Annotated in this window: 206 protein-coding genes, 3 tRNA genes, 5 pseudogenes and 1 riboswitch (1 of these 215 cut by a window edge); of the genes and pseudogenes, 107 read left to right on the top strand and 107 right to left on the bottom strand. The window is 67.2% G+C overall.

Annotated elements, in window-relative coordinates; all coding sequences use genetic code 11:
- The 7 genes from AC3A6P_RS12970 to AC3A6P_RS13000 all read right to left on the bottom strand — a co-directional run.
- Window positions 1-422, bottom strand: a 422-nt coding sequence (locus AC3A6P_RS12970) for an acetyl-coenzyme A synthetase N-terminal domain-containing protein (RefSeq protein ID WP_487691969.1), incomplete at its 3' end; no start/stop codon positions are given.
- Between the two features lie 63 nt (window positions 423-485).
- A complete protein-coding gene (locus AC3A6P_RS12975) occupies window positions 486-1,913 on the bottom strand; it encodes an NAD(P)(+) transhydrogenase (Re/Si-specific) subunit beta (RefSeq protein WP_487691970.1) in 1,428 nt (475 codons plus the stop codon).
- Complete coding sequence (locus AC3A6P_RS12980; protein ID WP_487691971.1) at window positions 1,910-2,227, bottom strand: NAD(P) transhydrogenase subunit alpha part 2; 318 nt, start codon at window positions 2,225-2,227, stop codon at window positions 1,910-1,912. Before AC3A6P_RS12980 ends, AC3A6P_RS12975 begins: the two co-directional genes overlap by 4 nt.
- Window positions 2,228-2,230: 3 nt before the next feature.
- Window positions 2,231-3,319 (bottom strand): NAD(P) transhydrogenase subunit alpha, encoded by a 1,089-nt coding sequence (locus AC3A6P_RS12985; RefSeq protein ID WP_487691972.1) that lies wholly within the window; start codon window positions 3,317-3,319, stop codon window positions 2,231-2,233.
- A 3-nt stretch (window positions 3,320-3,322) separates the two neighbouring features.
- Entirely contained in the window at window positions 3,323-3,676 is a 354-nt protein-coding gene (locus AC3A6P_RS12990) for an acyl-CoA dehydrogenase family protein (protein WP_487692329.1), read from the bottom strand.
- Between the two features lie 122 nt (window positions 3,677-3,798).
- Window positions 3,799-5,316, bottom strand: coding sequence for an AMP-binding protein (locus tag AC3A6P_RS12995; protein WP_487691973.1), 1,518 nt, complete (start codon window positions 5,314-5,316; stop codon window positions 3,799-3,801).
- 25 nt (window positions 5,317-5,341) lie between these two features.
- A complete protein-coding gene (locus AC3A6P_RS13000; RefSeq protein ID WP_487691974.1) occupies window positions 5,342-6,328 on the bottom strand; it encodes an acrylyl-CoA reductase family protein in 987 nt (328 codons plus the stop codon).
- Between the two features lie 269 nt (window positions 6,329-6,597).
- Between AC3A6P_RS13000 and AC3A6P_RS13005 the strand changes: the two genes are divergently transcribed.
- The 6 genes from AC3A6P_RS13005 to AC3A6P_RS13030 all read left to right on the top strand — a co-directional run bounded on the left by AC3A6P_RS13005 (window position 6,598) and on the right by AC3A6P_RS13030 (window position 14,324).
- Window positions 6,598-7,494: an SDR family NAD(P)-dependent oxidoreductase gene (locus tag AC3A6P_RS13005; protein ID WP_487691975.1), complete on the top strand. Its 897-nt coding sequence runs from the start codon at window positions 6,598-6,600 to the stop codon at window positions 7,492-7,494.
- A gap of 21 nt (window positions 7,495-7,515) precedes the next feature.
- A complete protein-coding gene (locus AC3A6P_RS13010; RefSeq protein WP_487691976.1) occupies window positions 7,516-8,268 on the top strand; it encodes an alpha/beta fold hydrolase in 753 nt (250 codons plus the stop codon).
- A 21-nt stretch (window positions 8,269-8,289) separates the two neighbouring features.
- Complete coding sequence (locus tag AC3A6P_RS13015; protein WP_487691977.1) at window positions 8,290-9,294, top strand: NADP-dependent oxidoreductase; 1,005 nt, start codon at window positions 8,290-8,292, stop codon at window positions 9,292-9,294.
- A gap of 10 nt (window positions 9,295-9,304) precedes the next feature.
- Window positions 9,305-10,102, top strand: coding sequence for a crotonase/enoyl-CoA hydratase family protein (locus AC3A6P_RS13020; protein WP_487691978.1), 798 nt, complete (start codon window positions 9,305-9,307; stop codon window positions 10,100-10,102).
- A 124-nt stretch (window positions 10,103-10,226) separates the two neighbouring features.
- Window positions 10,227-12,875 (top strand): flavin-containing monooxygenase, encoded by a 2,649-nt coding sequence (locus AC3A6P_RS13025; RefSeq protein WP_487691979.1) that lies wholly within the window; start codon window positions 10,227-10,229, stop codon window positions 12,873-12,875.
- A 15-nt stretch (window positions 12,876-12,890) separates the two neighbouring features.
- The gene (locus tag AC3A6P_RS13030) at window positions 12,891-14,324 is read left to right on the top strand and encodes an aldehyde dehydrogenase family protein (RefSeq protein ID WP_487691980.1); all 1,434 of its coding nucleotides are present in this window, start codon (window positions 12,891-12,893) and stop codon (window positions 14,322-14,324) included.
- 84 nt (window positions 14,325-14,408) lie between these two features.
- Here the strand turns inward: AC3A6P_RS13030 and AC3A6P_RS13035 are convergent, their stop codons facing one another.
- Window positions 14,409-15,200, bottom strand: coding sequence for a class II aldolase/adducin family protein (locus tag AC3A6P_RS13035; protein ID WP_487692331.1), 792 nt, complete (start codon window positions 15,198-15,200; stop codon window positions 14,409-14,411).
- A gap of 178 nt (window positions 15,201-15,378) precedes the next feature.
- Entirely contained in the window at window positions 15,379-16,188 is an 810-nt protein-coding gene (locus AC3A6P_RS13040; protein WP_487691981.1) for a helix-turn-helix transcriptional regulator, read from the bottom strand.
- A 264-nt stretch (window positions 16,189-16,452) separates the two neighbouring features.
- On the opposite strand from AC3A6P_RS13040, the gene AC3A6P_RS13045 reads away from it, so the two are divergent.
- Window positions 16,453-17,082 (top strand): TetR/AcrR family transcriptional regulator, encoded by a 630-nt coding sequence (locus AC3A6P_RS13045; protein WP_487692332.1) that lies wholly within the window; start codon window positions 16,453-16,455, stop codon window positions 17,080-17,082.
- 81 nt (window positions 17,083-17,163) lie between these two features.
- Here the strand turns inward: AC3A6P_RS13045 and AC3A6P_RS13050 are convergent, their stop codons facing one another.
- From AC3A6P_RS13050 to AC3A6P_RS13075, 6 genes are all read right to left on the bottom strand, one after another.
- On the bottom strand, window positions 17,164-17,973 hold the full coding sequence (locus AC3A6P_RS13050) for an enoyl-CoA hydratase-related protein (protein ID WP_487691982.1): 810 nt from the start codon (window positions 17,971-17,973) through the stop codon (window positions 17,164-17,166).
- A 69-nt stretch (window positions 17,974-18,042) separates the two neighbouring features.
- Entirely contained in the window at window positions 18,043-19,239 is a 1,197-nt protein-coding gene (locus tag AC3A6P_RS13055) for an acetyl-CoA C-acyltransferase (protein ID WP_487691983.1), read from the bottom strand.
- 22 nt (window positions 19,240-19,261) lie between these two features.
- On the bottom strand, window positions 19,262-20,044 hold the full coding sequence (fabG, locus tag AC3A6P_RS13060; protein WP_487691984.1) for a 3-oxoacyl-ACP reductase FabG: 783 nt from the start codon (window positions 20,042-20,044) through the stop codon (window positions 19,262-19,264).
- A 21-nt stretch (window positions 20,045-20,065) separates the two neighbouring features.
- Complete coding sequence (locus AC3A6P_RS13065; protein WP_487692334.1) at window positions 20,066-21,052, bottom strand: phosphotransferase family protein; 987 nt, start codon at window positions 21,050-21,052, stop codon at window positions 20,066-20,068.
- A 61-nt stretch (window positions 21,053-21,113) separates the two neighbouring features.
- Complete coding sequence (locus AC3A6P_RS13070; RefSeq protein WP_487691986.1) at window positions 21,114-21,923, bottom strand: SDR family oxidoreductase; 810 nt, start codon at window positions 21,921-21,923, stop codon at window positions 21,114-21,116.
- Window positions 21,923-23,173: an acyl-CoA dehydrogenase family protein gene (locus AC3A6P_RS13075; RefSeq protein ID WP_487691987.1), complete on the bottom strand. Its 1,251-nt coding sequence runs from the start codon at window positions 23,171-23,173 to the stop codon at window positions 21,923-21,925. The genes AC3A6P_RS13070 and AC3A6P_RS13075 overlap by 1 nt, the downstream gene beginning before the upstream one ends.
- 104 nt (window positions 23,174-23,277) lie before the next feature.
- On the opposite strand from AC3A6P_RS13075, the gene AC3A6P_RS13080 reads away from it, so the two are divergent.
- Window positions 23,278-23,748: a MaoC family dehydratase gene (locus AC3A6P_RS13080; protein ID WP_487692335.1), complete on the top strand. Its 471-nt coding sequence runs from the start codon at window positions 23,278-23,280 to the stop codon at window positions 23,746-23,748.
- Between the two features lie 50 nt (window positions 23,749-23,798).
- Here the strand turns inward: AC3A6P_RS13080 and AC3A6P_RS13085 are convergent, their stop codons facing one another.
- A complete protein-coding gene (locus tag AC3A6P_RS13085) occupies window positions 23,799-24,887 on the bottom strand; it encodes a sugar ABC transporter substrate-binding protein (protein ID WP_487691988.1) in 1,089 nt (362 codons plus the stop codon).
- 435 nt (window positions 24,888-25,322) lie between these two features.
- Here AC3A6P_RS13085 and AC3A6P_RS13090 point away from each other — a divergent pair, with 435 nt between their 5' ends.
- Both AC3A6P_RS13090 and AC3A6P_RS13095 read left to right on the top strand, forming a co-directional pair.
- Window positions 25,323-26,243 carry an ABC transporter permease gene (locus AC3A6P_RS13090; protein WP_487691989.1) on the top strand — a complete coding sequence of 307 codons (921 nt, stop codon included), beginning with the start codon at window positions 25,323-25,325 and terminating at the stop codon, window positions 26,241-26,243.
- Window positions 26,240-27,751 carry a sugar ABC transporter ATP-binding protein gene (locus AC3A6P_RS13095; protein WP_487691990.1) on the top strand — a complete coding sequence of 504 codons (1,512 nt, stop codon included), beginning with the start codon at window positions 26,240-26,242 and terminating at the stop codon, window positions 27,749-27,751. The genes AC3A6P_RS13090 and AC3A6P_RS13095 overlap by 4 nt, the downstream gene beginning before the upstream one ends.
- A gap of 800 nt (window positions 27,752-28,551) precedes the next feature.
- Here AC3A6P_RS13095 and AC3A6P_RS13100 read toward each other — a convergent pair.
- The 11 genes from AC3A6P_RS13100 to AC3A6P_RS13150 all read right to left on the bottom strand — a co-directional run bounded on the left by AC3A6P_RS13100 (window position 28,552) and on the right by AC3A6P_RS13150 (window position 40,361).
- The gene (locus tag AC3A6P_RS13100) at window positions 28,552-31,629 is read right to left on the bottom strand and encodes a replicative DNA helicase (protein WP_487691991.1); all 3,078 of its coding nucleotides are present in this window, start codon (window positions 31,627-31,629) and stop codon (window positions 28,552-28,554) included.
- A 494-nt stretch (window positions 31,630-32,123) separates the two neighbouring features.
- Complete coding sequence (gene rplI / locus AC3A6P_RS13105; RefSeq protein WP_487691993.1) at window positions 32,124-32,582, bottom strand: 50S ribosomal protein L9; 459 nt, start codon at window positions 32,580-32,582, stop codon at window positions 32,124-32,126.
- A 19-nt stretch (window positions 32,583-32,601) separates the two neighbouring features.
- Complete coding sequence (gene rpsR, locus AC3A6P_RS13110) at window positions 32,602-32,859, bottom strand: 30S ribosomal protein S18 (RefSeq protein ID WP_487691994.1); 258 nt, start codon at window positions 32,857-32,859, stop codon at window positions 32,602-32,604.
- A 47-nt stretch (window positions 32,860-32,906) separates the two neighbouring features.
- Window positions 32,907-33,422 (bottom strand): single-stranded DNA-binding protein, encoded by a 516-nt coding sequence (locus AC3A6P_RS13115; RefSeq protein ID WP_487691996.1) that lies wholly within the window; start codon window positions 33,420-33,422, stop codon window positions 32,907-32,909.
- Between the two features lie 100 nt (window positions 33,423-33,522).
- Window positions 33,523-33,813, bottom strand: a complete 291-nt coding sequence (gene rpsF / locus AC3A6P_RS13120) for a 30S ribosomal protein S6 (protein WP_327532011.1) — start codon at window positions 33,811-33,813, stop codon at window positions 33,523-33,525.
- 121 nt (window positions 33,814-33,934) lie between these two features.
- Window positions 33,935-34,696 carry an SDR family oxidoreductase gene (locus AC3A6P_RS13125; protein WP_487691997.1) on the bottom strand — a complete coding sequence of 254 codons (762 nt, stop codon included), beginning with the start codon at window positions 34,694-34,696 and terminating at the stop codon, window positions 33,935-33,937.
- A complete protein-coding gene (locus AC3A6P_RS13130) occupies window positions 34,693-35,868 on the bottom strand; it encodes a fumarylacetoacetate hydrolase family protein (protein ID WP_487691998.1) in 1,176 nt (391 codons plus the stop codon). Before AC3A6P_RS13130 ends, AC3A6P_RS13125 begins: the two co-directional genes overlap by 4 nt.
- Before the next feature lie 11 nt (window positions 35,869-35,879).
- Complete coding sequence (locus tag AC3A6P_RS13135) at window positions 35,880-36,665, bottom strand: enoyl-CoA hydratase/isomerase family protein (protein ID WP_487692000.1); 786 nt, start codon at window positions 36,663-36,665, stop codon at window positions 35,880-35,882.
- The gene (locus tag AC3A6P_RS13140) at window positions 36,662-37,765 is read right to left on the bottom strand and encodes an extracellular solute-binding protein (RefSeq protein ID WP_487692002.1); all 1,104 of its coding nucleotides are present in this window, start codon (window positions 37,763-37,765) and stop codon (window positions 36,662-36,664) included. The genes AC3A6P_RS13135 and AC3A6P_RS13140 overlap by 4 nt, the downstream gene beginning before the upstream one ends.
- Window positions 37,762-39,147: an aldehyde dehydrogenase (NADP(+)) gene (locus AC3A6P_RS13145; protein ID WP_487692003.1), complete on the bottom strand. Its 1,386-nt coding sequence runs from the start codon at window positions 39,145-39,147 to the stop codon at window positions 37,762-37,764. Before AC3A6P_RS13145 ends, AC3A6P_RS13140 begins: the two co-directional genes overlap by 4 nt.
- A complete protein-coding gene (locus AC3A6P_RS13150) occupies window positions 39,144-40,361 on the bottom strand; it encodes a CaiB/BaiF CoA transferase family protein (protein WP_487692004.1) in 1,218 nt (405 codons plus the stop codon). Before AC3A6P_RS13150 ends, AC3A6P_RS13145 begins: the two co-directional genes overlap by 4 nt.
- A 337-nt stretch (window positions 40,362-40,698) precedes the next feature.
- Between AC3A6P_RS13150 and AC3A6P_RS13155 the strand changes: the two genes are divergently transcribed.
- Together AC3A6P_RS13155 and AC3A6P_RS13160 are read left to right on the top strand one after the other, a co-directional pair.
- Complete coding sequence (locus tag AC3A6P_RS13155) at window positions 40,699-42,051, top strand: MFS transporter (RefSeq protein ID WP_487692005.1); 1,353 nt, start codon at window positions 40,699-40,701, stop codon at window positions 42,049-42,051.
- 83 nt (window positions 42,052-42,134) lie between these two features.
- Window positions 42,135-43,181, top strand: coding sequence for a LacI family DNA-binding transcriptional regulator (locus AC3A6P_RS13160; protein ID WP_487692006.1), 1,047 nt, complete (start codon window positions 42,135-42,137; stop codon window positions 43,179-43,181).
- Here the strand turns inward: AC3A6P_RS13160 and AC3A6P_RS13165 are convergent.
- The 7 genes and pseudogenes from AC3A6P_RS13165 to AC3A6P_RS13195 form a co-directional block, all read right to left on the bottom strand.
- Window positions 43,151-43,972: an ABC transporter ATP-binding protein gene (locus AC3A6P_RS13165; RefSeq protein ID WP_487692007.1), complete on the bottom strand. Its 822-nt coding sequence runs from the start codon at window positions 43,970-43,972 to the stop codon at window positions 43,151-43,153. The two genes, AC3A6P_RS13160 and AC3A6P_RS13165, sit on opposite strands and share 31 nt — an antisense overlap.
- The gene (locus AC3A6P_RS13170; RefSeq protein WP_487692336.1) at window positions 43,969-44,961 is read right to left on the bottom strand and encodes a FecCD family ABC transporter permease; all 993 of its coding nucleotides are present in this window, start codon (window positions 44,959-44,961) and stop codon (window positions 43,969-43,971) included. The genes AC3A6P_RS13165 and AC3A6P_RS13170 overlap by 4 nt, the downstream gene beginning before the upstream one ends.
- A gap of 20 nt (window positions 44,962-44,981) precedes the next feature.
- The gene (locus AC3A6P_RS13175) at window positions 44,982-45,608 is read right to left on the bottom strand and encodes a (2Fe-2S)-binding protein (RefSeq protein WP_487692008.1); all 627 of its coding nucleotides are present in this window, start codon (window positions 45,606-45,608) and stop codon (window positions 44,982-44,984) included.
- Entirely contained in the window at window positions 45,605-46,576 is a 972-nt protein-coding gene (locus tag AC3A6P_RS13180; protein WP_487692009.1) for an ABC transporter substrate-binding protein, read from the bottom strand. The genes AC3A6P_RS13175 and AC3A6P_RS13180 overlap by 4 nt, the downstream gene beginning before the upstream one ends.
- Window positions 46,577-46,610: 34 nt before the next feature.
- Window positions 46,611-46,746: riboswitch (cobalamin riboswitch) on the bottom strand.
- Window positions 46,735-48,318 (bottom strand): annotated as a pseudogene (locus AC3A6P_RS13185) (glycosyltransferase family 87 protein); the annotation flags it as partial. It overlaps the preceding riboswitch by 12 nt.
- Complete coding sequence (locus tag AC3A6P_RS13190) at window positions 48,315-50,786, bottom strand: transglycosylase domain-containing protein (RefSeq protein ID WP_487692010.1); 2,472 nt, start codon at window positions 50,784-50,786, stop codon at window positions 48,315-48,317. The gene AC3A6P_RS13190 and the pseudogene AC3A6P_RS13185, both read right to left, overlap by 4 nt.
- Window positions 50,779-51,201, bottom strand: coding sequence for a DUF5318 domain-containing protein (locus tag AC3A6P_RS13195; protein WP_487692011.1), 423 nt, complete (start codon window positions 51,199-51,201; stop codon window positions 50,779-50,781). Before AC3A6P_RS13195 ends, AC3A6P_RS13190 begins: the two co-directional genes overlap by 8 nt.
- Window positions 51,202-51,352: 151 nt before the next feature.
- Here AC3A6P_RS13195 and AC3A6P_RS13200 point away from each other — a divergent pair, with 151 nt between their 5' ends.
- The 11 genes from AC3A6P_RS13200 to AC3A6P_RS13250 all read left to right on the top strand — a co-directional run bounded on the left by AC3A6P_RS13200 (window position 51,353) and on the right by AC3A6P_RS13250 (window position 64,066).
- Window positions 51,353-52,216: a DUF1707 SHOCT-like domain-containing protein gene (locus AC3A6P_RS13200; protein ID WP_487692012.1), complete on the top strand. Its 864-nt coding sequence runs from the start codon at window positions 51,353-51,355 to the stop codon at window positions 52,214-52,216.
- Window positions 52,217-52,324: 108 nt separating this feature from the next.
- Window positions 52,325-52,870: a PadR family transcriptional regulator gene (locus AC3A6P_RS13205; protein WP_487692013.1), complete on the top strand. Its 546-nt coding sequence runs from the start codon at window positions 52,325-52,327 to the stop codon at window positions 52,868-52,870.
- 69 nt (window positions 52,871-52,939) lie between these two features.
- Entirely contained in the window at window positions 52,940-54,013 is a 1,074-nt protein-coding gene (locus AC3A6P_RS13210; RefSeq protein WP_487692014.1) for an inositol-3-phosphate synthase, read from the top strand.
- Between the two features lie 88 nt (window positions 54,014-54,101).
- Window positions 54,102-54,989: an alpha/beta fold hydrolase gene (locus AC3A6P_RS13215; protein ID WP_487692015.1), complete on the top strand. Its 888-nt coding sequence runs from the start codon at window positions 54,102-54,104 to the stop codon at window positions 54,987-54,989.
- 63 nt (window positions 54,990-55,052) lie between these two features.
- Window positions 55,053-56,984, top strand: a complete 1,932-nt coding sequence (locus AC3A6P_RS13220; protein WP_487692016.1) for a DNA/RNA non-specific endonuclease — start codon at window positions 55,053-55,055, stop codon at window positions 56,982-56,984.
- Window positions 56,985-57,110: 126 nt separating this feature from the next.
- A complete protein-coding gene (locus tag AC3A6P_RS13225) occupies window positions 57,111-59,192 on the top strand; it encodes a PhoX family protein (RefSeq protein ID WP_487692018.1) in 2,082 nt (693 codons plus the stop codon).
- A gap of 68 nt (window positions 59,193-59,260) precedes the next feature.
- Window positions 59,261-60,055, top strand: a complete 795-nt coding sequence (locus AC3A6P_RS13230) for an LLM class F420-dependent oxidoreductase (RefSeq protein ID WP_487692019.1) — start codon at window positions 59,261-59,263, stop codon at window positions 60,053-60,055.
- 208 nt (window positions 60,056-60,263) lie between these two features.
- Entirely contained in the window at window positions 60,264-60,935 is a 672-nt protein-coding gene (locus AC3A6P_RS13235) for a GntR family transcriptional regulator (protein ID WP_487692020.1), read from the top strand.
- A 48-nt stretch (window positions 60,936-60,983) separates the two neighbouring features.
- Window positions 60,984-62,768 carry an ABC transporter substrate-binding protein/permease gene (locus tag AC3A6P_RS13240; protein WP_487692021.1) on the top strand — a complete coding sequence of 595 codons (1,785 nt, stop codon included), beginning with the start codon at window positions 60,984-60,986 and terminating at the stop codon, window positions 62,766-62,768.
- Complete coding sequence (locus tag AC3A6P_RS13245; RefSeq protein WP_487692023.1) at window positions 62,768-63,505, top strand: amino acid ABC transporter ATP-binding protein; 738 nt, start codon at window positions 62,768-62,770, stop codon at window positions 63,503-63,505. Before AC3A6P_RS13240 ends, AC3A6P_RS13245 begins: the two co-directional genes overlap by 1 nt.
- Before the next feature lie 72 nt (window positions 63,506-63,577).
- Window positions 63,578-64,066 carry a MarR family winged helix-turn-helix transcriptional regulator gene (locus AC3A6P_RS13250; RefSeq protein ID WP_487692024.1) on the top strand — a complete coding sequence of 163 codons (489 nt, stop codon included), beginning with the start codon at window positions 63,578-63,580 and terminating at the stop codon, window positions 64,064-64,066.
- Here AC3A6P_RS13250 and ggh read toward each other — a convergent pair.
- Entirely contained in the window at window positions 64,063-65,403 is a 1,341-nt protein-coding gene (gene ggh, locus AC3A6P_RS13255) for a glucosylglycerate hydrolase (protein ID WP_487692025.1), read from the bottom strand. The two genes, AC3A6P_RS13250 and ggh, sit on opposite strands and share 4 nt — an antisense overlap.
- 50 nt (window positions 65,404-65,453) lie before the next feature.
- Here ggh and AC3A6P_RS13260 point away from each other — a divergent pair, with 50 nt between their 5' ends.
- Complete coding sequence (locus AC3A6P_RS13260) at window positions 65,454-66,119, top strand: SDR family oxidoreductase (protein ID WP_487692026.1); 666 nt, start codon at window positions 65,454-65,456, stop codon at window positions 66,117-66,119.
- A 54-nt stretch (window positions 66,120-66,173) separates the two neighbouring features.
- Here the strand turns inward: AC3A6P_RS13260 and ampC are convergent, their stop codons facing one another.
- Together ampC and AC3A6P_RS13270 are read right to left on the bottom strand one after the other, a co-directional pair.
- Window positions 66,174-67,322 (bottom strand): class C beta-lactamase, encoded by a 1,149-nt coding sequence (gene ampC / locus AC3A6P_RS13265; protein ID WP_487692027.1) that lies wholly within the window; start codon window positions 67,320-67,322, stop codon window positions 66,174-66,176.
- Window positions 67,323-67,426: 104 nt separating this feature from the next.
- Complete coding sequence (locus tag AC3A6P_RS13270) at window positions 67,427-68,035, bottom strand: DUF3159 domain-containing protein (RefSeq protein ID WP_487692337.1); 609 nt, start codon at window positions 68,033-68,035, stop codon at window positions 67,427-67,429.
- Between the two features lie 172 nt (window positions 68,036-68,207).
- On the opposite strand from AC3A6P_RS13270, the gene AC3A6P_RS13275 reads away from it, so the two are divergent.
- Window positions 68,208-68,957 (top strand): MerR family transcriptional regulator, encoded by a 750-nt coding sequence (locus tag AC3A6P_RS13275; RefSeq protein WP_487692028.1) that lies wholly within the window; start codon window positions 68,208-68,210, stop codon window positions 68,955-68,957.
- Here AC3A6P_RS13275 and AC3A6P_RS13280 read toward each other — a convergent pair.
- Window positions 68,946-71,243: a S9 family peptidase gene (locus AC3A6P_RS13280; protein ID WP_487692029.1), complete on the bottom strand. Its 2,298-nt coding sequence runs from the start codon at window positions 71,241-71,243 to the stop codon at window positions 68,946-68,948. The genes AC3A6P_RS13275 and AC3A6P_RS13280 overlap by 12 nt on opposite strands.
- 91 nt (window positions 71,244-71,334) lie before the next feature.
- Here AC3A6P_RS13280 and AC3A6P_RS13285 point away from each other — a divergent pair, with 91 nt between their 5' ends.
- Window positions 71,335-72,579, top strand: a complete 1,245-nt coding sequence (locus AC3A6P_RS13285; protein ID WP_487692030.1) for an MFS transporter — start codon at window positions 71,335-71,337, stop codon at window positions 72,577-72,579.
- A 64-nt stretch (window positions 72,580-72,643) separates the two neighbouring features.
- Here the strand turns inward: AC3A6P_RS13285 and AC3A6P_RS13290 are convergent, their stop codons facing one another.
- The 12 genes from AC3A6P_RS13290 to AC3A6P_RS13345 form a co-directional block, all read right to left on the bottom strand.
- A complete protein-coding gene (locus AC3A6P_RS13290) occupies window positions 72,644-74,812 on the bottom strand; it encodes a thiamine pyrophosphate-dependent enzyme (RefSeq protein ID WP_487692031.1) in 2,169 nt (722 codons plus the stop codon).
- 34 nt (window positions 74,813-74,846) lie between these two features.
- Complete coding sequence (locus AC3A6P_RS13295; protein ID WP_487692032.1) at window positions 74,847-76,028, bottom strand: acyl-CoA dehydrogenase family protein; 1,182 nt, start codon at window positions 76,026-76,028, stop codon at window positions 74,847-74,849.
- 18 nt (window positions 76,029-76,046) lie between these two features.
- A complete protein-coding gene (locus AC3A6P_RS13300) occupies window positions 76,047-77,267 on the bottom strand; it encodes an amidohydrolase family protein (RefSeq protein WP_487692033.1) in 1,221 nt (406 codons plus the stop codon).
- A gap of 40 nt (window positions 77,268-77,307) precedes the next feature.
- A complete protein-coding gene (locus AC3A6P_RS13305) occupies window positions 77,308-78,330 on the bottom strand; it encodes an FUSC family protein (RefSeq protein ID WP_487692034.1) in 1,023 nt (340 codons plus the stop codon).
- Window positions 78,327-78,818 (bottom strand): (2Fe-2S)-binding protein, encoded by a 492-nt coding sequence (locus AC3A6P_RS13310; RefSeq protein WP_487692035.1) that lies wholly within the window; start codon window positions 78,816-78,818, stop codon window positions 78,327-78,329. Before AC3A6P_RS13310 ends, AC3A6P_RS13305 begins: the two co-directional genes overlap by 4 nt.
- A complete protein-coding gene (locus tag AC3A6P_RS13315) occupies window positions 78,805-79,677 on the bottom strand; it encodes an FAD binding domain-containing protein (protein WP_487692036.1) in 873 nt (290 codons plus the stop codon). Before AC3A6P_RS13315 ends, AC3A6P_RS13310 begins: the two co-directional genes overlap by 14 nt.
- Window positions 79,674-81,977, bottom strand: a complete 2,304-nt coding sequence (locus tag AC3A6P_RS13320) for a xanthine dehydrogenase family protein molybdopterin-binding subunit (protein ID WP_487692037.1) — start codon at window positions 81,975-81,977, stop codon at window positions 79,674-79,676. Before AC3A6P_RS13320 ends, AC3A6P_RS13315 begins: the two co-directional genes overlap by 4 nt.
- Entirely contained in the window at window positions 81,974-82,759 is a 786-nt protein-coding gene (locus AC3A6P_RS13325; protein WP_487692038.1) for an ABC transporter permease, read from the bottom strand. The genes AC3A6P_RS13320 and AC3A6P_RS13325 overlap by 4 nt, the downstream gene beginning before the upstream one ends.
- Window positions 82,756-83,607 (bottom strand): ABC transporter permease, encoded by an 852-nt coding sequence (locus tag AC3A6P_RS13330; protein ID WP_487692039.1) that lies wholly within the window; start codon window positions 83,605-83,607, stop codon window positions 82,756-82,758. Before AC3A6P_RS13330 ends, AC3A6P_RS13325 begins: the two co-directional genes overlap by 4 nt.
- Window positions 83,604-84,404 (bottom strand): ABC transporter ATP-binding protein, encoded by an 801-nt coding sequence (locus AC3A6P_RS13335; RefSeq protein WP_487692040.1) that lies wholly within the window; start codon window positions 84,402-84,404, stop codon window positions 83,604-83,606. Before AC3A6P_RS13335 ends, AC3A6P_RS13330 begins: the two co-directional genes overlap by 4 nt.
- Window positions 84,405-84,439: 35 nt before the next feature.
- Entirely contained in the window at window positions 84,440-85,450 is a 1,011-nt protein-coding gene (locus AC3A6P_RS13340; protein WP_487692041.1) for an ABC transporter substrate-binding protein, read from the bottom strand.
- A 367-nt stretch (window positions 85,451-85,817) separates the two neighbouring features.
- The gene (locus AC3A6P_RS13345) at window positions 85,818-86,813 is read right to left on the bottom strand and encodes an LLM class flavin-dependent oxidoreductase (protein ID WP_487692042.1); all 996 of its coding nucleotides are present in this window, start codon (window positions 86,811-86,813) and stop codon (window positions 85,818-85,820) included.
- A 208-nt stretch (window positions 86,814-87,021) separates the two neighbouring features.
- Here AC3A6P_RS13345 and AC3A6P_RS13350 point away from each other — a divergent pair, with 208 nt between their 5' ends.
- Window positions 87,022-87,609, top strand: a complete 588-nt coding sequence (locus AC3A6P_RS13350) for an SRPBCC family protein (RefSeq protein ID WP_487692043.1) — start codon at window positions 87,022-87,024, stop codon at window positions 87,607-87,609.
- On the opposite strand, the gene AC3A6P_RS13355 is transcribed toward AC3A6P_RS13350, so the two are convergent.
- The 3 genes from AC3A6P_RS13355 to leuS all read right to left on the bottom strand — a co-directional run bounded on the left by AC3A6P_RS13355 (window position 87,606) and on the right by leuS (window position 91,732).
- Complete coding sequence (locus AC3A6P_RS13355; protein ID WP_487692338.1) at window positions 87,606-88,067, bottom strand: RidA family protein; 462 nt, start codon at window positions 88,065-88,067, stop codon at window positions 87,606-87,608. The genes AC3A6P_RS13350 and AC3A6P_RS13355 overlap by 4 nt on opposite strands.
- Window positions 88,068-88,084: 17 nt before the next feature.
- Window positions 88,085-88,819: a GntR family transcriptional regulator gene (locus AC3A6P_RS13360; RefSeq protein WP_487692044.1), complete on the bottom strand. Its 735-nt coding sequence runs from the start codon at window positions 88,817-88,819 to the stop codon at window positions 88,085-88,087.
- 63 nt (window positions 88,820-88,882) lie between these two features.
- Window positions 88,883-91,732 carry a leucine--tRNA ligase gene (gene leuS / locus AC3A6P_RS13365; RefSeq protein ID WP_487692045.1) on the bottom strand — a complete coding sequence of 950 codons (2,850 nt, stop codon included), beginning with the start codon at window positions 91,730-91,732 and terminating at the stop codon, window positions 88,883-88,885.
- A gap of 221 nt (window positions 91,733-91,953) precedes the next feature.
- On the opposite strand from leuS, the gene AC3A6P_RS13370 reads away from it, so the two are divergent.
- Both AC3A6P_RS13370 and AC3A6P_RS13375 read left to right on the top strand, forming a co-directional pair.
- Window positions 91,954-92,853 carry an LpqN/LpqT family lipoprotein gene (locus AC3A6P_RS13370; protein WP_487692047.1) on the top strand — a complete coding sequence of 300 codons (900 nt, stop codon included), beginning with the start codon at window positions 91,954-91,956 and terminating at the stop codon, window positions 92,851-92,853.
- A 38-nt stretch (window positions 92,854-92,891) separates the two neighbouring features.
- Window positions 92,892-93,257, top strand: a complete 366-nt coding sequence (locus AC3A6P_RS13375; RefSeq protein WP_487692049.1) for a hypothetical protein — start codon at window positions 92,892-92,894, stop codon at window positions 93,255-93,257.
- On the opposite strand, the gene AC3A6P_RS13380 is transcribed toward AC3A6P_RS13375, so the two are convergent.
- Window positions 93,254-93,859, bottom strand: a complete 606-nt coding sequence (locus tag AC3A6P_RS13380) for a YqgE/AlgH family protein (protein WP_487692050.1) — start codon at window positions 93,857-93,859, stop codon at window positions 93,254-93,256. The two genes, AC3A6P_RS13375 and AC3A6P_RS13380, sit on opposite strands and share 4 nt — an antisense overlap.
- Before the next feature lie 119 nt (window positions 93,860-93,978).
- Between AC3A6P_RS13380 and AC3A6P_RS13385 the strand changes: the two genes are divergently transcribed.
- Both AC3A6P_RS13385 and AC3A6P_RS13390 read left to right on the top strand, forming a co-directional pair.
- The gene (locus AC3A6P_RS13385; protein WP_487692051.1) at window positions 93,979-95,265 is read left to right on the top strand and encodes an MFS transporter; all 1,287 of its coding nucleotides are present in this window, start codon (window positions 93,979-93,981) and stop codon (window positions 95,263-95,265) included.
- A 9-nt stretch (window positions 95,266-95,274) separates the two neighbouring features.
- A complete protein-coding gene (locus AC3A6P_RS13390) occupies window positions 95,275-96,048 on the top strand; it encodes a TIGR03084 family metal-binding protein (RefSeq protein ID WP_487692052.1) in 774 nt (257 codons plus the stop codon).
- Window positions 96,049-96,111: 63 nt separating this feature from the next.
- Here the strand turns inward: AC3A6P_RS13390 and AC3A6P_RS13395 are convergent, their stop codons facing one another.
- Window positions 96,112-96,618 carry a pullulanase gene (locus tag AC3A6P_RS13395; RefSeq protein ID WP_487692053.1) on the bottom strand — a complete coding sequence of 169 codons (507 nt, stop codon included), beginning with the start codon at window positions 96,616-96,618 and terminating at the stop codon, window positions 96,112-96,114.
- A 5-nt stretch (window positions 96,619-96,623) separates the two neighbouring features.
- A complete protein-coding gene (locus AC3A6P_RS13400) occupies window positions 96,624-98,144 on the bottom strand; it encodes a CCA tRNA nucleotidyltransferase (RefSeq protein ID WP_487692054.1) in 1,521 nt (506 codons plus the stop codon).
- Between the two features lie 92 nt (window positions 98,145-98,236).
- Between AC3A6P_RS13400 and AC3A6P_RS13405 the strand changes: the two genes are divergently transcribed.
- The 8 genes from AC3A6P_RS13405 to AC3A6P_RS13440 all read left to right on the top strand — a co-directional run bounded on the left by AC3A6P_RS13405 (window position 98,237) and on the right by AC3A6P_RS13440 (window position 109,045).
- A complete protein-coding gene (locus AC3A6P_RS13405; RefSeq protein ID WP_487692055.1) occupies window positions 98,237-99,013 on the top strand; it encodes an NUDIX hydrolase in 777 nt (258 codons plus the stop codon).
- A complete protein-coding gene (locus AC3A6P_RS13410) occupies window positions 99,010-101,370 on the top strand; it encodes a hypothetical protein (RefSeq protein WP_487692056.1) in 2,361 nt (786 codons plus the stop codon). The genes AC3A6P_RS13405 and AC3A6P_RS13410 overlap by 4 nt, the downstream gene beginning before the upstream one ends.
- Window positions 101,367-105,095 (top strand): murein biosynthesis integral membrane protein MurJ, encoded by a 3,729-nt coding sequence (gene murJ / locus AC3A6P_RS13415; protein ID WP_487692057.1) that lies wholly within the window; start codon window positions 101,367-101,369, stop codon window positions 105,093-105,095. Before AC3A6P_RS13410 ends, murJ begins: the two co-directional genes overlap by 4 nt.
- Window positions 105,096-105,159: 64 nt before the next feature.
- Entirely contained in the window at window positions 105,160-105,726 is a 567-nt protein-coding gene (sigM, locus tag AC3A6P_RS13420; protein ID WP_487692058.1) for an RNA polymerase sigma factor SigM, read from the top strand.
- Between the two features lie 32 nt (window positions 105,727-105,758).
- Complete coding sequence (locus AC3A6P_RS13425) at window positions 105,759-106,241, top strand: hypothetical protein (protein WP_487692059.1); 483 nt, start codon at window positions 105,759-105,761, stop codon at window positions 106,239-106,241.
- Window positions 106,242-106,323: 82 nt separating this feature from the next.
- Window positions 106,324-107,325: a thioredoxin-disulfide reductase gene (gene trxB / locus AC3A6P_RS13430; RefSeq protein WP_487692060.1), complete on the top strand. Its 1,002-nt coding sequence runs from the start codon at window positions 106,324-106,326 to the stop codon at window positions 107,323-107,325.
- Complete coding sequence (gene trxA, locus AC3A6P_RS13435) at window positions 107,322-107,660, top strand: thioredoxin (RefSeq protein WP_487692061.1); 339 nt, start codon at window positions 107,322-107,324, stop codon at window positions 107,658-107,660. Before trxB ends, trxA begins: the two co-directional genes overlap by 4 nt.
- Window positions 107,661-107,818: 158 nt before the next feature.
- Window positions 107,819-109,045: an N-acetylmuramoyl-L-alanine amidase gene (locus AC3A6P_RS13440; RefSeq protein ID WP_487692062.1), complete on the top strand. Its 1,227-nt coding sequence runs from the start codon at window positions 107,819-107,821 to the stop codon at window positions 109,043-109,045.
- On the opposite strand, the gene AC3A6P_RS13445 is transcribed toward AC3A6P_RS13440, so the two are convergent.
- From AC3A6P_RS13445 to rpmH, 9 genes and pseudogenes are all read right to left on the bottom strand, one after another.
- A complete protein-coding gene (locus AC3A6P_RS13445) occupies window positions 109,032-109,793 on the bottom strand; it encodes an acetyltransferase (RefSeq protein WP_487692063.1) in 762 nt (253 codons plus the stop codon). The two genes, AC3A6P_RS13440 and AC3A6P_RS13445, sit on opposite strands and share 14 nt — an antisense overlap.
- A gap of 319 nt (window positions 109,794-110,112) precedes the next feature.
- Entirely contained in the window at window positions 110,113-111,096 is a 984-nt protein-coding gene (locus AC3A6P_RS13450) for a ParB/RepB/Spo0J family partition protein (RefSeq protein ID WP_487692064.1), read from the bottom strand.
- Complete coding sequence (locus AC3A6P_RS13455; protein ID WP_487692065.1) at window positions 111,093-112,040, bottom strand: ParA family protein; 948 nt, start codon at window positions 112,038-112,040, stop codon at window positions 111,093-111,095. The genes AC3A6P_RS13450 and AC3A6P_RS13455 overlap by 4 nt, the downstream gene beginning before the upstream one ends.
- On the bottom strand, window positions 112,037-112,735 hold the full coding sequence (gene rsmG, locus AC3A6P_RS13460; RefSeq protein WP_487692066.1) for a 16S rRNA (guanine(527)-N(7))-methyltransferase RsmG: 699 nt from the start codon (window positions 112,733-112,735) through the stop codon (window positions 112,037-112,039). The genes AC3A6P_RS13455 and rsmG overlap by 4 nt, the downstream gene beginning before the upstream one ends.
- Window positions 112,736-112,786: 51 nt before the next feature.
- A complete protein-coding gene (locus tag AC3A6P_RS13465; RefSeq protein WP_487692067.1) occupies window positions 112,787-113,344 on the bottom strand; it encodes a Jag family protein in 558 nt (185 codons plus the stop codon).
- A 189-nt stretch (window positions 113,345-113,533) separates the two neighbouring features.
- A pseudogene (yidC, locus tag AC3A6P_RS13470) lies at window positions 113,534-114,577 on the bottom strand (membrane protein insertase YidC); the annotation flags it as partial.
- Window positions 114,570-114,875: a membrane protein insertion efficiency factor YidD gene (gene yidD, locus AC3A6P_RS13475; RefSeq protein ID WP_487692068.1), complete on the bottom strand. Its 306-nt coding sequence runs from the start codon at window positions 114,873-114,875 to the stop codon at window positions 114,570-114,572. The gene yidD and the pseudogene yidC, both read right to left, overlap by 8 nt.
- Window positions 114,872-115,228, bottom strand: coding sequence for a ribonuclease P protein component (gene rnpA, locus AC3A6P_RS13480; RefSeq protein ID WP_487692069.1), 357 nt, complete (start codon window positions 115,226-115,228; stop codon window positions 114,872-114,874). Before rnpA ends, yidD begins: the two co-directional genes overlap by 4 nt.
- A gap of 22 nt (window positions 115,229-115,250) precedes the next feature.
- A complete protein-coding gene (gene rpmH / locus AC3A6P_RS13485; RefSeq protein ID WP_005142265.1) occupies window positions 115,251-115,394 on the bottom strand; it encodes a 50S ribosomal protein L34 in 144 nt (47 codons plus the stop codon).
- 611 nt (window positions 115,395-116,005) lie between these two features.
- Here rpmH and dnaA point away from each other — a divergent pair.
- The 11 genes from dnaA (at window position 116,006) to AC3A6P_RS13540 (ending at window position 130,572) form a co-directional block, all read left to right on the top strand.
- Complete coding sequence (gene dnaA / locus AC3A6P_RS13490) at window positions 116,006-117,520, top strand: chromosomal replication initiator protein DnaA (RefSeq protein WP_487692070.1); 1,515 nt, start codon at window positions 116,006-116,008, stop codon at window positions 117,518-117,520.
- 565 nt (window positions 117,521-118,085) lie between these two features.
- A complete protein-coding gene (gene dnaN / locus AC3A6P_RS13495) occupies window positions 118,086-119,291 on the top strand; it encodes a DNA polymerase III subunit beta (RefSeq protein WP_487692071.1) in 1,206 nt (401 codons plus the stop codon).
- A 38-nt stretch (window positions 119,292-119,329) separates the two neighbouring features.
- The gene (gene gnd / locus AC3A6P_RS13500; protein WP_487692072.1) at window positions 119,330-120,223 is read left to right on the top strand and encodes a phosphogluconate dehydrogenase (NAD(+)-dependent, decarboxylating); all 894 of its coding nucleotides are present in this window, start codon (window positions 119,330-119,332) and stop codon (window positions 120,221-120,223) included.
- A 6-nt stretch (window positions 120,224-120,229) separates the two neighbouring features.
- The gene (gene recF, locus AC3A6P_RS13505) at window positions 120,230-121,384 is read left to right on the top strand and encodes a DNA replication/repair protein RecF (RefSeq protein ID WP_487692073.1); all 1,155 of its coding nucleotides are present in this window, start codon (window positions 120,230-120,232) and stop codon (window positions 121,382-121,384) included.
- Entirely contained in the window at window positions 121,381-121,941 is a 561-nt protein-coding gene (locus tag AC3A6P_RS13510) for a DUF721 family protein (RefSeq protein WP_487692074.1), read from the top strand. The genes recF and AC3A6P_RS13510 overlap by 4 nt, the downstream gene beginning before the upstream one ends.
- A 175-nt stretch (window positions 121,942-122,116) precedes the next feature.
- Complete coding sequence (gene gyrB / locus AC3A6P_RS13515) at window positions 122,117-124,177, top strand: DNA topoisomerase (ATP-hydrolyzing) subunit B (protein ID WP_487692339.1); 2,061 nt, start codon at window positions 122,117-122,119, stop codon at window positions 124,175-124,177.
- 39 nt (window positions 124,178-124,216) lie between these two features.
- Window positions 124,217-127,996: an intein-containing DNA gyrase subunit A gene (gyrA, locus tag AC3A6P_RS13520; protein WP_487692075.1), complete on the top strand. Its 3,780-nt coding sequence runs from the start codon at window positions 124,217-124,219 to the stop codon at window positions 127,994-127,996.
- Window positions 127,997-128,045: 49 nt separating this feature from the next.
- The gene (locus tag AC3A6P_RS13525; protein ID WP_487692076.1) at window positions 128,046-128,888 is read left to right on the top strand and encodes a DUF3566 domain-containing protein; all 843 of its coding nucleotides are present in this window, start codon (window positions 128,046-128,048) and stop codon (window positions 128,886-128,888) included.
- Between the two features lie 59 nt (window positions 128,889-128,947).
- Window positions 128,948-129,024 (top strand) — tRNA-Ile (locus tag AC3A6P_RS13530).
- Between the two features lie 143 nt (window positions 129,025-129,167).
- A tRNA-Ala gene (locus AC3A6P_RS13535) sits at window positions 129,168-129,240 on the top strand.
- A gap of 231 nt (window positions 129,241-129,471) precedes the next feature.
- On the top strand, window positions 129,472-130,572 hold the full coding sequence (locus AC3A6P_RS13540) for a CaiB/BaiF CoA transferase family protein (RefSeq protein ID WP_487692077.1): 1,101 nt from the start codon (window positions 129,472-129,474) through the stop codon (window positions 130,570-130,572).
- A gap of 4 nt (window positions 130,573-130,576) precedes the next feature.
- Here AC3A6P_RS13540 and cwsA read toward each other — a convergent pair whose 3' ends face one another.
- Window positions 130,577-131,011, bottom strand: coding sequence for a cell wall synthesis protein CwsA (gene cwsA / locus AC3A6P_RS13545; protein ID WP_487692078.1), 435 nt, complete (start codon window positions 131,009-131,011; stop codon window positions 130,577-130,579).
- Window positions 131,012-131,121: 110 nt separating this feature from the next.
- On the opposite strand from cwsA, the gene AC3A6P_RS13550 reads away from it, so the two are divergent.
- On the top strand, window positions 131,122-131,667 hold the full coding sequence (locus AC3A6P_RS13550; protein WP_487692079.1) for a peptidylprolyl isomerase: 546 nt from the start codon (window positions 131,122-131,124) through the stop codon (window positions 131,665-131,667).
- Between the two features lie 64 nt (window positions 131,668-131,731).
- On the opposite strand, the gene AC3A6P_RS13555 is transcribed toward AC3A6P_RS13550, so the two are convergent.
- Both AC3A6P_RS13555 and crgA read right to left on the bottom strand, forming a co-directional pair.
- Complete coding sequence (locus AC3A6P_RS13555) at window positions 131,732-132,154, bottom strand: PH domain-containing protein (RefSeq protein WP_487692080.1); 423 nt, start codon at window positions 132,152-132,154, stop codon at window positions 131,732-131,734.
- 146 nt (window positions 132,155-132,300) lie between these two features.
- Complete coding sequence (gene crgA, locus AC3A6P_RS13560; RefSeq protein ID WP_487692081.1) at window positions 132,301-132,564, bottom strand: cell division protein CrgA; 264 nt, start codon at window positions 132,562-132,564, stop codon at window positions 132,301-132,303.
- 105 nt (window positions 132,565-132,669) lie between these two features.
- Here crgA and AC3A6P_RS13565 point away from each other — a divergent pair, with 105 nt between their 5' ends.
- Both AC3A6P_RS13565 and AC3A6P_RS13570 read left to right on the top strand, forming a co-directional pair.
- Window positions 132,670-133,425 (top strand): DUF881 domain-containing protein, encoded by a 756-nt coding sequence (locus AC3A6P_RS13565; protein WP_487692082.1) that lies wholly within the window; start codon window positions 132,670-132,672, stop codon window positions 133,423-133,425.
- Window positions 133,426-133,514: 89 nt separating this feature from the next.
- The gene (locus AC3A6P_RS13570; protein ID WP_487692083.1) at window positions 133,515-134,183 is read left to right on the top strand and encodes an aminodeoxychorismate/anthranilate synthase component II; all 669 of its coding nucleotides are present in this window, start codon (window positions 133,515-133,517) and stop codon (window positions 134,181-134,183) included.
- Here the strand turns inward: AC3A6P_RS13570 and pknB are convergent.
- The 7 genes from pknB to AC3A6P_RS13605 all read right to left on the bottom strand — a co-directional run bounded on the left by pknB (window position 134,167) and on the right by AC3A6P_RS13605 (window position 143,993).
- On the bottom strand, window positions 134,167-136,053 hold the full coding sequence (pknB, locus tag AC3A6P_RS13575) for a Stk1 family PASTA domain-containing Ser/Thr kinase (RefSeq protein WP_487692084.1): 1,887 nt from the start codon (window positions 136,051-136,053) through the stop codon (window positions 134,167-134,169). The two genes, AC3A6P_RS13570 and pknB, sit on opposite strands and share 17 nt — an antisense overlap.
- The gene (locus AC3A6P_RS13580; RefSeq protein WP_487692085.1) at window positions 136,050-137,381 is read right to left on the bottom strand and encodes a protein kinase domain-containing protein; all 1,332 of its coding nucleotides are present in this window, start codon (window positions 137,379-137,381) and stop codon (window positions 136,050-136,052) included. Before AC3A6P_RS13580 ends, pknB begins: the two co-directional genes overlap by 4 nt.
- A 103-nt stretch (window positions 137,382-137,484) precedes the next feature.
- Entirely contained in the window at window positions 137,485-138,963 is a 1,479-nt protein-coding gene (gene pbpA, locus AC3A6P_RS13585) for a D,D-transpeptidase PbpA (RefSeq protein WP_487692086.1), read from the bottom strand.
- The gene (locus AC3A6P_RS13590; RefSeq protein ID WP_487692087.1) at window positions 138,960-140,366 is read right to left on the bottom strand and encodes an FtsW/RodA/SpoVE family cell cycle protein; all 1,407 of its coding nucleotides are present in this window, start codon (window positions 140,364-140,366) and stop codon (window positions 138,960-138,962) included. The genes pbpA and AC3A6P_RS13590 overlap by 4 nt, the downstream gene beginning before the upstream one ends.
- Window positions 140,363-141,946 carry a PP2C family protein-serine/threonine phosphatase gene (locus AC3A6P_RS13595; protein WP_487692088.1) on the bottom strand — a complete coding sequence of 528 codons (1,584 nt, stop codon included), beginning with the start codon at window positions 141,944-141,946 and terminating at the stop codon, window positions 140,363-140,365. The genes AC3A6P_RS13590 and AC3A6P_RS13595 overlap by 4 nt, the downstream gene beginning before the upstream one ends.
- Window positions 141,943-142,410: an FHA domain-containing protein FhaB/FipA gene (locus AC3A6P_RS13600; protein WP_487692089.1), complete on the bottom strand. Its 468-nt coding sequence runs from the start codon at window positions 142,408-142,410 to the stop codon at window positions 141,943-141,945. Before AC3A6P_RS13600 ends, AC3A6P_RS13595 begins: the two co-directional genes overlap by 4 nt.
- Window positions 142,411-142,532: 122 nt before the next feature.
- Window positions 142,533-143,993 carry an FHA domain-containing protein gene (locus AC3A6P_RS13605; RefSeq protein ID WP_487692090.1) on the bottom strand — a complete coding sequence of 487 codons (1,461 nt, stop codon included), beginning with the start codon at window positions 143,991-143,993 and terminating at the stop codon, window positions 142,533-142,535.
- A gap of 257 nt (window positions 143,994-144,250) precedes the next feature.
- Here AC3A6P_RS13605 and AC3A6P_RS13610 point away from each other — a divergent pair.
- Window positions 144,251-144,333, top strand: a tRNA-Leu gene (locus AC3A6P_RS13610).
- A gap of 217 nt (window positions 144,334-144,550) precedes the next feature.
- Here AC3A6P_RS13610 and AC3A6P_RS13615 read toward each other — a convergent pair.
- Window positions 144,551-145,276, bottom strand: a complete 726-nt coding sequence (locus tag AC3A6P_RS13615; protein ID WP_487692091.1) for a Type 1 glutamine amidotransferase-like domain-containing protein — start codon at window positions 145,274-145,276, stop codon at window positions 144,551-144,553.
- Window positions 145,277-145,772: 496 nt separating this feature from the next.
- Here AC3A6P_RS13615 and AC3A6P_RS13620 point away from each other — a divergent pair, with 496 nt between their 5' ends.
- Complete coding sequence (locus AC3A6P_RS13620) at window positions 145,773-146,858, top strand: GGDEF domain-containing protein (protein WP_487692093.1); 1,086 nt, start codon at window positions 145,773-145,775, stop codon at window positions 146,856-146,858.
- A gap of 6 nt (window positions 146,859-146,864) precedes the next feature.
- On the opposite strand, the gene AC3A6P_RS13625 is transcribed toward AC3A6P_RS13620, so the two are convergent.
- Window positions 146,865-147,980, bottom strand: a complete 1,116-nt coding sequence (locus AC3A6P_RS13625) for a GGDEF domain-containing protein (protein WP_487692095.1) — start codon at window positions 147,978-147,980, stop codon at window positions 146,865-146,867.
- Between the two features lie 131 nt (window positions 147,981-148,111).
- On the opposite strand from AC3A6P_RS13625, the gene AC3A6P_RS13630 reads away from it, so the two are divergent.
- Complete coding sequence (locus tag AC3A6P_RS13630; protein ID WP_487692096.1) at window positions 148,112-148,372, top strand: hypothetical protein; 261 nt, start codon at window positions 148,112-148,114, stop codon at window positions 148,370-148,372.
- Window positions 148,373-148,382: 10 nt separating this feature from the next.
- On the opposite strand, the gene AC3A6P_RS13635 is transcribed toward AC3A6P_RS13630, so the two are convergent.
- The 5 genes from AC3A6P_RS13635 to AC3A6P_RS13655 all read right to left on the bottom strand — a co-directional run bounded on the left by AC3A6P_RS13635 (window position 148,383) and on the right by AC3A6P_RS13655 (window position 153,774).
- Window positions 148,383-149,468, bottom strand: a complete 1,086-nt coding sequence (locus AC3A6P_RS13635) for a glycerate kinase (protein ID WP_487692097.1) — start codon at window positions 149,466-149,468, stop codon at window positions 148,383-148,385.
- Entirely contained in the window at window positions 149,456-150,364 is a 909-nt protein-coding gene (locus tag AC3A6P_RS13640; protein WP_487692099.1) for a sugar phosphate isomerase/epimerase family protein, read from the bottom strand. Before AC3A6P_RS13640 ends, AC3A6P_RS13635 begins: the two co-directional genes overlap by 13 nt.
- Window positions 150,361-151,530 (bottom strand): dihydrodipicolinate synthase family protein, encoded by a 1,170-nt coding sequence (locus tag AC3A6P_RS13645; protein WP_487692100.1) that lies wholly within the window; start codon window positions 151,528-151,530, stop codon window positions 150,361-150,363. The genes AC3A6P_RS13640 and AC3A6P_RS13645 overlap by 4 nt, the downstream gene beginning before the upstream one ends.
- Window positions 151,527-152,675: a Gfo/Idh/MocA family protein gene (locus AC3A6P_RS13650; protein WP_487692102.1), complete on the bottom strand. Its 1,149-nt coding sequence runs from the start codon at window positions 152,673-152,675 to the stop codon at window positions 151,527-151,529. Before AC3A6P_RS13650 ends, AC3A6P_RS13645 begins: the two co-directional genes overlap by 4 nt.
- A gap of 61 nt (window positions 152,676-152,736) precedes the next feature.
- Entirely contained in the window at window positions 152,737-153,774 is a 1,038-nt protein-coding gene (locus tag AC3A6P_RS13655; RefSeq protein ID WP_487692104.1) for a LacI family DNA-binding transcriptional regulator, read from the bottom strand.
- Window positions 153,775-153,997: 223 nt separating this feature from the next.
- Between AC3A6P_RS13655 and AC3A6P_RS13660 the strand changes: the two genes are divergently transcribed.
- From AC3A6P_RS13660 to AC3A6P_RS13675, 4 genes are all read left to right on the top strand, one after another.
- A complete protein-coding gene (locus AC3A6P_RS13660; protein ID WP_487692105.1) occupies window positions 153,998-154,870 on the top strand; it encodes an ABC transporter permease in 873 nt (290 codons plus the stop codon).
- A gap of 34 nt (window positions 154,871-154,904) precedes the next feature.
- The gene (locus AC3A6P_RS13665; protein WP_487692106.1) at window positions 154,905-155,957 is read left to right on the top strand and encodes an ABC transporter substrate-binding protein; all 1,053 of its coding nucleotides are present in this window, start codon (window positions 154,905-154,907) and stop codon (window positions 155,955-155,957) included.
- A gap of 12 nt (window positions 155,958-155,969) precedes the next feature.
- Window positions 155,970-156,782, top strand: a complete 813-nt coding sequence (locus AC3A6P_RS13670; RefSeq protein WP_487692107.1) for an ABC transporter ATP-binding protein — start codon at window positions 155,970-155,972, stop codon at window positions 156,780-156,782.
- A 67-nt stretch (window positions 156,783-156,849) separates the two neighbouring features.
- Entirely contained in the window at window positions 156,850-157,818 is a 969-nt protein-coding gene (locus tag AC3A6P_RS13675) for an NADPH:quinone oxidoreductase family protein (protein ID WP_487692109.1), read from the top strand.
- Between the two features lie 8 nt (window positions 157,819-157,826).
- Here the strand turns inward: AC3A6P_RS13675 and AC3A6P_RS13680 are convergent, their stop codons facing one another.
- Window positions 157,827-159,257: a serine/threonine-protein kinase gene (locus AC3A6P_RS13680; protein WP_487692110.1), complete on the bottom strand. Its 1,431-nt coding sequence runs from the start codon at window positions 159,255-159,257 to the stop codon at window positions 157,827-157,829.
- Between the two features lie 106 nt (window positions 159,258-159,363).
- Here AC3A6P_RS13680 and AC3A6P_RS13685 point away from each other — a divergent pair, with 106 nt between their 5' ends.
- The 3 genes from AC3A6P_RS13685 to AC3A6P_RS13695 all read left to right on the top strand — a co-directional run bounded on the left by AC3A6P_RS13685 (window position 159,364) and on the right by AC3A6P_RS13695 (window position 162,087).
- Window positions 159,364-159,804: a PPOX class F420-dependent oxidoreductase gene (locus AC3A6P_RS13685; protein ID WP_487692111.1), complete on the top strand. Its 441-nt coding sequence runs from the start codon at window positions 159,364-159,366 to the stop codon at window positions 159,802-159,804.
- Between the two features lie 188 nt (window positions 159,805-159,992).
- Entirely contained in the window at window positions 159,993-161,105 is a 1,113-nt protein-coding gene (locus tag AC3A6P_RS13690) for a DNA methyltransferase (RefSeq protein ID WP_487692112.1), read from the top strand.
- 13 nt (window positions 161,106-161,118) lie between these two features.
- Window positions 161,119-162,087, top strand: coding sequence for a hypothetical protein (locus tag AC3A6P_RS13695; RefSeq protein ID WP_487692113.1), 969 nt, complete (start codon window positions 161,119-161,121; stop codon window positions 162,085-162,087).
- Here AC3A6P_RS13695 and AC3A6P_RS13700 read toward each other — a convergent pair.
- Genes AC3A6P_RS13700 through AC3A6P_RS13710 form a run of 3 tightly spaced genes read right to left on the bottom strand, consistent with a single transcriptional unit; the run spans window position 162,081 to window position 163,733 of the window.
- A complete protein-coding gene (locus AC3A6P_RS13700) occupies window positions 162,081-162,440 on the bottom strand; it encodes a DUF4226 domain-containing protein (RefSeq protein WP_487692114.1) in 360 nt (119 codons plus the stop codon). The two genes, AC3A6P_RS13695 and AC3A6P_RS13700, sit on opposite strands and share 7 nt — an antisense overlap.
- Window positions 162,441-162,493: 53 nt before the next feature.
- Complete coding sequence (locus AC3A6P_RS13705) at window positions 162,494-163,306, bottom strand: C40 family peptidase (protein WP_487692116.1); 813 nt, start codon at window positions 163,304-163,306, stop codon at window positions 162,494-162,496.
- Between the two features lie 10 nt (window positions 163,307-163,316).
- Window positions 163,317-163,733, bottom strand: coding sequence for a WhiB family transcriptional regulator (locus AC3A6P_RS13710; protein WP_487692118.1), 417 nt, complete (start codon window positions 163,731-163,733; stop codon window positions 163,317-163,319).
- Window positions 163,734-163,872: 139 nt separating this feature from the next.
- Between AC3A6P_RS13710 and AC3A6P_RS13715 the strand changes: the two genes are divergently transcribed.
- Window positions 163,873-164,604, top strand: coding sequence for a helix-turn-helix domain-containing protein (locus AC3A6P_RS13715; protein ID WP_487692120.1), 732 nt, complete (start codon window positions 163,873-163,875; stop codon window positions 164,602-164,604).
- A gap of 48 nt (window positions 164,605-164,652) precedes the next feature.
- Here AC3A6P_RS13715 and AC3A6P_RS13720 read toward each other — a convergent pair whose 3' ends face one another.
- Window positions 164,653-165,720 (bottom strand): phosphotransferase family protein, encoded by a 1,068-nt coding sequence (locus tag AC3A6P_RS13720; RefSeq protein ID WP_487692121.1) that lies wholly within the window; start codon window positions 165,718-165,720, stop codon window positions 164,653-164,655.
- Between the two features lie 77 nt (window positions 165,721-165,797).
- Here AC3A6P_RS13720 and AC3A6P_RS13725 point away from each other — a divergent pair, with 77 nt between their 5' ends.
- The 3 genes from AC3A6P_RS13725 to AC3A6P_RS13735 are packed head-to-tail and all read left to right on the top strand — an operon-like array spanning window position 165,798 to window position 167,934.
- Window positions 165,798-166,223: an EVE domain-containing protein gene (locus AC3A6P_RS13725; protein ID WP_487692122.1), complete on the top strand. Its 426-nt coding sequence runs from the start codon at window positions 165,798-165,800 to the stop codon at window positions 166,221-166,223.
- Between the two features lie 34 nt (window positions 166,224-166,257).
- Window positions 166,258-167,085 (top strand): thioesterase family protein, encoded by an 828-nt coding sequence (locus AC3A6P_RS13730; RefSeq protein WP_487692123.1) that lies wholly within the window; start codon window positions 166,258-166,260, stop codon window positions 167,083-167,085.
- Between the two features lie 12 nt (window positions 167,086-167,097).
- Complete coding sequence (locus tag AC3A6P_RS13735) at window positions 167,098-167,934, top strand: sulfurtransferase (RefSeq protein WP_487692124.1); 837 nt, start codon at window positions 167,098-167,100, stop codon at window positions 167,932-167,934.
- 654 nt (window positions 167,935-168,588) lie between these two features.
- On the opposite strand, the gene AC3A6P_RS13740 is transcribed toward AC3A6P_RS13735, so the two are convergent.
- Window positions 168,589-169,809, bottom strand: coding sequence for a PucR family transcriptional regulator (locus tag AC3A6P_RS13740; protein ID WP_487692125.1), 1,221 nt, complete (start codon window positions 169,807-169,809; stop codon window positions 168,589-168,591).
- Window positions 169,810-170,449: 640 nt separating this feature from the next.
- Between AC3A6P_RS13740 and AC3A6P_RS13745 the strand changes: the two genes are divergently transcribed.
- The 5 genes from AC3A6P_RS13745 (at window position 170,450) to AC3A6P_RS13765 (ending at window position 175,156) form a co-directional block, all read left to right on the top strand.
- Window positions 170,450-170,995 (top strand): cupin domain-containing protein, encoded by a 546-nt coding sequence (locus tag AC3A6P_RS13745; RefSeq protein WP_487692126.1) that lies wholly within the window; start codon window positions 170,450-170,452, stop codon window positions 170,993-170,995.
- Window positions 170,996-171,077: 82 nt separating this feature from the next.
- Window positions 171,078-172,376: an MFS transporter gene (locus tag AC3A6P_RS13750; RefSeq protein ID WP_487692127.1), complete on the top strand. Its 1,299-nt coding sequence runs from the start codon at window positions 171,078-171,080 to the stop codon at window positions 172,374-172,376.
- Window positions 172,373-173,614, top strand: a complete 1,242-nt coding sequence (locus tag AC3A6P_RS13755) for a metal-dependent hydrolase family protein (RefSeq protein ID WP_487692128.1) — start codon at window positions 172,373-172,375, stop codon at window positions 173,612-173,614. The genes AC3A6P_RS13750 and AC3A6P_RS13755 overlap by 4 nt, the downstream gene beginning before the upstream one ends.
- Before the next feature lie 10 nt (window positions 173,615-173,624).
- The gene (locus tag AC3A6P_RS13760) at window positions 173,625-173,789 is read left to right on the top strand and encodes a hypothetical protein (protein ID WP_487692129.1); all 165 of its coding nucleotides are present in this window, start codon (window positions 173,625-173,627) and stop codon (window positions 173,787-173,789) included.
- Complete coding sequence (locus tag AC3A6P_RS13765; protein ID WP_487692131.1) at window positions 173,783-175,156, top strand: FAD-binding oxidoreductase; 1,374 nt, start codon at window positions 173,783-173,785, stop codon at window positions 175,154-175,156. Before AC3A6P_RS13760 ends, AC3A6P_RS13765 begins: the two co-directional genes overlap by 7 nt.
- A 194-nt stretch (window positions 175,157-175,350) precedes the next feature.
- On the opposite strand, the gene AC3A6P_RS13770 is transcribed toward AC3A6P_RS13765, so the two are convergent.
- Window positions 175,351-176,142: an FAD-dependent oxidoreductase gene (locus AC3A6P_RS13770; RefSeq protein WP_487692132.1), complete on the bottom strand. Its 792-nt coding sequence runs from the start codon at window positions 176,140-176,142 to the stop codon at window positions 175,351-175,353.
- Between AC3A6P_RS13770 and AC3A6P_RS13775 the strand changes: the two genes are divergently transcribed.
- From AC3A6P_RS13775 to AC3A6P_RS13805, 7 genes and pseudogenes are all read left to right on the top strand, one after another.
- Window positions 176,141-177,232, top strand: coding sequence for a Glu/Leu/Phe/Val dehydrogenase dimerization domain-containing protein (locus AC3A6P_RS13775; RefSeq protein WP_487692133.1), 1,092 nt, complete (start codon window positions 176,141-176,143; stop codon window positions 177,230-177,232). The two genes, AC3A6P_RS13770 and AC3A6P_RS13775, sit on opposite strands and share 2 nt — an antisense overlap.
- A 385-nt stretch (window positions 177,233-177,617) precedes the next feature.
- A pseudogene (locus AC3A6P_RS13780) lies at window positions 177,618-177,933 on the top strand (IS1380 family transposase); the annotation flags it as partial.
- Between the two features lie 6 nt (window positions 177,934-177,939).
- Window positions 177,940-178,052 (top strand): annotated as a pseudogene (locus AC3A6P_RS13785) (ATP-binding protein); the annotation flags it as partial.
- Between the two features lie 32 nt (window positions 178,053-178,084).
- Window positions 178,085-178,276 (top strand): annotated as a pseudogene (locus AC3A6P_RS13790) (IS30 family transposase); the annotation flags it as partial.
- A 78-nt stretch (window positions 178,277-178,354) separates the two neighbouring features.
- Entirely contained in the window at window positions 178,355-178,567 is a 213-nt protein-coding gene (locus AC3A6P_RS13795; protein WP_487692340.1) for an integrase core domain-containing protein, read from the top strand.
- Window positions 178,568-178,736: 169 nt separating this feature from the next.
- Entirely contained in the window at window positions 178,737-180,044 is a 1,308-nt protein-coding gene (locus AC3A6P_RS13800) for an NAD(P)/FAD-dependent oxidoreductase (protein WP_487692134.1), read from the top strand.
- Between the two features lie 496 nt (window positions 180,045-180,540).
- The gene (locus AC3A6P_RS13805; RefSeq protein WP_487692135.1) at window positions 180,541-180,750 is read left to right on the top strand and encodes a protein kinase domain-containing protein; all 210 of its coding nucleotides are present in this window, start codon (window positions 180,541-180,543) and stop codon (window positions 180,748-180,750) included.
- Between the two features lie 112 nt (window positions 180,751-180,862).
- On the opposite strand, the gene AC3A6P_RS13810 is transcribed toward AC3A6P_RS13805, so the two are convergent.
- Together AC3A6P_RS13810 and AC3A6P_RS13815 are read right to left on the bottom strand one after the other, a co-directional pair.
- A complete protein-coding gene (locus AC3A6P_RS13810; protein ID WP_487692136.1) occupies window positions 180,863-181,114 on the bottom strand; it encodes a hypothetical protein in 252 nt (83 codons plus the stop codon).
- A gap of 309 nt (window positions 181,115-181,423) precedes the next feature.
- Window positions 181,424-181,699, bottom strand: a complete 276-nt coding sequence (locus tag AC3A6P_RS13815; RefSeq protein WP_487692137.1) for a hypothetical protein — start codon at window positions 181,697-181,699, stop codon at window positions 181,424-181,426.
- Window positions 181,700-181,865: 166 nt separating this feature from the next.
- On the opposite strand from AC3A6P_RS13815, the gene AC3A6P_RS13820 reads away from it, so the two are divergent.
- The 3 genes from AC3A6P_RS13820 to AC3A6P_RS13830 are packed head-to-tail and all read left to right on the top strand — an operon-like array spanning window position 181,866 to window position 183,943.
- A complete protein-coding gene (locus AC3A6P_RS13820; RefSeq protein ID WP_487692138.1) occupies window positions 181,866-183,326 on the top strand; it encodes a DUF4226 domain-containing protein in 1,461 nt (486 codons plus the stop codon).
- Window positions 183,327-183,335: 9 nt separating this feature from the next.
- Window positions 183,336-183,653 (top strand): type VII secretion target, encoded by a 318-nt coding sequence (locus AC3A6P_RS13825; protein WP_487692139.1) that lies wholly within the window; start codon window positions 183,336-183,338, stop codon window positions 183,651-183,653.
- A complete protein-coding gene (locus tag AC3A6P_RS13830; RefSeq protein ID WP_487692140.1) occupies window positions 183,650-183,943 on the top strand; it encodes a DUF2694 family protein in 294 nt (97 codons plus the stop codon). The genes AC3A6P_RS13825 and AC3A6P_RS13830 overlap by 4 nt, the downstream gene beginning before the upstream one ends.
- Window positions 183,944-183,945: 2 nt before the next feature.
- Here AC3A6P_RS13830 and AC3A6P_RS13835 read toward each other — a convergent pair whose 3' ends face one another.
- The gene (locus tag AC3A6P_RS13835; RefSeq protein WP_487692141.1) at window positions 183,946-184,089 is read right to left on the bottom strand and encodes a hypothetical protein; all 144 of its coding nucleotides are present in this window, start codon (window positions 184,087-184,089) and stop codon (window positions 183,946-183,948) included.
- A gap of 113 nt (window positions 184,090-184,202) precedes the next feature.
- On the opposite strand from AC3A6P_RS13835, the gene AC3A6P_RS13840 reads away from it, so the two are divergent.
- The 14 genes from AC3A6P_RS13840 to eccA all read left to right on the top strand — a co-directional run bounded on the left by AC3A6P_RS13840 (window position 184,203) and on the right by eccA (window position 202,485).
- The gene (locus AC3A6P_RS13840; RefSeq protein ID WP_487692142.1) at window positions 184,203-185,315 is read left to right on the top strand and encodes a DUF5631 domain-containing protein; all 1,113 of its coding nucleotides are present in this window, start codon (window positions 184,203-184,205) and stop codon (window positions 185,313-185,315) included.
- Window positions 185,316-185,454: 139 nt separating this feature from the next.
- Window positions 185,455-185,745 (top strand): DUF2710 family protein, encoded by a 291-nt coding sequence (locus AC3A6P_RS13845; protein WP_487692341.1) that lies wholly within the window; start codon window positions 185,455-185,457, stop codon window positions 185,743-185,745.
- Between the two features lie 196 nt (window positions 185,746-185,941).
- The gene (gene eccB / locus AC3A6P_RS13850; RefSeq protein ID WP_487692143.1) at window positions 185,942-187,435 is read left to right on the top strand and encodes a type VII secretion protein EccB; all 1,494 of its coding nucleotides are present in this window, start codon (window positions 185,942-185,944) and stop codon (window positions 187,433-187,435) included.
- 2 nt (window positions 187,436-187,437) lie between these two features.
- Window positions 187,438-191,520, top strand: coding sequence for a type VII secretion protein EccCa (eccCa, locus tag AC3A6P_RS13855; protein WP_487692144.1), 4,083 nt, complete (start codon window positions 187,438-187,440; stop codon window positions 191,518-191,520).
- A 118-nt stretch (window positions 191,521-191,638) separates the two neighbouring features.
- Window positions 191,639-191,935 (top strand): PE domain-containing protein, encoded by a 297-nt coding sequence (locus AC3A6P_RS13860; RefSeq protein WP_487692145.1) that lies wholly within the window; start codon window positions 191,639-191,641, stop codon window positions 191,933-191,935.
- A 13-nt stretch (window positions 191,936-191,948) separates the two neighbouring features.
- Window positions 191,949-193,157, top strand: coding sequence for a PPE domain-containing protein (locus AC3A6P_RS13865; RefSeq protein WP_487692146.1), 1,209 nt, complete (start codon window positions 191,949-191,951; stop codon window positions 193,155-193,157).
- Window positions 193,158-193,305: 148 nt separating this feature from the next.
- Window positions 193,306-193,623: a WXG100 family type VII secretion target gene (locus AC3A6P_RS13870; protein WP_487692147.1), complete on the top strand. Its 318-nt coding sequence runs from the start codon at window positions 193,306-193,308 to the stop codon at window positions 193,621-193,623.
- A gap of 38 nt (window positions 193,624-193,661) precedes the next feature.
- On the top strand, window positions 193,662-193,949 hold the full coding sequence (locus AC3A6P_RS13875; RefSeq protein WP_487692148.1) for a WXG100 family type VII secretion target: 288 nt from the start codon (window positions 193,662-193,664) through the stop codon (window positions 193,947-193,949).
- Window positions 193,950-194,039: 90 nt separating this feature from the next.
- Window positions 194,040-194,888, top strand: a complete 849-nt coding sequence (locus AC3A6P_RS13880) for an ESX secretion-associated protein EspG (protein WP_487692149.1) — start codon at window positions 194,040-194,042, stop codon at window positions 194,886-194,888.
- Between the two features lie 35 nt (window positions 194,889-194,923).
- On the top strand, window positions 194,924-195,952 hold the full coding sequence (locus AC3A6P_RS13885; RefSeq protein WP_487692150.1) for a MinD/ParA family ATP-binding protein: 1,029 nt from the start codon (window positions 194,924-194,926) through the stop codon (window positions 195,950-195,952).
- Window positions 195,952-197,442 (top strand): type VII secretion integral membrane protein EccD, encoded by a 1,491-nt coding sequence (gene eccD / locus AC3A6P_RS13890; RefSeq protein WP_487692151.1) that lies wholly within the window; start codon window positions 195,952-195,954, stop codon window positions 197,440-197,442. The genes AC3A6P_RS13885 and eccD overlap by 1 nt, the downstream gene beginning before the upstream one ends.
- The gene (gene mycP / locus AC3A6P_RS13895; protein ID WP_487692152.1) at window positions 197,439-199,106 is read left to right on the top strand and encodes a type VII secretion-associated serine protease mycosin; all 1,668 of its coding nucleotides are present in this window, start codon (window positions 197,439-197,441) and stop codon (window positions 199,104-199,106) included. The genes eccD and mycP overlap by 4 nt, the downstream gene beginning before the upstream one ends.
- Window positions 199,103-200,638, top strand: coding sequence for a type VII secretion protein EccE (gene eccE, locus AC3A6P_RS13900; RefSeq protein ID WP_487692153.1), 1,536 nt, complete (start codon window positions 199,103-199,105; stop codon window positions 200,636-200,638). Before mycP ends, eccE begins: the two co-directional genes overlap by 4 nt.
- On the top strand, window positions 200,638-202,485 hold the full coding sequence (eccA, locus tag AC3A6P_RS13905) for a type VII secretion AAA-ATPase EccA (RefSeq protein ID WP_487692154.1): 1,848 nt from the start codon (window positions 200,638-200,640) through the stop codon (window positions 202,483-202,485). Before eccE ends, eccA begins: the two co-directional genes overlap by 1 nt.
- 3 nt (window positions 202,486-202,488) lie before the next feature.
- On the opposite strand, the gene AC3A6P_RS13910 is transcribed toward eccA, so the two are convergent.
- The gene (locus tag AC3A6P_RS13910; RefSeq protein WP_487692156.1) at window positions 202,489-203,541 is read right to left on the bottom strand and encodes a MinD/ParA family ATP-binding protein; all 1,053 of its coding nucleotides are present in this window, start codon (window positions 203,539-203,541) and stop codon (window positions 202,489-202,491) included.
- A gap of 315 nt (window positions 203,542-203,856) precedes the next feature.
- Between AC3A6P_RS13910 and AC3A6P_RS13915 the strand changes: the two genes are divergently transcribed.
- The 4 genes from AC3A6P_RS13915 to AC3A6P_RS13930 all read left to right on the top strand — a co-directional run bounded on the left by AC3A6P_RS13915 (window position 203,857) and on the right by AC3A6P_RS13930 (window position 211,272).
- Window positions 203,857-204,237: a WhiB family transcriptional regulator gene (locus AC3A6P_RS13915; RefSeq protein ID WP_487692157.1), complete on the top strand. Its 381-nt coding sequence runs from the start codon at window positions 203,857-203,859 to the stop codon at window positions 204,235-204,237.
- Between the two features lie 722 nt (window positions 204,238-204,959).
- Window positions 204,960-209,522, top strand: coding sequence for a glutamate synthase large subunit (gene gltB / locus AC3A6P_RS13920; protein WP_487692342.1), 4,563 nt, complete (start codon window positions 204,960-204,962; stop codon window positions 209,520-209,522).
- Window positions 209,515-210,984 (top strand): glutamate synthase subunit beta, encoded by a 1,470-nt coding sequence (locus tag AC3A6P_RS13925; protein ID WP_487692158.1) that lies wholly within the window; start codon window positions 209,515-209,517, stop codon window positions 210,982-210,984. The genes gltB and AC3A6P_RS13925 overlap by 8 nt, the downstream gene beginning before the upstream one ends.
- A 147-nt stretch (window positions 210,985-211,131) precedes the next feature.
- Window positions 211,132-211,272, top strand: a complete 141-nt coding sequence (locus AC3A6P_RS13930; protein ID WP_487692357.1) for a hypothetical protein — start codon at window positions 211,132-211,134, stop codon at window positions 211,270-211,272.
- 62 nt (window positions 211,273-211,334) lie between these two features.
- Here the strand turns inward: AC3A6P_RS13930 and AC3A6P_RS13935 are convergent, their stop codons facing one another.
- Complete coding sequence (locus AC3A6P_RS13935; RefSeq protein ID WP_487692159.1) at window positions 211,335-212,168, bottom strand: LLM class F420-dependent oxidoreductase; 834 nt, start codon at window positions 212,166-212,168, stop codon at window positions 211,335-211,337.
- A gap of 70 nt (window positions 212,169-212,238) precedes the next feature.
- Here AC3A6P_RS13935 and AC3A6P_RS13940 point away from each other — a divergent pair, with 70 nt between their 5' ends.
- Both AC3A6P_RS13940 and AC3A6P_RS13945 read left to right on the top strand, forming a co-directional pair.
- Window positions 212,239-212,808 carry a TIGR03086 family metal-binding protein gene (locus AC3A6P_RS13940; RefSeq protein WP_487692160.1) on the top strand — a complete coding sequence of 190 codons (570 nt, stop codon included), beginning with the start codon at window positions 212,239-212,241 and terminating at the stop codon, window positions 212,806-212,808.
- Between the two features lie 20 nt (window positions 212,809-212,828).
- Window positions 212,829-213,836, top strand: coding sequence for a PHP domain-containing protein (locus AC3A6P_RS13945; RefSeq protein WP_487692161.1), 1,008 nt, complete (start codon window positions 212,829-212,831; stop codon window positions 213,834-213,836).
- Here AC3A6P_RS13945 and AC3A6P_RS13950 read toward each other — a convergent pair.
- The 3 genes from AC3A6P_RS13950 to AC3A6P_RS13960 all read right to left on the bottom strand — a co-directional run bounded on the left by AC3A6P_RS13950 (window position 213,833) and on the right by AC3A6P_RS13960 (window position 217,514).
- Window positions 213,833-215,098 carry an HNH endonuclease signature motif containing protein gene (locus tag AC3A6P_RS13950; RefSeq protein ID WP_487692162.1) on the bottom strand — a complete coding sequence of 422 codons (1,266 nt, stop codon included), beginning with the start codon at window positions 215,096-215,098 and terminating at the stop codon, window positions 213,833-213,835. The genes AC3A6P_RS13945 and AC3A6P_RS13950 overlap by 4 nt on opposite strands.
- A gap of 84 nt (window positions 215,099-215,182) precedes the next feature.
- Entirely contained in the window at window positions 215,183-216,748 is a 1,566-nt protein-coding gene (locus AC3A6P_RS13955; protein WP_487692163.1) for an FAD-dependent oxidoreductase, read from the bottom strand.
- The gene (locus tag AC3A6P_RS13960; RefSeq protein WP_487692164.1) at window positions 216,741-217,514 is read right to left on the bottom strand and encodes a carotenoid biosynthesis protein; all 774 of its coding nucleotides are present in this window, start codon (window positions 217,512-217,514) and stop codon (window positions 216,741-216,743) included. Before AC3A6P_RS13960 ends, AC3A6P_RS13955 begins: the two co-directional genes overlap by 8 nt.
- A 98-nt stretch (window positions 217,515-217,612) precedes the next feature.
- Between AC3A6P_RS13960 and AC3A6P_RS13965 the strand changes: the two genes are divergently transcribed.
- Window positions 217,613-218,731 (top strand): glycosyltransferase family 2 protein, encoded by a 1,119-nt coding sequence (locus tag AC3A6P_RS13965; protein ID WP_487692165.1) that lies wholly within the window; start codon window positions 217,613-217,615, stop codon window positions 218,729-218,731.
- Window positions 218,728-220,272: a phytoene desaturase family protein gene (locus tag AC3A6P_RS13970; protein WP_487692166.1), complete on the top strand. Its 1,545-nt coding sequence runs from the start codon at window positions 218,728-218,730 to the stop codon at window positions 220,270-220,272. Before AC3A6P_RS13965 ends, AC3A6P_RS13970 begins: the two co-directional genes overlap by 4 nt.
- Here the strand turns inward: AC3A6P_RS13970 and AC3A6P_RS13975 are convergent.
- Window positions 220,181-220,849 carry a CDP-alcohol phosphatidyltransferase family protein gene (locus AC3A6P_RS13975; protein WP_487692167.1) on the bottom strand — a complete coding sequence of 223 codons (669 nt, stop codon included), beginning with the start codon at window positions 220,847-220,849 and terminating at the stop codon, window positions 220,181-220,183. The genes AC3A6P_RS13970 and AC3A6P_RS13975 overlap by 92 nt on opposite strands.
- Before the next feature lie 24 nt (window positions 220,850-220,873).
- Between AC3A6P_RS13975 and AC3A6P_RS13980 the strand changes: the two genes are divergently transcribed.
- Window positions 220,874-221,686 (top strand): YhjD/YihY/BrkB family envelope integrity protein, encoded by an 813-nt coding sequence (locus AC3A6P_RS13980; protein WP_487692169.1) that lies wholly within the window; start codon window positions 220,874-220,876, stop codon window positions 221,684-221,686.
- Here the strand turns inward: AC3A6P_RS13980 and dinB are convergent.
- Together dinB and AC3A6P_RS13990 are read right to left on the bottom strand one after the other, a co-directional pair.
- A complete protein-coding gene (gene dinB, locus AC3A6P_RS13985) occupies window positions 221,670-222,848 on the bottom strand; it encodes a DNA polymerase IV (RefSeq protein ID WP_487692343.1) in 1,179 nt (392 codons plus the stop codon). The two genes, AC3A6P_RS13980 and dinB, sit on opposite strands and share 17 nt — an antisense overlap.
- A 51-nt stretch (window positions 222,849-222,899) precedes the next feature.
- Complete coding sequence (locus AC3A6P_RS13990) at window positions 222,900-223,541, bottom strand: TetR/AcrR family transcriptional regulator (protein WP_487692170.1); 642 nt, start codon at window positions 223,539-223,541, stop codon at window positions 222,900-222,902.
- A 78-nt stretch (window positions 223,542-223,619) separates the two neighbouring features.
- On the opposite strand from AC3A6P_RS13990, the gene AC3A6P_RS13995 reads away from it, so the two are divergent.
- Complete coding sequence (locus tag AC3A6P_RS13995; RefSeq protein ID WP_487692172.1) at window positions 223,620-225,101, top strand: flavin-containing monooxygenase; 1,482 nt, start codon at window positions 223,620-223,622, stop codon at window positions 225,099-225,101.
- Here AC3A6P_RS13995 and rraA read toward each other — a convergent pair.
- The 7 genes from rraA to AC3A6P_RS14030 form a co-directional block, all read right to left on the bottom strand.
- Window positions 225,094-225,573 (bottom strand): ribonuclease E activity regulator RraA, encoded by a 480-nt coding sequence (gene rraA, locus AC3A6P_RS14000; RefSeq protein WP_487692173.1) that lies wholly within the window; start codon window positions 225,571-225,573, stop codon window positions 225,094-225,096. The genes AC3A6P_RS13995 and rraA overlap by 8 nt on opposite strands.
- Window positions 225,574-225,582: 9 nt before the next feature.
- Window positions 225,583-226,335: a MerR family transcriptional regulator gene (locus AC3A6P_RS14005; protein ID WP_487692175.1), complete on the bottom strand. Its 753-nt coding sequence runs from the start codon at window positions 226,333-226,335 to the stop codon at window positions 225,583-225,585.
- Window positions 226,336-226,379: 44 nt separating this feature from the next.
- On the bottom strand, window positions 226,380-226,823 hold the full coding sequence (locus AC3A6P_RS14010; RefSeq protein WP_487692176.1) for an Rv3852 family protein: 444 nt from the start codon (window positions 226,821-226,823) through the stop codon (window positions 226,380-226,382).
- A gap of 64 nt (window positions 226,824-226,887) precedes the next feature.
- The gene (locus AC3A6P_RS14015) at window positions 226,888-227,811 is read right to left on the bottom strand and encodes a CopD family protein (protein ID WP_487692177.1); all 924 of its coding nucleotides are present in this window, start codon (window positions 227,809-227,811) and stop codon (window positions 226,888-226,890) included.
- Window positions 227,808-228,353, bottom strand: a complete 546-nt coding sequence (locus AC3A6P_RS14020) for a copper resistance CopC family protein (RefSeq protein ID WP_487692178.1) — start codon at window positions 228,351-228,353, stop codon at window positions 227,808-227,810. The genes AC3A6P_RS14015 and AC3A6P_RS14020 overlap by 4 nt, the downstream gene beginning before the upstream one ends.
- Before the next feature lie 36 nt (window positions 228,354-228,389).
- Entirely contained in the window at window positions 228,390-228,833 is a 444-nt protein-coding gene (locus AC3A6P_RS14025; RefSeq protein ID WP_487692179.1) for a hypothetical protein, read from the bottom strand.
- Window positions 228,834-228,883: 50 nt separating this feature from the next.
- On the bottom strand, window positions 228,884-229,540 hold the full coding sequence (locus AC3A6P_RS14030) for a DUF6474 family protein (protein ID WP_487692180.1): 657 nt from the start codon (window positions 229,538-229,540) through the stop codon (window positions 228,884-228,886).
- Between the two features lie 686 nt (window positions 229,541-230,226).
- Between AC3A6P_RS14030 and AC3A6P_RS14035 the strand changes: the two genes are divergently transcribed.
- Window positions 230,227-230,686 carry the 5' portion of a hypothetical protein gene (locus AC3A6P_RS14035; protein WP_487692181.1) on the top strand. Its footprint extends 215 nt past the window's final position, so 460 of the gene's 675 nt are visible here — the first part of the coding sequence; its start codon is at window positions 230,227-230,229; the stop codon falls past the right edge of the window.

Genomic DNA, 230,686 nt, shown 5'->3' on the forward strand with positions numbered 1-230,686 from the left:
ATGTAGATGGCCACCCGGTCGCCGGCCTGCAGGCCGAGTTCGGTCAGGGTGTTGGCGGCTTGGGACACCTCGTCTTTGAGCTGGGCGTAGGTGATGGACCGCTTGTGGTCGACGGGCTCGCCGACCCAGTGGATGGCCACCCGGTCGCCGTTGCCGGCTTCGACGTGGCGGTCCACACAGTTGTAGGCGACGTTGAGCGTGCCGTCGGCGAACCACTTCGCGAAGGGCTTGTTCGACCAGTCGAGAACCTCGGTGAATGGCTTGTCCCAGGACAGCCGGTTGGCCTGAGCCGCCCAGAACGCCAGCCGATCGGCCTCGGCCTCGTCATACAACGCGGCGGTGGCGTTCGCCTGCTCGGCGAACGCCACGGCCGGCGGATATGTGAAGACAAGTTCGATTCTTCTGTGATTTGAACCGGACATTTGAGAACTCCCTTCTCCATGGGCTAGTCATGACCCCTGGCGAGGGGGGAGAGCCGAAACCAATTAGAGTGCTTTGAGTTCTTCGATTACGGCGCCAACGGATTTTTTGGCATCGCCGAACAGCATGGAGGTTCGGTCGGCGTAGAACAGCGGGTTCTCGATGCCTGCGTAGCCCGAGCTCATGGAACGTTTGAGGACGATCACCGAGCGGGACTCATCGACGTTGAGGATCGGCATCCCGTGGATCGGTGACGACGGGTCGTTGCGGGCGGCGGGGTTGGTGACGTCGTTGGCGCCGATGACGATGGTGACGTCGGTGCGGTTGAATTCGCCGTTGATGTCATCCATCTCCTTCATTGAGTCGTACTCGACATCAGCTTCGGCCAGCAGGACGTTCATGTGCCCGGGCATGCGGCCAGCCACTGGATGGATGGCGTACTTGACCTCCACTCCCTTGCCCTCCAACAGGCTGGCCATCTCTTTGACGGTGTGCTGTGCTTGGGCGACCGCCAGTCCGTATCCGGGCACCACGATCACCTGGTTGGCGTAGGCCATCTGAATCGCCGCGTCGGCTGCGGAGGTGGCCTTGACGGCACCCTGCTCGCCAGCAGGCCCTGCCGCGGCGGTGTCACCGCCGCCTAAGGAACCAAAGACAATGGCCGGGATGGAGCGGTTCATCGCCACCGCCATGAGGTTGGTCAGGATCGAACCGGAGGCGCCGACGATCATGCCCGCCACGATCATCGCCGTGTTGTCAAGCGCCAAACCAGCTGCGGCCGCGGATAATCCGGTGAACGCGTTCAGCAGCGAGATGACCACGGGCATGTCGGCCCCGCCGATAGGGAACACCACGAACAAGCCCATGATGCCCGCGGCAACCAGCACCGCGACGATTGTCCAGGCAGCACTGCCAGTGCCGGCGTTGATACCGATGTACACCGAGACCGCCACTGCCACGATCAACAGCACGATGTTGGCCGCTTGGAACACCTTCGCTGAGGACACGAGCTTGCGCTCGAGATTCTTCGGGATGGATTCTTGTAGTTTGAGGAACGCCACCACCGACCCCCAGAACGACACCGATCCGATGACCGCGGCAATCAGCGACCCCACCACCAGCGCGACTGACGGCACAGCGTCGATGTGGCCAAAGCCGTCGGTCTCGATGAACTCCGCCCACGCGATCAGGGCAACGGTTCCCCCGCCAACGCCGTTGAACAATGCCACCAATTGCGGCATGGCCGTCATCTTGGTCTTCTTCGCCGGCGGTACTCCCAGGATGACACCGATGGCCAGACCGGCGGCGATCAAGATCCAGTTGATCGCCGCGGTGTCGCGCACCGAAATCAGCGTGGCTATCACAGCAATGCCCATGCCGGTGGCGGCGATCCAGTTACCGCGCACCGCGGTTTTGGGTCCAGTCAACCCGGACAGGCCCAGGATGAAGAGCGCGAACGCAGCGATGTAGAGGACGGTGACGAGATAGTTCACTGGGCCACCTCATTGCTGACCGGCCTCTTGCCCTTGAACATCCCCAGCATCCGGTCGGTCACCAAGAATCCGCCGACGACGTTCAGGGTGCCGAAGACCAGCGCGATGAAAGCGATGATCCGTACAGCCCAACCGGCATCAGCGGGCAAATCGCCAAACACAATCAGCGCTCCAAGGACCACGATGCCGTGAATGGCGTTGGTGCCCGACATCAACGGGGTGTGCAAGGTGTTGGGAACTTTGGAGATCACCGCAAACCCGACGAACCCGGACAGCACCAGGATCGCGAGATTGGAAAGGAGTTGGTCGTACATGGGTCACGCCTCTCTGGTGACGCAGGAGGCCGCGATGACCTCATCGGAAAAGTCCGGCGCCACAGCACCGTCGATGATCATGAGCTCGAGGAGCGCGGTCAGGTTCTTCGAATACAGCTCACTGGAGTGCTCGGGCATGGTCGCGGGTAGGTTCAGCGGCGATGCGATGGTCACCGCGTGCTTGACGACGGTGCGACCGGGCTCGGTGAGCTCGCAGTTGCCGCCCATCTCCCCTGCCAGATCCACGACTACGCTGCCGGGCTTCATGCCCTCGACCGCGGCGGCGGTCACCAATCGCGGCGCGGGACGGCCGGGTACCAAGGCCGTGGTGATCACCACATCGAAGCCGGTGATCGCGGTTTCCAGTGTCTTCTGTTGGAGGGCATGTTCCTCCTCGGTCAATTCACGGGCGTAGCCGCCCTCGCCCGCGGCGTCGATGCCGAGATCCAGCCACTGGGCGCCGACGGAACGGACTTGATCAGCGACCTCTGTACGCACGTCATACCCGGTGGTGCGGGCACCGAGGCGCTTCGCCGTCGCGAGCGCCTGCAGGCCCGCCACACCGACACCGAGAACGAGCACCGTCGCCGGTTTCACCGTCCCGGCGGCGGTTGTCAGCATCGGGAAGAACCGCGTCGACTCCGAGGCCGCCAGCAGCACCGCTTTGTAACCGGCGACATTGGCCTGCGAGGACAACGCGTCCATCACTTGAGCACGTGAGATACGAGGTATCGCCTCCACCGCGAACGCCTGCACCCCAGCCGCTTTCAGTGCACCGATCTGGTTTTCGGTGTTGCGGGGGGCGAGAAATCCGATCAAGGTCTGGCCAGTGCGCAGCCGGGCCACCTCGGCATCCGAGGGTGGAGCCACCTTGACCACGACATCGGCGGCCCAGCCGTCGCCGATGGTGGCGCCGGCGGCGGTGTAGAGCTCATCGGGCAACAGCGCACGCTCCCCTGCCCCGGATTCCACCACCACCGTGATTCCCTTGGCAGTCAGCGGTGCCACCGCCTTGGGCACCAGCGCCACCCGGCGCTCCTCGGCACAGGACTCGGCGACCACTCCGACGGAAAAGGCTTGCGCAGCGGGCATTTACTATCCCTTCAGCAATGAGCGGGCCATGACGACCCGTTGGATCTGATTGGTTCCCTGGTAGATCTGGGTAGTCTTGGCGTCGCACATAAAGTGCTCGACCGGAAGGTCCGCGGTGTGGCTGTACCCACCAAACAACTGAACGGCATTGGCGGTCAACTCCATCGTCACCTCGGAGGCAAAACGCGTCGACGCCGACGACAGCAATCCTGTTCCCGGGTCTCCGTATTCGGTCTCGGTAGTAGCGGCATGGACCATCAGCCGGGCAGCTTCGATCTTCATCGCCACGTCCGCGAGAGTGAACCGCACACTCTGAAAATCTGTGCTTCGCACCACGCCCTCAGCACGGTGCGTAATTCTTGGTGCTCGTCGGAGAACACAAAGGGCCGCTGCTCGATAGTCGAACTCAACGAATCACTTTCTGCTTTGCAGAACGCTCTACACGTGAAGCGCCAGAGCGCTCGCTGGACTGCGGAGGGTCAACGAGAAGTACTGGTTGCGCGAACTCCGCAGGTGCGCACCCAGTCTCTGTCGATCGCCCGTTTGAGGATCTTGCCCGAGGGCCCCTTGGGTAAATCGTCGACACTGACGTAGATTCGTGGAACTTTGTACACAGCAAGCCGTTCGGACAACCATTCGCGCAGTTGAGCACCATCCAGTGTCATGTCGTCATGAAACGCGATGACAGCGGCGACCTCCTCACCAAGACGCACGTCGGGGATGCCGATGACCGCGGCCTCGCGCACCCCGGGATGCTGATAGAGGACCTCTTCGATCTCCCGTGGATACACGTTGTAGCCACCGCGAATCACCAGATCCTTCTTCCGATCCACGATCCACAGGTAGCCGTCCTCGTCGAGACGCCCGACGTCGCCGGTGTACAACCATCCATTCCGCACAGCCTGCGTCGTCTCGTCGGGCCGGTTACGGTAGCCGCGCATGATGACCCCGCCCCGCACCACCACTTCACCGAGTTCCCCCGCTGGCATCGAATCGCCGGTGCAGTCCACGACGTCGATCTCCAGCCCGGGTAACGCCCGACCGACACTGCCCTGCTTGGTCATGCCGTCGGGGCTGTTCATTGTGGCCACTCCGGTGGCCTCGCTCAGGCCGTAACCCTCTAGCAGCGCGCAGCCAAATCGCTGCGAGAAGGCCCGAGCGATCTCCCGCGGCAACCCGGCACCGCCGGACAGCGCGATGCGCAGCCGGGAGAAGTGTGTGTCCCGCTCAGCTCCGACCGCCTGCAACATGTCATTCCACATGGTCGGCACACCAGCCAACACGGTGAGCGCCTCGTCCAGGACGAGCCGAACGACCCCACGAGCAGTGAATGGGTTGATCAGGAAGAGGGCTGCGCCCCGGTGCAGGGCACTGCCCATCACGACGACCTGCCCATAAATATGAAACAACGGCAGTGCGGTGCCTACCCGGTCCACCTGAGTGAGCTGCAGCCATTGTCCGACCGTCGACGCGCACAAGCCGACGTTGCCGTGGGTGAGTTCGGCGCCCTTGGGAGCGCCGGTGGTTCCTGAGGTGTAGAGCAGTACCGCTACATCGTCGTCGTCGCGCGCGACCGGACGGAACGGTCCGTCACCAGTTGGTGAGTCCGGGTCGGGTCCGAGTATCCAGGTTTCTACCTCACGTGCTTCACCCGCTGCGACGACGGCATCGGCGGTCTCGTACCAGCCGATCGCCAACCTGCAGCCACCGTCGGCGAGGAAGTAGTCGAGCTCGCGCTCCGTCGACATCGTGTTCACGGTGACTACGGTGGCCCCGGCGGCGAGCGCCCCGTAATAGGCGGCGACGAATTGCTGAGACGTGGGCAGCATCAACAACACCCGGTCTCCGGGTGCGATACCGCTGGCGACGACCCGCCTAGCTATCACGGAGACGCTGCCGACGAGTTCGGCGTATGTCCACTGCTGTCCGCCCACCTTCAAGGCCAGCGCGTCTGGACACCGGTGCGCCCAGTCCCAGAGCTGTTCAACAACATTCATGGCGCGAAACGAGACCTGGTGCCGTTTACGCCGCGACGTCGACGACGATCCGACCACGAACCGTCCCAGCAAGGACGGCCCGAGCGCATTCCGGTGCGGCGGCCAACGGCACGGTCTCAGTGATCTCTGCGAGAGCAGCCAGATCCAGGTGTTTGTCCAGCAGCTCCCAGGCCGCGATCCGCGCCGGTGCCGGCGCGTACACAGAATCGATGCCCGCCAACGTGACGTTGCGGGTGATGAACGGCACCACGGAACCGGGAAGATCCACCCCCTGGGCCATTCCCATCGCGGCCACCACTCCGCCGTACCGGGTCTGATTCAGCACGTTCACCAGGGTGTGGCTTCCAACAGTGTCGATCGCTGCGGCCCACCGCGGTTTACCGAGGCCCCCGTCACCGGCCTCACTGATTCGGTCGATCACGGTGCCGGCCCCCAGGCGCAGCAGGGACTTCTCTTCTTCTTCTCGGCGACCGGTCGAGGCTACGACGTCATAGCCGAACGCAGACAGCAGCATGATCGCGATGGAACCCGCGCCGCCAGCAGCTCCGGTGACCAGCACCGGGCCCGACTCGGGCGTGATCTCGAGGCGGCGCAGCGCCAGCACGGCCAGGGCAGCGGTGTAGCCGGCAGTGCCAATGGCCGCAGCCGAGAAGGCATCGATACCGGCAGGCAGTGGAGTGACCCACTCCCGGGAGAGACCGGCGCGCTGCGCCAGCCCGCCGTCGTGGTCAGTGCCCAAACCCCAGCCGTTGGCGGTGATCCACTGCCCGGCCTGGAGCCCGGGGTCGGTGGATTCGATCACCGTTCCGACCAGATCGATGCCCGGCACCCGCGGGAATCCGCGCACGAGATCGAACCGGCCTGTCATCGCAAGCCCGTCCTTGTAGTTCAGATCGGAATAGCGCACGTCGACGACCACGTCCTTGCCGGCCAGGCCGTCGACGGGCCTTTCCACCAGCCGCACCTGATAGCCGTCGTCATTGGTGACTTCGAGCGCTTTGTAGCTGTGCACGGTGTTCCTTCCGTTGTTCGACGTACGGGCGCACAAAAAAGCGGTGCGCCGACACCTGTCGCGCTCACGGTACGAACCCCTCCGCCAGGTCCAACAGTGCACTAATGTGCCCTCACTCCTGCGACCGCACTCGGAGCCGTTGATTGACAATTGGTTTGAGCTCAGCTGACCACGGACGCCCACTGGTGGTGTCCACCTTGGTGCACTGGAGGCCCCGACATCGCCGACGTAGCGTCGTGATCCCCGAAGCATGAGCCAAGGAAGGTTCGATGAACTTCACTGGAAAACTCGCCGTCGTCACCGGCGGCGGCGCAGGAATGGGCGCCGAACTAGCACGCCAGCTGACCGCCCAGGGCTGCCACGTCGCGATCTGCGACGTATCCCAGAGCAATCTCGACAAGACCGTGGCTCTGTGCCAGCAGCAGGCCCCTGACAACACCCGGATCTCGGCGTTTACCGCCAACGTCGCGAAGGAGGCCGACCTCCTCGCATTCCGGGACCACGTCCGCGACGTCCATGCCACCGAGCACCTCGATCTGCTGTTCAACAACGCCGGTATCGGCGGCGGCGGCTATAGCTTCATCGCTGACACCCGTGAGCGGTGGGAGGAGGTGTTCAATGTCAACTGGGGCGGGGTGTACCTCGGCGTCCGGACATTCCTGCCGATGCTGTTGGCCAGCGCGCAGGCGCGAATCGTCAATATGAGCAGCGTTAACGGGTTCTGGGCCGGCCTCAGCGCCACCGAGTCGTTGGTCGCCTATAGCACGGCCAAGTTCGCGGTCCGGGGCTTCACCGAGGCGCTGATCACCGACCTTCGCCTGCGGGCACCTCACATCGAAGTTTCTGTTGTGATGCCCGGGTATATCGGCACGTCGCTGGTGCGCAACTCGATGTCGTACCTTGATGGCGCCGGCGATGCCGACGTGGCGGCTGTTGATGCAAGTTTTCAACAAAACGCACCGATGTCCGCCGAGGCAGCCGCCACCACCATTCTTGAGGGTGTCCGCGCCGGCAAGTGGCGGATCCTCGTCGGGGAGGACGCCACAGTCCTGGATCAGGCTGTCCGCGACAACCCTGAGGCCGTCTACGAGCCAGAGTTTTTCGAACGGATGACGGCTGCCGGTGTTTTCGCGACAATGCCCAAACCGCCCGCCGCGGTGAACTGATCCGACTACACGAGGGCGACGATGACCAAAGTTTTCGTGCACGGCAATCCCGAAACCACCGAGGTATGGGATGCACTCATCGTCGAGCTGGCCGATCGGGGGGTCGACGACGTGGTGCGGTTGTCTCCGCCGGGGTTCGGCGCCGCCATCCCCGACGGGTTCGGTTGCACGGTACTGGAGTATCGCGACTGGCTCATCGGCGAGCTCGAAACGCTGCGCAAGGCCTCCCATGACCCCATCGACGTCGTAGGACACGATTGGGGCGCAGGACATCTCTACGCGGTGGCCGCCGAACGGGGGGACCTGCTGCGCAGCTGGGTGGCCGACTGCTCGGGCATCATCCATCCCAATTATGTGTGGCACGAGACGGCCCGCATCTGGCAGGCGCCCGACGATGGCGAGAAACACATCGAGAAGTACGTCAAGCTCACGGGAGCTGATTTCGCAGCCAACTCTGGTGTGCCAGAGTCGTATGCACACACCATGGCCGCAAACATCGACGATCAGATGGGACGAGCGATCCTGGCGGTGTACCGGTCTGCCCAACAGCCAGTGATGCGCGAGCTGGGCGACCGCTTGGCACGCGCACCGCGGCGCCCGGCTTTGATTGTGCACGCCACTCGGGATGAGTACACCCATCCCGAGTTCACCGACGCCGTCGCCCACCGCGTCGGGGCCGACGTACTCACTCTCGAGGGTTCCGGTCACTGGTGGATGGTCGAACGCGCCGCCGACGCCGCGACCGGCTTGACCGCCTTCTGGTCAGAACTTTGAACCCTGTGAGGATGAAGCCACGTGCCGCTGAGCACTGAAGTCCATCTGATACGGCGACCGTGCGGAGCGCCCGAACCCAGTGACTTCGCACTGCGCCTCACCGAGGTGCCGGACACGCCTGCGTCGGAGCAACTGGTGATCCGCAATGATTGGCTGTCGGTAGACCCCTATATGCGCGGACGCATGGACAACACCGACTCCTACGTCGCGCCATTCGCCCTCGACGCACCACTCGACGGCGCGGCGGTCGGCACCGTCATCGCCTCGGGGACACCGACAATTCCGGTGGGCGCCCAGGTCGTGCATGATCTGGGCTGGCGGGAATACGCGGTGGTGGACGCGGCGTCGGTGCGGCCCATTGACGCCACGTCCGTGCCGGCGCACGCCTACCTGGGCGCACTCGGGCTACCGGGCATGACTGCCTACGTCGGGCTGACCAGGATCGCTCCCGTACGCCCTGGTGATGTCGTCTTCATCTCCGGAGCCGCCGGCGCAGTTGGCCTGGCGGCGATCACCGTCGCCCAAATCAGGGGCGCGGCCGTCGTGATCGGATCAGCAGGCGGGCCGCAGAAGGTGAAACGGCTACTGACTGACTTCGGAGTCCACGCCGCGATCGACTACCGGCTAGGGCGGCTGGATGACCAACTGGCCGGTGCTGCACCCACCGGCATCGACGTCTATTTCGACAACGTTGGCGGCGAGCACCTGCGGGCGGCAGTGAGTAACATGCGCGACAACGGTCGAATCGCACTGTGCGGCGCCGTATCTCAATACAATCTGAGCCAACCACCGCCCGGGCCGGACAATCTCATCCTCGCCGTCAAGCGCCGCCTGACACTGCGGGGGTTCATCGTCACCGATCACTGGGACCTACACGAGACCTTCCTCACCGAAGCGAAGCAGTGGATTGCCGACGGGAAGCTGTCGACCGAACACACCACGGTGGACGGCATCGAGAATGCCGTCGCCGCATTCCTTGGCCTGCTCTCCGGAGCCAATACCGGCAAGATGCTCGTCCGGCTGTGACCAAGCACCCATGTCCGAGATTCAAAGGAGCAGCATGACCGATCCCGTAGTCGTCCAGCCTGCCGAGCACGATCACCGCATCCTTGTGATCACTCTCAACCGGCCCGATGCCCGCAATGCCATCAATGGGGCCGTTGCCCGTGGGCTGGCGGACGCCGCCGACGAACTCGACCGCAACAATGGGCTGCGCGTCGGTGTCCTCACGGGCGCGGGCCGCGGCTTCTGCGCGGGAATGGATCTGAAGGGGTTTCTCGAAGGCGATTTCCCCTCGATCGAAGGCCGCGGTTTTGGCGGGCTGACCCAGACCCCGCCCGTCAAACCCCTGATCGCGGCGATCGAGGGTTTTGCCGTGGCCGGGGGGCTGGAGATCGCCCTTGCCTGCGACCTCATCGTCGCTTCTCGGGATGCGAAGCTCGGTCTGCCGGAGGTCAAACGGTCACTGATCGCGGCGGGCGGCGGTCTCCTCAGACTCGCCCAGCGCATCCCGTACCACATCGCCGCCGAGGTGGCGCTGACCGGCGATCCGGTCACCGCCGAACGTCTCTACGAGGTTGGCCTGCTCAACCGGATCGTTGATCCCGGCGATGCCTTGACCACCGCTCTGCGACTCGGCTCGGTGATTGCCGACAATGCCCCCCTGGCGTTGGCCGGAACCAAGCACATTCTCAGCAATGCCGGCGACTGGGGCTTGGCTGCAGGCTGGGAGCGTCAAGAGCCCACCGCAGCGGCTGTCGCTGCGTCAGAAGACGCCCAGGAAGGTTCCCTTGCCTTTGCGCAACGGCGTGCACCACAGTGGTTGGGCCGCTGACACTCTCAGCCTGTTGGCACCTTGGTGCACTTTGCCGGAGCCGGGGTGATTCCTAGTTTGGTAGCTGAACGGAGACCGGACATCACCCGGTCTACCGCGATGTCGCTGATAAAGGAGTCACTTGGTGGCCAAGACAACAAACGGAGCGCACTCGGCGCATACCGGCTCGAGCGTCGACGTTCTGGTAGTCGGTGCAGGATTCGCAGGGTTGTACATGCTGGCGAGATTGCGCGGGCTCGGTTTCTCCACCCACGTGGTCGAAGCCGGGCCCGAAGTCGGCGGAACCTGGTTCTGGAACCGCTATCCCGGACTACGGTGCGATATTCCGACCACCGACTACACCTACACCTGGGATCCCGAGCTGGAGTCGGAATGGCAGTGGTCGGAAAAGTTCGCCACACAGCCCGAAATCCTGCGCTACCTGCAGCACGTCGCCGACAAGCACGATCTGCGCAAAGACATCCAGTTCTCCACCCGTGTCGAGGCGGCCACCTGGGATGCCAAAGCGAAGCGGTGGCGAGTCGAGACCGACAACGGCCACCCTATTTCGGCGCGACACCTGGTGATGGCCACGGGAGCTCTTTCAATACCCAAACCGGTCGACATCCCGGGCCTCGACGGCTTCTCCGGCGACGTCTACTCCACCGCCAGCTGGCCACAGGACGGGGTGGACTTCACCGGAAAGCGCGTGGCCGTGGTGGGCACCGGATCCTCCGGAATCCAGGTGATTCCGATTGTTGCTGAACAAGCTTCAGAACTGGTGGTGTTCCAGCGAACCCCCGCGTTCACGTTGCCGGCACGCAACGGGGCCACTCCGGAGTATCGCCGAAAGATGCTGGCCGCCGACCGCGACGCATACCGGACGGCGGCGAAGTGGTCCTCCGGCGGGGTGCCGATCGACGTCCCCTTGACCAAGGCCATAGACCTCACCGCCGATGAACACCAGCTCCGCTGTGAATGGGCATGGCAGATGGGTGAATTGGCTGCGGTCAACTCGGTATTCGCCGATCACATCACCGACCAGTACGCCAACGATGTGTGGGTGAACTTCCTGCGTACCAAAATCCGCGAGGCTGTGCACGATCCCCAGACCGCCGACACCTTGACTCCGAAGGATTTTCCGTTCATGGCCAAGCGGCCATGCTTCGACACCGACTACTACGACACGTTCAACAAATCACATGTCCAGTTGGTCGACATCCGCAAACAGCCGATCACCAGAATTACCGCCGACGGTATCGAGACCACCGACAGCACCATCGAAGTGGACGCCATCGTCATGGCTACCGGCTACGACGCCATCACGGGTGCGCTGACATCAATGAACATCGCCGGTGTCGACGGCAGGAAGCTCGCACAGAAATGGGAGCATGGCCCCGTCACGTATCTCGGCCTGATGACCTCGGGCTTCCCGAATCTGTACATGATCACCGGCCCAGGCAGTCCTTCGGTGCTGTCGAACATGCTCGTCTCGATCGAGCAACACGTCGAGTGGATCAGCCAGTGCCTGGACGATCTGCGGACTTCCGGTTTCGACACCATCGAACCGACGCCGACGGCCGAGCAAGGGTGGGTCCGTCATGTCAATGACTGCGCTGACATCACGTTGTTCCCCGCGGCAAACTCCTGGTATCTCGGTTCCAACGTGCCCGGCAAACCCAGGGTCTTCATGCCCTACGTCGGAGGTGTCGGGGTCTACCGCGCCAGTTGTGACGACGTCGTGGCCAAGGACTACCTCGGGTTCACCCGAACAGGGCCAGCAGGCACGCGGTGCAACGACGGTGTGATCAATGCACTTCAACCCGATGTTGCGGAGCTGGCCCGTCGGACTCTCTCCCCTGACTTCGCCTCGCCGGATGGTCATTCCGCCCCGCACGCCAGGTGGCGAGCCCTCACCACCTCCACGGCCTCACCCGCCGGCGTACAGCAAGTGGTGGTCAGCGACGGAACGCTGCCGGGTGCGGCCACGGACCTGCCGTATCGGCTCTACCGGCCCGGCTCAGCCGGACCACAGGCTCTCACCGTGTACTTCCATGGCGGTGGATGGGTCTTCGGCCACCACACCGCCGATGACGCGTTCTGCCGGAGTCTGTGCGCCGAGTCCGGGACGGCGATCATCTCGGTCGGATACCGCCGGGCACCGTACGCTCAGTTCCCAGCGGCGGTCGACGACGCCGCCGCGGCGCTCACCTGGATCGCCGATCACGCCGCTGACCTGGGCGCTGACCCTGCCGCACTGGCCATCGCCGGTTGGTGTTCCGGCGCCAATCTCGCTGCGGTGACGGCACAGTGGGCCCGCGACCACGGCGGTCCCCGGCTCATCGGCCAACTCCTGATCACGCCGCTGACTGACGCTGCGCTGGAGGGCGGTTCACGCTCGACACACGCCGAGGCGCCCGGATTGACCAGCAGCCTGTTGGGGTGGCTGCTCGACCAGTACGTGGGCGGGGCTGACCGCCACGACCCGCGGGTGTCACCGCTTCGCGCGTCGAACCTGTCCGGCCTGGCTCCCGCCTTCACAGTCACTGCCGAATTCGACCCACTGTCTGATGACGGGCTGGCCTATGCGGACGCTCTGCAGGCGGCGGGCACTCCCGCGCAGGTGCTCATAGCACGTGGCCATATCCACACTTCCCTGCTCAACACCGACCTGCTCTCCGGCGCCAGGCACCGTCGCCAGATTGCCGCTGCGCTTCGTTCCTTCTTCGCCGAGCAGGCGGGTGCACCAGCGGTTTCCGACGTTGCAGACGTCATGTCGGCAGCAACCCACTGATACACAGGAGTCGAAATGGACAACGCTCACAAGTTTTACATCAACGGGAAGTGGATCGATGCTCACGGTGCCCGGACCCTGGCGGTATTGAATCCAGCGACCGAGTCGGAAATCGCTTCGGTGGCCATGGCAGAAACCGAAGACGTGGATGCAGCGGTGGCGGCGGCCACTGCGGCGTTCGCTGCTTACTCGCGGACGACGATTCCGGAGCGACTCGCTCTGCTGGATCGCATCCTCGAGGTGTACCGGGCCCGCAGCACCCAGATTGGTGAGACCATCAGTGCGGAGATCGGCGCCCCGCGGGCGCTGGCCGTTGATGTCCAAGCCGCAGTGGGTGCCATCCACCTCGAGACAACCCGGACGGTGCTGGCGGACTTTGAGTTTGAGCGCGCATTGGGTACCACCCTCGTCCTGCATGAGCCGATCGGGGTGTGTGCTCTGATCACCCCGTGGAACTGGCCAATTCACCAGATCGTGCCCAAGGTCGCCGCCGCGTTGGCGACCGGCTGCACCATGGTGCTCAAACCGTCCGAGATAGCTCCGCTGAGCGCCATCTTGTTCGCCGAGGTTCTCGACGAAGCTGGTGTGCCGGCCGGGGTATTCAACCTCATCAACGGCGACGGCCCAACAGCGGGCGCAGCCCTGGCAGCCCACCCCGACGTGGCGATGGTGTCCTTCACCGGATCCACCAGGGCGGGTGTTGATGTAGCGCAAAAGGCTGCCCCGACCGTCAAACGCGTCACGCAGGAACTCGGCGGAAAATCCGCCAACATCGTGCTCGACGGTGATGATTTCGCCGCCATCGTCGACCGTGACTTCCGGGCAATGTGCACCAACACTGGTCAGTCCTGCAATGCGCCATCGCGCATGCTCGTACCGGCCGCGCGGATGACCGAGGCAGCTGACATCGCGGCCGCGGCCGCGGAATCGATCGTCGTAGGAGACCCGGCCGCCGAGTCGACGACGATGGGCCCGCTGTCCTCACAGGCGCAGTTCGACAAGGTTCAGGGCTACATCGAGCGCGGCATCGCCGACGGCGCAGTCCTGGTGGCAGGCGGCCCGGGGCGGCCCGACGGACTGGACACCGGGTACTACGTACGTCCCACGGTGTTCAGCCACGTCACCAACGACATGGTGATCGCACGGGACGAGATCTTCGGCCCGGTGCTGGTTCTGATCGGATACGAAGACGAGGACGACGCCATCCGGATCGCCAACGATTCCGACTACGGGCTGTCCGGCTGGGTGTCTGGCGACAATGACCGCGCACTGGCCCTGGCGCGGCGAATCCGCAGTGGTGAAGTGCACGTCAACGGCGCCGACACCGACTTCGCGGCACCCTACGGTGGCTACCGGCAATCCGGCAACGGACGCGAGTTCGGGGCCACCGGATTCGCCGAGTACCTCGAGACCAAATCCATCCTGGGTTACTTCGCCTCTCCCGCGTAACAACCGACTCCGGAGACGACAGAGGGTGTCGGCCACATCGGCCGACACCCTCTGTTCTGTACACGAACTACGTTGTGATTCTGACTAGTCGAAGAGGTCCGGGTTCGCGCGGCAAATCTCGTCCCACAGTGGCTGGAAGTTGAACCATCCCGCCCACGGTGTGCCGTTCTGTTCGGCGGTGTAAGACGCCCATTCGTGTCTGATCTCTTTCGGTTGCCCCGCCGCCATCGCCGCCAATTGGGCCTGGCAGGACCGTTCGAGCGAGATGAACCAGAACACCGCCTCATCGATGGTCTGTCCGACGGTGAACAAGCCATGGTTCTGGTGGATGCCCGCCTTGTTGCCCCCCAGCCCGGCCGCGACCTGACGGCCCGCTTCGATTTCGAACACCACAGCCCCACCTTGTTCAGTGATCACCGTGTGGTCTCCGTAGAAGGTGCAGGCATCCTGGGTGAGCGGAGCCAGGGGGATGCCCAGCGAGCTGAATGCCTTGCCGTACGGCGAATGTGAATGCGCGGCGGCGATCACATCCGGGCGGGCCTGGTGTATCGCCGAATGCAGTACGAACGCTGCGCGGTTCACCGGGCGGTTGCCGTAGACAACGTCACCAGAATGGTCGACGAGGACGAGGTCGCTGACCCGCATATGCCGGAAGCTGACACCAAAAGGATTGACCCAGAAGTGATCAGGGAACTCGGGATCACGTACGGTGATGTGGCCGGCAACGCCCTCGCCGAACCCCAGCCAGCCAAAGATCCGTAACGCACCGGCGAGTTTCTGCTTGCGGTGCTGCCGCTCTTCCTCGACCGTCTCGAAAACCGGCGGTTGCGGCAGCGCACCTACGTCTTTGGGTGTCAGCACCACATCGCCGATCATCCGGTCACCCAGGGTCGACCGGGCAGTTGCAGAGTCCAGACTCATCGAGGTGTGCTCCCTTCGTCGTCGCGTTTGGCAGCCGAGACCGGCTGCGATACAGGCGCATCTGACGTTATGTCGCCTCCTGCTCTGCAGACCAGTGCACCAAGGGGGACACCCCGCTCGGGGAGAAGAGCCGCTACCCGCAGTCAGCCGTCGACCTGGTGACAACCTCGTCGGTGTCGCGGTATCTGGCCATGAATTCCGACCGGGAACGGCAGTCGGTCGATGCAAGGATTCGGCTCACGTACTTCTTCACGGTGTCCAGGCTCAAGAACAGCGTCGCGGCGATCTCCTTGTTGGACCGGCCAGCGCAGATCAACGCTGCCACCTCCTGAAGGCGGTCACTGAGATTGGCATCGGCGATCGCAGCGACATCGCTACTCATTCGCCTGCTGATGGCCGACAGGTGGCGCGCCAGCAACGTGAGCGCTGCGGCGTCACTGCCCTCGAACAGACCGGGCGCCGGATCAGTGAGCCCCACCAGAGCATGGCCGCCGATGGGAAACTCGATGTGCATGGCGGCGGCAGAGCGATATCCCCATTTCCCCATATGGCCGTCGATGTACTCTCGGCCCCAGTCCGGCAGTACTGTCAGCCGCCGAAACTCGGTGAAACCGTTACGGCGCAGTGCTCCACAGGATTCGGCCGTGGAGAGGACGTCGAAACGGTGCCACCGCTCCTGGTAGGCGGGCCAACTCACCTTGCATGAACCACGCAGCGACGGCGACTGGTCGCGGAAAGCTTCCTCGATGGACGGTCCGGTGAAGCATGTGACGTGGCGGTATCCGAAGACCGAGCCCAGCGACTCGAGCAGAATTTCCTTGAACTCAACCAGGGTGCGCGCCGCGTCGCACATTTCCAGGACCGCGAACACCCGCTGGTACTGCTCGATCGGGAGCGCAACGACAGGAGCCGACGTCAGACCCGGCTGTACTGCTGCGGTCATCCAAACCTCTCTGGCCAACAGTCACCCGGAGCACGCCGCCGGGCAACCCGCATCAAGATGGACCTCTAGTGTGACCACTGACACATCCAAAGTCAAACATGAACTCAGCTTCGAAACTGAGCAATTTCGGGCTGATATGCGTGATACGGTCGAGCCTCGAAACTCCTTTGGGACGCCGCCGTTGCACTGCGGCGACGTAGACACAGGCGGGGCGAATCGTTGGCCAAATCGCAGGAAGCACCTGTCTTCGGCTATCCATCGTCGATAGTGCCGTGGACGCCGAAGGAGCTGCCAGTCACACGGCGCGGAGTCAAGACGCGGGACGCGCTGGTGGCCGCCGCTCGCGTGGTGTTCGAACGCGACGGATTCATCAACTCACGACTGACCGACATCACCACCGAAGCGCAGTGCTCGACAGGGACCTTTTATCACTACTTCGAGTCCAAAGAGGAGGCGCTGGTTGCCGTACTGGACTCCGTCCAGGACGACATGATGCACCCGGGTTTGCCGCACGTCCCGGATGATCAGGCCAGCATCCGGTCGGTGATCTCGGCGAGCAACCGGGCCTACCTCGAGGCGTACCGGCGAAACGCACGGCTGATGCTGCTGCTCGAACAGGTGGCCACCCTGGACCCGCTCTTCGCAGAATTGCGACTCGCTCGTAGCCGGACTTTCGCCGAGCGCAACGCCCAGAAGATCGTGACGCTGCAGAAGGCCGGTCTGGCCGACGGTTCCCTAGACCCGGCGATGACGTCGTGGGCGCTTTCTAGCATGATCAGCCGGCTGGCCTATTTCGCGCTGGTACTTGGGGAGAGTTTCGATTTCGACGAACTGGTCGAGACGGTTACCACGTTGTGGTTGAACGCACTACGCATCTCTGACGAAGCGAGCTGACCGGCCTGGTTGCCGGGGGGCGGGACGCCGCCGAAGCTGCCACGCGCGTGTGCTTCGGCGGCGCTTCTGTAGGCCTGCCGCTCACACCACCGACAGGCCGGGAAACTCCGGCGGCCGGCGCTCGAGGTAGCTGTTCACACCCTCAACGAATTCCGGACTCTCAAAAGACTCCAGCATCAGCCGGTTCGCTTCCAGTACGGCCTCATCGAACGTGCTGTCATGTGCTTGCAAAACTTGCTGTTTGATCGCACTCATCGCGCCCGGTGCACAAAAGCTGGCCAGTTCCTCCGCATAGGCGACGGCTGTCTCGAGGAGCACATCAGCCTCGACCACACGATCCACCAAGCCCATCTGCAAAGCCTCGTCCCCCAGGATCACCCGAGACGACATCAGAACGTCGAGCGATCTGCTGTGTCCGATGAGTCTCGGAAGCAACCAGGCCACCCCGTACTCGGCGATCAGGCCACGGCGGGAAAACGCGGCGGTGAACTTCGCCTTCGGAGTGGCGAAGCGGATATCGCAGTACAGCGCCTCGACCAGACCCAGACCGGCTGCTGCGCCGTTGACCGCGGCAATCAGAGGCTTCCGGAACAGCAGGGGTCGTTGCCGCGGTCTACGCCGGGTGACCTTGTCCTCTCCCCCGCTCTCTTCGACCTCCTGCAGATCGTCCATGTCGGCACCAGCGCAGAAGCCGCGGCCGGCGCCGGTGACGACCACGGCCCTGATGTCTGGATCAGCCTCGGCGTCGTCAAGCAGTGCGAAATAACGATCTTCGAGGGCATCCGTCCAGGCGTTGAGGCGGTCGGGCCGGTTGAGGGTGAGGACAAGTACACCGCCCCGGCGTGCGGACAGCACCAGATCGGTCTCAGGTGGAGCTGCGGTTTCGGTCATCGGGATTCTCCTTCAGGTTGTACCACCGGTTGGCGGCTTGTCGGTTTTTGACGGACGTGGGGCGGAGGGTCATAGGACGGAAAACAGTCCGGCTGCACCCATTCCGCCGCCGATGCACATCGTCACGACGATGTTGCGTGCGCCGCGCCGCCGCCCTTCGAGCAGCGCGTGGCCGACGAGACGCGCGCCGGTCATGCCGTAGGGGTGGCCGACTGCGATGGCACCACCATTGACGTTGAGCCGGTCGGGATCGATGCCGAGAACGTCGCGGCAATGGACCGCCTGGGAGGCGAATGCCTCGTTGAGTTCCCAGAGATCGATATCGTCGATCTTCAGGTGGTGCGCTTCCAGCAATTTGGGCACCGCACTGACCGGACCGATCCCCATTTCGTCAGGTGCGCAGCCGGTTACCGCTATCCCGCGGTAGATTCCGAGCGGCTCAAGTCCCCGCCTGTCTGCTTCGTCGGCCTCCATCAGCACCGAGGCCGACGCGCCATCGGACAATTGCGAAGAGTTCCCCGCCGTGACGCTGGCGTGCTGGGATATGGCGCCGTCGGGCAGGACAGCGGACAATGCCGCCAACCCATCGGCGGTCGTACCTGGCCGGTTCCCCTCGTCCTGGGTGAGAGTGACCGATTCGGCGCGTATTTCACCGCCGTCAGCCTTGACCTGCTTGATCGTGGTGAGCGGCACGATCTCTTCGTCGAACCGGCCGCTCTGCTGCGCTGCCGCCGTCCGGGCCTGTGATGCCAGCGCGAACTCGTCCTGTCGTTCGCGGCTTACGCCATACCGCTGCGCCACGACTTCGGCGGTGTGCAGCATCGGCATGTACAGGTCGGGAATCTGTTTCGCCAGCCAGGGATCCTCACACCGGTAACCGTTGAGGTGGTCGTTCTGCACCAGCGAAATCGATTCCACGCCGCCACCGACAGTGATCTGCATACTGTCGCAGATGATCTGCTTAGCCGCCGTCGCGATCGCCATCAATCCGGACGAGCACTGCCGGTCAATGGTCATGCCCGACACCGAGGTCCCCAGGCCCGCGCGCAATGCTGCCTGCCGGGCGACGTTGGCACCGGAGGAGCCCTGTTGCAGCGCGGCACCGAGAATGACGTCATCGATCTCGGGCCCCTCCAGGCCAGCCCTCTCGACGGCGTGGCGGATGGCGTGACCCGCCAACTCCTGGGCCGAGGTGTCGTTAAATGCCCCGCGGTACGCCTTGCCTATCGGTGTACGTGCCGTCGAGACGATGACCGCTTGCCTCATCGTGTTCTCCAAATCTGTTGTGCTAGTTTGTAGGTCCGCCTGCGACGTAGAGCACCTGGCCAGAAACAAAGCCCGCGTCCCGGCGCACCAGGAACGCTGCGGTGGCCGCGACGTCCTCGGGCGAGCCCGATCTGCCCACCGGAATCTGTGACACCATCAGGTCCCGGAATTCGGCGAAGTCGATTCCCATTCGGACCGCCGTCGCGCGCGTCATGTCGGTCTCGATGAACCCGGGGGCAATGGCGTTGACGGTGACCCCGAACTTTCCGAGTTCGATGGCAAGGGTCTTTGTGAGTCCCTGCAGGCCGGCCTTGGCCGCTGCGTAGTTGGCCTGCCCTCGGTTGCCCAGCGCCGAGGTGCTCGACATGTTGACGATGCGGCCAAAACCTGCTGCCACCATGTGTTTCTGCGTGGCCCGCGACATCAGAAACGCACCTCGAAGATGAACTCCCATCACCTGGTCCCAGTCATCGAGGGTCATCTTGAACAACAGATTGTCGCGCAGGATGCCGGCATTGTTGACCAAAACCGTCGGAGCACCGAGCTGCTCGGTAACAGCGGCCACCGCGGCGTCGACCTCCGCCTCATCGGTGACGTCAGCCGAGACCGCTACGGCTGCGCCGCCGGCCTCGGTGATCGCACTGACAACATCCGCGCACTCAGTGGCCTTCAGGTCGACCACGCCGACGGCGTGGCCGTCGCCGGCCAGTCTGCGTGCCACTGCCGCTCCGATGCCTCGGGCGGCACCAGTGACGATGGCTACTGGTTGATCGTTGGTCACTTTCGTCCCTTCGTTGTGGAGCATGTGTTCTCGGCTGGGTGGATGTCAGATTCCGGCGTCGGTCGCCACTTGGTGGGCGTGATCGACGATGGCGGCGATACGTTCGGGTGTCGGCGTGCCGTCAGCGGCCCGGTTGCGCGGGTCATCCATGGCCCGGCGCATGACGCCCTCGCCGATGATGGCGAGCTTCCATAGTCCCAGCACGTGCCAGTAGCCCACCGAAGCTGTCGAACGTCCACTGACATTGGCATATTCGCCGGTTAGCTCGGCGCGACTGGGAAATCCGGGAAGTGCGGACGGGGCCCAGGTGTAGATGCCGGGCTCCCCGGGCTCTGGCCAGTAGGCGAACAGAGTGCCCAGATCCGCCAGTGGCTCTCCGAGCGTGCTGAGTTCCCAGTCGAGCACCGCCTCCACCTCACCCCGGGTGCTGTCGGAGATCACGTTGCCTGGGTGGAGATCCCCGTGCACCAGCGTCACCTCGGTCTGCTGCGGAACGGCCTTCGACAGGCGTGAGGTCAAGGCATCCAACGCCGGCAAAACCCTGGTCTGGGAGCGCTTCCACTGCTCACTCCAGCGCTTCAGTTGCCTGGTTGCGTAAGGACGGTGGCTGGCCAGGTCGCCCAGCCCAGTGTGTTCCAGGTCGACGGCATGGACCGCAGACATTGTCCGGACCAAGGACAGTGCTGAGTTGCGCCGGCGTTCGGCCGACATCGCCTCCACCACCTCCGGTGTGTCGAGGACCACGCCGTCAACCCAGGACATCAGCACGGCGGGAGCCGACCTCGCCACGGTGTCCGGTTCGAAAACGGCGTGAATGCGGGGCACCGGCACCGCGCTGTCGGACAACGCAGTCAAGATGCGCGCTTCCCGTACCACGTCATGTGCGGATTCGAGGAGTTCCCCGAGCGGTGGGCGGCGCAGCACCCAGGTACGTCCCGCACGATCCCGCACCCGGTAGGTCAGATTGGACTGCCCCAGACCGACCCGGTCGAGCGTCAGTTCGCCGTCGGCGACCTCGAGGTTGTCGTGCATCCACTGGTGAAGGGCGTCGGTATCGACTCCGGACTCATCACTGACCCGTTGCGACGACGGGCTAGACACCAGCCGCCTCCTCAGTCTGGAAACGCTGGCCCATGGCATCACCGAGTAGTGCACCACCGTCAACGACCAACGTCGTGCCAGTGATCCACGAGGCCGCATCCGAGGCGAGAAACACTATGGCCGTGCCGATGTCATGGGGTTCACCGATACGACCCGTCGCCAAGGAGGCCATGAGTTCGGCTTCGTGGTCGCGCCACAGGGCCTCGGCCAGCCTGGTCCGAACCACTCCGGGAGCGACCGCGTTGACCCGTATCCTCGGTCCGAGTTCGAACGCCTGCTGCTTGGTGAGGTGAATCATCGCCGCTTTGGTGGCGTTGTAGACCCCGAGGTTCGGCTCGATGATCAGTCCACCGATCGAGGCGACGTTAACCACCGAGCCGCCGTGAGTGCCCATCCACGCCTCCACGGCCAGCGCCGTCCATTGCAGCGGAGCCCACACATTGACGTCGAATGTCTTGGCGAAACGAGCGTGGTCCTGCTCGACGAGGGGACCATAGGCGGGATTCGTGCCGGCGTTGTTGACCAGGATGTCGATCCGGCCGAATTCCTGGAGCGTCCGGTCGATGCAGACCTGTGCCGCCTCGGCGTCCACCGCGTGTGCGCCGACACCGACCGCACGGCCGGAGCCCGGGCTGGCCCGCCGGTTAAGATCATCCGCAGCCGACTCGGCCGAATCCTGATTGCGCGAGGTGACCACGACGTCAGCGCCTGCACGTGTCAATGCTTCGGCGGTCGCCAGACCGATCCCGCGAGACGCACCCGTCACGATCGCTGCCTTGCCGGCCAGGCTGGTGGCTGTCATCAGCGACCGCCCACCAGAGCCGGTTGCCCCGTCTGTTGCGCGGAGTGCTTCCTCAGCTCGTGACGGGCGATGGTCCGCTTGTGCACCTCATCGGGGCCGTCGGCCAGGCGAAGGGTGCGCAGATGGGCCCAGAAGTTGGCCAGAACGAAGTCGTCGGTGACTCCCGCCGCGCCGTGCACCTGGATCGCGCGGTCCAGCACCTGCAGGGCCATAGTGGGAGCGTCGACCTTGATAGCGGCGATTTCGGTACGGGCCGTTTTGTTGCCCACGGTGTCCATCATCCACGCGGCCTTCAACGTCAGCAGCCGGCTCTTCTCGATGTTGATGCGTGCCTCGGCAATCCAATCCTGGATGTTGGCGCGCTCGGCGATGGGTGCACCAAATGTGCTGCGCGACAACGCCCGCTGGCACAGGAGATCCAGCGCGCGTTCGGCCATACCGATGCTGCGCATGCAGTGGTGAATTCTGCCTGGCCCCAGGCGGGCCTGGCTGATGGCAAAGCCTTCTCCGGGCCCCGAAAGGACGTCCTTGGCCGGAACTCGGACGTTCTCGAAGAGGATTTCGGCGTGGCCTTCTCGGTCACGGTAGCCGAACACGGGTAGCCCACGCACCAGCGTCACGCCGGGGGCATCGATCGGGACCACCATCATCGACTGTTGCCGGTGCGGCTCGGCGTCCGGGTCGGTCTTACCCATCACGATCAGGACTCGACAGTTCTTGTGCAAGGCGTTGGAGGCGAACCATTTACGGCCGTTGAGTACGTAGTTCCCATTGCCGTCATCGACCATCCGCAGTTCGATGTTGGTCGCGTCGGAGCTCGCCACAGCGGGTTCGGTCATCGCGAAAGCGGACCGAATAGTGCCCGCCAGCAGCGGCTCGAGGTACTGCCGGTGATGTTCGGGAGTACCGAACAGCGTCAGCACTTCCATGTTGCCGGTGTCGGGCGCCGAGCAGTTGGTGGCCTCCGGAGCCAAATGAAGGCTTCTGCCCATGATCTCGGCAAGCGGCGCGTACTCGAAGTTGGTCAGTCCGGGGCCCCACTGGGGGTGCGGATGGAAGAGGTTCCACAGACCCCGTTCGCGGGCCTGCACTTTGAGTTCTTCGAGAATCGGCGGATGGAAGTGCGGATCACCCGAGGCCCTCATCTGCTCCTCGTAAACCGGTTCCGCCGGATAGATGTGCGAGTCCATGAACTCGAGGAGATCGTCTTGATGCCTCTTGCCACGGTCAGATGTTTCGAAGAAGGACATGAATCCTCCCCTTCCGGGTCTTCTCGATTAACAATCCATGAGTATTATCGAACTTGACGTCAAGTTCAAGTACGGTCCCAATCCGTTGTGCGAAAGGTCTTTTCATGTGCTCATATCCATTGTCACCGGCAACCCGTGATGAGCTTGCGGCGCTCATCGGAAAAGAACTCGGCCCCACCGAATGGCACGATGTGACGCAGGAACGCATCGATGCCTTCGCGGTGGCCACCGGCGACCACCAGTGGATCCATGTGAATCCTGCACGCGCGCAGTCGAGCCCGCTCGGAACGACGATCGCGCATGGCCTGTACACGCTGTCCCTGGGGCCGGGCTTCTGCTACCAGCTCATCTCCTTCGACGGTTTCGCACATGCGCTCAACTACGGGTACGACAAAATCCGTTTTCCCGCAGTGCTTCCCGTCGGCTCCCGGGTCCGCATGACCTTGTTGATCCTGGGCATCAACGACGTTCGCGGTGGAATCCAACTGCGGATCAGGCAGACTTTTCACCGACAGGGACACGAGCGACCCGTTTCGGTGGCCGACTCTGTGACGTTGGTTGTTGAAAACGGTTGAGTGCAGCGCCTGTCGCTGAGTGCTGCAGAGTTCGGGTTCCGGTCTGTCGATCAACCCGCATAGTAGATCGACAGACCGGAACCGCCCGGAATCCCACGGGGCGGGATGTTCTCCGCTGTGACAAGTGGAGCATCGACGAACAACTCCTTGGTCGCCGGAGGTTCCCCTCCGCCCCGGATCTTGGCCAGCTGCGTCAAGACCACCTGCGCGACGGTTGGCATGTCGTTGACCACGGTCGCTCCCTGCGGCCCGCCCTGGCGAATCGACTCGAGATTCGCCTCGTCACCGTCGATCGACACGACAAAGATGTCATCGCGGCCAGCCGCGGCCAGCGCAGAGTCGGCAGCGAACCCGCCCTGATCCCAGCCGACGAAGATGGCGCCCAGTTCCCCGTCACGGGGGTACTTGGTCAGCAAGTCCCCGGTCCTGTTCTGGATATCAGGGACCGAAGAGTCGGCGTTCACCTCGTGCCGAAAAAGAATCGGGATGCCGTAATAGTCGGCCTGAGTCTTGACGCACAATTCACGTTGCCGCAGGTTGCTCAGTGGCGTGTAGCCAAAGATCGCGATGCCCTTGTTGCCACCGAGCGCTTGTAACCGCTGCCGGATGTAGGTTGCGCATCGGTTACCGGAGATCCATTCATTGCTCTGAACGTCAAAAGCCATCCCAGGCGCCCATCCGCAGTAGAACCCGGCTACGGGAACACCCTTGGCCTGCGCTGCAGACAGACCCTCACCCAGATTCTCAACCTCGGTATTGGCGACGATGATGGCGTCCAAGCCCTGATCCGCCCAGACCCGCATGGTGTCGTTGGCGCGCAGCAGATCAAATTCCGCGCTGACCGCCTCCAACGCGAACCCGTGTTTGGCCGACAGGTCGTCCATGACGGCCACGGCACGAGCGACGGTCGGCCCCTGCAGGTTGATTCCGACGACACCGACCCTGGCCCCTTTCAGCGGCGCATAGTCGGCATCGGTGAAGGTGGTCTCGCCGGCATTTCCCAGACTCTGGACGGGGTCCCCGCCGCCCTCGGCGCGGCCACCACTGGTCGAGCAGGCAGTGGCGATGACTCCGGCCCCCGCCACAAGTCCACCCAGCACGGTCCGTCGGGAAAAGCCCTGTGCATGAGTTGATTTCATGGCGCTCCTCGAGTTCGGTTACACGGGTACTACACGCGACCGACGAATCCGCCTCATCGCGGATACGGACCCTTCAGTTCGCCAAACTGTAAAGACCAGGGTGCTTGGCCGGCGAGTGCACCAAGGTGTACTGATCACGAGAATGCGCACCGGCAACGATTGCACTTTGGTGGACTGGCATTGCGCGAAATTCACCCCCTAGCTTTCATCCAAGGTGACCCGCGGCCGGTGCCACCTCGGCGAGCAACTCGAGCTGCACCGGGCGCGACGGCGCTGCTCGGGGTCACGGCATAGCCCCGTTGATCGACAAAGGAGTCAAAAGTGGAGCCATCGACGAAAGTCGCATCGAAGAGCGCCGTCATCGCCTCGAAACCTCCAACGAAGGCGCGTTCAGCCAAGCCCAGCGGGCACCTCTCAGGACATTGGCTGCCGCTGTTGGCCAGATACGGAACGCTGGTCGGCTTCGCGTTGATGTTGGTGTACTTCTCGCTCACCACCGACGCATTCCTCACCGCAAGCAACTTCGGCAACGTCTTGAAGGCCAGTGCGGCGGCTGGCGTGATCGCGATCGGGCTTACCGCGGTGCTCATCCTCGGCGATTTCGACCTGTCGATCGGCTACACCGCGACCGCCGCCGGCATGCTCGCAGCAGGTACGGCGCAAACGTTGGGTATGGCCGGCGGCACCCTGGCAGCCCTGCTGGTCGGATTGTGCGTGGGCATCGCGAACGGAATGGTGGTCACACGGCTGGGAGTGTCGGCCTTCATCGCGACGCTCGGGGCAGGCCAGATCATTGCCGGCTGGCTACTGGCATATCGCGGCGGCGTTCAAGTCGCGGTCGACCTGCCCCACGACTTCACCACGCTGGGTCGCGGATCGGTGGGGCCGGTACCCAATCTCGTGGTCATCTGGTTGCTCGTCGCCGTCGCGGCATGGCTGTTCTTCGAACGCACCGTGACTGGGCGCCGCATGTACGCAGTAGGCGGCAATCCGGTGGCCGCGCAGCTGTCCGGAATCAACAACGTCCGCGCCCGGCTAGTCGCGTTCGCATTGAGTGGGATGCTGGCCGGGCTGGCCGGCCTCATGGTCACCTCCAGCCTTGGGGTCGGAAACCCGACATCGGCCCTGAGCTACCTACTTCCGGCCTTCGCGGCCTGCTTCATCGGGGCCGCCACGCTGCGGGACGGACAGTTCCACATCGGCGGGACCATCGTGGGCGTACTGATGCTGAGCTTTTTGGCCAACGGACTCGTCGTCGCCGGGGTGGAACGGGCCTGGACCACCGCCGCTCAGGGCATCGTCCTCATCGCGGCCGTGACCATCAGCACCTTCGCCCGACGGGTCGCGGCACGATGACCACAACAACAGACTCGCCGTGGTTGCGAGTCCAGGGCGTCGGCAAGAGTTTCCCCGGTGTGCGGGTGCTGCACGACATCAGCCTGGAGATCAAAGCCGGCGAGGTACATGCCCTGATCGGGCAGAACGGCGCCGGAAAGTCCACGCTGATCAAGATCTTGGCCGGGGTGTACCGCCCTGACGACGGCTCGGTCGAGATCGAGGGAACAGAGGTCCGTTTCGATGACGCCGCGCAGTCCAGCGCCGCGGGTATAGCGGTGCTGCACCAGGAGCCTCAGTTCGTCGGCGACCTTCCAGTTTTCGAGAACATCTTTCTGGGCATCTCGCCCCCCAAGGCCGGCCCATTCCTCCGACGCGGCGCGATGCGCCAGAAATGCCGGGACCTTCTCGCGCGACTCGGCGTCGAACTCGACGTCGATCAGCGGATATCCGATCTGTCTGCCGCGCAGGCGCAGATGGTGTCGCTGGCGCGATGCCTGTTGCTCGGCGCCCGGCTCATCATCATGGACGAACCGACAGCGTCGCTGGGAGCCCACGAAGTCGACCAGGTGTACCGAACAGTGGAGCAGTTGCGCGCCGACGGTCTGAGCGTCATCTACGTATCACACCGGCTCGACGAGATCTCCTCACTGTGCGACCGTGCGACGGTTTTGCGTGACGGAGAACTCGTCGCCAGACTCAGCCGCGACGAATTGTCCGACCGCAAGCGGTTGGTCAGCCTGATCACCGGGCGCGAACCGTCTCAACTGGTGAGGGCCATCCACCACGAGCGCGGGGAACGAGCCCTGCGCGCTTCTGGCCTGACGTGGAAGAAGCGCGTCGTCGACGTCGACCTCGAGCTGTTCCGGGGCGAGGTAACCGGCGTAGCAGGATTCGTGGGATCGGGTCGAAGCGAACTGGCGCACATGCTCTTTGGCGCACTGCGTCCCGATTCCGGGCGTATCGAGATCAATGACCATACCGTCGCTGCACGGTCCCCTCGGAAAGCGATCTCGAACGGCGTGGCGTTGCTCCCCGAAGACCGCCGACATCAAGGTTCTTTCGCCGAATGGACCGTCCGCGAGAACTTCACGGTGGCAGCGCTGAGTAGCTTCGCGCGATTCGGCTTCATTCAGCGCGGCCGCGAACGCAGCCAGTACGCCGACTACCGGCAGCAACTGGCGATCAAGGCCGAGAGTTGCGAGACCAGGTTCAGCCATCTATCCGGCGGAAATCAGCAGAAGGTCGTCATCGCCAAATGGCTGGCCACCGATGCCGACATCCTGATCTTCGATGAGCCCACCCAGGGTGTCGACGTCGGCGCACAAGAAGAGATCCATCGCCTGGTCCGCGACATCGCACACCAGGGCAAGGCAGTCATGTTCATCTCCAGCGACCTCGCCGAGACACTACGCGTCAGTGACCGACTGCTCGTGATGCGGGAAGGTCACCTCGTCGCCGACAGGCAATCGGAGAGCGTCCGTCTCGAAGAGGTCGTTGCGATGTGTCTTGGTGGTGTACCAGCTTGAACGGAGTCTGACCACGCACTCAATCTCATTATGTTGCAGGCAAATCGCTGTGAGGCGGGCACCTGCCTAGACCGTCGGTCACGACAGCCATGTGTTGGTAGTCGTGGTCCCGTCCTTGGGCCACCCCACCTCTGAGACAGCCACCCTGTTTCTCGTGTGCCACAAACTTTGGGCGGGACAACAGTGAGAAGCTCTTTTGCGCGGGGACGGTTCGCCAACAGAACTGTTGCTCGTTTGCGGTGCGCGGACCTGACTCGGTAAGGCAGTCACACTCGCCTGCGACGAGATGGCCGCCACCGCCCAATCGGCGACACCCGGCGGCAAGAGCGCAGGTCGCAATTTCACGCCAAACTGGTGCGGCTACCGCGGCGGCCGAAGGAACGGCCGAAGAATCTCACGCAAATGTCCAATTGGACATCGTCTGGACATTTCACTTGGGAATTGGCCATCAAACTTGATGGCTGGTGGTGGCGCTGGCTGGCCGCCAACCGCGCGCCTCACGAGTTCGCGAGTCCACGCGAATGTGAAAACCACCTTCGGATCCGTTAGGCGGCGAAAGGTTTCACATCCACGACCACGGGCCGGTGTCCCTGTCGTCGCAGACTTCCTCCAAGGAGCCTTCGAGCGCACAGAGATGTTCGGGAGTGGCGGTGCCCCCGCGTCCGGCATAGCAGCACCGTCGCATCTCCGAACTGCCGGTCATCGGATTCCGCGCGGCGTGTCTCAGTATTTCTGCACAAGTGCAGCCGTCGTGCAGTCAGTCGTGAGAAAGTGCAGTCAAACTTGAGAACCTACAGTAGTTATCCCCCGTGCGCCATATTGGTGAACCTCGAGAAATGCAGCTGGTGCGCAACGGTGATGGTCTTCGTCGGACCGTTGCGGTGCTTGCCCAGGATCACGTCGGCCTCACCGCCACGGGGGTCGTCACGATCGAACGCATCGGGACGGTGCAAAAGAATGACCATATCCGCATCTTGTTCCAGCGAGTTGTGAGCTGAAATACCTTGTGCCACGAAGTTACTGGTACCCGGCACCGTGCCGTCGAACACGTCTTGCGTTCCGAGAGAAGAGATTTCGACGATCTCGTCCCAGTACACATCGTTGGTCGCAAGGTCATGGATGGTGCCACGATCGTCGAGAATGGCCGCAGCCCGGTGCAGGCGCGCCCGGCTCGGCGAATGCTTCCACATGGTAGAGCCGCAGAACTTGGTGCCCATGGACTCGGCGAACGCGCGGTGCGAGATGTTCTTGTCAGCCAACGCTGTACGCACCTGCGTCCATACCTCTTTGGGCACGGTGTCGGAGTTCGGATTCCCCTCCAGCGTATCGATCTCCGCGAGCACCTTGCTGGCGGCAACGCCCCGCGCACCGTGCACACCGACGTGCGTGACGAAACGCTTCTGGTTCTCCGCACCGTAGATGTACAGGTGCCAGCACGGACGATACCCCGCCTTGTTGGCCGGCTTGATACGGGCGAAGATGCCGCAACGCAGCAGCAGTTGCGCGACGTCATCGATCAGCCGCCGACTGGTGGAGGCATAGTAGATCCGGCCCTGCTTCGCCTTGGCATCCCAGCGCACCGATCCGTCCGTCGCCCACAGATGCCGCAGGAACAACGCCACCTGATCATTGGGCAGCGCGAAAACCTCAGCGGGAACGAACTTCTCGTAACTACGCTTGCCGAACAGGCCAAGTCTGTCGAGCCAGGCGGCAATGGGATTCCGCTTACCGTGCGTCAGCCGGTAAGGCGCGGGCATCCGCAGGCTCGTCACCCGAGCGGCCGGGTACTCGTCGCGCACCGCGGTGATACCGAAGTGCTTGGCGGCGTTGGTGACTGCGACGAGATTGGCCTCGTCAATGCTGGCGTAACGGATGGGTTGGCGCTTCACACACGACCCGTCACCGATCATGTGCGCCAGCATGATGATCTCGTGCTCGGCCATTCGCTGCGTGTGCACCGGCTCGGGAACGCGGCGCGGTGCGGCCAGCCGGTCACCGAGCTCGAGCTCACCCAGAGGGACCCAGCCGTCGAGCGTCATGAACGGGTGGTTGGCCGTGGCCTCGACCTCACGACCCGACGCCAGGCGCAGTCTGAAGACTTCCTTGTGGCCGCTGGGGAATACGTTGGTCATCGGCCGGGCCACCATGCGCTTGCGGTCATCCAGGGACCACACCAGCGGCCGCTCTCCGGTGGCCATCAGCTCACCGAAGGTGACCTCTGCGCCGGTGTCGGCGCGCAGGATGCGGGTGTTGGCCGTCATGCAGCCCGACTCGCGCAGGTCAGAGACCTGAGGGCGCTTGTCGGTGCGCTGCTCGGGTCCACGGTTCAGCTGGCTGATCGCGATGACCGGAACCTCGAGCTCCTTGGCCATCAGTTTGAGGTTTCGCGAAAACTCCGACACTTCCTGCTGACGGGAATCGACCTTCTTACCCGAGCTCATCAGCTGCAGGTAGTCGACGACGATGAGCCGCAGATCCGCCTTCTGATGCAAACGCCTTGCCTTGGCACGGATTTCCATCATGGTGAGGTTCGGCGAGTCGTCGATGTAGAGCGGCGCCTCGGAGATCTCCGACATCCGCCGCGCCAGCCGCGTCCAGTCGTCATCGGTCATCCGGCCCGAGCGCATATCGCCGAGCTTGATCTTCGCCTCCGCCGACAACAGGCGCATGACGATCTCGGACTTGCTCATTTCCAGCGAGAAGATGACGCTGGCCATCCGGTGCTTGATGGAGCAGGACCGCATGAAGTCCAGGCCCAGAGTGGAGTTGTGGGTGGGGATCCTGCCGGCGCCGGCGAGGTACACGTGCTCGTCGTTGTCCACCTGCACGCAGCGCACGGCCACGCTGGGAATGCGGCGCACCGCGCCGACGGTGACCGACGGCGCCAGCACGGCCGCTCCCGCACCTTGCGCCTGAGGCGCGGTGACAATGCTGTCGGTGTGCAGCATCGAGGTGGTCTGCACGCCGTAGGCGGTGGGCCACTGGTGCTGCTCGTCGGCCACGATCACCGTGCCGTCGGAGAACTCGACCTCGTAGCAGGGCCGGCCCAGCATGATCTCCGTGGCCGCGACCACACGCGTCGGCAGCCCGTCGGGACCCACCAACTCGTCACCGACGGCGACCTCACCCATGGTGGTCCAGCCTGTCGGCGTCGGCAGCGGCGTGTTGAGCGCCAGCGCCTTACCCACACCGGGCCGGGCCGCCACGATGATCATCTGCCCGGCGTGCAGGCCGTTGGTGACCTCGTCGAGTTCGGTGAAGCCGGTGGGCACACCACGCGCCAGGCCGCCGTTGGAGGCGATGGCGTCGATCTCGTCCATGGTCGGCTGCAGCAGGTCTTCCAGCGGCATGAAGTCGTCGGACGAACGCCGCTCGACCACGTCGTAGATCTCGGCCTGGGCCCGGTCGACCACCTCGGCCACATCGGCACCCTCGGCCCCGGCGTAGCCGTACTGCACCACGCGGGTACCGGCCTCCACCAGACGGCGCAGCAGCGCCTTCTCGGCGACGATATCGGCGTAGTAGCCGGCATTGGCGGCGGTGGGCACGGTGGAGATCAGGGTGTGCACGTAGGGCGCCCCGCCGACGCGCTTGAGAAGACCGCGCCGGTCGAGTTCGGCCGCGACGGTGACGGCGTCGGCGGGCTCACCGCGGCCGTACAGGTCGAGGATCGCGTCGTAGACGTTCTGGTGCGCGGGGCGGTAGAAGTCACCGGGACGCAGGCGCTCGACCACGTCGGCGATGGCGTCCTTGCTCAGCAGCATCCCGCCCAGCACCGACTGCTCGGCAGCCATGTCCTGCGGGGGCTGGCGACCGAAATCCTCGTTCGGCGGCGGTGCATCCATATCGGGGTGCCCGAGATCGTCCACTACGGCCATGCCGCGCTCCCGCCTCCTCCCAGACGTTCTCGAACTTGCGTTCGACTCCATGGCGCCGACGGTAAATCACACCTCTGACATTCCCCCGGCTGACGCGGCGCCGTGACGCGCCCGCATGACGGTAGACGGTTGCTGGGGCGGGGTCCAATGAAGGTTGTTGATGAACCTGTGGAGCGAATGTGGATAGCCGTGGACAGTGATGTTGAGTGGTTGGGGAGAACTTGTGGACGAACATGGATTTTTCCGGTGTTACCGCTGATTAACGCACCATAGACACTTGCGGGTTCTGTGGATGGAAATCCGCCCGGCGTGTCGAGCCTGGTTGCCGTTTCGGGCGTGTTGTGTTGCCTGGTCTTGTGCGGAAAATGAACAGCAAGTTAGGTTCGCTGGATTCTTGCTCCTGCGGAGAGTTCGCCAGAGAGAACAGCAACGCCCCGGTGGGAGCCGTGATGGCTCCGACCGGGGCGTATTGACGCGAGAGTTAATTCAAGCGGTCAGCTGGCGGCAACGACGTCCAACGAGGCGTTGGCGGTCACGTCGTGGTGCAGGCGCACCTCGACGATGTGCGAGCCGATGGACTTGATGTGCGCCTTGGGCAGGTGCACGGTCCGCTTCTCCAGGTTCGGCCCGCCGGCCTTCTTGATGGCGGACACGACGTCGGCCGGGGTGACCGAGCCGAACAGCTTGCCGGAGTCACCAGCGGTCTTGACGGTCAGCTGCACGGGGCCCAGCGCCTCGATGGCGGTCTTGAGCTCCTTGGCGTGATCGAGATCGCGCACGGCCTTGGTGTCGCGGGCCCGGCGGATGTCGTCAGCCTGACGCTGCGCGCCACGGGTGGCCACGATGGCCAGCCCACGGGGCAGCAGGAAGTTACGGCCGTAGCCGTCCTTGACCTCAACGGTGTCGCCGGCGGATCCCAGGTGGTCCACCTCGGCGGTGAGAATGAGTTTCATTGATTCGCTCCCTGTTGCCTTAGCGCGTCGACGACCCGAAGGGCAGCAACGCAACCTCGCGAGCGTTCTTCACAGCCACCGCGATATCGCGCTGGTGCTGAACGCAGTTGCCGGTCACGCGCCGGGCACGGATCTTGCCCCGCTCGCTGATGTAGGTACGCAGCAGCGCGGTGTCCTTGTAGTCGATGTTCGCGCCCTTCTTGGAGCAGAACACGCACTTGCGGGTCTTGACCGGCTTCTCAGGCGCCGGCCGCCTCTTGTTGCTGGACTTAGCCATGTTGATTCTCTTTCAGAAATGCTTCGAAGTTGTTGGGCCGGAACGGCTCAGAAGGGAGGCTCGTCATCGCTGCCGCCGAACGAACCCGATGCCGGGGCACTGCCCCAGGGGTCGTCGGCCGGGCCGGCGGACGCCGCGGCCGGACGGGAGTTCCCGCCACCACCGCCGCCGAAGCCACCACCGCCACCGCCGCCACTGCGGCTGGCCTTGTTAACCTTGGCCGTGGCGTAGCGCAGCGAGGGACCGATCTCGTCGACCTCGAGCTCGACCACCGTGCGCTTCTCACCCTCGCGGGTTTCGAAGGAACGCTGCTTGAGCCGACCGGAGACGATCACCCGCGACCCGCGGGTGAGGCTCTCCGCGACGTTCTCGGCCGCCTCCCGCCAGATGTTGCACCGGAGGAACAGCGCTTCGCCGTCCTTCCATTCATTGGTCTGACGGTCGAACTGGCGCGGGGTCGATGCCACCGTGAAATTGGCCACTGCAGCCCCGGACGGCGTGAAACGCAGCTCCGGGTCGGCGGTCAGGTTTCCGATAACGGTGATGATGGTGTCACCAGCCACTGGTGTCCTCCAGGTCCCTTGGATCCAAGCCGGATCGATGTTCGCAAAACGCGGTCGCAGGTCAACCTACGGCAGCGCTATGACGAGCACAGTCCTTATTTCAGTGCTTGTCGGTCCGCATCACCTTGGTGCGCAGCACCGACTCGTTCAGGCTCAGCTGACGGTCGAGCTCGGATACCGTGGCGGGCTCGGCCTTCACATCGACGACGGCGTAGATGCCCTCGGCATGCTTGGCGATCTCGTAGGCCAGGCGGCGCCGGCCCCAGATGTCCACCTTGTCGACCGATCCACCGTCTTTCCGGACGACGTTGAGGAACGTCTCCAGGGACGGGGCTACGGTGCGCTCGTCGAGAGTGGGGTCGAGAATGACCATGATTTCGTATGGACGCATGAGAAACCCATCACCTCCTATGGTCGTTGCGGCCACGGCGTGTCCGTGGCAGGAGGGTCGCCTGCGTCGGCAACCGGGCCAGGTTACCGGAAAGCCCCTGGTGAACAGAAATCGTGCCAGCTCACATGGTGGCGGTGGTGCCGCCGTCGACGTAGAGGATCTGCCCGTTGACGTAGTCCGAGGCCGATGAGGCCAGGAACACCGCCGGGCCGACCAGGTCCTGCGGGGCGGCCCACCGGCCCGCGGGGGTGCGGGCGCTCACCCACCGGTCGAAGTCGGGATCCTCGGAGAGCGCGTGCGTCATCTCAGTGCGCACATGCCCCGGCGCCAACGCGTTCACACAGATCCCGAAGCCGGCCCACTCCGCGGTCATCGCCTGCGTCAGCGCCCGGACCCCGCCCTTGGCCGCGGTGTACGGGCCCACGTCCCGGCGGGTGAAGTGCGAGGCCAGGGAGGCGATGTTGATGATCTTGCCGCCGGTTCCCCTGGCGATCATGCGGCGCGCCACCGCACGCCCCACCACGAACACCGATGTCAGATCGCCGTTGATCACGGCGTCCCAGTCGGCCGACGAGACGTCCAGCAGCGCCCCCCGGCGTTGGATGCCGGCGTTGTTGACCAGGATGTCCACCTGCCAGCCCGCGGCGGTGAGCTGGTCCACACCCTCCTCGACCGCGGCCTCGTCGGTGACGTCGAAACAACACGCGCGCGCCCGGTGGGCACCGATCCGCTGCACCGCGTCCTCGGCGCGCGCCGGGTCACGGCCGTTGACGACCACCCGCGCGCCGGCCTCGGCGAGGCCGGTGGCGATGGCCAGCCCGATGCCCGAGCCACCACCGGTCACCAGGGCGGTTTCTCCGGTGAGGTCGAACAGGCCGGTCACACCACCCCGCGCTCGCTGAGATTGCGGAACAAGGCCGAGGTTCCGAACTCCCACGGCTCGCACTCATCGCAGGGCCGCACCCGGTTCACCAGGTGGCCGAGCTTGTCGGCGCCCACCACCACCAGGTCGTCGCGGTGATGGGTGAAACCCTGGCCCGGCGCATCACGATCCTCGACCGGGGCGAACATGGTGCCGAGGAAAAGCACTGCGCCATCGGGGTATTGATGATAAGCGCCCATCAACTGGCTCACGAGGTCCAAGGGGTCGCGGCTGATCTCGGTCATGGATGACTCACCGTTCAGAACGAACCCGTCGGTGCCCTCGACGCGCAGCGTGACGCGGGTGGAGCGCACGTCCTCCATGGTGAAGTGTCGGTCGAACAACCTGATGAACGGGCCGATGGCAGCGGAGGCGTTGTTGTCCTTGGCCTTGGTCAACAGCAGCGCCGAGCGCCCCTCGAAATCGCGCAGGTTGACGTCATTTCCCAGGCAGGCGCCCACCACCGTGGATGTCGACGAAATGAGCAGCACCACTTCGGGTTCCGGGTTGTTCCACGTGGAACCGGGGTGTACGCCGATGTCGACGCCGGCGCCGACCGACGCCATGGGCGCGGTCTTGGTGAAGATCTCCGCATCCGGACCCAATCCGACCTCGAGGTACTGACTCCAGGCGTTCTCGGCGACGAGCGCGTCCTTGAGCCGGTCGGTCTCGGCGGACCCGGGCGTGAGCGCGGACAGATCGCTGCCGACCCGCCCGACGAGCTGTTCGCGGAACTGTGCTGCGGCCGAGGCGTCCCCGCGGCAGCGCTCCTCGATGACCCGCTCCACCATGGAGACCGCGAACGTCACACCCGCGGCCTTGACGGCCTGCAGATCGATGGGGCTCAGCAGTCGCGGCACCCCTTTCTGGCGCCGCTCCACCGGGGTGTGGGCGATCACCTCCGCCAGCGAACCCAAGTCGGTTCCACCGCTGTGGCGCACGAACGCCGCCGGGTCGTCCAGCTCGGCGAGCGCACTCATGGTGGGTACCAGTGGGGTGAGATCCAGGACGCGGCCACCCCGCACCGTCACCACACAGGGGCCGTCCTCGGTGAACACCCGCCCCACCAGAACGGCCTGTTCATGGTCGACGGGCAGCAGTTGCTCGGCCGTGGGCGGCCACTGGACGGTCATCGCGGAACCTTTCATCGTCGGTGGAATACCGGAGAGCGCTTCTCGGCGAAGGCTTTTCGCCCTTCGGCGGCGTCCTCGGTGGCAAAGCAGATGGTCTGCAGATCCCGCTCGTAGATCAGGGCCTGGTCCTCGGACATCCCGGCGGCCGCGCGCAGGTTCAGCTTGGCGGTCTCGGCAGCCACCGGCGCGCGCGAGGCGATGGTGGTGGCCAGCTCACGCGCCCGCGGCACCAGGGCCTCGGGTTCGACGACCTCGCTGACCAGGTGCCAGTCCAGCGCGCGGCTGGCGTCGATGGGGTCGCCGGTCATCAACATCAGCGCCGCGTTGGACGGGCCCGCGGCACGGCTCAGGAACGCCGACATGCCGCCGCCACCGATCCAGCCGAGCTTGATCTCCGGAGCCCCGAATTGTGCGGTGGCCGAGGCCAATCGGATGTCACAGCTGAGCGCGGTCTCCAATCCCCCGCCCAATGCGTACCCGTTGACGGCGGCGATGGTGGGCTTCTGCGCGCGGCGCAACGCGTCGCAGTAGTCGACCCGGTTGCGGAAATCCCACGGGGTGGCATAGCCGTCGAGCGCGCGGATGTCCGATCCGGCACTGAAGGCGCGCTGTCCCGCACCGGTCAACACGATGGCCCGCACCGAATCACTGCTGTTGCACCACGAGATGGCCTCGACCAGGACGCCCGCCATCTCCGGTGTCATGGCGTTGAGTTTCTGCGGCCGGTTGATGGTGAGGATCACCACGAATCCGTCGTGTTCGACCAGGATCTCCTCTGAGGACGGGCAATCGGTCACGCCGGCTCCTTTGCTCGGGCCTCCAGCGAGGCGTCGTACAGATCGTTGATGGTGACGGCCAGGCGGGTGCCGTCACGGTGACCGAACACGCAGTCGCGCACCGCGTCCGCGCTGCGCTGCTGGAAGGCGATGGCACCGTCGTGGCGGGGGCGGATCCAGGCGTCGTCCAACGTGGCGCGGGTACCGGAGTAGAAGCCGTGGGCCGCGGCGTCGACACCCGGATCATCCCAGGCGGCAACAGAACCGGGCTGGCCCGCGTTGGCGACCAGGAATCCGCGCTGCACCTCAGGCCGCAGCAGCCACTTCAGGTGCTCGAGCAGAGCGGCGTCGGGCCGGCAGCGCGCGGTGAAGGCGATACCGGTGCCGCCCAGGACAGAGCCGCGCCGGCCGCTGCGACCGCGCGGCGCGTCCCCGAACCGCAGGGCGCCGGCGTAGTTCACATAACCGTAGACATGCGGGCAGTACCGGGGGCCGTCGGAGCCGGTCATCTGCTCCAGCACGGTGATCGGGTTGTGCGTTGCGCTGCCCGGATGCGCGGGAACGAAGTGCCGCAACGTTTCCAGGGCGGCGCCCACCTGGTCCTCATCGAGGAACTGCGCACCGGTGCCGGGCCGGGCGCCGTCGCCGACGGCAATGGCGCACAACGTCAGGAACAGGTGCGGACCGGTGGTGGGCACGACTGCGCGGACGTCGCGGGACAGTTCCACTGCCTCATCCCAGGTGTCCGGCAGAGGGATGCCGGTGTCGGCGCGTACCGACACCTGGGTGGCGGCGTCCAACGGCAAAGCCCACAGGGTGTCGTCCATGATGTAGGACTGCGCCGACGGGCCGGCGCTGGTGGCGCGCCAGGCCGCCACCTCGGCTGCGGTGAACAACTGATCGACCGGCTGCAGTGCGCCCTGGGCCAACGCTTCACCCAGGTGTGGATGGTCGAGCACGATCAGGTCGTAGCGCTGGGCGGTCGCCCCGATGGGGGCCGCCTCGAAGCCCTCCAGAGGTTGCACGTCCCAACGGATTCGGACGTCGCCGGCGTCGGCCGCGGCCCGCAGCGCCTGGTAACCGCGGGGATGGTCCCAGGTCAGGCCCAGAAAACCGGTCACGAGCGCAACTCGACAGGCAGACCGTCCGCGGGCATGTTCTGGAAAGCGACCGGACGCGCGAACCGGGCCGCCGCGGCCGTACCCACCGAGGTGCTCCATGGCGCCGTGGTGGCCGGCCACGGCCCGCCGTGCTGCTGGGCGTCGCTGACGGTGACCCCGGTGGGCCAGTCGTTCCAGATGATGCGCCCAGCACGCAGGCTCAGGACCTCGAGGGCGTCCAGCGCCTGCCCGTCCACTTCAGCACCGCCCTGGAGCGTGGCGGTGAGGGTGCCGTCGAACAGTTCCAGGACGCCCAGCGCCTGGGCCGGGCTCCCGTACTGCACCAGAATCGATGCGGGCCCGAACATCTCGGTGGTGACCAGAGCCGGGTCGGCCAGCACCCGTTCTGCCGTGGTGGTCAGCAGCTGCGCGGCGGGCGCGTCTGCCGCCTTCGGGCCCACCAACGCCACCGCTACGTCGTCGCGACCGGCCAGCGCGGCCGAACTGGACTCGAAACCCGCGGCGATGCGCTTGTTGAGCATCGGGCCCACCGCGGGAAGCTGCACGCGGGCCAGGAACTCGTTGGTGTCGGGCACCAGAACCACACCCGGCTGGGTGCAGAACTGACCGCTGCCCAAGGTGAAGGAGGTGACAAAACCGGAGACGATCTCGTCGGCGCGTTCCCGCCATCCGGCCTCGGTGACCAACACGGGGTTGGTGCTGCCGAGCTCACCGTAGAACGGGATCGGATCCGGTCGGGAGACCGCGAGGTCGAACAGAGCGCGGCCGCCGGCCTCGGAGCCGGTGAATCCGACGGCGCGGATGCGGCTGTCCTGCACAGCAAGAACCCCGGCCTGCTGTCCTTCGATGAGTCCGAAGAGACCCGCGGGCGCACCCGCGGCCGCCAGCTGTTCGGTGACGATGCGGGCGGTCAGGCGGGACAGATCGGGGTGCCCCTCATGGGCCTTGACCACCACCGGGCACCCGGCCGCCAGCGCGCTGACGGTGTCGCCACCGGCCACCGAGAATGCGAAGGGAAAGTTACTGGCCGCGAACACCAGAACCGGACCGATGGGCACGTGGGTGCGCCGGATATCCGGTCGCGGACCCATCGGCCAGTCGGGGTCCGCGACGTCCACCCTGGTCTGCAGCAACGTCCCCGCTGCCAGCTCGTCGGCAAACAGCCGCGCCTGGAACGTGGTGCGCCGCAGTTCGTTCCGGAGACGTCCTTCGGGGAGTCGCGTCTCGTGACCGGCGAGGGTCACCAGGTCGTCGGCATGGGCGTCCAGTCCGTCCGCGATCGCGGTCAGCCACGCCGCCCTGCGTTTGGCGGACGCGCGGAAAGCACCTGTACGCGCGCGCTCGGCGGCGGCCAGGACCACCTCCACCTCATCGGCGCTCACCGGGTCACCGAATCCAGGCAGTGCACGGCGTTCGCCGATTCCAGTTCGCGAATCTGCGTCGGGCTGAGCCCGAGTTCGTCGAGGATCTCCGCGGTGTGCTGGCCGTTGAGCGGAGCGGGGCGATACACCTCCTGCGCCTGCGCGGCGAGCCGGAACGCGAACCCCGGTGTGGTGACCGTTCCTTCGGTGGGATGGTCGTAGGTGACGAAGGACTTGTTGTGCTGCACCTGGGGATCGTCGAGCAGTTGCTGGTAGTCGTAGACCGGCCCCACCCACACCCCTTCGGCGCCCAGGGCGCCGATCCAATGCTCGGCGGTGTTGGTCAGCAGGTTCTCGGTGACCAGCGCCGAGATCTCGTCGCGGTGGGTGAATCCGTCCCGTTCGGCCTCGAACGCCAGGAACCGGTCGTCGCCGAACACCTTGGCGAGGGTGTTCATCTCGGCGAAGGCCAGTGCCACGAAATCGTCCGCGGTGGGGAAGATCCCGTAGGGCGCACGGATGTAGGAGTGCGCGTGGATCTGTGTACTCGGCTCTTGCCGGATGTGCCCGACGGTCGAGATGCTCAGCTCCTGCATCTGGGCCGCGATCACCGCGTCGAGCATGTTGACTTCGACCAGCTGGCCCTCGCCGGTGCGCTCGCGGTGAAACAGCGCGGCCATGGCACCTTCGAACGCCGAGTATCCCGTGAACGCGTCGGCCATGAAGAAGGGCGCGGGCCGGGGCGGTTCACCGTGCCGGCGGCCGCTCGCCAGCCCGCCGCTCATGGCCTGCAGCAACACGTCCTGGCCCGGCCGGGCGGTATAGGGCCCGGACTCGCCGTACCCGGACATCGAGATGTACACCAGGTCCGACTTGAGTTCGCGCAGGGTGGGGTAGTCGACACCGAGACGGGCCGCCACGCCGGGGCGGTAATTCTGCAGAAAAACGTCGGCGCTCTTGACGAGCTCGTAGAGCACCTCCCGACCGGCATCGCTCTTGAGGTTCAACGACAATGAGCGCTTGTTGCGGTTCAGCGACAGGAAGGAGGCGTTGATCTGACTGCCCCGCGCGCCGCCCGCTGCCACATGCCGCTGCCACTCCCCCGTCAAGGGTTCGACCTTGATGACGTCGGCGCCGAGGTCGGCGAGCTTCTGCGCCGCCAGAGGCCCTGCCATGGCAATGGACAGGTCCAGGACGCGAATGCCCTCCAGCACTTTCATGGTGATGCTCTCCATCGACTCGGCTCGTGTGGCTGCCGCCACATTCGGATGTGGCTGATGTTAGCGCTGCCATCAGGGTTGTCGCAACGGTGATGGCGCAAGGTGCCGCCTCGCGACGGTGGCCGCAGGGCTTGATACGTCGTTCCTTCTGCCCCGAACCTGCTGATCACGCACGAAAGCAAGGACATGCCACTCACTTTCAAGTCGAGCCGCACGCACGCCGCCGGCTGGCATGTTGCCTGAGATCCGATACCCCCACTGTTGACTCCTGTGAGTCAGACCACTACTGTCCCGAGTCATCGCTCACACAAGTTAGCGCTAACCATCCCGTCGTACGGAGAAAGTCAGAACGATGAATCGACGCGTGATCGACAAGAAGCGGTGGGTCCCCGTCTCCGCGAGTGCCGCCGGGACGGTGATCGAGTGGTACGACTTCTTCCTGTACTCCTCGGCCGCTGTACTGATCTTCAATAAACAGTTCTTCGGCGACGTGAGCCCGACGGTGGGCACCATGATCGCCTTCGCCACGTACGCGATCGGCTTCGTGGTCCGGCCGCTGGGTGGCCTGGTGCTGGGCAACCTCGGAGACCGGATCGGCCGCAAACCGGTGCTGCTGCTGACGGTCACCATCATGGGCGTCAGCACCATCCTGATCGGCCTGCTGCCGAACTTCGACGCGATCGGGTACTGGGCACCCGCGCTGCTGATCCTGCTGCGCATGATCCAGGGCTTCGGCGCCGGTGCCGAATACGGCGGCGCGGTGGTGGTGGCCGGTGAGAGCGGCCGCAGCAGCCGCGGCTTCTTCACCTCCATCCCGGCCGCCGGCGTGGACGTGGCCATGATGCTCGCCACCGGCATGTTCGCGCTGTTCGCCCTGCTCCCCGAGGACGCCTTCCAGTCCTGGGGATGGCGAATCCCGTTCCTGTTCAGCGCAGTTGGTCTGATCATCGCTCTGTTCATCCGGGTGCGGATGGAGGAAACCGAGGATTACAAGCGCATCGAGAAGAAGGTGCGCAACCGCGACGAATCCCCGATGCGCCGACTGCTCACCCAGCACCCGAAGATGGTCCTCATCGCCGCGGGGGTGAACTTCGGCGGCTCGCTGACCTACATCTTCCAGACCTTCGCCCTGTCGTACGCCATCAACACCCTGGGGTATCCGACGGTCGCCTCCCTGGTGGGCATCATGCTCAGCGGCCTGATCGGCTCCATCGCCACCGTGTTCTGGGGCCGCCTCTCCGACCGGGTGGGGCGACGGCCGGTGGTGATCGGCGGCGCACTGTTCCTGATCGCGTTCGTCGTACCGTTCTTCCTGATCATCAACCTCGGCAACATCGCGCTGCTCTACCTCGCGGTGATCGTCGCGCACATCGCCGACCGTGCGATCTTCGGCGTCCAAGCCTCCTTCTACGCCGAGTACTTCCCCGCCGAGGTGCGCTTCTCCGGCATCGCCGCTGCCCGCGAGTCCACCTCGGCGCTGGTCGGTGGGCCCCTGCCGCTGATCGCCACCGCGCTGGTGGCCGCCAGCGGTGGCAGCCCGTGGCTGGTCGCGGGACTGGTGGCGATCCTGGCCGGGGTGTCCGCGTTCTCGATGTGGAAGGCCCCGGAGACCAATCACGACATCAGCGGCTACGAAGCAGATCCGGCGCCGCCGTCGGGTGCGGGCGGCGAGACCGCCACGGACAGCACCGTGAGCGCTCGCTGATCTCACTGCAACCGGCCACGGCCCCCACCGATACGATCGCATCGGCAGCACCGGATGCCGACCGATCGATCGAAGGGGGCCGTGTGGCTGGGTCCACCCAGCGGCGCACTCGTGGCGCCTCCTCGACCCGATCCGTCACGATGCAGGAGGTCGGTGAAGCCGCGGGCGTGTCCGCCCAAACGGTGTCCCGGGTGCTCAGCCGCCCGGACCGGGTATCCGAGGAGACCCGGCAGCGGGTGCACCGGGCCATCGAAGAGACCGGCTACGTCCCCAATCTGGCCGCCAGCCACCTGGCCTCGAATCGCAGCCGCACCATCGCGGCCATCGTCCCGGTGATCTCGGCGTCGATCTTCTCCGACACCCTGCGCGCGGCGGCGGCGCGTCTGGGTCCGGCGGGTTACCAGATGACCGTGGGCTACACCGATTACGAGGAGGAGCGCGAGGAGGACCTGATTCGCGGCGCCATCTCCCGGCGCCCGGACGGTTTCCTGATCGTCGGCACGCTGCACACCGACCTCACCACCCGACTGCTCCGGGACTACGGCGCCCCGGTGGTCGAGACGTGGGACTGGAACACCGAACCGCTGGACACCCTGGTCGGCTTCTCCAACCGCGACGCGATGATCGACGTGGTGCGCTACCTCGTCGACAACGGCCATCGCAGACTGACATTCGCCGGCATCCTGCGACCCGGTGACGCCCGGGCCAGCCGGCGGCTCGAAGGATTCACCGCCGGGATGCGCGCCCTGCTCCCCGATGAACCCCTGCGTGTGGTGGACCTGCCCGGCCGGGAGGTGTCCATGGACACCGGGGTGGAGTTGCTCGACACCGTGCTGCAACGCCATCCCGAAACCTCCGCGGTGGTGTTCGCCTCCGACGTCTTCGCGGCGGCCGCGGTGCTGGCTGCCCAGCGACGGGGCCTGGTGGTGCCGGACCAGCTGGCGATCACCGGTTTCGGTGACTTCGAGATAGCCCGCCACCTCATCCCCGCGCTCACCACCGTCAGTGTGGACGTCAACGAAATCGGTTCGCGCGCAGCGGATCTTCTCCTGGCCCGGATCAACGGTGAAGCCGTCGACGCCACCGCCGTCGACGTCGGCTATCGCATTGTCGCGCGCGAGACCGCCTGACCGGTCGCGGCCACCGACCCTCCCGGATCGAAACTCACCTGGGACCGACCGGTGACGGGATGCGGGCCGACGGTGCCGACGACACCGTAGACCTGCGCCAACAGCTCCGGGGTCAGAACCTCCGCCGGTGGGCCCGCACACACCGAACGCCCGCGATCGAGCACGTGGATGACATCGCAATAGTGCGCGGCCAGGTTCAGATCATGCAGTGCGACGACGGCCGTCACCCCCAGCCGGCGTGGCAACGCCAGGGCGTCGAACTGATGCCGGATATCGAGGTGGTTGGTGGGCTCGTCGAGCACCAGCAGACGCGGCTGCTGCGCCAGGGCCCGCGCGATGAGCACCCGCTGGCGCTCGCCGCCGGACATCAGCGCGAACGGCTGCCACGTCAGATGCGCGGCACCCACCAGGTCGAGCGCCTGCGTGACGATCGCGGCGTCCGTTGCGTCGTCACGCTGGAACATCCGCTTGAACGGGGCGCGGCCCATCGCCACCACATCGTGGGCGCGCAGATCGAAATCACCTGCCGCATCTTGTAATACGGTGGCCACCCGGCGGGCGAGCTCCCTGGTGGACAGCTGACCGATCTTCACCCCGTCGACGTACACCTGCCCGGCGGCGGGTTTCAGGATGCCCACCAGCGCGCGCAACAGGGTGGATTTTCCGCACCCGTTGGGGCCCACCACTCCGATGACCTGGCCCGGTTCAGCCGACAGCGACACCGATTCGACCACCATGCGGCCGGAGAGGCGCACCGACACCGCGTCGGCCCGCAATCGCGCGGCGCTCACGCGGCCACCGTCCGGCGGGCATCCCGGCGGATGAGCCAGAGGAAGAACGGCCCACCGCACAACGCGGTGAGCACACCCACCGGGATCTCCTGCGGTGACGCCAACGTCCGGGCCGCCATATCGGCGATCACCAGGAAGGAGGCGCCCGCCAGCGCGGTGGCCGGCAGCGCCCGCCGGTGGTCGCTGCCCACGAGCAGTCGCACCGCGTGGGGCAGGATCAGCCCGACGAACCCGATGGGCCCGCTGACGGCCACCAGCACACCGGTGACCAGTGAGGTCACCACGAACAACTGCACGCGAAACCGGTTGGCGTCCACCCCCATTGTCATCGCTGCCTCATCACCGGCCAGCAGGACGTTGAGGGTGCGGGACTGCGCCAGCAGCACCGCCAGCCCGATCAGCACCACCGACAGCGGCAGCCACAGGGAATCCCAGTTCGCCCCACCCAGACCGCCCAGCAGCCAGGTCAACACCTGGCGGGCCTGGTCGCCGCTGCTCGACATGATCAGCATCAAGCTGGTCACCGCCGACAGCACGTAGGCGACCGCGACACCGGCGAGGACCAGGCGGGTGGTGGTGATCTGGCCACCGGCGCGGGACAGCAGGTACACCAACCCCAGTGCCGCAAGAGCACCCAGGAAGGCGGCGACGGACGTCGAGGCGAACCCGAACACCGTCACCCCGGTCAGGATGACCGCCACCGCGCCCACCGAAGCACCGGAGGAGACCCCGAGCAGGAACGGATCGGCCAGCGGGTTGCGTACCAGCGCCTGCAAGGTCATCCCGACCACACCCAGGCCGGCACCCACCACCGCGCCCAGCAGCACCCGCGGCCCCCGCACCTGCAGCACGATGGTCGCGTGATGCGTGGGAACAGGTTGTTGCAGAATCGCTTTGGCGACATCGGCCGGCGGGACGTTGATGGAGCCGATCGCCAGACCCAGCACCATGCTGGCGACCAGAAGGGCGGCCAGGCCCAGCATGACCATGGGGTAGGAAGCCCGCGGGTTCACAGCGGACAGTCCCCACACTTGCGTCCGGCGGCCGTGCGGTAGAACAGGCAACAGCTCCGCCGCTTGGGGGTGGTGATCGGTCCGATGACCCGGCCGAGCAGGGGCGGCTGTGCCAACAACGCCGACGCGACGGCATAGCAGGACCGGCCCCGGCTGGCTGACCGCGCCGAGAGCACCAATGCCGTGGCGGCGTTGCCCCACAGCAGACCATCGGTCATCTTGGTGGCGGTCCGCACGGTCTCGTGGAAGACTTCGAGTTGGCTGATGACGTTGTGCCCCAACAACTCTGCCACCTGCTCCGTGGTCGCACCCAGACAATCGGTGCCGCGCAGGTCCGCGAAACCCAGGACCAGCCTGCCGTCTGCGCCGGCGCCGTACCGCAGCCCGGTCAGGTCCGGCACGATGCGGCCGAAAGCCCACGCCCCCAGCGACACCGCCCACACTCGTTCGGCGAACTCGTACTGCAGAGAGGACGCCGCCACCCGTGACTCGGCGGTACCGAGCCGGGCGGCCACCGCCGTCAGCGTCCTGTCGAGGTCGAACTCCGGAACGGCCCCGTCCAGTCCGACTTCGAAGTACCCGCCGAACCGGGCGGCGCGGGTGAGCGCAGCCGCCAACGTCATTGGAAGCGGTCCGGATGCAACTGCGCTGCCAGCTTGCCCACCGCGTACGGCGCCCGAACCCCCATCACCGTGTCCTGCAGGGTCAGGTCGGCGAACCTGTTGTTCTTGATCGCCGGTACGTCGGCCAGCTCCGGCCGCGACCGCAGGAACTCCTTCTTGTTCTCCACCCCCGGCGCGCCGAAGTAGTCATAGATGACGATGACATCGGGGTTGCGTTCGATGACCTGTTCCCACGAGACGTCGCCGAACACCTCGTCGAGATCGGCGAAAATGTTGGTTCCCCCGGCCAATTCGATGAGCTGGGTTCCGATTCCCTTGCCGCCGGCGGTGAATGCCGAGTCCTCGCCACTGTCGTAGACGAACACCTTCAGCGGTGGCACGCCCTCGAGGCCGGCGCGCGCGTCGTCGACGCTGCGTTTCATCTCGGTCGTCAGGCTCTCCGCGCGTTCCGGCACACCGAAGATCGTGGCGACCCGCTCGATCTCGGCGTAGACGTCATCCATCCGGACCGGGCCCGTCGCGCAGGCCTCCGGGCTGAGATACGTGGTGATCCCGGCATCGGCGAACGCCGCGCGGGCGCGGCCCTCCGACTCGGCGAACGCGCTGCGGTAGCCGCCGTAGACGAAATCCGGGCCCGCCGCCAGCAATTGTTCGAAGGAAGCGTCCTTGTCCGAGATCAACGGGATGTCGTCGTAGGCCTGCTGGTACTGCGGCAGCGGCGGATTGTCCGGGTAGACATTGCCCACCACAGAGTCCTGTAATCCGAGCGCCAGCATGATCTCGGTGGACTGCTGGAAATAGCCGACCGCCCGGGCCGGCGGCGCGTCGACGGTGACGGCCTCATCGCAGTTGTCGATGGTGAGCGGGAAGCCCTCTGCCGCTTCGACTTTGGTGTCCGAAGCTGCCGAACTGCAGCCGGCGAGAAGCGCTACAACGGTGAGGGTGGCACAGAGTGTGCGAACGGTCATGCGTGACTCCATCCGGGATGTCCTCGTCCCAGGGCAGGCTCATCCGGTGGAGGCAGTATCGGACTTCCGGGTTCGCTACCCGGTCACCGTGGCGGGACCGCGCCGGATTCACACCGGCTTCCTGCTTGTCCATCGGAGCCGATCGGTTGACCGGCGCTACCGACTTTAGCTGAGAGGAAGGCCGGCAACCACGAGGGTGGGTTGTCCGGAGCCCGGTCGAAGACCCCGCCCGACGGGTCGTCGATACGGCCACGCCAGCGCACCAGGTCGTCGGCGGGGCGGTAGATCTGCCGGATCACCAGGACACAGAGCCCGATGACGGCGATGTCACGCAGCAGGACGGTGGTGGTCAGCGCCTGCTCGGGCAACCCCTTGTTCTGCTCGCCGAACAGGAACAGCATGCGCGGCACCCACACCAGGGCGTCGATGGTCATCCAGGCCAGCAGGATCCTGCGGTGCGGGAGCGCGAGCACCGCCAACGGAACCAGCCACAGCGAGAACTGCGGGCTCCACACCTTGTTGGTCAGCAGGAACGCCGCCACCACCAGGAACGCCAACTGCGCCAGCCGGGGCCGGGTAGGTGCGGTGAGCGCGATGTAGGCGATTGCGGCACAACACAACACGAACAACAGCGCAACCACACTGTTGAGAATCGCCGGCGGCTCCCAGAAGCCGAGCTCGGTGTCGAAACCCCGCCAGCCGGTGAAGCTGCCGAACACGTTGTACAGCGAGTCCATGTCCTCACCGCGGCGGCTGTTGAGCCGGAAGAACTCCGCCCACCCCTGCGGGAACAGCACCATGATCGGCAGGTTGACCACCAGCCAGGCGGCCAGCGCCGCCGCCACCGTCTTACCGGCCTCGACGAGACGGCCCGACCGCACCGCCAGCAGCACGATCGGCAGGAGCAACAGTGCCGGATACAGCTTGGCCGCCACCCCGAGGCCGATCAGCACACCGGCCAGCACCGGTCTTCGGCGCGCCCACGCCAGCAGCCCACCCATGGCGAAAGCCGTTGCCAGCGCGTCGAAATTGGTGAAGATCTGGAAGATCAGCAGAGGCGAGCCGGCCACCAGGGCGGCGTCCCAGATGCGGCGTCCGGCCAGCATCGCGGTGGCCCACACCGTCGCCAACCAGGCCAGCGCCAGGCCGAACGCGGCGATGTTGAAGAACATCACCACCTCGGCGACACCGGAGAGCACCGGCCAGGTGACCGCCCGCGTCAGCGCCGAATAGGTCTTGGCCAGCGCCATCGACACGTACTGGTAGACGCCGGTGAGCACCGGATACTCCATGTAACGGATGGCCTGGGTGCCGTCGTACTGGGTGCGGGGCTGACCGTTCTCGTCGGTCTCCAGCCAGCTCGATTTGTACGGGAACTTGCCCTGGCTCAACAACTCCGCGGTGTAGAGCGGCACGGTGTCGGAATAACAGAGCGAGTAGTAGGCCCGCTGGTTCTCCCAGTTGGCCACGCGTTGATCGGCGGTGCCGGTGCCCACGGTCTGCAGACACGGCGATTTGGTGGTCCACCCGAGCGCGAGGAACACCAGGGCGATGACGAAGATGACCCGCAGCGGGGTGAACAACCGCTGCCTGCCGATGAGTGCATGCCGTCCGACCGGTCCCCCGACCACGTCGGACATGGCCGACACCATCACATCGTTGCGGCTGGGCAGGTCCCGATCGTCGGCACTGCGGGTATCGGTGGCCAACCGCTGCGGTGACACTCCCCCCGGTTCCGTCACGGGGGCGGCGGGGGCACGATCGGTGCGTTGGGGTCGACCGGCGGGGGCACCGGAGCGCCCGGCGCGGCCGGTACGGGCGGAGCGCCACCCGGAACCGGAGCCGGCACCGTCGTCGGCGGACCCAGCGGGATGGTGATACCCGGCGCGATCTCGATACTGGGCTGGATCACCGTGCCCGGCTGCGGTGTCGGCGGCGCGGTCTGCGTCGGCCGCGGTGGCGGAGCGGCAGGCACCCCGGCGTACCCGCCGATCTCGGTCGGCTTCGGGAATTCCTCGTCGTCGGTGCCCTCGAGGGCGCCGTCCATCGTCGCCTTCCAGATGTCCGACGGCAGGCCCGAGCCGTACACCGGCGAGCCCCACTGGTTCTCCAGCGGCTTGGTGCCGTCGACGGTGCCCACCCAGACGGCGGTCGACAAGGACGGGGTGAACCCGACCATCCAGGCGTCGCGGTTGGCGCCGGTGTCGCCGAGCTGATTGGTGCCCGTCTTCGCGGCCGACGGGCGGCCGCCGGCCAGGTTATGGCCGTTGGAATAGCCGGCGATGGGTTGCATGGCGGCGGTGACGTTGTCGGCGACGGCCTTGTCGATGCGCTGCTCACCCTCGGTGTCCTGGGTGCTGGCGTCGAACAGGACCTGGCCCTGCGCGTTGACCACCTTCTGCACGAAGTGCGGCCGGTGGTAGACGCCGGAGTCAGCCAGCGTCGCGTACGCCGAGGCCATGTCGATGACCCGGGACTGGTACTGCCCCAGCACCACGCCGTTGTTCGGCGGCCCGCCCTGGCCGTCCTCGCTCAAGGTGTGCTCGACACCGGGGAAGCTCTCGGCGATACCGGCCCGGTGCGCGGCGTCGGCGACGTCGGACGGGCCGTTCTCCAGCTCGAGCATCAGGCGGTAGTAGCTGGTGTTGAGCGACCGCTTCAACGCCTCGGCGATGTTGCAGGTGCCGCAGCTGTTGCCTTCGACATTGCCGATCTCGATGCCGTTGACCGTCAGTGGTGACGAGTCCACCTGATAGCCCAGCCCCTTGCCCTGCTCCAGGGCCGCGACGAGTGCGAACACCTTGAACGACGAGCCGGTGGGCAGCCCGGCCTGCGCGAAGTCGAAACCGTTCGCATCCGAGCCGCCGTAGTAGGCCTTGACCGCGCCGGTCTTCGGATCGACCGACACCACGGCCGACCGCATGTCCGGGTCCTGACCCTCGAGGGTCTCGGTCACCGCCTCCTCCGCGGCCGCCTGCGCCTTGGGGTCGATGGTGGTGGTGATCTGCAGGCCCTCGGTGTTGAGTTGCTGCTCGTCGATGTCGAACAGGTCCAGCAGCTCGCGGATGACCTGCCGCTCGATCAAACCGTTGGGGCCCGTGGTCTGGTTGGCCGAACCGGCCTGCTCCGGCGGGATGGTCGGGGGGAACACCTGTGCGGCGCGGTCCTCGGCGGACAGTGCGCCGATTTCGACCATGCCGTCGAGCACCCAGTTCCAGCGGGTGGTGGCGCCTTCCAGGTCGACGGCAGGGTCCAGTCCCGACGGCCGCTGGATCAGCGCCGCCAGCAGCGCACCCTCGGCCACGGTGAGCTGCTCGACGGGTTTGTTGAAGTAAGCCTGGGCGGCCGCCGAGACACCGTAGGCGCCGCGGCCGAAGTAGATGATGTTCAGGTACGACTGCATCACCTGGTCTTTGGACCATTCGCTGGACATCTTCGTCGAGATGACCAGCTCCTTGGCCTTGCGGATCACCCCGCCCACACCGGAGCGGGCGTCGCCGACCAGCGCGTTCTTCACGTACTGCTGCGTGATCGTCGACCCGCCCTGCAGATCGCCGCCGAACAGGTTGTTCTTCGTGGCGCGCAGGAAGCCGGTGAAGGAGAAGCCGGGATTGGAGTAGAAGTCACGGTCCTCGGCGGCCATCACCGCATCCCGCACCGACACCGGGATCTGGTCGATGTTGACGTCGACCCGGTTGCCTTCCGGCGGAACGATCCGCGCGATCTCCGAGCCGTCGCTGGCCAGGATGGTCGAGACCTGGTTGGTGCGGATGTCGCCGGGCTTGGGCACCTCGACGATGAAATACGCCATCCCGAACGTGATGAGCGGTAGCAGGATCAGGACCGCGGCGGCGGCGGCCAGGCCGCGCCGAACCCACTTCCAGTTGATCTGCGAGGGCTTCTTCGGCCCGCCGCCACCGCCGCCGGGCGGATGCGGCCCGCCGGGCGGCAGCTTCGGCGGCGGCGTCCCGTCGAGGGCGGCCTTGACCACGTCGATCGGGTCGCGCAGGCGGGGATCGGGTACTTCGCGCACCGGCGGGATGACCGAGGTGGGCCGCTGGTCGGGCCGCACGGCACTTCTGCGGTGTGGCTCCGGCTGCGCCGGGAGGCGGCTGGTTTCGGGCTCGGGTCGTCTGGCGTGCGCACCGTTGGCCGCTGACCCGCGCTGATCATCAGAAGCCGACCGGTCGTGCCGCCCCGGGTTACTCACTGGCCGTCCGCGCGCCCTTGCGCGCAGTTCGAGTGCGGGGCGCCTTCGGAGACTTCGGCGCGCCCAGCACGTAGGACTTGACCAGATGATTCCAACTGCAGGTTCGGCATACCTCCACCACATGTACCGAGAACTCTTCGTGCTTGGTCGCCAGTAGTACCAGCTCCTCGGCGGTACGAGCCGATCCCGACACCGGGCCCAGATGGTCACCGAACACCCAGGACACCAGCGTCAGCTGTTCCTTCCGGCAGATCGGGCACATGACGGAACTGGGTTTTCCGTGGAACTTCGCGGCGCGCAACAGGTAGGGGTTGGCGTCGCAGACCTCGGAGACGCCCGTGCGGCCGGAGTACACCTCGGCCAGCAGGGAACGCCGCCGAAGCGCGTAGTCCACCACCTGTCGCTGCAATCGCACGATCACAAGAGTACGTCGGCCTTCTGAGCACAGAGCCGCGACGGGCCTGCCCTGTGCACGAAACCGTGCATCCGCCCAGCGCTGCCGCATGCCATGACGCTCATCACCGCAGTTGTAAGCATCCGGGGGGACGAACTCTTACGATCATCGCGTGGCGACGCGTCAAACAGCAGGTACACGGGCCAAGGACAGCAACAGGAACGACACCTGCGCGGTTCTGGACAGTGCGCTGGCCGACGGCCAGTTGTCAATGGAGGAACACCGCCAGCGGGTGGCGGCGGCCACTGCCGCCGCGACCCTCGGTGATCTACAGGCGCTGGTGGCCGATCTGCAGATCGAGAACGCACCCGTCAAACTGCCCGACCTGAAGAAGCCGTCTCCCCTGCAGACTCCAGGCGCCGGCTGGGGTCTGCGGGCCGCGGTGGCGGCGGTGCTGGTGGTACTGGGCATCGGGATCGGCTGGGGGTTGTACGGCAACACCAGCTCGCCGTTGAGTTTCGAGACCGATCCGGGCGCCAAATCCGACGGCATTCCCGCCAAGGTGCTGACCCCGCCGCGGCAGTTGTTCTCCCTGGGCGGGCTGACCGGGCTGTTCGAGCAGATGCGCTCGAAGTTCGGCGACACCACCGGCTACGACATCACGATCTTCGAGGACTACGCGTCGCTGACCCGTCAGGACCCCACGGAACCGCGGCGCGCGCTGAGCTACTCCTACCGAGGCGGCTGGGATGACCCGTCGGAGACCACGGTGGGTTCCGACGAGCGCGTCGTGGACCTCGGTGCCTTCGACATCCCCGCGATGGTGGGCATCATCCGCGGCGCCCCGGAGACGCTGGGTATCGATCCCGCGGAGGTCGAGAGCACACACGTCAGCATCGAGGCCACCGACGACATCACCGCGCCGCCGGGCACGATCGAGGTGAGCATCTACGTGACGCCGGAATTCGGTAACAGCGGCTACCTCGAGCTGGGCGGCGACGGTGTGATCAAGCGGGTGTCCTACCCCAGCGAGTAGGCCGATCTTCACTCGGATGTTGCTCTGATGTAGCGGCGTATATATCGGCGCGATACTATTGCGCGAGGTGTCGAACCGCCGTAACGGACGAGCAAGGAGGTGTTGGCGATGCTGGAACTCGCCATCTTGGGCCTTCTTCTCGAATCGCCCATGCACGGCTATGAACTCCGCAAGCGGCTGACTGGACTCCTGGGCGCATTCCGCGCCTTCTCCTACGGTTCGCTGTACCCGGCACTGCGCCGGATGCAGACCGACGGGCTCATCGTCGAAGACGCTGCCCCGGAGGGAACCTTGAAGGTCCGGCGGGCCCGTCGCGTCTACCAGCTCACCGATGCCGGACGGCAGCGCTTCAGCGAGTTGGTGGCCGACACCGGTCCGCAGAACTACACCGACGACGGGTTCGGTGTGCATCTGGCGTTCTTCAACCGCACCCCGGCCGAAGCCCGGATGCGAATCCTGGAGGGTCGTCGTCGCCAGGTCGAGGAACGCCGGGAAGGTCTCCGTGAAGCCGTTGCGCGGGCCAGTAGTTCGTTCGATCGGTACACCCGCCAGCTGCACCAACTCGGGCTGGAGTCCAGCGAGCGTGAGGTGAAGTGGCTCAACGAGCTGATCGCCGCCGAACGCGTCGCCAACGGGCGCACCGATCAACCCTGAAAACCCACGGCAAGAGTGGTTCGTGAAGACGGACGCAATACGCAAGTTGAAAGATGAAGGGAAACGTCCATGACTGACCAGGACATCCGGGTCGCCATCGTCGGCGTCGGAAACTGCGCGTCCTCGCTGGTGCAGGGTGTGCAGTACTACAAGGACGCCGACGAGAACGCCAGCGTCCCCGGCCTGATGCACGTGAAGTTCGGCCGCTACCACGTCCGGGACGTCAAGTTCGTCGCCGCCTTCGACGTGGACGCCAAGAAGGTCGGCTTCGACCTGTCCGAGGCCATCTTCGCCTCGGAGAACAACACCATCAAGATCGCCGACGTGCCGCCGACCAACGTGACGGTGCAGCGCGGACCGACGCTCGACGGCATCGGCAAGTACTACGCCGAAACCATCGAGATCTCCGACACCGAGGCCGTCGACGTGGTCAAGGCGCTCAAAGACGCCAAGGTCGACGTGCTGGTCTCCTACCTGCCCGTCGGCTCCGAAGAGGCCGACAAGTTCTACGCCCAGTGCGCCATCGACGCCGGCGTGGCCTTCGTCAACGCGCTGCCCGTCTTCATCGCCTCCGACCCGGTGTGGGCCGAAAAGTTCCGCGCCGCCGGTGTGCCGATCGTCGGCGACGACATCAAGAGCCAGGTGGGCGCCACCATCACCCACCGCGTGATGGCCAAGCTGTTCGAAGACCGCGGCGTGCAGCTGGACCGCACCATGCAGCTCAACGTCGGCGGCAACATGGACTTCCTCAACATGCTGGAGCGTTCGCGGCTGGAGTCGAAGAAGATCTCCAAGACCCAGGCCGTCACGTCCAACCTGCAGCGTGAGTTCAACACCAAGGACGTGCACATCGGCCCGTCCGATCACGTCGGCTGGCTCGACGACCGCAAGTGGGCCTACGTCCGCCTGGAAGGCCGCGCCTTCGGTGACGTGCCGCTGAACCTGGAGTACAAGCTCGAGGTGTGGGACTCGCCGAACTCGGCCGGCGTCATCATCGACGCGGTGCGCGCGGCGAAGATCGCCAAGGACCGCGGTATCGGTGGCCCCGTCGAGGCGGCCTCGGCGTATCTGATGAAGAGCCCGCCGAAGCAGCTGGCTGACGATATCGCCCGCACCCAGCTCGAAACCTTCATCGAGGGCTGAGTCTTCTGCGCCGAGACTGCGCACGCTGCGGGAATTCCCCGGGAATCCCGCACTGTGTGCAGTCTCGGCGTGTTTGTACAGTCAGAGCGTGGTCTCTGATGACGAGTTGCCGGGTCTCGACGAGTTCGCCCTGCTGCCGGAGAACGCCGAGCAGGCCGGGGTGTCACACGTGCCTCCGGTGCAGCGCATCGACGCCGGCGAGATCAGCGCACTGAAGTTCGGCGCCGAACCGCCGACGGTGGTGTTCCTGCACGGCGGCGGGCAGAACGCCCACACCTGGGACACCGTGATCGTCGGCCTCGGCGAGCCCGCCTTGGCGGTGGACCTGCCCGGTCACGGCCGTTCCGCCTGGCGCGAGGACGGTGACTACGGACCGAAACTGGCCGCCGAGAAGATCATTCCGGTGCTGCGCGAGCACGCCCCCGCACCCGCGCTGGTGGTCGGCATGTCCCTGGGCGGGCTCACGGCACTGCGGATCGCCGCCACCGCGCCCGAGCTGGTGCCGCGCCTGCTGCTGGTCGACGTCACCCCGTCGGCGCCGGAACGGCACACCCAGATGACCGAGGCGCAGAAGGGCACCGTCGCACTGGTGCAGGGCGACCGGACCTTCCCCAGCTTCGCCGCCATGCTCGAGGTCACCGTGGCCGCCGCCCCGCACCGGGACCGGAACTCCTTGCGGCGCGGCGTGTTCCACAATTCGAAGCGCCTCGACGACGGCACCTGGACCTGGCGGTACGACTCGTTCCGCAAGGGTGAGGGGTTCGAGGGACTCTGGGATGACGTCGCCTCGATCTCCATGCCGACGACGCTGGTGCGCGGGGCCAACTCGTTCTTCGTCAACGACGACGACGCCGCTCAGTTCGCCGTGGAGGCACCGGGGTTCCAGCGCACCATCGTGGTCGCCGATTCCGGCCACTCCGTGCAGAGCGATCAGCCGCGGCGCCTGATCGAGATCCTGCGCGAGGTACTCGCGTAGCGCACTACGCGTGATCCCCCGCCGCATCAGCGCGACGCTCGATGCGACCAAGGGGGAACCGCCATGACCACGATCGACATCCCGCGTCCCGACGCCGGGCAGTCCGAGTACGCGCGCGAACTGCGCCGCCAGCAGGACGCCGCCCGCGCCCGGATGCACGCCAGGAGCACCACCCGGATCACCAACACCACCGCCCTGGCCGGGCCCGACGGATTGGTGAAGGTCAACGAACTCGACCGCGTGGCAAAGCGGATGGATCGGGTCAATGCCTACCGGGACAACACCACACCGTCCGGTGCCGCACCCGAACTGGCCTCCGCCAGCGCCGGCGCCGCCGAAGCCCAGCTCGAGAAGATCATCAACACCCCCGATTTCCTCGAGGTGCGCTACCTCGACGAAGGGGTGGCCGCCGCCCGCTCGGTCGGTCGGGTACACGTGGTCGACGCCGCCGGACCGGCCGGCTTCGGCACCGGGTTCCTGGTGTCACCGCGGCTGCTGCTGACCAATCACCACGTGCTGGGCAGTGCCGACATCGCCCGGCACAGCGCCATCGAGTTCGGCTTCCAGGACGGCCCGGGCGGGACAGCGGTCAAACCCACCCGGCTCGGGTTCGCACCCGATGTCTTCTTCGTCGCCGACCGTGACCTGGACTTCGCCCTGGTGGCCGTGGACGCAACCCCAGAAGTGTTGGCGCCGTTCGGGTTCAACCGGCTGACCGCCGCCCAGGGCACGGTTCTCATCGGCGAGTACGTGACGATCATCCAGCATCCCGGCGGCCGCAAGAAGCAGATCGTGCTGCGGGAGAACAAGGTGATCGACATCCCCGAGATCGCGGTCACCTACTCCGCCGACACCGAACCGGGCTCGTCGGGCTCACCGGTGTTCAACGACCAGTGGGAAGTGATCGCCCTGCATCACGCCAGCGTCCCGACCCCCGGCAACGAACAGTTCGCGTTCCTCAACGAGGGCATCCGGATCAGCCGCATCCTGCGCTTCCTCGACGGCCTTGCGCTTCCGGAGGGTCAACGCGCACTGCTGACCGAAGACCTTCCGAAAACGCCGATCGCCGGTCCGGTGGCCGCCGGGGTCGAGGTGTCGGCACCCCCGGCCACCGAGCCGGTGCGAATCACGGTGCAGTTCAACGGGAGTGTGGTCCGTGCCGTCGGCGTGGTGGAACCGGATCACGAAGCGATCGACATCGACCCGGACTACTCCAGTCGCGACGGTTACGACGCCGGCTTCCTGGGCGTGCCGTTGCCGCTGCCGGAGTCGACGGCGCCGCTGTCGCCCGAACTGCGGTACCACCACTTCAGCGTGCGCGTGCACACCGCCCGACGACTGGCGATGTTCACCGCCGTGAACATCGCCGGCCCGATCACCCCGATCGGCCGTGAACGCGATCGCTGGACCCTGGACCCGCGGCTACCCGAGGATCAGCAGACCGGGGAAGACGTCTACCGCAACAACGATCTGGACCGCGGGCACCTGGTGCGTCGTCTCGACCCGGCGTGGGGCCCGAATGCCAAAGCCGCCAACGACGACACCTTCCACTTCACCAACTGCGCGCCGCAACACCACGACTTCAACGCCGGCCAGACGAAATGGCTGGGCCTGGAGGACTACATCCTGACCAACGCCGACAACCACCGCCTGGCGGTCAGCGTGCTCACCGGGCCGGTGCTCGCCGACGACGACCCGCACTACCGCGGGGTGCAACTGCCCCGCCAATACTGGAAGGTGGTGTCGATGGTGAAGACCGACGGGACGCTCTCCGCGACGGGATACCTGCTCAGTCAGGCGGCGCTGCTGGACGGTGTGGTGAGCCATGAAGCGTTCTCGTTCGGCGCCTACCGCACCTTCCAGGTGCCGGTCGCCACGATCGCGACGCTGACCGGGTTGGTGCTCACCGACTACATCTCTGCCGATCCGCTGGCGCGGCTGGAGGCCCTGCCGCTGCCGCGGGAGATCCTGCGCGACGAGGACATCGTGCTGTGATCTTTTCGCCGACCTCGTTGCCCGCTGTTCACCGTTTGATTGCCCGCTGATTGCCCAGCGCACGTAACTTCACCCGAGTTCCGGCCGCCAGCCCCGGCCGATGTTTCCTCGGGAGGATCCGCAGCCATGGCAATCGTGCCGTTGAACCTGTTCGTCGCTCATGATGGGAAGTCGTCGCGGCAGCGCATCACGTGCCGCTACAAGTGCGGTGATCAGTGCGCCCACCCCGCGCCGAACAAGACCGAGAACGAGTACTTCGGCGATGTGGTGCGCCAGGCGATGTCACGGCGCTCGGTGCTGCAGGCCGGCGGTGTCGCGGTGCTGGCCGTCGGTGGAGGGTCGTTGCTGGCCGCCTGCTCGACGGACGAATCCCCCACCGCGGCAACCACATCCAGTAGCGCAGCGCCGGCCGAACTGGAGCCGCTGCCGGGCATGAACTTCGCCGCCGTGGCCCCCAACAGCGAGGACGCGGTGGTGATCCCGGAGGGCTACCGCCAGGGTGTGGTGATCAGCTGGGGTGACCCGGTGCTGCCCGACGCCCCCGCCTTCGACGTCAACAACCAGACCGCCGCCGCCCAGCGGGGACAGTTCGGGTTCAACAACGACTTCGCCGGGCTGCTGCCCATCGAGGGGCAGCCGAACCGCTTCCTGCTGGTGGTCAACCACGAGTACACCACCGAGCAGTTCATGCACCCCGGTTACGACGCCGACGCACCCACCCGCGAGCAGTTCGACATCGGGGTCGCGGCCCACGGTTTGACCGTCGTCGAGGTGGAGCGCACCCCCGACGGCCTCAAGCCGGTGATGGGACGCTACAACCGCCGCATCACCGCCGACAGCCCCTTCACGCTGACCGGCCCGGCCGCAGGCACCGATTTCGTCAAGACCGCCGCCGACCCGACCGGACGCACCGTGCTGGGTACCGTCAACAACTGCTCCGGAGGTGTAACCCCCTGGGGCACGGTGCTTTCCGGTGAAGAGAATTTCAACAGCTACTTCGGTGCGCCCGAGGGCGCACCCGCCCCCGGTCCCGTCGAGGCCGACCGGCTGGACCGCTACGGCGTCAAACTCGAACCCACCGAACGCAAGTGGGAGAACTTCGACCCGCGCTGGGACGTCACCAAGGCGGCCAACGAGGTCAACCGGTTCGGCTACGTCGTCGAACTCAACCCGTGGGACCCGGAATCCAACCCGGTCAAACATTCGGCGCTGGGCCGGTTCAAACACGAAGCCGCCAACATCTACGTCACCGACGACGGCACCGTCGTCGCCTACTCGGGTGACGACGAGCGCTTCGACTACATGTACAAGTTCATCTCGTCGAAGAAGATCCAGCCCGGCAATACGCCCGAGGCACGCGCGGCCAACATGACCATCCTGGACGAGGGCACGCTCTATGTCGCGAAGCTGACCAGCGACATCCCCGCTGCCGAGATCGACGGCTCGGGCAACCTGCCGTCGTCCGGCTCCTTCGCCGGCTCGGGCACCTGGATCCCGCTGCTGCGCTCCGGCGCAGGCGGGCAGGCGGAGTCTCTGGTCGACGGGATCAGCCCGCAGGAAGTCGCCGTGTTCACCCGCTTCGCCGCCGACAAGGTGGGCGCCACCAAGATGGACCGCCCCGAGGACTTCGAGGCCAATCCCGTCTCGGGCAAGGTGTACGTCGCCTTGACCAACAACGACGACCGCGGCGCCGACGGCGAGCCCGGCCCCGATGCGGCCAACCCGCGCAACGACAACAAGAACGGCCAGGTCCTCGAGATCACCGACAACCACGCCGGCACCGATTTCACCTGGGATCTGTTGCTGGTCTGCGGCGATCCGGCCGCGGCCGACACCTACTTCGGCGGGTTCGACAAGACCAAGGTCAGCCCGATCTCCTGCCCGGACAACCTGGCCTTCGACAGTCACGGCAACCTGTGGATCTCCACCGACGGCAACGCGCTGGACTCCAACGACGGCCTGTTCGCCGTGGCGCTGGAGGGCCCGAACCGCGGTGAGACCAAGCAGTTCCTGACGGTGCCGATCGGCGCCGAGACCTGCGGGCCGATCGTGATGGACGACCTGGTGACCGTCTGCGTGCAGCACCCGGGCGAGAACGACGACAACAGCATCGACGATCCGCTGTCGCGCTGGCCCGAAGGCGGCAACGGCACCGCCAAGCCGTCGGTGGTGGCGGTCTGGCGCGACGGCGGCAACATCGGCGTCTAACTGCGATTTCGGCGCGCTCATAACCGCTGAGCGGTTATGAGCGCGCCGAAATCACTACGTTGGGGGACATGAGCCAACCCATTCGCATCGGTGTCCAGCTACAGCCGCAACACTCCCCCAACTACGGCCACATCCGCGACGCGGTCCGACGTTGCGAAGACCTCGGCGTCGACATCGCCTTCAACTGGGACCACTTCTACCCGCTCTACGGTGATCCCGACGGCGCCCACTACGAATGCTGGACGATGCTCGCCGCATGGGCCGAGCAGACCTCACGCATCGAATTCGGCGCACTGGTGAGCTGCAACTCCTACCGCAATCCCGACCTGCTGGCCGATATGGCGCGCACCGTCGACCACATCAGCGACGGCCGGCTGATCCTGGGCATCGGCTCGGGTTGGAAACAGAAGGACTACGACGAGTACGGCTACGACTTCGGCACCGCGGGCAGCCGGCTCAACGACCTGGCCGCCGCCCTGCCGCGGATCCGCTCCCGGCTCGGCAAGCTCAACCCGGCGCCGACGCGCGACATCCCGATCCTGATCGGCGGGCAGGGCGAGAAGAAGACACTGCGCCTGGTCGCCGAGTACGCCGACATCTGGCACGGGTTCACCGATCGCCACACCTACCCCGGTAAGGCCGAGGTGCTGGACCGGCATTGCGCCGACGTCGACCGCGCGCCGCAGGCCATCGAACGATCGTCTGGAGTCCCTGAGCGAAGTGTCGACGAGATGCTCGCCGAAGCCGACGCGCTGGTGGATCTGGGAGTGACACTATTGACGATCGGCGTCAATGGACCCGACTACGACTTGGCCGCGGCCGAGGCGCTGGTGGCGTGGCGCGACCGGCGTGTCGAAGGGTGAGTTCACACGGGTTAACAGTTGACAGCCACGGTCATTTTACCGTGAGTTTCCTGTGAACTTCCGTCCCATCTACCCGTTCACGTGCTGAGACGAATACAAGACAGTTAGTCTTGGCCCGGCAATTCCGGATAAAGCATGGGCGTGTCTGTCGAAATCACGGCAGAATTCACATGTGCTCATCTGAGCACCGGGGTTCGGGGAGATGCAGATGCCGAAGAAGTACGGGGTCAAGGAAAAAGATCTGGTGGTGGCCCACGTGGTCAACCTGATCTTGACGGGCAAATTACGTTCAGGCGATCGGATCGATCGCAACGAGATCGCTCATGCACTGGGCCTGAGCCGGGTGCCGATCCAGGAAGCAGTGGTGCAACTCGAGCACGACGGCATCCTCAGCACCCGGTACCACCGGGGCGCGTTCGTCGAGCGGTTCGATGAAGCGGTGGTACTCGAGTACCACGAGATCTACGGGATGCTCAACGGGATCGCCTCGGCACGCGCCGCTGCCGACCCCGAAGCCCGCGTGGTCCCCAAACTCGATGCGATGATGCCGGTGCTGCGAAGCACTTTTGCGGGACAGACCTTCAACGACGCGGGCTGGGAGTACCGGCGCACCATCTACGACGAGTACGCCGGGCCGCGGCTGCTGGCCAACATCCGCGCCTCCCAGTCCTTCATCCCCCGGGAGTTCTGGGGTGCCTACCTCAACTCCTCCTCGGAGATGCTGCCGCTGTACGAGCGCGAAACCGAGGCCATCCGCAACCACGACATCGAAGGGGCACGGACCGCCAACATCGACCGGGCCAACCTCATGGCGAAGGTGATGCTGGACGAACTGCGCCGCCGCGGAGTGTTGGGCAGCGCGGCGATTCTCGCGGTCTGATCCAGCCGAAGCCGCCGTCTGCGCCAGGGGCGGCGTAGGTTGCTCACGGTGAGGTCTTACGCCGGCCGCCTCCTGGCCATCGTTGCCACCGTCCTGATCGTGTCCGGGCTGGCGCTGGCACCGCCGGCGTCGGCCGCCGATCAATGCGCGCCCCCGGGTATCGCCAGCGCCAGCGCGCTGCCGACCAATCTCGCCGCGGCGGCCGCCGGTCCCGCCGAGGACAAATACACGACGGAGACGTCGGCGCCGTTGGACTCGATCGACGTCGCCGCGCTGGGCCTCGGCACGCCCGGCACGCTGACGGTCGGCACCCTGTCGGACGCGCCGCCGAGTATCTGCATCAACTCCGCGGGCCAGTTCACCGGATTCGACAACGAGTTGCTGCGTGCCATCGCCGACAAGCTGGGCCTGCAGATCAGCTTCGTCGGCACCGACTTCTCCGGGCTGCTCGCGCAGGTGGCCTCACGCCGATTCGACGTCGGTTCGTCCTCGATCACCACCACCGACGCCCGCCGGCAGACCGTCGGGTTCACCAACGGCTACGACTTCGGGTACTTCTCACTGGTGGTGCCCACCGGGTCGCCGATCACCGGGTTCTCCGACCTGGCCGCCGGGCAGCGCATCGGCGTGGTGCAGGGCACCGTGCAGGAGGCCTACGTCGTGGACAGCCTTGGCCTGGACCCGGTGAAGTTCCCCGACTACAACACCGTCTACAGCAGCCTCAAGACCCGGCAGATCGACGCCTGGGTGGCACCGTCGCAGCAGGCGGTGGGCACCGTGCAGGCAGGTGACCCGGCCACCATCATCGAAAACACCTTCAGCCTGGACAACTTCGTCGCCTACGCGGTGGCCAAGGAGAACCGGCCGCTGATCGATGCGTTGAACTCCGGTCTGGACGCCGTGATCGCCGACGGCACCTGGTCGCGGCTCTACACCGACTGGGTGCCCAGGGCCCTGCCGCCGGGGTGGAAACCCGGCTCCAAAGCCGCACCGCTACCTCAACTTCCCGACTTCGCCGCCGTGGCGGCGGAGAATCAGCAAGGCGCCGACCAACCGGCAGCATCGGCGCCGAAGTCGACACTGGCCCAGTTGGGCGACGCGTTCTTCACCTGGGAGCTCTACAAACAGGCGATCCCCGATCTGTTCAAGACGGGCCTGCCCAACACATTGATCCTGACCATCAGCGCCAGCATCATCGGTCTGGCTCTCGGCCTGGCGCTCGCCGTCGCCGGTATCTCCCGGTCGCGATGGTTGCGTTGGCCGGCACGGGTTTACACCGACATCTTCCGGGGCCTGCCCGAAGTGGTGATCATCTTGATCATCGGGCTGGGTTTCGGCCCGGTGGTCGGTGGGCTCACCGGTAACAACCCGTATCCGCTCGGTATCGCGGCGCTGGGCCTGATGGCCGCCGCCTACGTCGGTGAGATCCTGCGTTCCGGTATTCAGAGCGTCGAAGCCGGCCAGCTGGAGGCCTCTCGCGCGCTCGGGTTCAGCTATTCGTCGTCGATGCGGCTGGTGGTGGTGCCGCAAGGTATCCGGCGGGTGTTGCCGGCGTTGGTCAATCAGTTCATCTCACTGTTGAAAGCGTCGTCGCTGGTCTACTTCCTGGGACTGATCGCCAGCCAGCGTGAACTGTTCCAGGTGGGCCGGGACCTCAACGCCCAGACCGGCAACCTGTCACCCTTGGTGGCCGCCGGCCTGTTCTATCTGGCGTTGACCATCCCGTTGACCCACCTGGTGAACTACATCGACGCCCGGCTGCGCCGCGGGCGCACCACCGGCGAGACCGAGGACCCGCTGAACCCCGTGACGACCACCCAGGAGATGGTGTGATGGCAGAACCCGCGCCGGTCTCTCTGGCCGCCAACAACATTCACCTCGCCTTCGGACCCAACAAGGTGCTGCGCGGTGTCGACATCGACGTGCCCGCGGGAACCACCACCGCCGTGATCGGGCCATCGGGCTCCGGTAAGTCGACGTTGCTGCGCACGCTGAACCGGCTCTACGAACCCGACCGCGGTGACATCCTGCTCGACGGCAGGTCGGTGCTCGCCGATGATCCCGACGCGTTGCGCCAGCGGATCGGCATGGTGTTCCAGCAGTTCAACCTGTTCCCGCACCGCAGCGTGCTGGACAACGTGATGCTGGCACCGCGCAAGCTCAAGAAGCTGCCCGCCGAGGCCGCCCGGGAGCTGGCGCTGCAACAGTTGGACCGGGTGGGGTTGCGGCACAAGGCCGACGTCCGGCCGGGCACGCTGTCAGGTGGCCAGCAGCAGCGGGTCGCGATCGCCCGCGCTCTGGCGATGGCACCGCAGGTGATGTTCTTCGACGAGGCCACCTCGGCGCTGGATCCCGAACTGGTCAAAGGCATCCTGGCGTTGATCGCCGACCTCGGGGCGGACGGTATGACGATGGTGGTGGTCACCCATGAGATGGGCTTCGCCCGCTCGGCTGCCGACGCCGTGGTGTTCATGGACCACGGCAAGGTGGTGGAAGCGGGGCCACCCGAGAAGCTGTTCGACGCCGCCGAGACCGACCGACTGCAGCGATTCCTGTCCCAGGTGCTGTGACGCGTCAAATTTTTGCCGAATTTCGAGTTCCCGCGCAGAATGACAGCCGCTGACAGGTTAGACTAGCGAACTATGACAGAGAGCGAAGTCAGCGTCGCTGAGGTGGCCGACCTTGCCGAGGGTCTGCACCGCGCGTTGTCCAAGCTGTTCACCGTGCTCCGGCGCGGCGACAAGACCGCGGCCACCCCGGCCGACGACCTGACTCTGGCCCAACTGTCGATTCTCGTGACGCTCCTGGACCAGGGGCCGATGCGCATGACCGAACTCGCCGCTCACGAGAAGGTCCGCACCCCCACCACCACCGTGGCCATCCGTCGCCTGGAGAAATTGGGGCTGGTGAAACGCACCCGCGACCCCTCGGATCTGCGCGCGGTGCTGGTGGAGATCACCCCGAAGGGTCACGCCGAACACCGCGAGGCGCTCACCAATCGGTATGCCGCGCTGGCCGCGATGCTGCGGGGCCTCAGCCCCGACGAACTGGGCGTGCTGCACCGGGCTCTGGAACCGCTGGAGAAGCTGGCCACCAACAAGACCGTCACCGAGACCAACCGGCTTCGCTAACCGAGCCAGTCCAGCACCGCGGCCGCCGTCCACGACTGCTGCATACTGCCCAGCGGTTCGCCGGTGAACGGTTCGTAGTACTCGGCGAACGTGCCGTCGCTGGCTTGACGTAAACCCTCGCGGCGCAAGCTGTTCGAGCGTTCAGCCCAACCCCTCCTGGCGAAGCACCACGCGAACAACCACGTCAGCACCGGCCACACCGGGCCCCGCCAGTACTCCCTGGGCCGGAAGTCGCGCGACACCGGTGACGTCGACGGGATGAGGGCGTACTTCAGGTCCGGATGGCCCCGGAACCGGGGACCCTCGAGCAACCGCAACAGCGACCGCTCCTTGTCGTGCGGCAGCCCGCCGCACAGCAACGGCGCGAACTGCGCCGCGGTCTCGGTGGCGATCCACCGCTGCGCGCGCACATCGTAATCCCTTGCCGCACCGGTTCTCTGGTCTGCCGTCTCGATGACGCCGGCGCGGAACCGCTCGGCCCACGCGTACAGATCACGGACGTCGGCGTGGGGACGTTTGTAGTCCTCGCCGATCTCGGCGAGCACGGTGCACGCGACCGAGAAGATGGCGGAGACGAACACGTCCTCCACGGCGAAGCTCATCACCTTCGGTAACAGCGCGTCGTCGTAGCGCGCGGCCTTCATCTCCTCGAGCAGCCACAGATAGCGGTCGTACTCGGTGTCGGACGGCCGCTGGGTGGCGTCGGTGTTGATCTTGTTGTCTTCACGTTGGTACTCCGGCACCGCGCCGGGAATGACGTTGGCGTAGGCCGCATCCCACCGCGGCGAGTTGTCCATCCCCGATTCCCAACCGTGGTACAGGGTGATGCGGCCGTGCTCGTCCTGATCGCGTGCCTCGGCCAGCCACCGGTGCCAGCGCACCAGGTCCGACCACCGGCGGTCCAGGAATGCCTCGGCCACCGCGCGGGTCGAGCGGCCGCGGGTCCTGGCGTGATCGAGGATGCGTTGCACCGCGATCGCGTGCACGGGTGGCTGGGTGATCCCGGAGGTGTGCCGGCTGCGTGGGGCGGTGGTGGCCAACGCCGAGCACGCCCACCGGGCCGGGCCGGGAAAGTATCCGTCGACCCCATTGGCGAAGACGATGTGCGGGATCATGCCGTTGGTCCACTGCGCCGACAGCAGTGTGTCCAGTTCCACCACCGCCCGCTCCACCGACAACGGCGCCAGACCGACGGCGACGAACGCCGCGTCCCAGCTCCACATGTGCGGATACAGCAGAGGGGCCGCCGTCGTCATCACCCCGAGGTCATTGCCGCGCAGCAGATAGGCGGCGCGGGCCGCGAGCTGCGTCGGCGCGAAGCTGGGGTCGGGTGCCACGGGTCCATTCTGCGACCCCCGCGCCGAGGGCGCTCGTTAAGGTGGGCCTCATGCCTTCTGCGCTCATCACCGGCGCCTCCCGCGGCCTGGGCGCCGCGATCGCCGACGCCCTCGCGCCCACGCACACCCTGCTGCTGGCCGGGCGCCCCTCCGCCGAGCTGGACGCCGTGGCCGCCCGGCACGGCGCCACCACCTGGCCGCTGGACCTCACCGACGAGGAGTCCCTCGAAGCCAGCAGTGAGGTGCTGACCGAGCTGGACGTGCTGGTGCACAACGCGGGCGTGATGTACCCGGGGCGGGTCGGCGAAACCACCGTCGACGAGTGGCGGGCCACCTTCGAGGTGAATGTGGTTGGCGCCGTTGGCCTGACGCTGGCGCTGCTACCCGCGCTGCGGGCCGCCGGCGGCCAGGTGATCTTCATCAACTCCGGATCCGGGCGCAATGTCTCTGCGGGTATGGCGTCCTACTCGGCGAGCAAGTTCGCGTTGCGGGCGTTCGCCGATTCGTTGCGTGCCGACGAACCCGGACTGCGGGTGACCTCGATCCACCCCGGCCGGGTGGACACCGACATGCAGCGCGACCTGGTCGGCTACCAGGGCGGCGAGTACGACCCTTCGAGATTCCTGCGACCGGAGACCGTGGCGCAGGTGGTGGCGCAGGTGGTGGCCACCCCGCCCGACGGGCACATGCACGAAGTGGTGCTCAGGCCTCGGTAGCCGCCCGGTCATACCCTCCCCAGCAACCGAGTTCCACCGCCGCGGGACGGCGAGCTACGGCGTTTCCGCCGAAAGTCGTTCTAGAAACGTATGGGCCGCGGTGACACGAGCGGCGATTGGGAAGTTCTTGTTGGCGAGCATCACGATGCCGATCCGCTCGTCGGGAACGAAAGCGGCGTAGGCACCGAACCCGTTGGTCGAGCCGGTCTTGTTGAACAGCCTCGATCCGGACCGGGCCTCCCCGGCGACGGGAGTGACCGGATTCGGCTGCATGGCAATGGTGGCGGAGTTTCCAGACAACAAGTGCTCCCTGGAGACGGGGTAGGGATACTGTTCCCAGCCGAGCCCCTGGACCATGCCGGCGACCTCGAAGTACCCGACGTGCGTCTGCTCTACCGCGGCCCGCATGGGGCCTTCGAGGTGGCCAGGCGCGATGTTGTTCTCCACGAAGCGGATCATGTCCGCTGCGGTGGACTTGACGCCGTAAGCCTCGGCGTCAACTGGGCCGGGGCTTACCCGGGTCGGTGCGTCGTGGGTGTCGTAACCCCAGGCATAGCCGCCCATTTCAGCCAGCGGGACATCGATGTAGCTACGTGACATTCCGAGCTTCGGGAAGACCTGCACCTGGAGCAGGTCGGTGAAACCGACGTTCATCGCCAACGCGGTGAGGTGTCCGAGCAGACCGATGCTGGGGTTGGAATACCGCCGTTGTTCGCCAGGGGCGGCATCGGGGACCCACTGTTGGAAATAGCTCTGGGCCTGCGCATCGTTCGTGACGTCGGGCGGGAACTGCAGCGGTAGACCGCCGGCCGTATAGGTACCGAGATCGAGCAGGGTCGCCCCGTCGACGGCGGTGCCCGCCAACTGCTGCAGGTGGGCACCGGGGTGATCGTACAGTGAAATTCGGCCGATCGCGTCTGCGTAGGTCGCCGCGGTCGCAGTGAAAGTCTTGCTGAGCGAACCGATCTCGAAAATCGTGTCTCGCGTGACGGGGGTGTCGCTCTCCTTCGAGGCAACACCGTAGTCGAAAAAGTGCTGCCGGCCGTCGACCGTTACCGATATGGCCATACCCGGTATGTCGTGCTGGGCCAGCAACGGCCGAAACGCCTCGTCAACGGCGGCACCGACAGTGTCGGTGCGTCCTGCTGCGGGGCTCCCGCTGAAAAGCACCCACGGCAGGACGGCCACCACAAGCAATCGCATGCCGACTTTGGTGAGGTTCCGCAATCGATGCCCCTTCCCGAACACGAACGTGGGCGAACTCGAGCTGCCTGGCCACCACGAGCATTCCACGGCTCCGCTGTCGGTCACGTCGCGGGCGCCTGGAGACGTTCGTCTGCCTCGGCTTGGAGTCGGCCACGTGTGCGGCGGACCGCCCAGTAAGTCACCAGGAGCGCGAGAGCCAGTAGCGGATACCCCATCGCGATCCGTGCGACTGCCAGCCAGCCGGTCGAACCGGCGTCGTAGAGCCAGTCCTGTACTACGAACCTCGCGGCGAAGACCGCCGTGAACGCCAGCGTCGCCACGTCGAACGCATGCAGAACGCCCTTGTCGCTATGCCACGACTGTCGCGGACCCACACTCGTCAGCAGGTTCCAGACCACCCCCACCAGCGGACGCCGCACCAGTATCGAGACGGTGAAGACCACGGCCAAGACGAGACTCACCCAGATGCCCGGCAAGAAGTAGCCTTCCGCCGACCCGCTGTAAAAGGCGATCAACGCTGCGACGACAACGCCGAGCAGTCCGGAGACCGCCGGCTGGATCGACTCCCTACGGACTCTTCTCATCACGATCAGGACGACACTGACACCGACGGCCACCACAACGGCCACGTCCAATCCCGCGATCGCATTCGCGACCACGTAGGCGATGGTAGGCACGGCGCCGACCACGAGACCCGACACTCCGCCCATGCGATGCAGGAGTGTCAGCTGCTGTTCCTTATCGTGTACCTCGGTCGCCGCGGTCCGCGTGGGCGGCCGGAAGCAGTCTCCTGCGGGGGTTGGATCGTGTGTTGCCATGACGTCGAGGACACACCAGGACGCTGCGGCACAGTCAAGCCAGTTCGTGAATCACAATTGAGATGTGGCATGGAGTACGCGTGAAATCGCCGAACTGGCAGGCACCAGCCTGCGGGCAGTACGGCACTATCACCAGGTCGGCCTGCTCGCGGAGCCCGAACGTCGCAACAACGGCTACAAGGAGTACGGCGTCGCCCACCTCGTTCGACTGGTCCGGATCAAACGACTCAGCGATCTGGGCTTCTCACTCCGTCAGATCGCCGACATAGACGGCACCGACGACCATCCGGCAGAGGACTTACGGGCGCTCGATGCCGAACTCGCGGCCACCATCGAACGCCTGCAGCGTGCGCGCGTCGAACTGGGGCTGATTCTCGAGAAGTCAGCCCCCACGGACCTGCCGGCCGATTTCATCGAACCGGACGCGGTGGCCAAGTTGTCCGACGCCGACCGCTCACTCGTCATCGTCCTGACGCGCGTGCTCGGTCCACGAGGCCTTCAGGCCTACGCCGACCTCCTGGAGAACGCCCCGACCGGGCCGTTGGTAATCGCATTCGACGACCTGCCGGCCGACGCCGATGAGGCGACTCGTCAGGACATCGCCGAACGCCTCATTCCCTACATCCGGGGACTGCATGCGGCGCACCCCGGTCTGCTCGAATCTCGAGCGGATGCCCCCAGAGGTGCGCGCTTCGTCGAAGAGACCATCGCGGAAGCCATGTCGGAGCTGTACAACGCGGCGCAACTCGACGTGCTGCGCCGCGCCCGGAAGATGATGCGGGCCGGCGAGGCGGCGCACAACTCAGCCCCCTAGTGCGGGCATCGGCAACGGTGCGAGGCGATGCGACGGTGGTTCGGTGCCGTGCAGGTGCCGGACGAAGTAATCCCAGGTGCGGCGATAGAGGTAATGCATGCGGCCGATCAGGGCGTGTTCGACTCCTGGGATCAGCACCATGTCGAAGTCCTTGTCCGCGGTGATGAGTGCGTCCGCGAGGCGCATCGTGTGATAAGGGTGTGCGTTGTCGTCGAGTTCCCCGTGGATGAGCAGGAGCTTGCCCTGCAGGTTCGCGGCCAGAGGCACGTTGGAGATCGCCTGCTTCCCCTCATCGCTGACGTCACCGTGGTAGTGCTCGGCCCACATGGTCAGGTTCACCGCGTTGTCGTGGTTGCCGGACACCGCAACGGCAACCCGGTAGAAGTCGGGGTACATCAGCAGGGCGCGGGCTGCGGCGAAACCGCCAGCTGATTGGCCGGTGATCCCGACCCGCCGGGTGTCCAGCCACGGATACCGATGGCCGAGTTCGCGGATCGCGGCCACGTGGTCGTCCAGGGCCCCGGCGTTGCCCAGGTCCCCGTAGGAGTGGTCGTGAAAGGCCTTGCTACGTCCAGCGGTACCCCGTCCATCGATCGCCACCGCCGCAAATCCGAGCGCCGCATAGGCCTCCGGTTCGCCGTAGTGAATCTCGTTGAACGAGGGTCCTGCCCGGAAGTTCTGCGGGCCGGGGTAGATGTGTTCGATCACCGGATAGCGCCGCTGCGGGTCGAAATTATGTGGTCGCCACAGCAGGCCGTAGATCGGCGTCTTCCCGTCGGCCGCAGTCGCGCGGAACCGTTCAGGCGCGCTCCAGCCGAGCACCTCGAGCTCGGCCGTGCCCGGGGCTTCGAGTTCCACCAATACCTGCCCCTCGCCGTCCAATACGACCGAGCGAGGCGGTTGACTCGACGTGGACGCGCGGTCGACGAGGTACCCACCCTCTGGTGGGCTCACCGCGTCGTGGTCGAGATGGTCGTCCGTGAGTCGGATGAACCCTGACCCGTCGAGGTTGATTCGGCAGATCTGCCGGACGTAGGGGTCGTGCTCCAGGAGACCACCGGCGACGAACCACACCTGGCGACGGCCTTCGTCGACCCATAGCACGTTGCGAACCAGCCACTGCCCCATAGTGACCTGGGTGACCTGCTGCCCGTCAGCCGAGTAGAGGTAGAGGTGACCCCACCCGTCGCGCTGCGACCACCACAGCACCTCTCCGGAATCCAGCACCCGCGCCATCGGCGGCTCACCCAGCTGCGGAGTCGGATCCACGCGAGTTTCACCGGTCTCGCGGATCAACGTGGTGGTCTCTCCGCTGGTCGGGTCGAGGCGTCGCAATTCCAGCGTTCGGGCATCACGCGATTGCTGCAGGTAGTGCACCGCGTCTCCGGACTTTCCCGTCCACCACGGGTACACGATGGCGCTCGGGTGAGTAACCGTCACCGGATCGCCCTGCTGGCGGACGATCGTGCGCTCGGTGACGTCGAGGACCGTCCACGACATCGTCGCCTGCGCCTCCTCCCCTGGCATCGGGTAGCGCGAGCGGTGCTCGACCGGACGCCCGCCGTCGTGCGGTGCGGATTCGACGAGGACGAGTTCGGGTAGGTCGCGCTGGTCGAGGCGATGAACCAGGATTCGGGTCGAATCCGGCGACCACGAGACGACGAGCGGCTGCGGCAACCCCAGAATCCGCATCAGCGATCGAGCGCCGGTGGCCTCGGGCAGCCCGCCGTAATCGAACTGTGGCTCGGCGTCATCGGTGAGCGGGAACTCCTCCTCACCCGTGCGAGCGCGGTTCATTTCCCCGGGTCGCTTCGCTCCTGCCCGTCGAACCCAGATGTTGCCGCCGCGGCGGAACGCCACCCACGACTCGTCCGGGGACAGCACCTCATCGACACCCACCGGATCGTCACCTTCGACCCGCACGCAGGTTCCTGCGCTGTCCGACCACTCCCATCGAGACCCGAATGCGCTGAAACGCATCACATCGTCGAACTCGACCGCCGTGATCGGCAGGTCCTCCGCCGTCACTGCGTGGCCAGAGGCCACGGACAGCGCCGCGGACAACCGGTCGTGGTCGAACGCATCGCGACGGCTGCCCTCGGCTGGGTCCACCACGAGGAAGCGGCCCCCCGCCCGGTACCAAAACCTCCTGCCGTCGGAGAGCCAGGCGGGTTTCACCGCGCTGCCGGGCATCCGTCGCAACCGGTACGGGGCAAGCATCTGCTCGGCCCGCGCATAGTCGGAATCTGTCAATTGCACTCTGGTCTGGGTCGTGTCGTTCCGCATCACGGCCCGATACAACACCCGGACGCAGGGGCATGGTCAATTCCCCCTCAGCGTTTGACTCCGCCGTAGCGTCACGGTTTCTGCTGCCTGCATGCCGTTCGTCGCCGTGGCCTACCTCGGCTCACATTTCCTGAGCGTGCTCGGAAACGGAATCGCCGCCGTTGCTCTTCCTCTGATCGTGCTCCAGACCACCGGCAGTCCGCTCAGCGTCGGAGCCGTATCGGCCGCGACCGCCGTTCCAGCGCTGCTCGTCGGGTTGTGCGCCGGAATCGTGCTCGACCGGGTCAACCGTCGCGCGTGCTCCATACTCGCCGATGCCGTCTCGGCCGGCGGCATCGCCGCCATCCCGCTGGTCGACGTGTTCTGGGGGCTCAACATGGCGTGGTTCATCGCTCTCGCAATCGCCGGATCGTTCGGCGACGTGCCGGGAATGACCGCCCGGCAGGTATTGGTGCCGGCGGTGGCCCGACACACCGGCGTGTCACTGGAGCGGCTGGTAGGTCTACGCCAGTCGATGACCTCGATGGCACTCGTGATCGGACCCGCGACTGCCGGCACGCTGCTGGCGTTGTTCGACGGCAGCACCGTCCTGTTCGCTACTGCAGCAACCTCGGCTGCCGCTGCCGCGCTGACCATCGTCATGCCGCGTCGCCTCGGTGCAATCGACAACGCGCCCGAACAGCGAGAGCCGCTGCGGAGACAGTTGACGGCAGGCGTCGCGGCCCTGCGCCAGAGCCGATTCCTCACCGGCACGGTAGCTCTCACCGTCGGCCTGGTGGTCGTCATCGGCGGGCTGCAGGGCCTGGTGTTACCGCTGCACTTCAGCCTGCTCGCCCGACCAGACCTCCTTGGATTCGTCCTGACCTCGCTGGCGATCGGAATGCTTTGCGGCACCGGGATTTTCGCCGCCATCGGGGCGCGGCTCCCGCGTCGACTCTGGATGACCTCCGCCTTGCTCGGGACGACGGTGGGATTCCTGCTGATCGCCACGCTGATCTCACCGGCAGTGGTGTTCGCAGGTGCGGCCCTCTTCGGTGTGGCCAACGCCATCCTGGGAGCCGTGGTGGGCGTATTGCAGGCCGAACGCATACCGGATCCGGTCCGCGGCCGGGTGCTCAGCGTGCAGAATGCCTGCCTCCAGGTCGCCGGGCCCGCCGGCATCGGCCTCGCCGGAGTCGTCGCCTGTTTCGGTTCACCCATCGCGGCGGGACTCGCCGTCGTCGCCATCTGGCTCGTCGTCGCGACCATCCTGGTCGCGTCCCGGGTGTTCACGGACCTCGAGCCGGGCGCCAACGTAGAGTCACGTGCCCTCACCTCGCGCAGGTCCGCAGACTGACACCGCCAGGACGTGCTGCTACCTGCGCCGACGAACCACCCTGCGCGCGCATCTCGACATCGGATTAGTAGGCCATCAACGCGCGCGCCGCAGTCTCGATCTCCCCCTCGGACAGCAACACTTCGAGTGCGGCGTCACCGAGCGGAATGAAGCTGTCCGCACTCGCCACACGGGCCATCGATCCGGTGAAGCCGTCGCCCACCAACGCCGCCAGTACGCCTTCGCCCACGCCGCCGGAGGCCCGTGTCTCGTCGACCACCAACACCCGGCCGGTCGCATCGGCTTCCCGACGCATGTCCGCCACCGGCAGTGGCACCAGCCAGCGCAGGTCCACGACGCGCGCACGGATGCCGGACTGCTCGAGCCGGCGCGCTACCCGCAGACTCATCCGCAGCCCGTTGCCGAAGGTGAGGATGGTCAGGTCTGCGCCATCGCCATAGGTGCGGGCCCGGCCCACCGCAGCGGTGACCCCGTCGCAGGGAGCCAGCCACTCGCCATCACCGTCGTCGTACAGATCCTTGGTGTGATACAACGCGATCGGCTCGAGGTACAGGCACACGGCACCGGACTGTTCGGCTGCGGTCACACATGCGTGCATCATGGCCGCGGCGTCATCCGGACGCGCCGGCGACGCCACCAGGACCCCGGGGATGTCACGGATCGCAGCGATGGAGTTGTCGTTGTGGAAGTGGCCGCCGAAGCCCTTCTGGTAGGCGTAACCGGCGATGCGCACCACCATCGGGTTGCGGTACTGCCGGTTCGAGAAGAACTGTAGGCTCGCTCCTTCGCCGCGGATCTGGTCGGCGGCGTTGTGCAAATAGGCCAGGTACTGGATCTCCGGGATGGGTAACAGTCCGGAAACCCCCGCGCCGAGCGCCAATCCGAGGATGGCCTGCTCGTCGAGCAGGGTGTCGAACACCCGCGCGGGCCCGGCCTTGGCCCGCAGTCCCCGCGTGACGCCGTACACCCCGCCCTTGTTCGCCACGTCCTCGCCGAAGATCAACGCCTGCGGATGTGTGGCCAGCACGTCCTGCAGGGCGCGGTTGATCGCCAGCGCGACAGTCAGGGGGGTGTCGTCGGCGGGTGCCGCGACAGGCTGGGAGGCGGTGCTGCGGACCGCCTCGTCGACCATGGCCTCCAGCGGTTCCATCACCGCCTTGGCCGAATCCAGGGTGGCGAGTTCGCTGACCTGCGTGGCGATCTCGATGACCTCGGTGCGCGTGGCCTCGTACCGCTGCAGTGCCTGCTCGGGAGTGAACACACCGGCATCCACGAGCAGTCGAGCGGTGGTCAGCACCGGGTCCGCGGCGTAGTCGGCGGTGATCTCCTCGGGCCTGCGGTAGGCCTGTTCGTAATCGGTGCCGGCGTGGCCCATCAACCGGACGGTGCGCAGGTGCAGGAACGCGGGCTTGCGATTGGCCCGCACCCACGCCGCCGCCTGGGTCGCCGCGTCGAACGCCGACGGGAGATCACAACCGTCACCGTGGAAGTACTGCAGCCCGGGGCGGTGGGCGTAGGTGTTGGCGATCCAGCCACGCGGTGTCTTGACGCTGATACCGATCCCGTTGTCCTCGCAGACGAACAGCAACGGCATCGGCAGACCTTGATAGGCCGCCTGCAGTGCGGTGTTGATGGCTCCCACGGCCGTCGAGTGATTGGCCGAGGCATCACCGAAGCTGCACACCGCCACGGCATCGGCCGGCCACGGGCTGTCCACGCCCAGCTTGCGGGCGCGGGCGATGGAGAACGCCACGCCCACCGCCCGCGGCAGGTGGGAGCTGATGGTGGAGGTCTGCGGGATGATGTTCAGGTCGTGACGGCCGAAGACCTTGTGACGGCCACCGGAGATCGGCTCCTCGGTGGCCGCGACCAGACCGAGCAGCACGTCGCGGACCGGGTCGCTGCCGTCGACCTGTTGTGCGCGCGCCACGTAGAAACCACCCGAACGGTAGTGCAGCAGAGCCGGATCCGTGGGCCGCAGCGCCGCCGCCACCGCGGCATTGCCCTCGTGACCCGACGACCCGATGGTGTAGAAGCCCCTGTCCCGGCCACGTAACCAGCGCGCCGCCAGGTCGAGGTGCCGGCTGGCCAGCTGGGCGTCGTACAGCGCCGTCGCCTGGTGCACCGTGAGCGCCGACCCGGGCCGGACCGGATCCGAGCCGGCCGGCCGCGGTGCGGTGCTGTGCCACCCGGGGACCGTGGTGGTGAAGTACTCGTCGACGGGCAGTGCCATCGGTCCTCCTCGGCTTGTCTGTCCGGGCGTGGGCTCAGCGGAACGCGGGACTGCCGGTGAGCGCCTGCCCGATGACCAAGGTATGCATCTCGGAGGTGCCTTCGTAGGTCAATACCGATTCCAGGTTGTTGGCGTGCCGCATCACCGGATATTCCGAGGTGATACCGCTGGCACCCAGGATGGTGCGCGCCTCCCGCGCGATGGCCAGCGCCTCCCGGACGTTGTTGAGCTTGCCGAGGCTGACCTGCTGGCTGGCCAGCCCCCCGCCGTCCTTCATCCGGCCCAGGTGCAGGGCCAGCAACAGGCCCTTGCCGTACTCCAGGGTCATGTTCGCGAGTTTGGCCTGGGTGAGCTGGAATTCGGCGATCGACTTGCCGAACTGTTTGCGTGAGCGCGAGTAGTCCAGTGCCGTCTCCAGGCAGTCCCTGGCGGCGCCGAGTGCGCCGAACACGATGCCGAAGCGGGCCTCGTTGAGGCAGCTCAGCGGGGCGCCGAGGCTGGTGGCCCCGGGCAGGCGGGCGGACTCCGGGAGACGGACGTTGTCGAGCACCAGTTCGCTGGTGACCGAGGCACGCAACGACATCTTCTTCTTGATGGTGTGCGCGCTGAAACCGGGGGTGTCGGTGGGTACCGCGAAACCGCGGACCCCGTCGTCGGTGCGGGCCCACACCACGGCCACGTCGGCCACCGACCCGTTGGTGATCCACATCTTGGTGCCGCTGAGGATCCAGTCGTCGCCGGACCGTGTTGCGCGGGTGCGCATTCCGGCGGGGTCGGAACCGTGGTCGGGTTCGGTGAGCCCGAAACAGCCGATCGCACGCCCGGCGGCCATGTCCGGCAGCCAGCGCTGCTTCTGTTCCTCACTGCCGTACCGGTGGATGGCGAACATGGCCAGCGAGCCCTGCACACTGACCAGTGAACGCAGCCCGGAATCACCGGCTTCCAGTTCCAGGCAGGCCAGGCCGTACGCGGTGGCCGACGTGCCGGCGCAGCCGTACCCCTGCAGGTGCATGCCGAGCAGCCCCAGCTCGCCGAGTTCGACGGCGAGGTCGCGCACCGGCAGTTCGCCGTCTTCGTACCAGGTGGCGATATCAGGGGCGATGCGCTGTTTGACCATGGTGCGCACCGCCTCGCGGATCTGACGCTCCTCCTCGTCGAGGAGGCCGTCGATCCCGAAGAGGGTGTCGGGGGCGGCGGGTTCGGGAAGGCGGGACATAACGGGATCTCCTAGGTGTCAGCAGCAGCCGGTGGCCGGTGCTTGCGGCTGGGTGGCGGATGAGGGCAGGTGGCGCCAGGTGACGCCCTGGCTGGGTGGCGGGGTCTGCTGGCTGCGGGTCTTGACCAGCGGTTCGCCGTCGACCAGCACGGTGGCGATGCCCGGCAGGTCACCGGTGGCAAAACACTCCAGCCCGTCGCGGGCGCCGGAGCCCGTGATCGGGCCCAGCACAAGCAGATCGGCGGGCATGCCCACGGCGACGCGCCCGGTGTTCAGTCCGTGGGCGGCGGCGGTCTGACCGGTGGCCGCGGCCACGGCCGCCACCGGGTCCACTCCGCAGACCGAGGCCAGCAGGCAGATGGTGCGCAGCATCCCGCGCGGGATCACCCCGGTGCCACCGGGGGTGTCGGTGCCCAGGGTCAGCCGGTCGAGGCGCCCGCGTCGCTGCAGTTCCTCGGCCACCAGCTTCGTCACGCGGTAGTTCATCGAGGCGCAGATCTCGAAGTGCGCGGTGTCCAGTCCGTCGATGATCGCGATGATGTCGTCGTCCGGGGCGGGGATGGGGCCGCCGGAGATGTGGCCCACGATGTCGGGACGCACGGCAAGCACCACCTCCCGGCCGGCGGGCCGGCTCGAGCCCGAGCGGGACACCCCGCCGGAGTGCATCTTGACCGTCATCCCGCGTTCGTGGGCCCAGGTGACGTAGCGCTGAGCTTCGCCGTCGCCCAACAGGTTCCAGTTGTAGAAGATGAACTTCAGCTGGTCGATGCCTTCACGTGCCGCCCGGTCGAAATGCTCTTCGGTCATGCCCGGCACCAGCAGCACGGTGCCGGCGTTGACCTTGACACCGGAGGGACGCATCCGCCCGGTGGTGTGCTTGGAGGTGATGGCGATGCTGAGCACCAGCTCGGGGGTCAGCTCGTCGAAAGCCAGTCCGGGGATGTGCAATTCGCCCGCCGACACCATCGAGGTGGTGCCACCCTGCAGATAGTTGCCGATCCAGCCGATGGAGTCCTGCGCCGGCGTCCACTCCCCGAACGTGGGATGGACGTGCCCGTCGACGAGTCCGGGCATGACCGTCAGCCCGCCCGCGGAGAGCACCTGGTCCGGAGCCGGATGGTCTGCGCCGATACCGGCGATCACCCCGTCCTGGATCACGAGTGTGGTGTCGCGGACGGGTGCGACAGCGGCATCGCCATGCACCAACAGTCCGATGTCTTCGATCAGCAGAGTCGTCAAGCCGGCCTCCCAAAATTGGATCCGATATACAGTAACGCACTCACCCGGTGGCGGTGGGGTGAACCCGGTTCCACACCGCAGGGACCGCGAACACCACCAGCACCACCACCGCGGCGCCCAGCAGATTCATCCCCAACCGCACGCCGCCCTCGTACCACGGGAACACGTGCGGGAACTCGCTGATGACCAACAGCACCGGGGGCCCGGTGACCGCCCACCAGGTGTAGTTGACCGGCCGCAGCGCCATGGCCGTGGTGAACAGCACGACCGTGGCGGCCAGCACCACGGCCACCGGCAGATGCGTCCCCAACAGCACCGCGGCGATGACAGCACCCACGGTGTTACCCGAAAGACGCTGCGCCAGGCGAACTCCCGTCTGCTCCGCGCCCGGCTGAATGGTGAGCACGACACATGTGACCAACCAGTGCGCGCCGACAGCCCCGGTGGGCAGCACGGCCGCCAGCGCGAAGGCGCCGGTGATGGCGACGGCCACCGCGGCGCCGACCCGCGCGGCGTGCGCATGGCGCCGCCCATCGGCGGCGGCCGGACTGTCGATGCCGGCCGGCAGCCGGCGACGCAACACCACCCACACACTCCAGGCCAGCGGCACCGCGACGGCGCCCACCAGATAGGCCGGCACCTCGGCCCAGCCGGCGGGCGCGCCGTGGAACCCCCCGGTGTCGACGGCGATCAGCACCACGGCCAGCGCCGCGGTGGGACCGACCAACCGCAGGAACGCCCCGATGACCGCGGCGGCCACCGTGGCGACGGCCAGCGCCGTCTGGTGGCCGCCCGTGAGTACCACCGCCACGGCCCCGCCCGATACACAGAGTGCCCGCGCACACACCGTCGCGGCCATGGCGCGCAACGACTCCGGCAGTGTGGGCACCGCGGTCAGCACGAATCCCAGTCCGATGGCCGACCCGAACTCAGCGTGTCCGGCCCACGCGGGCAGCGCCAGCCCGGCCCCCAGCGCCGCCCCGAGGGCGGCGGCCATCCCCCAGCGGCTCCGGCCCACCGGGCGCAACAGCTCGGCGGGCCGGTAGGGCGCCCAGCGGCTCACTCGTCCGGTGGTGTCGCCGCGTCCAACACCGCAGCTACGATGCCCTGGTAGCCGGTGCACCGGCAGATGTTGCCGGACAACGCCTCTCGCACCGATTCCTCGGTGAGCGGCTTCTCGGCGTCGGTGTCGCGCAGTAGTTCCAGCGACGTGACCAGGAACCCCGGCGTGCAGAACCCGCACTGCAGGCCCCCGTTGTCGCGCATGCACGCGCGCAGCCGCGGTGTCTCCTCGAAGTGGTCGAGCCCCTCCACGGTGCGCACCGACATCCCGTCGACCTGTACGGCCAGCGTCAGACAGGCGCGGGCGCTGCGCTCCTCGATGAACACCGAGCACGCGCCGCACACCCCGTGCTCACAGCCCAGATGTGTTCCGGTCAAACCCAACTCGTCGCGCAGGAAATCGGCGAGCGTCATCCGCGGCGGTACCGAGCGACGGAACAAACGGCCGTTGACAGTCACCGAGATGGTGGGTCCCTCAGTGTCGGACATCGGTGAGCTCCTCCTGTCGCGCCCGGCCCTCGGCAGCGGTCAGCGCTTCCGCCAGGGCGGCGGCGCACAACCTCTGGGCGTAGTCGCGGTCGTCGGCGGCGGGGTCGGTCTGGGCCGCCCAGGTGTGCGCGAGCTCCTCCCACAGTGCGGTACTGGGACGCGCGGCAGGTGTCTCGGTGAACAGCAACGGCCGGTCGGCGGCAGACAGCACGGCCGCACGGACGTGCTGCACCCGGCCGTCGGCGTCCAAGGTCACCACCACGCCGGCACCGGCGAGGCCGTAATCACCGTGCTGATGGGCATATTCGACAAATCCCCAGCCCTGCTCGGGCCGGATGGCGGGAACGGAGATCCAGGTCAGCATCTCGTGCGGCTCGAGGGCGTTCTCGTAGAACGACACGAACATGTCCTCGGCCGGCACCTGCCGCCGGCCGGTGACCGCCGACTCGACGTGGAACGTGGCATCCAGCACCAGTGTGGCCAGGGGCATCTCGGCGGCGGGATCGGCATGGGCGATCGAACCGCCGATGGTGCCACGGTTGCGGATCCCGATGTGGCCGATGTATCCCGCGGCGTCGGCCAGCAGCGGCGCCCGGGCGGCGATCAGCGGATCAGTCTCGACGGTGCGGTGAGTCACCAGCGTGCCGACCACCAGCGTGTCCTCGTCATCGAAGACTCGGGCCAGCTCGGTCAACCGGCCGATGTCGATCACCAGCGTGGGCCGCGCCAGGCGCAGGTTCATCAAGGTCAGCAACGACTGGCCACCGGCGAGCAGTTTCGCCTCCGGGTGATCCCGCAGCAGCTCGAGCGTCTCGGACACGGAAGCTGGCCGTATGTAGTCGAATTCGGCGGGTTTCACGACGCCACTCCCGCCAGCGCACGGCACAGGTCACCGGTGGAGATGGGTGTGGTGGCGGTGTGCACCGTGTTGCCCAGCGCGTCGTCGACCGCGCCCGCCAGCGCCGCGTACACCGCGATGGTGCCGCTCTCGCCGGCACCGCGCACCCCGATCGGGTTGGCCGGGGTGTCGGCGTGCAGGTGGTTGACCCTCACGGCCGGCACGTCAGTGGTCAGCGGCAGATGGTAGGCGGCGAACGTCGTCGACAGCGGCTCTCCTTTGCCGCTGTAGCCCCAGTGCTCGAAGAGCGCGCCGCCGATGCCCTGGGCCACCCCACCGATGACCTGTCCCTCGACGATCTTCGGGTTGATCTCACGGCCACCCTCATGAGAGACGGCGTAGCGCAACACTTTCACGATGCCGGTGCGGCGGTGTACGCCGACGATCACCGCGTGCACGCCCATGGTCCACGTGACGGTCTTGGTGCGGTAGACGGTGGTGACGTCCAACGCGCCGCTGCCCTCGTCCGCGCCGGAAGCCGCCAGCTCCATCCAGGACAGTGCACGGCCGCCACCGTGGAACGCGCCGTCCCGGTACTCGGTCGACGACGTGCCCAGCAGCGTCGCGGCACGCTCCCTGGCCAGCTCGGTCAGCGCTTGGGCGGCCTGGTGGACTGCCGAACCGGCAAGAACCGCGGACCGGCTGGCGAACGTGCCGATCCCGTCGGGCAGGCGCTCGGTGTCCGACGGCAGGTACAGCACCCGGTCCATCGGGACACCGAGCGCGTCGGCGGCCACCTGGGCGAACACTGTCTCGTGCCCCTGACCCGCCGCCGCGGCACCGGCGGTGACCTCGAAGCCACCGTCGGGCAGGACGCGGATCCGCGCGGTCTCGTGGGGGCCGCGGCCGGTCGCCTCCAGGTAGGAGGCCACGCCGTAGCCGATGCGGTGGTCCGGATACTGCGACTCGCAGGCGTGCACCTCACTGCGCGGCAAGGCTTCGACCACCGAGTCCAGGCAGGCGCGGTAGTCGGCGCCGTCATAGGCGATGGGCACCCCGTCCCGGTATGGGATGGGCCGCGGATACGGCATGTCGTTGGCGATCAACAGGTTTCGGCGGCGAATCTGTTCGCCGGTCAGCCCCAGCGCCACGGCAGCCGCATCCAGTGCGCGTTCCAGGGCGAAGGTGGCCTCCGGCCGGCCGGCCCCGCGGTACTGCGCCACCAGCGTCTTGTTGGTCACCGCGGCGCGGCCCCGGATCCGGGCGGCCGGGATCCGGTACGGGCCCAGCAGGTGGATCGCCGTGTTCGCCACGATACCCGCCACCCACAGGCTGCCCGCGCCGACGTCGACCACAAAATCGTCCTCCCAGCACAGGATCCGGCCGTCGGCGTCCACCGCGAGCCGGGTGTGGTGCAGCTGATCGCGCGCCTGGGCGCTGGCCACCAGATGTTCCTGGCGGTCCTCCACCCAGATCAGCCGGCCTTCGGTGCGGCGGGCGAGGATGGCCACGACGATCTCTTCGCCGTAGACGTTGGCCTTGGTGCCGAAACCGCCACCGACATCGGGCACCACGACCTTGATCTCCTGGCGTGACCAACCGGTGACCCCGCAGACGGCGTTGCGCACCATGTGCGGCACCTGCGTGGAGGTCATCAGCTCCACCTGACCGCGCCGGGGGTCGTACTCGGCGCGCGCGCCGCGGCACTCCAGCGGTACCGCCCCGTGCCGGTTCATCCGGTACGTGCCGGTGACCACGGTGTGGGCGTCGGCGGCGGCTTCGCCGAACGAGAACTCCAGCCGGGCAACTTCGTTGGAGTCCAGGTGGTCGAACAGCACCGGTGCGTCCGGCGCCAGCGCGTCCGTCGCCTCCGTGACCGCAGGCAGTTCGTCGTAGCCGACCACAACGTTCTCCACCGCGTCCTCGGCGCGGTAGCGGTCGTCGGCGATGACCACCGCCAGCGGCTGACCGACATAGTGCACCCGGTCGTGCGCCAGGATCGGAAGGCACTGCGGTGCCAGCACGCAGGACGTGGCGGCGGTGAAGTCCGGATCCGGTGTGGTCAGGGACGGGATGGGCACACCGGCCAGATCCAGATCGCCGGCGAGGTAGATGCCGAGCACCCCCGGCATCTGCTCGGCCGCGGCGCGATCGATGCCCGTGATACGCGCGTGGGCCCGCGTGCTGCGGACGAACGCGACGTGCGCGGCACCGGCGGCGTGGTCGGCCAGGAACCGGCCCTGGCCGTGCAGCAGACGGGTGTCCTCACGGCGCGGAACCGAGTTGCCGACATAACTCCCGGCTGACTGCTGTGCACTCAATGGAGCCGCTTCTCCCACTGCCAGAGCGCGATCGAGATGGCGAACGACACCGTGATGAGCAGCATGATGGTGGCCACCATGGACGGATAGTCACCGTGGCTGTACGACTGCAGCACCACGCGGCCCAAACCCCTTCGGGTGGCGAAGAACTCCGAGAGCACCACACCCACCACGGCCAGGCTGACGGCCAGTCGGATACCGGTCAGCAGCGGCCGCCTGATGGCGGGCAGAATGATGTGCACCAGGGTCTGCCAGGAGTTGGCCCGGACCGACCGGGCGAGCTTCCAGTAGACCCGGGGAATCTCCTGCACACCGGTGGAGACGTTGATCAACACCGGGAACAAGGCGAACAGCACACCCATGACGACCTTGGAGCCCGACAGGCTGAAGATCGGCAGCAGCACCGGGTAGAGCACGATCTTCGGGATGCCGTTGAGGATGATGATCAGCGGCTCCAGCGCGGTGCGCAACCAACTGAACAGGCCCAGCGCCAGGCCCAGCGATCCGCCGATGGCGGTGCCGATGACAAACGCCAGGAACACCGACTGCGCGGTGACGCGCATGTCGAACAGATAGCTGGGATCCGAGAGGTTCTCGAACAGCACGGTGACGGTGGCGGCCGGGGACGGGATGACGAACGTCATCCCGGAGACGACCTCCCAGATGAGGACCACCAGCAGTGCCAGCAGTGCCGAGCCGACGAACTGGCTCTGCAGGATCGAGCGCAGCCGCTTCGGCCGGGCCGGCGCGCCGGCGCTTGCGCGCGGCAGTGTTGCGGTCACAGGTTCCTCCCGCGGAGTAGGACTCGTTCGATCAACGTCAGCAGGACGGTGAGCAGACCCGAGAGCACCACCACGACAACGATGTAGGCGAACATCAGCTCGTTGTCGAAGATCTCGTACAGATAGCGGATGCGGTAGCCGAGACCGGCCTGAGCCGTGGTGAACTCCATGGCGATACTGCCGATCAGGGCGTACACCACCGCCAGGCGTAACCCGGCGACGATGAACGGTCCCGCGGCGGGAATGGCGATGGCGAACAGTGTCTGGCGCGGCGAGGCTTTCAGCGACCGTGCCAGCTTCATGTACACCGGCGGCATCGATTTCAGGCCCACCGCGGTGTTCAGTGCCATCGGGATGGCGGCCATGATGGAGGCCAGGATGATCACCGAGGTGGCGTTGATACCCACCAGCACGATCATCACCGGGTAGAACAGCACCAACGGTACGGCGTAGAACGACACCAGGTACGGCTCGAACACCCGGCCCACCGTCGGCAGCTTCCAGAACAGGAGTCCGGCCAGGAAACCCAACAGGCTTCCGGCGACGATGGACACCGCGACCTCCAGGCCCGTGCGTCCCGCGTCGGTCCAGAACTGACCTTCGGTGAGCAACGGTCCCAGCTCGGCGAAGATGGTCGACGGCGCCGGCAGCACACTGGCGTTCCACATGCCCGTGGCGACACCGAGTTCGGCGATGGCCACGAACACCACCAGGATCACGATGGTGGAGAACGCGCTGACCAGGCCGCGACTGCGCCATCGTGGACGCCGGCCGGGTTCCGGCGGACCGGTCGGCGTGGGCGCGGTTTCGGCGGGCAGGTCATCCTGCGCCACAAAGGACGTGGTCACGATGTGACGCTTTCCTGCTGCTTGAATCCGCGCATCGATTCCGCCTGCAACGAGGTCCAGATCCGGTTGTGCAGTTCGTTGAACCTCGGCGTCGAGACCACCCCGGCATCGCGGCTGTCGGGCAGGTCGATGTCGACCACATCGATGATGGTGCCGGGGCGGTAGGACATCACCCACACCTGCTGTGACAGCAGGATCGCCTCGGAGATGTCATGGGTGACGAACACGATGGTCTGCTTGGTGCGCGCCCAGATCTGACGCACCTCGGCGCCGAGGAACAACCGGGTCTGCTGATCCAGCGCGGCGAACGGCTCGTCCATGAGCACCACCTCCGGCTGCACCGCCAGCGTGCGGGCCAGGGCCACCCGCTGGCGCATACCGCCGGAGAGCATCGACGGGTAGGCCTTCTCGAACCCGCCGAGGCCCACCAGTTCCACCGCGTCCTTGACGCGCTTGTGACGCTGGGCCTTCGGGACGCCGATCATCTCCATCGCGAAACCGACGTTCTCTTCGACCGTGCGCCACGGCAGGGTCGAATCCTCCTGGAAGACCACGCCGATCTTCGGGTCGGGGCCGGTGACCGGGACCCCGGCCACGCTGGCCTTTCCGGAGGTGGCCTTCTGCAGCCCGGAGATGACCGCCAGCAGCGTCGACTTCCCACAGCCGCTCGGCCCCACGATCGACACGAAACTGGCATGCGGCACTTGCTGATTCACGCTGGCGACCGCGGTGACCTTGCCACCGGGGGTGTCGAAGACGACCGATACGTCGTCCAGTTCGATGCCTTGGGGTTCCATGTCGTGAGTCTCTCTTCGATGGCGGGTCCGCGACGTCAGAACGTCGCGCGGGCGTCTTCGGGCAGGTACTGCTGATCCAGCATGGTGGACCAGTCGACCGGCTGCTCGATCTGGCCGGCCTTGACCATCAGATCGGACAGGTTGTTCAGACCGTCGGCGTCGACCTTGAGCGAGTAGGCCTTCTCCATGTCCGGGGTGGCCTCGTACGCGGCCTTCATGACCTCGGGGCTGACGCCCACCAGCGGGCCGATCTCGGCAGCGGCCTCGTCGGGGTTGCTGATCACCCATTCGTTGAGCCGCTGCGCCACCGTGAAGAACGCCTTGATGTTGTCGGGGTTGGCGTTGGCGTACTCGGCGTTGACGGCCACCAGGTCGGCGGGCAGGTCACCGAGCTCGTCGCGGGAGTTCACCAGGACCTGGGCGCCTTCACTTTGCACCTTGTCGGCGATGAACGGCTGCATCGCCCAGCCGGCGGTGATCTGGTCGGCCTTGGCGGCGGTCCAGTTGTCGCCCATACCGCCGACGGCCTGCGCCTTGACGCCCAGCTTCTCTTCGAGGCCCTTGACGATCAGCTCGGTGGACGAACCGGCGGAGCTGAAGCCCAGGGTGGCACCCTCGATGCTGCGGCCGGGAGGGCTGATCCAGGAGAAGTCGTTGACCTGGAACCACGGTGCGATCACTTTGAGGTTCGAGTTCGGCTGCTGGGCCGCCAGAAGCACCGAGCTGTTACCCGCGATCGCCATGTCGGCGTCGCCGCTGGTGACCACGCGCAGGGTGTTGCCGCCGCCGCCGCCGGAGTAGAGGTCGACCGTGAGGCCTTCCTCCTCGAACCAGCCCTTGTTGATGCCGGCCTGCAGGATCGCCATGAACGGCAGGCTGTCGACGCCGGTGGCGGAGATACTCAGTTCTTTGGTGGCAGAACCACCTTCGGCGGATTCGCCGCCGCCGGACTGCGGTGCCTGGGATTCGTCGGCACAGGCGGACAGGCCCAGACAGAGCGCGATCACCGCGAACATGGTGGTGAGGATTTTCAGAAACGAGGACATCGGGGGCCTCCCGGATCGGTACTGAATATTGGATACAACATACGGTTGGGTGTGATCTGCGTCAATGTCAGGCGACAGTAGCGCGTAGGTCACGTGCGCCGACCGCTTTGTCGGCGCATTGTCATCACATTCGAGAGTTCAAGCCCCACAGCAATTCCCAACATCGCCACCGCTGCGGTGTATCCGCCGCTGCCGCGATGCTCTCGGATTGGGACCGGCGACACCGGGTGTTCGTGGTGCGCCTTGTCGGGGGTGGTCAGTTCGCCGTCGGCGGGCGTCAGCGCCCGCTTCAGTGGGGGCGGTGCGCCGGGCACCGCGCTGCCCGGCGCCGGATGACTCCGTGCACTGGGTCCCGCCGGCGAGGAGGTCACGATGCGCGGTCGACGATCTCGGCGAAGGTCCGGATGGTCGGTGCCCGGCTCTCGCCCGGGCGCACGAACGGCACGATGGACACCTGATCGACACCGAGTGCCTCGATCTCCTTGAGCCGTTGCGCGCACTCGTCCGGAGTTCCCGCGAGCGCGAACAGGTCGACCAGGTCGTCGGGCACCAGATCGGCATGGGCCGCTTCGGGATTCATGTGCTCGTAGTAGTTGTACTGCTCCCGGATCCGCTCGATCGCGCGCTCCAGGGCCGGCTCCACCTTGGCCGGCAGCGGCCGGATCACCACTCGGGACACGTGCGCGCGCACCAGGTCTCGCGCCTTGGTCCGGTCTTCATCGATGGCGGTGGGCGTCCACAACACGATGTGGATGTCGTCGAGGGTCTTGCCGGCCTCCTTGGCACCCGCCTCGATGGTGCGCAGCGCGCCCTCGATGAAGTTGGGGGCGGTACCCACCAGGACGATCACCCCGTCGGCGATGCGGCCCGACATCTTCAGAATCTTCGGTGCGGACGCCGCGATGTAGATCGGGATGTCCAACGGCGCGCTCAGATAGTTGAGGTGGTACTCCGCGCCGCTGGTGGCCTCGCGCACCTTCTCACCCCGGAACAGCGTGCGCAGTTGGGAGATGGACTCCTCGAGTTCGGCGAGCTTGAGCGGTTTGAGACCCATGGTGCGCAGCGACGAATCCCCCGTGCCGATGCCCAGGGCGACCCGTCCGCCGGTGAACTCCGACAGGGTGGCCCACGTCGAGGCCAACAGGGACGGGTGGCGCGTCACGGCGTTGGTGACACCGGTGCCCAATATGATCTTCTCGGTGCCCACGGCGGCGGCACCCATGACGGTCGACGACTCCCGCCAGATGTTCTGCGAATCGCCGAACCACGCGTGTTCGTAGCCCAGCGACTCGCTGAGCTGGACATATTCACGCATTGTGCCGGCGGGCTCCGTCGGGAAGAGCCCGACTCCCTTGCTCAACATCGGCAGTGCCTCTCTTGATCAATCGGGTGTGAGCTCTTCGGCCGCTCGTACCTCGCGGCCTCGACTCGCACTCTGTTGATCAATCGGGTGTGAGCTCTTCGGCCGCTCGTACCTCGCGGCCTCGACTCACACCTGGTTGGATAGTGTATCCAATCGTAAGGTTGGGTCGGCAGGCTCACAACCGGAACGCGAAGAAAAGGTGAATTTCGTGCGATTGGTCAACACCTTCACAGTCGACGCTCCGCTGTCCGTCGCCTGGGACACCCTCACCGACATCCCCCGCGTCGCCAGCTGCATTCCGGGAGCCACCCTGGAAGGACAGGACGGCCAGGAGTACCGCGCCCAGGTGGCGGTCAAGGTCGGCCCGGTGGGCCTGACCCTGTCCGGTACCGCCACCGTGGTGGAGCGCGACGACATCGGCCATCAGATGGTGGTGCGGGGCCGCGCCAGCGATCGCAAGGGCAACGGCACCGCCGAGGCCACGGTCACGATGGTGGCCGAGGGCAACGGCAGCACCTCCGACGTCACCGTGTCCACCGACCTCGAGCTGGGCGGGCGCATCGCGCAGTTCGGCAGTGGCGTCATCTCGCAGGTCAGCAATCGCATCCTGGGCCAGTTCGCCAAACGCCTCAACACCATGGTCGCTGCGCCGCAACAGGATTCGCAGACCCCGGCGGCCGCTGCCGCGCGCCGGGCCGACACCGTGCCCCCGGCGCTGCAGCCGCTGCTGGCCACCTTCGTCGCCGGGGTAGCACTGGGGTTGGCCTTCGGCCGGCTGGCCCAACGCGTCCGCTAGCTCAGCGTCACAACGAGTTCCAACTCCACACAAGCTCCGCCGGGCAACGAGGCCACGCCGATGGCGGTGCGCGCATGTGCTCCGACCTGCTCCCCGAAGACCTCGAGAAGCAGTTTCGACGCCCCGTCCACCACCGCGGGGTGGGCGTCGAATTCCGTTGTGGCCCGGACATATCCACGTAGATGAACCAGAGCGGTGACGGCGTCGAGTCCCACCGCGGCGTCGATGGCGGCCAACAGGTTCAGCGCGGCCGTGCGCGCCTGATCCTGGGCCTGTTCGAGGGTGACGTCGGCGCCGACCACACCCCGCAGCGCGGGCGCGGACCCCACCCGGCCCGTGGTGCCGGACACCCAGAGCTGGTCACCACAGCGCCGGCTGGGAAAGTACGCACCTTTGGGCGCCGCGGGCGGGGGCAGCTCGAGGCCCCGTTGCGCCAGACGGTGGTGCGGGGCGCCCACTGCGGCATCGCGCGCCACTACGAAGCCTGCTCCGAATCCTGGCTCAACGCCACGGTGAGGTGCTGCACGGAATGCGCGCGGTGGGCGTTGTTGATCTCGACCGCGCGCTCGACATCGCGGGCGTCCAGGGCGTCCACCATGAGGTGGTGCTCGACGTTCACCCGGCTCAGATCCATCAGGTGCGCATACAGCGGCCGGTACGCGTCCGCGGTGTTCCACAGCTGATTGACGATTCGCTTGGTGCGCGCCATCTGGCTGGTCTCGAAGGTCAGGTAGTGGAATCGGCGGTTCGCGATACCGACGGCCACCAGGTCCTCGTTCTCGGCGGCCCGATCCATCGCGGCCATGCAGCTGCGCATCTCGTCGATCACGGCATCCGTCATGGCCGGCATGGCATCACGAATCAGTTCTTCTTCCAGGATGTCCCGCAACCGGAACACCTCGGTGAGCTCCGCGAGGCTCAGCTTGGTGACGCGGTACCCACTGTGCGGAACGTAGGTGATGTACTCCTCGGCCTCGAGTGTCTTCAGCGCTTCCCGGATGGGGATACGCGAGACACCGAACTGCTCGGCCACCGACTCCTGGACGATCCAGCTCCCCGGGGGCAATTTGCCGGTGGTGATGTCCTGTCGCAGCGCTTCGGCCACCGCCTGCTGAGCCGTCTTCGGCCGGACGAAGTCCGCCCGCGGCCCGGCGTTGCGCTCCGACCTGGTGTGGGCGCGCGGCGGGGTGGTGGAGGATCGCGGTGACATGGGCCCCCCTTTCGACATTGGATACTCTATTCGATCCGTCGTCGGAAGCGGTACCCAGCCGAATCACACCACCAGGTTCACCATCCGGCCCGGAACCACGATCACCTTCTTGGGTTCCGCACCCGCCAGGAACGCCAGCACCTTCTCGTCGGCGCGCGCCAGCGCCTCCACCGCGTTCTTGTCCGCGTCGGCGGGCACCGAGATCCGGCCGCGCACCTTGCCGTTGACCTGGACCGGGTACTCGACGGTGTCCTCGACGAGGTAGGCGGGATCGGCCACCGGGAACGGACCGTGCGCCAGCGACGTGTCGTGGCCCAGCCGCCGCCACAATTCCTCGGCCAGATGTGGTGCCAGCGGCGCCACCATCAGCACCAGCGGCTCCAAGGCCGCGCGCGCGGTGACCGCCTCCTTGGTGAGGTGGTTGGTGTACTCGATCAGCTTGGCGGCCGCGGTGTTGTTGCGCAGGTGCACATAATCGTCGGACACCCCTTCGATGGTCCGGTGCAGGATCCGCAGCGTGGCATCGTCGAGATCGGCGTCGCTGACCCGGATTTCGCCGGTGGCCTCGTCGACCACCAGTCGCCACACCCGCTGCAGGAAGCGATGCGCGCCGACCACGTCCTTGGTGGCCCAGGGCCGCGACGCTTCCAGCGGACCCATGGACATCTCGTAGACGCGCAGGGTGTCGGCGCCGTAGTTGTCGCAGATCTCGTCCGGCGAGACCGAGTTCTTCAGACTCTTGCCGATCTTGCCGAACTCCTGGTTGACCTGCTGATCCTGATAGAAGAACTTGCCGTCGCGCTCGATCACCTCGGCCGCCGGCACATACGAGCCGCGCGAGTCGGTGTAGGCGAACGCCTGGATGTAGCCCTGGTTCACCAGCCTGCGGTACGGCTCGCTGGAGGACACGTGGCCCAGGTCGAAGAGCACCTTGTGCCAGAACCGCGAGTACAGCAGGTGCAGTACGGCATGCTCGACGCCGCCGACGTAGAGGTCCACACCACCCGGGTCACCCGGTCCGTGCTCGGCGGGCCGCGGGCCCATCCAGTACGCCTCATTCTCCTTGGCGCACAACTCATCCGGGTTTTGCGGGTCCGTGTAGCGCAGCTCGTACCAGGAGCTGCCCGCCCACTGCGGCATGACGTTGGTGTCACGGGTGTAGGGCTGCAGCCCGTCACCCAGATCGAGTTCGACGTTCACCCAGTCGGTGGCCTTGGCCAGCGGCGGGGACGGCTCACTGTCGGCGTCGTCGGGGTCGAACAGCACCGGCGAGTAGTCCGGCACGTCCGGAAGCTCCACCGGCAGTGACGACTCCTGGATCCCGTGCGCGCGCCCGTCGGCGTCGTAGACGATGGGGAACGGTTCGCCCCAGTACCGCTGACGGGCGAAAAGCCAGTCGCGCAGCTTGAATTCGACGCGGCCCTGACCGCGCCCGTCGGCCTCGAGGTGCTCGGTCACCTTCGCCTTGGCGGTGGCGACGTCCAGGCCGTCGAGGTAGCCGGAGTTCACCAGCGTCCCGTCACCGGAGTAGGCCGCCTGCGAGATGTCCCCGCCGGACACCACTTCCACGATGGGCAGGCCGAACTCGGTGGCGAAGTCCCAGTCCCGCTGATCGCCGCCGGGCACCGCCATGATGGCGCCCGTGCCGTAGCCGGCCAGCACATAGTCGGCGATGAAGATCGGAACCTGCGCTCCATTGACCGGATTGACCGCGTACGCACCCAGGAACACACCGGTCTTGGTCTTGTTCTCCTGGCGCTCCAGGTCGGACTTCGCGGCGATCGCGGCGCGGTAGGCCGCCACGGCCTCGGCGGGAGTGGCGCCACCGTAGGTCCAGCGCTGGTCCACCCCGTCGGGCCACGTCTCGGAGACCAGGGTGTCGACCAGGTCGTGTTCGGGTGCCAGCACCAGATACGTTGCGCCGAACAAGGTGTCCGGGCGGGTGGTGAACACGCCGATGTCCCCGGCGGGTGAATCGAACTGCACCGACGCACCGACGGAGCGGCCGATCCAATTGCGTTGCATGGTCTTGACCTTCTCGGGCCAGTCCAGGTTCTCGAGGTCGTCGAGCAGCCGATCTGAGTAGGCGGTGATGCGCATCATCCACTGCCGCAACCGCTTCCGGAACACCGGGAAGTTGCCACGGTCACTGCGGCCGTCGGAGGTCACCTCTTCGTTGGCCAGCACCGTGCCCAGGCCGGGGCACCAGTTGACCATCGAGTCCGCCCGGTACACCAAGCGGTAACCGTCGATCACGTCGGCGCGCTCGCCCCGCGAAAGCTCCTGCCAGGATCTTCCGTCATCAAGTGTCCTTGTGCCGGAGTCGAATTCGGCAATCAGCTCGTCGATGCGGCGGGCGCGGCCCAGCTCGGTGTCGAACCAGGCGTTGTAGATCTGCAGGAAGATCCACTGGGTCCACTTGTAGAAGTCGACATCGGTGGTGGAGAAGCTGCGCCGGGCGTCGTGCCCCAGACCCAACCGGCCCAGCTGGCGCTTGAAGTTGACGATGTTGGCTTCGGTGCGGGTGCGCGGATGGGTACCGGTCTGCACGGCGTACTGCTCGGCGGGCAGGCCGAAGGAGTCGAACCCGAGCGCGTGCAGCACGTTGCGGCCCTGCATCCGGTAGTACCGCGCGTACACATCGGTGGCGATGTAGCCGAGCGGATGCCCGACATGCAGGCCGTCACCGGACGGGTACGGGAACATGTCCTGGACGAACATCTTGTCCGCGGGCACCGAACTGCCGTCCGCGGGCGCCAGGGAGCCCACCGGGTTGGGAACGTAGAAGGTGCCTTCCCGCTCCCAGGTCTCCTGCCAGTTCTGCTCGATCCGGCCCGCGAGGTCCGCCGAGTAGCGGAACGCAGGGGTGTCGTCGGTAGGACCGGAGGTCTCGGAAACAGGGGGGTGCGCCACGCTGACAGGGTAATAAGGCCAAGTCCGGGGGCCAAAAGCGCGTGGCGGGCCGGTGCCGCCGGTCACGGCAACGTATCGGTTCCATTGCGGACACATCAGCGCTTGATTCCAGCTCGATTCCAGCTCTGGCAAACCCGTCACGGTGATGGATACAGTCGGCGCCTGACCTGGGATGGCGGGGGCCATACCCACACAGACGGACCCGAAAGGATCGAGTGGCCATGTTCGACAGAGTCACCGCCCGCGCCGCCGGCAAGCGGGTGCTCGCGGGGGGTGTCGCCGCAGGTATCGCCGTGAGCCTCGCCGGAGGCACCGCAACCGCCGAGCCGACACTGCCGCTGCCACCGCTTCCGACACCGGCGACGATGATCGAGCAAGCCGGCGTCTCACCCGTCCCGGCCGGCGTGCCCACCCAGCCGGCCACCGCCAACGTCGCCCCACAGGCGCAGTACGCCCCGCAGATCCAGCAGGTCGCCCAGCCCACGCTCGGTGCTCCGCGTAACGTTCCGTCGGCACCGGCCCTGGTGCCCGCCACCTCCGGCACCATCAAGGAGTTCCTCGCCGGCAAAGGCGTCGTCCTGGAGCCGCAGAACCCGCGAACCTTCACTGCGCTGCACATCACCTTGCCCATGCCGCCGGGGTGGTCGCAGGTACCGGACCCGAACGTGCCCGACGCCTTCGCGGTGATCGCCGACCGGGTGGGCGGCGACGGCCTCTACACCTCCAATGCGCAGGTGGTGATCTACCGGCTGGCCGGCGGTGCGTTCGACGGCAACGAGGCGATCACCCACGGCTTCATCGACAGCCAGCAACTGCCGAACTGGCAGTCCACCGACGCGTCTCTGGCGCCGTTCGGCGGATTCCCGTCCTCGCTGATCGAAGGCACCTACCGGCAGAACGACATGACGCTCAACACCTCACGCCGTCATGTGCTGGCCAGCTCCGGCGCGGACAAGTACCTGGTGACCCTGTCGGTGACCACCGCCGTCAGCCAGGTGGTGGCCGCCGCCGACGCCACCGACGCGATCGTCAACGGATTCCGGATCACCGGTCCTGCGCCGGCAGCACCGCCGGCACCGCCGGCCCCGGTACCCGCGCCCGCGCCCGCGCCCGCGCCCTGAATTTTCCGGGCAGCGGCGTCACCTCGTAAGGTGAGCGCATGCTCATTGCCGGTGTGGTGTGCCTGTGCGCCGCGATTGCTGCCGCAGGCTCGGGAGTGTGGACGTTGACGCGACCGCGGACCGCCGACTTCACCCAGCAGGTCCTACGCACCGTGGCGCCGGTCCAGCTGGCCGCCGGGGTGATGCTCGCCGCCGGCGGTGCGGTGGCGCTCCTGGCGCCCGCGTCGACCGGGCTCGTGGTGCTGATCGTGTGTGTGCTCGGCGCGCTGGGCACCGTCATCGCCGGCTCGTGGCAGGGCGCGCGGTTCGCCACCCGCCCGCAGCCCAAAGCCGACTGCGGCAGCAGCTGCGCGTCCTGCACGCTGTCGTGCGCCAGCGGATCGCCGCTGGCCAACAAGGGCTAGTTGCGGCTGACGTCGATGGGGTGCGTGGCCAGCAGTGACATCGGCATCGGCTGGCGCCGCAGCACCCGCGCCCAGAGATCCACCCGCTGCTCCACCAGAACGTCAGAAGGCAACGCGGACAACACGATCCAGTCGTTGCGCTCGATCTCGCCTTCCAGCTGACCGATGGTCCAACCCGAATAGCCGGCGAAGATCCGCACACCCTCGACCACCGGAGCCACCGTCTCGGGCTCGGCGTCCAGGTCCACCATCACCATCCGGCCCGCCACATGGCGCAGCCCCGGGACACCCTGGGGATCCATCCCGACCCGCAACGTGCCCAGGCACAGCGCGGCGTCACGCTTGACCGGCCCGCCGATGAACATGGTCTTCGGTTTGGCGGCCAGCTTCGCCCACTGCGGCAAGACGTTGTAGACCGCGGTCTCACTGGGCCGGTTCAGCACCACGCCCAGAGTGCCGCCGTCGTTGTGCTCGACGACGTAGATGACGCTGCGCCGGAACGTGGGCTCCAACAGATCCGTGTTGGCCAGCAACAACGTACCGGCGCGCACCCGGTGAGCCGCGGGTGCGACAAAATCCTCGGGGTCTTCCGACTGGGCCACCCGTCCATCATGGCACCAGCGTGCCGCCGTCGTGGCGAACCGAGGTCGGCATGACGCATATTTGTAGGCTGGTCCCATCAGGCAACCGTGCGCCGCAACGTGCAGGGGAAGAAGGTTCAGTGGTTGACGCGCGTGCCGCCGTGGCCGTGTGGCGTTCGGTGCGAGGCCTCCCGCAGTTCTGGCGGCTGCTGGAGTTGCGGCTGGCCAGCCAGTTCGGTGACGGGCTGTTCCAGGCGGGCCTGGCCGGCGCCCTGCTGTTCAATCCCGACCGGGCGGCCACTCCCTGGGCGGTGGCCGGTGCCTTCGCGGTGTTGTTCCTGCCGTACTCACTGCTCGGGCCGTTCGCCGGTGCCCTGCTAGACCGCTGGGACCGGCGCTCGGTGCTGGTAGGTGCCAACCTGGGCCGGCTGTTGCTCATCGTGTTGGTCGGGGTGCTGCTCGCCGTCGGCGCCGGAGACATCCCCATCCTGTGCGGCGCGTTGTTGGTCAACGGGTTCACCCGGTTCGTGGCGTCCGGGCTGTCGGCGGCCCTACCGCACGTGGTGCCCCGGGGCCAGGTGGTGACGATGAACTCCGTGGCCACCGCCGCGGGGGCCGCAGCGACCTTCTTCGGCGCCATCTTCATGCTGGTCCCCCGGTGGTTGATCGGTGCCGACGACATCGGCGCCTCGGTGATCCAGTTCCTGGTGGCCCTACCGGTGGGGTTGGCGCTGCTGCTGGCCCTGCGGTTCCCGCCGTACATCCTCGGGCCCGACGACACCCTGCGCGCCATCCACGGGTCGGTGCTCTACGCGGTGTCGACGGGCTGGTTGCACGGTTTCCGCACGGTCGCGGGGGTGCCGTCGGTGGCGGCCACACTGACCGCGCTGGCCGCACACCGCATGGTCTTCGGCATCAACACGCTGCTGGTGCTCGTCATCGTGCGTCACACCGACATCCCCAGCGTGGAGGTGGCCGGGCTGGGCAGTGCGGCCACCTTCGTGGCGGCCACCGGGTCCGGCTCTTTCCTGGCGAACCTGATCACCCCGATGGCGGTGAAGCGCTGGGGACGGTTCACGACCACCAACGGCGCCCTGCTGTGCGCGGCGGTGATCCAGCTGGCCGGCATCGCGCTGTACCTGCCCATGATGTTCGCCTGCGGTTTCCTGCTCGGCGCGGCCGGCCAGATCGTCAAACTGTGCGCTGACTCCGCGATGCAGATCGACGTCGACGACGCCCTGCGCGGACACGTGTTCGCGGTCCAGGATTCACTGTTCTGGGTGTCGTTCATCGTGGCGACCACACTGGCGGCCGCGGTGATCCCGGCCGACGGGTACTCCCCCGGTCTGGTGGTGGCGGGCTCGGCGGTCTACCTGCTGGGCCTGGCCGCCCACATGGTCATCGGCCGGCGATCCACGGCCGGTTAAGGTGACGGCATGGCCGACGCGAGTCCCCTGATCGCCGAGCTGGAAGCCGAATCCGACGAGCTGGACGCGCTGGTGGCCGACCTTCCCGACGAGCGCTGGCACACCCCTACCCCGGCGCCGGGCTGGACCATCGCCCATCAGATCGCTCATCTGCTGTGGACCGACCGGGTGGCGCTGCTGTCGGTCAGCGACGAGCCGGCGTTCGCCGACGTGCTCGCAGCCGCTGCCACCAATCCGGCGGGCTTCGTCGATGCCGGGGCCGAGGAGCTGGCGGCGACGGCTCCGGCGGAGTTGGTGAGCGCGTGGCGGTCCACCCGTGCAGCGCTGCACGCGTCGTTGCGTACCGTGCCCGCCGGACGCAAGCTGCCCTGGTTCGGGCCGCCGATGAGTGCCGCGTCGATGGCGACCGCGCGGTTGATGGAGACCTGGGCGCATGGCCTGGATGTGGCGGACGCGCTGGGGGTGGTGCGGGCGCCGACGGCGCGGCTGCGGTCCATCGCCCACCTCGGTATACGAACTCGTGACTTCGCCTTTACCGTTCATGGCTTGACTCCGCCGACGGAAACGTTTCACGTGGAACTTCGCGGGCCGGCCGGTGAGACCTGGGTGTGGGGTCCCGAGGATGCGGCTCAGCGGGTCACCGGGACGGCCGAGGACTTCTGTTTTCTGGTGACCCAGCGACGGCCCCGTGCGGCCTTGGATGTGACGGCCGTGGGCGCGGATGCGCAGACCTGGCTGACGATTGCGCAGGCCTTCGCGGGGCCTCCCGGCCCGGGCCGATGAGCGCACGCATTTGTACGCCTGAGGCGGCGCGTCGCTGTACAGACACGCGCGCTCGGCCGTAGGTCACAGGGGGGCGGCGGCGGCGTCCGCGGCGCCGTCACCGTCGGCGTCGACGAGCTTGACGTCCCAGCGACCGTCGCCGTCATGGTCGACATAGCCGGTGCGGTGGTCGTCGCCGAGCACCCGGTCGGCCAGGCCGTCGCCGTCGCTGTCCAGCAGCAGATCATCGACGGCCCCGTCACCGTCGAAATCCACCATTGGACCTCCGGAGCTCTCCAGGCCGTCGAGGCTCAGCCAGCGCAACGGCCCGCTGCGGCCGGCCGGGTCGGCGGGCACCGCCCAGGTTCCGGTGCCGTCGTCGGTGAACCACGACGGCTGCCCGTCGAGGTCCAGCACAGCGTGATCGGCGACCCCGTCGCCGTCGAGATCGGCAAGAGCGTCGTCTTCGAGGCCGTCGCGGTCGAAATCCAGCGCCACCGCGTCGAACACACCGTCGCCGTCGGTGTCCACGTCCGGCAGGGCCGACCACACGGTGGCGGTGCCGTCATCGGCACCCAGGCAGTAATCCATACCCGTTAGTCGGGCTGCGACCTCTGCGGGTTCCCGTCGGCCTCCCACCACCGCAGGAGTTCGGCGACGGCGTCGTCGTGTTCGAGCGGGCCGCGTTCCATGCGCAGCTCCTTGAGATACCGCCAGGCCTGCCCCACCTGCGGACCCGCCGGGATGCCGAGCAGCTCCATGATCGCGTTACCGTCGAGGTCCGGCCGCACCCGGGCCAGGTCTTCCTTGGCCGCCAACTCGGCGATGCGCTGCTCGAGATCGTCGTAATTGGCCTGCAGCCGCGCCGCCCGGCGCTTGTTGCGGGTGGTGCAGTCGGCGCGCACCAGCTTGTGCAGGCGGCCCAGCAGCGGCCCGGCGTCGGTGACATACCGGCGCACCGCCGCATCGGTCCACTTGCCCGTCCCTTTGGAATCCGCGTAGCCGTGGAACCGCAGATGCAGATACACCAGCTGGGAGACGTCGTCGACCATCTGCTTGGAGTACTTCAGCGCCCGCATGCGCTTGCGGGCCATCTTGGCGCCCACCACCTCGTGATGGTGGAAGCTCACCCCGCCGTCGGACTCATGCCTGCGGGTCGCGGGTTTGCCGATGTCATGCAGCAGGGCCGCCCATCGCAACACCAGGTCCGGGCCGCCACCGTCAGAACCGGCGGGCCCTTCCAGATCCATGGCCTGCCGCAACACGGTGAGCGAGTGCTGGTAGACGTCCTTGTGCTGGTGGTGCTCGTCGATGGCCATCCGCATGGCGCCGACCTCGGGCAGCACCTGCTCCCCCAGACCGGTGTCGACCAACAGCTCGATGCCCGCCACCGGGTCGGCGCCGAGCATCAGCTTGTCGAGTTCCGCGGCGATGCGTTCCGGGGTGATCCGGGCCATCTGCGTGGCCATCTCCACGATGGCGGTGCGCACCCGCGGCGCCACCTCGAACCGCAGCTGCGAGACGAACCGGGCGGCCCGCAGCATCCGCAGCGGATCGTCCCCGAACGACGTCTCCGGCGCCGACGGGGTGTCCAGCGTCCGGGCCCGCAGCGCGTCCAGCCCACCCAGCGGGTCCAGGAACTCCCCCGGGCCCGCACCGGTGATCCGGACCGCCATGGCGTTGACGGTGAAGTCGCGGCGCACCAGATCGTCTTCGAGACGGTCCCCGAACCGGACCTCGGGGTTGCGCGACACCTGGTCATAACTGTCGGCCCGGAACGTGGTGATCTCCACGCGGACGCCGGCGCGCGCCGCGCCGATGGTGCCGAACTCGATTCCGGTGGTCCAGATGGCCCGATCGGATCCGGCCCACGGCCGCAGGATCTTCTGGATCTCATCGGGGCGGGCGTCGGTGGTGAAGTCGAGGTCGTAGGCGACGCCGTCCCCGGGCTGCGGGAGCCGCCCCAACAGCGCGTCCCGCACCGGCCCACCCACCAGGAAGAGTTGACGTCCGGCTCCGTCGAACAGCTCGCCGAGGGACTCCAACACCTGGGCATGCCCGTTCAGCGTGACCGCTGCACGGGCCAGCAGTTCGGCATCGGTTGCGACGTCAGGCACGTTCAATGAGCCTAGAGGGCTCGGCCGGTCCGTCCGCCACCGACCGGCGAGTGAGGCAAGAGGCTGACCTGGCGCCAGCTACTATCGCTTGGGTGTCGGACGGCGAACAGGCCAAACCACGACGGCGCCGCGGTCGCCGCCGGGGTCGTCGTGCCGCCGGTCCACCCCAAGCCGCGGCCGAGAACAGCGCGGCCCCCACGCCCTCACCTCCCGCGACGCCATCTCCTGAGCCCGAGGCCGCGCCGGCCAAACCGCGCCGGCCGCGGCAGGCCCACAAGAACGCGGCCCGCCTGCGCACGGTGCACGAGACGTCGGCGGGCGGCCTGGTGATCGACGGCCTGGACGGACCCCTGGAAGAACAGGTGGCCGCACTCATCGGCCGGATCGACCGCCGCGGCCGCATGCTGTGGTCGCTGCCGAAGGGCCACATCGAGCAGGGCGAGACCGCGGAGCAGACCGCGATCCGCGAGGTCGCGGAGGAGACCGGGATCCAGGGCAGTGTGCTGGCCGCGCTCGGGAGCATCGACTACTGGTTCGTCACCGAGGGGCGGCGCGTGCACAAGACCGTGCACCACTATCTGATGCGGTTCTCCGGCGGTGAGCTCTCCGACGAGGACGTCGAGGTCACCGAAGTGGCCTGGGTGCCGGTCAATGAACTGCCCAACCGGCTGGCCTACGCGGACGAGCGCAAGCTGGCCGAGGTCGCCGGCGAGCTCATCCACAAGCTGCAGACCGACGGGCCCAACGCGCTGCCGCCGCTGCCGCGCAGCACTCCACGCCGGCGGCCACAGACGCATTCGCGTACCCGCCGCCGCCGGCCCGACGAATCCGCACCCGGCCGGGCGGGCGGTTGCGGGCCGAGCCCGTGACGCGCCGGCGTCGATGGCTGGAGAAGTTCTCTCTCACGGCGCCCCGGTTCGTCACCATCGCGATCCTGCTCGCCCTCCTCGCACTGCCCGCGGCGCTGCCGCAGGCCGCTGCCGGGGAACCGGGCTCGGCACCCTTCCTGGTGATCAACGTCGACCGGGTGACCCCGGAGACCGTCACCACCACCGGCGCGCCGGTGGTCACGGTGTCGGGAACCGTGGACAACGTCGGCGACCGGCCGGTCCGGGATATCGTCGCGCGCCTGGAACGGGCCCCGATGGTGGAGGACTCCAGCCAGTTGCGCACCGATCTCGGCGGGGAGAACGACCAGTACAGCGCGGTCGCCGAGTTCATCGACGTCTCCGAAGAACTGCAGCAGGGTCAGCGGGCTCCGTTCACACTGTCCTATCCCCTGCGCTCGGCCACCGAACCCGCGCTGAACATCGACACCCCCGGCGTGTATCCGCTGCTGGTCAATGTCAACGGCACCCCCGACTACGGCGAGCCCGCCCGCCTGGACGACGCGCGGTTCCTGCTGCCGGTGCTCGGGGTGCCGCGGGCGGCCGACAACCCCGACAGCGGTCCCGAGGGCGTCGGCGCTGATGTCGACGACGTCGTAGCCCCCGACACCTCCCGCCCCGTACCGGTGACGATGCTGTGGCCGATCGCGGACCGGCCTCAGCTGGCACCCGGGGTGCCCGGCGGCACCACACCGGTGCGGCTGACCGACGACTCGCTGGCCACGTCGCTGGCCCCAGGCGGACGCCTCGACACCCTGCTGGCCGCCGCGGAGTTCGCCACCGGGCCCACCGTCGATCCCGGCGGCGAGGTCACCCGGGCGCTGTGCCTGGCCGTCGACCCCGACCTGCTGGTCACCGTCAACGCGATGACGGGCGGCTACGTGGTGGGCAACTCCGCGGACCCACTGGCGCCACCGGGTCAACCCGGCGCCGGTCAGGCCGCCGCCACCGCGTGGCTGGACCGGCTACGGGAGCTGGCCCAGCGGATGTGTGTCACCGCCACCCCGTACGCGCAGGCCAATCTCGACGCGGTGGACCGGGTGGGCGACCCCAACCTGAGCATGTTCGCCACCACCACCGTCTTCGATCTGGTGGACCAGATCCTGGGTGTCACCTCCACCCGCGGCGTGACCCTGGTGGGTGACGGCCCACTGACCAGCCGCACGGTGCAGCTGCTCACCGCGCAGGGCCCCACCGTGGCCATCGCCGCCGCCGATGGCTTCGCCCAGGACGAGACCACCGGCGAAGCGGCCACCGCCGACCTGGCGCCGCGGCGGCTGTCCGGCCAGGTGGTCGCGATGCCGTTCGACCCGACCGTGGGCGCCGCGCTCGCCGGGCTGGGCGAGTCGCCGGCGGCGCCGTCGTACCTGGACTCGTCACTGTCGGTGCCGCTCGACCAGGACAGCGTGTCCCGACGCCAGGACGCGTTGTCGGCGATGCTGTGGCGGGGCCTGCATCCGGCGACCGAGCCGCGCGCCCAGATCCTCATGCCGCCGCTGACCTGGAACCTCAGCGCCAATGACGCGCAGGCGATTCTCACCACGCTGGCCACCAGCATCCGGTCCGGGCTGGCGGTCCCCCAGCCGCTGCCCGCGGTGGTGGCCCAAGCCGCCGCGGTGCACGGTCCGCTGCAGCCGGTGTCGGCGGCCGCGGACGGCAACGCCCAAGGTCGCATCGACGACGGCGTGGTGGGCCAGTTGTCCGGCCAGCTGCGCCGGCTGTGGGGTCTCACGGCCGCGCTGACCACCAACCCGCAGACCGGGCTCACCGGCGTGGCCTACACCGCCCCGCTGCGGGAGGACATGCTGCGGGCCCTGAGTCAGTCCGAACCCGCCCCGTCCCGCAACGACCTGGCGCGCCAACGCCTCGGCGTGGTGGGGGGCACCATCGAGGATCTCTTCGGCGCGGTCACCATCGTCAACCCCGGCGGTGCTTACACACTGGCCACCGAACGCAGCCCCCTGCCGCTGGCCCTGCGCAATGACCTGGCGGTACCGATCCGGGTGCGGCTCGACCTGGCCGTGCCTCCGGGCATGACCGTGGAGGACATCGGCGAGCAGGAGCTGCCCCCGGGATTCCTGCCGCTGCGGGTGCCCATCGAGGTGCACTTCACCCAGCGGGTGGCCGTCGACGCCTCACTGCGCACCCCGGACGGACTGCCGCTGGGCGAACCCGTGCGGCTTTCGGTGAACTCGAACGCTTACGGCAAGGTGCTGTTCTTCATCACGCTGTCCGCCGGTGCGGTGCTGGCGTTGCTGACCGGCCGCCGGCTCTGGCACCGGTTCCGCGGCCAGCCCGATCGTGCCGATCTCGATCGACCAGAACCGGGTCGCCCATGAGTCCCACGTCCGGCCGGCAGCCACCCAGGCGCATCCCTGCGCGTCCACCCAGGCCCACTCCCCCACCCCCGCGCAAACCCACTCCTGCGCGCGATTCCCGCCCGCCCCGGACCACCCGGCAGCAATCCGTGTGGGTGAAGCCCGGGCAGCGCACCAAAGCGGTGCGCGCCGAACTGTCCGATTCGGCGGTGGTGTCGCGGTCCTGGGGAATGGCGTTCGCGACGTTGATCAGCCGGCTCACCGGCTTCATCCGGATCGTGCTGCTGGCCACCATCCTCGGTGCCGCGTTGTCGAGCACGTTCACCGTCGCCAACCAGCTGCCGAATCTCATTGCGGCGCTGGTGCTGGAGGCCACGTTCACCGCGATCTTCGTGCCGGTGCTCACCCGCGCCGAGCGCGATGACCCCGACGGCGGCACCGGCTTCATCCGTCGGCTGGTGACACTGGCAACCACCTTGCTGCTGGTCACCACCGTGTTGGCGGTGCTCGGTGCGCCCCAACTGGTCCGATTGATGCTCGGGGACGACCCGCAGGTCAACGAGCCGCTGACCACCGCGTTCGCCTATCTGCTGCTCCCGCAGGTGGTCTTCTACGGGTTGTCGTCGGTGTTCATGGCAATCCTGAACACCCGCAACGTCTTCGGCGCGCCGGCCTGGGCGCCGGTGGTCAACAACATCGTCGCCATCGCGACACTCGGGCTGTATGTGCTGGTACCGGGCGAGCTGTCCATCGACCCGGTGGAGATGGGCAACGCCAAACTGCTGGTCCTCGGGATCGGCACCACCCTGGGCGTTTTCGCGCAGACCGCGGTGCTGTTCGTCGCGATCCGCAAGGAGAAGATCAGCCTTCGCCCGCTGTGGGGCATCGACGACCGGCTCAAGAAGTTCGGCACCATGGCCTCGGCGATGGTGCTCTACGTGCTGATCAGCCAGATCGGCCTGGTGATCGGCAACCAGATCGCCAGTACCGCAGCCGCTTCGGGTCCGGCCATCTACAACTACACCTGGCTGGTGCTGATGCTGCCGTTCGGCATGATCGGCGTCACCGTGTTGACGGTGGTGATGCCGCGGCTGTCGCGTAACGCCGCCTCCGGAGACACCTCCGCGGTACTGGCCGACCTGTCGCTGGCCACCCGGCTGACGATGATCACCCTCATCCCGATCGTGGCCGTGATGACCGTCGGCGGCACCGCGATCGGCAGCGCGCTGTTCGCCTACGGCAATTTCGGTTCGGTCGACGCCAATTACCTCGGCCTGGCGATCGCATTGTCGGCATTCACCCTGATCCCGTATGCCTTGGTGCTGCTGCAGCTGCGGGTGTTCTACGCGCGGGAACAACCGTGGACACCGATCGCCGTCATCATCGTGATCACCACGGTCAAGGTCGCGGCCTCCTTCGCTGCGCCGCACCTGACCGACAACCCGGACATGGTGGCCGGTTACCTCGGCCTGGCCAACGGCCTGGGATTCACGGCCGGGGCCGTGATGGGTCATGTGCTGCTGCGCCGTGCACTGAGGCCACGTGGCGGCAGATTGCTGGAACTGCCGGTGGTGCGGACGATCCTGGTGACGACGGCGGCCTCGCTGCTGTCCGGCCTGCTCGCCCACGCGGTCGACCAGTTGCTGGGCCTGGAAGCACTCACCACCAACTTCGGTGGCGCCGGTTCGCTGCTACGGCTGTTCGTGCTCGCGGTGTTGATGTTGGCGATCGTGGTGGCCGTGTTGCTGTGGGCGAAGGTGCCCGACGCGGTCGCCGCAGCCGCGGCGGTCAAACGTCGGCTCGGCCGCGCTCCTGCGGCGCCGGTACCTGCGGCGGCGCTGCCTGACTCGTCATCGGCCACTGCGCGGGTCCCGTACCCTGAGCACAGGACTTCGCCCGGATCGGGAGGACGGCCGGGCCGTCCCCCGGCCGGGCCTCGGTTCGGCGAGGACACGCCTTCGGCAGCGGCTGCCGCAGGGATGGGGAAAGGACCGACGGTGAGCGACGAGACCTCGGGCAACCCCGATGCCGGGGCCCCGACGACCAAGCTGCCCAGACAGTCAGCCGACGAGTTCCAGCCCGACTTCCACCCCGGGCTGGACCCCGATCTCGATCCCGGTGCGGGCGATCCGCCCGTGGGTACCGTCGCCCCTCCCGTACCGCCCAAACGTCCGAACGCCGACTTCGCCGGCGACCCGACACGCGAACCCATCGCCTTCGACGCTCCGCGCGAGCCGGCGCTGGACAACGCCGCTCCCGAAGACGATGTTCAGCTGATTCCCGGGGCGAGCATCGCCGGTGGCCGCTACCGGCTGCTCGTCTTCCACGGCGGCCCGCCCAATCTGCAGTTCTGGCAGGCACTCGACACCGCGCTGGACCGGCAGGTGGCGCTGACCTTCGTCGACCCCGAAGGCACGCTGCCCGACGAAGAACTCGAAGCCATCCTGACCCGCACCCTCAAACTCAGCCGAATCGAAATGCCCGGCGTCGCCAGGGTTCTCGACGTCGCCCGAACCGGTGCCGGCGGCATGGTGGTGTCGGAATGGATCCGCGGCGGGTCCCTGCAGGAGGTGGCCGACACCGCACCGTCGGCCATCGGTGGAGCCCGCGCCATCCAATCGCTGGCCGCGGCTGCCGAAGCGGCACACCATGCCGGGGTCGCGCTGTCGATCGATCACCCGAGCCGGGTCCGGGTGAGCATCGAAGGCGATGTCGCCCTGGCTTTCCCGGCCACCATGGAGGATGCGAGCCCCGAAGACGACATCCGCGGAATCGGGGCGGCGCTGTATGCGCTGCTGGTCAATCGTTGGCCACTGCCGGAGAGCGGCACCCCCAGCGGGTTGGCTCCAGCGGACCTCGATCCAGCGGGGAATCCGGTGGAGCCGCGCTCTGTGGACAACGACATCCCGTTCCAGATCTCGGCCGCCGCGGCCCGTTCGGTACAGCCGAGTGGTGGAATACGCACCGCACCAACACTTTTGAACCTGCTGCAACAGGCCACCGCAGAGGCCGATCGGACCGACCTGCTGGAACCGGTCCAACCCGTGCCCCCCGCGCGGGGCCTGGCGGCCCGCCTGACCGCCAGCGACGACCCTGACACGCAGAACCGGCGACGCCGCGGCGTGCTGATCGGACTGGCCGCCGGCGCCGTCGTCATCATCGTCGCCCTGGTGCTGCTGGCCACCGTGCTCAGCCGCATCTTCGGTGACGTGGGAGGCACCAGCATCGGCGAGCAACTGGGCCTCAATCCCCCGTCGGAGGAGAGTTCCGGCGAGCAGACGTCGACGACCCCGGGAACCGTGGTGCAGCCGGTCAGCGCCACGGTGTTCTCACCGGAGGGCGGCGCCGACAATCCCGACCTGGCGGAGCTGGCCATCGACGGTGACCGCGCCACCGTGTGGCCCACCGACACCTACTCCGACGCCGATCCCTTCCCGGGCTTCAAGAACGGCGTGGGATTGCTGTTGCAGCTGCCGTCGGCCACCCGGGTGGCGTCGGTCTCGCTGGGGGTCACCAGCACCGGCACCCAGGTCCAGATCCGTTCGGCGTCGTCGGCGAACCCGTCGAGCCTCGATGCCACCACGGTCCTGACCCAGCCGCAGACACTGCAGACCGGTGACAACACCATCCAGGTCAACGCGGCCGAGCCCACCTCGAATCTTCTGGTGTGGATCTCCAAGATGGGCACCACCGACGGGCAGAGCCGTACCGACATCAACGAGATCACGGTGCGCGCGGCGTCCTGACCTGTGCACAGACGGTGGCCGCGGTGAAGTGCCGTGCCATGGGCCGGCCCATACTGTGCCGTCCGTGGCCCCGATCTCGCCAGAAACTCAGCGCACCGATGTCGAGCTGATCGCCGCGCACGCCGCCGGGGATCCCCGTGCTTTCGAGGAACTGTTCCACCGGTACCAGCGACAGCTGGCCCGGCTGGCGCTGCGGCGCACCCGCAGCCCCGAAGATGCCGCCGACGCCGTGCAGGAGGCGATGCTGGCCGTGCACAACGGCGCCGCCCGGTTCCGCCGACACGCCGCCGTCAGCACCTGGCTGCACCGGATCGTCCTGAACAAGTGCATCGATCAGCTCCGCCGCGCCGAGGACGTGCTCACCGCCTTGACCGATGCCGACCGGGTGAGCGCCTCGGACGTCGATGCCGCTGTCGTCACCGCGGTCTTGGTGCACCGGGCCCTGGCCACGCTGCCGCCGGAGCAGCGCGCCGCCGTGGTGGCCGTCGACATGCACGGCTATTCCTGCAGCGACGCCGCCAGACTGCTGGGCGTGCCCGAGGGCACCGTCAAGAGCAGATGCTCGCGCGGACGGGCCCGGCTGGCGGTGCTGTTGGCAGAGCTGCGCCCGGCTCACCGAGACGCCGCGTGAACCGCTGCTGGTGATGTTGGACACTTACCCGGGTGGGGACCTCAGCGGATCAGCCCGCCCACGCCGCCCGGCCGGCACGCGATGGCGTGCGCCCGGCTGGGGTGGTCATCGGGATCGCCGCGATCGCGGTGGCTATCGGCGTGTCGGTTCCCACTTTGCTGAGCGACGCGGCCCCGGCCGCCGGCACCCTGACCACCGCACGCTCGCTCACGGTCGGTGTTCCTCGTCCGGTGATTCCGCTGTCGGGCGCCGAACTCGGCGCACTCCTGCACCAGCCGCCTGACCTGGGGTCCCTGCGGGATCCCTCGCGGCTGGCGTCATGTCTGAGCGGTTTGGGGTATCCCATCACCACGGCGGTGCAGGGAGCCCGCCCCGTCGAGATCAACGGCCGCCCGGCCGTCGTGCTGCTGTTGGAGTCCGAGCAACCAGGTGTGGTGAACGCTCTCGCCGTGGCGCCACAGTGCAGCGTGGCGCACACCGGGCTGTTCGCCGACACAACCGTCACCCGGCCGTGACACAGGCGGGAACACCCCCGCCTACGCTGTTGTTAACGAGATGCGGCGATCTGATCGCCGAACGACTGTGAGAAAGGCCCGCATGACTGACACATCGTCGAAGAACGGCCAGGCGCCGATTCATGACGTCATCATCATCGGCTCCGGTCCTGCCGGATACACCGCGGCTATCTACGCGGCTCGGGCAAACCTGTCGCCGGTGGTCTTCGAAGGCACCTCGTTCGGTGGTGCCTTGATGACCACCACCGAGGTGGAGAACTTCCCGGGCTTCCGCAACGGCATCATGGGTCCCGAACTCATGGACGAGATGCGTGAGCAGGCGCTGCGCTTCGGCGCCGACCTGCAGATGGAAGACATCGAGTCCGTCGACTTGGACGGGCCCGTCAAGACCGTCACCACAGGCGGCGGCGAGGTGTACCGCGCGCGTGCCGTGATTCTCGCCATGGGTGCCGCCGCGCGGTACCTGGGCGTTCCGGGCGAGCAGGAGTTGCTGGGGCGCGGTGTCAGCGCCTGTGCCACCTGCGACGGCTTCTTCTTCAAGGACCAGGACATCGCCGTGATCGGCGGTGGCGACTCCGCCATGGAAGAAGCGACCTTCCTGACGAAGTTCGCCCGCAGTGTCACGATCGTGCACCGACGGGACGAGTTCCGCGCGTCGCGGATCATGCTGGACCGCGCCGAGGCCAACGAGAAGATCAAGATCCTGACCAACACCCAGGTGGTCGCGGTCGAAGGCGAAGGCACCGTGACCGGGTTGCGCGTCCGCGACGCCATCACGGGCGAGGAGTCCACCCTGGCCGTGACCGGCGTGTTCGTCGCCATCGGCCACGATCCCCGCTCGGAACTGGTCCGCGGTCTCGTCGACCTGGACCCCGAGGGATACGTGCTGACCCAGGGCCGCACCACGGCCACGTCGCTGGAGGGCGTGTTCGCCGCCGGCGACCTGGTGGACCACACCTACCGACAGGCCATCACCGCGGCAGGCATGGGCTGTTCGGCCGCCATCGACGCCGAGCGCTGGCTCACCGACACTCCCGCCCCCTCCGAGACCCCCGAAACCCAGATGATTGGAGCACCCCAGTGAGCGCAGCAGACAGCAAGACGTTGACCGTCTCCGACGACTCGTTCGCCGAAGATGTCCTCAACAGCACCACCCCCGTGCTGGTCGACTTCTGGGCCACCTGGTGCGGCCCGTGCAAGATGGTGGCCCCGGTGCTCGAGGAGATCGCCGGTGAGAAGGCCGGTCAGCTCACTGTCGCCAAGCTCGACGTCGACGCCAATCCGGAGACGGCGAGGGACTTCCAGGTGGTGTCCATTCCCACCATGATCCTGTTCCAGAACGGCCAGGCCGTGAAACGCATCGTCGGCGCCAAAGGCAAGGCCGCGTTGCTGCGCGAGCTCGGCGAAGCGGTGTCCTGACAGCCTTCGGTCTCACCCGCTGACCCCAGGTAGGCGGCACGCGCGCCCGCCTGGCGTTTTCCGGAATCGGGCGCGGGTCTGAGAGAATACTGGCTAGTCTGCCTCGCCTGGTCGGCTGCTCATCGGCGGTCGAACCACCGTGACCGAAGGGCCCACACATGTCGACTCCGCGCCGCGCAGAAGCCGGTGACGCTCTGCGTCTTGGCGATCGTGGTGTCGCAGTGGCCGAAATCCGGGCGGCGCTCTCCGCGCTCGGGTTGGTCGAGAATCCCGACGACGACCTGACCACCGGCCGGCATGTCGCCCCCGATGTCTTCGACGCCGATCTCGACCACGCCGTGCGAGCCTTCCAACAGCGCCGTGGACTCCTGGTCGACGGGATCGTGGGCGAGGCCACCTACCGCGCGCTCAAGGAGGCGTCCTACCGGTTGGGGGCGCGCACTCTGCACCACCAGTTCGGCGCACCGATGTACGGCGACGATGTCGCCACCCTCCAGGCCCGCCTGCAGGATCTCGGTTTCTACACCGGCATGGTCGATGGCCACTTCGGCCTGCAGACCCACAATGCGCTCAGTTCCTACCAGCGCGAGTACGGCCTGGCCTCCGACGGTATCTGCGGCCCGGAAACGTTGCGCTCGTTGTACTTTCTGGGTTCCCGGGTCACCGGCGGCTCACCGCACGCCATTCGCGAAGAAGAGCTGGTGCGCCGGTCCGGCCCGAAGCTGTCCGGCAAGCGCATCATCATCGACCCGGGCCGAGGCGGCGCCGATCACGGGCTGATCACCCAGGGCCCGGACGGACCGATCAGCGAAGCGGATGTGCTGTGGGACTTGGCAAGTCGGCTCGAAGGCCGGATGACGGCCATCGGCATGGAGACGTTCCTGTCCCGCCCGGCCAACCACAGCCCTTCGGATGCCGAACGTGCGGCCACCGCGAACGCCGTCGGCGCTGATCTGATGATCAGCCTGCGCTGCGCCACCCAGGCCAGCCCCGCCGCCAATGGCGTGGCCACCTTCCACTTCGGCAACTCGCACGGTTCGGTGTCGACCATCGGCCGCAACCTGGCCAGCTTCATCGAACGAGAAGTGGTGGCGCGCACCGGGTTACGGGATTGCCGGACGCATGGCCGCACCTGGGACCTGCTTCGGCTGACCAGGATGCCCACCGTGCAGGTGGACATCGGCTACATCACCAACCCCCGCGACCGGGCGATGCTGGTGTCTCCCCAGACCCGTGACGCCATCGCCGAAGGTATTCTCGCGGCGGTCAAGCGGCTGTATCTGCTCGGCAAAAACGACCGTCCCACAGGAACTTTCACGTTCGCCGAGCTGCTGGCACACGAAGCCGCGATGGGTCAGGCGGCCGGGCGCTTCAGCGGTTCGTGATCTGCGCCGTTTTCTGACTGACGCAGGCGCCGGCGGAGGCGCCCACCGGGGCCTGTAACTGCGAGCTCTCGAGCAGTCGCTCCAGCGCCGCTTCGACTTCGGCCTTCCAACCGAGTCCCTTGTCGAGTTCCAGACGCAGGCGCGGAAAATACCGGTGGTGGGACACCACCACAAAGCCGACCTCCTGCAGGAAGTCGGCCTCGATCATGCACTGATCGAATGCGCAGTCCCCCAGCGCGAGCACCGCGGCGTCCAGAGTGTGATCCGCGGTCGCCGGATCCAGCAGTTCGGCCGCGTCCGCGGTGCGGCCGAACGCCTCGAGGGCCCGCACGCCGCGGCGGACCATCTCGGTGACCACGTGCGCCACCAGACTGTGCGCCAACCCGTCGCTTGCCGAACCCGGCTCAACTGCCATCGATGTCAGTAGCACCGCGTCGGCGCTCACCGGTGCGGTGGGAAAGCGCAGTGCTCGTGGCACCGCATGCGGCGGGGCATAGAGCACATATCCCAGACATGGCAGTTCGCTGTCGGCGTCCTCGTCGGCCGGAACGGTGGTGGCGACCTGCCCGCAGGAGCCCCACTCGAGCATGACCATCGACAGCCACGCTTCTTTTTCGAATTCGGGATCGGTCAGGTGGTCTTCTCCTCCGACCGTCTCCGGGGCCACCTCCCAGAACACGCACCGCCGCGCGTGCTTGGGCAGCTGCTCGAACGCTTCCAGGCGTAGCGGCGATATTCGAGCAGACACTTAGTTTCCCCGGCCTTTCTGCGGTGCGGACATGCGCCCTACGACGTCGGCATCGCGACCGCCGTCACTGCCCCCTTGCGTGGGGCCGTGCGAGCCGACCGACGAGTCGGACCATGTACCGAGCCCTTCCAGGATAGGAGAGAAGACCACTCCTCGGCCAGGAGCCGACCCGATCCCGCGACTCTGCTGGACATGTTGGCCAAACCGCAAGCAGTGCAACAGCTTTCCGTTGTACCAGCCCAACTCTCGGGCCCGGCGCAGAGCTGTCGTCACAGTGACGTTTCTACCTGGGGTGACCGGTCGCGGGTTTTCGGCGTTGTCACGACTTCGTTTGGTCCATCAAGTCGACGATCCGCTGCAGATCGTCAACGGATCCGAACTCCACCACGATCTTGCCTTTGCGCTTCCCCAAGCTGACGGTCACACGAGTGTCGAAGGTACCGGACAGCCGTTCCGCGACATCTTGTAGCCCCGGCATCTGGATCGGCTTGCGGCGCGGAGCCGCCGGGGACGGTCCGTCCCCCCGGTTCGCCAACGTGACGGCTTCTTCGGTGGCCCGGACCGACAATCCCTCGGCGACGATGCGTGCGGCCAGCTCCTCCTGCGCCTCGGCACCCGCTTCCAGAGCGAGCAGCGCGCGGGCGTGGCCGGCGGACAGGACACCCGCGGCCACCCGGCGCTGTACGGCGATCGGCAACCGGAGCAGCCTGATCATGTTGGTGATCAAGGGGCGCGATCGTCCGATGCGCGAGGCCAGTTCATCGTGCGTGACCCCGAACTCATCGAGCAGCTGCTGGTACGCCGCCGCTTCTTCCAACGGGTTCAACTGCGCCCGGTGGATGTTCTCCAGCAGCGCGTCGCGCAGCATGTCGTTGTCGGTGGTCTCGCGCACGATGGACGGGATGGTGGCCAGGCCCGCTTCCTGTGCGGCTCGCCAACGCCGCTCCCCCATCACCAACTGGTACCGCGCGGGTGCACCGGGACCGTCGACAGGAAGGGCGCGCACCACGATGGGCTGCATCAGCCCGAATTCTTTGATGGAGTGCACCAGTTCGGACAGCGCTTCTTCATCGAAGACCTGGCGCGGCTGCCGAGGGTTCGGCTCGATGGCCGCCGGATCGATCTCCCGGTACACAGCGCCGGCTTCGTTGGCGGGAGCCGGCGGTCCCCCGATCAACACATCAGCCGCGGCGCTGCCCAGCTTCGGGCTCAGTGCATCACGCTCGCCGTCGGCCGGGCCCGTGGGGATGAGGGCACCCAGGCCGCGGCCGAGACCGCCCTTGCGTCGTGACGGCTGGCTCATGCTTGTCCCTTCGGTGAGGCGGCGCCGCGTTCAGCGAGCTCGCGGCTGGCGTCCAGATAACTCATTGCCCCGCGCGAACCCGGGTCGTAATCGATGATCGTCATGCTGTAGCCGGGGGCTTCCGACACCTTCACACTGCGCGGGATCACGGTGCGCAGCACCTTCTCGCCGAAGTACCGCCGTACCTCATCGGCCACCTGATCGGCCAGCTTCGTGCGCCCGTCATACATCGTCAGCAGCACGGTGGTGACGTTGAGGCTTGGGTTCAGGTGCGCCTTCACCATCTCGATGTTGTTCATCAACTGCGAGACACCCTCCAGCGCGTAGTACTCGCACTGGATGGGGATCAGCACCTCGGGAGCGGCCACCAACGCGTTGAGGGTCAGCAGTCCCAAAGACGGTGGGCAGTCGATGAACACGTAGTCGAAGTCCGACTCTGCCAACTCGGCGAGCGCGTTCCGCAGTCGGTTCTCGCGCGCCACCATCGACACCAGTTCGATCTCCGCGCCGGCAAGATCGATGGTGGCCGGTACGCAGTACAGCCGGTGATTGTTCGGGCTCTGCTGCAGGGCCTCGTGTAACGGAATCTCGCCGATCAATACCTCGTACGACGAGGGTGTGCCGGACTGCCGACGTTCGATCCCCAAGGCGGTGCTCGCATTGCCCTGCGGGTCGAGGTCGATCACCAGAACCTTCAGTCCCTGCACCGCCAGCGCGGCGGCCATGTTGACCGCCGTCGTGGTCTTGCCGACGCCGCCCTTCTGATTGGCGATGGTGAACACCCGGCGCTGCAGGGGGCGCGGTAGGTGCTTCTGCTTGTGCAGGACATGCATCGCCCGTTCGGCCGCAGCGCCGATAGGGGTATCCGAGTCGCCCGGACTTGTCCCCCACGTTTCACGTGAAACATCAGTGTGGGACGAGCTCCCCGAGTGTGACACTGTCATCGACCCCTCCTGCCCGACGGCTTCCGCTGCCGGTCCTTGGACTCTGCTGCCCGCCGCGCGACGACCACGGTCGCCGGCGGATCTAGATACTCCCCGCCACATCTCATCACCTCTGCATCGACAATGCCCAACGAAGCCATCATCTGACCGTGCTCGGAAATCTCGGCTTCCGCACGATCCCCTTTCAGCGCGAGCATCATGCCGCCCGCCTTGAGCAAGGGCGCCGTCCATCGGGTCAGCTTGTCCAGGGATGCCACGGCCCGGGAGGTGACGAAGTCGAAGTCTGCTGCGGCGCGGACCGCCGGTTCCTCTGCCCGGTGCCGTGACACCTGGACCGTCGTCAACCCGAGCTCGTCGATCACGGCCTCCAGGAACACCGTCCGCCGGAGCATCGGTTCGATGAGCGTCAGGTCCAGATCGGGCCGCGCTATCGCCAACGGTATCCCGGGCAGCCCGGCACCACTGCCGACATCGGCTCCTCGCGCATCCCGCGCGATCAGCTCGCCGACCGCCGCGCAGTTGAGTAGGTGACGGTCCCACAGCCGATCGGTCTCGCGGGGGCCGATGAGGCCGCGTTCCACTCCGTCGGTAGCGAGCATCTCCGCATAGCGTTGGGCCAGCGGCAGCCGTTCGCCGAACACCTCGGCGGCCACCGCTGGCCCCGTCGCCGTACCGTCGTGTTTCACGTGAAACATCCTCCCGGTTCGACGCGCTTGAATCTGAGAACTACATGGATGTAACTACGGTCAGTCGACGAGGATGACCACGCGACGCGACGGCTCCACGCCCTCGCTCTCGCTGTGCACACCCGAGACGGCGGCCACTGCGTCGTGCACGATCTTGCGTTCGAACGGCGTCATCGGAGCCAGCTGCTCGCGTTCGCCGCTTTCCAGTACCCGGCGGGCCACCTTGTCGCCCAGTGCGGCAAGCTCCTCACGACGCTTGCGACGCCAGCTGGCGATGTCGAGCATGAGCCGACTGCGCTCCCCCGTCTTCTGATGCACAGCGAGCCGGGTCAACTCCTGCAGCGCGTCGAGCACTTCGCCCTTGCGCCCCACCAGCTTCACCAGATCGTCGCCGCCGTCGATGCTCACCACAGCCCGGCTACCTTCCACATCCAGGTCGATATCGCCATCGAAGTCCAGGATGTCCAGCAGCTCCTCCAGGTAGTCACCCGCGATCTCGCCTTCGGCGACAAGGCGCTCCTCGAGATCACCCGGTTTGCTCTCACCGTCAGCGGTCGCTTCCACCGCCGCATCCGTCTCGGTGTCGGTCGGCTGCTCGGTGATGTCCGCTTCAGTCATGTGTCTTCCATCCCTCTCAGTCACACTGTGGCTTCCACACGATGCCGGTGATCCTGCACAGCACCACAGTGTCGGTCTTTGAAGCTGTCCGGGAGGCCGTGCTCTGGCCTCAGCGGCAACTGATGATCAACGTTTCCGCTTCTTGGGTTTGGCTCCCGGCCGCGGCGTTCGGTTCTGGCCGGCGCCACTACCCGTAGCGGTGTTGGTCTTGGGAGCGCTGCCGTTGTCGCTCACCGGCTTGTCCGACGATTCTGCCGCGCCCTCGGCGGTGGTCGAGTCGGATACCTCACCCGAAGCGGTGGCCGCTCCAGCGGCGCCCGGCGACTTCTTCTTCGGCTTCGCACCCGGTGCCGGGGCGTTGGCCGCGCGACGCTCGATCGCCTCCTGCTTCTTGGCCTCTTCTTCCTTCTCGATGCGGCCGAAGACGATGTGCTGCTGCCCGAAGGTCCAGATGTTGTTGGCGAACCAGTACAAGATGATGGCCAGGGGCAGGAACGGACCACCGACGGTGACGCCGAGCGGGAACACGTACAGCGCGAGCTTGTTCATGATCGCGGTCTGCGGGTTCGCCGCAGCCTCCGGACTCTGCCGCGCAATGGAGGCACGGCTGTTGAAGTAGGTGGCCACACCGGCGGCGATCATGACCGGGACACCCACCAGGATCACGGCCACCCGGTTGAACTCGGTGAACGCGTCCAGACCCGTCGTCTGGATCATGGTGGCGCCCAGCGGCGCACCGAACAGGTTGGCGTCCAGGAAGTTGCGGACGTCGGCCGCACTGAAGAAGTAGTTCGCGGTCTGGGCGTTCTCGGCAACGGAGAGTTGCAGCTGCCCGAAACCCCCCTGCGTGCGGTTGAACGAGCGCAGCACGTGGAACAGACCGATGAACACCGGGATCTGGGCCAGCATGGGCAGGCAGCCGAGAATCGGGTTGAACCCGTGTTCGCGCTGCAGCTTCTGCATCTCCAGCGCCATGCGCTGACGGTCCTTGCCGTACTTCTTCTGCAGCGCCTTGATCTGTGGCTGCAACTCCTGCATCTGCCGCGTGGTGCGGATCTGCCGGACGAACGGCTTGTAGAGAATGGCACGCAAGGTGAAGACCAGGAACATCACCGCCAGCGCCCAGGCGAAGAAGTTGGACGGCCCCAGCAGGAACGCGAACGCTTTGTACCAGAGCCACATGATCCCGGACACCGGGTAGTAGATGATGTCCAGGCTGAACCAATTAAACATACGACTCGTTTCTGCCGCCGGTCACGGCATCTGGGTCTGGAGCACTGTGATGGCGTTCGGGTATCGGGTCCCATCCTCCCCGATGCCACGGACCGCATTTCGCGAGGCGGACCGCGCTCAACCAACTCCCCCGGACGAGACCGAATTCGGTCAACGCGTCGACGGCGTATTGGCTACAGGTGGGCGTGAACCGGCACGTCGGTAACCGCAGCGGAGACACGGTGTGCCGGTACAGCTGAATGAGGAAGATCAACGAGCGGAGCGGGAGCTGTGTCGCGCGTCGTGTGCGAGTGCTCACCGGCGGGCGCCCATCACCTTGTGGGACCGCTCCAGGCCGTTGCGGAGTTGCTGCTCGAGTTGAGCCGAAAGAGCATGCGCGCTACTGGGCAACGCGCGGATGACGATCCGTTCACCGGGATCCAGGGTGTCGATTACATGCCGGGCCACGTGACGCAGTCGCCGTGAGACGCGATGTCGCGTCACCGCCGAACCGACCGATTTGGAGACGACGAGACCGATCCGGGGGCCGTCGGCGCTGCCCTCGTCACGACGGACGTGGACGACGATGTCAGGCTGAACTGCCCGGACTCCCCGCTTGACGGTGGTGCCGAAGTCGGTGGACCGGGTCATCCGATACCGCGCGGGGAGCAACGTCCCGACTGCCCGTATCGGATCAGGCAGTCAGCGAACGACGCCCCTTGCGGCGCCGTCCGGTGACAATCGCGCGACCGGCGCGCGTGCGCATCCGAAGCCGGAATCCATGCACCCGTGCGCGGCGCCGGTTGTTCGGCTGGAAGGTCCGCTTGCCCTTGGCCACGGCTGTCTCTCCTTGTTGCGTCTGGCCACCGACACTCCACCTGCGTTTGCAGGCAAGCACGATGGCCGTTGGTAAGCTCATGCGTCTTGCTCGTAACCGGCGCGGTTCACACGGATCGACAAACCAATCCGGGTTCGCTGCCGTGCCGCCGACGTTCGGGCGACTGTTCGAGGGTACTGACGTGTTTGCGCTGGGTCAAACCTGCTCGTACAGGGACCTCTGCCGGCCCTGAGGGAGCCGCTGAGTACCGAAAACACCACCTTCACAACGGTCCCCGCCGGTCCCGCGCCGGCACGCTGCCGGAAGCTTTACGGAATGTTGTAGAACGGTTGGCACCCTGAGATAAAACTGTTAGCTTCTGCCAATGCCGTTTCCGACCGGGACGGCCCCAGACAACGAAGCGAGGATCCCGGGTCGTCTACCTCGCGGACGTCTCCGCCCTGGTCAACAGCCGGGCCCGTCTGTGAATCGAACCCGCGTCCTGTCGCCGCTAGACTGCCAGGCGAGGACAACCGTCCTGTCCACATCTGTGGATAACTTTGTGGACAGTTTTGTCGGCCAGGTGAGTTTCGCGTGAAAGTTGGGAAGTTTGAGCCAGGGGGGATCTGTCGTTGACCGATGATCCCGGTATCGCCTTCGCCACGATGTGGAGTGAGGTCGTTTCCGAACTCAACGGTGACCACTCCTTCGGGTCGGGCAGCAACGGCGAAAGTCTCATCCGGCCGCTCACTCCCCAGCAACGTGCCTGGCTGAAGTTGGTGCGGCCGCTGACCATCGTCGAAGGCTTCGCCCTGCTGTCGGTGCCGAGCAGTTTCGTGCAGAACGAGATCGAACGGCACCTGCGTATCCAGATCACCGACGCCCTCAGCCGGCGGCTCGGCCAGCGGGTCGAACTCGGCGTACGCATCGCGCCGCCCGAGGACACCGCCGACGACACCTCGGCACCCCCTTCTGCCCCGCCCCCCGCCAGTGCACCTGAACCCTCCGACGCCGACGAGGTCGACGAGGACAGTGAGGCGTTGGCCAGTGCGCACGAGAGTTGGCCGTCGTATTTCAACGGCCACCGCAACGCCCAGTCCACGCCCGCGTCCGAAGGTGCCAGCCTCAACCGTCGCTACACCTTCGACACGTTCGTCATCGGCGCCTCCAACCGGTTTGCGCACGCCGCCGCCCTCGCCATCGCAGAAGCTCCGGCCCGCGCGTACAACCCCCTGTTCATCTGGGGTGAGTCCGGTCTGGGCAAGACGCATCTGCTGCACGCCGCGGGCAACTATGCGCAACGACTCTTCCCCGGCATGCGCGTGAAGTACGTCTCCACCGAGGAATTCACCAACGACTTCATCAACTCGCTGCGGGACGACCGCAAGGTGGCGTTCAAGCGCAGTTACCGGGACATCGACGTCCTGCTGGTCGACGACATCCAGTTCATCGAGGGCAAGGAAGGTATCCAGGAAGAGTTCTTCCACACCTTCAACACCCTGCACAACGCGAACAAGCAGATCGTCATCTCCTCGGACCGGCCGCCCAAACAGCTGGCCACCCTCGAAGACCGGCTCCGTACCCGGTTCGAATGGGGCCTGATCACCGATGTGCAGCCGCCCGAACTCGAGACCCGCATCGCCATCCTGCGCAAGAAGGCGCAGATGGAACGCCTGGACGTGCCGCCCGACGTGCTCGAGCTCATCGCCAGCAGTATCGAGCGCAACATCCGCGAGCTCGAAGGCGCGCTGATCCGGGTGACGGCCTTCGCGTCGTTGAACCAGACTCAGATCGACAAGGCACTGGCGGAGATCGTGCTCCGTGACCTGATCGCCGACGCCGGCACCATGCAGATCAGTGCGGCCACCATCATGGCGGCCACCGCGGAGTACTTCGACACCACCGTCGAGGAGCTGCGCGGCCCGGGTAAGACCCGCGCCCTGGCTCAGTCGCGCCAGATCGCCATGTATCTGTGCCGCGAGCTCACCGACCTCTCCCTGCCGCGTATCGGTCAGGCTTTCGGCCGCGACCACACCACCGTGATGTATGCGCAGAAGAAGATCCTCAACGAGATGGCTTACCGCCGAGAGGTCTTCGATCACGTCAAGGAATTGACCGCGCGGATCCGTCAGCGCTCCAAGCGCTGAAACACACCCTTTCTGTTCGTCGGTACCGCGTGTCGTGCGCGTGTCGCCGCGGACGATCCTGCCGAAAAATTTCGTCACAGTGACCACACGCGTCTCGTCGTGTCCTGTGGACGGGGCTGTGCACAACCTGGTTACGCGCCCCCACAAACCTGGGAACGATCCGCACAACCCGACCGTGTCCACAGCCGCGGTCGCACCTGCGGACAATCATCCACTGATTCTCCACAGCCCCGTCACCGCTCTGGACTGCGGCGAAGCGGTGTCATCCCCAACATGCACAGCCCCTATTACTGTTACTCATCTATATCTCTAGATTTCTCTTCAACAGAAGGGGCTTGGGGAGATCTGCTCAACACCCAGTCCGTCCCAGCTCCGGAGCGAAATTGTCAGCGCGATCGATTAGCTTTCAAGTTCCAGGAGAAAGCTCTACGGTGGTTCTTCGACTGCGGCTACGGTCGTTGTGGCGGGGCTGGGTTCAATGACGTCATGGCGGTGTCTTGGTTCGTCCGGGAAGCCGTCGACGCTGAGCAACGCTGGACGTGATTTTTGTGATTGAAGGGACGCTATGGCCGTGGCCACGACGACAGTGGGACTGACCGATTTGAAGTTCCGCCTGGTCCGGGATGATTTCGCCGACGCCGTGGCATGGGTGGCACGTAACCTCCCGTCCCGGCCGACGGTGCCCGTGCTCGCCGGTGTGCTGCTGACCGGGTCCGATGAGGGCCTGACCATCTCCGGTTTCGACTACGAAGTCTCGGCCGAGGTGCAGGTGGCAGCCGAAATCGCTTCTCCAGGAAGCGTTTTGGTGTCAGGCCGGCTGCTCTCGGACATCACCCGCGCGCTGCCCAACAAGCCGGTGGACGTCAGTGTCGAAGGCACTCGTGTGTCACTGACCTGCGGTAGCGCACGTTTCTCCCTGCCCACCATGGCCGTCGAGGACTACCCGACCCTGCCGACCCTGCCGGATGACACCGGCGTGGTGGCCGCTGACCTGTTCGCCGAAGCCATCGGCCAGGTCGCGGTGGCCGCCGGCCGCGACGACACGCTGCCGATGCTCACCGGCATCCGCGTGGAGATCTCCGGTGACAATGTGGTGCTGGCCGCCACCGACCGTTTCCGGCTCGCCGTCCGCGAGGTGACCTGGTCATCGGATGGCGCGGGCACCGAGGCCGCTGTCCTGGTACCGGCGAAGACCCTCGCCGAAGCAGCCAAGACCGGAACCGCCGGCACGGATGTGCACCTGTCGCTGGGCTCCGGGCCCAGCGTGGGCAAAGAGGGGCTGCTCGGTATCCGCAGCAGCGGCAAGCGCAGCACCACACGACTTCTCGACGCCGAGTTCCCCAAGTTCCGGCAGCTGCTGCCGAATGAGCACACCGCGGTGGCCACCATCGGCGTGGCCGAGCTCACCGAGGCCATCAAGCGCGTGGCGCTGGTCGCCGACCGTGGGGCGCAGGTGCGGATGGAATTCGATGCCGGTGTGCTGCGGTTGTCGGCCGGCGCCGACGATGTCGGCCGGGCCGAGGAAGACCTTCCGGTGGAATTCGCCGGCGAACCGTTGACCATCGCGTTCAACCCCACCTATCTGACCGACGGACTGAGCTCCCTGCACTCGGAGCGGGTGTCGTTCGGTTTCACCACACCGAGCAAGCCCGCCGTGCTGCGGCCGGCTTCCGGAGATGACACCGACGCGACGCCCACAGGTAACGGTCCGTTCCCCGCGCAGCAGACGGATTATGTGTATCTCCTGATGCCGGTCCGCTTGCCGGGCTGATCCGCTAGCCACCAGGGATTCAAGGGAAAGGGTTTCGCATGCAGTTGGGTCTCGTGGGCCTGGGCAAAATGGGCTTCAACATGCGCGAACGGCTGCGTGAGGGCGGGCACGAGGTGGTGGGGTACGACCCCCGCCCGGAAGTCAGCGACGTGCCGTCGCTGGCAGCCTTGGCCGAAGCCCTCGAGGCACCGCGCGTGGTGTGGGTGATGGTGCCGTCGGGCCCGATCACCCACGACACCATCGTCTCCCTGGCTGAGGTGCTGGGTGAAGGCGATCTGGTGATCGACGGCGGCAACTCGCGCTACACCGAGGACGCCCCACACGCAGAATTGTTGGCGCAGAAGGGAACCGGGTTCGTCGACGCCGGGGTGTCCGGTGGTATCTGGGGTCTGACCGAAGGCTACGGGCTGATGGTCGGAGGTACCGACGCCGACATCGAACGGTTGATGCCGATCTTCGATGCGTTGCGTCCTCCGGGGCCGCGCGAGGACGGCTTCGTCCACGCCGGTCCGGTGGGAGCCGGGCATTTCACCAAGATGGTGCACAACGGTATCGAGTATGCGTTGATGACCGCCTATGCCGAGGGTTACGAGGTGCTGGCGGCCGAGGACCTGGTCAAGGATCCCCAGGCGGTGTACCAGGCGTGGACCAATGGCACCGTGGTGCGGTCCTGGCTGCAGCAGTTGCTGGCGAAGGCACTGAAAGAGGATCCGGGCCTGGCCCAGATCAGCGGCTACACCGAGGATTCCGGGGAAGGCCGGTGGACGGTGGAGGAGGCGATCCGGCTGCGGGTCCCGGTGCCCAGTATCGCCGCGGCGCTGTTCGCTCGCTTCCTGTCCCGTCAGGAAGACTCCCCGACCATGAAAGCCGTTGCGGCACTGCGTAATCAATTCGGCGGCCACGCGGTCAAGCGGGTCGGGCTGTCCGGATAACCTGCGTTGTTCGTCCGACACCTCGGTTTGCGTGATTTCCGGTCCTGGGAGACAGTCGACCTGGACCTGGAACCGGGGCGCACCGTCTTCATCGGGCCGAACGGCCACGGAAAGACGAATCTCGTTGAAGCGCTGTGGTATTCGTCGACGCTGAATTCGCACCGGGTGGCCACGGACGCACCGTTGATCAGGGCCGGCGCCCCGCGTGCACTGGTGTCGACGATCGTCGTCAACGAAGGCCGGGAACTGGCAGTCGATCTGGAGATCGCCGCCGGACGCGCCAACAAGGCGCGGTTGAACAGGTCGCCGGTGCGCAGCCCTCGCGAGGTGCTCGGCGTTCTGCATGCGGTGTTGTTCGCCCCTGAGGACCTGGCACTGGTGCGCGGCGACCCCAGTGAGCGTCGTCGTTATCTCGATGATCTGGCTACCGTGCGCCGCCCCCGAATCGCCGGTGTGCGTGCGGATTACGACCGTGTGCTCAAACAGCGCACCGCTTTGCTCAAGACCGCCTCCGGTGCCAGGTTCCGCGGCGACCGGTCGGCGTTGGACACCCTCGACGTGTGGGATGGGCACTTGGCGGTGCACGGAGCGCAGCTCATCGCGGCGCGGTTGCAACTCGTCGCGGCCTTGGCCCCGGAGGTGGAGAAGGCCTACCAGGTGCTGGCGCCGTCGTCGCGGCCGGCGTCGATCAACTACCGCAGTTCGATCGAGCAGGTCCGGGAACCCGGAGCCGCACAGGACCCCGAGTTCCTGGAAGCGGCCTTGTTGGATGCGTTGGCGAGGCGCCGTGACGCCGAACTGGAGCGCGGCGTGTGCCTGGTGGGTCCGCACCGCGATGATCTGGAGTTGTATCTGGGCGAGCAGCCGGCGAAAGGCTTTGCCAGTCACGGGGAGTCGTGGTCGATGGCGCTGGCCTTGCGGTTGGCGTCCTACGAACTGCTGCGTGGTGAAGGCACCGATCCGGTGTTGCTGCTCGACGACGTTTTCGCCGAGTTGGACACCGCGCGGCGGCGCGCCCTGGCCGGGGTGGCGGCATCGGCCGAACAGGTGCTGGTGACGGCCGCGGTGGAAGAAGATGTACCGGCCGAGTGGGATGTTCGGCGGGTTCACATCGATCTGCAGGACTCCGACAATGGACGAATCTCGGTGGTGACGTCGTGACAGAGGAACGTGACGGGTCGGCTCCGGACACCCCTCCCCCACACCTGGCGGGAATGGACCTGGTGCGACGGGCCCTCGAGGAGGCGCGTGGTGCGGCGCGCAGCCAGGGTAAGGACACCGGGCGAGGCGGGCGCTCCCCGGTCACCCGGCGCACGGTGGCCGGACGGGGTCGGCGCACCTGGTCGGGGCCCGGTCCCGATCATCGGGACCCGCAGACCCTCGGCGCGGCCACCCGTGACATCTCGAAAAACCTCGGTTGGAGCAAGCGGGTGGCCGAGGGCGCGGTGTTCGGTCAATGGGGCACCGTGGTAGGTGAGCAGATCGCCGAGCATGCCACGCCCACTTCGTTGCGTGACGGTGTGCTCAGTGTGACGGCGGAATCGACCGCGTGGGCGACGCAGCTGCGGATGGTCCAATCACAACTGCTGGCCAAGATCGCGGCCGCCGTCGGCGACGGTGTGGTGACATCGATGAAGATCACCGGACCGACCGCGCCGTCCTGGCGTAAGGGCCCGTTGCACATCGCGGGTCGCGGACCCCGCGACACCTACGGCTGATCGGCTGTCGATCTTACCCGTTCAGAGCCGCAGTGAGCCGGTTTTGTGCCCGGGAAGCCGTCGTGAGGCACCTGTGGCCGAGAAGTTCTCTGCACGGCGCAACTAGCCAGGTGGAAACGCGCCCTGAGCATCGGTGCTGTCGGTCGCAAGCGGTAGAATCGTGAGGTAAGACCTGCTGCGGTGCTCGACCGCGCATGCACAACCCCAAGGAGACGCGTCCAACGTGGCTGCCCAAGACCAGTATGGTGCCGATTCGATCAAGGTTCTCGAAGGACTCGAAGCAGTACGTAAACGTCCCGGTATGTATATCGGTTCCACCGGGGAACGAGGCCTCCACCATCTCATCTGGGAAGTCGTCGACAACGCGGTTGACGAAGCCATGGCCGGCTTCGCCACCAAGGTCGACGTGCGCATCCTCGAAGACGGTGGTGTCGAGGTCACCGATGACGGCCGCGGTATCCCCGTCGCCATGCACGCGACGGGCATTCCCACCATCGACGTGGTGATGACCGTCCTGCACGCCGGCGGCAAGTTCGAAGAGGGCGCCTACCAGGTGTCCGGGGGTCTGCACGGCGTGGGCGTCTCCGTGGTGAACGCACTGTCGACGCGCCTCGAGGCCGATGTCCGCAAGGACGGTTTCGAGTGGTTCCAGACCTATGACAAGTCGGTACCCGGCACCCTCAAGCAGGGTGACAAGACCAAGGAGACCGGTACCACCATCCGGTTCTGGGCCGATCCCGACATCTTCGAGACCACCACCTACGACTTCGAGACGGTGGCCCGGCGGCTGCAGGAAATGGCATTCCTGAACAAGGGCCTGACCATCAACCTCAGCGACGAGCGTGTCACCGCCGTCGAGGTGGTCGACGACGTGGTCAGCGACACCGCCGAAGCGCCGAAGTCGGCGGAAGAGAAGGCCGCGGAATCGGCCGCGCCGCACAAGATCAAGCACCGCACCTTCCATTACCCCGGCGGCCTGGTCGACTTCGTCAAGCACATCAACCGCACCAAGAACGCCATCCAGGCAAGCGTCATCGATTTCGACGGCAAGGGCCCCGGTCACGAGGTCGAGATCGCCATGCAATGGAACGCGGGCTACTCGGAGTCGGTGCACACCTTCGCCAACACCATCAACACCCATGAGGGTGGTACGCACGAAGAGGGTTTCCGTGCCGCGCTCACCACGGTGGTGAACAAGTACGCCAAAGACAAGAAGCTGCTCAAGGACAAGGATCCGAACCTCACCGGTGACGACATCCGCGAAGGTCTGGCGGCGGTCATCTCGGTGAAGGTGTCCCAGCCCCAGTTCGAGGGGCAGACCAAGACCAAGCTCGGTAACACCGAGGTTAAGTCGTTTGTGCAGAAGATCTGCAACGAAGAGCTGCAGCACTGGTTCGATGCCAATCCTGCCGAGGCAAAAACCGTTGTGAACAAAGCAGTTTCGTCCGCGCAGGCCCGTATCGCGGCGCGCAAGGCCCGCGAGCTGGTGCGCCGCAAGAGCGCCACCGACATCGGCGGCCTGCCCGGCAAGCTGGCCGACTGCCGGTCCACCGATCCGAGCAAGTCCGAACTGTATGTGGTGGAGGGTGACTCGGCCGGCGGCTCGGCCAAAAGCGGCCGCGACTCGATGTTCCAGGCGATCCTGCCGCTGCGCGGCAAGATCATCAACGTCGAGAAGGCCCGTATCGACCGGGTGCTGAAGAACACCGAAGTCCAGGCCATCATCACCGCGCTGGGCACCGGTATCCACGACGAGTTCGACATCGCCAAGCTGCGCTATCACAAGATCGTGCTGATGGCCGACGCCGACGTCGACGGGCAGCACATCTCGACGTTGCTGCTGACCCTGCTGTTCCGGTTCATGCGACCGCTGATCGAGAACGGGCACGTGTTCCTGGCGCAGCCGCCGCTGTACAAGTTGAAGTGGCAGCGCAGCGAGCCGGAGTTCGCCTACTCCGACCGCGAGCGCGACGGCCTGCTCGAGGCCGGCCGGGCCGCGGGTAAGCGGATCAACGTCGACGACGGCATCCAGCGCTACAAGGGTCTGGGTGAGATGGACGCCAAGGAACTGTGGGAAACCACCATGGATCCGTCGGTGCGGGTGCTGCGCCAGATCACCCTCGACGACGCCGCGGCCGCTGACGAGCTGTTCTCGATCCTGATGGGTGAGGACGTGGAGGCCCGCCGCAGCTTCATCACCCGAAATGCCAAAGACGTTCGCTTCCTCGACGTCTGACGACGTTGCGTCTCAATGACAACCGGTAGAAGGAACTAGATGACTGACACCACGTTGCCGCCTGGCGACGAAGCCGGCGACCGGATCGAACCGGTCGACATCCAGCAGGAGATGCAGCGCAGCTACATCGACTACGCCATGAGCGTGATCGTCGGCCGCGCGCTGCCGGAGGTGCGCGACGGTCTCAAACCCGTGCACCGCCGTGTGCTGTACGCCATGTACGACTCCGGTTTCCGGCCGGACCGTGGGCACGCGAAATCCGCCCGCTCCGTTGCGGAAACGATGGGCAACTACCACCCGCACGGCGACTCGTCGATCTACGACACCCTGGTCCGCATGGCCCAGCCGTGGTCGCTGCGCTACCCGCTGGTCGACGGCCAGGGCAACTTCGGTTCGCCGGGTAACGATCCGCCAGCGGCGATGCGGTACTGTCTCTCGGGCGATGCTCTCGTGCGGCTGCCCCTGGGGCAGGCTGTGCGCATAGACGGTGTGGTTCCGGGTGCCAAACCCAACTCCGACAACGCCATTGATCTGAAGGTCAATGACCGGCATGGTAATCCCGTGACAGCTGACCGGCTGTTCCATTCCGGTGAGCATCAGACTTACACGGTGACCACGTCCGAGGGCTACACGGTCACGGGTACCGAGAACCATCCGCTGCTGTGTTTGGTGGATGTCGGCGGTGTTCCGACCTTGCTGTGGAAACTGGTCGAGGAGATTCGACCAGGTGACACAGTGGCGCTGCAGCGCACCGAGCCAATGGAATTCGGCCCAGCAGACTGGGAGGCAACCCTCGAGGCGCTACTGGCGGGGGCCTTCATCAGCGAGGGTTATGTATCGGAAACCCGCGCCGGGTTCGCGAACCTCGATGTCGACTACTTCACCATGGTCGTTGCGGCCTATGATGCGGTGGTCGGTGGGAATCGGTGCGTTTGCCTCAAGGCGAACGGGTCTTATTCCCCTATTCATACTCTGAGTGTTGGCAATACCTCAGCACTTCAGAAGAGCCGCCTGTGGAGCCTCGTCGGCCAGAAGTCCTCGGACAAGTTCGTCCCCGACTGGATCTGGCAGTCGCCGGCGGCCGTGAAACGCGTCTTCCTGCAGGCGTTGTTCGAAGGCGATGGCTCCTGCTCGAGCCTGCCGCGTAACACGATCCAGGTTTCCTACTCGACGCGCAGCGAGCAGCTGTCGAAGGACGTTCAACAGATGCTGTTGGAGTTCGGTGTCGTGTCTCGCCGATACCGCCATGCGGTTGGTGAGTACAAGGTCGTCCTGACCAATCGCGCTCAGGCAGAACTGTTCTCCCGCCAGATCGGTTTCGGCGGCATCAAGCAGGACAAGTTGCTCCGTATCCTCGCCGAGCTTCCGGCTGATGCGGCGGGGCTGGATCGCGACTTCGTTCCTGGCTTGGCGCGCTTCATCCGTGAGCACAGCGGCGGACGTTGGGCCGACAAGGAATGGCTTCGCAAACACAACATCGACAGGGTTTCCCGCTGGCAGCGTGACGGGGCTGAAATTCTCAGCCATATCGCCGATCCCGATGTTCGTGCCATCGCCACCGACCTCACCGACGGCCGGTTCTACTACGCCACGGTGGCGTCTGTCGAGGATGCGGGCGTCCAACCGGTGTACAGCCTGCGGGTAGACACCGAGGACCACGCCTTCGTCACCAACGGGTTCGTCAGTCACAACACCGAGGCCCGACTCACTCCCCTGGCCATGGAGATGCTGCGTGAAATCGACGAGGAGACAGTCGATTTCATTCCGAACTACGACGGCCGGGTCCAGGAGCCGACGGTTCTGCCGAGCCGGTTCCCCAACCTGCTGGCCAATGGTTCCGGCGGTATCGCCGTCGGTATGGCCACCAACATCCCGCCGCACAACCTCCGGGAGTTGGCCGAGGCCGTCTACTGGTGCCTGGAGAACCACGAGGCCGACGAAGAGGCCACGCTGTCCGCGGTGATGGAGCGGGTCAAGGGGCCCGACTTCCCCACCCACGGTCTGATCGTCGGGTCACAAGGAATCCAGGACACCTACACCACGGGTCGCGGTTCCATCCGGATGCGCGGCGTCGTCGAGATCGAGGAAGACAGCAAGGGCCGCACTTCCCTTGTCATCACTGAACTTCCGTATCAGGTCAACCACGACAACTTCATCACCTCGATCGCCGAGCAGGTGCGCGACGCCAAGCTCAGTGGCATCTCGAACATCGAGGACCAGTCCAGTGACCGGGTGGGCCTGCGGATCGTCATCGAGCTCAAGCGTGACGCCGTGGCCAAGGTGGTGCTGAACAATCTTTACAAGCACACCCAGCTGCAGACCAGCTTCGGTGCCAACATGCTCTCGATCGTCGACGGCGTGCCGCGCACGTTGCGGCTGGATCAGCTGATCCGCCTGTACGTCAACCATCAGTTGGACGTCATCGTGCGGCGCACCCGGTACCGGTTGCGCAAGGCCAACGAGCGGGCCCACATCCTGCGTGGTCTGGTCAAGGCACTCGATGCCCTCGATGAAGTGATCGCGTTGATCCGGGCTTCGGCCAGCGCCGATGTGGCACGCACCGGCTTGATGGAGCTGCTGGATGTCGACGAGATCCAGGCCCAGGCGATCCTGGACATGCAGCTGCGCCGCCTGGCGGCCCTGGAACGCCAGCGCATCGTCGACGACCTGGCCAAGATCGAAGCCGAGATCGCCGATCTCGAGGACATCCTGGCCAAGCCGGAGCGCCAGCGCGCCATCGTCCGCGACGAGCTCAAGGAGATCGCCGAGAAGTACGGCGACGACCGTCGCACCCGGATCATCGCCGCCGACGGCGACGTCACCGACGAGGATCTGATCCAGCGCGAGGACGTCGTCGTCACGATCACCGAAACCGGCTACGCCAAGCGCACCAAGACCGACCTGTACCGCAGCCAGAAGCGCGGCGGCAAGGGCGTCCAGGGCGCGGGGCTCAAGCAGGACGACATCGTGGCGCACTTCTTCGTGTGCTCGACGCATGACTGGATCTTGTTCTTCACCACGCAGGGACGGGTGTATCGCGCCAAGGCCTACGACCTGCCGGAGATGTCGCGGACCGCACGCGGCCAGCATGTCGCGAACCTGCTGGCCTTCCAGCCGGAGGAGCGCATCGCCCAGGTCATCCAGATCAAGAGCTACGAGGACGCGCCGTATCTGGTGCTGGCCACCCGCAACGGGTTGGTGAAGAAATCCAAGTTGGTGGACTTCGACTCGAACCGTTCTGGCGGCATCGTCGCGGTGAACCTGCGTGACGGTGACGAGCTGGTGGGTGCGGTGCTGTGTTCGGCCGAAGACGATCTGCTGCTGGTCTCGGCCAACGGTCAGTCGATCCGCTTCTCAGCTACCGATGAGGCACTGCGGCCGATGGGCCGGGCCACCTCCGGTGTGCAGGGTATGCGCTTCAACGAAGACGACCGGTTGCTGTCGCTCAATGTGGTGGTCGAGGGCACGTATCTGCTGGTCGCGACGGCCGGTGGCTATGCCAAGCGGACCTCCATCGACGAGTACACGGTGCAGGGTCGCGGTGGCAAAGGCATCCTCACGATCCAGTACGACCGGCGTCGTGGCAGTCTTGTCGGAGCATTGATCGTCGATGACGAGACAGAGCTGTACGCCATCACCTCGGGCGGCGGGATCATCAGGACCGCGGCCCGCCAGGTTCGCAAGGCCGGACGTCAGACCAAGGGTGTTCGGTTGATGAACCTCGGCGATGGCGACACACTGTTGGCGATCGCGCGCAATGCCGAAGATTCGGACGCTGAGGATCTCGAGGCCGTTGACGGCAACGAGCCCGAGGCCTGACGGTCGCGCTGACAAGTGAGCCGCTGACGCGGCGACCACAAGGAGCACAGTGAGTTCACCGAAGGAACCGGGCCACAACGGACCCGGGGATGGCGCCGCCAACGGGCACACCGGCGAGCGGGCCGGAGCAGGCGCCAGGCCTGCTCCCCCGCCCGCCCGGGTGGGAGAGCAGGGACCTCCGACCCAGCGGCTGAGCGACGGCGGCGACGTCCCGCCGTGGCAGCGCGGATCGGGTCGCCCCCAGCAGTCCGGTCCGGTGCGGCCGGTCGAGTCCCAGCGCACCGAACAGCAGCGCCCAGCGGCCCAGGAGAACCGTCAGGCGCGCTACCTGGCCGGCTCCGCCGCCCCGGGTACGGCGGTGCAGACGCCCACCGACTCGGATCTGCCCCGCCCCAAGGAGTACGCCAGCGAGTTGCCGGATCTGTCCGGTCCGAACCCACGCAGCGGGCCGCGTAAGCCGGCTGACCCCGCAGCGCAGCGGTCCGGCGGCGGTAACCGTGTCCAGGTGGCTCCGGGCCGGAGCAAGGGCGGGCCGGTGCGGGCCAGTATGCAGATCCGTCGCGTCGACCCGTGGAGCGCGCTGAAGGTGTCGCTACTGCTGTCGATCGCGCTGTTCTTCGTGTGGATGATCGCGGTGGCGATCCTGTACCTGGTCCTCGGCGGCATGGGTGTGTGGACGAAGTTGAACAGCAATGTCGGCGATCTGCTGACCAGCACCGGCGGCAGCGGCGGCGAGCTGGTCTCCAGCGGCACGATCTTCGGCGGCGCGCTGCTGATCGGCCTGGTCAACATCGTGGTGCTGACCGCTCTGGCCACGGTCGGGGCGTTCATCTACAACCTCACCACCGACATCGTCGGCGGCGTGGAAGTCACCTTGGCCGACCGGGACTGAGCCGTTTTGGTTGCGGGGGCACCCGTGCGGTAATCTCGTCGCTCGGTTGTCCCACGTACGGGCCTATAGCTCAGGCGGTTAGAGCGCTTCGCTGATAACGAAGAGGTCGGAGGTTCGAGTCCTCCTAGGCCCACCAAAGCCCGCGGACGGCCAACAGGAAGGGTGCACCGTGAAACGGTTGCTCGTGCTGTTGGCGGTCATCGCAGCGGGTGTGGCGGTGATACGGTCCCGGCGGGGTGTCGAAGTCTGGCACACGGCCGACGATCCCACCGGCGACAAGGGGCCTTAGCTCAGTTGGTAGAGCGCTGCCTTTGCAAGGCAGATGTCAGGAGTTCGAATCTCCTAGGCTCCACACTTCTCGATCATCACGACCATGCCGAGTTCCACGGCATGGTCGTTTGTGTTTTCACGGGCTGGCGAGCGCGGACTGCGGGCCTCCGGGCAGGGGTTACAGTGTGCCGGCCAGGGATTCTCACGCGTTGTCGGCGACGAGTTCGAGCCATGCGCTCTGCGACGTGATCGAGGCCATCGACGAGCTGAAAGTCGGTATCGTGCACATTCGTTCCGAAGAACCCCCCGGGCGATGAGCGGCGCGCTGGACGGCGTGGTCGTCGCCGACTTCTCCAGGGTCCTGGCAGGGCCCTACGCCACCATGATGCTCGCCGACATGGGCGCTGAGGTGATCAAGATCGAGCGGCCCGGACTCGGCGATGACACCCGGTCGTGGGGACCCCCGTACGACTCCCAGGGCACCGCGACGTACTTCACGTCCGTGAACCGCAACAAGTCCTCTGTCGTGATCGATCTGCACACCGCCGAGGGCATTACCGCAGCACGGGAGATCGTCGCGAGGGCGGATGTGCTGGTGGAGAACTTCAGGGCCGGCACCATGGAGCGTTTCGGGCTCGGATACGAACATCTGCGCGAGGAGTTCCCGGCGCTGGTGTACTGCTCGATCACCGGTTTCGGCGCGGGCGCCGGGGCGGCACTGCCCGGTTACGACCTGCTGGTGCAGGCGATGGGCGGGTTGATGAGCATCACCGGACCCGATGCTGGCACGCCTACCAAAGTGGGCGTGGCCGTCGTCGACATCATCACAGGCCTGCACGCGGCCACCGGGATCCTCGCCGCGCTGCGGCACCGGGACCACACCGGGGCAGGACAACTCGTGCACACAGCGCTGCTGCCGTCACTACTGTCGGCCCTGACCAACCAGGCCTGCGCCTATCTGGGCGCCGATGCGCATCCCACCGCGATGGGCAATCGTCACCCCAGCATTGCGCCGTACGAGACGTTCGACACTGCCGATCGGCCCATCGCACTGGCCGTTGGCAATGACAAGCAGTTCGCCGCGCTGGCCGGCGTGCTCGGCCACCCGGAGTGGGCGCGGGATCCCCGCTTCGTCACCAACGCCGCACGGGTGGGGCACCGTACGGAACTGATCGAGTTGCTCACCGCCGCCCTGCGCACCGCCACCGCCCCGGAGTGGACCGCACGGCTCACCGAGGTGGGAGTGCCTGCAGGACCGGTGAATTCAATTGCCGAGGCATTCGACGCCGCGGCCGCGCTCGGGCTGCAACCGGAAGCCGTGATCCCGGGTTCGCCGGTGCGCACGGTGCGAAATCCGATCGAGTTCTCACTGACCCCGGTGACGTACCGGTCGGCTCCGCCGGCGCTCGGCTGACCGGCTAGGGCCGGGGTTCGACCTGCACGCTGGGCGGGAGCGGCGAAGGTTCGGGCTGGCGCGTGCGGCGGATCACCGAGAAGGCCACCGCGCCCACTCCCAGTACCGCGACACCGGCGCCGGCGAGCACCAGCAGGCGGGGACGCCGACGGGGCTTGCGGGCGTCCTGGATCGCGGCGGGCAAGGTGGCGACCACTGCCTGGGCGGCGCTGAGCTCGCGGGCCACTGTGCCCTGGATGACGTCCTGCGCGGCGGCCAGCTCCTTGCGCAGCCGGCTCTTGCGGTACTGCTGCCGGACACTGGCGGCGGTGGCAGACACCGATTGTGCGCTCAGGCCTACGGCGCCGCGGGCGATGTCGACGGGACCCACGGCGGTGTGGGCGAGGCCGCGGCCCAGACGCTGGCGCGGGGTCAAGCGGGAGTCGGTCTTGGAAGTCATGGAATGCCTCTCTGCGACGGTCAGCACGGACTTTAGAGCCTGCCATCAACGGCAAGCACACGGGTCCGATGCGGGCAGGCAGTGGGTCCCACCGGAGCGTTCATCCGGCAGTGGCAGACTGTGAAACCGTGACTAGCTCCATTCAGACCGCCACTGCAACGCTGCACACCAATCGTGGCGACATCAAGATCGCGCTGTTCGGTAACCACGCCCCCAAGACCGTCGCGAACTTCGTCGGGCTGGCTCAGGGCACCAAGGAGTACTCGACGGAGAACGCGTCGGGCAGTGCCTCCGGCCCGTTCTACGACGGTGCGGTGTTCCACCGCGTCATCGAGGGCTTCATGATCCAGGGTGGTGACCCCACCGGCACCGGCCGCGGCGGACCGGGCTACAAGTTCGCCGACGAGTTCCATCCGGAACTGCAGTTCGACAAGCCGTATCTGCTGGCCATGGCCAACGCAGGCCCGGGCACCAACGGCTCGCAGTTCTTCATCACCGTGGGCCAGACTCCGCACCTGAACCGCCGGCACACCATCTTCGGTGAGGTTGTCGACCCCGAGTCGCAGAAGGTGGTCGACGCCATCGCCACCACCGCGACCGATCGCAACGACCGTCCCACCGAGCCGGTGGTCATCGAGTCGATCACCATTTCTTGATGTCGTCCTGACGGACGTCGGCGGCGCGCTGACCACTGCGGTGGTCGGTGCGCCGCTGTGCTTTTCAGCGGGTGTAGCCGGCGGCTGTCAACGCGTCGAGCACCTCGAGCGGGTTGGTCCCCAGATCCCAGCGGGTGAAGACGTGTAGCCGCTCGTCGGTGGACTCGATCTCCAGGAGTTGGACTTTCCGGCCGATTCGCCGGAACTCGGTGATCCTGATCAGCGCGATGTCGGAGCGCTGCAGATGCCTGGTCGAGAACCAGTTGCGGATCTCCAGCCCGGAGGCGGTGATTGCTAGTTTCGGGCGTGCGCGCCACGAGAAGCTTGCAAACACAATCAGACCCACTGCGGCAACCCCGGTGAGGAACCGGCCGGGCGCGTCTGTGATCAGAGTCACACACGCGATAGCCATCACCAGACCGGCAAGGCCCAGAGCTGCGACTCCGGCCGTACGAGGGCCCCAACTAGTTTGCTGGACGGCATTCATAGGGTGCCTCACCACTGCAGACGAAGTTATCCACAAGCGCTATCCACAATGGGGATGAATAACACGCGTGTGATTGGCGGCCGGATCGTTGCCGATCTGGCCGGCCAGTTCCGACGGGTTCGAGTTCAGAGAGTCTGCGTGGGAGGTCAGCGCCACCGCATCGTCAGCAAAAGACCGGTGATCATGAAGGCAAAAGCAATTGCGTAGTTCCACGGACCCAGATCGGCCATCCACTGCAACTCCGAGGACGCGAGCTGGAACACCAGCAGCCAGGCCAGTCCGATGAGCATCAGGCTGATGAAAAACACCACGAACCACACCGGTGACGGCCCGGCTTTCACCTTGACCGGCGTGCGGCTGACCGGGTTGACGGTGAAGTCGTTCTTCTTGCGAACCTTGGACTTGGGCATGGTTACCTTCGTGGGGCGGTCAAACGGGTGCGACGATGGATAGGACCTGACCGAGCCTAGCCCAGCCGAGCCCGTACCCGAGAATTCCCGAGCGGGGAGGACCACATGAAAAACGACACGTCCACCACCCGGGCCGCTGCCTGGCGCTGGGGTGTACCGGTGGTCTGCCTGCTGGCCGGGCTGTTGTTGGCCGCCACCCACGGCGTGTCAGGAGGCGACGAGATCCGCCGCAGTGATTCGCCGCGCCTGGTCGACCTGGTGCGGCAGTCCCAGCGATCGGTGGACCGGCTCAGCGCCCAGCGCGACGACCTGGCCTCGGCGATCGACAACACCCACGGCGGTTCCTCCGATCGCGCACTGGCCGCCATGCAGGCCCGCGCGGCGGAACTCTCCGACGAAGCCGGGGTGGACGCCGTGCAGGGCCCGGGGCTGATCATCACCTTGACCGACGCTCAGCGCGACGCCAACGGCCGGTTTCCCCGCGACGCCTCCCCCGACGACCTGGTGGTGCACCAGCAGGACATCCAGGCCGTGCTGAACGCGCTGTGGACGGCCGGCGCCGAAGCCATCCAGATGCAGGATCAACGGATCATCGGCACCTCGGCGCCCCGCTGTGTGGGCAACACGTTGCTGTTGAACGGTCGTACCTACAGCCCGCCGTACACGATCATGGCGGTCGGCAACGTCTCGGCCATGCAATCCGCGCTGGCCGACGCACCGCTGGTGACGCTGTACAAGCAGTACGTGGTGCGATTCGGGCTCGGCTACACCGAGCAGGTGCAGGACGAGATCAACATCGTCGGGCACAACGAACCGCTGCGGATGCGCTACGCCCAGCCCACCGGCCCGATCAGCTACTGACGGGGGCCTGATCGTCCTGGGGATCCCGGCGAGCCCGAGCGGGCCCACTCCCCCACCGCGAACCGCAAAACGCCAGGTAGCCTGTCACGGTGCGTGTCCTCGTCGTCGACAATTACGACAGCTTCGTGTTCAACCTCGTGCAGTACCTCGGTCAGCTCGGGGTGTCCGCGGAGGTCTGGCGCAACGATGACGAGCAGCTGGGGTCCGACTCGTTGATCGAGAAGGCCGCCGCGGAGTTCGACGGGGTGCTGCTCAGCCCGGGCCCCGGCACCCCCGAGCGGGCCGGCGCGTCGATCCCCCTGGTCCGCGCCTGCGCCGACGCCCAGACACCCCTGCTCGGAGTGTGCCTCGGCCACCAGGCCATCGGGGTGGCCTTCGGCGGCACCGTCGACCGGGCACCCGAACTGCTGCACGGCAAGACCAGCACCGTGTTCCACACCAATGTCGGGGTGTTCGCAGGGCTGCCGGATCCGTTCACCGCCACCCGGTACCACTCGCTGACCATCCTGCCCGAGACCATGCCGGCCGAACTCGAGGTCACGGCCCGCACCCGCGGCGGTGTGGTGATGGGTGTGCGGCACACCGCGCTGCCGATCCATGGGGTGCAGTTCCACCCGGAGTCCATCCTCACCGAGGGTGGGCACCGCATGCTGGCGAACTGGCTGGCCGCCTGCGGCGAAGCCCCCGAGGAGACGCTGGTGCGCCGGCTGGAGACCGAAGTGGCCGACGCGGTGGCCGCGGCTACTGCGCGAAGCTGAGCGAGATCGACGCGTCGAACCGCAGCGCCTCACCGGCGGCCGGGTCCTGGGTCACCACCCCGTTGGTGGGAACCCCGCTGTTCTGTGCATTCGGGAGTTTGACCAGGTTGCCCGTCCACCCCAGCGACTGCAACAGCGGCCGAGCATCGTCCCAGAACTGCCCGCGCAGGTTTGGCATGACGAACTGGTTGCCGCGCGACACCTGGATCTGGATCACGTCGGTCACCGGGACGTTGGTGCCGGCGGGTGGATTGGTGCGCAGCACCGTCCCCGGCGGCTGGGTGCTGTCGACATCCACCTGCAGGGTGTTCGAGAACCCGGACTGGGTCAGCAGCGCCCGGCAGTCATCGCCGCTCAGACCGGAACAATCCGGCACCGGCTTGCTACCCGGACCGGACCCGATGACGATGATGATCTGGTTGGTGATCGCCGAGGTCTGATTGGCCGGCGGGTTGGTCTGCAGCACCTTGTCTTTGAGCTCAGGTGTGGACACCGACGTGGTGCGAGTGAAGCGGCTGAAGCCGGCATCCCGCAGCTTGGTCACGCAGTCCTCGTAGGTGGTGCCCTCCTGGCAGTCGGGCACCGACCGCTGCTCCGGGCCGGTGGAGATGTTGACGGTGATCTCGTCGCCCGCCGCCACCGAGCTGCTGGCGGCCGGGTCGGTGCTGATGACCAGGTTCGGTGCCACTTCGTTGTCGGGCTGGCGGTTTGTGCGGGTGCGGAAACCGGCGTTCTGCAACACCACGATGGCGTCGTCCTGAGCTTGCCCCGTCACGTCCGGGACCTGGACCTCACGGGTCTCCCCACCCCAGAAGTTGATGGCCAGCGTGACGAGCACCGTCAGCACGGCCAGCACCGCGACGGCGACCACCCACCGGGCCACCGAACCCTTGGAGCGGTCCTCGGGTGGCTCGGCGTACCGGTGCTCGGCCTGCCTCGGCAGCTGATCGGTCGCGTCGTGCTCCCGGGCCACCGGCGCGCTCAGGAACGACGTCCGCTCGGCGTCGGTGAACACCCGGGGCGCCTCGGGGCGCTCGCCGGAATGCACGCGGACCAGGTCGGCGCGCATCTCCGCGGCCGACTGGTAACGATTGTCGGGGTTCTTGGCCAGCGCCTTGAGCACCACGGCGTCGAGTTCCGGCGAAAGTTCGGCGTTGCGGGCCGACGGCGGCACCGGGTCCTCGCGGACGTGCTGGTAGGCCACCGCGACGGGCGAGTCGCCGACAAACGGCGGATCGCCGGTGAGGATCTCGTACAGCACACAGCCCAGCGCATAGACATCGGAACGGGCATCGACGGAATCGCCCTTGGCCTGCTCGGGTGACAGGTACTGCGCCGTCCCGATCACCGCGGCGGTCTGGGTGACGCTGTGCGAATCGGCCAGCGCGCGGGCAATGCCGAAGTCCATCACCTTCACCGCGCCGGACTTGCTGATCATGATGTTCGCGGGTTTGACGTCGCGGTGGATGATGCCGTGCTGGTGGCTGAAGTTCAGGGCCTGGCAGGCGTCGGCGATCACTTCGATGGCGCGTTTCGGCGGCATCGGCCCGTCGTTGTGCACGATGTCGCGCAGCGTCACGCCGTCGACGTACTCCATCACGATGTACGGCAGCGGACCGGTCGCGGTTTCGGCCTCGCCGGTGTCGTAGACGGCCACGATCGCCGGGTGGTTCAGCGCGGCCGCGTTCTGCGCTTCCCGGCGGAATCGCAGGTAGAAGCTGGGATCGCGGGCCAGGTCGGCGCGCAGCACCTTCACCGCGACGTCACGGTGTAGGCGGGTGTCGCGGGCCAGGTGCACCTCGGACATGCCGCCGAAACCGAGGATCTCACCGAGCTCGTAGCGCCCGGACAGCAGCTCAGGGGTAGTCATCGCTTTATCTCGTCAGGTGGCTCGCCGTGGGCGGTCAGCCCACGCTCAGGCCAGGTGGTGGCCAGGAAGCTGGACTGTCCTGGCTTTTCTCCAGGATTACCGGTCACCGCGCCCGGAGTCCAATTCGACGGCGTGGCGGGCGCGGGTTCGGTACTACCGGTCTCCCCCGGTGGCGGCGGGGTCACGGTGTCGGTGACCGTCGGCGGAGTCTGTTGCTGATCGAGGCCGTCATTGCGGGCATTCACCACGATCAGCACGGCGATCACGATGGCCAGCGCGCCCAGCACTCCGGCCGCCCACAACAGCGCGCGCTGTCCGCTGGAGAACGTGCGCCGGGCGGGCGGCGGACGGTGACTGCCGGAGGCGGGTCGTTGCCTGGCGCCGGTGGCGCGCACCCCGGTCGGCGGGCCCGCGGGCAGCCGCGGTGAGGATCCCGGGATGGCGGCAGGTGCGGCGCGGCCGATCTGCGGAGCCTGGTTGGGTCGCGGTGGCCGCCGGCCGGCGCGGACCGCGGCGACTGCGTCGGCGAACGGTCCGCCGCTGCGGTAACGCATCCCGGGGTTCTTCACCAAGGTGATCTCGATGAGCTCGCGCACATTCGGTGGCAGGTCCGCCGGCAACGGCGCGGGGGTCTCCTTGATGTGCTTCATCGCCACGGTCAGGGCGCCGTCACCGGTGAACGGGCGCTTGCCCGAAACAGCTTCGTAGCCAACGACTCCCAGCGAGTACACGTCGGAGGCCGCGGTGGCGTCGTGGCCCAGGGCCTGCTCCGGGGCGATGTACTGCGCCGTGCCCATCACCATGCCGGTCTGGGTGACCGGAGCCGCGTCGACGGCTTTGGCGATACCGAAGTCGGTGAGCTTCACCTGCCCGGTGGGCGTGATGAGGATGTTGCCCGGTTTGACGTCGCGGTGCACCAGGCCGGCGGTGTGCGCGACTTGGAGGGCGCGGCCGGTCTGCTCGAGCATGTCCAACGCGTGGCGCAGCGACAGCCGGCCGGTGCGTTTGATGACGGAGTTCAGCGGTTCCCCGTTGACGAGTTCCATCACCAGATACGCGGTGCGGCCCTCGCCGTCCATCTCGGTTTCGCCGTAGTCGTGGACGCTGGCGATCCCGGGGTGGTTCAGCATCGCGACCGTGCGTGCCTCGGCCCGGAAGCGTTCGACGAATTCGGGGTCCGAGGAGTATTCGGCCTTGAGGACCTTGACGGCCACCCGGCGGCCCAGCCTGCTGTCGACGGCCTCCCACACCTGGCCCATGCCGCCGGTGGCGATGAGGCGCTGCAGGCGGTAGCGGCCGGAAAGCGTCACTCCTACGCGGGGGCTCATTGCTCGGCTCCCCTTCGCTCCGGTCCTTGCTCCGAAGCAGTGGTCCTCTTCCTCAGCGGACGCCTCGCTGCGATCCTCACTCCGGGTCGCCTTCGGGGGCTCATCAGGATCCTCCCTGCAATGCCGCGGCGATCACGGCGCGACCGATGGGCGCAGCGACGGCTCCGCCTGTCGCGTCGAGCCGGTCGCCACCGTTCTCCACCAGCACCGCGACCGCGACCTTGGGGTCCTGCGCGGGGGCGAAGGCGATGTACCACGCGTGCGGCGGGGTGTTGCGTGGGTCGGTACCGTGCTCAGCGGTACCGGTCTTGGATGCGATCTGCACGCCGGAAATCGCCCCTTTCTGCTGTGTGTTCTGCTCGGCGGCGACCATCAAATCTGTCAGTTTAGCCGCGACCTGCGGCGACACCGCACGCCGCTGCTGAGTGGGGGCGGTGGTGCTGATGTTGGCCAGATCGGGACCCTTGAGGCTGTCCACCAGATACGGCTGCATGGTCACACCGTCATTGGCGATGCTCGCGGCCACGACGGCGTTCTGCAGCGGCGTCATCGCGACGTCCTTCTGACCGATGCTCGACATCCCCAGAGCGGCCCGGTCGGTGATGGGGCCGACGGTGGACTCGGCGACCTGCAGCGGGATGGCCGGCGGCGGCTCGTCGAGGCCGAACGACAAGGCGGTGTTGCGCAGCGCTTCCGACCCGAGGCGCAGGCCCAGTTGGACGAACGCGGTGTTGCACGACCGCGCGAAGGCTTCCTGCAGCGACGCGGTGGCCGCGGACCCACACGGGGTGCCGCCGTAGTTCTCCAGTGTGGCGGTGCTGTCGGGCAGCGGGATGGACGGCTGCGAGGTGAACTGGTCACCGACGTCGATACCCGACTGCAGCGCCGCGGCGGTGGTGATCACCTTGAAGGTGGAGCCCGGGGGGTAGCGCTCGGAGATGGCGCGGTTGGTCAGCGGTGAACCGGGGTCGTCGCGCAGCTGTTCCCATGCCTGGTTCTGCTTCGCCGTGTCGTGGGAGGCCAGCAGGTTGGGATCGAACGACGGTGAGGACACCAACGCCAGGATCTTGCCCGTGGACGGTTCGATGGCGGCGACGGCACCGGTGCAGGGCCGTCCGCCGCAGCCCTGCTGCATGGCGTCCCAGCCGGCCTGTTGGACCCGCGGCACGATGGTGGTGTCGACGTTGCCGCCGCGCGGATCGCGTCCGGTGAAGAAGTCGGCCAGCCGCCGGCCGAACAGCCGTTGGTCGGAGCCGTTGAGTACGGTGTCCTCGGCGCGTTCGAGTCCGGTGCTGGAGTAACTCAGCGAGTAGAACCCCGTGATGGGCGCGTAGACAAAAGGATTGGGATACGTCCGGAGGAAGCGGTACCGGCCGTCGGTGGACACCGAGTACGCCATCAGCTGCCCGCCTGCGGAGATCTGGCCGCGCTGCCGGGAGTACTCGTCGAGCAGCACCCGCTGGTTGCGGGGGTCGGCGCGCAGCCCGTCGGCGGTGAACACCTGGGTCAAGGTGGCGTTGGCCAGTAGCAGGACGATCAGCGCCATGACCGTCACCGAGATGCGTCGCAGTGAGGTGTTCATGCCTTGGAGATCACCTCGGTGCTGGCCGCCGCGATGGGCTGCTGGCTGGTCGGACTCATGATCGGGCGGCGGGCCGCGTGCGAGATACGGACCAGGATGCCCAGCAGCAGGTAGTTGGCCACCAGCGACGAGCCGCCGTAGGACATCCACGGTGTGGTGAGTCCGGTCAGCGGGATCAGGTTGGTGACTCCCCCGACCACGATGAACAGCTGGATCCCCAGGGTGCAGGCCAGCCCGGCGGCCAGCAGTTTGCCGAAACTGTCCCGCACGGCGATCGCGGTCCGCAGGCCGCGGATGATGACGATGGTGTAGAGCATCAGCACCCCGGCCAGCCCCACCAGGCCCAGCTCCTCCCCCACCGCGGCGATGATGAAGTCGGTGGAGGCCGCGGGCACGGTACCGGGTTGGCCGTTGCCCAGCCCGGTGCCGAAGATGCCTCCGGTGGCGAAGCTGAACAGCGACTGCACCATCTGGTAGCCGGCGCCGTCGGGGTCGGCGAACGGGTCCAGCCAGTTCTGCACCCGCACCCGCACGTGGTCGAAAAGGTAGTACGCCGCAACACTTCCCGCGGCAAACAGCGACAGCCCGATGATCACCCAGGACAGCCGGTCGGTGGCGATGTAGACCATCACCAGAAACGACGCGTACAGCAGCAGTGAGGTGCCCAGGTCCTTTTCGAAGATCATCACGCCGATCGAGACGATCCACGCGGCCAGCAACGGAGCCAGGTCGCGTGGCCGCGGCAGGTCCATGCCGAGGACGTGCTTGCCCGCGCTGGTGAACAGGTCACGCTTGGCCACCAGCACCGCGGCGAAGAACACCAGCAACAGGATCTTGGAGAACTCGGCGGGCTGAATCGAGAAGCCCGGGAAGCGAATCCAGATCTTGGCGCCGTTCTGCTCCGAGAACCGGGAGGGCAGCACGGCGGGGATGATCAGCAGGATCACGCCCACCAGACCGCAGACGTATCCGTAGCGCGACAACTGCCGGTGGTCCTTGAGGAAGATCACCACCAGCGAGAAACCCAGAACGCCGACCAGCGTCCACAGCACCTGCTGATTGGCACTGGGGCCCGTGGACACCTCGCCGGCGCCGATGGCCAGGTCGAGGCGGTGGATCATCACCAGGCCCAGCCCGTTGAGCAGTGCCACCACCGGCAGCAGCAACGGGTCGGCGTAGGGAGCGAACCGGCGGATGGCCAGGTGCGCGCCCGCGAACAGCGCCAGGTAGGCCATGGTGTAGCTGATCAGGTCCAGCGACAGGCCCTGCTCTTGATTGGCCTCCACGATCAGCAGCGCCACCGCGGTGATCACGGTGGCGAAGCACAGCAGCAGCAGTTCCGCGTTGCGCCGGTTGGGAAGTGGGGGAGTGACGGCAACCGGCGACTGAGGCGCGGTGGTCACGTCGCCGCCCGGCAATCGGTGCCCGGCTTCGGCGGTGCCGGGGGCAGCTGGGTGGCCGTGGGTGTGGGGGAAGCGCTCGGTGTCGGCGGAGCCGGGGGAGCGGGGCTACCGCTGGGCGCCGGGCCGTCCTGCTGCGGGGCGGGCGGCCTCGAGGTCGGGGTGGGGCTGGGCGACGGCGACGGCCGGGCAGACGTCGCCTGGGGAGCCGGGGAAGGGCCGATACCCGGTGTGGCGGAAGGGTTTCCGGGTGCCGGTGCGGCCGGGGACGGCGAAGGGGAGGCGGTGGGGGATGGTGCCGGGGTGGCCCGGGGCACCACACAGGGTGGCAGCAATGAGGTCCGGGCGAGTTCGCGCAGCTGCTCGATGGCCTCATCGAGCGATCCGCCGGGTAACCCCGCCGCGACCTGCGTGCGCTCGGAGGGCCGTAGATCCTGCAGCTGCATCAGCCGGCAGTTCAGGTTGTCGCCTGCCTGCCCGTAGCCGATCTGCGACAGTTCGTTCCGGTCGTTCAGGCAGCCCAGCAGATGGGGCTCCTGCAGGGGGATGCCCAGAAACGAGCTCTGGATACCCCGCATCACCGACACGGTGCCGTCGTATTCGGCGACGTAGTAGTTGCTGCGGATGATCTGCCGGGTGACCGCCAGACCGGCCAGTACCAAGAGCACGATCACCGTGACGGCGAGAATCAGCTTGCGTCGGGAACGTGGTCTTTTGGCAGGCGGCTCCGGCTGGGGCACAACACGTTTGGCGGCGGTGCGCTTCGGGTTGAAGGCCGATGCCCGTCCGGCTGCGGTGTTCGGGGCGGGGGCGTCGTCGTCCTGACCCGACACCGCGCCGGCCAGGATCGGCTGGGTCTGGCCGTAGTCGTAGTCCACCACGTCGGCCACCACCACGGTGACGTTGTCGGGTCCGCCGCCGCGCAGCGCCAGTTCGATGAGGCGGTCGGCGCTCTCGGTGACATCCTCGATCTGCAGGGCCTCTTGGATGGTCTCGAAACTCACCGGGTCGGACAGGCCGTCGGAGCACAGCAGGTAACGATCGCCGGTGCGGGCCTCCCGCATGATCAGCGTCGGCTCCACCTCGTGTCCGGTGAGCGCCCGCATGATGAGCGAGCGCTGCGGGTGGCTGTGGGCTTCCTCGGCGGTGATCCGGCCCTCGTCGACCAGCGTCTGGACGAAGGTGTCGTCTTTGGTGATCTGCGTCAGTTCACCGTCGCGCAGCAGATAGCCACGGGAATCGCCGATGTGGACCAGACCAAGTCTGTTGCCGGCGAACAGGATTGCCGTGAGCGTGGTGCCCATGCCTTCCAGTTCGGGCTCCATCTCGACGTGCGCGGCGATCGCGGAGTTGCCGTCGCGCACCGCAGCGTCGAGTTTGCTCAGCAGGTCGCCGCCGGGTTCGTCGTCATCGAGGTGAGCCAGCGCGGCGATCACCAACTGCGAGGCCACCTCGCCGGCGGCATGCCCGCCCATACCGTCGGCCAGCGCCAGCAAGCGCGCGCCGGCGTAGACCGAGTCCTCGTTGTTGGCGCGGACGAGGCCGCGGTCGCTGCGGGCGGCGTAGCGCAGAACCAACGTCACGGGCGCAACTCGATCGCCGTCTTGCCGATTCGCACCGGCGTTCCCATCGGAACTCGTACCGCCGTCGTCACCTTCGCCCTGTCAAGGTATGTACCGTTGGTCGATCCTAAGTCCTCGACGTACCATTCCGAGCCCCGCTGGGACAGACGCGCATGGCGCGTCGATGCGTAGTCGTCGGTCAGGACCAGGGTGGAATCGTCAGCGCGCCCGATCAGCACCGGTTGCGTCCCCAACGTGATCCGGGTTCCCGCCAGCGCGCCCTCGGTGACCACCAGGTATCGCGCGGTGGTGCGGCGCTGCCGTGACGGCAGCAGCGCACCCCGGAAAGCCAGTCCCCGGCGCACCATCACCGCACCGGTGGGCGCGTAGATGTCGTTGCGCAGGATACGCAGCACCGACCAGATGAACAGCCACAGCAACAGCAGGAAACCGGCGCGCGTCAGCTGCAGCACTAGTCCCTGCATCTGACGTCCTTCCGTCTCACCCGTGCCCGCCCGGCACCGTCACGATACTTGTGCAGCCACCCACACGAGGGGGAAGCGCACCGCAGTGCCCCGGGGTGTCGGCTCCGTGAGTCGGCCGGAACTCAGTGAACTCGGACGACGATCTCCGAGTGGCCGAGCCGGATGACGTCGCCGTCGGCGAGCTGCCACTCCTGCACCGGTGCGTTGTTCACCGTCGTGCCGTTGGTGGAGTTGAGGTCCGACAGCAAAGCCACCTGGCCGTCCCAACGGATCTCGAGGTGCCGGCGGGAGACACCGGTGTCCGGCAGGCGGAACTGGGCATCCTGTCCACGACCGACGACGTTGGCACCTTCGCGCAGCTGGTAGGTGCGGCCGCTGCCGTCGTCGAGCTGAAGCGTGACGGTGGCACCACCGGCGTACCCGGACGGTGCGCTCTGTCCGTAACCACCCTGGGCGTACCCGCCCTGCTGGCCGTAGTCCTGCCCGTAGTCCTGCTGGCCGTACTCCGGCTGACCGTAGTTCTGGCCGTAGTCGTAGTCGCCGCGGGGCTGCTCGCCGTAGCCGCCCTGGTCGGGGTAGCCGCGGCCTTCCTGACGTCCGTGGTCGGGCTGACCCTGGCCGTAATCGGGGCCGGGCCGCCCATAGCCCTGGCCCTGGTAGCCCTGGTCGTAGCCGCCCTGGTCCGGGTAGCCGCGGCCGTATTCGTCGTAGCCGCGGTTGGGGGGCTGCTGGCGTCCGTAATCGCCGCTGGGTGCGCCGTAGGGATTACCACCCTGCGGGCCGGGACCGTATCCACCGGGACCGCCGGGGCCGCGTCCGTAGCCGGGGTCGTAGCCACCCGAGGGCGGGCCGTAGCCGGCCGGCGGACGCTGGTCGTACGACGGGGGATAGCCGCCCTGGTCCGGGTAGCCGCCCTGGTCGGGATAGCCCTGCCGCGGCGGCGGGTAGTTCGGCTCGCGGGGCGGGTAGCCGCCCTGCTCCTGCGGGCGCTGCTCGGCGCCACGGGCCTCGTCCTGCGGACGGCCGTAACGATCGTCCTGGTACTCGTCGCCGGGCTGCCCCTGGCCCTGACCCTGACTGCCGCGGTAACTGGGATTGTCGCTCATCGGTGGTACTCCTGGTTCTGCGGTAGACGCCTGGTCTGATTGTGACGGGGCTGGCTGTGGGGTGCGCGGTGGGGGTGCGGCGCCGGCAGGCATGTCGTGGCTTGCGTCGGGGTTGACGACCCCGCGCGCCCGTACCTGACCGGTGCGCAGGTTCGACGACTGTGCGAAGCGCACAACCACGTCACCATACGTTTGCCACCCTTGTTCGCCGATGTAGCCGCCCAGATGCTTGGCGAAGGCATCCGCCGTCAGGTCTCGGTCGGCAGACACCTTCTGGTAGTCGTGCTCACTGAGGGTAATGACGTATTCGTTCGGGGCCAAAAGTCGTCCGCCCTGCAGCGAACGCACTCCGTCGGCCGCTTCGCGGCGCAACATCCCTTCGACTTCCTGCGGCACGATCGACCCGCCGAACACTCGGGCGAAGGCATCGCCGACCGTGGACTCGAGCTTGCGGTCGAAACGCTGCACCAGTCCCATGTCACCGCCTACCTGTTCTCGTAGTACCCGCAGTTGTGCGCAGGGCTGACCCACGTACGTGTGTCGCGACCCTGTGCTTTTCCACCTGCATGGTATCGGGCCCTGCCAGCACAATGGCACCATCCGAACGCTGAGAATCAGAATCGGGCAGGTCAGCGCCGTGCTCTGCGGGTGTGCAGAGATCGGTCACACCGGTGCCGCTGAGCTCGCGTTTGGGATCTGACGGCATGGGCGTGTTAGTCTTCCCCGGTCATTTTGGGCGAGTGGCGGAATGGCAGACGCGCTGGCTTCAGGTGCCAGTGTCCTTCGGGACGTGGGGGTTCAAGTCCCCCTTCGCCCACCGCGAGCGGTTCTTTGAACCGCAGGCACAGAGGTCACGAATTCGAAAGAGTTCGTGACCTCTGTGTTTTGCGCTGGGCTGGCGGGACCCACAACACGTGATCGACCGTGAGTGTCCCGATCAAGGTTGGCCCGGGGGCGCGCAGCTGGCAGCGTGGCGGTCGTCGGCAGTCCGGGCAGCGGCGGGTGTGACGGCAGCGGTGTTCGCACCCGACGGGTCAGAGCAGCCGCACGTCCAACGTGGTCTCGACCGCGGCGCCGTCGACCGCTTCAACGAAATATGCTGCCGCGCCACGCTTTTCGGTCACCGCCTCGACGAACTCGGTGCCTCGGTACAGGACCCCGGCGCCGTCGTCGGTGGCATACGCTGCGGGCAGCGTTGCATCCGCGACGAGCCGGTGCAACAACGGCCTGCGCTGGTCCTCGGAGTCGTAGTGCACGCCGTTGGCGTAGGGAACGAACCCGAGCCCGTCGGTCACCGGCCGGAGCTCGGGGCCGAACGAATCGGTGGTGCCCCCGGCGTGCCAGCAGATCGAGCCGGCCGAGACGCCGGTCAGGACCACACCGGATCGCCAGGCGGTGTGCAGTGCCGCGTCGAGACCGTGTAGCCGCCACATCGCGAGCAGGCCGGCGACACTGCCGCCGTACACCCACACCACGTCCTGCTCGAGCAGATGCGCGGTGACGTCGTCGACGTTGGGCATGGGGAACAACGACACGTGTGAGACCGAGAACCCTCGAACCTGAGCGGCTTCGGTGAGGTAGTGCAGCACCGCCTTGTCATCGCCCATGGCCGTCGCCAACAGGCACACCTTCGGCGCCCGGCCGGTCACCCCGGACAGTTCCACGGCGAAATCGGTCAGTGCGGTGAAGGCCAGCCTGGTTCGCCGGCCCGCACCGATACCACCGCTGGTGGCCAGAATGGTGGGTGCGTCGGCAGGCATACGACGAGCCTAGCGGGACAAGTGGTTTCGGGGCTCACGCGCCGATGTGGTGGCTGCGCGGCTCGCTTGTCGGACCCCGAGCGGATGCTGGTCGCAACTACGAAAGAAAGGCGCGGCCATGTGCTGGCAATGCGACAACCCGGCGCGCCACCATCGACGACTATCTGGACCACCTGCGTGACACGATCCGCGTCCACGGCTGGGCGGTTCAGTATGTCGAAGACGACAAGAGATCGTTCGCGGATACCGTCGGACTGCATCACGCGGACGTCCTGAACTGGCGCCGGTGGTCAGCCGGCGCCCGCGGTGTCATCGAGGAGCACTGGAGATCCGCGTCCGTCGACGCCGTTCGGCCGCTGGACGCCTGTCATCTACGCTGTGAGCAGTTTGCCCACGAAATAGAACGTGTTTCAGGCGGGCGACCTATCCTGCGTTCATCTCGGTGGGCGGGGAACTACCGATTACGGACCGACGCGGGGGCAAAGGTTCTCACCAGATGGTTGCCGAAGTATCGCTGATCACCTCGATCAAACGGTGGTGGCGTCAACCGGATTCCTACCACTGGATCAGTAGCTACCTGCGCGCCCGCGGCATGCTGAACATCAGCCGGACGCTCATCGCCGCCATCACGTTCTCGCTGGGCGTCGTGGCCGCGGTGCTGATGCTCAGCCCCGGTGCGGTACACGGCCCGATCCTGCGCACACTGGCGTGGACCGCAACGGCAGGCACCCTGGCCTGCGGTGCGTTGTGGTTGATCCGCTGGCCCACCAAGCGGCAATCGATCGCGTTCATCCTGTCGATCAACCTGTGCATCGCGGTGGTGTGCCAGACGCAGGTCAACGCCATGGTCGGGTTGATCGGCTGTGTGGCCTTCGCGATCACCGGGGGCTACATCGCCTGCTTTCACGGCGCCAGCTTCATGGTCTACAACTTCGCCGTCGCCATCTATCTCAGCGTCGTGCAGGCCACGGTGTACGGATTCGGCGGCGATACCGCAGAGGTGTTGGCGGCGCTGCTGTTCGTGCTGCTGATGAACACCGGCGTCCCGTTCGGGGTGCAAGCGGTGGTCCACGTACTGGGCATCGACCTGCTGCAGGCGCGCCACGACCCACTGACCGGTCTGCTGAATCGGCGGGCCTTCTTCGAGCGCGTCGACGAGGTGTTGCACACCGGCCGCGCCGCGCCGTGGTACCTGGTGATCATGATGGTGGATCTCGATCGGTTCAAGCTCCTCAACGACACCAGCGGACACGCGGTGGGGGATCAAGCGCTGATCGCGGTGGGCCGGGTGTTGACCTCGCTCGGTCGAGGCGGTGTGGTCACCGGTCGCGTGGGCGGCGAGGAATTCCTGGTGGCCGACTTCGCCACCGACACCACCCCGCGGGCACTGGCGCAGCGGATCTGCGACGCGGTTGCCGCGCTGCCGTTCCCGATCACCGCAAGCGTCGGCTCGGCGACGGGCCGTGTCGACCATCTGAGCCCGGAGGCCAAGCAGGACATCGTGGGGCAGCTGTGCACCCGCGCCGACGCGGCCATGTACATCGCGAAGCGTTCCGGCGGCAACCAGGTGCGGCACACCTGAGCCGGGTCAGTTGTCGCGGCGGTCGTCGAGGGCACGCAGCGGCGGGCACTCCACGTACCGCACCTGGTCACCGCCGGCCAGCCGGGCGTCGAACATGGCCACCGTCGCGATGGTGACCATCTCGTCGAGGACCTCGTGATACGGGGTGTTCGCCAAGCCCTTCAGGGGAGTGCTCACCACGCCGATGCTGGCCGTCAGCCGGGGAGGGGTGGTGGCGATGGCACTGCGCACCCGGTCGACGAGCGGACTGACATCGGTGGTCTGGAAGGTGTCGGAGATCAGGAATTCCTCTTCGCCGATGTGTGCTACCACGGCGTCGCGGCGCGTCACATCGCGCAAGGTCTGCCCGACGGCCACCCGGGCCCGGTCGGTAGCCACTCGGCCCTCGGTCTCGCCGAGCAGACGGAAATGGTCCAGGGTGGTGACGGCGATGATCAGGTAGCGGTCATCGCCGCGGTTGCGGGCTCCGATCAGTTCGCTGGTCTGGAGATAGAACGCGTCCTTGTTCAGCAGCCCGGTGACCGTGTCGATGTCGTCGCTGAGCACGTCCACCTCGAGCATGTGCACCAGTGTCTGGCAGGCGACGGGCACCACGATGTTGATGCCGAGGATGAACACCCCGGTGCACGCGCCGAAGACGATGTCGCGGGCCGCGGCGAGCTGGGTCGCCGTCACCGCGATGGTCACCACCGCGATGACGACATTGGTCAGCACCAGCCGCGCCGTGTGGAACAACCCGACGTAGGCGCCGAGGATGGCGAACGCCGCACCGGCCGTCGCGTTGGCCACCACGTCACCACCGGTCAGGCAGGTCAGTGCGATGAGCAGGCTGGAACACACCACGAAGGCGCCCGACGCCCGCCGGCTCGGCCAAGCGGGCCGCAGCCAGAACAACGCCATGACCAGGCAACTGATGGTGATGAACACCGACGCTGACCGGCCCAGCGGGTCTTGCGGTCCGGACGGGCTGGCCAGCATGAACAGCGGGACCAGGCCCATACCGAGGGTGGTGGCCGCGACGGCCCGGCACACGGCCGCCTGGGCTCCCTGGGCGGCCAGGTACGCGGTCATCCAGTAGTAGTGGTCGGGGTGGTGCCACCACCTCTGAAGACCTTCGGGCATCCGATGCCTCTCGACGCCGCCCAATGACAGTTCGGTGACCCCCCGCTCACCAGGCGTCCAGCGAAGGGCGATTGAGTGAGGCTACCTGGGTGGGCTGTGATTGCTGTAGTCAGTGGGCTAACGTCGCCACCATGGCAGAGACCTTCGACGAGATCCCGATCGATCAGGTGGCCGAAGGCGACCTCGTCGACAGGGACGGTAAGAGCGCGAAGGTGGTGCACAAGGACGACACCACCGACAAGGACGGCGCCGCCTCGGTCCTGGTGACGTTCGAGACCGACAACGGCGAGACGTTCGACATCGAGTACGCATCCGGAACCGTGGTGCGCCGATTCCCCGAATCGAAATGGGAATCCGCGCAGAGCCCCACCCCGCACACCGACGCGGAGTAGGCCCGCGCCCTCACCCGGTCAGCTGCGCGCCGATCCGGCGCAGCAGCAGGGCGGTCTGCTCCGGGTCCGTCGAGGGATCACTGTCGGTCAGATCGGCGACGGCATGGATGCCGGCGAACGGAGCCGGGTCGGCGCCCAGGTCGTTACGGCCCACCACTGCGACGACGGGTAGCTGAGCCGCACGCTCGGCGATCGCTGCGGGCAGTTTCCCGAACAGGGTCTGGCTATCGAGCCGACCCTCCCCGGTGATCACCAGCTGGCACTCCTGCACCCGGCGATCGAACTCCAAGAGATCGAGGAAGTACTCGGCACCTGAGGTCACCGCGGCGCCCAGAAGCAGCGCCGCGAACCCGCACCCGCCCGCCGCTCCGGCACCGTCGGCCTCGGCCAGAGCGCCGGGCCACCCGGACCGTTGCGCGGCGCGCGCCAGGTTCATCAGCCCGGCGTCGAGCTGCGCGACATCGGTGGGGGAGGCCCCTTTCTGCGGACCGAACACCGCGGCCGCGCCCGAGCCGCCGGTCAGCGGGTTGCTGACGTCGGTGGCGACCAGGATGTCGACAGCGGCCAGGTCGACGGCCGCGCTGCGCTCGATGTGGTGCACCCGGGACAGATGTTCGGCGCCGGGCGGCACCGCACGGCCGGTGCGGTCGAGGAAGCGGTAGCCCAGCGCGGCGAGCATGCCGGTGCCACCGTCGGTGCTGGCACTGCCACCCAGCGCCAGCACCAGGCGATGCGCGCCGAGGTCCAGCGCCTGCCGAATCGCTTGTCCGAAGCCGAAACTCGACGCCCGGTGAGGCGCCAACACTCCGGCGGGCAGGGTGGACATGCCGCAGGTGTCGGCGATCTCGACCACGGCGGTGCCGTCACGCATCGCGATGGTCGACGTCCGGGGTCGACCCAGGGCGTCGGAGACCACGACGGGGTGGGCACCGAATCCGGCGGCCAGCGCGGCCGCGACGCTGCCGTCGCCGCCGTCGGCCAACGGCAGGCAGACCGACTCGACGCCCGCGTCGGCCAGGCCGGCCGCCAACTGCGCCGCAACGGCCGTTGCGGGCAGGCAGCCCTTGAACTTGTCGGGGGCGATCAGGACCCGCATGCCAGATGCGGTTCGACGAGTTCGCAGTAGCGCCGGATCATGGTGGACACCACGTCGGCGCCGGGGGCGGCCCAGATATCGGCGTTGAAGATCTCGACCTCCACATCGCCGGGGTAGCCGGTGGCGGCCACCGCGGCGGTGAAGGCGGCGAAGTCGATGTGCCCGTCGCCGACCATGCCGCGTGAGAGCAGCGCATCGGGGGGAAGCGGGGTGATCCAGTCACCGATCTGGTAGCTGGTGATGCGATCACCGGCACGGGCGATCTGTTCGAAAATCCCTGGCTCCCACCATAAATGGAAGGTGTCCACGACGACGCCCACCTGGTTGACGGGAAACTGCTCGGCGATGTCGAGGGCTTGGCGCAGGGTCGACACCACGCCGCGGTCGGCGGCGAAGATCGGATGCATGGGTTCGATTCCCAGGCGTACGCCGCGCTGACCCGCTTCGCCGGCGAGTTCGGCGATGGCCTCGGTGGCGCGAGCCCGCGCGGCGACCAGGTCGCGGTCCCCGGCCGGTAGGCCACCCGGAACCAGCACCAGCGTGGGTGCACCCAGTGCGGCGGTCTCGTCGAGGGCCCGCAAATTCTCCTCGTGTGCCGCCCGGCGCTGCGCAGGTCCGGCGACGGTGAAGAAACCGCCGCGGCACACCGAGGACACCCTGAGCCCGGCCTGCCGGATCCATCCGACCGCCGTGCTCAGCCCCACCTCGGCGACGGGCTCGCGCCACACCCCGATCGACGGCAGCCCGGCCTCGGCGCAGCCGTCGATGGCCGAGCGCAGATCCCACGAGGCCGTCGTCCGCTGGTTCAGGGACAGCCGGGCCAGCCGGTGGTCGCCGGGACCGGGGGTTTCCACTCTGGCCGCCAGTCCGGACGGCACATCCAGGACCTCGGTCATCGTGAGATTCCGTGCACCCGAAGCCAATTGGTCATCCGCTCGATCGCCAGATCGGGATCGCGCAGCACCCGGGCGTCGTTGGCCAGGCGGAACAGTGTGGACAGGTGCACCGCGCTGCGGGCGCTCTGCAGACCCGCGACCATGGTGAAGCCGGGCTGCAGGCCGTTGAGCCACGCCAGGAACGCGATACCGGTCTTGTAGTGATAGGTGGGTGCCTCGAAGATGTGCCGGGACAACGCCAGCGTCGGGTTCATCGCCGCGTCGTAGCCGGCGACGTCACCCCGGTCCAGGGCGGCCAGGGCGGTCGAGGCAGCCGGAGCGATGGCGGCCAGTGCCCCCAGCAGGGCGTCGGAGTGGTGGGTGCCGTCGCCACGGATCAGCTCCGGATAGTTGAAATCGTCGCCGGTGTAGAGCCGCACCCCGGTGGGCAGCGCGGCCCGCAGCCCGATCTCGTGTTCGGCCGACAGCAGCGACACCTTCACCCCGTCGACCTTGTGGCTATGGGCGTTGATCAGCTCGAGGAACGTGGCGGTGGCGGTGGCTGTCTCCGTGCTGCCCCAGTAACCGCGCAGTTGCGGGTCGAACGCCTCACCGAGCCAGTGCAGGACCACGGGACGTGACACCTGCTCGAGCAGGCGGCCGTACACCGTCAGGTAGTCCTCGGCGCTGCGCGCGATGCGGGCCAGATGCCGCGAGGCCATCAGGATCACCTCGGAACCCGTGCTCTCGACAAAGGCGATCTGCTGGCTGTAGGCGTCGATGACCTCCTGCAGCGAGGCCAGGGTGTCGCGATGGTCGGTGCCTGCACCGGAGGCGATCCGGGCCCCGACGGCCAGGGCCTGCCCGGCGCTGCGCCGGATGAGTTCCTGGGTGGCGGCCCAGTCCAGGCCCATGTTGCGCTGGGCTGTGTCCATGGCCTCGGCGACACCGAAGCCGTACCGGAACAGGTCGCGGCGAAACGCCAGCGTGGCATCCCAGTCCACCGCGGCGGGGGCGCCGGGAACGTTGTCACCCCACGGATCGGCGGCCACGTGGGCCGCGGCGAACGCCTGCCGGGTGGCGAAGCCGCCGGGATGTTCGGCCCAGTCTGTCGGCGCCGCCACCTGCACGGTGTCCCAATCACCTTGTGCAGTGGGAAGTTCCACAGCCAGCGTGGAGGTGGTCATCGGCTCAGGTCTTCCATCTCGATCCGGCGGCCCTCGTCGGAGGACTGCAGCCCGGCCTCGACCAACTGCAGACCCCGCACTGCGGACATGAAGTCGTACGGGTGGGGCCGGCCCTCGAGTACGTCGGTGAGGTAGCGCTCCCATTGGGCGCGGAAGCCGTTGGTGAAGGTCTGGTTGTCCGGGATCTCGTCCCAGTCAGCGCGGAAGTCGTGGTCGGTCGGCAGGTCGGGATTCCACACCGGCTTGGGGGTACGGACCCGCGGCTGGATCCGGCAGCCGAAGAGGCCGGCGACGGCCGAACCGTGGGTGCCGTCGACCTGGAACTCGACGAGCTCCTTGCGCTCCACCCGCACGGCCCACGACGAGTTCATCTGCACGATGGTGTCGCCCACCTCGAAGATGGCGTAGGCGGCGTCGTCGGCAGTGGCCTCATAGGGACGGTTCTGCTCGTCCCAGCGCTGGGGGATGTGGGTGACGGCCTTGGCGATCACCGAGTCGACGCGGCCGAACAGGTGCTCGATGACGTAGTTCCAGTGGCAGAACATGTCCAGCACCATGCCGCCACCGTCGGCGGCGCGGTAGTTCCAGCTTGGCCGTTGCGCGGGCTGCAGGTCGCCCTCGAACACCCAGTAGCCGAATTCGCCACGGACCGAGAGGATCCGGCCGAAGAAGCCGGAGTCGACCAGGCGCTTGAGCTTCACCAGGCCGGGCAGGTAGATCTTGTCGTGGACGACGCCGTTGATGGTGCCCGCGGCGTTTCCGGCCTCGACCAGTTCCAGACCCTCCTCGACGGTTTCGGCCAGCGGCTTTTCGGTGTAGATGTGCTTGCCTGCGGCCAGGGCCTTCAAGATCGCCTTCTTGCGCTCCGAGGTCACCTGGGCATCGAAGTAGATGCTCGAGGTCGGATCCGCGAGGGCGCCATCGAGATCGGTGGTGTATTCGGCGATGCCGTGGCGGTCGGCCAATTCAGCGAGCTTGCCGGCGTTGCGGCCGACGAGGATCGGCTCGACCTGGACCCGGCGGCCGTCGGCGAGCTCGAGACCGCCTTCATCGCGGATGGCCAGGATGGACCGGACCAGGTGCTGACGGTAGCCCATGCGTCCGGTGACGCCGTTCATGATGATGCGGAGGGTGTCGTCTGTCATGCGGCTACGGTAAGCGCTTTCCAAATCGGTGGCAAGAGCCGCGCGGGAGTTTGTCGTCGGTTCAGCGCGTCAGTTCCGGAGTGCTGTCCCGGATCACCACGGTGCTCTTGACCCGCCGCAGGCGCGGTTGCGGCCCCGGTTCCTGCAGCACCAATCGCAATGCTTGAGCGCCGATTTCGGTGAGCGGGATCTGCACGGTCGTCAGGCGCGGAGTCACGTCGCGCAGGGTTGCGATGTCGTCGAAGCCGGCCAGCGCCACGTCGCCGGGGACCGAGACCCCGTGGTCGCGCAGCGCGGCCATGGCGCCGACGGCCATCACGTCGTTGACCGCGAAGATGCAGTCGATCTGGTTGAGCCGGTCGAGAAGCCGCTCGGCGGCCCGGTAACCGCCTTCGCGGGTGAAGTCGCCGCCCACGACGTGCTCGGATGGCAGGGCCAGCTTGGCGGCGGTCAGGCCGCGGCGGTAGCCGTTGACCCGGTCGATGGCCGTCAGCAGCGTGGGCGGACCCGACAGCACCGCATGCTTGTGGTAGCCGAGTTTGACCAGCTCAGTGGCCAGATCGCGGGCCCCGGACTGGTTCTCGATCACGATGGTGTCGGTGTCGAGGCGGTGCTGGCTCACGAGAACCGCTCGGCCCCCGCCACTTTCGAATGACGCCACTTCCTGCCCCAGCGGGCCGCGCCGGGAGGTCTGAGCGTCGCGGCTGCCGACGATGATCACCCCCTGGGCGCGCTGGGCCCGCAGGTTGGCCACGTGCTGGACCTCGCGTTCCGGGGAGCGGCCGGTGCTGGCCAGCGTGACCAGCAGTCCCTCCTCGTCGGCCGCCTCGATCACCCCGGCGGCGATGCTCGCGAAGTAGGGATCGGCGATGTCGTGCACCACCAGTCCGATGACATTGGTCCGTCCCCGGGCCATGGCCTGGGCCTGCGCATTCGGGGTGTACTTGAGCACCGCGGCCGAAGCCAGCACCCGATCGTGGAGCTCCTTGCGGACCTTGCGTTCGCTGCCGTTGAGGGCGCGTGAGGCGGTGGCCAGCGAGACCCCGGCGTGCCGCGCCACATCCTCCAGGGTGACCAGCCCGCGACGGTCAGCTTTCATGACAGGACCCTCCCGGACGCCTTCGTAGTCGGCCTCAATGAAACCACTGCCACCCAGGACGTGGCCGTGCGGCGGCGCTCTGACGTCGTACGACGTGCGCACCACAGCGGCGTTGACACTGTGCGATGGGTCACGTTACAGTCGAAACCGCTACGGAAAGCGCATTCCAAACCCGGGACCCCACGAACCGGCACCCCGGGACACTGCGACCTTAGGACTGTTCATGGCGGTAGCCGCTTCGACCGGGGTCCGGCCATCAGGGGCCCCCACCTCGCGATCGACCCCTCCGCGCAGGAGTTACCTCCCCAGCTTCTCGGCGCGCAAAGCCGTCTCGGCACTCTGGCGCCCGTTGACCTTCGTGGCCGTCCTGCTCGCCGCGTGGTGGGCCGTCACCGAAGCCGAACTGGTGGCGCCCTACATCCTCCCCTCGCCGCTGGACACCTGGCAGACCGCGCAGGACAACGCGGCCTACCTTGCCCAGAACACCTGGGTCACCGGCTGGGAGACCATCGTCGGCTTCGTCATCGCCGCGATCATCGGCGAGTTCGTTGCCGTGGTGATGGTGTACTCGTCGAACCTGGAGAAGACGCTCTACCCGTTGATCCTCTTCGCCCAGGTGATCCCGAAGATCGCCATCGCGCCGCTGTTCATCGTGTGGCTGGGCTTCGGTACCTCGCCGAAAATCCTTGTCGCCGTGCTGATGGCGTTCTTCCCGATCGTCATCTCGGGCCTGGCCGGCCTGCGCTCGGTGGATCCCGAGATCCTCGAGCTCACCTCGACCATGGGTGCCAGCCGGTTCAAGACCTTCATGAAGATCCGGTTCCCGGCCTCCCTGCCGCAGCTGATGTCCGGCCTGAAAGTGGCGGCCACCCTCGCCGTCACCGGTGCCGTCGTCGGCGAGTTCGTCGGCGCCAACGAAGGATTGGGCTACGTCATCCTGCAGGCCAACGGCAACGTCGACACCGCCATGCTGTTCGCGGCGCTGATCATCATGTCCGCGCTCGGAATCCTGCTCTTCGCCGTCATCGAGATCGCCGAGAAGCTGCTCATTCCCTGGCATTCCTCGCGCCGCGGAAACGCCTCGGCCACCTCCTGACCCCACCACCCGACCAAGAAACCCGGAGGCACTCATGAGCTTTTCCCTGAACATCCGACGCGGCCGCACCCTGGCGGCGGCCGCCGTGGCATCCCTGGCGCTGGCCGCGTGCGGTGGCGGCGGCAGTGGCGAACCGGCCGCCCAGTCGTCGTCGGCCGAGGGTGGGGCCACGCCGGCCACCCTGATGCTCAACTGGTACCCCTACGGCGAGCACGCCCCGTTCTATTACGGAGTGCAGGAGGGCATCTTCGCCAAGCACGGCATCGACCTGACCATTGACGCTGGTCAGGGTTCCACCAAGACCGTGCAGGCCATCGGTTCCGGCCAGGCCGACTTCGGTTGGGCTGACACCCCCGCCGTACTCAGCAACATCGACAAGGGTGTCGGCGTCAAGAGCGCCGGTGTCTTCCTGCAGACCACGCCGTCGGCCGTGCAGGTCTTCGCGGACTCCGGCATCGAGACACCGGAGGATCTCGTCGGCCGCACCATCGCGGTGTCCGCCGGCGACGCGCCCACCACCACCTTCCCCATCTACCTGGACAAGGTGGGGGTACCCGCCGACCAGGTGACCCAGCAGAGCCTCGATGCGGCGGGCAAGGTGGCCGCCATGCTCTCCGGCCGGGTCGACGGCCTCATCGGGTTCGCCCACGATCAGGGCCCGACGATCGCCAACAAGAGCGGCAAAGAGGTTCGCTACCTGCGTTATTCCGATGCCGGCCTGAACTTCTTCAGCAACGGGCTGATCGCCAACACCTCCACCATCGAGGACAACCCCGACCTGGTGCAGTCCATGGTGGACGCGACCAGCGAGGCCTTCACCGCGGCCGCTGAGAATCCGGAGGCTGCCGTGGACGCCATGGCCGGCAAGGACCCGCAGATGCCGCCGCGCGATGTGCTGCTGCAGCAGTGGGAGCAGACCATCCCGCTGCTGACCACGCCCGCCACCGCCAACCAGGCTCCCGGCTTCAACGCCAAGGAGGACTGGACCACCACCATCACCACGCTGACCGACGCCGGACTGCTCGAGTCCGCGAAAGATCCCTCCGAGTACTGGGATTCGTCGTTCGCCCCCAAAGCCGAGCAGTAGAAAGGGCGGGACATGACCAGCGCGACGATCGAAGCACCCGAGACCACTGTGACCTCTGACGCCATCACGATCGAGAATCTGAACGTCACCTTCAAGTCCAAACGGGCCACCACCAACGCCCTGACCGATATCGATCTCAAGGTCGCCGATGGCGAGTTCGTCTCGATCGCCGGGCCGTCGGGCTGCGGGAAGTCGACCCTGCTGAAGGTGGTCGCCGGCCTGACCGATGCCACCAGCGGCGAGGTCCGGCTGCGCGGCAACCGGGTCCGCGGCCCCCAACGTGAGATCGGGTACGTGTTCCAGCGCGCGGCGCTGCTGGAATGGCGTTCGGTGCGCAAGAACATCCTGCTGCAGGCCGAGATGCGCGGTATGCCCCGCCAGGTCGCGCAGCGCCGGTGCGACCATCTCATCGAGATGACCGGCCTCAGCGGCTTCGAGAACGCACTGCCGCACGAGCTCTCGGGCGGTATGCAGCAGCGAGTGTCGTTGTGCCGGGCTCTGCTTCACGAACCGCAGGTGCTGCTCATGGATGAGCCGTTCGGTGCGCTGGACGCGCTCACCCGCGAGAAGATGAACATCGAACTGCACCGCATCTGGCGTGAAACCGGCACCACCGTGGTGCTGGTCACCCACTCGGTGGCCGAAGCGGTGTACCTGGCCAACCGTGTTGTGGTGATGAGCCCGCGCCCCGGCCGGATCGTCGAGTCGCTGGATGTCGAGCTGCCCGCCGAGCGCGATTACGCGGAGACCATGGAGCGCCCGGAGTTCATCAAGGTCGCCAACCGCGTGCGGGATCTGCTCGGAAGCTCGTCCGCCGCGGACTGAACAGCCATGCCGGTACCCGGGGAGGTGGTCCCCGGGTGCCGGCATCCCATTTGGTTCACTGGATCCCATGCGCGCAGTACAGATAGCCCGGTTGGACGGTCCCGAAGCCGCTGAGGTGGTGGAGATCGACGAACCCACCGCCGACGGTGTGGTGATCGAAGTACATGCCGCCGGGGTGGCCTTCCCCGACGCGCTGCAGTCCCGGGGGCTCTACCAGTACAAGCCCGACCTGCCGTACGTGCCCGGTAGTGAGCTCGCCGGTGTGGTCCGCAGCGCGCCGGCCGATGCGCACGTGACCGCCGGGGACCGGGTGGCCGGGCTGACCATGCTCTACGGCGCGATGGCCGAGGTGGTGACACTGCCGGCGGACCAGGTGTTCAAGCTCCCCGACACCGTGTCCTTCGAGGCCGGTGCCGGCCTGCTGTTCAACGACCTGACGGTGCTGTTCGCCCTGCGCCAGCGCGGTCGGCTGGCGGCCGGTGAGACCGTGTTGGTGCACGGCGCCGCCGGCGGTATCGGTACCTCGACGTTGCGGTTGGCCCCGGCTCTGGGCGCGGAGCGCACCATCGCGGTGGTGAGCACGGAGGCCAAGGGCGAGATCGCCCGCGCCGCCGGGGCCACCGACGTCGTGCTGGCCGAGGGGTTCAAGGATGCGGTAAAGGAGCTGACCGGCGGCCGCGGTGTCGACATCGTGCTGGATCCCGTGGGTGGTGACCGGGTCACCGACTCACTGCGGTCGTTGGCTCCCGGTGGCCGGCTGCTGGTGGTCGGCTTCACCGGCGGCGACATCCCGACCATCAAAGCGAACCGGTTGCTGCTCAACAATGTTGACGCCGTCGGGGTGGGCTGGGGCGCCTGGACGATGACGCACCCGGGGTACCTGGACAAGCAGTGGGCCGAGCTGGAACCCCTGCTGGCTTCCGGTGCGCTGACCGCGCCGGAGCCGGAGGTCTATCCGCTGGAGCGGGCCGCCGAAGCCATCGCCGCGCTGGAGAACCGCAGCGCCAAAGGCAAAGTGGTGGTCAAGGTTCGCTAGGTCCGGCCTCAGCCGAGGCCGGAATCGGCGATCACCGGAGTGCCGTCGAGGTCCTCGATCTGGAACCAGCGTCGCTCCGAGGACGTCGAGCCGTTCTGCATCACATAGGTCAGCTGCGCGGACACACTGGTGTCGTCGCGGGGAGACACCGAATCGACGCTCACCGAACGGACCGAGGACCAGAATCTCTGGTACTCGCGGCGCCCGCCCGTCTGCTCTTGATAGCTGTCGGACAACATCTTCCACGCACTGCCGGTGTCATCCGGCAGTCGGGCGTAATAGCTGGTGACCACATCGCGCATGGCTGCGAAACCCTCCGGGGTCTCGGTGGTCGTCGTGGTGGTGGTGGTGGTCGTGGACTGGGTGGTGCTCGTGGCCGGTGGAACGGTCACCGGTGTGGTGGCGGCGGTGTCATCGGGACCGGACTGTGAAGTGATGACCAGCGCGGCAATGACGATGACGGCGACGACGCCGGCGATCACCAGGGGCCAGAGCAACGCATTGTTGCGGCCCGGTGAGGCGGTGACGGGCGCGGCGGCGGGCACAGGCGGCGGTGCGCTGGGCGCCGGGGCGGACATGGCGCGGGTTCCGCGGCGGCCGTGGTGCAGATGGGTCTGCAAGGACTGCACGAACTCCTCGCAGGTGCGGAATCGGTCGCCGGGGTATTTGGACAGCGCGATGGCAAACGGAACGTCGAGCGCCGCCAGCTCAGGACGCGTCGAGGCCAGCGACGGGGGCGGCGAGGTGAGGTGCTGGGTCATGACCACCGCGGCACTGGGGTCATCGAAAGGTGGCGCACCGGTCAGCAGCTCGAAAGCCGTTGCCGCCAGCGAATACTGGTCGGTGCGTCCGTCCAGCGGTTGGTTGCGCAGCTGCTCCGGCGAGGCGTAGTGCACGGTACCCAACGCCATGTTGGTGCGGGTGAGTTGGCTGGTGTCGGTGATCGACCGTGCGATACCGAAGTCGGCCAACAGGATTCGGCGCCTGCCTGCCACCGGCCTGCTGAGCAGGATGTTGCCGGGTTTGACGTCGCGGTGCAGCAGACCGCGGGCGTGCGCGTAATCGAGGGCCTCGGCGATGGCGGCGACGATCTCGACCACTTCGGCGGGCGGCAGCCCACGGGGGTGGTATTCGCGCACCAGGCGCCCGGCGTCGGTGCCGTCGATGTAGTCCATCGCGATCCAGAGCTGGCCGCGGTCCTCGCCGCGGTCGTGCACGCCGACGATGTGCGGGTGGTACAGCGAGGCGGCCAGGTCGGCTTCGCGGCTGAACCGATCGCGGAAGGCGGTGTCGGCCGACATGTGTGCGGGCAGCACTTTGAGCGCGTCGTGCCGGGGCAGACGCGGATGCTGGGCCAGGTAGATCTCGCCCATTCCGCCGGAGCCGATCATCTGCAGAATCCGGTACCCGGCAAACTGCTCGCCACTGGTCAGCGGCATGTACAAGCCCCCAGCAAACCCGTGGTCACGGTATGCATCGGTTTCCTCCTCACTGCAGGGTAGCGAGGCCGGAATACCCGGCCCGGTCACACCTGTTGCCGGGAGGATGAGCTCTGTGACTCCGCCCACATTCGACCCGCACACGCTTCTGGCCGAGACCCGCCTCGGGGTGCTCGCCACGATCAAGGCGAACGGCCTGCCGCAGCTGTCTCCCGTGACGCCCTTCTACGACCGGGCGGCCGGCATCATCTACGTCTCGATCACCGAAGGGCGCGCCAAGACCGCCAACCTGCGTCGTGACCCGCGCGCGGCGCTGGAGGTCACCCGGACCGACGGGTGGGCGTGGGCGACGGCGGAGGGCGCGGTGACGCTCACCGGGCCCGGAGCCGACCCGCACTCCACAGAGGTCGAGGCGCTGGTCGACTACTACCGCAGCGCCGCCGGTGAGCACCCGGACTGGGACGAGTACCGCGCCGTGATGGTCTCCGATCGGCGGGTGCTGATGGCGTTGACGGTGGAGCGGGTGTACGGAGAAGCGCTCCGCTGAGCGAGTCGAGGTCGCGAGGGACGAGCGGCCGATGAGCTCGCGAACTGGTGACCTGAGCGAGTCGAGGTCGCGAGGGACGAGCGGCCGATGAGCTCGCGAACTAATGACCTGAGTCCTGTCGGTGCCGTGTGCAAGGGTCGTCGTTGCCTACGATCGTCACGACGCCCGACCGGATAGGACCACCGACCATGCCAGCACGCGCCGCACGTACGCGCCGGGCTACTCAGCCGCTGCGTGTGGTCGGCGGCACCAACGCGCCGTTCTCACTGCACCGCGGTGACGCGCGCGACGCCTACGCCACGTGGCCGGCGCCGGACACCATCATCAGCGACGGTGCCTACGGTGTCCGCGGATTCCACGGTGACACAACCGATTCCGACGGTCTGGTGCAGTGGTACGACGAACACATCACGGCGTGGACGCGGGCGTCGCACCCAGGCACCACGTTGTGGTTCTGGGGCACCGAGGTCGGGTGGGCGACGGTGCACGCCGAACTGAATCGGCGCGGCTGGGACTACGTGCAGACCATCGTCTGGGACAAGGGCCTGTCGCACATCGCGGGCAATGTCAACGGCAAGACCATCCGGCAGTACCCCGTCGTCACCGAGGTGTGCGCGCTCTACCAGCGCCGCTTCGAGGTGCCGACCGAAGACGGGGAGGTCTTGGGCGTGCAGGACTGGCTGCGCCACGAATGGCTGCGCTCGGGGCTGCCGCTGTATCTGTCCAACGAGGCGTGTGGGGTGCGCAACGCGGCCACCCGCAAGTACCTGACCAAGGACTGGCTCTGGTATTTTCCGCCCGGTCTGATGGTCGAGCGGATGGCCGCCTTTTGCAATGAGCACGGTTTCGAGTCCGGCCGGCCGTACTTCTCCCTCGACGGGGTGGCCTCGGTGACGGCCGAGCAGTGGGACGTGATGCGCTATCCGTGGACCCACACCCACGGACTGACCAATGTGTGGCGGCGCGGGCCGCTGCACGACGGCGAGCGACTCAAGGGGTCGATGCGCCGGTCGGCGCCCCGGGTGTACAAACCGACCCGGGCGTCGTCGGTACACCTGAACCAGAAGCCGCTGGAGTTCATGGAGCGGTTGGTGCATGCCGTCACCCGCGAGGGTGACGTGGTGTGGGAACCGTTCGGGGGGTTGGCCTCGGGGTCTGTGGCCGCCGTCGCGCTGGGCCGTCGCGCCTTTGTCGCCGAACGGGATCCGCACTTCGCCGAGATCGCGCACGAGAGGTTGAGCGACGCCGTCGCCAACCGGCACATCGCCGCCGAAACCGACGCCATCGAGGCTGACAAATGACAGCGAGTTCTCGATGACGCTGTTCGGCGGGTATATCGCGCCCACCCCGCCGGTGCGCGAAGATCCGGATCCGGCGACCCCGCGCGGCACGCTGGTCGGCGACGTGCGCGACGCTCTGGCCGCCCTGCCCGTGCACTTCAGCTCGCAGACGTTCATCGAGGGCCTGGAAGCGGGCGATCTGTTCTCCTTGAACTCGATGCTGGGCGGCAGCATCGAGATCCAAGTGGTCGAGACGTTGAACCGGCTGCGCGCGGTGTGGGATCCCGACGGTGCCTGGGCCGAGTACAAATTCGTCCGCTCCGCGCAGACCTTTCCCGACGTCCGCCTGGTCACCAACAACGCCACCCTGATCGCCGCCGGGCACGGTGTGGCCATGGGCATCGAGCTCAAGGGCTGGTACCTGCTGAGCCGTGAGTCCGAGCCGTCGTTCCGCTATGCCGTCAACCGCGAAGTGTGCGATGTGCACGACCTGTTGGTGGTGGTGCCGTGGCACTTGAAGAACGTGCTGTCCGGGCACCCGATGGTCTACAAGCCGTTCGTCGAATCCGCGCGTTACGCCGCCGATATGCGCAACCACTACTGGTCGGTGGGCCGGCGCGCCAAGGACGCCGAAAGCGGACACGAAAAGAGCGACGACTACTACGCCATCAACCCGCCGCCGGATCCACGGCCGTATCCACTGCCGAAGACCAACATCACCGACAAGGCCAAGCAGGACTCCGGCGGCAATTTCGGACGGGTGGCGCGGGCCGAGGGGCTGATCGACAGCTACGTCAACGAGATCCTGGGCGAGCGGGTAGCGGGTATCGAGGCCGGGCACTGGGTGCGGTTCTTCAAGACATACGCCGAATCAGCGGAGCGAGAAGAGCTGAACGCCAGGATCGTTCGGCAGATCGCGCGGTACCGGCAAACCCAGCGCCTGGACACCGACGAACTGGAGTCGCTGCTGCGCGAATGGGTCAACCGGCTCCCGGACTACTGAGGGGCAGCGTAGCGATCGGCGAGCCCGCGCATCCGCGTCGCCGCGGCGTCGGCACGAGCGGCCGCCTCGTTGACCACCGCGATGATGTCCCTGTTCCTGGCGAGCAGGAAGAGCTGGAACTCGCGTGCTCCGGCGGCCGTGTCGAGGGCCAGCAGATGCTGTTGGGCCACCGCGTTCTCGATCTCGGCGCCGATGGCATCGAGTCGCCCGAGCGCGTCCATGGTGACGGCGTGGGCTTCGGCCACTGCGGCGGCCAGCGTCTGATCGGCGGCCACCAGGGCGTTGTGGCGTGCGGACAATGCGTCACCCACATCCGCGAGCGCGGACACCGATGAGTCCGCATGCTCCGCCATGCTGCGAAGGTACTCCCGGCGCAAATCTGTGACAATTCACTTCGCGGCCCCCGTCACCACGGGCGGCGGATCACCACATCGGAACCCATGCGGCTGATTCGCACGTTCGCGCCCGCATGCGGTGCTTCCACCACCATTCCGTTGCCGATCGCCATCTGCACATGCCCGGCGTGAGGAAACACCAGGTCGCCCGGCTGCACGTGGGTGCGCGGCACCGCGAACCCGTCGTGGATCTGGTCATAGGTGGTGCGGTCCAGGCTGATTCCCGCCTGCCGGTATGCCCACTGCACCAACCCGGAACAGTCGAAGCGATCGGGTCCGGTGGCGCCCCAGACGTAGGGCATGCCCAGTCGTGACAGGGCCGCGCGGACGGCGATCTCGGCTCGGCTCCCCGGCGCAGGAACACTCACCGGCCTGCGCAGTCCGCGGTATCGCAACAGCAGCAGTACCGCCAGACGCCGACGCGCCCGCCGGCGCGCGGCCAGGACATGCTGCTGTTGGGCGCGCAGTCGCTCAACGGTCCGCCGCACCGCCTCACGCTGCGCCACGGGCGAATCGGTGGCTGCGCCCAGGTCGGCCCGCGCGGCCTCCAAGACCGATCGGGTGAGGGCCCGAGCGAGCGCGTGGTCCTGCTGGGCCCGGGCCACCAGCGCGGCGAACTCCGTATCGGTGGCTGCCGTACGCCGTAGGACGTCTCGGGCAATATCGACGGCCCCTCGGTAGCCACCTTGTCCTGCAGCGGTATTGAGATCTGCGGCCCGTCGCAGAGCGGCGTCGAGATGGTCGATGCCGGTGGCCGCAGGGGCCGGTCTGGCTTCGGCGGCGAAGAGGCTGTGAGCGCGGGCGAGGATGTCGAGCTCACTCATTCTCGCAGCCTCAGGCCGCGGAGCGCGGATCGATTCGCAGCGACGGCAGATGGATCACCGTCGCCACCGCCGGCAGCACCTCCGATTGCCGCCGTTCGAGAAGTGCGGCGTTCTCGGGTAGCTGCCGGGCGCTGATCTCGCCGGCGGCGATCTTGCGCAGCGTCTCGTGCGCAGCCGCCAGCTGGTGTCGCTTGCGGTACTGGCCGCCGGGCAACTTCACCCCGGCCCACACGCCGTATTCCTCGCCGTGGTCGACGGCGCGCTGCGCGCACATCCGCTGCTGGGCCAGTGGGCACCGGCGCAGGCACATCGTGCGCGCTTCGACGGCGGCCGATTCGTAGGCACGGGCCTTGGCGGCGCCATCGGCGTCGTCGTCATCGGAATAGCCGAACCACAAGTCGGGATTCGAGGCGCAAGGTCGGTCCATGTGAGCGTCTCCTCAGATCGAAGCGATGACAGAAGCGTATATGCAAGATGTCGATGTGGCAAGAAACGGAGACAAAAACATATATAGAAAGGAAGAGGACTGGCTCTGTGTACGATTCGTCCATGTCCGGAGCGCAGGCGTGAGCCGGGAAGCTGCCGGCGCCGCTCTCCGCGCGTTGCGGGAGTCGCGGGACTGGTCGTTGGCCGACCTCGCCGAGGCCACCGGTGTGAGTGTCATGGGTCTGAGCTACCTGGAGCGCGGCACCCGTAAGGCTCACAAAGGCACAGTTCAGAAGGTCGAGAACGGTCTCGGCCTGCCGCCCGGCACCTACGCACGTCTGGTCCTGGCGCAGGACCCGGACGCCGAGTTGGCCCAGCTGCTCGACGCCCGCCCGGTCGCGGAGCCCGCCGCGCCGGTGGTGGTGACACGTCGCGCGGACACCGAAGTCTTCGAAGGGTTCGCCGCAGCGCACCTCGAGGCCATCAACTCGGTGATCGACCGGCTTCCCCCGCCTACCTCAAACGAATACGAAAACGTGGTTCGTTCGCTGATCGACCAGTGTGTGAAGGCCGAGTTGCTGGCGGCCAACTCGTGGCGGGTCGCGGCGAATGCCGAAGCCGACCCACACGGCCAGCTGATGGATCTGATCAAGGCACTCGAGAGCACCCGGTCGGGGTTGATGGCAAGGCTGCCGGGCAGCCTCGGTGCCCGCTTCGACCGCGCGTGCGCCGCGTCCGGGTTACCCGAGCACGTCCTGGCCGAACTCCTCGGCGTCTCGCCCGAGCAGATCTGGTCGATCCGCAACCACGGAGTCATCCCGCCCGGCGCCCTGGGCCGGATCAGGTCGTTCGCCGACGCCGTCGGGGAGTGAGGGTCATCGTCGGGCGATGGTGGGCAACGCCATCGCCGTCGGTCAGTTTCACACCCGTTCGCGGATGAGCTCCAGCGTGCCGAGCTCGCGGATGGCCCGGCATCCGCGCTCGAGCATGGTGAGCACCATGTCGTCGCCGCGTTCGGTGGCGGCCGAGAAGGCGAAACCGAAGGTGGTGATCAGCGGGATCTGCGGCATGCCCAATCGGTAATCAGCCCAACAGGTTTCGAGGTCGTAGCCGGTGACGCCATAGCGGACGAGTTCGTGGTGGTAGTCCTCGACGAGCGTGGACTCGGCCTCGGCCCGCAGCTCGGGGACCAGGCTCGTGCCGGCGAAATAGGCGAGGTCGCGAGCCGGCAGTCCCACCGTGAGCGTCTGCCAGTCCACCACGGTGACCTGGGTGCGGTCCGGATCGAACAAAAGGTTGTCCAGCCGGTAATCCCCGTGCAGCAGGCTGAACCGCTCGGGCTCCAGCAGCAGCCACGGGCCCACCAGCGCGGCGGTCTCGGTCAGCGTCTGCCGGTCCTGGACGGACACCCGCTCACCCAGCCGTTGCAGCGTGGTGTCGGCCGCCATGACCGCGAGCTCGCCCAGGCCCCGGGCGAAATCGGCGTCCGGCCGCGGCATGGTGGCGCCGGTGAATGTCAGCCAGTCGGGGTCACACCAGCGTGGCCCGTGCAGACCGGCCAGCGCTGGGGCGGCAAGCCGGGCCTCTTCCAGGGTGCAGCCGGCCAGCTGATCACCTTGGACGGCCGGAGCCAGGTCTGCCAGCAGCATCACGAAATCGGCCCCGTCGCGGTCGATTTCGCAGTGATAGCAGTGCGGTAGCGGTAAGGCCAGAGTGTGGGCCACTTCGGTGTAGAACGCGTGCTCGGACTTGTAGCCCAACGCCACTCGCTCGCGTACCGCCTCGTCCTGGGAGGGCAGCTTGACGATCAGGGTCGCCGGGAATTCGGTGGGCCCGGCGTAGGTGACTGCCACACGGTAGGTGGCCCCGGTCTGCCCGGTGCCCACCGGGGTGACCTCCGCGCCGGTCACATCGGTTCCGAGCACGGATGTCAGCCACTGGCTGGTGACCTCGGCGGGGCCGGCGGGGATCGCTGCAATGGTGGCCACGGGCACCTCCTCGTGAGTGAATTAGAACACGTTCTAGGACGCCCGAGAATGTCGGACCCCCCTCCTACCGTGGCGGCATGACCGCATGGATCAACACCATCAGCGCCCAGCACGTCGCCCGCGGCGTGGCCGGCGGCTTCACGCAGGCCGACCACGGAAAGCCGGACCGGCTCAAACGGCTGGCCCGTGGCGATTGGATCGTCTTCTACTCGCCCAAGACCGACTATCCGGAGGGTGAACCGCTGCGCATGTTCACCGCCCTCGGGCAGGTCGTCGACGACGAGCCCTACCAGGTGGAGGTATCGGCGGATTTCAAGCCGTATCGCCGCCGGGTCGAGTTCGTCGATTGCACCCCCGTCCCCATCCGCCCGCTGATCGAGGAGCTCGACTTCATCGAGGACAAACAGCACTGGGGCTTCCGGTTCCGCTTCGGCCTCTTCCGGGTCAACAGCCACGACTTCGAAGTCATCCGGACAGCGTTGACGCGACGGGTTGCCGCCTGACAGGTCAATGCTCGGTTGTCCTATCGTGACGGTGGTGAGCACCGAGGACGCATTCTTCGCAACCGAAGACGGCGACGTCTTCACGCCGAGTTCGTTGGCCCAAGGCCCGTGGGGCGCCACCATCGGGGGCCAGCTGGTCAGCGGGCTGTTGGGCTGGGCGGTGGAACGCGACGCCGGCGATCCGGACTTCCTGCCGGCTCGCCTCACCGTCGACCTGTTGCGACCTACGTTCCTCGAGCCCGTCCGTGTCCAGACGACGGTGCAGCGGGAAGGCAAACGGATCAAGGTGGCCGATGTCGCGCTGATCCAGCGCGACACGGTCGTCTCCCGCGCCAGTGCGGTGTTCCTGCGCCGCACCGCCGAACCCGACGCCACCGTGTGGTCGCCGCAGCTGAGCATGCCACCGTTGCCCGACGAGCCTGCTGAACTGCCGCCCGGCCCACCGATGTTCCTGTGGGCCTACGGGGCCAATCCGGACTCCGGCGCGCCCGGTCTCGACGCCACGGAGTGGCAGCAGTCCGAACACCAGAAGTTCGCCTGGATCCGCCAGGTGCGGCCGCTGGTCGCCGGTGAGAAGCTGACGCCGTTCACCCGCGCCGTGATGTGCGGTGAGGTCACCAGCCCGCTGACACATTGGGGCACAGGCGGTTTGCGACACATCAACGCCGACTACACGCTCACCTTGAGTCGGCTACCGCAGGGCGAGTACGTCGGGCTGGCGGCGGTGAGCCAGCACAGCGCCGCCGGTATCGCCACCGGGACGGCCACGGTGTTCGACACCGACGGCCCGATCGGCACCGCGGTCGCAGTCGCACTGGCGCAGCCACCCGAGGCGTTCAGCCCCCGCAACACCACCGCGTAGGAAGGATCAGCCGTGACAGTTCTGATCTCGGCAACCGAACTGGCCGACCAACTCTCGCGCCCGGACCTGCAAGTGCTCGACGTGCGGTGGACGGTCATGCAACCCGACGGCCGTCCCGACTATCTGGCCGGGCACATCCCCGGCGCGGTGTTCGTCGACATGGACACCGAGCTGTCCGATCATTCGGTGACCGGCCGCGGCCGACATCCGCTGCCCAGCCCCGCCGCTCTGCAGGCGGCGGCGCGGCGGTGGGGTATCAACCCCGGTGACACCGTGGTGGTCTACGACGACTGGAATGCCCAGGCCGCCGCCCGCGCCTGGTGGCTGCTGCGCGCCGGCGGAGTCACCGAGGTGCTGCTGCTCGACGGCGGCTGGGCCGCCTGGAAGCGGGCCGGATTGCCCACGGCGACAGGAGATGTCGCACCCGAGCCCGGTACCGTCACCATCTCGAGCCTCGACGCGCTGCCCACCGCGGACATCAACGCCGTGGCGGCCCAGGCGGCCGGCGAGGACCATGTGGTGCTCGACGCGCGTGCAGGCGCACGCTACCGCGGTGACGAGGAGCCGCTGGATCCGCGGGCCGGACACATCCCCGGTGCGGTGTCGGCACCGACCTCGGAGAACCTCAGTGCTGACGGCACCTTCCTCCCCGTCGCCGAGCTGCGGGCGCGGTTCGCGGCGGTGGGTGCCGACGCCTTGCCGGTGAGTGTCTACTGCGGCTCGGGTGTCACCGCCACCCACCAGATCGCCGCCTTGGCCATCGCCGGGTACGACGCCGCCCTGTTCCCCGGCTCATGGTCGGAATGGTCATGCGACCCCGACCGGCCGGTGGCCACAGGCGCCGCATGATTCATTAGAGGAAACGGTGTACTTACTGGCAACTCGTCATATTCGATTCCGCTGCATTCCTGCCGATGCGCCGGCAGTGCATCAGTCGAGATGTGGCCATCGTTGACCGGAAATGGCAGGCGGTGCAGTGGTGGTCTTTCCATCGGCCAACTTGGACCGTCATCGCCAGCGGGAACGGCCCAAGCTCGTCGAACTCGAGCATCTGAACCTCGACCACCCAGCCGTTGTCGCGGCAGCTAAGAACCTCAACCGGCCTCGATAGACAATCTGGCTCCGGAAGCGGATCAGCGACCTATTCGACGCCTACAGGTTTACGCGCATATTCGGGCCAGCGGCAATGAAAACCGTTGAACCACAGGACGTACCTTCCCGAACCAGCGCGCCAACGCCGGCTCTTGATCAGAGCTATGACATTCAGATCATCCTCGGGAAGATGCGCCCACTCTCACGCCCCCACATCGAGGCTCATCCACAGGTTCTGATCATTGCTCGTCGTTGAGGCACCCTGATCGCGACCTACTGGGGCAGGCACCAGCATCGGCGTTTCCCGTTACTTCATCGTCGCAGTCTTCTACTACAAGATAGAGAACGCCCGCTGTTGTGGTCGACGCCTTCGGTCCGACCGGGACCGTCAGTCCCGATCCGTCCCCGGAATCATGGGCCAAGTGTCCCGGGCTTAGGTGCCAGAGCGCGGATCTTGAGCGCGAGGTGCAGCATCAGGCGGTCGGAACCGGAGCTGAGGTCGCACCCCGTCACATCCTCGATGCGCCTGAGACGTTGATAGAACGTGGCACGGTGCACGCAGGCGACGCCGGCGGCGCGACGGACGTCGCCGGCGTGGTCGAGGAAGCACTCGAGGGACTCGAGCAGGGTCCCGCGATCGTCCGCGGCCTGAAGGGCCTGGAGGGCCTGGAGGGAGGATACGGCCGCAATGTCGCTGCTGTTCATCCGCAGCAGCAGCTGGTACGGACCGAGGTCGGTCCACCTCGCGAACGGCGAGAACGACGTCACGAGGTCCGCGGCACGGGCCGCCATCAAAGCCTGACGGTATGAGAGATGTAGGCTGCCCAACTCCTTGACCACGTCGCCCAGACCGAAGGTCACGTCAGGTTCGTCCGACGTTCCTGTGGCCAGGCGGTCGGCAATTTGGCTGTGCAACGATTTGACGCGAAGGTCGGACCACGGCTCGGCCCCGGCGAGCAGCAGCCAGGCACCCGCCGGACCTGCGACCGCCATGGCCGTGCCAGACGGCAGTCGTCCCGCGGCCTCTCGGACCGCCTGTTGCAGCTCGGGGTCGCCCGTCGTAGTGCTGGCCAGAGTCGTCCGCACCGCTAGCACCTGATACGGCTGTGCGTGCTCGGGAAAGACCTGTTCAGCCAGTAGGTCTTCGACCGCCTGAGACCGTGCTGCTTCGTCTGAGGAGACCAACTCGCGCAGCATAGCCTCGTGGCGGTTACTCAATCGTTCGTGGATGAGCCTACTGCGGAAGAGGAGTACGCCCGCCTGGGCGGCTGCGGCAATGGCCCGGTCGACGTCCTCGGTCGCGATGGGATGGGCCGGCCACTCGATGAGCCACATATACCCCAGCGGCAAGCCGTGATACCGGACGGGCACACACAACCTGCGTCTCAGGCCCAGCTCGGAGTCTTCGATCCACCCAGGCTCCGTCCAGTCCGCGATCCCCATGCCTAAGATGTGCTCGACGACCGATCTCGGAACTTCACGATTGAGGATCGAGCTAGATCGCAGCTCGTCTTCCTCTCCGAAGTGGCGACTCGATGCCATAAGCCGCATGGACGTGTCATCTACGGCGACTGATCTCTGGAGACGGTAGGCCAGGTCGTCCACGATGGCTTGCACGGTGTCGAAGTCCATGGTCGCCAATGTCGATGGCCCATGACGCCGGTCGGGCCTGACGAAGTCCTCTCCGGTGCGAGATATCACCGTACCGCTCCTTGGTTCGAATGCCCGTCGCGCAATCATGCGACTATCGGTTTCGGGCGGGTAAGCCGATGGTATCGGGCTTCGGCGGTTGCGGGGAGTTGACAGATGTCGTGTCAATGGATTCGAAGTCGCGCCGGTTGACCCGCGGCGTGCTGGCCGCCGAGATCGACTCGGCCCGTCGACGTCTTGGTCCAGGGCGCCATCGTGAACGTGTTCGAGCAATGCAGCGCGAGACGGCGATACGCTACTTCACACCTCCCGCAGCCTCGCGGTGGTGCGAAAGGTGGACCCGGGAGGCCATCCGTCCCCAGGCCATAGCTCACGACCCGTGCCGATGTGGACCGCACACCTGAGCCGAGCCGCACAGTTCATTGATCGGAGCGAAGGTTCGAGGCCCGCTCGCTGACCCGACAACTGTCGATAAATCCAATCTCATGGGGTGACATCTCGCTATGGCCGGTTGTCGTTGTCTAGATCACACTTCAGAAAGGCGGTGAACGAGACCGATCAGAGATGGTGGCATCGCCGCCCGAGGCTGGCCGCCAATCGATGACCGGACGAAGGGAACCACATGCTCAGACGAGTGGTCTCGGCGAATGACGAGCACGGCAATGCGGTCTTTGTCGAAGACTCCACCATCGAGGCTCGATCGGCAGAGGCAATGCCCGGTGTGGCCATGCACCACATCTGGGGCGCCGACCAACGCGTTCTGCCACGGGATGGCTCGCAGCCGCCGTGGCACAGCCACTTCCCGCCGACCGACGGGTGGCGTTTTGTGCTCCTCACTCTGCAACCGGGACAGGTCGCTGCTCCGATCGACGATCCGGCAGAGAGCCAGCTCGCGGAGCTGGAAGAGGCCTTCCCCGGCCTCCTGACCACCGTCGAGCCCGGGACGGACGGCATGCACACATCGGAGACGATCGACTTGGTAGTCGTGGTGGACGGCCCAATCACTCTGGAGCTCAGCGACTCGCAGGCCAAGGAGCTGCACACCGGCGACGTGGTCGTGCAGGTCGGCAACGTGCACCGGTGGGTCAACCGGAGCAGCAAGCCCTGTGTTGTCGCCGCTGTGGTGGTAGGCGTCAGGTACGAAACCAGAACCTCAGCTGATTCCTGAACTGCGACCTAGTGAGGGATGCCTCGTGAGTAGTGAGAACGTGAAAGCGCCTCTGAGTACGGCGAAAGCGAAAGAACCCAGCTTGCGACGCACCGTGGCTGCGGCATCGATCGGAAACTTCGTCGAGTGGTACGAATTCGCGGTCTATGGCGTGGTTGCGGCCTTCATTTCCGTCGCCATGTTCCCGGCCGACGACCCCACGTCAGCCATGCTGAACACGTGGGCGGCCTATGGGATCGCGTTCGTCGTGCGCCCGGTCGGCGGGGTGATCCTGGCGCGCGTCGGTGACCGCTACGGGCGACGACACATCCTCTACGTGACGATCACGATGATGTCGGTCGCGACGTTCTCCATAGCCCTGATCCCGTCGTACGCGACCATCGGGATTGCCTCGCCGATCCTGCTGATCTGCGCACGCATTTGCCAGGGCATCGCGGCCGGCGGTGAGCTGGCCGGTGCTGCGGCCTTCCTCTACGAGCATGCCCCGGCGAACCGTCGGGCGCGCATGATCAGCTTCCTCGGCGTGAGCACGTTCTGCGCCATGGTCCTGGGTTCATTGCTGGGAACTGTGCTCACCGTGGCGTTGCCGGCCGACGCGATGCAGTCGTGGGGCTGGCGAGTGGTCTTCGCCACGGCTCTCCCTCTCGGATTCGTCGGTCTCTACATCCGGCGTTCACTGGAGGAGACGCCCGAGTTCAGGCAACTTCACGAGAAGCGCGCCGCGGAGGTGACCGAATCCAGCCCTAGCCCGGGGGGCTTCTGGCTCACCATGCGAGAGAACAGGCGTGCCATCTTCCTGTACCTGGGATTTGGGTCGTTCTACTCGATCGCCATCTACGTCAGCGTCGCCGCCTACCTGGCGTTCATGCTCGCAAACGGCTTCTCGGAGAGGTCGGCGCTGATGATCAACACCATTGCCGGACTCGTGATCATCGTGGGCATCCTGCTCTCGGGTGGTCTGGCCGACCGTATCGGACGCAAGCCCATACTGATCATTGGCACCAGTGCTATGGCCGTGACCGTCGTGCCGACCTTCCTGCTCGGCTCCACCGGATCGTTCGCGCTCGGACTGCTGGGCGCCCTGATCTTTGTAATCCCACTGTCTGTGTTCATCACTCCGGCCGTCATCAACGTGGTTGAGCTGTTCCCAACCAAGGTCCGTGTCACCGCCGGCGCTGTCGCCTACAACCTGACGGTCATCGTCGGCGGGTTCATGCCCTTCATCGCGGTATCGCTCACCCAGGCCACAGGGTCTCCCTTGGCCTTCCCGCTCTTCGTCGCATCGACGGCGGTCCTGGCCATCACCGTGGTGCTGATCTGGTACCGCGAGCCGAAAGATGATCGAGTGTCAACCCCAGTAGTGGAGGAGGGTCGAAAGTGACACAGATCATCTTGGAGAACGCCCGGATCTTCGACGGTGTGTCCGATGAGTGCGCTGAGGGGATGGCGGTGCTCGTGGCGGAGGGTCGCATCCGCGAAGTCTCGGACCGTACGATTCGCTCGGACGACGCGCAGCGGATCGACGTCGCGGGCAAGACCCTGATGCCGGGTCTGATCGACATGCACGTGCACTCGTACTTCTCCGACCTCGATCCGCGTGTACTCAACGACCGCGATGCGCCGTACCGGACCGCGTATGCGATTAAAATGCTCGGCCATGCGCTCGACAGCGGGTTCACGACTGTGCGTGACATCGGTGGGGGCGACTACCCCCTATTCGCCGCCATTTCCGACGGATTGATCCGGGCGCCGCGCTTCTTCTATGCAGGCAAGATTCTGTCGATGACCGGCGGCCACGTCGATTACCGCACACCCAACGAGAAGCACCACACGCACGGGTACTGCTCGTGTGATGCGATGAACTGGGCTGGCGTGATCGTCGACGGTGTCGACGAGTGCATCAAGGCCACCCGTGAGGAGCTGCGCCGCGGTGCCCACTGCATCAAGATCGTCGCGTCTGGTGGCGTGATGTCCCCAAGCGATCCGATCTGGATGAACCAGTTCCGCGAGGACGAAATCCGTGCGATCGTCCAGGAGTGCGCCGAACGCCGCACCTACGTCGCCGCGCACTGCTTGACGAGCGAGTCGACCCGCAGGGCAGTGAACTTCGGTGTCCGCTGCGTCGAGCACGCCGCCCTGATTGACGCCGAGACGGCAGCGTTCGTCGCGGAGCGGGGCGCGTATGTCGTGCCGACGATGGTCTGTCTCTACTCGCTCGTAGAGCAGGGCCTGGAAATGGGGTTGCCGAGCGACCGCATGGACAAGCTCCGCACCATTTACGAGGACTCTATGGCTGGGCTGGACGTGATGCGCAGCGCCGGCGTCAAACTCGCCTTTGGCACCGACCTGCTCGCCGGTTTCTACCCCCAGCAGACGCGCGAGTTCGAGCTTCGTCGCGAAGTCTTCACCCCGGTCGAGCTCCTGCGCCAGGCGACCTCGGTGGGCGCGGAGATCCTGATGCAGACGGGCAAGCTGGGCTGCATCCAGCCGGACGCGTACGCCGACCTGATCATCGTCGACGGCGACCCGCTCACAGACATCGGCCTCCTCGCGGCCGCAGGTCGCCACCTGGACCTCATCATGCGCAGCGGCGAGGTCGTCAAGAACCGACTCAACTGAAGGAGCTCACATGACCGAGGACGTGACGGACCGCAGCCAGCACGAAGGCGTGACTGCGCCTGCCATGGCCGTCGACCAGGTGTTCGGCTCGACAGAGTATTTCGAGATGCGCACCTGCTGGTCGAGCCCTGCAGGGGTTCGGTCGCTATCTATCGCGAAGGTTGCCCAATGCTGATCGAACGCCTTCAGGAGCGCCTCCACGCTGATCGCCTGCAGTTAGGTCCTGAGGTGATGGTGGGTTATGCGCACGATGAGGCCGAGTGGGCACCCCACGGGGCGCCGCTCGTTCTCGTCAGACCGCACACTGCCGAGGAAGTCCAGGAGGTAGTGGGCGCCTGCATCGAGTTTGGCGTTCCTCTGGTGCCCCGTGGGGCGGGCACCGGCCTGTCCGGCGGGGCGAACGCTATCGATGGGTGCGTCGTCTTGTCGACCGAGGCGATGACAGCCATCACCGAGATCGATGCCGTTGAGCGGTTGGCTGTCGTGCAGCCGGGCGTCGTCAATGATCACCTGCGCGCTGCGGTGGCCGAGCACGGTCTCTGGTACCCGCCGGACCCCGCCTCCTCGCCGTGGTCGACTATCGGCGGCAACGTCGCGACGAACGCGGGTGGCCTCTGCTGCGTGAAGTACGGCGTCACGGCCGACTACGTGCTCGAACTGCAGGTCGTCACCGGCACGGGTGAGTTGGTCCGGCTCGGTCGGCGCACGGCGAAGGGGGTCGCGGGTTACGACCTTGCGCGACTGCTCGTTGGCTCCGAAGGCACACTGGGTGTCATAACCGAAGTCACGGTCAAGCTCCGCCCGCAACGAGAACCGGAGAACACCGTCGCTGGCTTCTTCTCGTCGATCGTCGACGCCGGGCGGGCCGTCACAGCCGTGGGAGCGGCAGGCATCGTCCCCTCCGCCCTCGAGCTCATCGACCGGCACTGCCTCGAGGCCGTCGACCGGTGGAAGAAGATGGACCTCGCCGTCGCGGCCGACGCCGTTCTGCTGGCGCGATGCGACGTCCCAGGCGACGCGGGCGATGAAGAGGCCGACGCGATCCGCGACTGCTTCGAGCGCGCGGGCGCCAGCTGGGCGGCCCGTTCGACCGATCAGGTCGAGGCGGACGCCCTGTTCGAGGCGCGACGCCTGGCCTACCCGGCCCTCGAGCGTCTCGGCCCCGTACTCACCGAGGACGTCTGCGTGCCGAAGGCAGCGGTCCCGGAGATGCTCGCGCGCATCGAGGCGATCGGCAAGAAGCACGACACCCTGATCGCCAACATCGCCCACGCCGGGGACGGAAACCTGCACCCCCTGCTGGTGACGCCTCGTGACGACGACGCGGCCAGGGTACGGGCACAGCGAGCCTTCCGCGAGATCATCGAGGAAGCGCTCACCCTCGGCGGTACGGTTACCGGAGAACACGGCATCGGTCTGCTGAAGATGGACGGACTCGCCCAGGAGCTGCCGCCGGCGGTCATGAACCTGCATCGCGCGGTCAAGGCGGCGCTGGACCCGCACGGCATCCTCAACCCCGGCAAGGTCATCGCTGCCGAGTAGCCTTTGCCCTGTCCACCCGACCGCGGGTGGTTCGTTCCGTCGCCAGCGGGAGCTCGGCGTCCGCACCTCGGAAGCGGAATTGGCGGTGGATCATCCACCCCAACTGCTCTTCGACAGCGGCTGGCCCATCGCCGCCCTGGTAAGAGTGCGCCCGTGTATGCCTCTGAGGGCGAGTGGGCCGATCCGTTACCCCATTACCGTTCCGCTGGACTCCGCATTGAATGGGCGTCGGCGGGAGTAGACCCACCAGGTCGACTGTAGTCCGGTCCGTTCCCCGTGGTACTGGACGGGGTTGGCGTCGTGGTCGTGCCCAGCTTCGACGGCCACGATGATGTCCCGCATGAACTGACCGGCGACGGGCGCGTTTTTGAATTGTTGCCGCTCGTGCCGATCGCGACGGAGAAACCTGGAGCCTGCGATGCTCCGCGGCCGCGAGCTGCACCAAGCACGCCGCGGCCGCGGTCGAATAGGGGCGTGACCTTCTTGGTCGGGGCCACGTCGACGTCGAGGAACGCCATCCCGGTGCGGCGGAAGCCGGCCATTCCTGCGGGGTCAACCATGCCGAGGTGGCCGGCCCAGTCCTCCCAGCAGTGCTTGGACTCCCACGCCGCCGCGACGCTGGGAAAAATCGAGTAGTTGAAGCGGACCACGGCGCTCGAGGCGCTTGTGGAGCCCTGGCCAGGTCCGGGGAGCCGGTCCACGACTACGACCCGGAAGCCGGCGCGTGCAAGCTCGAGGGCCGTCGACGAGCCGATGACGCCGGCTCCGACGACGATGGCGTCCGCACTCAGATTCACCCGACAACGGGCAGCTATACGTGTCGCGGAAGGTCGCCGACAACAGCGACAGCCGTCTGTAGACGCCGAGGATCCAGGTTTTTCACCATATTCGTCAGCGAAATGTTCGGTGCGACCCACTGGACAGTCACCCCTTGACCTGACGAGACATGAACCCGGCTGATCAGTCGACGAAAGTTGCGCCGCCATGAACACAAGCCTCCTCGACCAACCCTCCACTCCCCTCGCAGTCTTCGGTCGAGACGATGAACTGCAGGACGCCAACCACGAGCAAGTCGTGTTCTGCCGAGACAAGCGGACGGGTCTCCAGGCGATCATCGCGATCCATGACACCACCCTCGGGCCGGGCCTTGGCGGTACGCGGTTCTATCCCTATGCAAACGAGTCGCTCGCGCTGACCGATGCGCTTCGGCTGTCCGAGGGAATGACGTACAAGGCGGCCGGAGCGGGCGTGCCCCTCGGCGGTGCGAAGGCCGTTATCATCGGCGACCCGACAACCCAGCGGACCGAGGGTCTTCTCGAGTCCTACGGCAGATTCGTCGAGTCCCTCGGCGGCCGGTACTACACGGCCGCCGACGTGGGCACCACGTCCGAGGACCTCGACGTCATCGGGCGGACCAGCACCCACGTTGTGGGACGGACCACCGCCGCCGGCGGCTCCGGCGACAGCGGTTACGCGACGGCCCTCGGAGTCTTCTCGGCGATGCAAGCCGCGGCAACGGCGACCTGGGGCGGGAACGGTCTGGCTGACAAGGTCGTCGGGGTCGAAGGCGTTGGCAAGGTTGGGCGGCACCTCGTGACCTTCCTCCAGTCCGTCGGAGCCCGCGTCGTAGTCTCCGACCCGCGACCGGCCGCACTAACCGAGCTCGACGGGCACGATTCGCGGGTCCGGGTCGCGGATTCGGTGCTGCCCGAGGAGCTGGACGTCTATGCCCCGTGTGCGCTCGGCGCGAGCCTGACGGCGACCAGTGTGGCTCAGCTGAGGGCAAAAGTCGTTTGTGGCGCGGCGAACAACCAACTCGCCGATGGCAGTGTGGCCCAGACGCTCACGGACAGGTCGATCCTGTGGGTCCCGGACTACCTGGCCAACGCCGGCGGGCTGATCCAGGTCGGCGGCGAGCTCACGAACGAGCACCGGGCCGACGTCCTCGATCGCGTGAGGCGTATCGAGCACACCGTCGGAGAGGTGATTCGCTCGGCGTTCGACACCAACGTCACGACCTTGCAGGCCGCGCGCAGCATCGTAGACCAGCGACTCACCGCCGGACGGGAGGGCTGACGGGCAAACGCCCGCAACGACTCTCGCTGCCGAACCGACTGCCACCACCTCTGAAGGACTCTGCCCGCGACCACGGCCGCGACCAGCGACGGGTGGGGACGCTTCTCGTCGCCGCCCGTCAGGACGACCAGGCATCGACAGCTCCATTTCAGCGCGTCGACGAGAAGGGTGACTCACTCCCGTCGGCGACGACCTCGGCGTAGACATTGAGCTGGCGAAGAACCTCCGCACCGACGAGGCGCTGGTCCTCCAGTGGCAAGGGAGCTGCACCTGTGGCTCATGGCCTGGGGGCAGGAGGCCGCCCAGGTCGGGTCGACACACGCACTCCGCGGCACCGACCACGTCTTCCGTCGACCGGATTCTTGAGACCGAGACAGTGCCGGTCGGTCATGTCCGTCAACTCGACGCGGTGGCCTCCCGCTTCCTGGCCGGATTGCATACCCGGACCCCGGTGAAGGCCGGCATCAAAGGGCCCCGTTCTGGTGGATCTAGACGACACCATCATCGAAGTGCACGGCTACGCCAAACAAGGATCGGGTTACGGCTACTCCGGGGTTCGCGGGCTCAACGCGGTGATCGCCACCATCACCACCGTCTGTGGGGCACCCGTCATTACCGGTCTACGCCTACGCAAAGGGTCCTGCGGGTCCCCCCGTCGAGCCAAGCGGATCGTCGCTGACACCCTGGCCACCGTAAACCGCCCGCGCAGCACCAACACCAGCGACTTCTACGAATCGTCGTCGAACGCCACCGCACCAAGACCACCGTCGTGACATCGAACCGCGAACCCGCCGAATGGCTGACCCAGACCACCCCGACCAGCGTCCTCAATAACGTGCCAAGGTGGTCCCATCACACTGGCAAGCGACTAATGGCCCTTTGCGCCAGTACTTCCGAAGGGGACCGACCTTTCGAGATGGTCGGCCGAGGATGCCGCGGCGATCGCACACCCTTAACACAAGGGCGCGGAAAACCCTCGGTCGGCGCACCCCCGCCGAGCACCTATGCTCACTTCACCAAGCCGGTGTTGCGACCACCGATTGAATCCGCCCAGTACACCAGCCACGACCTGGCCAAAGCCTGCTCTGATCATGCCCTGCGCCGCTCTCGGGGGCTACCGGCATATGCTGGGACAACGCTGGGTCCGAATCGCTGTGGTCGACGGTCAAGCATGAGTACTACAAACGGCACGCGTTCACGTCGTATGCGAATCTTACTGTGGGACTTGAAAATTACCTTCGCTACTACAACCATGACAGACGGAATAGTTCACTGGGAATGATCTCGCCCGTCGACTTCGAGATCACCTCACGGATCAATCAGCAATCAAGCTAACCGTGTCCACTTCTTCAGGGAACCCGAGGAAGCAGCTCGCGGTTCCGCGCGTACACACAGGGTGCGGTGCCGGTCGCATCCGCTCGCGCTTCTGCTGTCGCGGTCAGCCACCCGATTCGTTGACAGACGACTATTCCCGGGAGGGCCGCAGGGAAGGGACCCTTATCGGGTGAATCTGAGTGCGGACGCCATCGTCGTCGGAGCCGGCGTCATCGGCTCGTCGACGGCCCTCGAGCTTGCACGCGCCGGCTTCCGGGTCGTAGTCGTGGACCGGCTCCCCGGACCTGGCCAGGGCTCCACAAGCGCCTCGAGCGCCGTGGTCCGCTTCAACTACTCGATTTTTCCCAGCGTCGCGGCGGCGTGGGAGTCCAAGCACTGCTGGGAGGACTGGGCCGGCCACCTCGGCATGGTTGACCCCGCAGGAATGGCCGGCTTCCGCCGCACCGGGATGGCGTTCCTCGACGTCGACGTGGCCCCGAACAAGAAGGTCACGCCCCTATTCGACCGGGCTGGTGTTCCATACGAGCTGTGGGACGCGACAACCCTCGCCGGCCGCGTCCCCGGCCTCGACCCGGGTCGCTTCTGGCCTCCCAAACGGCTCGACGACGAGTCTTTCTGGGACGATCCAGTGGGCCAACTCGGCGCCCTGTGGACTCCCGACGGGGGCTACGTGGACGACCCTATGCTGGCCGCCGTCAACCTGGCCACCGCCGCACGCCGGGCCGGTGCACAGTTCATCTTCCGAAGTCAGGTCACGGCCGTGCGTCGGTCAGGTGGTCGCGTCGCCGGTGTCGACCTGGCCGACGGGGAACGAGTGAGCGCGCCCGTCGTCGTCAACGTCGCCGGCCCCTGGTCGCCGACGTTGAACGAAATGGCCGGTGTAGGGGATGACTTCTCGATCACGACCCGGCCCATGCGACAGGAGGTGCACCACGTGACGGCGCCTCCGGGCTTCAACGACGGGGACCGCATCGGCCCGGTCATCGCGGACCTCGACCTCGGTACGTACATGCGTGGAACGCCCGGCGACGGTTTCTACATCGGCGGCACCGAGCCCGAGTGCGATCCTCTGCCGTGGATCGACGACCCAGATGCCGCTGACCTCGCCCCGACTCCCACCGCGTTCGAGGCGCAGGTGATTCGCGCAGCGCGGCGCTTCGGCGAGCTCGGCGTACCCTCGCGGCCGCGGGGCATCGCGGGCATCTACGACGTCTCCTCGGACTGGACGCCCATCTATGACCGCACGGGCCTCGACGGCTTCTACGTCGCGATCGGCACGAGCGGCAATCAATTCAAAAACGCGCCCGTCGCCGGTCAGTTCATGCGGGACATCATCGTGGCCGTCGAAGCTGGGCACGACCACGACGCCAACCCCGTCCAGTACCACGGGGAACGGACCGGACTCACAGTCGACCTGGGGGTCTACTCCCGCCGACGCCCGTTCAATGCGGAGTCCAGCGGAACGGTAATGGGGTAGCGGATCGGCCGGACAGGACGCAACCGCGACCAGCCTCCGGGCCCAATGGGGACATCGCAAGGACTTACGTGGCGGCGCCGCGGCGCGTCGCCGTGCTCGCGAACACACGTCGGACACCTACCCGAACAACCCAGTTGCGGAAGGAACAACGCATGTCTCAGACAGTCAAGGGAGTGTCCCGCGATCCCGACTTCCGCGCCCGGTTCCTCCGGAAGCCGACGTCGCCTCCAACCTGGAGTACTCCAACGTCGTCGGCGTCTACGACCGCGACCAAGCCGACACCGGCGAGCTGTGGATCGCGATGCAATTTCGTCGACGGCACCGATGCCGACGCCGCCCTGCGCGCCGGCACCATGATCGCCGCACGCGCCGTCCACATTGTCGCCGAAGTCGCCGCAGCCCTGGACTACGCCCACTCCCGCAACATCGTGCACCGCGACATCAAGCCGGCGAGCTTCCTACTGTGGGGTCACCGGGTCCCGAGGAACGAGTGTTGTTGGGCGACTTCGGGATCGCCCGCGCGCTCGATGACTTCGGCCTCACCGCCACTGGGTCGGTCATGGCGACATTCGCCTACGCCGCACCTGAAGTCCTCGCCGGTGACCCGTTCAATGGCCGCGCCGACATCTCTTCGTTGGGCTGCACGCTGTATCGCCTCCTGACCGGCAAGACGCCTATCCCAGCACCAACGGGATGGCGGCGGTGATGATGGCCACCTCAACACTCCCCCGCCGCGACCCACAAGGTTCGTGCCGTCGCTGCCCCACGCTTTTCGATGAGGTGGTTGCGATCGCGATGGCCAAGCAGCCCGAGCATCGCTATCCCATTGTCTCAGCGCTGGCCGCCGCGGCCACCGCCGCCCTCACCAATCCCCAATGCACCCCCGCCCGCCGATGCAGAACCAGGTCCGGCGGGACCCTGGTGATGGGCCGCCACGGCGGCGCCCGCACCCAGGTGGCCCGTCCCACCCCGCCGACGCCGCCCGCCACACCGAGCACCGCGCCCACTCGTCCACGACGCCGCACCACCCTGATCACGATCGCGGCGACCGCGGCGATCGCAGTCGTCACCGGCCAACGCCATCGCCGTCTGGCCGGAGTCCTCCATCACCGACGCCGGCGATCGGACCACGACACCCGGGACCACCGGCGCGCGCCGCCGCACCGCCGACGCCGGGCGCAGCCCCGACCACCGCGCAATTCCCAACCAACGACATCCCACCCACCGCGCTGCGCGACATCCTGCTCCCGGCAACAGAATTGACAGCCCTCACCGGCGCTGCGTCGCGACGCGAAACGGCGAATCCCGGTGCTGACGGCGATGCGCGCGGCTACCGAGCGGTCACGCAGCTGCGAGTAAGGGACGCGAGGGTGAGGTGCCTACTCGGCTGGTACCGCGGCCAGTGCTGCGCCGGCGGGTTCCGCTTTCTGCGCCTTCTCGGCGTCAGCGCTGAAGCAGAAGATAGCGACGACGAAGCTGATCGCCGAGACACCGCCGGCCACCAGAGCGAAGCCGCCGTCTCCGTCACCCAACCCGGAGGCCAGGGCGATGGCGGCGGCGATGATGGCGGTCAAGGTGAGAAACAGTGCGGTGGCGCTGCGCGCCTCGGCCAAGCTGCCGTTGGCTGCCGCCTGCCGTTGCATGCGGTCGGACATGTGTGGTCACCCCTCGATCGGTGAGCTCTGCGCTCACAAAAACTGCCTGGTTGATACCCCGTTCCCCCATTGCCAAACCGGCGCCAGCAAGTGAATTGTCGGGTGTCGGGGCCGTCGGTAGTGTCCGCGCCATGTCGGGAACCGGGATCCAGGAACGGCTGCGGGGGTGACCACGCAGAAGGAGTTGCACGACGCGGTGCAACACGTCGGCCGTGTCACCGGCGATCCGGCGGCCTGGACTTGGGGGCTCACGCCGTCCGACATCGCGGTGGCAAGTCTGATCGTCGCTCCGGAGGCCGAGACCGCCGCCGTCCTCGGCAAGATCAAAGCCAATCACCCCACGCTGTTCGGCGGCCGCATCGACGCGCCTTTGACACCGCGTGCCCCCGCAGCCCCGGAATCTCAGCAGGGCGCGGGCATCACGGCCATCAAGAAGGCCGAAGACGACCTGGCGCACCAGAACTCGAGTACTGCGCACGTCGACCTGCTGGTCATCACCGCGATCCTCAACGCGCACACCACCACCGAGCAGGGCAGTGCCGAACTGCGGCGGCTGCAAACCGCGATCGAGGAGGCGGTGCACGTCCGTACCGATCTCGACACCCCGGCCGGCGCCAGGGACTTCCAGCGCTTTCTGATCGGCAAATTGCGCGAGATCGGTGCCGTGGTGCAGACCGCCAGCCTGGACGACAGGTCGAAGGCAGTGCTGGCCACCGCCTGGACTGCGCTGTATGAATCGTCGACAACCGGCAGTGCCGCAGCCCCCGACGCCAAGGCGCAACCGGCCCGGCCGGTCGCCGCCGCTACGGCGCCGGCTCCGTTGCCGCCCTACGGGGGCGACCTCGTGTCGGACCCGCTGCTCGAGCAGCTGCTGGCCCAAGACCCGCTCACCGCCGAGATGCCGCCACATTCCGCGACTCCTGCACCCTCACCTTCCACGGCGACCCCCACGTCGCCGGCCGGCATGCCGGGATTGCCCATGCTGGGCGGACCGGCCGGCGGTCTCGGGTCACCGGCCGGTGGTCTCGGCTCGCCGGGCGGTGGCCTGCCGCTCCCGGCGTTCTCTCGGACAGAGGAAGAGCCGGAACTACCAACCCGTGAGGGGCGAGATTCGCTCGACGACCTGCTGGCCGAGGCCGAGTCGGTGCTGGCCGAAAACCCCGAGGATCCCGCGGACGCCGAAGAACCGGCTGAGGACGAACCGGCGCAGGATGAGCCCGAGGACTCCGAACCGCCGCCCGCCGACGAACCGGACTCGGCAGAGGTGCAACTGCCCAACGGTGACCGCATCACCGCACCCACGCCGGAGCTCGCGAAGGTCATCACCAGTGCCCTGGCTGGCACACCGGTCGGTGAGGCGTTCCAACGGCACGGCCTCAGCATTCCGCCGCCGGGCACTGCGGTGTCCGACCCGGTGGACCCAGCCGACGTCTCCACCGGCGATGTCGGCATGTTCACCGATCGGCAAGCTCTGGCCCTCGACCGGACCCAGGCCCTGCTCGGCGGCGAAATCCAACCGCTTGCCAGCGTCAGCGGACCCAGCTTCCTAGGCTGGCTTCACCCACCTCAGACGCCGAGCACCGATGCCCCTGCCCCCACCCGACCGGCGACGACGCCTGCTACCTAGGAGACAGCCATGGATGACCGCATCGTCATCGAACCGGACAAACTGCGCGAGGCGGCCCGCCACCATGCCGACGCCGCGGACTACCTGCGCACGGTGCCAGGCACCCACGACGCGATCCAGGAGAGCCTGGATTCCCTCGGCCCGATCTTCGGGGACCTGCGGGAGGCCGCGCGCCATCTCCTCGAGCAGCGGCGCCAGTGCTACGAGCGTCAGGCCGACGAACATGCGGAGATGGCGGATAATCTGCACCGATCGGCCACGTTGTGGGAGGAGCACGAAGCAGACAGCGCGCAACGACTCGGCGCCCTGCTCGACGAACAGAGATGACCGAACCGAACCCCGACTTCGACGCCCTGCACCCCAGCGGACACCTGCTCTTCCGCAGCTGTCGGGGTGGGTACCTGCACAGCGTCATGTTGTCCGAGGAAGCCCTGTCCGCTGATGCTCACACTCTGGCCGCGGGCATCAAACTGGCCGCCGACGTCTCCTACCTGAGCGCGCTCATGGAAGTACGCGCGGAGATACTGGCCGCCGGACACACGCCGTCGGACGAAGTGCCGACCCAGCGTGACCTCGACGCGGCGCGGTCAGCACTGGCCGAACACCACCTGAGCTGAGGTCAGCGAACCCAGTTCTGCACTGAACCGGCGGCGGGCGTGATATCGGCGGGCGGCGCGACCGGGTTGTCGCCGAACAACTCCCGCGCCCGGGCCAGCAGGGCCCGCACTTCATCGAGCTGGGCCTGCAGCGTCGAGTCCGTCATGACAGCTGACGCTACCCACCGTTGTGCCGGCCGACAATTCACTGTGCCGAGCCGGGTTGGCCGCGAAGAAACAGCTGAATAGCGGTACCCCGGTACCCCGGTACGCTTGGCCAGTGGCGGTTTTCGGGCGGCGATCGGCGCGGCAGCGCCTGCGCAGGGCTACCGAACAGGCCCTGTCGGTGCCGACGTTCCGCACACCCGATGACTGCACTCCCTGGGTGCTGGGCGGGCTCTGGCCCGCCGAGCTGGACCCGGTGACCCCCGAAACCGCAACGGTCGCTGAGTATTTGAAAAGGGACCTGCAGCGCATCGCGGATTCCGCCAACCACAAGTTGCGGATGATCAACGAAGCCAGGATGCCCGAGCCGATACGGCACGCCGAGCAGAACCGGGTGATCGACAGCGCGCGGGCGTACGCCGTTGCGCGGGTGGAGTCCACGATGCGGCAGCTTCGTCGAGAACCGCCGCCCGCACCCACAACCGAGCTGCCGAGCCTCGCCCAGGCGTTCGAGGCCGAGCCCGTCACCGTGGCGACGCCGGTGATCATCGCCGAACCGGTGCCCGAACCAGAACCGGACCCGCCCGCGGAAACCACCGAGCAGCGGCTGCGGCGGTTCGTGGATGCAGTGGCCCGGCAGGAACCGGGGTTGCGCTGGGCCGCCGGCGAGCGCGAGGACGGCAGCATCGTGATCGTCACGGACCTGGCGCACGGGTGGATACCGCCAGGCATCGTCGTCCCCGCCGGCGTCGAGCTTCTCGAACCCGCCCGCCGCAACGGCAACCTGCGCGCACTACTCGGCGCCACAGATCGGTCCGCCACCTACAGCCCTGGTGACCCGTTCTCCCATGGCAGCGCCGCCGTGCCCGGCATCGCGGGTGGTCGGCGCACCGCTGCGGAGGTCCCGGATCTGGGGTGGCGGCTCTCCGAAGCCACCCGCTGGCGCGACGGGCTGCCCAGGATCACCCACACCTTGGCCAAAGCGGCGGCCTCGGGAACGGGAGTGGCGGAGGCGGAGCTCGACGTGCTGCGGGTGCACCTGGACACCGCCCGCTATCAACTGCTGGCGCGCTACCCCGGTGTGAACACCGGCATCCTGCTGAACTGCCTACTGCTGGCCGCCACCGACGCCCTGGCCGCAGGTGACCGCGAGGCAGCCAACTATCACTTCGCCTGGTTCGTCGAGTTCACCTCGGCATCGGCCGGTAATGAGGGTTCTGCGTCCTGACCCGCCGTTGCTGACATTGCCTGGCGGCGGTTGTTGTCACTTTGCCGGTGTGAATTGACGGGTCTCCTCGCCCCTGGACATACTGACAAGATGTCGGGGTCGGGCCGGTGTGGGGGGCGCTGCCGGAGGGCAGGTGCCGATGGATGACCGTGCCCTGGTCGACGAGGTGCTCCGCGAATTGAATGCCGCCGCCGACCGCTGGGAGAAATTGGTCGCCGAAGCGGAACGGATAACGTACAGCGTGGACCTCGGAGACATTTACGCGGTGGCCAATTCGGACGGGCGATTACTCGAATTGACCCTGCACCCCCGCGTAACGAGTGAATACACGCACGGCGAACTCGCCGATCGGCTCAATTCGGCGTTCGCCGCGTTGCGTGAGGAGGCGCAGGCCGACAACGAGGCACGATATGGCGGGGGGTTGCGTTGACCGACCGTTTTCGGAACATCCGTCACTTGCGGCACTGGAGTAGCCGAGCAACGCCTGCAGGCGGCGGCAAATTGGTGTCAGCCGATGCTCCCGGGCGCCGTTATCGTGAAAACGCGAGCAGTTTCGGCGTGCCGGCGCGAGTGCTGCGGCACGCCCGGGGGCCGGGCGGAAATAGTGTGCCGAAAGGAAGCCCAGCGTGCCACTGAATCTGTCCAACCGGGATCAGAACTCGGGACACCTGTTCTACAACCGCAGGCTCAAAGCGGCCATCACGCGGTTCTCGGTGCGCATGAAACACGACGACCGGAAGCAACAGGCCGCCGTCGCGCTCGGAATTGTCTTCGTCCTCATCGGTGTCGCATGGATGGCGTTGCTGAACGTCCTCAAGCCCGCCGGCCTGGTGGGTGACTCAGCAATCATCGGCGACCGGCAGACCGGCGCGGTCTACGCGAAGTTGGACGGCAAGCTCTATCCGGCACTGAATCTCACATCGGCGCGCCTGGTCACCGGCAGCGCCGGGGCCCCCGCGTGGGTGACTGCCTCGGAGATCGCCAAGTACCCCACCGGTCCCATGGTCGGGATCCCGGGCGTGCCCAGCGACCTGCGCGTCTCGGGTGGCACCTCCGCCTGGTCGGTGTGCGACACCGCCCCGGTCCGCGGCAGCAGCGGACCGCCGGTGGTGACGTCGATCGCGGGCCCGCTGTCAGGCGGCGGGCGCGCCGCCCCCATGGCACCCAACCAGGCCGTGCTGGCCACCCATGGTGACCAGACCTATGTGATCTGGGGTGGGCACCGCTCGTTGATCAACGCCGGCGACCGGTCATTGACGTTCAACCTGGGGTTGGACCCGGGAGCCACCTTCCCTGTCGCCATGTCCAACGCGCTCTTCGACGCGCTGCCGGCCACCGAGCCCATCGTCGTACCGCAGATCCCGGAGGCGGGCACGCCGTCGCGGTGGCTTCCCGGCAGTGCCGTCGGGACGGTGCTCGAATCCCGCGACGCCGGCGGTTCGGTCAGCGGCTTCTATGTGCTTCTGCCGCAGGGAATCCAGGAGATCAGTGCGTTCGTCGCCGATCTGATCCGCACCTCGTCGAGCCAGAATTCACCGACACCGGAACTCATCTCACCGGACCGCCTGGTGGACATTCCCGACGTCGATGTCCTCAACGTGGATTTCTACCCGCAGACCACCCTCGACTTCATCGACACCGCAGCCAATCCGGTGACATGCGTCGGCTGGGCCAAGATGTCGACGGATCGTCAGGCGACGGTGACGGTGTTGACGGGGCGGGGTCTGCCGGTGCCTCAGGCGATGGACAACAGCATCGTCCAACTGGTGCGCGACGATCGCGGGCCGGATTCGGTGGTGGCCGATCAGACGCTGGTGCTGCCGGGGGCCGCGAACTTCGTGGCCACCACCAGTGGCGTCGTCACCTCTGACACGCGCGAGAGCCTCTACTGGATCTCCCCGCAGGGCGTGCGTTTCGGAATCAGTTGGGATGAGGCCACTTTGCGCGCGTTGGGCCTGGATCCCGGCAGCGCGGTGCAGGCCCCATGGCCCATTGTGCGGACCTTCGCCGCCGGGCCCGCCATCAGCCGGGACGCCGCCTTGCTGGCCCGTGACACCTTGCCCGGAGGCGGGCAGGTGGCACTGATCCCCGGTGCCGGTCAACCGAACGCGGGAGGGTAATGATGTCCAAACGAGGATTCGTCCGCGGTCCGCGTATCGGCGTGCCGACGGTGCCACCGGCCCGGGTGGCGGTGGCGGCGCCCCTGGAGCTGCCCGAGCGCGAGCCACGAAACATCCTGCTGATGATCGCGATTCCGGCGCTGCTGGTCGGAATCATCGGCACGTTGGTGGTGATGTACACCTCGGGCGTGCGCTCGCTGCAGTCGGGCATCTTCCCGATGATCGGCCTGATCGGATTCGCGGCGATGATGTTCAGCGGCCGGTTCGGCCGCGCCCGCAAGATCAGCTGGGGTGAGCAGGAGAAGCAGCGCCGGGTCTACCTGCGCCAGCTCGACGACGATCGCGACGAAGTTCAGCGCGCCGCCCAGGACCAACGGCGCAGCCAATTGTTCGTCCACGGTGACCCGCAGCAGCTCGACACCATCATCGGCGGGCCCAGGATGTGGGAGCGCCGTCCCGCCGACGCCGACTTCCTGGATGTGCGGCTGGGAATCGGCGTGCAGCAGGCCGCCGATTCGGCGGTGTCCCTGCAGTGGCCCGATGTCCCGGTAGGTGAGGAACTGGAGCCCGTCACCGGCGGCGCGCTGCGCGATTTCATATTGGAACAGAGCAAGATTCGCGGTATCGGCAAGGTGTTGAGCCTGCGATCACGACCCGGGTTCAGCTTCCAGTCAGAGGACCTGGGCGAGCTGAGGGCGCTCATGCGTGCCGTGCTGTCGGGCTTGGCGGTCTATCACAGCCCCAACGACGTCAAGCTCATGGTGGTCACCCGGCACCCGGAGGTGTGGTCATGGCTGGTGTGGTTACCGCACAACCAGCACGACGAGATGTTCGACGCCTCCGGCCTCCGGCGCCTCGTGTTCACCTCGCCCACCGAGCTGGAGGAGGCACTCGATTCCGAGCTGCACCGCAAGGGCCGTGGCCCGTGGGCGCCGCCGGCGGGGAGCAGTCCGCTGTCCATGCCGTCGCCCATGGAGGCCGCGGCGGGCGCGTCGGCGCTGGGCCCGCACTGGGTGATCATCGACGACAACACCGGAACCCCCGAGGGCTGGGAGGGGGTCACCGGGCTGAAGGGCCGCGCGGGAATCACGGTGCTGCGATTGGCGACCCGGCCCGGTGTGGGGATCGGCTTCAGCAACGACGACGAGCAGTTCGTGCTGCGCGAGGGCCGGCTGCGCCACCGCGGTGCGTTCTACGCTGTCGCCGACATGCTGGCCGAGAGCACTGCTGACCGCTATGCCCGCGCCCTGGCCCGCTGGGCGCCCATGAGCGCCGGTGAGCTGTCGGAGATGGACAGCCAGGGCGGAGAACTGTTGCGCGCGTTGGGGATCACCGACCCTCGCAATCTCGACGTCGACCGGTTGTGGGCCGAGAGCCGTGGCCGCGGCGACTCGAAGTGGGCGATGGTGCCGGTGGGCGTGAAGCCGGGCGGTGAGCTGCAGTATGTGGTGCTGCGAGCCAAGGACTTCGGCGGCTTCGGCTTTCACTCGGTGGTGATCGGGACATCCGGTTCCGGCAAGTCCGAGTACTTTCTGTCGTTGTGCAACGGCATCGCGCTGACGCACTCGCCGGAGACATTCATCGTGATCTTCGTCGACATGAAGTTCGAATCCGCGGCTCAGGACCTCGCGGGCCTTCCCCATGTGGCCGGTTCGCTGTCGAACCTCGGCAAGGACGACCGGCATCTCGCCGCGCGGATGCGCAAGGCGATCGACGGTGAGATCGCCCGCCGCTATGCACTGTTCAAGAATGCCGGCGCACGCGACGCCAACGAGTACGAGGAGATGCGGCTGGCCGGCCGCGATCTGGAGCCGGTACCGATCCTGCTCGTCATCATCGACGAGTACCTGGAGTTGTTCCAGCACCATCCGGAATGGATCGACCTGGTGATCCACATCGGACAGGAGGGCCGCGGCTGTAACGTCTTCTTCACCTTGGGTGGACAGCGGTTGGACCTGTCGTCGCTGAGTAAAGCCAAGAGCAACATCGCTTTTCGGGTGGCTCTTCGTGCCGAGACCGCGGAGGACTCGCGTGATGTCATCGGCAGCGACGCAGCCCTGCACCTGCCCTCCAAGGAGGCGGGTTATGCCCTGATGAAGGTCGGGCCACGCGAGCTCGAACAGTTCCGCTGCTTCTATGTGTCGGCACCGTTCGTGGTGCCCAAGAAGCAGGTGGAGACCAACAAGACGGTCGACATGAGCTTCCGCCAACCCCGGGCGCTGACGTGGGAGTACCAGCCGCTCAGCGACGATGACAGCGCCGCACTGGCCGTGGCCGATGAACCGGACGAGCCCGACGAATTCCTGTTCCACGCCGACGGGTTCAAGAAGAAGAAGCTGCTCGACGTGATCCGCGAGTCGCTCGTGGCACACCCCGCCCGGGCCCCGCACCAGATCTGGCTGCCCCCGCTGGAGGTCAGCGAACGCGCCGATGACCTGGTGTACCGGTGGCGGGGCAAGCCGTGGCACGTCGATTACGGCGACAATCCCGGTTTGGTGTTCCCGGTCGCGATCGAGGACATCCCGGAGGACCACCTGCAGCAGGTCCACGTCATCGACGCGGAGATGGACAACATCATGGTCGTGGCCACCGCGCAGCGCGGGAAGTCCACCACGCTCATGACGTTGATGACGACCGCGGCCCTGATGTACCGGCCGGAGCGCGTCACCTTCTTCTGCATGGGGGCGTCGCTGTATCCGGTGGAGGACTATCCCCATGTCGCCGGCGTGGTCAGCCTCACCGACAGTGAAGGCGTCTCCCGCACCATCGCCACCCTCGAGGGGCTGATCCGCTCGCGCGAAGCCGCCTTCAAGCAGTATCAGATCGACATCGCCGAGTTCCGTGAGCGCAGGTTCGGGCCTGCGGGTGGGGCAGGCACGGATCCCGCCGACAAGTTCGGTGACGTCTTCATGGTGATCGACAACTTCGGTGAGCTCTACGAGAAGGACTACGGCCTGGGTGACCGCGCGATCGCGATCGCCCGCCAGGGCCTGTCCTACGGCGTGCACGTCATCACCAGCGCCAGCGCCTGGCTGGTGGGGCAGAAGCAGGCGCTGCTCAACGTGTCGAATGCGCGCATCCAGCTGCGGCTGAGCAATCCCGACGAGACGCAGATGGGCACCGGTATCGAGCATCGCCGCGCCGCCCGCAACACGCTGGACCGGCCCGGCTTCGGCCTCACCCGGCGCGGTCACGAGATCCTGGTCGGCGTGCCCGAGATCGTCGGTCCTTCGGGTGAGGTGGTGCCCACCCGCCAGGTCGGCGAGGTGATCGCGGGCAGCACCGGCATCGGCAAGGTGGAGAAGCTGGCCCGGTTGCCCGAACGGGTGGCGCTGCGGCAGATCATCGACGCCTACGCGAACAGTGCGGGCGCGGCCGATCCGCTCAACATTCCGTTCGCCATCGGGGAGAGCGCGCTGCAACCGGTGGCCCTGCCGGCCCGGACCACCCCGAGTCTGTTGGTGGTCGGTCGGGCGCAGTGCGGGAAGACCACCGCCCTGGCGGCCCTGGGCCAGGCGGTGACGAGGATGTACACCCCCGAGCAGGCGCAGATCACCATCATCGATCCCAAGACGACGTTGATCGGCAAGGTGCAGGGACCCCATGTGCGTGCGTACGCCTACACCGTCGACGACATCGACCAGGTGATCAGCGAACTGGCCGGCCAGCTCCACAACCGGTTGCCACCGTCGGGGCTGAGCCAGGAAGAGCTGCTCAACCGGCCGCAGTGGGAAGGTCCGCACCACTTCCTGCTGATCGATGACGAGCAGGAACTGCGCCCCAACGGCGTCCTGGGCAAACAGGCCGCCACCGCACCGCTCTGGGGCCTGATCGAACGCAGCCGGGAGATCGGTCTGCACGTGATCGCCGCGCGACTGCCTGGCAACTGGGCCGGGGTGTCAGTGATGAATCCGTTCTTGCAGAAGCTCACTGGCTCGCGCACACCGACTCTTTTCATGGACAACGACCCCGCAACGGTGAAGGTGTTCGCGAGGGTCAGCGCGCAGCAACTCCCACCGGGCCGGGGCCTGATGGTCACCACCGAGGGCGAGATCGAGGGGGTGCTGGTCGGCAGCCCCGAATGAAGCCGCCGTGCGATTCGCTGACAGTCGCTGGAACTTGTGTCGACCGCAGCTCGCAGCACACCTTAAACTCGAGAAAGACCGCGGGGGTCACACCTCGCCAGAACAGGGAGGGTTCATCATGATGGACGTACAGCCGGCAGCCGTCGGGCTCTCGTCGGCTACCGAGTCCGGAATCAGCGCTTCCATGGCCGCCAGCGCGTCGGCGGCCTCGGCGGCCCTGCTGGGGGCCACGCCGATGGGCCTGGACGGCGATTCCGCCCAGTTCGCCGCGGCGCTCAATGCCGCCGGCGCGGCCTACCTGGCCACCACCGCCGAACACGCCGGTCAGCGCGGCGCCTACGCCGGTGCGCAGTCGCTTGCTTCCGCCACCGCGGTGGCCGCCGACGTCGCCACGAAGGCCACCTTCCCCCTCTAGGAGATGAGGCCTCATGGATCCGCTTTGGCCGGTTCTGCCCCCTGAGCAAAACTATTCGCGCCTGACCGGCGGTACCGGCACCGCGACCACGCTGGCCAACATGTCGGCCTGGATCACCCAGCTCGCCAGCCATGAGATGTCCTTCGGCCTGTCGGTGATGAACAGCGCGGCCACCATGGCCAGCTGGCAGGGCGAGGGGGCCACCGGGTCGGCCCAGACCGGGTTGAGTCTGAACACCGCTCTTCAACTCCTGGCCGGCTGGGTCACCGAGAAGCCGCCGCTGGCCAGCGCCGCCGTGGCCGCCTACGAGACCGCGGTGTCCACCATGGTGCCCACACCTGTGGCCGTGGAGAACCGGGTCGATGAAGCCACCTGTCAGGGCATCAATCCGTCGGTACTCGGTGCGCTCAGCCCCCGTATCGCGGAGCTGAACCTGGAGTATTTCGGCGTCATGTGGCCGAACAACTCGCGCGCCGGTGTGGTGTATGCGGCCGCACTGGCGGCGCTGACCGCGGCTCTCGCGGTCCCGCCGCCCATCGCTCCGATGGGCGCCTCGCCGGCAGGCCCCGCGGCCGCCGCCGGAGCGGTGGCCCAGGCTGTCGGGACCAACGCCGCGGGTGAGGCGATGCAGGCCGGCACCCAGTCGGCGAACGCGTCGGTACAAGCCGCCTCCGGCGGCGGCGAGGCCATGGGCCAGATGAGTTCGATGGTGGGCCAGGTTCAAGGGCTCATGCAGCCGCTCACCGGGATGATGCAGATGCCCATGCAGATGGCGCAGCAGGGCTTCGGCGCAGCCCAGGGCATGATGGGCCAGCTCACCGGCATGTTCGGTGGGATGAAGGGCCCGGAGGCGGTGTCCGAGTCGGCCGTGCGGGCCGGGGGCGTCGCGGGTCCCAGCGGTGGTGTCGGCGGCGCCGGTGGAGGTGGCGGTGGTGCCGTGGGCGGTGGTGTCGGCGGTGCCCATCCCGGCGCGGGTCTGACCAGCTTCACCCGTCCCACCAGCAGTTTCGATGCCGCCGCCGCGGGGCGTGCCACCGGCCTCAAACCAGGGTTCCTGGACGCTGCCGAAGTGCGCGGGCCCACGGCCAGTGGCGCGGGCATGGGCGGTATGCCGATGTCGCCCGGCATGCTGCAGCGCGGCCAGGGTGACGGCGAACGGGAGCGCGAAGCCACCTACGCGCGCGTGGTCATCGACGGTGACCAGGAGATTCGCCGCACCTGATGCGGCAGCTGACAACGCCAGTTAACCGAGGGGCGGTTGTGACACTGGGCGAGCACTGTTTGCTAATTGGTGAAGTGACAGCCGCCGCAGAACCCATACACTCGAATCGAGACCCTCGCTTGGGGGACAGTTAGCAAGGGAGAAGCAAATGTCGCAAATCGTCGTCACCAGCGAGCACCTTCGCTCGGTGTCCAACTCCATCACCTCCGCACTGGAGCAGGCACGGGCCATCGCGTCCCAGTACCTGGCGGAACACGAGAACATCATGAACGCGGCGTGGGCGGGCGGCGGCGCCGGCGCGTCGATGAACACGTCGATGCAGATCGAACACGATCTGGCACAGGCCAATGAGGCAGGTATGCGGCTCAGCAGTGGGCTGTCCACCGCCGCGGATCTGATGGACCAGCACGAAGCCGACGCGGCCCAGACCTTCAACGGATTCGCCGGAAACCTCAGCGGTTCCTAGCCACCCACCCCACAGACCACCAGAGCACAGGAGAAATCATGGATCAGATCCGCTACGACCACGGCGCTGTGAGTGCACTGTCGTCCACCGTCGGCAATCAGGCGTCGCAGTTGCAGTCCATTCACGACGACATCCGGCACCAGACCGAAGCCATCGCCGAGTTCTTCGAAGGCGAAGCGGCCACAACGTTCCGCGAGAGCCAGCTGCAGATGCTCAACGGCTTCCAGGGCCTGATCGAGGTCATGAGCAAGCACGGCGCCACCATCGAGGAAGTCCGCGCAGCGGCACACGGAGTCGACCTGGGCATGAGGAGCTTGTTCGGCTAGACGCTCGACCACACAACTGTCTTCATCCGGTGGGGCGCACATGGTCGTGCGCCCCACCGCTCGCCGGGGGAACACAATGTTGGATCGACGATGCTGACCACCACGCTCGACGGACTGTGGGTGCTTCAGGTGTTGACGGGCATCGAGGTCGTCGCGCCGGAACTGGGGCTGCGGCCCGTCCTGCCCAGCGCGGAATCGAAAGATGTTGCGCTACTGCATCCGGTGGCCGATGAACTGAGATCCGCCGGGGTGATCGACGAGCACGGCACCGTGGATCCCGCGGTCGTCGAATGGCTCACGGTGCTGTCCCGTCGGGATGTCGCCTTGCTGTTGCAGGCCAACCGGCCGGGCCGCGATGGCCGGGAGACGTTTCCGACGCAGGTGACGTTGGCCCGGTTCGCCCAATGGTGGGTGGCGCTGGAACGCAGCGACATCATGGTGCGGCTCAGCGGTGCAGGCACGTCGAGTTCGGAGGGCGCGGCCAGCCAGGTGATCGGCGGCCAACTCGAACGGCTCTGCGGTTCGGCCGCTCCGGTGAAGTTCAAACCCGTCACCATCCCCACCGACACCATCGTGGCCAACGTCAAGGATCACGACAGTCTGCGCCGTTATCTGCTCGCCAATGTCGATCTCGACTCCGATCAACTGCATGTCGTGCTCACCGCGGCCGACCCCGCGGTGTCGGCGCAGGCGTCGATCGTGGCTCTGCAGTCGGGTGTCGACTCCGGTTCGGAAGCGCGCGTCTACGTCGAGAAGTCGGTGGTGGTGGTGATCGACACCCCGGAGGGGCGAGTGGTCGCCGAACATTTCCAGCGTGACCGGAAAGGCTGGATGATCCTGGCTCCCGGTTCGCTGTCGAATATCACGGCTGCGGTCAATGAAATGGTGCGGCGGTTACCTGCCGCACAGGAATGGCATTCGTACCGGAAAGTTGTGTAATTGATGACCATTTTGCGCGTGTTAGGGTCAAATTCGTGACCAATCCATGGAATGAGCAGGCAAATGCCGTCGAATCGCGACGGCATGCCCAGCGGGAAACGCCGGGCGGGCGCAATGAATACCAGGATTCGGTTTCGCAGACGCTGCGGATCTCCGATATGGTGGCGCCCCGCAAGATTCCGCCCGGTTCCGGTTGGCGGAAGTTCATCTACCGCCTGACATTCCACGGCATCAACCTGGGAGAGTCACCGGCCGAACGGCACTATCGGGAACTGAAAGACCGCATTCGCCGGCACATCCGCAAGCAGTACGTCATCGCCGTCATCTCCGGAAAAGGTGGCGTCGGCAAGACCACCATGACGGCATCCATCGGTGCCGTGTTCCGGGAGTGCCGCCCGGAGAACGTGGTGGCCATCGACGCCGCGCCCGGTTTCGGCACTCTGGCGGGCCGGATCGACGAGGCGCCCCCGGGGGATTACTCGGCCGTGCTGAACGACACGGATGTGCAGGGATATGCCGATATCCGTGAACACCTGGGGCAGAACGCACTCGGGCTGGACGTGCTGGCGGGAAACCGGGCCTCCGACCAGCCTCGACCGCTGGTGCCGTCGATGTTCACCGGTGTGCTGTCGCGGTTGCGACGGACGCACAACGTGATCATCGTCGACACCGCCGACGACTTGGAGCACCCGGTCATGAAGGCGGTGTACGACGCCGCCGACACCGTGGTGTTCGTCTCCGGCCTGACCGCCGACACCTCTTTGCCGGTCACGCGGTCCATCGACCTGTTGCGTGCAATGGGTTACCACGAACTCGTTTCCCGCAGCATGGTCATCATCAATGACAGCCGGAACAAATACGACAAAGAAGCCCTGCTCTATTTGACCGAGCGATACAAACAATCCGGAGCCAGCGTCGAATTCATGCCGTATGACCCGCACCTGGCCAAGGGCGGAATCATCGACACTCAACACGAGCTCGACAAGAAGACCCGGCTACGCCTCTTCGAGATCACCGCGGCGCTGGCCGACAAATACACCCCGGACGCCGACAGGCCGCAGTGATGGCGAAAGTCAGTTTCCCCGCGCGGTGCGCGGTGGCCGTCGTCTGCGGAGAACATCTGGTGTCACAGGTGTACCCGGCCTCGGTACCCATCGAGGTTTTCATCGACGACATCGTCGAACTCCTCAACGAGGAACTGCGCCGCCGCGGTCTGAGCGGGCTCGAATCGAGCGTCGGCTACGAATTGCAGCGGGCCAACGGCACCCGACTTGATGTCACCAAGACGCTCGACGACCTGGGTGTCGAGGACGGGGCCACGCTGGTGCTGGTGCCAGCGGTGGTCGGGGACTCGTTCGAGCCGCAGTACGAGTCGTTGTCGACGGGCTTGGCGCGCGTCGGGAAGAGACTGTTCGCCCCGGTGACGGCGCAGACGGCAGCACATGTCGCGCTCGCGATCCTGGCGATGGTCGCCGTGGTGGTGCTGGCGCTCGCCCTGCGCAACCGGATGGTCACCGACGCGTTGGCTGCCACCATCGTCACCGGAGCTCTCGGTGTCCTGACTCTCGGCGGCGCCGGGGCAGTGGCACGGTGGTGGCCGGCGCGGATGGATCTGCTCAGCGGATTCGGGTGGGTGGCCGTTCCGCTGGTGGCGGTCGCGGCGGGCGCGGCGGCACCGGGTTCGCCGGGTGCCGCGCACCTGTTCATCGCCGGTCTGACCGTCGTCGTGCTCACGAGCGGTCTCACCGCGCTCACCCACCGGCATGTCACCGCGGCCGCAGTGGTCGTCACACTGTGTGCGCTCGGTGGGGTGGTGGCACTGGTGCGGATGTGGCGCCCGGTGCCGGCGCAGTGGCTGGGCATGTGTGTGCTCGTGGCGGTGCTGCTGCTCATCACGATGGCACCCACCGCGGCTCTGTGGGCGGCCCGGATCCGGCCGCCGCACTTCGGCTCCATCACGGGTCGGGATCTGTTCCGCCGCAGTGATGGTCTGCCGGTGGACGCGGTGGCGCCGGTGGACGACGACGCGGAAGAGGACCAGGCCGAACCGAATCCGGACAACACCCCCCGCGGCGCCGAGATCGCGGCCGCCGCCAAGCGGGCCAACAGTGTGCTGACCGGTATCTGCATCGGCGGTGCGATCGCTTTGCCTGCCGCCGTGTGGGCGACATTGATGCCGGGACGCGAAAAGGCCACCGCCGCGGCTGTTCTCGCCGGCCTCTTCGTACTGATCTTCATCAGCCGGGCCCGGACCTTCGCCGACAGACGGCAAGCGGTGGCCTTGGTGTGCGGTGCTGCTGTTGCGGTGGCCCTCGGCGTTGCCAAGTACGTGTTGGCCGCCCCGGCGGAGTCGGCGGCCGCGGTGCTGTGGGGTGCACTGGCCCTGGCCGCCTTCGGTTTCGCGGGACTGCTTGCCGCGCTGCTGGTTCCGGTCACCCGCTTCACCCCCCTGGTGCGGATGCTCGCCGAATGGCTCGAGCTGGTCGCCATCGTGGCGGCCCTGCCGCTGGCCGCCTGGATCGGGGGATTGTTCGAATGGGTGCGGATGCGATGAGCGCCGCCTCGTCACGAACCGGCCGGCTACGTCGGGTCGGTTGTGCCGCCGCAGCGCTGATGCTGGTGGGTGTCAGCGCGAACATCCCTGCGGCGCAGGCTATTTCACCGCCGCAGGTGGACCCGGCGATGGTGCCGCCCGACGGCGAGCCCGGCCCGGAGCGTCCCATGCGGCAGAGCAACATGTGCGCCCAGACCATGACGGTGGCCGATCCGAGCGTGACGGTCACCGCACCCGGCTTCACGATGCTCAACATCAGCAAGGCCTGGGAGTATTCGACCGGCAACGGTGTGCCCGTCGCGGTGATCGACACCGGGGTCAACCCCAATCCGAGGCTGCCCGTGGTGGCCGGCGGTGACTACATCATGAGCGGCGACGGCCTGATGGACTGCGACGCCCACGGCACCATCATCGCCTCACTGATCGGCGCGGCACCCCAGGGCACACCGATGCCCGCTCCCATGCCACCCCGACGGGCTTTTCCGCCCCCGGCCGGACCCCCTCCGGTGACATCGGCTCCACCGCCTCCCGGCGGGGCGCCGCCACCGCCGGCGCCCCCACCGCCACCGGCACCGGTGACGGTCACCGAAACCAGGGAGGCACCGCCGCCACCGCCGCCGGAACCACCTCCACCACCCGCCGCTCCGGCCAATGCCCCCGGCGACCCCGCACCGGGGCGCGACGATCCGGCGGTGCCGCCACCGCCGCCGGGGGCACCGGATGGCGTGGCCGGGGTGGCCCCGCATGCCACAGTGATCTCGATCAGGCAATCCTCGCGGGCCTACGAATTCGAAGATCCCGAGCCCGGCGACAACGAGGCCCGGCGCAAAGCCGGCACCATCGCGTCACTGGCCTCGGCCATCGTGCACGCCGCCAACATGGGCGCCAAGGTGATCAACCTCAGCGTGACCTCCTGCGTGTCGGCCGCCGACCCCATGGATCAGCGGGCACTGGGCGCGGCGGTCTGGTACGCCGCCACCGTCAAGGACGCGGTGCTGGTCGCCGCCGCCGGCAACGAGGGCGAGGAGGGCTGCGCGCAGAACCCACTGTTCAATCCGCTCAACACGTCCGACCCGCGGGACTGGAGCCAGGTCAAGACCGTGTCGTCGCCGTCGTGGTTCTCCGACTACGTGCTGTCGGTGGGCGCGGTCGACAACGCCGGGGCGCCCTTGCCCGCCAGCTTGGCCGGACCGTGGGTCCGAGCTGCGGCACCCGGGGTCGGGATCATGGGACTGTCCCCGCAGTCCGGCGCACCGGTGAATGCGTACCCGCCGGCACGGCCGGGTGACCCGAACACACCGTTCTGGGGCACCAGCTTCTCGGCCGCCTACGTCAGCGGTGTCGCGGCGCTGGTGCGGGCGAAGTTCCCCGAGCTGACGGCCAACCAGGTGATCAACCGGATCCTGCAGACGGCGCACAACCCGCCGCGGGGGGTGGACAACCAGGTGGGTTACGGCGTGGTGGATCCCGTCGCCGCCCTGACCTTCGATGTCCCGCCCGGGCCGCGACTCGCGCCCGAATCGCAGAGCCGGGTCGTCGTGCCGCCTCCGCCACCACTGCCCCCCGATCATCGGGCCCGCAACGTCGCGCTGGCGTTCGGAGGAGGGCTCGTCGGCGTGGTGGCGATCGCACTGCTGATCGCGCGAGCCAGGCGCGCCCGATGACCGCCCCGGTGCGCCTGGCCGTTGTGGTCGGCGTCTTGCTGGCCGGGCTGGCCGGTTGGTGGCTGGCCGGATATCCCGGTGCGGCAGCGGGGCTGGTGCTCGGGCTGCTGCTGGGGGTGGTCCGGTGGTGGCGCCAGCCGGCCTGGTCGTGGTTGCGGCTGTTCTGGGACCGGCAGCGGGCCATCGAGTGGAGCGAGCCGGTGACGGTGGCCAACGACCGCGCCGGCGGTGGTGTGCGCTACGAAGGCGATACCGCGATCGTCGCCGTCCAGGTACTCGGAAAGGCGCACACGCCGACCTTCTTCACCGGCTCCACCGCCACGCACACCGACAACACATTGGACATCGCAGCGCTGCGCACGCTGCTGCACCAGAGCTTGGGACTGACCCTGGAATCGCTCAGTGTGGTCAGCACCGGATCCCGGCGCCGCACCACCGGTGACTATCCCCGGGTGTACGACACCTTGATCGGCACCCCGCCGTATGCGGGACAGCGAGAGACCTGGCTGGTGGCGCGCATCGGTTCCTTCGCCAATGCCGATGCCGTGCAATGGCGTATCTCGGTGGGCACCACAGCGCTGGCCGCGGCGCAGCGGATCAGTGCCACGTTGCGGTGCCAGGGCATCCGGGCCCGAGTCGCCACCGCCACGGACATGGTGGAGATGGAACGCCGTTTCGGCGCATCGGCCCTCGCTCCCGGCCGGCAACGCTGGCGCTCGGTGCGATCCGACGCGGGGTGGCTCACCACCTACTGGTACCGCAGACAGCACATCACCACCGAGATCCTCAATCAGGCGTGGGCCATGCGCGCCGACGGCGTGACCCAGAACGTGACCCTGTTCCCCGACGGCAGTGTCACCGCCACGGTCACGTTGCGCACGGCGCAGCCGCCCACAGCGCCGCCTGCGGTGATCCTGCGGACGCTTCCCGGGGAGCAGGCGACGGCGGTGGCCGCCAGCTTGTGCGGGCCGACCATGGAACTGCGCGGAATCCGGCGCGGAACACTTCCGGAGCACCTGACCATCCCGGTCGGGCCGTCGGGTGTGCTGCTGGGCAAGGTCGGTGCCGGTGACCGCATGCTGCTGCCTCTCGGCGATCCCGGTGAGTTCAGCCGGATTCACCTGGCCGCCGACGATGCGCTGGCCAAGCGGCTGGTGATCCGGGCGGCGGGCTCGGGCGACCGGGTGACGGTGCACACCAAGGACCTGGCGCGGTGGGCCAGTGTGCGGATGCCGGACATCGCGGTCACCGACCGGGCCAGGCCGGTCGCGGGTACCACCGTCAGCGTGGTCGACGGAACGGTGTCTCCGGCGCCCCGCCCGAACACGGTCATCTCGGTGGGCCCACCGGGTCAACGGCCGCGCGGAAGCGCGGATGTGGTGATCACCCAGACCGGGCCGGCCAGGGTGGACGTCACCGCCGCCGGCCGCCTGCACCACGTCGAGGTGGAGCTGTTCCGGGCCGAGAACCGTTATGTGTCAACCGAACCGGTCAGCGTAGCGGCTGACCGGGAACTCGTGAACGAGAGATGATGACCAGCAGCACCGCAACCGCGCGCAGGCAGTTCGACCAGGGTATGGCGCTTCTCGAGGTCAATCCTGCCGAAGCGCTGGCCAGGTTCGGCGAGGCCACACAGATCGACCCGACGATGGCCGATGCCTGGCTCGGTCGCATTGCCGCGGGCGATGATTCGATGACGAGCCTGCAGGAACTGCACGCCTACGGATCACGACTGCACCGCGAGACCAACCGCCTGGGCGCGGTGTTGTCGGCGCACATCAAAGCTGGGCCGTACCTGGCGATCACCGTCACCGAGGCCTCGCACGCCGGATTGGCGCTGGGCTCGGCGCTCATCGACGACGGCCAGTTCGAGAAGGCCGAAGCCCTGCTGACGGATTCGGCCCTGCTGGACACCTGGGAGAACCATCAGTGGCAGCAGTACCTGCGCGCCTATCTGATGCTGGCGACGCAGCGCTGGCCGGACGTGATCTCGGTGGCGGCCGCGGTGCTACCTCCGCAGGCGATCATCATGGCCGCGGTGACGGCCGCAACCAACACCTTGGCGTCACACGCCGCCGCGCATTTGGGCCAGGGGCGGGTGGCGCTGGACTGGGCGGACCGCGTGGAGCTGCGGGCGGCCAACGCCGCACCGCTGGAAGGCCGCCGCCGCGATCTGACGTCGGCGATGGTGGCGGCCATCGATCCGGCTGATTTCCCCCTGATCGCCGCCGATCTCGCGTACGTGCGGGGCATGGCGCACCGGCAGCTGGGTGATGAGGACAAGGCGCAGATCTCGTTGTCCAAGGCCACCATCAACGGTGCGCTCATTCCGGCCGCCCAGCAGGCCCTGGCGGATCCGTCGCTGCAACTGGTGGTCACCGACGAGGAAACCATCAACAGCCGCACCAACAAGTGGGATGCCAGCACCGCACAGTCACAGGCCGACCGCGAGGAAGAAGAGAACGAGGGCCGCAGAACCGAGCTGCTGGCCGAGGGCCGCGCCCTGCTGAACAATCAGGTGGGTCTGGCCGACGTGAAACGGGCCGTCGCCGAACTCGAGGACCAGATCGAGGTCCGTGCCCTGCGTTTGGCGCACGGGCTGCCGGTGACCAATCAGACCAACCACATGCTGCTGGTCGGGCCGCCCGGCACCGGTAAGACCACCACGGCTGAGGCGCTGGGCAAGATCTACGCCGGCTTGGGCATCGTGCGCCACCCCGAGATCGTAGAGGTCAAGCGTGCCGATTTCTGCGGCGAGCACATCGGCTCCTCGGGGCCGAAAACCAATGAGCTGATCAATCGTTCGCTCGGCCGCATTCTCTTCATGGATGAGTTCTATTCGCTGGTCGAGCGTCACCACGATGGCCGGCCCGACATGATCGGCATGGAAGCGGTCAATCAGCTCCTGGTGGCACTCGAGGTGCACCGCTTCGACTTCTGTTTCATCGGCGCGGGCTACGAGAAGGAAGTGGACGAATTCCTCACGGTGAACCCGGGTTTGGCGGGCCGGTTCAACCGCAAACTGCGCTTCGAGTCCTACAGCCCGGACGAACTGGTGGAGATCGCCGTGCGCTACGGTCAACCGCGGGCCACCGTCATCGAACCGGCGGCGCGGGAAGCGTTGAGCGCGGGTTGCCGGATGTTGCGGGCCTACCGCGCACCCGACGGTACCCACGGGGTCGACGTGATGCAGAACGGCCGATTCGCCCGCAATGTCGTCGAACGTGCTGAACGCTTTCGTGATTCACGCGTGGCCGCCCAGCATCGGACCGACCGGGGTTCGGTCACGGTCGAGGACCTCGAGACCATCCGGACCCAGGACGTCGTCGCCGCGATGCGTGATGCCTGCGCCGAGAAGCATGTTCCGATAGAGCTCTGAGCGTTACCGCCTCGGCATCGTGACGAACCGGTGGACGATTGCCGCGGCGATCTCGAGGAAGCACAGCTTGGTCGCCTGATCCATTTCTCGCGTCACGTCGATGACGCCGCCCGGTCGCAGGTGTGGATCGAACGGCACTTGCACCAATGCCTGCCCTCGGCTGGTGAACTGATGTGCCAGCGATGCGCGGGTCTTCTTGTCGGAATGTCCGTCAGAGTCGTTGAGCACCACGATACTTCGACGCAGCAGCTCGGTCTGGCCATTGTTGGCCAGCCATTCCATGGTCTGGGCGGCCGCCGCGGCGCCGTCGGCCCACGGCGAGGAGACCACGATCAGCGCATCGAGGTCGCGCAGTGCCTCCTGGGTCACCGGTGCGTCCATCGTCGACCCGCAATCGATCACCGAGATGGTGAAATGTCGGTCCAACCGCCGTACCGCTTCCCGGTAGACGGCCGGGTCCAGCACGCGTCTCCGGGTGGTGGGGTGCTCGCCGGCCACCACGTGGAGTCCCGCGGAATTGTGGCCGACGCGATTCTGCAGATCGGCGAAGGTGTACAAGTTCTTGTCATTGGCCAACTCCCAGTAAGAACCCCGCACGGTGGGGTCGATCCGGCTGGCAAGGCGACCGAATGCGGTGTCGGCGTCCAGCGCGATCACCCGGTCACCGGGGCGCTGCTCGGCGAAGATGGATCCGATGCTGGCGGCCACCGACGTCTTCCCGACGCCTCCTTTTCCGAGCACACCGATCTTCAGGGGCCCGGGCAGTGGAGTGCGGATCACCGCGGTCAGTTCGGCCCGCCGGCGCTGGGCGGGGGACGGGCCGAAATTCACCAGCCCGAAGGTGGCGCGGTAGACGGTGCGACGCCAGCCGGCTTCCGGGCGGGGTTTCGGTGGAGGCGCCGGTACGGGTGCAGGCCGATTCGGTGCCGGAGGCGGCTGAGGCGAGCGCGGCGGGCCGTACTGAGGTGGCGGCCATCCCGGCGGTGGGGGCGGCGAGTGGCGGTCACCAGGCGCAGGGCCGCGCCGGTCGCGCACGAAGTCGTCCCGCTCTGTCACTTGCTGCCTCCTCAGAAGGCGACTTGCCGGGAGTGCACCCGGCAGGTCGCCTGAGCCCCATGAGACCACCGGGGCGCGACGTTGGTCGATTCTGCTCCCAGTATCGGTCAAGGCCGTGCTGAAACCGTGGACCGCTGCGCTGCTACGCAATTGTGCCGACGGCATAGCGGTCCGACGGGGGGGCGATCAGCGAAAACTCCAGCATATGACGCAGCCAACGAGCACTTGAGCGCCGCGGTGCTACATAAGCCGTTGCAATGCTACGTATTTTGCTGCTACGGTGCAGACACCGGGACCTGCTTCGAGAGGAATCTCATGACAACCGCTCTGAACGCCAGCCATCCCGTCGACCGCCGTCAGGCCGAGGGTGTCCCCGTCTACGAGATCGTGGGCCAGTGCACCAGGGACCCGGACCGCTGGATGGCGAGCACTTCCTCTGCAGAAGCCGTCGAGATCGCCGAAGCCACCAAAGCGGTGTGCCGCGGCTGTGCGCGGCGCTGGCTGTGTGCGCGGGACGCGGTGGAGACGCCGGGCGCCGAGGGGATCTGGGCCGGAATCCTGGTTCCCGAGGCGGGCCGCGGCCGGACGTTTGCCTTGAAGCAGCTGTCCTCGCTCGCTGAACGCGGTGGCTATCCGGTCCGCAGACGCGCCCGTCGGCCCCGGCTCGACGTCGAACCCGAGTCCGAGGACGAGTAGGGCGCTACGCGTGTGCCGGGCCGGTTCCCGGTGGAATGTGGATCCGAGGCCCCGGCGCGATGACTGACGGCCCACGTCGGGGGTGGTCGGGACCATGGTCAACGGCGTCGATGTGCCGGTGAGGGGTGGCCATGGTCCCGGCGAAGCCTCGAAGAAGCCGCGAAATCTCTGAGAATTGGCCTAAATCTCGCGCAAACTGGCAATGGGTGTCGATATGCCCGCCGACCTGCTCTGATGCGCTCTCGCTGCCGGTCAGAGACCTGCAATTCTGCGGATTTCGTCGAACGGGCGCTCACCGGGGGCCGCCAGCTAATTACCTAAGTGATTGATGTGACCACAGCGATACCGAAGCGTGACCGATTGGTTCCCCCGCTTGAGGTGAAACCCCCTCTGCAGCAACGGAATTCATCTGAAGCCGCTTCACGCCCGCTCGGCGCACCTTCCGGGCCCGCAAACCAAAGTTAGGGTCGGCTTAGTTGGCATGTCCTGCCCGGTGTGGCATATCGTTTTACGACTTTGTCGTGACCCCACACAGGGCCGCCGTTCAACGCTGCACGGAAGCTGCGGGTCACGCCACGCATACAGGCCAGACCATGGGGACGCAGCCCGCTTCCCCCGGCGGTCGACAACGGCAGCGCAGCCACGACAGCCAGCGCACACGTCGTCAATATCTTCACACGAAGGGTCAGGTGGAACCACCGGTGGCAATAGGGCCCAGCGGGATGTACAACCCCGCATACGAGCATGACTCCTGTGGTGTGGCGATGGTCGCCGATATGCACGGTCGTCGCAGCCGCGACATCGTGGACAAGGCGATCACCGCCCTTCTCAATCTGGAGCACCGCGGCGCCCAGGGCGCCGAGCCGAACACCGGCGACGGTGCCGGGATCCTGATCCAGGTTCCTGATGAGTTCCTGCGCGCCGTGGTCAACTTCGACCTGCCCGAGGCCGGCAGCTACGCCACCGGTATCGCCTTCCTGCCACAGTCGTCCAAGGACGCCGCCCGCGCCTGCGAAGCCGTCGAGAAGATCGTCGAGGCCGAGGGCCTCAAGGTGCTCGGCTGGCGCGAGGTGCCCACCGACGAATCCTCCCTGGGCGCCCTGGCCCGCGATGCCATGCCGACCTTCCGCCAGCTGTTCATGGCCGGTGACTCCGGGATCGAGCTGGAACGCCGCGCCTACGTGATCCGCAAGCGCGCCGAACACGAGCTGGGAAACAAGGGCCCCGGCCAGGACGGCCCCGGACGCGAAACCGTCTACTTCCCAAGCCTTTCCGGGCAAACCCTGGTGTACAAGGGCATGCTCACCACCCCGCAGCTGCGGGCGTTCTACCTGGACCTGCAGGACGAGCGGATGACCAGTGCGCTCGGCATCGTGCATTCGCGGTTCTCCACCAACACCTTCCCGTCGTGGCCGCTGGCGCACCCGTTCCGCATGGTGGCCCACAACGGCGAGATCAACACCGTCACCGGTAACGAGAACTGGATGCGGGCCCGTGAGGCGCTGATCCACACCGACGTGTTCGGCTACCACAACGACCTGAACAAGATCTTCCCGGTCTGTACGCCGGGCGCCTCGGACACCGCCCGGTTCGACGAGGTGCTCGAACTGCTGTACCTCGGTGGCCGCAGCGTCGCCCACGCCATGCTGATGATGATCCCGGAGGCCTGGGAGCGCAACGAAGCCATGGACCCCGCCCGGCGGGCGTTCTACCAGTACCACGGCTCGCTGATGGAGCCGTGGGACGGGCCGGCCTCGGTGTGCTTCACCGACGGCACGGTGATCGGCGCGGTGCTGGACCGCAACGGCCTGCGCCCCTCACGCATCTGGGTCACCGACGACGGCCTGGTGGTGCTGGCTTCGGAGGCCGGCGTGCTCGACCTGGAGCCGTCCAAGGTGGTGCGCCGTATGCGCCTGCAGCCCGGCCGGATGTTCCTGGTGGACACCGCCCAGGGCCGCATCGTCTCCGACGAAGAGGTCAAGGCCGAACTCGCCGCCCAGCACCCCTACCAGGAGTGGCTCGACGCCGGCCTGTTCCACGTCGACGACCTGCCGCAGGGCAACTACGTCCGGATGCCGCATCACCGCGTGGTGCTGCGCCAGCAGATCTTCGGCTACACCTACGAAGAGCTGAACCTGCTGGTGGCGCCGATGGCCCGTACCGGCGCCGAGGCGCTGGGCTCGATGGGCACCGACACCCCGATCGCCGTGCTGTCGCAGCGCTCGCGGATGCTCTACGACTACTTCCAGCAGCTGTTCGCCCAGGTGACCAACCCGCCGCTGGACGCCATCCGCGAAGAGGTGGTGACCAGCCTGCAGGGCACCGTCGGCCCCGAGGGCGACCTGTTGAACCCCGACGCCGAATCGTGCCGTCAGATCGTGTTGCCGCAGCCGATCCTGCGCAACGCCGAGTTGGCCAAGCTGATCAACGTCGACCCCGATCACGAGATCCGCGGCCGCAAGCACGGTATGCGTGCCGCGGTGGTGAGCTGCCTGTACCCCGTCGCCGACGGCGGCGTGGGACTGCGCCGCGCGCTGGAGGACGTCCGCAAGAAGGTCTCCCAGGCCATCCGCAACGGCGCCCGCATCATCGTGCTGTCCGACCGCGAGTCCAACGAATGGCTGGCGCCCATCCCGTCGCTGCTGTCGGTGGCCGCGGTGCACCACCATCTGGTGCGCGAGCGCACCCGCACCCAGGTGGGTCTGGTGGTCGAGTCCGGTGACGCCCGCGAGGTGCACCACATGGCGATGCTGTGCGGCTTCGGCGCCGCCGCCATCAACCCGTACATGGCGTTCGAGTCCATCGAGGACATGATCGACCGCGGCGTCATCACCGGGCTGACCAGCGATGCGGCCAAGGCCAACTACGTCAAGGCCGCCGGCAAGGGTGTGCTGAAGGTGATGTCCAAGATGGGCATCTCCACCCTGGCGTCCTACACCGGCGCGCAGCTGTTCCAGGCTGTCGGTATCAGCCAGCGGGTGCTCGACGAGTACTTCAGCGGATTGCACTGCGCCACCGGCGGAATCGACCTGGAGGATATCGCCGCCGACGTCGCGGCCCGCCACGAGCTGGCCTACCTGGAGCGTCCCGACGAGCGCGCCCACCGCGAGCTCGAGGTCGGCGGCGAGTACCAGTGGCGCCGGGAAGGCGAGTACCACCTGTTCAACCCGGACACGGTGTTCAAGTTGCAGCACTCCACCCGCACCGGGCAGTACAAGGTGTTCAAGGAGTACACCAAGCTGATCGACGACCAGAGCGAGCGGATGGCGTCGCTGCGTGGACTGTTGAAGTTCAAAGATGGTGTGCGCGAGCCGATTCCGATCGAAGAGGTCGAGCCGGCCAGCGAGATCGTCAAGCGGTTCTCCACCGGTGCCATGAGCTACGGTTCGATCTCCGCCGAAGCCCACGAGACCCTGGCCATCGCGATGAACCGCCTCGGCGGCCGGTCGAACTCCGGTGAGGGCGGCGAAGACGTCGCGCGCTTCGAGCACGATCCCAACGGTGACTGGCGCCGCAGCGCCATCAAGCAGGTGGCCTCGGCGCGCTTCGGCGTGACGTCGCACTATCTGACCAACTGCACCGATATCCAGATCAAGATGGCTCAGGGCGCCAAACCCGGTGAGGGTGGTCAGCTTCCGGGTCACAAGGTGTATCCGTGGGTGGCCGAGGTGCGGCACTCCACGCCGGGTGTGGGCCTGATCTCCCCGCCGCCGCACCACGACATCTACTCCATCGAGGATCTGGCGCAGCTGATCCACGACCTGAAGAACGCCAACCCGCAGGCGCGGGTGCACGTGAAGCTGGTGTCCGAGAACGGCGTCGGCACGGTCGCGGCCGGTGTGTCCAAGGCGCACGCCGACGTGGTGCTGATCTCCGGCCACGACGGTGGCACCGGTGCCACCCCGCTGACCTCGCAGAAGCACGCGGGTGCGCCGTGGGAGCTGGGCCTGGCCGAGACGCAGCAGACGTTGCTGCTCAACGGACTTCGCGACCGGATCGTCGTGCAGGTGGACGGCCAGCTCAAGACCGGGCGCGACGTGATGATCGCGATGCTGCTGGGTGCCGAGGAGTACGGTTTCGCCACCGCGCCGCTGGTGGTCTCCGGCTGCATCATGATGCGGGTCTGCCACCTCGACACCTGCCCGGTGGGCGTGGCGACGCAGAACCCGGTCCTGCGTCAGCGCTTCAACGGCAAGCCCGAGTTCGTCGAGAACTTCTTCATGTTCATCGCCGAAGAAGTGCGGGAACTGATGGCGCAGTTGGGTTTCCGCACCATCAACGAGGCCGTCGGCCAGGTGGCCGCGCTGGACACCACCAAGGCCGCCGAGCACTGGAAGGCGCACAAGCTCGACCTCAAGCCGATCCTGCACGAGCCCGAGTCGGCGTTCATGAACCAGGATCTGTACTGCAGCTCGCGCCAGGACCACGGTCTGGACAAGGCGCTGGATCAGCAGCTGATCGTGCAGTGCCGCGAAGCCCTGGACAGCGGTACGCCGGTGCGGTTCAACACCACGATCGCCAACGTCAACCGGACCGTCGGCACCATGCTGGGCCACGAGGTCACCAAGGCATACGGCGGGCAGGGCCTACCCGACGGCACCATCGACATCACCTTCGACGGCTCGGCCGGCAACAGCTTCGGGGCCTTCGTGCCCAAGGGCATCACGCTGCGGGTCTACGGTGACGCCAATGACTATGTGGGCAAGGGACTCTCGGGTGGACGCATTGTGGTCCGGCCGTCGGAGAACGTGCCCGCCGAGTACGTGGCCGAGGAGAACATCATCGGCGGCAACGTGATCCTGTTCGGCGCCACCAGCGGGCAGGCATTCCTGCGCGGTGTGGTGGGCGAGCGGTTCGCGGTGCGTAACTCCGGTGCGCACGCCGTCGTCGAAGGTGTGGGCGACCACGGCTGTGAGTACATGACCGGTGGCCGCGTGGTGATCCTCGGCAAGACCGGCCGCAACTTCGCCGCGGGCATGTCCGGTGGCGTGGCCTACGTGTACGACCCGGCGGGAGAACTGTCGGAGAACCTCAACACCGAGATGGTGGAACTCGACGCCTTCGACGAGTCCGATCGTCAATGGCTGCACGACATCATCGTCGCGCACGTCGACGCCACGGACTCGGCGGTCGGGCAGAAGGTACTGGCCGATTGGTCGGCAGAGCAGGAGAACTTCGTGAAGGTGATGCCGCGCGACTACAAGCGGGTGCTGCTGGCGATGGCGGAAGCGGAGCAGTCCGGCCAGGATGTCTCCGAGGCGATCATGGCGGCCGCTCGTGGGTGACCCAAGCGGCTTCCTGAAGCACACCGTCCGCCAGACCCCCGCCCGCCGGCCCGTGCCGCTGCGCCTCAAGGACTGGAAAGAGGTCTACGAGGAGTTCAGCCACGAAACCCTGCAGGTGCAGGCGTCGCGCTGCATGGACTGTGGTATCCCGTTCTGCCACAACGGATGCCCGCTGGGCAACCTGATCCCGGAGTGGAACGACCTGGTGTTCCGGGGTCGCTGGCGCGATGCCATCGAACGGCTGCACGCCACCAACAACTTCCCGGAGTTCACCGGACGGTTGTGCCCGGCGCCGTGTGAGGCCTCGTGTGTGCTCGGCATCAACCAGGACGCGGTGACCATCAAGCAGGTCGAGGTCGAGATCATCGACAACGCGTTCGGTGAAGGCTGGGTGGTCCCGCTGCCGCCGGATACCTTGACGGGCAAGAAGGTTGCCGTGGTGGGCTCGGGTCCGGCCGGTCTGGCCGCCGCTCAGCAGCTGACCCGCGCCGGGCACCAGGTGACGGTGTTCGAACGCGCCGACCGTATCGGCGGCCTGCTGCGCTACGGCATTCCCGAGTTCAAGATGGAAAAGCGCCACATCGACCGGCGGCTGGAACAGATGGAGGCCGAAGGCACCCAGTTCCGCGCCGGCGTCAATGTCGGCGTGGACATCACCGTCGAGCAGTTGAACGAGGACTTCGACGCCGTGGTGCTGGCCGGCGGTGCCACCGCGTGGCGGGATCTGCCGATCCCCGGCCGCGAGCTCAACGGCATTCACCAGGCGATGGAGTTCCTGCCGTGGGCCAACCGCGTCCAGAACGGCGATCCCGTCACCGACGAGAACGGCGACCCGCCGATCACCGCCAAGGGCAAGAAGGTCGTCATCATCGGCGGCGGTGACACCGGCGCCGACTGCCTGGGCACCTCACACCGCCAGGGTGCGGCCAGTGTCCACCAATTCGAAATCATGCCGCGCCCGCCGGAGGAGCGCGCCGACTCGACCCCGTGGCCCACCTACCCGTTGATGTTCCGGGTGTCCTCGGCGCACGAAGAGGGCGGCGAGCGTGTCTTCTCGGTCAACACCGAGGAGTTCGTCGACGACGGTAACGGTAATGTGCGGGCCCTCAAGGTGCACGAAGTGCAGATGGTCGACGGCCGGTTCCAGAAGGTCGAGGGCAGTGACTTCGAGCTGGAAGCCGACATCGTGTTCCTGGCGATGGGCTTTGTGGGGCCGCAGAAGGAAGGCCTGCTGACCGATCTCGGCGTGGAGCTCAACGAGCGTGGCAACGTCTCACGCGGCGACGACTTCCAGACCTCGGTCCCCGGGGTGTTCGTCGCCGGCGACATGGGCCGCGGGCAGTCGCTGATCGTGTGGGCCATCGCCGAGGGCCGGGCCGCCGCCGCGGCCGTCGACAAGTTCCTCATCGGTGAGTCCGCGCTGCCGGCACCGATCAAGCCGACGGCAGCGCCTCAGCGCTAGTCACAGAAATCCCGGCAGCCACTCCTGTAACTTTGTGCGGCGTGGCTTCCGGGGTTTGCCAACCCTCGGGTATCTAATGATTTCCTGAGGGCACTGCGGTAGGGTAGTTGCCCGATTCAGCTATTTCCGATCGCAGGAGTGATAGCAGTGCATATCAACCCGATAACCCGGTCGCGGGTGGGGCGAATCGCCTGGTCACTGTTCCGGCACCCCGTCAAGAGCCGCGAGTTTCCCGCCAAGCACGAGCGTCTGGTCACCGCCGACGAACTGTTGCGCTTCGGCGTATGAGGCGGTGACGCAGACGTTACGCCGCTGACGGTGGCGCAACTTTGCTCGTCGTTATCGAATCGTTATCCGCGGATCGCCTCAGCTAGCGGCTCCAGGACGGCCGGGTCGTACGGCGGCGGCAGATAGATGATCGCCAGATCCAGGCCTTCGGCACCCAGCGCGGCGGCCTCGTCGACCACCTTCTGATAATCCCGGTCCTCGCCAAGGCGCACGTGCGCCGACAGCATGATCTCTTTCGGATCGCGGCCGATATCGGCGCAATGCGATGCCAGCACGTCACGCTTACGCGCGAACTCCTCGGGCGGGCCGCCCACGAAGTTCCAGTGCTGGGCGTACTTGGCGGTGATGCGCAGGGTGCGCTTCTCGCCGCTGCCGCCGATGCAGATCGGCGGGTGCGGCTGCTGCGGGCCCTTCGGTTCGTTGCGGGCGTTCTTCAGCTGGTAGAACTTGCCGTCGAAGTCGGTGGTCTCCTTGCTCAGCAGGCTGGTCAGCACCTCGCAGGCCTCTTCGAAGCGGTCGAAGCGCTCCTTGATGCTGCCCAGCTCGATGCCGTAAGCGCCGGATTCCTCTTCGTTCCAGCCGGCGCCGATGCCCAACTCGAGGCGACCGCCCGAGATGATGTCCAGCGCCGAAGCCATGTTGGCCAGCACCGCGGGGTGGCGGTAGTGGATGCCGGTGACCAATACCCCCACCCGCAGCCGCTGCGTGGCCTGCGCCAACGCCGTCAGCGTCACCCAGCCTTCCAGACACGGCCCGGTGGAGTCGGAGAAGATCGGATAGAAGTGATCGAACGTCCAGCCGGACTCGAAGACGTCGATATCGTCGGCGGTCTGCCAGATGGGCAGCATTTCCGACCAGGTGGTGTTCTGCGGTGAAGTCTTGAAGGCGAATCGCACGCCCACCGAGGCTAGTCCTTCTTTCTGACAGTGCGCGATGAGTTCGGTGGCGACCGCGAGTCATACCGGCATGATCGATCTCAGTGAAGCCTGTCGCCGTACCGCCGGTGTGCTGGCAGATGTGCAAGACCACCACCTCGACGGGCCGACGCCCTGTGCGCCGATGACGGTGCGTGACCTGGTCGCCCACGTCGGGATGTTGTCGGAGGCCTTCGCGGCCGCCGCGCGCAAGGATCTCGGTCCGATGACCGACACCTCGCCGAACGACCGCCCGGCCGAGTTGGCGCCGGACTGGCGTGCGACCTACCCCGACCATCTCGCCGAACTCGCCCAGGCGTGGCAGGAACCCGCCGCGTGGGAGGGCATGACGCGTGCAGGTGGCGTGGACCTTCCCGGCGACGTCGCCGGGTCGGTGGCCCTGGCCGAGGTGGTGATCCACGGCTGGGACGTGGCGCGCAGCATCGGGCGCGGCTACGACGTGGACGCGGCCACCGCGCAGGCGTGCCTGCAGCACCTCGCGGCGTTCGACGCCTCCGGCACCGAAGGACTGTTCGGGCCCGCGGTACCCGTCGGCGATGACGCCCCAGCGCTGGACCAGATCGTCGGGCGCAGCGGGCGAGACCCCGATTGGCGTCCGTAGGTCGAGGGCAGACTAGAGGCATGGACCCTGTGACCGCGTTGCGCGAGATCGCGTTCTACAAGGACCGTGCCCGCGAGGAAGCCCGCCGGGTGATGGCCTACCGCAATGCCGCCGATGTCATCGAACGCCTCGATGAGGCCCAGATCCAGAAGCACGGTGCGGCGGGCAGCTGGCAGACCCTGCCGGGCATCGGTCCCAAGACCGCGAAAGTGATCGCCCAGGCGTGGTCCGGCCGCGAGCCGGATACCCTCGTCGAATTACGGACTGCCGCAGGTGATCTCGGCGGCGGCGAGATCAGGGCGGCGCTCAGGGGCGACCTGCATCTGCACTCCAACTGGTCCGACGGTTCCGCGCCCATCGACGAGATGATGGCCACCGCACAGCGGCTGGGCCACGAATACTGCGCGCTGACCGATCACTCGCCGCGGCTGACGGTGGCCAACGGGCTGTCCCCGGAGCGGCTGCGCCGCCAGCTCGACGTCATCGACGAGCTGCGCGAGCAGTTCGCCCCGATGCGGATCCTGACCGGTATCGAGGTCGACATCCTCGACGACGGGTCGCTGGACCAGGAACCCGAGCTGCTGGAGCGCCTGGACATCGTGGTGGCCAGCGTGCACTCCAAGCTGAAGATGGACGCGACGGCGATGACGCGGCGGATGGTGCGGGCGGTATCGGAGGGCTACGCCGACGTGCTGGGGCACTGCACCGGGCGGCTGATCACCGGCGGCCGCGGCACCCGGGCCGAATCGCAGTTCGATGCGGAGAAGGTGTTCACCGCGTGCCGGGATCACGGCACGGCGGTGGAGATTAACTCGCGGCCGGAACGGCGGGACCCGCCGACGCGACTGCTGAAACTGGCGTTGGAGATCGGCTGCGACTTCTCCATCGACACCGATGCGCATGCGCCTGGCCAGCTGGATTTTCTGGGGTACGGCGCGCAGCGGGCGCTGGACAACGACGTTCCGGTGGACCGGATCATCAACACCTGGCCCGTCGACAAGCTGCTGGCCTGGGCGCAAGCCGGTTAGTTGGATGGCGGCTCGAAGGGTGTGTACCACCACCAGCCGCAACGCCCGCCGCCAGGTCCGGGGTGCGGTGACACATCTGGCGGCGGTGTGGTCGGGGGCCGCGCCAGCGATCCGGCGACCATCCGGCGCCCATCGGCATCGGTGACCACCAATCGATCAGCAGGCCCGGTGAGGGTGATACCGCGTTTGTGGTGCAGGCGATGGTGAAAAGGGCACAGCAGCACCAGGTTCCACAGCTCCGTTGGACCGCCGTCCTCCCAGTGCTGCAAGTGATGGGCCTGCAGTCCGCGGGTGGTGCCGCACCCGGGTACCACGCAGGTGCCGTGGTCGCGGTGCTCGAGGGCCCGGCGCAGTCGGCGGCTGATGGTCCGGGTTTCCCGGCCGGAGCCGATGGGCTGGCCGTCACGTTCGAACCACACCTCACAGGTGCTGTCGCAGGTCAGATAGCGGCGATGGGCGTCGGAGAGCAGTGGACCCAAATGCAGCGCCGCGACACGTGACTCGATGTCCAGATGCACCACGACGGTGGTGCGCTGTCCATGCGGGCGGGCAGCGACATCGGCGTCCCACCCGGCGCGCACCAGGCTCATGAAACCGTCCACCGGAGTCGGGAACGGCGGCGTCTGTTCGGACTGGATGTCAGTGTGGTCGCGTTTCCAGTCGGCGACCAGCTTGTCCTGATGTGACTGCAGTGCAGAGTCGAACTCCGCGGCCTCATCGGCAGGCAACGTGATGTGCCAGGTGGTGGAGTCTGCATCGGAGGTCTGAGTGATCGACCTCGGCGCTTCCGGGTCCGGCGGGATATCGGCCTCGGGTTCCGGGCAGGGTGCAGGTTTCGGTTCCAGGCTGATCGCCTTGCGCAACTGCTTGACGGTGGCGTACCGCGCGAATTGCGCATAGTGCGCATCGGAACCGTCGGCGGCGTTCTCGGCGATGGCCCCGACCTGATCCAGCGACAACCAACCTGCTCGCATGCCTGCGGTGCACTCAGGGAACTCGGCAGAGCGCTGCGCCACCGTGGTGAGGGTCTTTGCGGTGCGCGGCGAGACACCGGTTCTGGCGGCCACCAACGACGCGATCGAGCGGTAACCGGTGTTGCCGGCCAAGCCGTCGCGGTCGATCTCGGCGACGATCTGCACGATCTCAGCGTCGGTCGCATTGCGTTGGCCGGTCAGCTCGCCAAGCCTGTCCAACAGCACCTCCAGCCGCTGCTTGGGAGTAACCCCAGCATCAGCGAAAGGTGTTGCAGTGGAGGAGGACATGGCCCCATCATCACAGAGGGGTACGACAAAAATCACCCGCGCCGGGGCAAATGGGGCCCGGCCTTTCTTCGCCGGGCTGGTCCCTCACCCGTCTCGTCGACCGCGCTGGCGACGCGGGATATCAGGAACCCCCGCCAACAGCCCGCGCTGCGGCACACCCATGATGGGCTCGCCGGCAGCGCCCAGTTCGGCCAGCACGTCGTTGGCCGCCAACACACCCGACATCGACGACCGTTCCATCAACCCGGCCAGATACGGAAGCTCGACGAAGTCGCCGGCCACCCGCACACCGCGGGCGTCGGTGCGCACCGTCGGCCGGGTGCCGGCGGATCCGGGCGGGAACGACGGTGCCGTTGCCTCCAATCTGTTGTGGCTGTGCAGCACTCGGGCATCGGCGGTCTCCGGCCACAGCGTCGCGAGCTCGTCGCGCAGGGCCTGGGCCGCGGTCTCCGCGTCACTCAACGAGCAGGAGTACGAGTGCACTTCGATGATCGAACCACCGGTGGCCGCGGCCCACTGCCGGCTGGGCTCTTCGAGCCGGGAGTAGATGGCAATGGAGTCAAGGTTCTGCTGACCGGTCACGGCGCTGAACGCGGCCCGGTGTTGGGCGACGTCGCGGTCAAGCCAGATCCGGCTCACCGCGAAAGGCGGTGCCACGCTCAAGCTCTCGCTCTGTTTCGCCAGCAACGGCGCCACCGTCGCCAGGCCGGAGTCCGAGATCACCGAACGCAGCGCGCCCGGGTCGAGCGCCAGGATCAGATGCCGCGTCGTCAGGGCCTCGGCACCGGCGATGTGTACCCGCCAGGAGGGGCCGTCCGGTTCGACGCGGTTGACCGCAGCGCCCAGCCGGATCTCACCGCCATGGCCAACAACGTACTGCTGCAACGGATTCCAGATGGCCGTCGCGTGGTCGGTGTCGGGCACGTCGAAGCCGATGCCCTCGGGGTTGCCCAGGAAGTAGTAGTGGAACATGGCCACCAGCTCGGCGGCCGACAACGCGTTCTGATTGCAGAAGAACGACCGGGCGAACGCCTCGAAGAGCATGCTGCGGGTGCGCTCGGACATCCCGAGCCGGTCCAGGAACGCCGCCGCGTCGACGTTGTCGAGTGCGGCGGTGGTGGTGGCGCGGTCATAGGCCAGCAGCGCGCGCCCGGCGTCGGGGTCGGCGCGCACGAAGTCCTGGCGCGACAGGCTTTTCGAGCGCAGCGCCAGGGCCAGCAGGTTCAGCGGCGGTGCGGCAGGCAGGCCGGACAGATCCTCGGCCGGCCAGGTCGCCGAGATCACCGGATAGTTCGGTACCGGCGCCAGGAACGACAGCTCGGGATCGGCGCGCCGCAGAATCGACCGCCAGGTGTAGTACTGCCGGAAGAAGGCGTGGAATCCGTGTTCGATCACCTGCTCGGTGCCGTCGTGCAGGGTTTCCGACCAGGCGCCCAACCGGCCACCGAGGTGTCCGGCGGCCTCCAGCAGCGTGACCCGAACGCCGCGTTCGGCGAGGATCACGGCCGCCGAGATCCCGGCGACGCCGCCGCCGACCACCACCGCCTCGGCCCCCGGCGCGACCTCACGCGGCAGCACCGGGTCCGGAGTGACGAGACGGTGCGCACGCATTCGGAACGGCGCCGCGCGACTGCGCATCGGGTCAGCCACGTCGCCTCCACAAGGTGATGGCGAACGGGATGGCGACGGTACCCATGAGCACTCCTCCGATGATCGCCGAACCCGGCAGATCGAAGAACACGGCGTGACCCATCACCGACGAGGCGTACACCCACAGATAAAGCGTCGCCGCGGGTGCGGACGGCCGGTTGTCGCGCGGCAGGGTGGCGTGCAGCAGACCGATCACCGCCACCGAAACCAGGAGCCAGCCGAGGTAGTTGGACAGCGGGATCCCCGGGATCAACGGCAGTCCCGGCCCGGGGTCGATCCACGACCAGTGCCCCGCGTCCACCATCTGCGGATCCAGGAACAGGTCCCAGGTCGACAATGCCACCGCCCCGACCGCGACGACGGCCACGGTGCGCTTGGCGAGGGTGCGCGCCACCACGAGCGCGGGCCAGGCCATCATCGCCCACGCCAGCGGCACCACCAGCGGGACACCCAGCAACTGCGGGCCCAGGGTGCCGTTGTAGGAGTAGCCGCCGAACGGCCAGCCGCTGGCCACGCCGACCACCTCGGCGAACAGCCCGCCGCCACTGGCGATCGCGATCAGCAGTACGCCGCCCATCGGGCCGTGCACCCGCACCGCGTCTGCCACGGAGGCCACGAAGAACACCAGGACGCTGGTCACCGTGACCGTGGTGCGCCACGACTCCGGCATCAGGGGATAGACGATCTGCACCGCGATGGCCGCAGCCACCAACGCCCAGACGACATGGGTGGCGCGAACGGGCGCTACCGGGACGGCCAAGGCCACGCGGTATACCTCCGTTTCCGGGTCGGTCGGTCGACGGTGCTCGTGCCCGTCGGAAGGTGGGCGGCTCGCGGCACCACTGAGCTCCGTAGAGTTTGCAGATGCCCGGTGCCCGCCCCACCGAAACCCTGCGCGCTCTCACCATTATGGGAGCGGCGCTGGCGTGCGCGGGCACGGCGCACCAACTGGTCAATCAACGCCTGCTGCGCCGCCCGCCCGCCGCTCCGCCGCCGGTGACCGCGGCGGTGTCGCTGCTGATCCCGGCGCGTGACGAAGCCCACCGGATCACACCCACCCTCCGCTCGGTGCTCGCCCAGCGTGAACTGGCCGATGTCGAGGTACTGGTACTCGATGACAATTCCACCGACGGTACCGCCGAGGTGGTCCGCCAGGTGGGCGGATCCGACCCCCGCCTGCGGGTGCTGACCGGAACGCCGCCGCCGGCGGGCGTCCTGGGTAAACCGCACGCCTGCGCGCAACTGGCCGCCGCCGCACGCGGCGAGATCCTGGTGTTCGTCGACGCCGACGTCATCCTGTCCCCGCACGCGGTGGCCGCCGCGGTGGCCGTGCTGCGCGGGCCCAGACCGCTGGATCTGCTGAGCCCCTGGCCCCGCCAGGTCGCCGACGGGCTCGGTGCCCGGCTGGTGCAACCGCTGCTGGCGTGGTCCTGGCTCACGACGCTGCCGCTGCGCGTTGCCGAACGCTCCGCGCGACCGTCGATGGCGGTGGCCAACGGGCAGTTCCTGGTGGTCGAGGCGCGGGCGCTGGCCCGGGCGGGGGGCTGGGAGTCGGTGTCGGGTGCCGTGCTCGACGACATCAACCTGGCGCGTGCGGTGCGGGCGGCCGGCGGGCGCACCGGGGTCGCCGACGGGTCGACGCTGGCGAGCTGCCGGATGTACAGCTCCGGCCGCGAGCTCTACGACGGGTACCGCAAGTCGCTGTGGGCGGCGTTCGGCTCGCCCGCCGGGGCCGTCGCGGTGGGCACCATGCTGGCAGTGGTCTACGTGCTGCCCGCGGCTGCGGCGCTCACCGGCTCACGGGTCGGCGCGCTGGGCTACACGGCGGCCGTGGTGGGCCGGGCGTCGGCGGCGCGGTGGTCCGGGCGGCCGTGGGACGGGCTGGCCCACCCCGCCTCGGTGCTGGCGCTGTTGGGTCTGCTCGCGTCGTCATGGGCGGGCCGGGTGCGAGGCTCGCTGCACTGGAAGGGACGCGCGGTATGAGCCACGTCGTCGTCATCGGAGCGGGACTTGGCGGCCTGGCCGCCGCGGCCCGGCTGGCCGCCGTCGGCCACGATGTCACGGTGTTCGAGGCCGCCCCGACCGTCGGCGGCAAACTGGGCGTCCTGGAACGCGACGGTTTCACCTTCGACACCGGCCCGTCCCTGCTCACCGTTCCCGCAGTGCTCCAGCAACTGTTCGCCGACACCGGCGGGCCGGGTGAACTCACGCTGACGGCCGTCGACCCGGCGTTCACCTACGTCTTCGCCGACGGCACCGAGCTGACGTTGCCCCACGATGCGGCCGGTGTCCCCGCGGCGCTCGACGCCGCGCTCGGTGACGGGGCGGGGGAGGCGTGGCGGCGGTTGCACACCAGGTCGCGTCGGCTGTGGGAGCTGGTGGGCGAACCGGTGCTGCGGCGGCCGGTGTCCCTTCCGGCGCTGGCGCGGATGAGTGCCCGGCCCGCCGACCTGCGCGCCGTGGCACCGTGGCAGACCATCGACGGCCTGGGCCGTGCGCTGTTGCCCGACCCGCGAATGCGTATGTGGCTCAACCGGTATGCGACGTACTCCGGCTCCGATCCGCGGCGCACCCCGGCCGTCCTCGCCGTGACCTCGTTCGTCGAGCAGGAGTTCGGCGCCTGGTACGTCGACGGCGGCCTGCGGCGCATCGTCGAGGCGCTGGCTCTGCGGTGCCGCCGCCTCGGTGTGCAGATCGCCACCGGGACGCAGGTCGGCGAGGTCGTGGTGTCCGACGGCCGGGCCCGCGGAGTCCGTGTGGACGGTAGGCAGGTGGACGCCGACGCGGTGGTGAGCAACGCCGACGCGGCAACGCTGTACGGCCGGCTGCTGCCCCGCGGCACCGCGACGGCGATGCGGCGACGGGTGCGCCGCACACCGCGGTCGATGGCCGGATTCGTGCTGCTGCTGGGCCTCGACGGGCACCGGCCCGGCGCCGCACACCGCGTCTACTTCCCGCGGGACTACGACGCCGAGTTCGACGCCATCTTCGGTCGGCGGCCGCACCCGGTGGACGATCCCACCGTGTACGTGCACGCCCCCGACGATCCGGCGCTGCGTCCCGACGACGACTCCGAGGGCTGGTTCGTCATGGTCAACGCACCGGCGCACGATCCCGGTCGGGGAGTCGACTGGGACGCACCGGGTCTGCGGCAGCGCTACACCCGGCACGTGCTCGACGTGCTGGCCGCCCGCGGCGCCGACGTCACCGACCGGCTGCGCTTCCTCGAGACCACGACGCCGGCCGACCTCGAGCGCCGCACCGGCGCCCCGGGCGGGGCGATCTACGGCACCGCCTCGCACGGCCCGCGCGCGGCGTTGCGCCGCCCCACCAACCGCAGCCCGGTGCCCGGGCTCTACCTGGTGGGCGGGTCGGCACACCCCGGCGGCGGCATCCCGCTGGTGCTGATGTCGGCCGAGATCGTCGCCGGTCTCATCGGTCCGGCGGAAACTCCGGCGGGATTGTCCGGCGCACCCCCAGCAGCAGCTGCGCCATCCCGACGACTCCGACGACGGTCCAGGTGACCGCCAATGTGGTGGCCCAGCCCCACCCGAACAACGGCACCCCGGCCGGGAGCACCGCCGTACCGGCGGCGGCCACCCCCACCACGATCAACCGCGTGGGCCGCTCGGCGACGGTGACCGTCCCCACGCCGGGCATGCCGACCGCCTGCGCCCGGGCCCGGAGGTACTCCATCAGCAACACCAAGGCCAGCGCGGCCAGCACCCACGGCAGCGGGGCGCCCAGCGCCACCAGCACCGCACCCAGCACCAGGTCGCCGAGACGGTCGGCGACCGCGTCGACCACCGCACCCAGCGGCCGCGCCCGCCCGGTCCGCAGGGCCACCGCCCCGTCGAGGCCGTCGAGCACACCGGCCACCAGCACCAGCAGGACGGTCAGCGCCGGCCAGCGAGGCCCGGTGACGGCCGCCCATGCCCCGGCCAGCGCCAGCACCCCGGCCGCTGACAGCACATCGGGCGGGATCCGCAACACCGGGCCGGCGGCCAGCGCGCGGATCAGTCGCAACCAGCCACGCACCAGCAGTGACGGCTGCACCCCGCCGTGCAGCGCCGACCACCCCGCATCGTCCTGCGACGTCATCACCTCAGCCTGCCAGGCGTGCGCATGAGCCGACTACGCAGAATCGCCTCGACGCTCGGCACGACCTTCCCGGTCAGTGACCTCGCGCTGTGGGCCGCCGGGGCGACGTACTTCGGGGTCATCGGGCTGGTTCCGCTGGCTCTGGTGTCCCTGTGGGCGGTGGGCGCGCTGGTCGGCCACGACACCGTGACCAGCGCCATGGAGGCCGCCATCGCCGGGCTGCCCGACGGGCACGGCACACCGGAGGCGCTGCGCACACTGACGTCGGTGGCGCTGTCGATGTCGTGGCTGCAGGCGCTGGTGGTCCTGTTCCCCGCCAGCCTGTACGGGGAGGGGCTGCGGCGGGCGTTCGTGCAGATGTCGGCGACGAAAGACACCCTCACCGGATGGCGCGGACGGGCCGGGCTGCTCGGGGTGGCCGCCGTGGCGCCGTTCCTGGTGCTGGCCGTACTCGCGTCATCGTCGTACGTCGGGCCGCTGTACGCCGCCGGCGGCTGGTCGCTGGTCTGGGGTGTGGTGGTGGCGTTCCACATCGTCTGGATCGCGGTGTCGACGGCGCTGTGCGGCGTGTTCGGGCTCATCGGGCCAGGCCGCTTCCAGCTGAAGGCCCTGCTCTGGGGTTCGTTCGGGACCGGCGCCATCCTGGCGGGCTTCTTGCAGGGATTCCTGCTGTTCCTGGCCATTCCGGTGCCGTGGTCGGCGCCCTTCGGTGGCCTGCCGATCGTGGGGGCGGTGTCGGCGCTGGCGCTGTGGCTGTTCGTCATGCACATCCTGGTGCTCTGCGGCTTCCGCGTCACGGTGGTGCTGGATGAAGCGATGACTAGTCGGGCAGAGTAGGCATCTCCAGACCCGGGTCACGTCCGACGAGCACGCCACGTGTCAGCGACGAGTTGCCGAAGCGCTGCCGGATCTGGTCCATCGCCGAGTCGACGGCCAGCAGGTCCGGCTGGCTGGTGAACGGCAGCTCCAGCTGCTGGGCGCCCTCGCTGTCGATGTTGGACACCGAGAAACCGACGAGGGTGAGCCCACGCTCGCGGACCAGCGGGGCCGCACCGGCCACCAACTCGCGGGCGGCGGCCAGGATGGGTTCGGTGCCGGAGGTGGCCCGGGGCAGGGTGTGCGAGCGGGTGACCCGGCCGAAGTCGTTGAACCGCAGACGCAGCGTGACGGTGCGGCCGGTGCGGTCGGCTCCGCGCATCCGGCGGGTGATGCGGTCGACGAGGTTGACCACCACGGCGTCGATCTCGGCGGCCGACATGGTGTTACCGGCTCGGCCGAGGGCCCGCTGCGCCCCCACCGAGCGGCGCCGGGCCCCGGTGGTGACGCGGCGCCGGTCGATGTTGCGCGACAGGCAGAACAGTTGGCGGCCCATGGCGCCGCCGACCATCGCGGCCAGCGTCGACTCGCCCAGCTCGGCCACCTGGGCCACGGTCACGATGCCGTGGCCACGCAGCTTCTCCTCGGTCTTGGCGCCGACACCCCAGAGCCGGCGGACGGGCAACGGGTGCAGGAACTCCAGCTCGCCGCCAGGCGGTACCAGCAGCAGGCCGTCCGGCTTGGCCACCTGGCTGGCCACCTTGGCGAGGAACTTGGTGCAGGCGATCCCGACGGTGATGGGCAGGCCCACCTCGTCGCGGACCCGTTCCCGCAGCCGGGCCGCGATCTGCACGGGCTCACCCGCGGTGCGCCGCAGCCCGCCGACGTCGAGGAACGCCTCGTCGACCGACAGCGGCTCCACCAGTGGAGTGGTGTCGCGAAACACCTCGAACACCGCCGCGCTGGCCTGCGAATACGCCGACATCCGCGGCGGCACCACGGCCGCGCCCGGGCACAGCTGCAGAGCTTGCCGCCCGCCCATGGCCGTCTTGACCCCGTAAGCCTTGGCCTCGTAGCTGGCCGCCAGCACCACGCCGCCGCCGACGATCACCGGCCGTCCGCGCAGCGTCGGGTCGTCACGCTGTTCGACGGACGCGTAGAACGAGTCCAAGTCGGCGTGCATGATGGTCGCTTCACCCGACACGAACACATGTTCGCATGCCGGGGCGACAGGTCAGGGAATCTGGGTGTAGATGCTGGTCAACCAGATGTGCGTGAGGGTGTCGACCAGGCGCTCGCGGTCCACCGCCAGTTGTTCGTCGGCCAGGGCGGCCACCATGGTGCGTTCGTTCATCTCGTTGAGCGCGGTGGCCAGATCCCGAGCCGGGATGGTCTTTGGCGCGGCGCCGCGGGCCCGTTCGGCCTCGATCAGCGCGGCGGTCTGGCCGATCCACTTGTCCATGAACCGCGACCACAGCGCCCGCACCTCGAGGCTGGTTCCCAGCGCATCGGCGGCCGCCTTGCCCAGCACGGCGTCGGAGGCGAACGCGTCGAAGAACGTGTTGATCCCGGCCCGGATGGCGCGGCGGGGATCGCTGGGCAGATTGTCCAGCGCCCCGTCGAAACCGGAGTCGGCGCGCTGGATCACCGGGTCCAGCAGCGTCAGCAGGACGGCTTCCTTGGAGGGGAAATAGAAATAGAACGTGGGCCGCGACAACCCCGCGCCTCGGGCCAGGTCGTCGACCGAGATGTCGGCATAGGACTTGTCGCCGAGCAGCCGGGCGGCGGTGGCCAGGATGGCCTGTTCGCGGTCGTCGCCGGACGGGCGGGTGGAGCGACGGCCGCGTCCGGCGCGCGACGTGCTGACGGTGGTCACGAGCGTCGACTTTACACCCCGTTGAAATTCTCAACAGGGTGTTGACTAGCTCAACAGGGCGTTGATAGCGTTTGACATATGACCGAATTTGTCGATGTTGTCATCGTCGGGGCTGGCATCTCGGGAATCAGCGCCGCCTGGCACTTGCAGGAGCGCTGCCCCGGCAAGGACTATCTGATCCTGGAAGCGCGCGAGAACATGGGCGGCACCTGGGACCTGTTCAAGTACCCGGGCATCCGCTCGGACTCGGACATGTTCACCCTCGGCTTCCGGTTCAAGCCGTGGCGGTCGGCCAAGTCGATCGCCGACGGTGCATCGATCCTGGCGTACCTCAAAGAGGCCGCCGAAGAGAACGGCATCGACCGGCACATGCGGTTCGGTCACAAGGTGATCAGCGCCGACTGGTCCGACGACGACAACCAGTGGACGATCACCGTCGAGACCGGCGGTGAGCGCAAGACGATCCGGTGTGGGTTCCTGCTGGCCTGCAGCGGCTACTACAACTACGACCAGGGCTACTCGCCGGCCTTCCCCGGCTCCGAGGACTTCACCGGCACCATCGTCCATCCGCAGCACTGGCCCGAGGATCTCGACTACGCCGGCAAGAAGATCGTCGTCATCGGCAGTGGCGCCACCGCCGTGACTCTGATTCCGGCACTGGCCAATTCCGGTGCCGAGCACGTCACGATGCTGCAGCGCACCCCCACCTACGTCGGCTCACTTCCCGAGATCGACCCGGTGGCCGAGAAGGCCAACAGGTTCCTGCCGGCCGACCTCGCCCACGTGGTGAACAGGTGGAAGGCGATCCTGTTCAGCACCGTGCAATACCAACTGTCGCAACGCCGTCCGTCCTACATGCGCAAGACGTTGCTCACCATGGCGCAGCGCCGCCTACCGCAGGGCTTCGACGTCGAGAAGCACTTCGGCCCCGACTACAAGCCGTGGGATCAGCGACTGTGCCTGGCGCCCAACGGTGATCTGTTCAAGGCCATCCGCAAGGGCAAGGCCGACGTGGTGACCGACACCATCGAACGCTTCACCGCCACCGGTATCCAGTTGACCTCGGGTCAGCATCTGGACGCCGACATCATCGTCACCGCAACGGGTTTGAACATCCAGTTCTTCGGCGGCGCGCAGGTGCTGCGCAACGGCACACCCCTGGACCTCGCCGAATCGGTGGCGTTCAAGGGCATGATGCTGACCGGGCTGCCCAACGCGGTGTTCACCTTCGGTTACACCAACGCCTCGTGGACCCTGAAAGCCGACCTGACGTCCGAGTTCGTCGCAAAGTTGTTGAACTACATGGATTCTCACGGTTACGACACCGTGGTGCCCAGTGAGCCGGGCGAGGACGTCGAGCGCCGCCCGTTCGTCGACCTCACATCCGGCTACATCCTGCGGGCCATCGACCGCCTGCCCAAGTCGGGGTCAGAGGCGCCGTGGCGGCTCAAGCAGAACTACTTCGTGGATCTGCGTGTGATCCGGCACGGCAAGGTCGACGACCCGGCGCTGCACTTCACGAAACACCGTGCGGCGGTGTCGGCTTCGGCCGCTAGCTAGCCACCAGCACGATCCCGTCGTCATCGCTGTAGGCGATGTCGCCGGGGGTGAAGGTGACACCGCCGAAGCTCACCGCGACGTCACGCTCACCGGCGCCGGTCTTGGTGCTCTTGCGCGGATTGGTGCCCAGCGCCTTGATGCCGATGTCGAGGGTGCGCAGCGTCGACGCGTCCCGGACCGCACCGTTGATGATCAGGCCCGCCCAGCCGTTGGACCGGCCCAGTTCGGCGATCAGATCACCGACCAGCGCGGTGTGCACGGAGGCGTCACCGTCGATCACCAGCACGGCCCCGTCGCCGGGCTCCGAGAGCACCGACTTCAACAACGCGTTGTCCTGAAAACAGCGCACGGTGACAACGGGTCCGGCGAAGGTGTCGCGGCCACCGAACTGGCGCAGCTGCAGATCGCAGCTGCGGACATCGGGGCCGATCTCGTCGACCAGGTCAGCGGTGGCGCGCGGGGTCACAGTCACGTGTGAATGCTAGCGGCGCCCCGAAACGATGATGTCGTGCACGTACTGCGCCAGCCCGGGCGCCACGTCGTCGTAGTAGGCGGTGAACCGCACGTCGGTGACATACATCTGCGCCAGGCGCCGGTGCATATCGTCGCTGCAGTGGTAGAAGCGGTCGATCCCCGCGCGGTGCCGGGCCGCCAGCGCGTCGGCGTCGGCGCAGCCAGGTGCGACGCCGCGGCTCATGGCGGCGGCCAGGTCGCGCAGCAGCACGTCGTCCTCGGCCTTGATGCGCATCCAGTCCTGCTTGCTCAGCCGGGCCACCCGCTGTTGGGACTGGCGCCACTGATCGGTCTCGCCCCAGCGCTGGTGCGCCTCCTCGGCGTACTGCTCGCTGAAGGCGGTGGTCCCGAAGATCTCCACCTGTTCCTCGGCGGTCAGTTGAATGCCCGCGCGATGTGCGGCCATGAGTTCCTCCACAGCTGTGATGGTGTCCTGCAACTGAATTGACCGTTGACGCAACAGCGCCAACTGTCGCTCGAGCCGGTCGAGGATGTCGGCCTCGGCATCGTCGAGCAGGACGCGAATCTCCTCGAGCGGCAGGCCCGCCGCCCGGTAGACCAACACCAGGTGCAGCCGCTCGACGTCGCCGTCGGTGTAACCGCGGTACCCGGCCGCGGTGCGCACGCTGGGCACCACCAGGCCGATGTGGTCATAGTGATGCAGGGTGCGCACCGAGACACCGGTGAGCTCGGCGAGGGTGCCGACGGTGCGGGCGTCCATGAACTCACTGTCCACCCTGACGCGGCGTCAGGGTCAACTGGCTTTCAGTCCGGGTCGGAACTGCGGCGCAACTGCCGGACCACCAGTACGGCCAGCAGACTGACCGCGATCGCCACCGCGATCGGCAGGGGTGAGCGTCCGGGGGCGGCCGGCTGCACCACCGGCGCGGCGACGCTGTCGGAGGCCTGATCCACCGTGGACTTGGCTGCCGCTGCGGCTTCCTTGGCGCCGACCTCCACCGGGACGGGCATCGGTGGGGGAGTCACCACAGGCGCGGCGGCCTCCGGGGCGGGCGCCTTCGTGGCGGGTGCCTTCTTGACCGGTGCCTTCTTCGCAGGAACCTTCTTCACCGCCTTGGCGGGCGTTTTCTTCGCCGGAGTCTTCTTGGCGGGGGCTTTCTTGGCCGGAGTCTTCTTCGCCGGGGGCTGCCCAGGTATCTGAGGCGTGGCCTCACCACGCTGCTCGGGCTGCTCCTGCGGGTCGGACATCGGGCTGCTCCTTTGTGTCATCCAGGGCTCTCTGGCCGGCAGCACCCCATCATGCCAGGTGGGGCTAACCGGTCACGGTCAGCGCCGCAGCCAAGGTCAGTGCCACCGCCATCAGCGCCAGCTCCGTCAAAGACTTGGTGCGCGAGGCCTCGGCGGTGAGCCGGTGCGACGTCGCCGCCGGCACCCAGGTGGTGCGGTACCGCCACGCCAGCGCCAGCAGCACCGCCGTGACAGCGATCTTGGCCAGCAGGATCCGCCCGTAGCCGGTGGCGAACAGCTCGGCCGGTGACCCGAACCGGGTGACCGCGCCGGCGGTCCCGCCGAATAGCAGCGTCGCCATGCAGACCAGGGAGGTCCGGGAGAACCGTGGCAGCACGCGCGCCCATTGCCCCCGGGTCTGCACCGTCAGCGTCAGCGCGGCCAGCAGCCCACACCACAGCGCCGCGGCGAGCGCATGCACCACCACGGCCGTGGCACCGAGCGTGCCCTCGGCCAGGTGGCCGGTCACCGCCCGGGCCGCGATCCCGGTGCCCGCCGCACCCGCCACCGCCAGCCGCACCGACACCGTCGGCTCCGGCAACACGGCCGTCGCACAGATCACGGCCGCCGCCAGCAGGCTGAACACCCCCGAGCGGCCGGCGGCGGTGACGGTGGCGAACTCCCAGGTGGTGTGCGCCGTCAGGGCCCCGACAGCGACGTCGGCCGCTTCGGCCGCGCCCAGCACCAGCCGCACCACCTCGGCGATCAGCCATACCGCGGCGGCGGCGATCAGCGGACCGGAGGCCCGGCGCATCAGGTCGTCGCGATACCGGTTCTCGTCGAGCCACGGCACCGCGGCCAGCCCGAGCACCGCCACCGCCGCGCCGTCGGCGACCGCCCGGACCGCGGCCGACCCCGGCGACAGCAGCGGCTGCGCCAGCGCCCAGGCCAATGTCACCACGGCGCCGACCAGCCCGAGGCAGACCGCGGCCCAGCGCGTTGCGGTCACGACCGGCGCCGGACCGCCCACAGTGCCCCGCCGGCGACGATCACGGTCGCGCCCACCGCGAACGGCCACACCGGCATGCCGTCCTCGGTCGGCGCTGATGTCGGCGCAGCCGCCGGGGTCTCCTCGGCGGCCGGCGCCGGCGTGGTGGGGGGACTGACCGGAACAGGACGGGATTCGGCCGTGGTGAAGGACCAGGAGCCCGAGACCACGTGGCCGTCGGCGGAGGTGGCGCGGTAGTTGACCGTGTAGGTGCCCGCCGGAGCACCTTGGCGGACAGCCACACTCAGCGTCGCGCCCTGCACGGCGACGTCACCGTCGGCCCACTGTCCGCCGTCGGGGCCCACCACGGTCATCGCCGCGAAGGCGGGCTGCATCGCTTCGTTGAAGGTGGCGCTCACGCGCGCCGGCGCTGTCGGCAGCGACGTCCCGTCGGCGGGATCACTGGACACCAGCGCCGCATGCGCCGAGGCGGTGGTGGCGGCGGCGAGCGCGACCAGCGTGGTCAGCACTGCCGCAAGGCAGAGTCGTATCACGGATGTCATTGGGGTGTGTGCTTTCTCGATCGAAGACGGGTGAACTCAGGGCGCAGCACACACCGGCGGACCACGATACGAGATCGAGCTGAACAGCAGAATCTGCTGGAGCTGTTGATGTTCGGGGCGCACACCCAGCGGCGGCGGCGCGTCGGCCGGTGAGCTCACCACGGCCACGCACCGCCGCACCACGCGGCCCAGCGCGCGGATCAGGCGCTCCGACACGGCCATCAGGCCGGCTCCGGCGACAACGGCCACGGCATGCGCCAGCACCATCGATTGCCACGAGAACAGTGGTGTTTCGTGGGTGTGGCCGGAAATGGCCAGCGCGGTGTGCCCGGCGATCTGGCCGGCCGCCAGCACCGCCGTCAACGTGCGCGGCTGTGCCGCCCGACCGGCCGCGAGCCCGGTCGCAGCGACCACCGCGAGAAGCAGCGCCGCCGCCCCGCCCGACGGCCACCCGCCGCCGGCCGTCGCATGCGCGGCCACCGCCAGCGCGCCGGTGTAGGCCGCGGCGGTGAGTGTCCGGAACCGGTGGATCAGAGCACGCCCAACCGGGCCATCAGATCGGCGTCGATCCCGTCGAGCTGCTCGGCGATGGCTGCGTGCGCGGCCCGTCGACGTGCGGTGGGCATGCTCTCGGCGGCGGTGACGGCCGCGCTCAGATCGCTGAGACGGTCGGTGATGGCCGCGACGAACTGCCTGGTCTCGGCGTCCTTCGGTTTCTTCTCGGCGACGGTGCGCAATGACCGCTCGGCGCCGGCGATCCGGGCCGAGAGCTGGCCCCCGTGTCCAGAGAACTGGCCCAGTTGGCTCAACGGGACACCGAGGCGGTCGGCGCGACGTTCGTCGAGCAGTCCGCGCGCGGACGTGCTGGCCTTGTAGACGATCGGCACCAGGATGGGCGCGAGCAGCCGGGTCACGGTGAGGGTGCGACGAATCCGCGCCGGGGACAACAGCTTTCCCTCCCTGGCGGCCTTCAGTTCGGCCTCGGCGATCCTGAGTGCGTTGCGGTCGCTGTCCCGCTGCGCGCGTAATTGCGCTTTCAGGGTGCGGGTTTCGGCGCGCTGGGCGGACTTGATGCGGCGCAGCTCGTTCTTCGCGTCGAGCTTGGCTTCGAGCTTTGCCTTGGCCTTGATGGCCTTGGCCTCGGCCCGCCGCGTGGCGCGGCTCTTTCGCTTGGTGAACAGGCCCATACCTGCCGCCTCCCGGTGCTTTCGTCAAAAATCGCGATGGATGCCGCGAACCCGGATAAACCCTATCGCCTGCGCCGACGAGCCGAATTGCGACCTGCGGATATGCGAGAATGACCCCCAGTCGGAAGTCGGCGTCAGGTGGTGGGGACAGCCGCCACCATGCGACGGCATGGCGGATCGGGGTGGGTGTGGACGGGTCGCGAGTGCGTAGCGCTGCGGTCAGTGCTGCGATCGCGGCCGGTTTGCTGATCGGCGGAAGCGGCGGTATGGGCGTAGCGACGGCCGTCGCTGATCACGGGCATAGGGACAAGGGCGGCTCGGTTTCCCGTGGCCCGGACCGCTCGGGTGGGGAACGCTCATCGACCAGGAAACAGCCTCGCGACTCCGACCGCCGCGACCAGGACCGGGGACTCCGCCAGGACAAGCCCGGCCGTGACGACGGGCCCAAGGGTGAGCGGGCGGACCGGCGTGACGACGAGGACGGTCGCCGCGGCGACGGGCCCACCACACGCAAGCCCGGTAGGCCGGCCCATGGCCATGGATCCGGTTCCGGGTATGGATCTGGGTCTGGTCCCGACCGTGGCCAGGGTTGGCACGGAACCCCGGGCCGGCCGTGCGCCGAAGACCCGGAGGACCCCAAGGAGACCGAGAATCCCGACGACCCCGAGAATCCGGGCGGTCCCATCGTGGGAAGGCCGCCGGCAAGCCCACCCCCGAACGCGCCGGCAAGCCCTCCGTTGGGCGGTCCCGCACCCGCCAACCCCCCGGCGAGTCCGCCGCCGACAGGTCCCCTGCCCGACAGCCCGCCCACCAGCAGCGGCAGTGGCGGCAGCGGTGGCGGGGGCGGTAACGGAGGGTTTCCGCAGTCACCGCGGCCCAGCCTGCCGGACATCGCAGACCCCGCACCGTCGGATCCCGAGCCGCTCGATGTCACCGCCGGTGGCGGTCTGACCTCGGCAGGAGGAGGGGGAGGTGGTGCGGCCCTGGCGCCCATCAGCCCGCCGATGATCATCGTGCCGCAGCCGATCGGTGCGCCGGTGCGCCCGGCGCCGCCATCGGCGGCCGAACCGGCCGCGCCCGTCGTCGTCGTGCCTGCCCGACCGGCGCCACCGGACGCGCCGCGGCCCGCCCTGCCCGGACCGCCGC

It is taken from the genome of Mycobacterium sp. Soil_C_30, assembly GCF_057656995.1.

What these genes read in the sequence shown, in the direction of transcription:
- AC3A6P_RS13095 (WP_487691990.1), top strand. Translation starts at nt 26,240, where the DNA reads ATGACCACAACAACAGACTCGCCGTGGTTGCGAGTCCAGGGCGTCGGC.
- AC3A6P_RS13705 (WP_487692116.1), bottom strand. Translation starts at nt 163,306, where the DNA reads ATGAGTGAGCTCGACATCCTCGCCCGCGCTCACAGCCTCTTCGCCGCC.
- AC3A6P_RS13540 (WP_487692077.1), top strand. Translation starts at nt 129,472, where the DNA reads ATGAGCGGCGCGCTGGACGGCGTGGTCGTCGCCGACTTCTCCAGGGTC.
- dnaN (WP_487692071.1), top strand. Translation starts at nt 118,086, where the DNA reads ATGGCCGTGGCCACGACGACAGTGGGACTGACCGATTTGAAGTTCCGC.
- AC3A6P_RS13565 (WP_487692082.1), top strand. Translation starts at nt 132,670, where the DNA reads ATGAAAAACGACACGTCCACCACCCGGGCCGCTGCCTGGCGCTGGGGT.
- eccD (WP_487692151.1), top strand. Translation starts at nt 195,952, where the DNA reads ATGGCGAAAGTCAGTTTCCCCGCGCGGTGCGCGGTGGCCGTCGTCTGC.
- pknB (WP_487692084.1), bottom strand. Translation starts at nt 136,053, where the DNA reads ATGACTACCCCTGAGCTGCTGTCCGGGCGCTACGAGCTCGGTGAGATC.
- mycP (WP_487692152.1), top strand. Translation starts at nt 197,439, where the DNA reads ATGAGCGCCGCCTCGTCACGAACCGGCCGGCTACGTCGGGTCGGTTGT.
- AC3A6P_RS13760 (WP_487692129.1), top strand. Translation starts at nt 173,625, where the DNA reads ATGACCGAGGACGTGACGGACCGCAGCCAGCACGAAGGCGTGACTGCG.
- gyrA (WP_487692075.1), top strand. Translation starts at nt 124,217, where the DNA reads ATGACTGACACCACGTTGCCGCCTGGCGACGAAGCCGGCGACCGGATC.
- AC3A6P_RS14005 (WP_487692175.1), bottom strand. Translation starts at nt 226,335, where the DNA reads ATGGACGCCCGCACCGTCGGCACCCTCGCCGAGCTCACCGGTGTCTCG.
- AC3A6P_RS13370 (WP_487692047.1), top strand. Translation starts at nt 91,954, where the DNA reads ATGTTCGACAGAGTCACCGCCCGCGCCGCCGGCAAGCGGGTGCTCGCG.
- AC3A6P_RS13260 (WP_487692026.1), top strand. Translation starts at nt 65,454, where the DNA reads ATGCCTTCTGCGCTCATCACCGGCGCCTCCCGCGGCCTGGGCGCCGCG.
- AC3A6P_RS13065 (WP_487692334.1), bottom strand. Translation starts at nt 21,052, where the DNA reads ATGCACGACAACCTCGAGGTCGCCGACGGCGAACTGACGCTCGACCGG.
- murJ (WP_487692057.1), top strand. Translation starts at nt 101,367, where the DNA reads ATGAGTCCCACGTCCGGCCGGCAGCCACCCAGGCGCATCCCTGCGCGT.
- AC3A6P_RS13640 (WP_487692099.1), bottom strand. Translation starts at nt 150,364, where the DNA reads ATGACCGAGGTCCTGGATGTGCCGTCCGGACTGGCGGCCAGAGTGGAA.
- fabG (WP_487691984.1), bottom strand. Translation starts at nt 20,044, where the DNA reads ATGCTCCACAACGAAGGGACGAAAGTGACCAACGATCAACCAGTAGCC.
- AC3A6P_RS13765 (WP_487692131.1), top strand. Translation starts at nt 173,783, where the DNA reads ATGCTGATCGAACGCCTTCAGGAGCGCCTCCACGCTGATCGCCTGCAG.
- AC3A6P_RS13450 (WP_487692064.1), bottom strand. Translation starts at nt 111,096, where the DNA reads ATGAGCCAGCCGTCACGACGCAAGGGCGGTCTCGGCCGCGGCCTGGGT.
- pbpA (WP_487692086.1), bottom strand. Translation starts at nt 138,963, where the DNA reads ATGAACACCTCACTGCGACGCATCTCGGTGACGGTCATGGCGCTGATC.
- AC3A6P_RS13690 (WP_487692112.1), top strand. Translation starts at nt 159,993, where the DNA reads ATGCCAGCACGCGCCGCACGTACGCGCCGGGCTACTCAGCCGCTGCGT.
- AC3A6P_RS13710 (WP_487692118.1), bottom strand. Translation starts at nt 163,733, where the DNA reads ATGGACCGACCTTGCGCCTCGAATCCCGACTTGTGGTTCGGCTATTCC.
- AC3A6P_RS13245 (WP_487692023.1), top strand. Translation starts at nt 62,768, where the DNA reads ATGGCAGAACCCGCGCCGGTCTCTCTGGCCGCCAACAACATTCACCTC.
- AC3A6P_RS13995 (WP_487692172.1), top strand. Translation starts at nt 223,620, where the DNA reads ATGACCGAATTTGTCGATGTTGTCATCGTCGGGGCTGGCATCTCGGGA.
- dinB (WP_487692343.1), bottom strand. Translation starts at nt 222,848, where the DNA reads ATGCACGCCGACTTGGACTCGTTCTACGCGTCCGTCGAACAGCGTGAC.
- AC3A6P_RS13635 (WP_487692097.1), bottom strand. Translation starts at nt 149,468, where the DNA reads ATGCGGGTCCTGATCGCCCCCGACAAGTTCAAGGGCTGCCTGCCCGCA.
- AC3A6P_RS13605 (WP_487692090.1), bottom strand. Translation starts at nt 143,993, where the DNA reads ATGGGACTGGTGCAGCGTTTCGACCGCAAGCTCGAGTCCACGGTCGGC.
- AC3A6P_RS13940 (WP_487692160.1), top strand. Translation starts at nt 212,239, where the DNA reads ATGATCGATCTCAGTGAAGCCTGTCGCCGTACCGCCGGTGTGCTGGCA.
- AC3A6P_RS13870 (WP_487692147.1), top strand. Translation starts at nt 193,306, where the DNA reads ATGTCGCAAATCGTCGTCACCAGCGAGCACCTTCGCTCGGTGTCCAAC.
- AC3A6P_RS13375 (WP_487692049.1), top strand. Translation starts at nt 92,892, where the DNA reads ATGCTCATTGCCGGTGTGGTGTGCCTGTGCGCCGCGATTGCTGCCGCA.
- AC3A6P_RS13875 (WP_487692148.1), top strand. Translation starts at nt 193,662, where the DNA reads ATGGATCAGATCCGCTACGACCACGGCGCTGTGAGTGCACTGTCGTCC.
- AC3A6P_RS13695 (WP_487692113.1), top strand. Translation starts at nt 161,119, where the DNA reads ATGACGCTGTTCGGCGGGTATATCGCGCCCACCCCGCCGGTGCGCGAA.
- AC3A6P_RS13070 (WP_487691986.1), bottom strand. Translation starts at nt 21,923, where the DNA reads ATGACAGCCACCAGCCTGGCCGGCAAGGCAGCGATCGTGACGGGTGCG.
- rplI (WP_487691993.1), bottom strand. Translation starts at nt 32,582, where the DNA reads ATGAAACTCATTCTCACCGCCGAGGTGGACCACCTGGGATCCGCCGGC.
- AC3A6P_RS13980 (WP_487692169.1), top strand. Translation starts at nt 220,874, where the DNA reads ATGAGCCGACTACGCAGAATCGCCTCGACGCTCGGCACGACCTTCCCG.
- AC3A6P_RS13700 (WP_487692114.1), bottom strand. Translation starts at nt 162,440, where the DNA reads ATGGCGGAGCATGCGGACTCATCGGTGTCCGCGCTCGCGGATGTGGGT.
- AC3A6P_RS13395 (WP_487692053.1), bottom strand. Translation starts at nt 96,618, where the DNA reads ATGGATTACTGCCTGGGTGCCGATGACGGCACCGCCACCGTGTGGTCG.
- AC3A6P_RS13830 (WP_487692140.1), top strand. Translation starts at nt 183,650, where the DNA reads ATGACCGAACCGAACCCCGACTTCGACGCCCTGCACCCCAGCGGACAC.
- AC3A6P_RS13340 (WP_487692041.1), bottom strand. Translation starts at nt 85,450, where the DNA reads ATGTCCTCGTTTCTGAAAATCCTCACCACCATGTTCGCGGTGATCGCG.
- AC3A6P_RS13285 (WP_487692030.1), top strand. Translation starts at nt 71,335, where the DNA reads ATGCCGTTCGTCGCCGTGGCCTACCTCGGCTCACATTTCCTGAGCGTG.
- crgA (WP_487692081.1), bottom strand. Translation starts at nt 132,564, where the DNA reads ATGCCCAAGTCCAAGGTTCGCAAGAAGAACGACTTCACCGTCAACCCG.
- AC3A6P_RS13055 (WP_487691983.1), bottom strand. Translation starts at nt 19,239, where the DNA reads ATGAGGCAAGCGGTCATCGTCTCGACGGCACGTACACCGATAGGCAAG.
- AC3A6P_RS13130 (WP_487691998.1), bottom strand. Translation starts at nt 35,868, where the DNA reads ATGACCGTCCAGTGGCCGCCCACGGCCGAGCAACTGCTGCCCGTCGAC.
- gltB (WP_487692342.1), top strand. Translation starts at nt 204,960, where the DNA reads ATGTACAACCCCGCATACGAGCATGACTCCTGTGGTGTGGCGATGGTC.
- eccA (WP_487692154.1), top strand. Translation starts at nt 200,638, where the DNA reads ATGACCAGCAGCACCGCAACCGCGCGCAGGCAGTTCGACCAGGGTATG.
- AC3A6P_RS13775 (WP_487692133.1), top strand. Translation starts at nt 176,141, where the DNA reads ATGAACACAAGCCTCCTCGACCAACCCTCCACTCCCCTCGCAGTCTTC.
- AC3A6P_RS13030 (WP_487691980.1), top strand. Translation starts at nt 12,891, where the DNA reads ATGGACAACGCTCACAAGTTTTACATCAACGGGAAGTGGATCGATGCT.
- AC3A6P_RS13685 (WP_487692111.1), top strand. Translation starts at nt 159,364, where the DNA reads ATGAGCTCTGTGACTCCGCCCACATTCGACCCGCACACGCTTCTGGCC.
- AC3A6P_RS14030 (WP_487692180.1), bottom strand. Translation starts at nt 229,540, where the DNA reads ATGGGCCTGTTCACCAAGCGAAAGAGCCGCGCCACGCGGCGGGCCGAG.
- AC3A6P_RS13945 (WP_487692161.1), top strand. Translation starts at nt 212,829, where the DNA reads ATGGACCCTGTGACCGCGTTGCGCGAGATCGCGTTCTACAAGGACCGT.
- cwsA (WP_487692078.1), bottom strand. Translation starts at nt 131,011, where the DNA reads ATGACTTCCAAGACCGACTCCCGCTTGACCCCGCGCCAGCGTCTGGGC.
- AC3A6P_RS13235 (WP_487692020.1), top strand. Translation starts at nt 60,264, where the DNA reads ATGCCGAAGAAGTACGGGGTCAAGGAAAAAGATCTGGTGGTGGCCCAC.
- AC3A6P_RS14010 (WP_487692176.1), bottom strand. Translation starts at nt 226,823, where the DNA reads ATGTCCGACCCGCAGGAGCAGCCCGAGCAGCGTGGTGAGGCCACGCCT.
- rpsF (WP_327532011.1), bottom strand. Translation starts at nt 33,813, where the DNA reads ATGCGTCCATACGAAATCATGGTCATTCTCGACCCCACTCTCGACGAG.
- eccCa (WP_487692144.1), top strand. Translation starts at nt 187,438, where the DNA reads ATGTCCAAACGAGGATTCGTCCGCGGTCCGCGTATCGGCGTGCCGACG.
- AC3A6P_RS13880 (WP_487692149.1), top strand. Translation starts at nt 194,040, where the DNA reads ATGCTGACCACCACGCTCGACGGACTGTGGGTGCTTCAGGTGTTGACG.
- AC3A6P_RS13745 (WP_487692126.1), top strand. Translation starts at nt 170,450, where the DNA reads ATGCTCAGACGAGTGGTCTCGGCGAATGACGAGCACGGCAATGCGGTC.
- rsmG (WP_487692066.1), bottom strand. Translation starts at nt 112,735, where the DNA reads ATGTTTCACGTGAAACACGACGGTACGGCGACGGGGCCAGCGGTGGCC.
- AC3A6P_RS13390 (WP_487692052.1), top strand. Translation starts at nt 95,275, where the DNA reads ATGGCCGACGCGAGTCCCCTGATCGCCGAGCTGGAAGCCGAATCCGAC.
- AC3A6P_RS13835 (WP_487692141.1), bottom strand. Translation starts at nt 184,089, where the DNA reads ATGACGGACTCGACGCTGCAGGCCCAGCTCGATGAAGTGCGGGCCCTG.
- AC3A6P_RS12980 (WP_487691971.1), bottom strand. Translation starts at nt 2,227, where the DNA reads ATGTACGACCAACTCCTTTCCAATCTCGCGATCCTGGTGCTGTCCGGG.
- AC3A6P_RS13975 (WP_487692167.1), bottom strand. Translation starts at nt 220,849, where the DNA reads ATGACGTCGCAGGACGATGCGGGGTGGTCGGCGCTGCACGGCGGGGTG.
- AC3A6P_RS13725 (WP_487692122.1), top strand. Translation starts at nt 165,798, where the DNA reads ATGACCGCATGGATCAACACCATCAGCGCCCAGCACGTCGCCCGCGGC.
- AC3A6P_RS13580 (WP_487692085.1), bottom strand. Translation starts at nt 137,381, where the DNA reads ATGAGCCCCCGCGTAGGAGTGACGCTTTCCGGCCGCTACCGCCTGCAG.
- AC3A6P_RS12985 (WP_487691972.1), bottom strand. Translation starts at nt 3,319, where the DNA reads ATGCCCGCTGCGCAAGCCTTTTCCGTCGGAGTGGTCGCCGAGTCCTGT.
- AC3A6P_RS13210 (WP_487692014.1), top strand. Translation starts at nt 52,940, where the DNA reads ATGACTGACCAGGACATCCGGGTCGCCATCGTCGGCGTCGGAAACTGC.
- AC3A6P_RS13770 (WP_487692132.1), bottom strand. Translation starts at nt 176,142, where the DNA reads ATGGCGGCGCAACTTTCGTCGACTGATCAGCCGGGTTCATGTCTCGTC.
- AC3A6P_RS13865 (WP_487692146.1), top strand. Translation starts at nt 191,949, where the DNA reads ATGGATCCGCTTTGGCCGGTTCTGCCCCCTGAGCAAAACTATTCGCGC.
- AC3A6P_RS13915 (WP_487692157.1), top strand. Translation starts at nt 203,857, where the DNA reads ATGACAACCGCTCTGAACGCCAGCCATCCCGTCGACCGCCGTCAGGCC.
- AC3A6P_RS13860 (WP_487692145.1), top strand. Translation starts at nt 191,639, where the DNA reads ATGATGGACGTACAGCCGGCAGCCGTCGGGCTCTCGTCGGCTACCGAG.
- AC3A6P_RS13155 (WP_487692005.1), top strand. Translation starts at nt 40,699, where the DNA reads ATGAATCGACGCGTGATCGACAAGAAGCGGTGGGTCCCCGTCTCCGCG.
- trxB (WP_487692060.1), top strand. Translation starts at nt 106,324, where the DNA reads ATGACTGACACATCGTCGAAGAACGGCCAGGCGCCGATTCATGACGTC.
- AC3A6P_RS13010 (WP_487691976.1), top strand. Translation starts at nt 7,516, where the DNA reads ATGACCAAAGTTTTCGTGCACGGCAATCCCGAAACCACCGAGGTATGG.
- AC3A6P_RS13360 (WP_487692044.1), bottom strand. Translation starts at nt 88,819, where the DNA reads ATGTCACCGCGATCCTCCACCACCCCGCCGCGCGCCCACACCAGGTCG.
- AC3A6P_RS13075 (WP_487691987.1), bottom strand. Translation starts at nt 23,173, where the DNA reads ATGTCCTTCTTCGAAACATCTGACCGTGGCAAGAGGCATCAAGACGAT.
- AC3A6P_RS13335 (WP_487692040.1), bottom strand. Translation starts at nt 84,404, where the DNA reads ATGGAACCCCAAGGCATCGAACTGGACGACGTATCGGTCGTCTTCGAC.
- AC3A6P_RS13675 (WP_487692109.1), top strand. Translation starts at nt 156,850, where the DNA reads ATGCGCGCAGTACAGATAGCCCGGTTGGACGGTCCCGAAGCCGCTGAG.
- AC3A6P_RS13650 (WP_487692102.1), bottom strand. Translation starts at nt 152,675, where the DNA reads ATGACAGACGACACCCTCCGCATCATCATGAACGGCGTCACCGGACGC.
- AC3A6P_RS13295 (WP_487692032.1), bottom strand. Translation starts at nt 76,028, where the DNA reads ATGTCCCGCCTTCCCGAACCCGCCGCCCCCGACACCCTCTTCGGGATC.
- AC3A6P_RS13100 (WP_487691991.1), bottom strand. Translation starts at nt 31,629, where the DNA reads ATGGCCGTAGTGGACGATCTCGGGCACCCCGATATGGATGCACCGCCG.
- ampC (WP_487692027.1), bottom strand. Translation starts at nt 67,322, where the DNA reads ATGCGATTGCTTGTGGTGGCCGTCCTGCCGTGGGTGCTTTTCAGCGGG.
- AC3A6P_RS13440 (WP_487692062.1), top strand. Translation starts at nt 107,819, where the DNA reads ATGTCGACTCCGCGCCGCGCAGAAGCCGGTGACGCTCTGCGTCTTGGC.
- AC3A6P_RS13600 (WP_487692089.1), bottom strand. Translation starts at nt 142,410, where the DNA reads ATGCAGGGACTAGTGCTGCAGCTGACGCGCGCCGGTTTCCTGCTGTTG.
- AC3A6P_RS13180 (WP_487692009.1), bottom strand. Translation starts at nt 46,576, where the DNA reads ATGACCGTTCGCACACTCTGTGCCACCCTCACCGTTGTAGCGCTTCTC.
- AC3A6P_RS13050 (WP_487691982.1), bottom strand. Translation starts at nt 17,973, where the DNA reads ATGACCGAAACCGCAGCTCCACCTGAGACCGATCTGGTGCTGTCCGCA.
- AC3A6P_RS12995 (WP_487691973.1), bottom strand. Translation starts at nt 5,316, where the DNA reads ATGAATGTTGTTGAACAGCTCTGGGACTGGGCGCACCGGTGTCCAGAC.
- AC3A6P_RS13740 (WP_487692125.1), bottom strand. Translation starts at nt 169,809, where the DNA reads ATGGACTTCGACACCGTGCAAGCCATCGTGGACGACCTGGCCTACCGT.
- AC3A6P_RS13645 (WP_487692100.1), bottom strand. Translation starts at nt 151,530, where the DNA reads ATGACCACCTCCACGCTGGCTGTGGAACTTCCCACTGCACAAGGTGAT.
- AC3A6P_RS13035 (WP_487692331.1), bottom strand. Translation starts at nt 15,200, where the DNA reads ATGATCGGCGATGTGGTGCTGACACCCAAAGACGTAGGTGCGCTGCCG.
- gnd (WP_487692072.1), top strand. Translation starts at nt 119,330, where the DNA reads ATGCAGTTGGGTCTCGTGGGCCTGGGCAAAATGGGCTTCAACATGCGC.
- AC3A6P_RS13950 (WP_487692162.1), bottom strand. Translation starts at nt 215,098, where the DNA reads ATGTCCTCCTCCACTGCAACACCTTTCGCTGATGCTGGGGTTACTCCC.
- AC3A6P_RS13455 (WP_487692065.1), bottom strand. Translation starts at nt 112,040, where the DNA reads ATGACAGTGTCACACTCGGGGAGCTCGTCCCACACTGATGTTTCACGT.
- AC3A6P_RS13170 (WP_487692336.1), bottom strand. Translation starts at nt 44,961, where the DNA reads ATGGTCATGCTGGGCCTGGCCGCCCTTCTGGTCGCCAGCATGGTGCTG.
- eccE (WP_487692153.1), top strand. Translation starts at nt 199,103, where the DNA reads ATGACCGCCCCGGTGCGCCTGGCCGTTGTGGTCGGCGTCTTGCTGGCC.
- AC3A6P_RS14020 (WP_487692178.1), bottom strand. Translation starts at nt 228,353, where the DNA reads ATGACATCCGTGATACGACTCTGCCTTGCGGCAGTGCTGACCACGCTG.
- AC3A6P_RS13225 (WP_487692018.1), top strand. Translation starts at nt 57,111, where the DNA reads ATGGCAATCGTGCCGTTGAACCTGTTCGTCGCTCATGATGGGAAGTCG.
- AC3A6P_RS13965 (WP_487692165.1), top strand. Translation starts at nt 217,613, where the DNA reads ATGCCCGGTGCCCGCCCCACCGAAACCCTGCGCGCTCTCACCATTATG.
- AC3A6P_RS13085 (WP_487691988.1), bottom strand. Translation starts at nt 24,887, where the DNA reads ATGAAATCAACTCATGCACAGGGCTTTTCCCGACGGACCGTGCTGGGT.
- AC3A6P_RS13465 (WP_487692067.1), bottom strand. Translation starts at nt 113,344, where the DNA reads ATGACTGAAGCGGACATCACCGAGCAGCCGACCGACACCGAGACGGAT.
- AC3A6P_RS13615 (WP_487692091.1), bottom strand. Translation starts at nt 145,276, where the DNA reads ATGCCTGCCGACGCACCCACCATTCTGGCCACCAGCGGTGGTATCGGT.
- AC3A6P_RS13250 (WP_487692024.1), top strand. Translation starts at nt 63,578, where the DNA reads ATGACAGAGAGCGAAGTCAGCGTCGCTGAGGTGGCCGACCTTGCCGAG.
- AC3A6P_RS13005 (WP_487691975.1), top strand. Translation starts at nt 6,598, where the DNA reads ATGAACTTCACTGGAAAACTCGCCGTCGTCACCGGCGGCGGCGCAGGA.
- AC3A6P_RS13555 (WP_487692080.1), bottom strand. Translation starts at nt 132,154, where the DNA reads ATGAATGCCGTCCAGCAAACTAGTTGGGGCCCTCGTACGGCCGGAGTC.
- AC3A6P_RS13620 (WP_487692093.1), top strand. Translation starts at nt 145,773, where the DNA reads ATGGTTGCCGAAGTATCGCTGATCACCTCGATCAAACGGTGGTGGCGT.
- AC3A6P_RS13205 (WP_487692013.1), top strand. Translation starts at nt 52,325, where the DNA reads ATGCTGGAACTCGCCATCTTGGGCCTTCTTCTCGAATCGCCCATGCAC.
- AC3A6P_RS13815 (WP_487692137.1), bottom strand. Translation starts at nt 181,699, where the DNA reads ATGTCCGACCGCATGCAACGGCAGGCGGCAGCCAACGGCAGCTTGGCC.
- AC3A6P_RS13230 (WP_487692019.1), top strand. Translation starts at nt 59,261, where the DNA reads ATGAGCCAACCCATTCGCATCGGTGTCCAGCTACAGCCGCAACACTCC.
- AC3A6P_RS13270 (WP_487692337.1), bottom strand. Translation starts at nt 68,035, where the DNA reads ATGGGCGGAGTGTCGGGTCTCGTGGTCGGCGCCGTGCCTACCATCGCC.
- rpsR (WP_487691994.1), bottom strand. Translation starts at nt 32,859, where the DNA reads ATGGCTAAGTCCAGCAACAAGAGGCGGCCGGCGCCTGAGAAGCCGGTC.
- AC3A6P_RS13020 (WP_487691978.1), top strand. Translation starts at nt 9,305, where the DNA reads ATGTCCGAGATTCAAAGGAGCAGCATGACCGATCCCGTAGTCGTCCAG.
- AC3A6P_RS13630 (WP_487692096.1), top strand. Translation starts at nt 148,112, where the DNA reads ATGGCAGAGACCTTCGACGAGATCCCGATCGATCAGGTGGCCGAAGGC.
- AC3A6P_RS13660 (WP_487692105.1), top strand. Translation starts at nt 153,998, where the DNA reads ATGGCGGTAGCCGCTTCGACCGGGGTCCGGCCATCAGGGGCCCCCACC.
- AC3A6P_RS13680 (WP_487692110.1), bottom strand. Translation starts at nt 159,257, where the DNA reads ATGCCGCTGACCAGTGGCGAGCAGTTTGCCGGGTACCGGATTCTGCAG.
- AC3A6P_RS13970 (WP_487692166.1), top strand. Translation starts at nt 218,728, where the DNA reads ATGAGCCACGTCGTCGTCATCGGAGCGGGACTTGGCGGCCTGGCCGCC.
- AC3A6P_RS13345 (WP_487692042.1), bottom strand. Translation starts at nt 86,813, where the DNA reads ATGTTGAGCAAGGGAGTCGGGCTCTTCCCGACGGAGCCCGCCGGCACA.
- AC3A6P_RS13080 (WP_487692335.1), top strand. Translation starts at nt 23,278, where the DNA reads ATGTGCTCATATCCATTGTCACCGGCAACCCGTGATGAGCTTGCGGCG.
- AC3A6P_RS13670 (WP_487692107.1), top strand. Translation starts at nt 155,970, where the DNA reads ATGACCAGCGCGACGATCGAAGCACCCGAGACCACTGTGACCTCTGAC.
- AC3A6P_RS13825 (WP_487692139.1), top strand. Translation starts at nt 183,336, where the DNA reads ATGGATGACCGCATCGTCATCGAACCGGACAAACTGCGCGAGGCGGCC.
- AC3A6P_RS13625 (WP_487692095.1), bottom strand. Translation starts at nt 147,980, where the DNA reads ATGCCCGAAGGTCTTCAGAGGTGGTGGCACCACCCCGACCACTACTAC.
- AC3A6P_RS13290 (WP_487692031.1), bottom strand. Translation starts at nt 74,812, where the DNA reads ATGGCACTGCCCGTCGACGAGTACTTCACCACCACGGTCCCCGGGTGG.
- AC3A6P_RS13220 (WP_487692016.1), top strand. Translation starts at nt 55,053, where the DNA reads ATGACCACGATCGACATCCCGCGTCCCGACGCCGGGCAGTCCGAGTAC.
- AC3A6P_RS13040 (WP_487691981.1), bottom strand. Translation starts at nt 16,188, where the DNA reads ATGACCGCAGCAGTACAGCCGGGTCTGACGTCGGCTCCTGTCGTTGCG.
- AC3A6P_RS13845 (WP_487692341.1), top strand. Translation starts at nt 185,455, where the DNA reads ATGGATGACCGTGCCCTGGTCGACGAGGTGCTCCGCGAATTGAATGCC.
- AC3A6P_RS13665 (WP_487692106.1), top strand. Translation starts at nt 154,905, where the DNA reads ATGAGCTTTTCCCTGAACATCCGACGCGGCCGCACCCTGGCGGCGGCC.
- AC3A6P_RS13280 (WP_487692029.1), bottom strand. Translation starts at nt 71,243, where the DNA reads ATGCGGAACGACACGACCCAGACCAGAGTGCAATTGACAGATTCCGAC.
- AC3A6P_RS13150 (WP_487692004.1), bottom strand. Translation starts at nt 40,361, where the DNA reads ATGGAGAGCATCACCATGAAAGTGCTGGAGGGCATTCGCGTCCTGGAC.
- AC3A6P_RS13175 (WP_487692008.1), bottom strand. Translation starts at nt 45,608, where the DNA reads ATGACGTTGGCGGCTGCGCTCACCCGCGCCGCCCGGTTCGGCGGGTAC.
- AC3A6P_RS13310 (WP_487692035.1), bottom strand. Translation starts at nt 78,818, where the DNA reads ATGTCCGACACTGAGGGACCCACCATCTCGGTGACTGTCAACGGCCGT.
- AC3A6P_RS13655 (WP_487692104.1), bottom strand. Translation starts at nt 153,774, where the DNA reads ATGAAAGCTGACCGTCGCGGGCTGGTCACCCTGGAGGATGTGGCGCGG.